The following is a 230,686-nucleotide window of genomic DNA, read 5'->3' on the forward strand; positions in this document are numbered from 1 at the left end:
ATTTTTTCATCCACTTCAGTGTAGTTACAAATTGATAAAATTTCTTCTACGGCACCTTTACAAACCATTGTATGTTCACCTGAAATATCCTTTACGATGACTGACATACGCCGGCGGGCGAAATCGAATGGAATTTCATCTAGCTTTTGAAAAGCAGATGGATTAAATGTATTGTTTTCCTCTGTATGCTTAATAACAGCTTTATCTATTAAATTTTTCAATCCAGTTTGATAGAAACTATTTAAATAGGCAAATTGCAAGACGCGATTGCATTCATTTCCCTTGGGATCTAAGTGACGAACAAGGACAACTTTATCTTCTGTTAAAGTTCCGGTTTTATCTGTACAAAGAATGTTCATAGCACCTAAGTTTTGAATAGAATTTAGCTGTTTTACAATTACTTTTTGTTTAGACATTTTAACGGCACCTTTAGCTAAATTAGCAGTTACAATCATTGGTAACATTTCAGGTGTAAGGCCAACAGCGATGGCAATAGCGAAGAAGAAAGCTTCTTGCCAATCACCTTTTGTGAATCCATTAATGAGAAGGACAATAGGTGCCATAATAAGCATGAATGTAATTAAGAGCCAGCTTACTTTGTTTACACCTTTATCAAAGCTTGTTTCTACACGCTTTCCAATTACCTTATTGGCTAAAGAGCCGAAATACGTATCGGTACTTGTTGAGATAACAACAGCTTTTGCGCTACCACTTACAATATTTGTTCCCATGAAACAAAGGTTTTCCATATCGAGTGGATTGTAATTTTTTTTCATGTTTGTCGGTAAGATATGCTTATTTTCTGTATGGTAGCAGTGTTCGTATTTTTCTACAGGAAGTGCTTCCCCTGTTAAAGAAGATTGATTAACAAATAAATCTTTAGCGGATACAATACGCACATCAGCTGGAATGATATCACCGGCTGAAAGGGAAATGATATCGCCAGGTACAAGTTCCTCAATTGGAATTTCTGTTGTGTAATTTTGATTTAAATTCGTTACATTTTTTGTTTCATGTACAAATCCATTTATTCTAAATACGCTTGCAGTTGTTCGAACCATAGCTTTTAACTTATCGGCAGCTTTTTGAGAACGAAATTCTTGGGAAAACCGAATTGTTGCACTAAGTAGTACCATTGCAGATACGACAATTGTTCCTTGCATATCATCCGTGAAAAAGGAGAGTGCTCCAAGAGCTAATAAAACGAAAATAAATGGATTTTTAAATGCCAGCAGAAATTGAATGTACCACGGCGCCATTTTATTATGAGCTATTTCGTTCGGACCATATAAACAAAGTCTACGAGACGCTTCTTGTTTAGATAATCCATCTTGTGTTGTTTCTAAAAGTTTTAACGCAGAGCTTACATCTTGTGTTGCAACCTCCACTAATAATTCGTTATTTGTTTTCATGCTATCTTGCTCATAAGCATGCTTTGTTTCTTGTCTTTGTAAATTAAACATCGGTAGTTCCTCCTCTGTCATGAAGGAGGAAACAATCTGTTACCTAACTATTTGAAATGGTGAGGAACAGTTTCTTTCCTACCTACATGATGAAATATGAATGTAAAACGTATGGGTATCTGGGCCGAATCATCAATTGCCAACTGTTCCTCACCTCCGTACAATTTAGTAGTTTCTGAATATGCTATGTTTGTTTCATAGTAAGGTGCATATAGACGTAAAAAGACCTTTACTCAAAACGAGTAAAGGTCTGAATTCGCAGTTAAAAGAGTCCACAAGAAAGACTGTTAGTAGACATAAATAAAAACAGTTTTTGTGTATGACAAAATACATGCACCTCTCCCTCGTTGAGTTTTAGCACTGTATAGCATAGGTACTGAAACCAGCTACATTAAAAAAGGCCTTCATTCCGACCTTTCCTGTTGACCCATTGGCGTCTCTCGACATTTTTGGGCAGCAGCGTTTCTCTATACAGGAGCCTCACCTAACAGAGACCATATTTAATTACATGTTGAATGTTAGCACTGTAAAATTGTAGTGTCAATATCTTTTTTATCTGTGTTTTTAAAATATTAAACGGATTTATAATAGATATGTGGGATGAAATGTATGATATTGATTATAAATAATATGAAAAATAAATATTTTTATAAAAGGGGAATTTGTAATGGGACCACAAAATTTTATTATAAATATTGAAAATCAAAAGTGGTTGTTTAATGAGCAGGAAGATTTATGTTCTCACGGGGAAATTTATTTAAATGTGGATGGAACGATTATTACACAAACAGGTATGGATGAGGAATGGGGAATAAGTGAATCAGCTTTAGCTCTGTTACGAACTTTAGATAAAGAATATATTTGTGATATTGAAAATGAAGAGGGGCTTATTTTGCACGGATGTGGCACTATGCTCATGTTAGGATGCCCAATTTCAATTCATTGGACTATAAACCATATAGGTGAAAATGTGGTTTTAAAGGATTTTGTCAAAGTTATTTCTACTGATCAAAAGGCTATATACTATGAAGGGCTTCATATAGAAGTAAATGAAAATGAATATAGAAAACAAATTGTTTCTTTTGCGCTACAAGCAAAAGAATTATTCAATAAATCAAGTGAAAAGATAATTTTAAATGAGTTTGAGCGAAGTATGTATACCGACTTTTGGACGGAATATAATCATTTGCTAAATAAGTATAAATAAAAAAGCACTGTAACCAGTGCTTTTTATTATAGATTACGAGATTGTAGGGTTTTCAAAAATAACAATCTCTGAACTGTTTGTAGTTGAAACGCGTTGGGCGTAATATGTTAAAGCTGAAGAAATATATGCTGGTAACGTATCATTTGTATGTGATGTTGTATATTCATGGATTAATTCCTTTAAAGTTGTCCATTCTAATTGTGCTGGGTGATCAGACACGAAAGAACTTACCCAGCGATCAAATGAAGATGAAAAATCAGTTTGTAAACGAAATACTTCTTTCATAATAAAACGCTCCCTTAAAATGTAGTATAATCATTTTAACACAAAACACGAACGATTGCTAAATTTTTTAAGTATAACGTTCGTGTTATATAGTTGTCTAGATGATTGGTTATGTAAATTCAATTTGCCATTTGAAATAACATTCCGTAAGATGAGAGATAGAGTATATTTAGAGCTGGAGGAAAGAAAGTGGAATTTGTATTTTTAGGAACTGGTGCAGGTGTTCCTTCAAAAGGAAGGAACGTTTCAGCAATTGCTTTACAATTGTTAGAAGAACGAGGACAAACTTGGTTATTTGATTGTGGCGAGGCCACGCAACATCAAATATTACATACATCTGTACGTCCGCGCCGCATTGAAAAAATATTTATTACGCATTTACATGGCGATCATATTTTTGGATTGCCTGGTTTATTAGGTAGCCGTTCATTTCAAGGAGGAACTACGCCTTTAACGGTGTATGGACCGAAAGGAATTAAACAATTTATTGAAGTGGCATTATCGGTAAGTACGACACATGTGAAATATCCACTTGAAGTTGTGGAGATAACAGAAGAAGGTACCGTATTTGAAGATAATGAATTTTATGTAGAAACGAAAAGATTGTCACACGGTATAGAATGTTTTGGATATCGTATTGTAGAGAAAGATATACAAGGTGCTCTTTTAGTTGATAAGTTGCTTGAGATGGGTGTGAAACCAGGTCCAATCTTTAAACGTTTAAAGGATGGAGAAGTAGTTGAATTAGAGGATGGCACGATATTAAATGGAAATGAGTTTATCGGCCCACCTCAAAAAGGAAGAATTATTACTATCTTAGGTGATACGCGATATTGCGAAGCGAGTAGGGAGCTTGCGCAAGATGCAGATGTACTTGTCCATGAAGCGACTTTCGCAGCAGAAGATGAGCAACAAGCGCATGATTATTTTCATTCCACATCTAAGCAAGCTGCGAGCATTGCACTTCAGGCAAATGCGAAGCGATTAATCTTAACTCACATTAGTTCTCGCTATCAAGGAGATACATATAAGGAATTATTGAAAGAGGCAAGAGAGTTGTTTTCTAATACAGAAATAGCGACAGATTTGAAATCATTCCCAGTAGAAAAATAATAATTTTGTAAAAAATGGTAACGGTGGGTTGCCATTTTTTTATGTCTAAAAAAATTTTAAAATAAAACTGTTATTATTTTATACTTATACTTGGATGATACAGAAAATTAGAATGGTTTGAATATATACGATAAAAATACGAAATAATGATTATTTAGAAAAACTGTTATATAAGTCAGATGACATACAAGTGATACAAATAGCGGGAATGGAGTTTTATTCAGAACTTTTAAAATTCAACAAAAGTAAGCGTTTTATAAAAAACAAGCTATAATGAGGGCAGATTATAATTTATGATAAGTCACATGCTTTTTAGTTATTATCGTAACAAGTGAAGTTGACTAAACCATGAGAGAGTAACATGAGAATTATAATAGGAAAGATATCGCTTGTTTATGCTATCCTTGCAATGGCTTCTGTGTTAAACTTTGGATTGCTACCAGACTTTATTGTGGATTATATATCATTTTTTAATGAAAATAATGCTAAGATTCTTATGTATTATTATAACTGGTATTATTTCAGGTTATATTGGATTACTTTTATTTAAAAATTATCCAATTCATACAGCAGAACAAATTCGTGGTACAACTGGAAAAGCGACAGATGTAGCAGGTTAATAGAATAGTAGAATAAATTTTTGCATAGAGGTTTAGGGGGAGTTATGATGAAGTATCGCTCAGTATTTGATATTATCGGTCCAGTTATGATTGGACCATCAAGTTCACATACAGCAGGCGCGGCAAGAATGGGGCAAGTTGCTCGCCAGCTGTTTCGTCATGAACCAGAAAGAGTAAGCATTTCGTTATATGGATCATTTGCAAAGACGTATCGAGGGCATGGTACGGATGTAGCACTAATCGGTGGAATATTAGGATTTGAAACAGATGACTTACGTATTCCAGAGGCGCTAGAAATAGCAAAAGAGCGCGAAATTGAAGTGGAATTCATTGAAGAAGATGCCAATGCACCTCACCCAAATACAGCGAGAATTCGTTTGTATAAAGGTGAAGATGAAATTGAAGTTGTTGCTTGCTCAATTGGTGGCGGTAAAATTGAAGTTGTAGAATTAAACGGATTCGATCTTCAATTATCAGGCACGAGCCCAGCACTACTTATTGTAAATAACGATCGCTTCGGTGCTATTGCAGCGGTAGCTTCAATCCTTGCGAAACATGAGATTAACATCAGTACAATGAGTGTTTCTCGTAAAGAAAAAGGAAGAAGAGCACTTATGGTCATTGAAACAGATGAATTATTAGCAGATGAAGTAATTGAAGAAATAAAAGCGCAACAAAATATTTGTCAAGTAACTATTATGGAATAATTGCAGGGGGGACACACCATGTTTCGGAACGCAGCGGAACTAGTGGCGCAAGCTAAAGAACAAAATGTAAAAATCGCAGAAATTATGATTCAATGTGAAATGGAAACAAGAAGTATTTCACGTGAAGAAGTAATTGCTGGTATGGAAAAGAACTTAGTAGTGATGGAGCAAGCAGTAGAACGTGGTATTCGCGGCGTGAAATCACCAACTGGTTTAACTGGTGGAGATGCTGTAAAAGTTCAAGCGTATATGAAGAGCGGAAAAGGCTTATCAGGAGATACGATTTTGGACGCAGTAAGCAAAGCTGTTGCAACAAATGAAGTAAACGCGGCGATGGGAATTATTTGTGCAACACCAACAGCAGGGTCTGCTGGAACAGTGCCAGGTGTACTATTTGCACTAAGAGAAAAATTGCAGCCTACACGTGAAGAAATGATTGAATTCTTATTTACAGCAGGAGCTTTCGGTATGGTTGTTGCGAATAACGCTTGTATTTCTGGTGCAGCGGGAGGATGCCAAGCTGAAGTTGGTTCAGCAAGTGGAATGGCGGCTGCAGCTGCAGTTGAGATGGCTGGTGGAACACAAGATCAAGCAGCTACAGCGATGGCAATTTCATTAAAGAACATGCTTGGTTTAGTGTGTGATCCTGTTGCAGGACTTGTAGAAGTACCTTGTGTAAAACGTAATGCAGCAGGAGCTGCAAATGCGATGATTTCAGCAGATTTAGCATTAGCTGGTGTAACGAGTACAATTCCATGTGATGAAGTAATTGAGGCAATGTTTAGAATTGGACAAACGATGCCAGTAGCACTTCGTGAAACAGCAGAAGGTGGACTTGCAGCAACGCCGACTGGTCGCCGCCTGCAAGAAGAGATTTTTGGGAAGAACAATAACTAAGTGTAATTATAGAAAAAGGAGCTCAAATAAACTTGAGCTCCTTTTTCTATTTTTCTTTTGTTAGTTGTTCTAATGTTTTTCCAAGATTATGTGATCGTTTCGTTGCCTGTGTAATACAAGAAATAAGTGCTTGTTGAAATTTATGTTCTTGTAATACTTCAATACCTGCTTCGGTAGTTCCACCAGGAGAAGTAATTTCCTTTCTCAAAATAGAAGGGTGTTTGTCACTTGCTTTTAGCATTTCAGCAGCACCAATCATCGTTTGAAGAATAAGTGATTTTGCAACATCTTCTTTTAAACCAATTTTTTTTGCAGCTTCTTCCATAGCTTCCACTACGTAATAAATATAAGCAGGTCCACTTCCGGATAATGCAGTGACAGCATGCATATCTTCTTCCTCTACAACAGAGACGAGACCAATCGTTTCAAATAAAGATGTTGCAGTGCGAATATGCTCCGCTGTTGCATGTTTTGAAGGGGAGATAGCGGTAGCTGATTTTAAAATGGCTGCGGATGTATTTGGCATTGCACGAATAATTGGAACGTCTTTTTGAAGTAGTTTTCTAATTGAGTCAGTAGAAACACCTGCTAGTAATGAAATAATAAGCACGTTATTATTTATGTATTCTTTAAAAGGGGTAAGCGCCTCTGCAACATCCTTTGGTTTCATTGCTAGAAAAAGAATATTTGCATCAGTAAGTAATTCTTTTTTATTATGAGTACCTTTGACACCGTATTTTTTATGTAGCTCTTGTAATCTTGTCTCGTTAGAACGATTACTTACAGTAATTTGTTCACCTTTAACGACATTTGCATGTAACAAGCCACTAATAATAGCTTCGGCAATAGAGCCTGCACCGAGAAAGGAAATGTTTTGAATAGACATGATGTTCCTCCTTTAATTTTGGTTAGAAATTCTTATAAATGTACATACATTCGTTTTTTTATAGGAAACACCTCTTTTTATCTGAAAATAATGACAAATATATATAGAAGTTGTAAACTGAAGAAGTATTCATTTTTGAACCGGAAAGAGACAGGGGGGCTAAGCATGACGGCGATTCACCGAATGGAGATTCCTGTACCATTTGCAGTGGAAACTGTGAATGTGTTTTTAGTTGAGGGGGAGACATTAACATTAATTGATACAGGGACGAATACAGAAGAGGCAAGGAATGCGTTAGAAAGTCAATTAGGTGCATTAGGACATACGATAGAAGATATTGAAACAGTAGTCATTACGCATCATCATGCAGATCATTGTGGACTTTTAAATATATTTTCTGAGAAGACGAATATTATTGGACATCCTTGGAATGAGCCTTGGATTACACAAAATCCAGAATTTTTAAAGCGGTATCATGAATTTTTTAGAGAGACGGCCTTACAGTTTGGTGTGCCAGCAGCATTTTTGAAAGACGAGTCGTTATTGACGACGAGGACACTTAAATATTCTTGTAATAGATCGTTAACGCATACTGTGAGAGAAGGAGATCGTATTGATTCTTTGCCTGGATTTACAGTACTTGAAACACCAGGTCATGCTTCTACTCATATTTCTTTATATAGAGAATCTGATGGAATATTAATTGGTGGAGATGCTCTCATTAGTCATATTTCTTCGAATCCAATACTAGAACCGCCATATGAAGGGCAAACAGAGCGGGCACGCCCATTACTACAATATAATCAAACATTACAGCGTTTAAGCGAAATGAATATTTCACGCATTTTATCAGGGCATGGGGAAGATGTTCTAAATGTGAAACAACTTATTGAAACGAGATTACAAAAGCAAGAAACACGTGCTTTTAAAGTGCTTGAGTTATTAAAGGAAAAACCAATGACAGCATTTGAAGTATGTGTAAAACTATTTCCGGTATTATATAAAGAACAATTACCACTTACTATTTCAGAAACGGTTGGACAATTGGACTATTTAGCATATAATCAACAAGTGATGATTGATGAGTCATCGCAACAATTGATTTATTATGCAAAGTAGGTGACAGCAATGACAGGACGTTTACAAAATAAAGTAATCGTCATTACAGGTGCTTCTAGTGGGATTGGTGAGCAAGTTGCAATGCAAGTTGCAGCACAGGGAGCGACTCCAGTATTAATGGCTCGAACAGAAGAGAAACTACAAGCGTTAGTAGACAAAATTAAAGAAACTTATAATACGCTTTGCTATTATTATGTATTAGATGTAAGTGAAGAGATGGAAGTACAGTCTGTTTTTTCAAAGGTATTACAAGAAGTGGGACGTATTGATATATTAGTAAACAATGCGGGATTTGGTATTTTTAAAACGTTTGAAGATGCGTCAATGGGTGAAGTAAAAGATATGTTCCAAGTAAATGTATTTGGATTAGTAGCATGTACGAAAGCGGTACTACCTTATATGGTAAACAAGAATGAAGGACATATTATTAATATTGCTTCACTTGCTGGAAAAATTGCAACTCCGAAATCAAGTGCGTATGCAGCAACGAAACATGCTGTATTAGGATTTACGAATAGTTTACGCATGGAATTAGCGAATACAGATATTTATGTTACAGCAATTAATCCAGGTCCGATAGATACAAACTTTTTTGAAATAGCGGATCAATCTGGTACATATGTAAAGAATATGGGACGTTACATGTTAAAACCAACATACGTAGCAGAACAAATCGTAAAGTCGATGCACACGAAAAAACGTGAAGTAAACTTACCGAAGTGGATGGGAATTGGTCCAAAACTTTATGCTTTATTCCCAGGTTTGTTTGAACGTGTAGCAGGTAAATCATTAAGTAAAAAATAGGAGATTTCCACATGGAAATCTCCTATTTTTTATTGTTTTCCAGTCACATAATCATAAACAATATCCTCAATCTCCTCGTATAAATCAATTTCAATATTTGAATGAGTCACCGTTTGAATATGTTTCACTAGCATTTCCTGATCTTCTTTTGATATTGGACTGCATTGATATTGCTGAAAACTTTTTATAATCATTTTCTCAATTAATTTTTCGTTCATATTTTTTCCCGCCTGTATGTACGTATGTATTGTTTTATTGTACTTGAAGTGAAATAAAAAAACTACCATGCACTATTTTTGTATAAAAATTCGGTTGTGTGTAATGTTTTTCTAGTAAAATTAAGTTTTTTCACTTTTAAAAATTTATAAATATTTAATTGACTCTATAAATATACAATATTATAATCATACTTAATTTAAAGAATCGATTTGAGGAGGAACTTATGAAAGTCGCAATTATTGGAGCCACTGGATATGGGGGCATTGAGTTAATTCGTTTATTAGAACAACATCCATATTTTTCGATAGCATCTCTTCATTCTTTTTCGCAAGTTGGTGAGTGTATAACAAATGTATATCCGCATCTTCGAAATGTCCTTTTTCATACGTTACAAGAAATCGATGTGGAGACAATAGGGAAAGAAGCAGAAATCGTATTTCTAGCAACACCAGCAGGAGTATCGGCGGAGTTAACTCCCAAGTTATTAGCAGAAGGTTTAAAAGTAATTGACCTATCTGGAGACTTTCGTATGATAGATCCTTCGTCATATGAACTGTGGTATAAAAGGCCAGCAGCGAAAGAAGAAATTCTTAGAAAAGCAGTGTATGGGTTAAGTGAATGGAAGAGGACTGGGATTCAAAAGGCAAATTTAATTGCAAACCCAGGATGTTTTGCTACAGCCACATTGCTAGCGATAGCGCCGTTAATACGTAGCGGCATGATTGAAGAAGATTCGATTATTATTGATGCGAAATCAGGGGTATCAGGAGCAGGTAAAACACCAACAACAATGACTCACTTTCCTGAGCTATATGATAACTTGCACATTTATAAAGTGAATGAGCATCAGCACGTTCCAGAGATTGAGCAAATGCTTACAGAATGGAATAATGGATCACAGCCAATTACATTTAGCACACATTTAATACCGATATCACGAGGAATTATGATTACACTTTATGCAAAAGTAAAACAAAAGATGGAAATAAAGCAACTTCAAAAATTGTATGAAGAAACGTATGAACAATCGTCTTTCATCCGAATTTGTACGCAAGGGAAATTTCCAAGTCCAAAAGAAGTGAGAGGCTCAAATTATTGTGATATTGGCATAGCTTACGATGAAAGAACTGAAAGAGTTACGGTCGTTTCTGTTATAGATAATATGATGAAAGGCGCGGCTGGGCAAGCGATTCAAAATGCAAACATAATAGCGGGACTAGAAGAGACAACAGGTTTACAACATATGCCGCTTTATCTATAAGGGGGACATGATGATTAAAGTAGCGTCTATTACAAAATTAGAAAATGGTTCAATTGTAACGCCTAAAGGCTTTTCGGCAATTGGTACTGTAAATGGTCTGAAAAAGGAGAAAAAGGATTTAGGGGCAATCGTTTGTGACGTACCAGCATCATGTGCCGCTGTGTATACAACGAATCAAATACAAGCAGCCCCTTTGCAAGTAACGAAGGATAGTATAACGGCAGAAGGGAAGTTACAAGCAATTATCGTTAATAGTGGAAATGCAAATGCTTGTACTGGAATGCAAGGATTACAAGACGCATACGAGATGCGCGCGTTAGGGGCGGAACATTTTGGAGTGAAAGAAAATTACGTTGCAGTAGCTTCAACAGGTGTAATTGGTGTTCCACTGCCGATGGATATAATCCGAAAGGGGATTGCAACTCTTATACCGACGAAGGAAGAAAGTGGAGCGTATTCTTTTTCTGAAGCAATTTTAACGACGGATCTTATCACGAAAGAAACTTGCTATGAAATGATTATTGATGGGAAGAAAGTGGCGATTGCGGGTGTTGCAAAAGGTTCAGGGATGATTCATCCGAATATGGCAACGATGCTTAGTTTTATTACGACAGATGCTCATATAGAGCATGACGTATTGCAAACAGTGTTATCCCAAATTACGAATCATACATTTAATCAAATTACGGTAGATGGAGATACTTCTACGAATGATATGGTCATCGTTATGGCAAGTGGATTATCAGAAACAAGACCGATAAATATGGAACATACAGATTGGGAAACTTTCGTATGTGCTTTACAGAAGGTATGTGAAGATTTAGCGAAAAAAATTGCGCAAGATGGTGAAGGCGCTACGAAGTTAATAGAAGTAAATGTGCTAGGAGCTCAAACGAATGAAGAGGCAAAAAAAATTGCAAAGCAAATAGTCGGTTCGAGTCTTGTGAAAACAGCAATACATGGTGAAGACCCAAACTGGGGGCGAATTATTAGCAGTATTGGACAAAGTGAAGTAGTTATTAATCCGAACACAATTGACATTACTCTTCAATCTATATCGGTATTAAAAAATAGTGAGCCTCAAATATTTTCTGAAGAAGAAATGAAAGAGAGATTACAAGAAGATGAAATAGTCATTAATGTGTACTTACACTTAGGTGAAGAGACAGGATCAGCTTGGGGCTGTGACTTAAGCTATGAATATGTGAAAATAAATGCTTGTTATCGTACATAAGGAGAGAGAAGATGAGCGATTATATTGTAGTGAAATGCGGCGGTAGTATGTTGAATCAATTAAATGATGTGTTTTTTGAATGTATAAAGAAATTGCAACAGAAGTATAAAGTAGTGATTGTTCATGGTGGTGGACCAGAAATTGATGCCAAATTAAAAGATTGTAACATCAACGTAGAAAAAAGAGATGGATTACGGATAACACCAAAAGAAGTTATGGATGTTGTTCAAATGGTGCTATGCGGAAGTACGAATAAAAAATTCGTAATGAATTTACAAAAGCATAATTTACTTGCTGTAGGTTGTTCAGGGTGTGACGGCAATTTACTTCAAGTTCAACCTGTCAGCGAGGAGATAGGATATGTGGGAGAAGTAAGTTATGTAGAAACAGCCTTATTAAAAGGATTAATAAATATAGGGTATATTCCTGTTATTGCTCCAATCGGGGTAAATGGTAATGAAATTTATAACATAAATGCGGACAATGCTGCAGCTGGGATTGCGGCCGCGTTAGGGGCAAAAGAGCTGATTTTTATTACGGATGTAGATGGAATATTACATGAAGGGAATTTGGTAAAGGAAACGGATGAATCTGAAATTGCTACTTTTATAGAAACAGGTGTTATTACAGGTGGGATGATTCCGAAAGTACAGGCGGCACTAGCATCATTAAAAATGGGAGTGCAAAAGATAAGTATTGTGAATGGTACAAAAGATTTTACTGAGGTTACGGGAGAGTGTATTGGAACGACGGTAACGAAAGGCGTGAGTATTGCATGACGAGTCACCTTTTTCAAACGTATGGCAGAAGAACTATTGAGTTTGTAAAGGGAACTGGAACGAAAGTTATTGATAATAACGGTAAGGAATATTTAGATTTCACATCAGGAATTGGCGTATGTAATTTAGGACATTGTCACCCTACTGTTCTCAAAGGTGTACAAGAGCAACTTGATGATATATGGCATATATCTAACCTGTTTACAAACAGCTTACAAGAAGAAGTTGCGTCATTATTAACAGAAAATAGAGCATTAGATTATGTGTTTTTCTGTAATAGTGGGGCAGAGGCAAATGAAGCGGCTTTAAAGTTAGCACGTAAACATACTGGAAAATCTCTTGTCGTAACATGCCAGCAGTCTTTTCACGGTAGAACATTTGGAACGATGAGTGCAACGGGCCAAGATAAGGTGAAAGAAGGGTTTGGTCCATTACTTCCATCTTTTTTACATATCCCTTTTAACGATATTAAAGCATTAGAGGAAGTAATGAATGAAGAAGTTGCGGCGGTAATGGTAGAAGTTGTTCAAGGAGAGGGAGGAGTAATACCTGCTGATCTATCTTTTTTGAAAGAGATTGAAACATTATGTAATAAGTTCGGTTCCTTATTTATTATAGACGAAGTACAAACGGGGATAGGAAGAACTGGAACACTATTCGCTTATGAACAAGTTGGAATAGAGCCTGATATCGTTACCGTTGCAAAGGCACTTGGGAATGGGATTCCTGTCGGAGCGATGATTGGCGGGAAAGAGCTCGGAACGTCGTTTACTGCAGGATCACACGGTTCAACTTTTGGCGGGAATTACATCGCGATGGCTGCAGCGAAAGAAGTATTGCAAGTAAGTAAAAGACCATCGTTTTTAAAAGAAGTACAAGAAAAAGGTGAGTACGTATTAGAGAAGTTGCAAGAGGAATTACAGCATGTCGAATGTATTCAAAATATACGTGGTAAAGGGCTTATGATTGGGATTGAGTGTAAGCATGAAGTTGCAAGTTTTATAGAACAACTAGAAAACGAAGGACTTCTCGTATTACAAGCAGGCCCTAATGTTATAAGACTATTACCGCCACTCATTGTCACGAATGAAGAGTTAGAACAGGCAGTATATATAATAAAAAAAGTAGTTTGTACAAAAAACGTATCAATCATATAAGGGGGAAGTTTCATGTCAACTGTACAAGTACCGAAATTAAATACGAAAGATCTTTTAACACTAGAAGAATTAACGAAAGAAGAAATTATTTCTTTAATTGAGTTCGCTATATATTTAAAAAAGAATAAGCAAGAGCCTTTATTACAAGGCAAAATATTGGGGCTTATTTTTGATAAGCATTCAACTCGTACTCGTGTATCTTTTGAAGCGGGAATGGTACAACTCGGGGGACATGGTATGTTTTTAAGTGGAAAAGAGATGCAAATGGGAAGAGGAGAAACTGTTTCAGATACTGCGAAAGTATTATCGCAGTATATTGACGGGATTATGATACGTACATTCTCGCACGCGGATGTAGAAGAGCTTGCAAAAGAATCGAGTATTCCTGTTATTAACGGTTTAACGGATGATCATCATCCTTGTCAAGCATTGGCAGACCTCATGACAATATATGAAGAAACAAATACATTTAAAGGAATAAAATTGGCTTACGTAGGTGACGGAAATAATGTATGTCATTCATTGTTGCTAGCGAGTGCAAAAGTCGGAATGCATATGACTGTTGCAACGCCTGTAGGATATGAACCGAATGAAGAGATTGTAAAAAAAGCGTTAGCGATTGCCAAGGAAACAGGAGCTGAGATTGAAGTTTTGCATAATCCTGAATTAGCGGTGAATGAAGCAGATTTCATTTATACTGACGTTTGGATGAGCATGGGGCAAGAGGGCGAAGAAGAGAAATATACTTTATTTCAACCTTATCAAATCAATAACGAACTTGTTAAGCATGCGAAGCAAACATATCGTTTCTTACACTGTTTACCTGCCCATCGTGAAGAAGAAGTAACAGGAGAAATTATAGATGGACCGCAGTCTATCGTCTTTGAGCAAGCTGGTAATCGATTGCATGCTCAAAAAGCGTTATTAGTGAGTTTATTTAAAAATGTAGAAGAGCCTTCCTAAAAGGGAGGTTTTTTTATATTAAAATGTCATATGTATATTTAGTTAACCATTTCGATATCATTTATAATAAAAGAGAAAACTAAATTTGTTTTTCAGAGTGTGTAAGGACATACTACATATAAAAATATAGTTAAAGAGATGATGAGGGTGAAAACAACTAAGAAAACATATTCGTTTTTTCAGCGGATGTGGAGAATATTAAAGTTTCAATATTATAAGTTGCTTCGATCGCCAGAAGGCGCAAAGAAAGTATCGTTAGGGTTTGCTATAGGATTCGGCTTAGAAATGTTAGTCATTTATACGGCATCGCTCGTATATGTAATATTTTATCCAATCGTCAGGTTAGCAAAGGGATCTTTTCCTGCGGCAGTTATTGGCAATATTATTGGGAAAATATCGTTTCTCCCAGTATTTTTATTTCCGCTTGCGTATGCGCTAGGAAAAATGATTTATCCATTTCATGTACAGAAAATTCATCATGAACCATTTAAGATATCGGACTTGTTTTCAAGTCACATTTTTACGATATTAAAGAGCTTATTACAAAGTGAAGTGTATGTATTAATTGGAATGACGATTTTAGGAGTTGTGTTTGGTCTCATTTCGTATTTCGTTGTGCATTATTTATACGAAAAGAACCGTAAGTTACGCTTGAAGAAAAGGAAGAAACGAGTGAGAGAACCACTTGTACAATTATAAACAATGTCACATCCATTTTCTCCTTTGAATATGTTTAAGAAAAAGGAGGAGAGGATAATGTATTATTATTACGTACCTCAAGTATATCCATATGTAAATTATTATCCGGTTTATGATACGAGTAGACAATACGAATTATATCGGCAACAACAATTACAGCAATTATCACAAATACCACAATTACCACAACAACAGCCTACACAGGAAAAAAAACCATATTTAACAACATGGCCATATTCCAATGTGTACTATGGTAACTATTACGAATCATAAAGCTGCTTCTATTTAGAAGCAGCTTTATACGTTTGTTTTCAAAATTAAATTTTGAATGGTTTGAAGAGAATGAATGAGCTTTTCGCGCTCTTCCTCAGATAATGTTTGGAAATTTTCTTTTAGTTTGTCTAAAATGAATTGCTGATACTGATTTACTAATAATTTCCCTTCAGCTGTTAGGGAAATTAAAATGACCCGTCGATCTTTTTCGCTATAATGACGCTCTATTAGTTCTTCTTGAATAAGTTTGTTTAATAGAGGTGTCATGTTAGGCCGTGAAATCGCTAGCCGCTTGCCGATTTCGGAAACTGCTAATGTGCCGTTTTCATGCAAAAGCAGTAATACTTGTGTATGTGATGGCGGCATATGTCTTTGAGAAGAAAATTCTCCAGGAAGCATAAATTTGCGATAAAAAAGAGGCACTAGCGAAAGAAGATGATCAACAATACGTTCCCACTCGCGTGATTCCATATAAAGGCCCCCTTCCACTATCATTGTAACAAAAAAGACATGTTATAAAAATAGAATTGTTTCATGGGAATTTTAATATTTGTAGGCCAATACTTTTTTTGTAAATGAATCGGCAATAATCGTATAGCCTTTATCATTTGGGTGTACTTGGTCAAAGAGCAATTCTTTTTTATCATTCGATATTAATTTACGAATTGGCAAAACGATAGATGGTTTATTCACTTTTGCAATGGAATAAACGGATTCATTCCAGCCGTCTAAAAACATATCTGCATAACTTGCGATGGAGTCATCGAGTTGTAACGGGTTATAGAGTTCAGAAAGAATGAGTAAAGCATCCGGATTTTGATCTCGGACTGTCTTTACAATATTTTTTACATCCGCTTCAAAATGAGCTTTTTCTTTATTTAACATTTTAATACCGTCTATAACACCGACATCACGATTTAAGCGAAATAAATTATTTCCCCCAATATTAATTGTAATGATATTTGCTGCTCTAATTTTTTGCTTTACATCTTCTGATTGAACTTTTTTAGCGAGACGATCTGTTGTAAGACCGTTTATCCCAAGGTTTTCTACAGTAATTGGTTTATGAATTTGTGCTTCTATTTGTTTAGAGGCTAATTCAGCAAATCCACCTTGTGTTGATCCATATCCTTTGGCGAGCGAATCACCTAGTACGAGATGATAAAAGGAATCGTTTGTTTGCTTATCAATCCAACTTGGAGTAGATGTTTTTTCTGTTTTTTCTTCGGGTTCATTTTGTTTTGTCTCGTCGTTCTTTTCAAAATAAGAATAAGAAATGATCAGAAGGAGGAGACAAACAATTGTTAAGATGACTTTTTTCATAAATTCATCCTCCTTGTAATTGGTAATTGTATCATATTCAGCAGTATTAGCAATGTAAGGGCATATTATATGTTTATGAAAAGTTTATAATAACTTTACAGAAAATTTGTTGAAGTTTGTCAAAAAATATTGACGATAGGAAAGAACTTTATATATGATAATGTCAGATAAGGTGAAATTTTAATTAGTGGGAGCTTTATTTCCTATTAATTGTTAGTCTTCATCAATCGAGCGTTTAAGGGGACTACTCGTTAGCGCAGGGTGAAATGAAAATTGTGTCTCTAATAGAAGAAAAAAGGTATGTGGTTAGAGACAGATAGGGATTCATTTCATTATTTCTGGTAATTGTATAAGGGGGATTTTTTGTGAAAAAGTCAAAAAAAATGCTAGCTGGAGCAACTCTTGCGATTGGTGTAATGGCACCGCAAGTAATGCCAGCAACAGCTCATGCAGATGAGAACACTGGGGAGAGTACAGTTAACTTACGAATTCTAGAAACATCAGATATTCACGTTAACTTAATGAATTACGATTATTATCAAACGAAAACCGATAATAAAGTAGGTCTCGTGCAAACTGCAACACTTGTGAATAAAGCGCGTGAAGAAGCGAAGAACTCTGTCCTGTTTGATGATGGGGATGCATTACAAGGGACACCGCTTGGAGATTATGTAGCGAATAAAATAAATGATCCGAAGAAGCCTGTGGATCCTAGTTATACGCACCCATTATATCGTTTAATGAATTTAATGAAGTATGACGTCATCTCTCTTGGGAATCATGAATTTAACTACGGTTTAGATTATTTAAACAAAGTAATTAGTAAAACAGAATTCCCGGTTATTAACTCGAACGTCTATAAAGATGATAAAGATAATAATGAAGAGAATGATCAAAATTACTTTAAACCATATCATGTTTTTGAAAAAGAAGTAGAAGATGAATCAGGTCAAAAACAAAAAGTGAAAATTGGCGTAATGGGATTTGTTCCACCTCAAGTTATGAACTGGGATAAAGCAAATCTAGAAGGAAAAGTGAAAGCAAAAGATATAGTTGAAACAGCGAAAAAAATGGTGCCAAAAATGAAAGCAGAAGGTGCCGATGTTATCGTTGCACTAGCGCATTCAGGTGTTGATAAGAGTGGTTACAATGTTGGCATGGAAAACGCATCGTATTATTTAACAGAAGTTCCTGGTGTAGATGCGGTATTAATGGGACATTCACATACTGAAGTGAAGGACGTATTTAATGGTGTTCCAGTTGTAATGCCTGGTGTCTTTGGAAGTAACTTAGGTATTATAGATATGCAATTGAAAAAAGTAAATGGAAAATGGGAAGTACAAAAAGAGCAATCGAAGCCGCAACTTCGTCCGATTGCTGATAGTAAAGGAAACCCACTCGTACAATCTGATCAAAATTTAGTTAATGAAATTAAAGATGATCACCAAGCGACAATTGATTATGTGAATACTGCTGTAGGAAAAACGACAGCGCCAATTAATAGTTATTTCTCATTAGTACAAGATGATCCTTCTGTACAACTTGTGACAAATGCACAAAAATGGTATGTAGAAAAGTTATTTGCTGAAAATGGACAGTACAGCAAATATAAAGGAATTCCAGTTTTATCTGCAGGAGCACCATTTAAAGCGGGTGGCCGAAACGGTGCTACATATTATACGGATATTCCAGCTGGAACGTTAGCGATTAAAAATGTTGCAGATTTATATGTATATCCAAATACGTTATATGCTGTAAAAGTAAATGGGGCACAAGTAAAAGAATGGCTTGAAATGTCTGCAGGTCAGTTTAATCAAATTGATCCAAAGAAAACAGAAGAACAGCCATTAGTAAATATCGGATACCCTACATATAACTTTGATATTTTAGATGGCTTAAAATACGAAATTGATGTAACACAACCAGCGAAATACGATAAAGATGGAAAAGTTATAAATGCTAATACGAATCGTATTATAAATATGACATATGAAGGTAAGCCAGTAGCTGACAATCAAGAGTTTATCGTCGCTACAAATAACTATCGTGGAAGTAGCCAAACGTTCCCGGGTGTAAGCAAAGGGGAGGTTGTATACCAATCACAAGATGAAACGCGTCAAATCATTGTGAAGTATATGCAAGAAACGCCAGTTATTGATCCAGCAGCAGATAAAAATTGGACGTTTAAACCGATTGTTGCCGATAAATTACATACAACATTCGATTCTTCACCAAATGCACAAAAGTATATAAAGAAAGATGGAAAAATATCATATGTTGGACCATCTGAAAATGAATTTGCTAAATATGCAATTGATATAACGAAGAAGAACGATGATGATAAAGAAACTGGTGGAGAGAATCCAACAACACCGCCAACAGGTGAAGGAAATAATGGAGAAAATCCAACGACACCACCAACAAGTGAAGGAAATAATGGAGAAAATCCAACGACACCACCAACAGGTGAAGGAAATAATGGAGAAAATCCAACGACACCACCAACAGATGAAGGTAATAATACAGGATCTGGACAAACTACAACGGATAATCAAAACGTAAAAGAAACAACAACTGTAAGTGAAAAGAAAGAAGAACGTGATTTACCGAAAACAGGTACAAGTGTTGTTTCTACAATTGGAGCAGGTTTGGCGTTTGTTGGAGCAGGATTCCTTCTGTTATTTAGAAGAAAGAAAGCAAATAGATAGTGGAGAAATATAAAAAGGATTACCGATTCAGGTAATCCTTTTTGATATATTATGAAAGTGTTACAGCTTTTTCCTTCTTCCATGAAAGGCCAAATCCAGTAAAGCCGACGATAATTGTTACAACTGGACAAGCTAAGCAGAAGATTGCGAATGGAACGTAATCAAAAGTTGGAACGCCAAGGACGTTCGATAAGAATACGCCACTTACTCCCCATGGTACGAGCGGGTTAATAACTGTACCTGCATCTTCTAATACACGTGATAAATTACGACGTTCTAAACCGACTTCATCATATTTATTAGCGAATGCTTGTCCTGTTAAAACGATAGATAAGTACTGCTCACCAAGTAAGAAGTTCACACCGATTGCAGTTGAAGCAGTAGAAATAATTAAGCGTGTGCTAGTTTTTACGAAGCTAGAGATGATATTCATTAGCTGCGTAATAATACCCATTCCTTGTAATAATCCTCCCATACAAAGAGCTAGGAAAATAAGAGCGATTGACATCATCATACTTTGCAGGCCACCGCGAGATAATAAGCTATCAATATCTTTCATACCCGTTTTAGAAACGTAACCGTCTTGCATAATTTTCATTAAATCAGTTAAAGAAGTACTAGGTTTAAATATAAATAGGATAATGATCCCTACTATAATTCCAGCAAGTAATGTTGGAACTGCTGGAACTTTTTTAAATGCGAATAGGAACAGTAATAAAATTGGAATAAGTGTAAAGATAGAAATCGTTGCATTTTTCTCTAATGTGCTAATGAAGTTTGTGAAGTCAACGTCTCCACTAGTACCGCTTCCTAAAATGAAAAATGCGATAAAAGCAATAATGAAAGCTGGAACTGTTGTCCAAAGCATGTTACGAATATGCTCAAATAAATCTACACCCGTTACAGCTGGCGCTAAATTTGTTGTATCAGATAAAGGAGACATTTTATCTCCAAAGAATGCACCAGAAATAATTGCACCAGCGATTAGAGCAGGATCGTATCCGAGAGCACTACCCATGCCCATAAAGGCAAGTCCTACAGTTGCGGCAGTTGTAAAGGCACTACCGATACTTGTTCCAACAATTGCACAAACAACAAAAACAGTTGGAATGAAAATTTTTGGGGATACAAGCTGGAAGCCGTATACCATTAAAGTTGGAATTGTTCCAGCAGCGATCCAAACACTAATTAATACGCCTACAAGTAAGAATATAAAAATAGATGGAATACCAGCTGAAATACTACTTATCATTCCTTTTTCCATCGTAGACCAATCAATTTTTTTCATAAATCCAAATGCTAATAAAAAAACGATACCAAATAAAATTGGGATGTGTGGTGAAACTTCTAATTGAATAACACTAAAGCCAATGCAGAAAAAGATAAATACTGTTAAAAGAACAGATTCAATTTTTGAAACCATTGTTTTCCCCTCCTAAGTAATCTAAAATAGCTCTTTTTTATATAAAATTCGCCAATATTGTTTATTTCCTTCTAAATTTTAGAATTTTGTGACAAATTACCGGTAATTGTTGTTTCTTTAATATGATACGGAAATGAATGGATAAAAAAACGTCCCTGCATATAATTATGCAGGGACGAAGAAATCGCGGTACCACCCTAGCTTGTGAAATGAATGTATCACAAAATAAAGGGTCGTATGATATGCGCTAATAAAATAAAAACGCCCCTGCAATATATGCAGGGACGAAAAGTTCGCGGTACCACCCTAAATTGTGAAACAGTGTCGTTTCACCACTCTTTAGATATAACGGTCTATAACCGTCTTTCACTACTCCTTACGTTTCGCAAAAGAAGCTCCAGGGGGTAATTCATAATTCGCTCTGTACTGGTTCGCACCGACCACCAGCTCTCTGAAAGCAGAAATCGAAATACTACTAAATCCTATCAATGCCGATTCATATGATGTTAGTTAAATTTTTATCATATATTCGTCTCACATGTCAATAAAAATATTCAATAATTTTTTAGGGAAATAAAGGAGAACGATTTTAATCCTATGAAAATGTGCGTTATAATGAATTTGAAAGGGGAGGAAAGAGTGAAGAAAAAAATAATTCTTTTTACCACTTTACTAGTCATTGGCGGAAGTGCTGGCATTTACACAGCTTTTGCAGCTGAATCAGAGCAGGCGAAGCAAAAGCAAATACAGCAGTTAGAAGTGAAGAAAGCGAAAGAAGCTGAAGAGAAGAAGTCGATGGAAAAAGCAGCTGATAAACTAGGGGTTTCTACGGAAGGAAAAACAAAAGAAGAGGTTGCGAAAGAAGTAAATACCGCAAGATTTGAGAAGCGCCATGATCTATTGATTGAACATGCAAAACAACTTGGAATTGAAACAGAAGGAAAAAAAGACGAAGAGATTATTTTAGAAATCGGAAAGATACAACATGGAAAGTAGAACAACTTATCTTATGATAAGTTGTTCTTTTTTAAGAACTACTTGATTTAAAAATAATTGACAGTCATTTAGATTTAATGTTAACTATATTTATAAACTAGTTAACATTAGGGGTGACAATTGTGACTTTTAGTAAGAGTACGACTGACAAACCATCATATACATATGAAGAGTTATCGGAGAAAAATAAAGCCTATGTATGGCATCCATTTACACAAATGAAGGATTATTTAGAAGAAGATCCTGTCATTATTGAACGGGGAGAGGGAAGAAAGCTATACGATGTAAATGGAAATGAATATTGGGACGGTGTTTCGTCTATTTGGTTAAATGTTCATGGACATCAAGTGCCAGAACTAGATGAGGCAATTCGTGAGCAATTAAATAAAATTTCCCATTCTACTATGTTAGGGCTTGCTAACGTTCCATCTATTTTATTAGCCGAAAAAATAATTGAAGTTGTACCAGAAGGTTTGAAGAAAGTGTTTTATTCAGACTCCGGTTCTAGCGCTGTTGAAATTGCAATTAAGATGGCCTTTCAATATTGGCAGCATAAAGGAAAAACGAAGAAACAAAGATTTGTTACATTAAAAGAAGCGTATCATGGTGACACAATTGGAGCTGTTTCAGTGGGAGCAATAGACTTGTTTCACCAAGTGTATAGTTCGCTTTTATTTGAAGCAATTAAAATGCCTTATCCATATACATATCGTTCTCCTTATGGAAATAATAAGGAGGAAATTGTAAAAAAACATTTAGAAGAAATGGAAGAGCTGCTGAAAGATAAACATGAAGAGATTGCGGCGATTATTGTAGAACCTTTAATGCAAGGTGCTGGCGGTATGATTACAATGCCAAAAGGATACTTAAAAGGGCTACGTAATTTATGTACAAAATATAATGTTCTATTTATTACAGACGAGGTAGCGACTGGATTTGGGCGTACTGGAAAAATGTTTGCATGTGAACATGAAAATGTAACACCGGATATTTTGACAGCCGGAAAAGGTTTAACAGGCGGATATTTACCAGTTGCAATTACTGTAACGACAGATGAAATTTATAATGCCTTTTTAGGAGGCTATGAAGAACAAAAAACATTTTTCCACGGACATAGTTATACAGGGAATCCGTTAGGGTGTGCGGTAGCAATTGCAAATCTAGAACTATACGAGAAAACAAATTTAATAGAAGAGGTGGCACGTAAAACAGAATATGTGGTGACGCAATTAGAAGACCTCTTTGCATATAAACATGTAGGGGACATTCGTCAATGCGGGTTAATGGTTGGAATTGAACTTGTGAAGAATAAGGAAACGAAAGAAGCGTTTGAATGGACAGAGAGAGTCGGTGTTCAAGTATGTAAACGCTCAAGAGAACTAGGTATGATTTTGCGCCCGCTCGGTAATACGATTGTGTTTATGCCCCCTCTTGCTTCTACAATTGATGAGATTGATGATATGTTACGTATTTTGTATAAAGCAATCTCGGATGTTACGGAGGGAGAATAATGAGTGGCTTTTTTATAACAGCAACGGATACTGAAGTGGGGAAAACTGTAGTCGCCGGTGCATTAGCAGGTGTATTTAGAGAACTGGGATATAACATCGGGGTATATAAACCGTTACAAAGTGGACATGTTGCATCAAATCCAGAAGGAGATGCAGCAAGGCTAAAGGCATTATCAGGTGTACCGACAAAAGAAGATGAAATTTGCCCTTACTCTATTGAAGAGCCGCTTGCCCCGAGACTTGCCATGAAAAGAGCTGGAAGGACAGTAACGTTAAAAGACATTATTCATCACTATAATGAACGATTGAAAGATTTTAATAGTCTACTTGTAGAAGGAGCAGGTGGATTAGCTGTTCCATATACAGAGGATGCTTTAGTAATTGATTTCGCAAAAGAATTACAACTTCCACTTATTGTAGTAGCACGCCCTACATTAGGAACAGTAAATCATACAGTTTTAACGATCGCTTACGCAAAGGCATATGGTTTAACAGTAGCAGGTGTCATTTTATCTGGCTGCAAAGAATGCGAAATGGAAAGAGTGCAAGAAAATAAAGAAATGATTGAAGAGCTAAGTGGGGTACCGGTTTTAGGTTTATTACCATTCTTTGCAGGTGAGTTTACAAGAGAAGAAGTCTTGGAATCTGCTAAAGAATATATAATGATTTCAAAATTAGAGGAGCTTATCCGAAATGAATCAAACGTGGCGCACACATCTTCAATCTAAATTGCAACAATTACATGAGCGAGAGCAGTATCGTAATTTGCATGTAACAGAACAAGCAGAAGAGACATGGCTTATTCGAGATGAGAAAAGGATGCTAAATTTAGCGTCAAATAATTATTTAGGGTTAGCTGGAGATGAAAGGTTAAAAGAAGCTGCTATCGCATGTACAAGAAAATATGGAACTGGGGCGACAGCATCAAGGCTCGTGGTAGGAAACTATTCACTGTATGAAGAAGTTGAGAGAAGTATATGCGATTGGAAAGGCACTGAAAAAGCCTTAGTTGTGAATAGTGGATATACCGCAAATATTGGAGTGATCTCTTCATTAGTGAGTCGTCACGATATTGTGTTTAGTGACAAATTAAATCACGCAAGCATTGTTGATGGAATTATATTAAGTGGGGCAGAGCATAAAAGGTATCGTCATAATGATTTGGATCATTTAGAGAAGTTATTGAAAACAGCGTCACCTGAAAAGCGGAAATTAATCGTAACAGATACTGTTTTTAGTATGGATGGTGATACTGCGTATTTGAGGGAGTTAGTAGAGCTGAAAGAGAAATACGGGGCAATTATTTTAGTGGATGAAGCGCATGCGAGTGGAATATATGGAATTGATGGAGCAGGGTTGTCTCATATAGAAAAAGATCTTTCTCAAAAAATTGATATACATATGGGGACGTTTAGCAAGGCTTTAGGGTGTTATGGTGCGTATTTGACAGGCGATGCAATTTATATAGAGTATTTACACAATATGATGAGAAGTTTTATTTTTACTACTGCATTACCGCCTGGAACGTTAGGAGCGGTACAAAAAGCAATTGAAATTGTACAAGAAGATCATAAGAGAAGAGAGAATCTTATAGCAAATGGAGAATACTTCAGGAGCAAATTACGAGAAGCTGGATTTGATATAGGGAATAGTTCAACTCATATTATACCGATTGTAGTCGGTTCAAATGAAAATGCTTTACGGTTTAGCAAAAGGTTACAAGAGGTAGGTATTGCAGCTATTGCAATTCGTCCGCCAACTGTACCGATTAATAGTTCTCGAATTCGCTTTGCAGTTACATCGCAACATACAATAGCTGATTTAAAATGGGCTATTGACCGAATTACTCACATTGCGAAAGAAGAGGAGCTTTTCGTATGAAAGAGCTGAAGATTATTTTTATCCCTGGATGGGGAATGGAAGAAAATATTTGGGATTTAGTACTTCCCCATTTTAAAGGATATCCTGTTCAATGCATTAATTGGCGTAACGTGAAAGAACAAAGTGAGTTTGCGAACAGGATTATAGATGTAGCACAGGATGAAAATGTAATTTTAGTTGGATGGTCACTAGGAGCATTAGCGGCAATTCAAGCTTATAAAAAAATTAAGGCAAAGGGTATCGTGCTAATTGGTGGTACTGCTAAATTTACAAATACAAGTGACTATAGTAGTGGATGGAATACTTTGCATGTAGAACGGCTGAAAAGAAATTTGGAGAGAAGGAAAGAAGATACGCTCAAGCGGTTCTATGAAAATATGTTTACGAAAGATGAGTTGAAAGAGAATAAAAGTTTTGAAGACATCGTAAAACATTTTAAAGGTGATTCTATGCAGTCTTTACAATTCGGTTTGGATTATTTAATAGAAACAGATATGAGAGCAGCATTGAAAGAAATTAACGTCCCTATACTACTTATTCACGGAGAGAGGGATGTAATATGCCCATTGTCTGCAGCATGTAGTATGGCTGAGAATGAAACTGCCACACTCAAGGTAGTAAGTGAGGCTGGACATGCATTATGCGTAACGAATTTCGAATATTGCGCAAATGAAATCATTCAATTTGTAGAGGGGATACGACATGATTAACAAAACGTTACTACAAAAACGATTTAACGTGGCAGCTGTATCCTACGATCAATATGCAAATGTACAAAAAAAGATGGCGCATTCATTACTTTCTACATTGAATCGGCGATATAGTGCAAATTCATCGATACGTATTTTAGAACTTGGATGCGGGACAGGATATGTTACAGAGCAATTATCAAACTTATTTCCGAAAGCACAAATTACAGCTATTGATTTTGCTGAAAGTATGATTGCAGTTGCGAGAACTAGACAAAATATAAACAATGTAACATTTTATTGTGAGGATATCGAAAGATTACGACTAGAAGAAACGTATGATGTCATTATTTCAAATGCCACATTTCAATGGCTAAATGATTTAAAACAAGTGATAAGAAATTTATTTCGTCATTTATCTATAGAGGGGATATTACTCTTTTCAACATTTGGACAGGAAACATTTCAAGAATTGCATGCTTCGTTCCAGCGGGCGAAAGAAGAAAAAAATATACAAAATGAAACATCGATTGGGCAACGTTTTTATTCGAAAAATCAGTTGCGCCATATATGTGAGATAGAAACAGGGGATGTACATGTTTCTGAAACGTGTTACATAGAGAGATTTACAGAAGTTAGGGAGTTTCTACATTCTATTCGTAAAGTAGGAGCGACCAATAGTAATGAAGAATCATATTGTCAAAGTCCCTCACTCTTTCGTGCGATGCTTCGCATATACGAAAGAGACTTCACGGGAAATGAAGGGATAATGGCAACGTATCATGCTTTATTTGTGCATATAACAAAAGAGGGGAAGAGATGAAATGAAACAAGTACAAACAAAAAGGGATTGGAAAAAACTTGCATACGACGTAGTAGAAGAGAAAGTGATTACGAAAGAAGATGCAATAGCGATATTAGAGGCTGACGATACAGAGATTTTAGAAATTATGAATGCTGCGTATATCATTCGCCACCATCACTTTGGTAAGAAAGTAAAATTAAATATGATTATTAATACGAAGTCTGGATTATGCCCTGAAGATTGCGGATATTGTTCACAGTCTATTATTTCAGAGGCGCCGATTGATAAATATGCTTGGCTAACGCAGGAAAAGATTGTAGAAGGGGCACATGAAGCAATTCGTCGTAAAGCGGGTACATATTGTATTGTAGCATCTGGTCGTCGTCCGACTGATAAAGAGGTAAATCACGTAATTGGAGCAGTTAAAGAGATTCGTGAAACGACAGATTTAAAGATTTGTTGTTGTTTAGGTTTCTTAAACGAAGATCAAGCAGGACGTTTAGCGGAAGCGGGTGTACACCGTTATAACCACAACTTAAATACACATGCGAATAATTACGAAAGCATTTGCTCTACTCATACGTATGACGATCGTGTTGATACAGTTCAAAAAGCGAAACAAGCCGGTATTTCACCATGTTCTGGGGCGATCTTTGGAATGGGAGAGACAATAGAAGAGCGAGCTGAAATTGCATTCGAATTACAACGTATAGATGCAGATTCAATTCCATGTAATTTCCTTGTTGCTGTAAAGGGTACGCCGCTTGAAGGACAAAAAGAGTTAACACCAGTAGAATGTTTAAAAGTGCTGGCGATGATGCGCTTTGTAAACCCAACGAAAGAAATTCGTATTTCAGGAGGGCGTGAAATCAATTTACGTTCTGTACAGCCAATCGGTTTATTTGCAGCAAACTCTATTTTTGTTGGAGACTACTTAACGACAGCTGGACAAGAACCGACTGCAGACTGGGGTATGATTGAAGATTTAGGATTTGAGATTGAAGAATGTGCATTATAAGATAGAAAAAAGCAAACTTGTAAAAGAGTTTGCTTTTTTTGTAAATAAAATGTAATAAATAGTTGTGAATGCTTGATACTAGTGGGTTTTGAGCGAAAAAAAGAATTTTGGTGGACGAATTTTCCAAGCCCCAATTGTACATAGTAAATATGTAATTTATATTGGGTTGGAGGATTTTACATGCACAAATATATATTAGCGATTATGACTTGTCTCATTTTACTAAAAGCAATAAGTGCTGATCCAGTTAAGGCCGCCGAAAATCCTGAACAAAAAGAGATGCAACAACGAATTGAACAACATTTTCGAACGAAAGCTGAACATTTTGGATTGAAAACAGAAGGGAAAGATTTAAAGGAAGTACGAAAAGAAATTACTATTATAGAAGAAGCGAAGAAAAGAGAGAATGTATGGAAAACAGCACAGACGCTTCGTATACAAACAGAAGGAAAGACAATGGATGAATTAATAAAAGATGTACGGAGAAAAGTGAAGAAATAAAAAAAGAGGCCGCAGCCTCTTTTTTTATGCCCATTGTTTTGATAAGTGTGCCATTTCAATTGCAGCGACGGCGGATTCATAGCCTTTATTACCAGCTTTCGTGCCCGCGCGTTCAATCGCTTGCTCGATCGTTTCAGTCGTCAATACACCGAAAATAACGGGGATGTCTGTTTGTAGTGATAAAGATGCAACACCTTTTGCTACTTCATTACAAACGTAATCGTAATGTGTTGTAGCACCACGAATGACAGTGCCTAACGTAATAACAGCATCATATTTCCCGCTATTCGCCATCTTTTTAGCGATTAAAGGAATTTCAAATGCACCAGGAACCCAAGCAACATCGATATCAGCTTCTTCTACACCGTGACGCTTTAATCCGTCTAAAGCGCCGCCAAGTAATTTACTTGTAATAAATTCATTAAAACGTCCAACAACAACCCCAACTTTTAATCCTGTACCAACTAAATGACCTTCGAATACCATAATAAATCTCTCCTTTAATTATAAGTTTAGTAAATGTCCTAATTTGTTTACTTTTGTTTGTAAATACGTTTTATTCTCTTCTTTTGCTGGCATTTGTAACGGTACACGCTCGATTACTTCTAAATCGTAACCTTGTAAGCCAGCAATTTTTCTTGGGTTATTCGTTAATAATCGTAAATGTTGTAAACCTAAATCTTTTAATATTTGAGCGCCAATACCGTAATCCCGCAAATCAGCAGGGAAGCCAAGCTTTTCATTTGCTTCTACAGTATCGAATCCTTCTTCTTGTAACTTATAAGCGCGAAGCTTATTCAGAAGCCCAATGCCTCGTCCTTCTTGTCTCATATAAAGAAGAACGCCCTTTCCTTCACGCTCAATTTGAGCAAGTGCAGCATGGAGTTGTGGTCCGCAATCACATCGGCACGAGCCAAATACATCTCCTGTTAAGCACTCTGAATGAACGCGTACAAGTACAGGATCTCCTGTTGAAATATCACCTTTTACGAGTGCAATATGCTCTTTCGAATCTAAGGAATTAGAATAGCCAATTGCATGGAAAGTACCGAAATCTGTAGGTAATGTAATTTCCACTTCTCGCTTCACTAATGTTTCATGGTGGCGGCGATAAGCAATTAAATCTTCTATTGTAATCATTTTTATATCAAATTGTTTTGCGCACTGTAGTAAATCAGGTACCCGTGCCATCGTACCGTCCTCATTAATAATTTCACAAATGACGCCAGCTGGTTCTGCTCCGCAGAGCTGTGCTAAATCGACAGCAGCCTCTGTATGACCAGCCCGGCGCAAGACACCACCTTCTTTCGCAATTAATGGAAAGATATGTCCGGGACGATTGAAATCAGCACCTTTTGATGCAGGATTTAACATTTCTCGTATCGTAGTTGCACGTTCGTGAGCACTAATCCCAGTTGTTGTAGAAACATGATCAATGCTCACTGTAAATGCAGTATGATGTGAATCTGTATTATGAGATACCATTGGTTCTAATTGTAGACGTTCTGCGTACCCTTCTGTAATTGGTACACAAACGAGACCACGTCCATGTGTAATCATAAAGTTAATTGTTTCTGGCGTAATATACTCTGCTAAAGCGATAAAATCGCCTTCATTTTCACGGTTTTCATCATCACATACGATAACGACTTTACCTTGTTTTAAATCTTCTAGAGCTTCTTCAATACGATGAAACATTGTTCTTCCCCCTTATAGAAATCCGTTTTCTTGTAAAAAGCTTTCAGTCATTGAACCTATTCGTTTTGTAGGTTTAGTAATAAAGCGTTCGATATATTTACCAATCATGTCACACTCAATGTTTACGATATCTCCGGCATTTTTTTCTCCAATGACAGATTCGCTTACTGTGTGTGGGATGAGTGAAATCGTTATGGAAGATTCGTCTATATCAAATATCGTTAAACTCGTTCCATCAACAGCAATGGATCCTTTATGCAAACAATAGCGCAGCAGTTCATCAGAAATTGCTATTTTGTAATAGACGGCATTGTAATGTTGTTTTTTATTTAAAATCGTTCCGATACCATCAATATGTCCTGAAACGAAATGTCCACCGAATCGTCCGTTTGCAGCCATTGCTCGCTCTAAATTTACTTTAGAGTGCGGTTTAAGCATGCGAAGTGATGTCGACTGCATCGTTTCAGGCATTGCATCAACTGTAAATGAAGTAGTTGTAAAGCTTGTTACAGTTAAGCAAATACCGTTAACCGCGATACTATCACCTAAGTGAACATCTGATAAAATTTTCTTTGCATGAATCGTTAATTTCATCGCTTCTCCGCTTTGTTGCATGTTTGCTATCGTTCCTAATTCTTCTACAATTCCTGTAAACATTCCGTCACCTCGTTTCGGGCATTCGCAACAATTTTTATATCATCACCAATTTGTTTCATCTCTTGAATTTTCAAGGAAAGCGCATCTTGTAATTTTGAAAAACCATTTCCTCCAAATAAAGTAGGAGCATCTTTCCCACCAATTAATTTCGGGCTTATATAGGTTACAATTTCATTAAAATTGTTTGTTTTTAAGAAACTTGCATGAATCGATTGGCCACCTTCAACGAATAGAGAAAGAATTTGTTTTTCCCCAAGAAAGGAAAGAAGGTCCTTGATTTCTATATGCTTCGTTTCCATTTGGAATATAGCTATATTTTTAGATTCATAAGAAGATATCTTCTCTTTCTTTACATCCTTACCGACAATAATCCATGTCGGTGCTAAACCATCTGTTATAACATGAGAAGATGGTGGCGTTCGTAAATGGGTATCTAAAACAACACGAATAGGATGGTTCCCACCATTTGGAATTCTTGTTGTTAAATGAGGATTATCAGCTATAACTGTATTCACTCCAACAAGAATTGCATCATGTGTATGGCGATATTGGTGAACATCAGCACGTGCTTCTTCACCTGTAATCCACTTACTTTCACCAGTTACAGTTGCTGTTTTTCCATCTAAGCTCATCGCTGTTTTGATTGTTACAAAAGGGCGCTTCGTTTTCATGTAGTGAAAAAAGTAGCGATTTAATAAAACTGCTTCTGCTTCAAGAACACCGGTAGTTACTTCAATTCTAGCTTCCTCTAATCTTCTTTTTCCGTTACCAGAAACGAGCGGATTACAATCGAGAGTAGCAATTACAACACGCTTAACTCCTTTTTCGATAAGCAATTCACAACAAGGTGGTGTTTTTCCAAAGTGGCTACACGGTTCCAGTGTTACATAAACGGTAGCGTCTTTGGCGTTCTGACCAGCCATTTGAAGGGCATGAACTTCTGCGTGTTCTTCACCAGCTCGTAAATGAGCCCCCATACCAACGATGTTTCCATCTTTTACAACAACAGCACCAACCATAGGATTTGGACTTGTTTGTCCTGATGTCCCTTCTGCTAACTGCAGGGCAATCCTCATATATTCTTGATCTGTCATTTTCTTCACCTCTCCTAAAAAAATCAAAAAACCCCAAGGATTTAATATCCTTGGGGTTTGGGAGACGTGATTTCTAGAAATATAGTTTGAATACGAAAGCATAGGAAAGAAACCTAACGATAATTGATATTTCTGCATAAGGAAAAAACCTAGCAAAATATCGAATTTTTAAACGCTAGTTGTCTCTTTTTATTTCAGTATAAAAAATAAGTATAGAAAATTAAACATATATAAAGAATCAAAATGAATCTTTAAAAATATGCATACTGAAATAAAAGTGTATTCACTATATAAAAAACTAGAAACATATCCTTCTCCCATCCAGACTATACTGTCGGCCCTAGAGTTTCACTAGATCCACCGTTTTCGAGTTGAAAACGGGTCACGGACTTAGAAGTTTTCACTTCATCACCGCCGGTTGGGAATTTCACCCGACCCCGAAGGATGCTGTTTGCTCAAATTATAGCACAAAAAAAATAAAAGGCTAGTAAAAAATATTCGAATGTGAAGAATTGTGTGAAAATATATGCAGGCTGGAATGGAAATAAAAGTATTAGAAATGTTGTAAGGAGAAGGGATATAACGGAGTTGCTAAAAAGAAAAAACATGCACAAAAAAATGTGCATGTCACATGTAAAATTATTCTGCCTCTGGTGCTCTAACAACAGACTCGAATTTACCTTTATGCGAAGCGTCGCAATAAGGCATATTTTTTGATAAACCACAACGGCATAAAGAAAATGCCGGTTTTGCTGGGAATACATTCCCTTGTGAGTCGACTAATTCCACGTCCCCTGTAACGCGAAAAGAGCCATTATCATTTACTTTAATTTGTACTTTTGCCAACGTTATCCCTCCTTCCCAAACGCTTAATTTCATCATATAATCAAGGGAAGTGCTTGACAATATAAAAAGAGCACTTTGTTTGAGAAAGAAGAGAGTGTTATAATAGTTTTCATAACTGACTAGAGTAAGGTGACGAGAGATGGATAAACAATTACATACATTACGAAACATTGCAAATGAGCGCACGTGGGCATCATTTTTGAATGATAATCATCCATATAGTTTGTTACATTGGTCCATTGCAGGTGTAGGGCAAGAGGCAAAGGATGTTTGGTTACTTCAAGATGAAGTAACATTTCAAACGACAGAATTCCCAACGTTAGATGATGCAATGCAATGGATTTCTGAAAATATGGAACAAGTTACAGACGTTTTAGCGCAATAAAAAACAGGCTTATGCAAGCCTGTTTTTTGTTTCTTTCACATATGTGTTTAAAAATTGATCGACGGCTGCTTCGTACTCTTCTTTATTTTCGTTATAAGAGCAAGCGTGTGCACCGTGTTCTGCAATATAAAGCTGCTTATTATTTTCTTTCGCTTCATATAACGCTTTTGTCATATCAGCTAAAATATAGTCGTCATCTTTACTATGAATAAAGAGAACGGGATTGTTAATGTTTTTTATACAGTCGATTGGTGAAACTTCACGAATTGTATAACCGTCACGAACTTTCAAAAATGCGTTTGCTAAAGGTAATAAAGGCCATTTTGGTAAATGGAATTCAACCTTTAAACGGTGCTCTAATTGTCCGTGAAAATCAGAGAAAGGACAATCTGCAATATAGAAATCAGCACCATCTTCTACAAGTCCTGCGTATTGAAGAAGTGTTGCAGCTCCCATAGATTCACCATGAATACCAAGTGTAATATTGGTGCCAAAACGGTTTTTTAGCCAGTCAACTACGGATTTTAAATCATGTTTTTCATAGTATCCATAGCTTGTTGTTTTTCCACCAGTTTTACCATGACGACGATGATCGTAAATGAGGACGTTATATCCCCTTTTTAAGAATAAGTTTGCATATTTTACAGAGTTTATTTTATTTACAGTTACACCGTGGCAAAAAACCATAAACTTATTGGTGGAATGACCAGCAGGAATGTAATATCCGTGAAGGTCGTATCCGAATTGTGAAGGGATATGAATTTCTTCTTTATGAAGAGCATCAAAATCCTCTATACGAAAATGTTTTTTCGTTTCTCTTTCGAGTACTTCTTCCTCTGTTTTTTTCTTTAAGTACATCACTTTATTTGTAAAGAAAATCCCAAGGGCAGTTATTGCACCTAGTATAGTAAACAATGCTGCAAAAAAACGTTTCATACTTTACCTCATCCTCCAAATACCGTTACATGTGATACACTTATATTGTATCACAATGATATAAAAGGGGAGAAATAGGAAATGCTGCATATACAAAAAATTACGCCAGCGATGAAAGAAACAATCCGAATGTTCATGTGTGAGAACTGGGGAAGTTCATTGATGGTTTCACGTGGTAAGGGACATCAGTTAGAAGAGTTGCCAGGATTTGTTGCGCTCTCAGATGACAGAATAATCGGAATTATAACGTATGAAGTGACCGGAAATATGTGCGAAATTGTATCGCTAGATAGCTTTGAAGAAAGAAAAGGAATAGGGACGAAACTTGTGGATTGTGTATTACAAGTTGCAGAAGAAGAACGGTGCAGACAGGTTTGGCTTATTACAACAAATGATAATATGAATGCGTTACGATTTTACCAAAAACGTAATTTTGTAATGACTAATTTATATGTGAATGCGGTAGAGGAGGCACGAAAAATAAAGAAAGAAATTCCACGTATTGGATATGATAATATCCCAATTTTACATGAAATTCAGTTGGAGTATCGTTTAGTGAAATGATGTAACAATTTTCAGAAATGTGAGTTATTAATCTTGACGGATAGTGTAATTTAGGTTACCGTAAAATTGTAATCTATTACCATATTAAGGGGTGACGATGTGGCAACTATACGTGATGTTGCAAAATTGGCAGGTGTTTCAGTCGCAACCGTTTCACGAGTTATTAATGAAAAAGGATACGTTCATGAGGACACAGTAAAACAAGTAAAGGAAGCAATTGAAGAATTACGTTATAGGCCAAACAGTGCAGCGAAGCCACTATTTAAAGAGAGTTCAACGATAATTGCATTACTTGTAGATAATTTATGTAACCAATCAAACATCACTTTGCTACATTGTATTGAGGAAATAGCATATAAAGAAGGCTATCAAATCATTATTTGTAATATAGAGAATAAAGATAGATACATACATATGCTGAAGCAAAATAACATTGCAGGTGTTATTTTGACGAGAGCAGTTTTTAAAAGTGTAGGAGAAATTCCATTTCCGTTTGTTGTGATCGATGAGCAACAATCACATGGAAATTATTATGAAAGTGGACAGAGAGCTGTTTCTTTATTAAAAGAGAAAGGGTGTCACTTTCTTGCATATTTCGGTGAGGGAGAAGAAAGTGAAGAAATGGAAGATCATATAGCAGGGTTTTTAGACGCTGTTTGGGATGAAGGAATCTCTTATCGAGAAGAATGTGTACAAGGGTATACAAATAAACAATTTATTACATTATTGCAAAACAATCCGTATATAGATGGAATTGTAGCCTCAAGTGATCAGATTGCTATTGAGTTAATTCGGTCAGCGAGATTTCTAAATATACATATACCAGATAAATTAAAAATTGTTGGACCGAATGGGAGTATAGAGTGTGAATGGATAGGTTCATCACTACCGACAATTGAAAGCTATGTCAAAGATAACGGAAAAGTAGCTTTTCAACAATTAAAAGGAAAAATAAAAAAGTAAAAGGTGCGTTTTATACGCACCTTTTTATAATGTAATTGCGGCAATAAAGCCAAATATAAGTAACGGTATATTGTAATGTAGAAAAGTGGGTACACATGTATCCCATATATGATGGTGCTGACCATCAGCATTTAAACCGGATGTTGGTCCAAGGGTACTATCCGATGCTGGAGATCCTGCGTCACCTAGTGCTCCGGCTGTACCGATAATTGCAATTGTGGCCATTGGACTAAATCCAAGCTGAATGCAAAGAGGTACAAAAATGGTTGTTAAGATAGGGATGGTTGAAAAGGATGAACCAATTCCCATCGTAACGAGAAGTCCAATAACGAGCATAAGAAATGCAGCGAGTGGTTTGTTATTTCCGATTATATGTGCACTCGTTTGCACCAGAGATTCAACATGTCCTGTTTTTCGAAGAACAGCGCCGAATCCAGCGGCAGCAATCATAACAAAGCCAATAAAGGACATCATACGCATTCCGCTTGTTAATATCGCATCTGCTTCTTTAAGTGGTAGACTGCCACTAACTGATAAGACGATAATACCTGCTAAAGCACCGAAAATCATTGATTCTGTTGTTAATTGAACAGTTAATGTAGCAATGATAGATAATAACCCGAAAGTAATGCTACGTTTTGTATAGGGAACGATTTCATTTTCGGTAGTATGAATTTGTTCTGTTTCATACGTACGAGGTTTTCGGTACGTAATGAATACCGCTACACATAATCCAATAATCATACCGATTGCTGGAATAGTCATTGCTTTTGGAATAAGTGTGACATCAAATGTAAGGCCGCTTTGCGCAGCGTTGGTTTGCAATACGTCATGATAAATTTTTCCGAACCCTGCAGGGATCCACATATAAGGAGTAATCAATCCAAATGTAATAATACATGTGACAAGTCTGCGATCCACTTTCAGCTCATTTAATACTTTTAAAAGTGCTGGAATTAAGATGGGGATGAAAGCAATGTGAACAGGAATCACATTTTGTGAGAAACAAGCCATCGTTAAAATAATGAATAAAATAAGTATTTTAGAATAAACTTGTTTTTTCGTGTCTTGTTCATTGCCAATCCATTTTAATGCAGTTTGAATCATAGCATCTGGAAGTCCTGTTTTGGAAAGGGAAATAGCGAAACCACCAAGCATTGCATAACTTAAAGCGATTGGAGCACTGTTTCCAAGACCAGTTGTAAAAGTGTTAATCGTTTCTGAAATACCGAGTCCGCCGATAAGTCCGCCTGTTAAAGCTCCAACAATGATGGCGACAATGACCTGGACACGTAACAAACTAAGCAATAGCATAATTGCTACTGCGACGAGTACAGCGTTCATAATAAATGTAATCTCCCTAAATTTTTATTCTGTTAAGACAAGTAAATATGAAACATTTTGCTATGTTTATACATACTTGCGACATATTATTATAAAATGTTTTCTATGAAATGTAAAAGAGCCTTTTGTTACTAATGCTGAAAAGCTAGCTCTTGTTTAATTGATTGTAAAGAATTAGCGAATAATTCTGGTTCTTCTAAATCAGGAGAATGTGCTGAATTTGGGAACCAAATCATCTTTTTTATAGGCGCTTCAATAATATCGCAATATTCCTGAACGAGTGCATAAGGAGTTTGATAATCATAGCGACCAGAACAAAAATAAACTGGAATAGATAAACTTGAGATAGAAGAAAAGAAATCGATTGTCAGCATTTCTTCCCATAAAATGCCAGATTTTAAATTTCCTGCGAGAAACTTGAACCAATCTAATAGCGTATATTCGGGAGAAAAGAAACCTTTTCGTATGAAAGAAAAGGAAGATCCGTTTTGGATTGCGCCTCCAAATGTGCCAAGCCACTTTCTTTGAATAATGAGACGTCTCGTATCTAAAAATGGTGGTTTGCCTAATTTTAAAAGGGAAGCTAATGCTTTTTTATGATCATGTTTTTTTGCAGAATGAATTAAATGTTGATATAGCAATTCTTCATTTTGTTTCATATGTACAATTTGCCCAATACCGATGTAAGCCTTGATATACTTTGGATATTGATGTGCTATGTTAAGCCCAATAATACTTCCCCAAGAATGACCAGCGAGAAATAGTTTTTGTTTGTTGAACTTTTTAAGTACATATTGAATCACTTCTTTTGCATCGGAAACGAATTGTTCGATTGTGAAATTTGCTCCGAAATCTTTCATTGAAAAGGATTTACCAGCCCCGCGCTGATCCCAATTAATAACAATAAATTGCTTCTCTAATTCTTTTTGAAAATGGCGAATAAATCCGATTTGTGCCATCCCAGGTCCGCCGTGACAGCATAATAAAATAGGTTGCTCTACGTTTTGTCCACGCATAAGGAGAGTTTGTTTTCGATTATTAATCATAACGCTTTCTATCGTAGCGATACTATTAGGAATGAGTTGTTTATTTTCGTTATAGAACTGAGGGGTGTAGCTACGAAAAAGCATATTGAAAACCTCCTTTTGTGAAATCGTATGAATCGCACAGGCTATTCATTTTGCATATACTGTTAGAAAATCATTGTAACATACCATACTAGTGTCATTTCAACACGGGAGGAGGGAAATTGTGACGATTGGAGAAATTATAGATGGTTTAAATAGACGTGAATCCATCGCTATTATAGCAAAACGTCTTGAAATAAGCCCGTATACATTATCGAAGAAATTAAGATTGATTGGATACGAATATGATGGAGAGCAGAAGAAACGTATTTTTGTAGGAGATGGAGAAGAACCACGTCACTTACAACTCCAAGAAGCGACCGCCCTTCAATATGAGAAAACAGATTATCAATTATTAATTTATGAGCAATTACAAAGCATTTATGAGTTATTAAGAAAAAGAGAAGAAGTAATTGCACCAATTGTGAGTAAAAGTACAGAGAAAAAGAGACGAACCTTTTCTATTAATACAGAAATATTAGCAAGATTGGACCTTATATCAGAATCGAAAGGAATTCAAAAATCTAAACTTGTAGAAGAGGCGTTGCAACAATTTTTACAGCAATATGAAGTTGACAAAACATCACATTTTGATAACTAAAGAAAAGGATACTATGTTCATTAGAAGAACGAGTATCCTTTTTATGATGTATATTACGTATAAAATAGAGGATCAGTACAAATCCTTTATGCGTGAAAAATGAAATTTATTATTAGAGAAACACTTAATTTACTTTTTGAATTCTTCCATCAATAACTGGCTGAATTGGTTCTTTTAATTGTTTTACGTAATTGACTAACGCTTCAAAGTCGTTTGGCCCAGTTTCTGCATTTTTACCATTTTTAAATGATACGAATCCATCACCGCCAGAAGCTAAGAAGGCATTTGCAACTACGCTATACGTTGTAGATGGAGATAATTCTTCTCCGTTTGTTAAACGTATATTTGTAACTTTTTCACCGTTTGGTTTATTTGCATCCCACGTATATTGAATACCTGAAATTTGAAGCATTCTTGTTGTTCCTTTTTGCCATTGCTGATTTAAAATATCGCGAATGTCTTGACCTGTTAAATCTACTTTAATCAATTGATTTCCAAAAGGTTGAATGCCGTATAACTCACCCCACGTAATATCACCAGCATCTAAGTCATTACGAATGCCACCAGGATTCATGAGGGAGATTTGAGTTTGCATCGTTTGACGCTGAGCATCGGCAACTAAATTTCCAAGAGTGGACTCACCAGCATCATTTTGTTTACGGTCGATAGGTGCTGTAGATTTTCCGACCACTTCATTTACAAGTGGTGCGATTTTTTCTTTATATTGATCTAGTTTTGTCTTTACTTGTTTATCAGGTTCTACACCTTCATGATACGTTGTAACAACTTCAGCTTTTTTCTTTACAATATCCTTTGTTTTACGATCAATTGTTACATCGACGTCTGAGAAAGCCATTCCGTATGAATTTGCTTGGACAATTAGTTTATTATTTACTGTACCATTTACATACGTATGACTATGTCCACCGAAAATAACATCAACTTCTGGGTCTGTTTCATTTGCAATTCGAGTAAGATCGCCATTTGTTACCCCAGACTCATCGGTTGTTCCACCGACATGAGCAAGAACGACGATAGATTTAACGCCGAGGCGTTTTAATTGTTGTGTTGATTTATTAATTGCTTCTACTTCATCAGTAATTTGTACATTGTTAAGCATCGTAGGCATAACGACATTTGGTGTATCAGTTGTAACAACCCCAATGAATCCTACAGGAACACCATCTACCATTTTTACAGTAAATGGTGGTAAAAATAAGCGGCCAGTTGATTTGTTATAGAAATTAGCAGCTACATAGGGGAAGTTAGCTCCTTTGAAATTTCCTGTTTTTTCATGATATCCACCGTAAATGAGGCGTTTCATTTCATCAATGCCTTCATCAAATTCATGGTTCCCGATTGTACCGACATCAAATTTTAAGTCATTTAAAAATTCAATCGTCGGTTCATCTTGTAATAATGCTGAAACTGGTGGACTAGCTCCGACGATATCACCAGCATGTACGAGAAGTGTATTAGGGTTTTGTTTTTTATGTTCTTTTAAATAAGTAGCTAAGTAATCAGCGCCACCAGCTTCTTTATTATTGATTTTTTTAACAGTATCTAGTTGTCCATGAAAATCATTAATACCAAGCATTTGTACGTCTATGTAGCGGTTTTGTTCAGCTGGATTCTGAGATGGGGGAGCGGCAAATACGCTTGAAAAAGTAATGGTGCTTAAAACAGCAACGGCAGGAATAATTTTTTTCCACATAATATAATTCTCCTTTTTTTATAATCTGACATCATACGACATAATTTTAATAGATTCATAGGATTATAGCTACATAAAAATTTAGTCTTTTCGAAAAATTAACATATTTACAAAAAGTGAATAATAGAGTAAAGACCCTTTTTTATTGTCGATTTCATTGTGTATCTACTATAATGGAGAAAAAAGTAAAAGGTGAGTAGCATGAAGAAAAAGAAACAAAGACAAATGCAAAGACAATCACAAGTGAATCAACCAAAGAAAGAAACACTTACATTAGGCGATCAATTAAATGATTCACTCATGCAACAATTAAAGAGTAAGAAGAAAGAGTTGCAAGTGAGGGAAGAGGAAAAAGAGGCAGCTGAACTGGAAAGAAAGCGCCAAGAACAAAAAGAACGTGAAAAGAATAAATCATTTGAAGAACTGCTAAGTGAAAGTAACCTTACTTGGAAAGACTTTAAATAATAAAAAAATGATCAGTGAAATACCACTGATCATTTTTTGACGAGCTTGTAAGAAAAGGGGAGTTAGAATGAGAAAAATTGTCGTTGTTCCACATGAAAACCATTGGAGTGAAAAATTTCAAATGGAGGCTAAAAGATTAAAATCAGCGATGCCAGAAACGGTGAAAATTCATCATATTGGAAGTACGTCAGTTCCCGGACTGGCAGCTAAACCTATTATTGATATGATCATGGAAGTAGAAAATATCGAAAGAGTAGATGGGTGGAATGAACGATTTATAGAGCTTGGTTACATCGTAAAAGGGGAAAATGGTATTTCAAGACGCCGATATTTTATTCATGGAACTGAAGAAAAACGCTCGTATCATTTACACGTGTTTGAAAAAGGAAATCCAGAGATAGTAAGGCATTTAGCATTTCGTGATTATATGATGGCTCATTGTGAAGAAGCAGAGGCATATGCAACCTTAAAGAAAGAATTAGCCGAAAAGTATACATATGATGGCGCGTTATATACGGAAGGAAAAAATGAGTTTGTGCGCAATGTGGATGAAAAAGCGAAAGAATGGAGAAAAAATAACGTGAATGAATGAGTTCACGCTATTTTTTAGCTATATAAAAGTGTTATGTAAACTGTACGTATGTTTTGACTTTTGGGATGAATCTTGTTGAAATAAAATTGTGGCTTATAAAAAATGTAACAATGAAAGGGAGACGACTGTGCATATTCCAACAACTACACTTCATAATGGCGTGAAAATGCCGATGATTGGTCTAGGCGTATATAAAGCGAAAGAAGGAGACGAAGTAAAGCAAGCAGTAAAAACAGCGTTAGAAGTTGGATACCGTTCGATTGATACAGCAACTGTATATGAAAATGAAAGCGGTGTCGGAGAGGCGATACGTGAATCAGGAATTCCAAGAGAAGATATATTTATTACAACAAAAGTATGGAACGACGATCAAGGATATGAGGAGACACTCGAGGCGTTTGAAAAGAGTTTGAAAAAATTACAAATGGACTATGTAGATTTATATTTAATACATTGGCCGGTAAGAGGGAAGTATGTTGATACGTACCGAGCTTTAGAGAAATTGTATGAAGAAGGTAAAGTGCGTGCGATTGGTGTTTCTAATTTTCATAAACATCATTTAGAACTATTATTACCAAATTGCAAAGTGAAGCCGATGGTAAACCAAGTGGAACTTCATCCGATGTTGACGCAATTTGAGTTGCGTAATTTCTGTCAAGGTGAGCAGATTCAAATGGAAGCATGGAGTCCATTAATGAGAGGCGGAGAAGTATTTCAGCACCCGATTATTCAGGCTATTGCTACTAAATATGAAAAAACACCTGCGCAAGTTATATTAAGGTGGGATATTCAAAGCGGGATTGTGACGATTCCTAAATCTGTTACACCATCTCGCATTAAAGAAAACTTTACTATTTTTGATTTTGCACTAAATGAAGAAGAGATACGTCAAATTAACACGTTGAATCGTGATTTACATGTAGGAACGAATCCTGATAAATATGATACGTTATAAAAAAGACTGTCTCCTAATACTGGAGGCAGTCTTCTGTTTTATCGGTAATTCGATATTTTTAACGATGTAAAGCATATGTGTCATATTTAACAATCTTTTGAAGTTGTATATATTCTTCTTTCGTTAAAGGTAACTGTTGGCTAGCTCGTATATTTTCCTGTAATTGTTGAAGAGAGCTTGCACCAGGTATAACAGCTGCAACAGTCTTATTATGTAAGCAATATTGAATAGCTGTTCCTGTTAAAGAGCGTTCTCCAATCATTTCTTTTACACTTGCTAGAGTTGCATGTAATTCATCGTAAGAATAAGAGAGATAATCCTTTTCCTTTACTCTTTCTATCTTTCTTGCATTATTGTCAGTTAAAATTCCTTTTGCAAGTGGCCCGCGGGCAATGACGCTAATTTGGTGTTCATTTAGAAGGGGGAACCATTCTTCTGGACGACGATTTAAAAGGTTATATTCCATTAGTACACTAACGATGTTTGAGCGTTTTGCATATTCACGAACGACATTTGGGCGTATAGAAGAAATACCGTAATGGCGAATAATACCTTCCTTTTTCAATTCTTCAAAAGCTTCAATTGTTTCATCTATTGGATCTTCAATTGTTCCGCCATGAAGTTGGTAAAGGTCAATATAATCAGTTTGAAGTCTACGTAAACTTTCCTTTACTTCAGTCTTTATGTAAGCTTTAGAAGGATCCCAAGACCAGCCATTTTTTTCTTCTGTCCAACGATTTCCAACCTTCGTTGTAAGTACAATTTGGTCTCTTCTTCCCTTCAAGGCTTTTCCAACAAATTCTTCATTTAATCCGTAATCATATAAATCTGCTGTATCAAAAAAATTAATTCCTAAATCGATCGCTTCATCGATAATATGCATAGCTTCTGTTTCAGATGTACCGAGAGACATACAGCCAAGGCCCATTTCTGTAACAAACAAATCTGAGTTTCCTAATTGACGTTTTTTCATAGGTCAACCTCCTTACCTTTATTGTACGAGAGGGAAAAGAGGTTGACAAACGTTTACTTTCCGCTTCGCATTAACTGCCCGTAAAAGCATGATTAATGTTTCACTTTATTTGCTGTAATCCACTCTTGTACAGTTGTATACTCTTTGCTATATTGCTTTAGCTTATGGCGAATTTGCCATGCTTTTCCGACTAAAGTGACGCGATTTGGTAAAATATAAACTTTCATTTCTATCACGCTCCTTTCAATGTGGTAAAATGTATGAGGAAAGAATAGGAAATAGAACAGGGAGATGAAGTAGTATGAGTAATCTTGCAGAGAGAACAGTAAAAACTGAGCCAATTTTTGATGGTAGAGTTATAAAAGTTCGTGTTGATGATGTAGTATTACCAAATGGAGCAATGAGTAAACGTGAAATTGTAAATCACCCTGGTGCAGTTGCTATTATTGCTATTACTGATGAGGGGAAAATTGTGCTTGTTGAGCAGTATCGTAAAGCACTTGAAAAGGCGATTATAGAAATTCCGGCTGGCAAGTTAGAACCTGGTGAAAAACCTGAGGTAACAGCAGTTCGTGAATTAGAAGAGGAAACAGGATATGTATGTGAAAATATGGAGCTCATTACTTCTTTCTATACATCTCCAGGATTCGCAGATGAAATTTTATATGTATATAAAGCGACAGGTTTGACAAAAAAAGAAAATAAAGCTGAGTTAGATGAAGATGAGTTTGTAGAATTAATGGAAGTATCGTTAGAAGAAGCGATTACTCTTATGAAAGATCTTCGTATTCATGATGCGAAGACGATGTTTGCAGTACAATATTTACAATTACAAAAATAAACACTCGCCAAAGGCGAGTGTTTATTAATTGATTTTTGCATATACACGTGCATCACGTAAGCTACCATCTGGTGCTAGGAAATCATTTTCCATTGTACCTTCTAGAATGAATTCTAAACGTTCTGCTAAGCTACATGCATTTATATTTGTTGCATCAGTACGAATTTCAATTCTTCTAGCGCCTAGTTTATCAAAGGCGAACTGAATTGCACCTTTAACAGCTTCGGTCATATAGCCTTGTTTTGTATAGGCACTATGTAGCCAGAAGTGAAGTGAAAACTTTGGAATATCCCAGTTTTCAGGCTTTAGTGTAATTGCTCCGATGAATGTACCAGATACTTTATCGTATAAGTGAAAATCAAGTGTTTCACGAAGTAAAAACTGTCCGTGAGCTTCGCGAACAATTTCTTCAGCACTCTCTTCTGTTTCAGCGTTAATTGGTATCCACGGTACTAAGTCTTCTAGAGAAGCTTGGATTGCTTCATATACTTCTGCACCATCACCTGGAAATGGTTTACGAACTTGCAAGCGTTCAGTTTGAAATAATGTTGGAAAATCTAATAATAATGGTTTCAAGAGAAATCCCTCCTATTCTCTACTTTTTAGTTTAGCAAAGTAGAGCGGAATTTCAATGTTAATTCGTCATACTTTTTTCTTTCTTTCATACATTTTTAATAAGAGTGTGAACGGAGGGAAGAAAAATGTGGCGAAAAAATTGGCAAGACCGTGTAATGTCTCACATACAGGAAAACTCTTCATTATATATATTTAACGCCGTTTTATTATTGATGGGAGTAATATTCGGAGCCATTCTCGTGAATAGTTTACAAATCAATCAAAAACAAGATTTATCATTTTATTTACAACGTTTTTTTGGACAAGTCTCTAAAGGAGAATTTGCCATTGCAGGCGAAATGTTTCGAGAAAGTTACTTTTCGCAATTAAAATACATCGGATTTATTTGGATTTTAGGAATTTCAATTATTGGATTACCACTTATTTTTATTTTATTATTTGTAAAAGGAGTTGTCGTTGGATTTACAGTTGGTTTTTTAGTAAGTCAGCATGGATGGAATGGACTATTATTAGCATTTGTATCTGTTTTGCCACAAAATTTAATTATCATTCCAGTCTTTCTCGTTATGACAACCATTGCTGCAAGTTTTTCTTTACGGATGATTAGGCATCAATTTATTAGAAAAATAACCGAGCCACTATTACCATTATTAATCCGTTATACATGCTTCTTTCTCGTAATTGGAGTGGTGTTAGCACTTGCTTCTAGTGTGGAGGCTTACGCATCACCAGTTTTAATGAAAGAAGTCGTTGAGGCTATTAATAAAAAATAAATACTTTTTGAGAATAATTATCAATTTGTTTTTATTGTTTTTTCTTTTGACAGAAGCCCTTCTTCTGATATAATGGTGTAAGAGTGGCGAGGAGGGAGTAGTACCGAATGGAAGAAAGAATTGAACGAATTAAGAAGCAATTACATGCAGCGAGCTACAAATTAACACCGCAACGTGAAGCAACAGTTCGTGTGCTGCTAGAAAATGAAGAAGATCATTTAAGCGCAGAAGATGTTTACCTCCTTGTAAAAGAAAAGTCGCCAGAGATCGGATTAGCAACCGTTTATCGAACTTTAGAACTATTATCTGAGTTAAAAGTTGTCGATAAGATTAACTTCGGAGACGGTGTTTCACGCTATGACTTACGCCAAGAAGGTGCGCAGCGTTTCCACCATCATTTGATTTGTACACAATGTGGTGCTGTACAAGAAATACAAGAAGATTTACTTGGTGAAGTGGAAAGGAAAGTAGAACGAGACTGGAGCTTTAAGGTGAAAGATCATCGTTTAACATTCCATGGGATTTGTAAAAATTGTCAAGAAAATGAAACGGATGAAAAATAACCTTTTCCTATTTATCTAGGAAGAGGTTTTTTATTTGAATAAGGTATAAATTGGTGAAAGCTTGGCATATGTTGTAATAACTTATATTTTGGAGGAATTTACAATGCGCCGAGCTTTAAAATTAACTTTTGATGGAATAAAAGTATTTTTATTATTTACAAGTTGTACGATTTTGTTTTATTTCGCTATACTATGGATAAATGAAGAATATGAAAGCTATCATCGTTATGAAAAACCTAAAGAAGAGACTGTAGAAAAAGTATCAGGGAATGAAGAACCGGCAAAGGATGCTTTCGTAAATAGAATGATGTTTTTCTATGAAAATGGGGAGTAGTGTAGAGTGGAAGATCAATTAAAAGATTTTATTCATTATATGGTTGTCGAAAAAGGATTAGCAAAGAATACAGTAGTATCGTATGAACGGGATTTAAAAAGCTACGTAAAGTATTTGCAAAATGTGGAACAGACGAAAACTTTTCATGAAGTGACCCGTTTACACATTGTTAACTTTTTGCAGTATTTAAAAGAGAACGGAAAATCTTCGAAAACATTGGCGCGTCATATCGCATCAATTCGTTCGTTCCACCAATTTTTACTTCGTGAACGAGCGGTAGAACACGACCCATCCGTACATATTGAAACGCCACAAGGGGAACGGAAATTACCAAAAGTATTATCAGTTGATGAAGTAGAGGCGTTACTTCAAACACCAAAAATGACAAGTGCTTTTGGTATTCGTGATAAGGCGATGCTAGAGTTACTGTATGCGACAGGACTTCGTGTTTCAGAATTGATTGCACTCAATTTAGAAGATGTACATTTAACGATGGGATTTGTTCGTTGCATAGGGAAAGGGAATAAAGAAAGAATTATTCCACTAGGAAGTTTAGCAACGGAAGCGATTCAAAAGTATATTGAAAAAGGAAGAAGAGAATTAATGGGGAAAAAAGTAGTAGATGCACTCTTTTTAAACCATCATGGTAATCGATTATCAAGACAAGGATTTTGGAAAATATTAAAACGATTAGCGAAAGAAGCAAATATTGAAAAAGAGCTTACACCTCATACGTTGCGTCACTCGTTTGCTACGCACTTATTAGAAAATGGAGCAGATTTACGTGCTGTACAAGAAATGCTTGGACATGCAGATATTTCAACGACGCAAATTTATACGCACGTTTCAAAAACTAGATTAAAAGATGTATATAAACAGTTTCATCCGAGAGCATAGTTACTATGCTCTTTTTTTCATAGATTAAGAGGGGAAGACCGTTTCACAGAAACTTCACAAACATTTCGTATATTGTTTTCAGCAGAAGACTGGAATATTACAATGTATTTCCTCTATACTAAATAAAGTATAAAGGAGGAAATGATGATGAAAAAACTGATTATAACTTTATTTATCGCGATGCTAGCGTTGGCTGGCTGTAATACAAACAAAGAAGAACCGAAAAAAGAACAGAAACTTGAAGCTGTAAAAGTAGCAGTCCAAACAAATCCGAAAGAAATTAAACCAGGTGAAAAAACAGAAGTACAAGCACTTGTTACACAAGGGAAAGAAAAAGTAACGGATGCCGATGATGTAAAGTTTGAAATTTGGAAAGATGGCGACGAAAAGCACGAGATGTTAGATGGCAAGCATAAAGGAAAAGGTGTTTATGCAGTAGAGAAAACATTTGAAACGGATGGAGTATACCATATTATCGCTCACACAAATGCACGTGAAATGCACGTTATGCCAGAAGTAAAAGTTGCTGTAGGAAATGCGAAAGTAGAAGATGCGAAAAAAGAAAATAGTGATCACAGTGCAGGACATGGAGATCATAAAAGTGACACAATGATCCATCTTATGGCTGGAGACATAAAGGCAAATGCTGAATCTACAATGAAAGTTCATTTAAAGCAAAAAGAAGAAGCATTAACTGGTGCTGAAGTACAACTAGAGATTTGGAAAGATGGTGTTGAAAAACACGAATTTATTCCAGCGAAAGAAGGGAATAAAGGAGAGTATGAAACGAAACATACTTTCAAAGAGAACGGTGCTTACAAAGTGAAAGTACATGTAAGAAAAGGCGAATTGCATGAACATAAAGAAGAAACAATAGAAGTAAAATAAAAAGTAGCTCTTTAGAGCTACTTTTTATTTTTAATATGAAGAAATAAATCATAAAAAAATTAGCACTTCGTTGCAGAATGGATTACAATAGAAGTGTGAAGAAAATGAGAAATTCTACGAAAATGTATTAAAAAGAAAGCGTAAACATGTTATGATATCAGTATCAGATGTCTGACATCTGACTTAGAAAAAACTAGAAATGTTTTTGAATCGTTTTAAGTAAACGAAATAGGTTAGAAAATGATTTAAAGAAGTACTGTTTGACAATGAGAATTCTTTTGGATAACAGTTTCACTTTATAGCGTTTTGAACATACTACAAGAAGTAGAACTGAACTTATAGGAGGTCGCAGTTATGAATAAATATAAACGTATATTCCTAGTCGTAATGGACTCTGTGGGAATCGGTGAAGCACCAGATGCTGAGCAATTTGGTGATTTAGGATCTGACACAATTGGTCACATTGCTGAACATATGAATGGGTTACAAATGCCTAACATGGTGAAATTAGGTCTTGGTAACATTCGAGAAATGAAAGGTATCTCTAAAGTAGAGAAACCACTTGGATATTACACAAAAATGCAAGAAAAATCTACTGGTAAAGATACAATGACAGGTCACTGGGAAATCATGGGCCTTTACATTGATACACCATTCCAAGTGTTCCCAGAAGGATTCCCGAAAGAATTACTTGATGAATTAGAAGAAAAAACAGGCCGTAAAATTATCGGTAATAAGCCAGCTTCTGGAACTGAGATTCTTGATGAACTTGGTCAAGAGCAAACGGAAACGGGCTCTTTAATCGTTTATACTTCTGCTGATAGCGTATTGCAAATTGCAGCACACGAAGAAGTAGTGCCACTTGATGAATTATATAAAATTTGTAAAATTGCACGTGAATTAACATTAGATGAGAAATACATGGTAGGTCGTGTTATTGCTCGTCCATTCGTTGGTGAACCTGGAAACTTTACACGTACACCAAACCGTCATGACTATGCATTAAAACCATTCGGTCGTACAGTAATGAATGAATTAAAAGATAGTGACTACGATGTAATTGCTATTGGTAAAATCTCTGATATTTATGATGGTGAAGGGGTAACGGAATCACTTCGTACGAAGTCTAACATGGATGGAATGGATAAGCTTGTAGATACATTAAATATGGACTTTACAGGTCTTAGCTTCTTAAACTTAGTTGACTTTGATGCATTATTCGGCCACCGCCGTGATCCACAAGGATACGGAGAAGCTCTGCAAGAATATGATGCACGTCTTCCAGAAGTATTCGCAAAACTAAAAGAAGATGATCTATTATTAATTACAGCAGACCACGGTAATGATCCAATTCACCCTGGTACTGACCATACACGTGAATATGTACCATTATTAGCATATAGCCCAAGCATGAAAGAAGGCGGACAAGAGTTACCACTTCGTCAAACATTTGCTGATATTGGTGCAACAGTAGCAGAAAACTTCGGTGTGAAAATGCCAGAATACGGAACAAGCTTCTTAAACGAGCTAAAGAAATAGGGGGATAAACAAATGAATCGTGAACTTATTACAAAATCAGCTTCATACTTAAAAGAGAAATTTCAAGAGACACCACAAGTAGGACTAATCCTTGGATCAGGACTAGGTGTATTAGCAGACGAAATTGAGAACGCAGTAACAGTACCGTACAGTGAAATCCCTGAATTCCCAGTATCAACTGTAGAAGGCCATGCAGGTCAACTAGTATTTGGGACACTTCAAGGTGTAACAGTAGTAGCAATGCAAGGACGTTTTCACTTCTATGAAGGATACGACATGCAAAAAGTAACATTCCCAGTTCGTGTTATGAAAGAACTAGGTGTAGAAACAGTAGTTGTAACAAACGCAGCTGGTGGTGTAAATACATCATTTGAGCCAGGCGATCTTATGTTAATTTCAGACCACATTAACTTCATGGGTACGAATCCATTAATCGGACCGAATGATTCTGAAATGGGCGTACGTTTCCCTGATATGTCTACATCATATACAGTAGAACTTCGCGAAATGGCGAAACAAGTTGCAGCAGACTTAAATATTAAAGTACAAGAAGGTGTATACGTAGGAATGACAGGTCCTGTATATGAAACACCTGCTGAAATTCGTATGCTTCGTACACTTGGCGGAGATGCAGTTGGTATGTCAACAGTACCTGAAGTAATTGTAGCGCGTCATGCTGGTATGAAAGTATTAGGTATTTCTTGTATTTCAAATATGGCAGCTGGTATTTTAGATCAACCACTTCACCACGATGAAGTAATTGAAACGACAGAACGTGTTAAAGCTAACTTCTTGGCATTAGTAAAAGCAATCGTAAAACAAATGAAGGGGTGACTTCACAATGAGAATGGTGGACCTAATTGCAAAAAAACGTGACGGACATGCATTAACGACAGAAGAAATTAACTTTATTGTTGAAGGATATACGAATGGTGATATTCCTGATTATCAAGTAAGTTCACTTGCAATGGCAATTTTCTTCCAAGATATGAACGATCAAGAGCGTGCTGATTTAACGATGGCAATGGTAAATAGCGGTGATACAATCGACTTATCGGCTATTGAAGGTGTAAAAGTAGATAAGCATTCAACAGGTGGTGTTGGTGATACAACGACACTTGTATTAGGTCCATTAGTAGCTGCTTTAGATGTACCAGTAGCGAAAATGTCTGGACGCGGTTTAGGACATACTGGTGGTACAATTGATAAATTAGAAGCAGTTCCAGGATTCCATGTGGAAATTGAAAACGATGAATTCATGCGTCTTGTAAATGAAAACAAAATCGCTGTTATCGGCCAAAGTGGTAACTTAACACCTGCTGATAAAAAGCTATATGCACTTCGTGATGTAACAGCAACAGTAAACTCAATTCCGCTTATTGCAAGTTCGATTATGAGTAAAAAAATTGCTGCTGGTGCAGATGCAATTGTTCTTGATGTAAAAACTGGAGCAGGTGCATTTATGAAAACGGATGAAGATGCAAAACGTTTAGCAGAAGCAATGGTACGTATCGGTAATAACGTTGGTCGTAATACGATGGCAGTTATTTCTGATATGAGTCAACCACTCGGTGAAGCTATCGGTAACGCATTAGAAGTTCAAGAAGCAATTGATACATTACAAGGTAAAGGGCCGAAAGATTTAGAAGAGCTATGTTTAACACTTGGAAGTCAAATGGTGTACCTTGCTGGACAAGCTTCATCTTTAGAAGATGCACGTGAAAAGCTAATTGAAGTAATGAACAACGGAAAAGCGCTAGAATCATTTAAAACGTTCTTATCAGCGCAAGGCGGTGACGCATCTGTTGTTGATGACCCTTCTAAATTGCCACAAGCACAATTTAAAATTGAAGTAGAAGCGAAAGAAGACGGATATGTATCAGAAATCGTTGCAGACGAAATCGGAACAGCAGCAATGCTTTTAGGAGCAGGACGTGCAACGAAAGAGTCTGAAATTGATTTAGCAGTTGGTCTAATGCTGCGCAAAAAAGTAGGCGATAGCGTGAAGCAAGGTGAATCTCTCGTTACAATTTACGCAAACCGCGAAAATGTTGAAGATGTAAAAGCGAAAATTTATGAGAACATGAAAATCTCTAAAGAACACGTAGATGCACCAACTTTAGTACACGGTATCGTAACGAAGTAATAAAAAAAGCTGAGGAGAATTTCTCCTTGGCTTTTTTTACTATTTTTTGTTTATAATAATAATGGGTGAAATTATGATTAGAATTTGTGCAGTAACAAAAACAGATGAAGTATTATATGATGTTTCTCTAGAAGAAACAAAGAAAGACCATATTGTATGGTATTGGCTAGATTTATATAAGCCAACGAAAGAAGAGTATACATATATTCTGCAAGACCATTTTAAGTTCCATCCCCTTGCAATTGAAGACTGTATAGAATATGTACAGAGGCCAAAAGTTGATTTTTATGATGGATATAACTTTTTAGTTCTTCATGCATTTGGGGAAGATGGATTAGAACCGCACGAAATCGATTTATTTATTAGTGATCGTTATATTGTTTCTTTCCACTTTTCTCATAACAATGCAATCGAAAGAGTATGGAAAACACTTGGAGAAAAGAAGCGTATTAAAAATAGTCCTTTACACGTAGCTCATACAATTATTGACCAAATTGTAGATGACTATTTTGCGCCTGTATATTACATTGAGGATCATTTAAATGCAATTGATGATAATTTAACCGGGGAGACAGCAGGAAGTGTATTAGAAGAGGTATTTGATATACGTGCAGATTTATCAAAGCTAAGGCGTACAATCATTCCGATGCGTGATTTATTATATCGTATTTTAAATTCGACTCGTTTTTATGGTATAAGCGATCATGAAATTTACTTTAAAGATATACATGATCATTTGCTTAAACTAACAGAAATGATTGAGGCAAGTCGAGAGTTAACAGCAGATATTCGGGATAGTTATTTTTCATTAAACTCACATCATATGAATAACATTATGAAAACATTAACTGTATTCTCGACTATTTTCATGCCATTAACATTTATTGCGGGAGTATATGGAATGAACTTTACGCATATGCCAGAGCTTGGTGGACAATATAGTTATTTTATTTGTCTACTTATCATGGCACTAATTGGCGGCGGAATGATGGCCTGGTTTTATAAAAAAGGATGGTTTAAGTAAAAAAAACACCGAGGATTTCCTCGGTGTTTTTTTTAACCAATAGCATGTAATACAAACATAGCTAAGAATAAGCATGTAATGATATACATAGATGGTGCGACTTCTTTACGCTTTCCAAGAGCAACTTTTAAGATAGGGTAAGCAATAAATCCGAACGCAATGCCATCAGCGATACTATATGTGAGCGGGATCATAACGATAATTAAGAATGCTGGAAATCCTTCTGAAAAGTCATTCAGAGGAATTTGTTGGATGCTTGTAATCATCAGACCGCCAATAATAATTAAGATTGGTGCAATGGCACTATCAGGAATTAATTTGACAAATGGAAGAGCAAACAGTGATGCAAAGAATAGCAACCCAGTAACGATAGACGTCAGACCTGTCTTTCCGCCTGCAGTAATACCTGCGGCACTCTCTACTGTTGATACGGTAGGGCTTGTGCCAAATAGACCACATGTCATTGCTGAAATTGCATTGGCTTGGTAAGCACGTGGGAATTTACGGTCATCTTCTAATAAACCGTGCAGAAGTCCCATGTTCTCAAAAATAAGCACCATGCTTAAGGAGAATGTTGCAATCCAAAACGGTAAGGAAGAAAGTTTGCCAAATGACATAGCTCCAAACACATCACCGTAATTAGCGAATGAGAATGAACTATTTCCGATTTGACTTGTATCAACAAGGCCAAATAGCCATGCAATACCAGTTCCTATTGCAATCGTCCATAAAAAGTTTCCACGTACGTTACGAATAAATAGTACAAGTGCAACGATAAGAGTAAGCACGGTCGCAAGAACGACAGGGTTACTTAATTTACCCATTGCAACAGCAGTATTTGGGTTCGAAACGACTAAGCCACCTTTTTGCAATCCGATAAACGCTAAAAATAATCCGATGCCGACAGTAATTGCTTCCTTTAATGACTTTGGAATTGATACTGATAGCACGCGAGCGATTGGTGTAAAAGCGGCAATTGCAAAAATAATACCAGAGATAAAGACAGCAGCCAATGCTTCTTGCCAAGTTAGTCCAAGCGTATGCACAGCTGTGTACGTGAAGAATGCATTTACACCCATACCAGGGACAAGAATAGCAGGTGCATTTGCCCAAAATGCCATGAGTAGACATCCGACAAATGAACTGAAAACAGTTGCTAAAATTCCAGCTTCAAGAGGAATGCCAGCATCGGATAAAATTGATGCATTTACAATCATAATATATACGATCGTGAAAAATGACGTAACTCCAGCTAAAACTTCTTGTTTTGGTGATGTTTCGTGTAAACCTAATTTAAATGTTCTTTCAAGTATTCCTTTCATGTTAAACCTTCTTTTTCATATCCCTCTCCCACCCGTGATATCTCTTTCGTAAGAGCTCACCGTCCTTTATTATATCAGAACATCATGTTTTTACAACAAGGAAAATGATAACGTTTACTTATAAATGAAATTATTTATAAATACGTAAAAATTGCCCGTATTGTTGAAATAATTTCTAACTCTCCCGATTGAATGGGTGGAGCTGCTTGCGCATGTAAAGTAGCATAAGACGTAACCTCCCTTGGTAATTGGGCAGATTCTTCAACGAATGAGAGGGGAACAGGATTAATATTTAAATTATATGTACTCGCAATAGCACGAGCTTTTTCTACTGCCTGGTGCAGAGCTTGAATGAGAGCTTGCTCATAATATTTATTTGGATGAGATACTCGGAAACGTAAACCTTTTGCTACATTTGCACCATTTGAAACGGCTATATCATATACTTCCCCAGCTTTTTGTACATTTAAAACGGTAATTTCATACAAATGCTCCACGCGGTATCCTTGTAGCAATGCTTTATCATTTACATATTCGTATTGAGGAGTAATTGTATAAGAAATCGTCTCTATATCTTTATCGGCAATACCAAGCTGTTTAAGTGCATCCAGCAATTGTTTGGATTGCACTGCATTTTCTTCTTGAGCCTGTTTTACATTTTTATCATCTGTTCGAATGCCGAGTGTTAATATAACAACATTCGGTTTTGCTTTTACAACACCTTCGCCTTGTACAGTAATAGTAGCTTCTTTACCAGTATTAGCAGTGCGTACGTTGTGTAAATAAGGATTCATTCCACCCTGCATTTTCCATCACCATCCTTTTTATATGTATATGTGTGAACAAAAAAGAAATTTATATGAAAAAAGTTACATAAATGAGAATGTTGAGGAAAGAAAGCATATACAACATAGGTATTTATAGATTATAATATGTGTAAATATGATAAAAAAGGGACGAGGCTATTGAACGAAAAAAGAGAAACGCTGATTTTAGATTTATCTGCATCATTTCGAAAAATGATACGTTTATTACAAAATGATATTAATACACGTTTTGCAGAACATATGCCATATAATGAATTTTCTGTATTACGTGCGTTATTTTTAAACAGTCCACAGATGGCTTCGCAAATTGCGAGTGAAGTAAACGTAACCTCCAGTCATATTACAGCTGTTACAGATCGTCTCGTACGAAAAGGATTAGTAGAAAGAAAACGTTCTAATTCAGATCGTCGAATCGTGTACTTAGAAATTACAGAGCACGGAAGAGAAGTAACTGAAAAACTTGAAGCTGTGCGTAAAGAATATTATAAAGAGAGATTTAAAGGTTGGAGCGACCAAGAAATAGAAATGGTCTTAGAACTATTTGGGCGCGTATTATAATAAATGAGGATAGGAAGCGAAAGCATTCCTATCCTTTTTCTTTTGAATAAAAATATTTTGAAACTCCGATACTTTAATTAAAAGATCGGAGGAAAGATTATGAAATATATTGCTGCACTTACCATTTTATTTGGTGGTTTTTTCTGTTTTCAAACATTCACGTACGCAGATACGCCTATCCAAGTAGTGCGAAAAGAAGTGAAGTACATTGAAAATGATAATACAGTCTTATATTCGAAATTATGGGTTCGTTCTATGCAAAACGCAGTATTATTCCACCATAGCGATAATATTCGTAATCGGGACACATTACGTAATGTAACAAGTTCATCGCTTGTTAAAGCGAAGCAACTATCTTTTCAGAAAGGAGCACTTTATATACCGAGACTATCGCAATACGTATCAAAAATAGGGAAAGAAAACATTCAAGTGTACTACATTGCGATTCACTATAATGTGAAAAAAGAAAATGCATATCAATTAGATGGCATGAACTATTTTCTACAAGTATTCGTAAAAGAGCGTGGGGAATGGAAAATTGCCGAAAGTGTAGTTGCCCCGACAGAGCAAATTGTGCAAAATGGTGATGGATTTGGGATGAAAGAAGAGATGGTGTATGGGGATAGGAGAGAGAATGTGAAATAACCTCCTCATCGAGAGGAGGTTATTTTATTTGAAATTCCAAGAGACTTTCCATTTTAATATTTTAGGTAGGAAGAAATACGTAATGAAACTAGTTATTAAAAATCCGATGTAAAAGCTGGACAATGAGTGCGCGCGACTTAGTATTAAACCTCCAACGATCCCACCAAAGAAAATAGCGCATGCCATTACTAACTTTTGTAACTTTGGATATAATAGATAGTTACCATTTCGCTCATTGATTGAACGGGCATATAAATAAATACCGAGTGGTAATAAAATAAGTATATGTGCAATAGGTGCAATCAATGTTTTTGCCGGCGGAATCTTTGTAAAGTTTGGTTCGTTATGACGTACTCCATTTTGATCAGTATAAGCGCTTTGTGGATCATAATTAAAGTTAATAGTAAAATCTTCTGCTGGACTAGAAATACGTATGTTTTCCATAACATCATGTATAATGCCATTGTTCTCATGAAAGTCGGCACTCGAGTGAACAGCAATGACTCCTGATATTAGAGATGGAAGTAACGCTGGGAAGATTAATATAGCTGCAGTAAGAAATCCTTGCGATATCACATTTCCAGCGATTGTTCCTATACATAAGGCAAGTGTATAAATAGCGATTAATACAATTAACATATATATAAAGTAACTATGAAACGGTGAAAATACTTGATATTTATTATGAAAAGTCAACCTTTTCATAATAGCAAATAGCCCCCAGTTTAAAATGACAACAGCGGCGATATTACAGATTCCAAACAACCACTTTGTTATATAAAGGTGTGAACGTTTAAAGGGCATAGACCATAACAAGTCGCTAGCGTTATTTTGTCTTTCCCATCCAATTAACGTACAAGCTAGAATGGTCAGTATGCTACCTAACAGCATGATAGGATCTAAAAGTGTTAAATCAAAGTGATAATGATATACATAGTTCCATTTTTTATTGTCATTTAGAAAGTGTTGCTGTTGAATAGAAGTCATATAGTATTTATATGACAAACTATAGAAGCTGACGAGCCAAAATAACCATACAACATATTTACTTTGTTGATACGTTCTTAGCCATAGTGCTTTTTGAAACATAGGATCTCTCCTTTAAAAAACTTTATAATTTGTTAGGCGTGATAATACAACATAAGTAATGATTCCAACGAGAAACAAACTGATATAGTAGTTAGGTAAGAAATAAAATTGATTGATTTTATAGCCACCTAGTAATGAAAAGTAAATGGTTGTCCCCCATATACATATTTTTAAATGTTTTTGGAAAATAAATATCTTTTGATTATTTTCATTTGGTGACCACATATATAAATATGTTCCAAGTAGTAAATAAAATATCGTATAGAAAATAGGGACTAACATCGATTTAGCCGAATAATATTGATGAGATGCTGGATCTCTTAAAGTAGTTGAATTGTTGTCCTGCTTTCGGTATTCTGGATCATAATTATAATCAATAGAAAAACGATATATTGGTGCAACTATATTTGTTTTTTGATTGAATTCATAAAGTTGTTGATCTAATTTATTACTTTTAGTATTGGTAGCCTCTAAATGGTTTAGCGTAAAAGTGTACATTAGCGGAATAAATGTAAGTCCCATTAGTAGCCACGGAATACAAAAAACAACTTGGGAAACAATGCTTCCAGTAAAAGTACCGATGCATAGTGCAGCTGTATAAACTGCGACATAAGAAACTATCGCATAAAGAAAGTATCGGTGAAGTGGACTAAATGATTGATAATCAAAATGGATAGTTGTTCTATAAATAACATACATAATAATCCAATTTATAAGTAACGAGCTCACAATACAGAAGGAACCGAAAGCCCATTTAGATAAGAAAACATGTTTTCTTTTAAATGGCATCGTCATAAGTAGTGTATTAGATTGGTTGCTACGTTCCCATCCTATCAATAAGCAGGCTAAAGCAATGATAAGAACAGTTAACCAAAAATTATTACCATCTCGTGCAGAAAAGGTATAAAAATAATAATACTGTTCCCCTTTTTCTTGTAATTCGTAATATTTATCGAGTTCCATCTGAGCACTTCTATAGTATCCGAGAGATAGAAGATAAAGCGAACTAAAGAAGAATAGTAACGCAGCATATTTCCCACGCTCCCAATTCCACATCCACAACGCCTTATGAAACATATCCATCCTCCTCCAGTGTCGTAACGAAGACATCTTCAAGTGACATTGTTAATTCTTCAATGAGTATAGGTTGTTCTTTATAAAACTTCTCCAGTGTTGTAGCTACATTTCCCTCAATTAAGATTGTATATACTTTTCCTGTTTGATTTAATATTTTAATATTGCTTAAGTTTTCTAGTTTTTGAGGTAATGATCGTTCATAAGCAACTTGAATTTTAGCAAATCGTGATTTTGCATCGTCTAGTGATGTAATAGACGAGATAGTATGGCCTTTTAATATAATGATTGTATCTGCAATTTGTTCCACTTCATCTAAATGATGGGTAGATATGAAAATGGTAATCTCTTTTTCTGCAACTTCTCCAACGAGAAACTGTAAAATTTTCCTTTTTACGATAGGATCAAGTCCATTTGTCGGTTCATCTAAAATAATATATTCTGCTTTTGTAGAAACAGCTAAAATGATGGCGAGCAGTGCTTTCATGCCTTTTGAATAGCTACGAATTCGTTTGTTTGGTAAGTTAAAACGTTCTAATAGTTCATAGAAATGTGTTTCATCAAATGCGGTATAAACTTCTTTATAAAACTTTACGATTTCTTTTACTGTATAACCGTTCAGTATGTTAGTAGAATCCGGAACATATACGATTTTTTGTTTCGTTTCAGGATTTTTATGGATGTCGATATCCTCATATGTAACAGTTCCCTCGTCTGGGTCTAAAATGCCGACCATCGTTCGTAATAAAGTTGTTTTTCCCGCGCCGTTTCTTCCAAGTAATCCGATGATACTCCCTCTTTGCAATGTGAAAGAAACATCGTCTAAAATCGTTTGATTATCAATTGTTTTCTTCAGGCTTGTCACTTTCAGCATCTGTATTTCCTCCAATCTCTTTATAGTATGAATCTATCCAATCATGAATTTTATCTTTTGTAACACCAAGATAAGAGGCTTCTAATAGTAATTGATGAAATTGCTTTTCAACCATAGCGATTTTCCTTTCGTCTAATGTTGGGGTAATCGATTGGGATACAAATGTTCCTTTTCCTCGTAACGTTTCAATAATTCCTTGTCGCTCTAACTCTTGATACGCTTTACTCACTGTATTTGGATTTATAACGAGTAAAGAAGCGAGTTCGCGTACAGAAGGAAGTTTATCACTTGGAGCCAACATGTTTTTCAATACGAGTTCTTTTATATTTTGAACAATTTGTTCCCATATCGGAGTGTTGCTTCTTGGGTCAAGTTGAATATGCAAGAGCAATGTCTCCTTCCTCATATGTATTAAGTGTACTACTATGTGTAATACACTTAATACAATATAGGGGACGAATGTATTTGTCAACTGAAAATAATAGAAAAAATTGGTATTAAAAAAAGGAGAATTGGAAAAAATAGGTCTGATATAGAATGGAGGGTTAGTCATGAAGCGAGTTTTTGGAATACTTGTTTGTTTCATGTTATTGCTTTCTGGAACTTCAGTGAGTTTTGCGCAATCTGAAAAAACGAAGCAGGAGAAAACAGAAGAAACAACGCCGAAGTTAGCGGAACAAGCGTCGTCAGCAATCGTAATTGAGCAAGATACAGGTAAAGTTTTATTTGATAAAAACCCAAATGAAAAATTACCACCTGCTAGTATGACAAAGATTATGACAATGCTTTTAATTATGGAACAAGTTGAAAAAGGAAAACTAAAACTGACCGATAAAGTTAGAGCGAGTGAACATGCAGCTTCAATGGGTGGATCGCAAATCTTTTTAGAACCTGGGGAAGAGATGACTGTAAATGAGATGTTAAAGGGTATTGCAATTGCATCTGGAAATGACGCATCTGTTGCAGTAGCCGAGCACATCGCAGGTTCAGAAGAAGGATTTGTAAATATGATGAACAAAAAGGCGAAAGATTTAGGGCTGAAAAATACACATTTTCAAAACCCAACAGGTCTTCCGGCCAAAAAACATTATTCGACAGCAAATGATATGGCTATAATGGCGAGAGAATTGATGAAGTATCCACTTATTCGTAAATACACAGGTAAGTACGAAGATTATTTACGTGAAGATACGGATAAAAAGTTTTGGCTCGTTAATACGAATAAACTAGTACGTTTTTATCCTGGCGTAGATGGAGTAAAAACAGGTTTTACGACAGAAGCGAAATATTGTTTAACAGCATCGGCTGAAAAAAATGGCATGCGTGTCATTTCAGTTGTCATGGGAGCACCAACATCAAAAGAACGGAACAACCAAGTGACGAAGCTTCTTGACTATGCATTTGGACAATATATGACAAAGAAATTGTATACGCGCGGCGAAAAAATTAAGACAGTTCAAGTAGGAAAAGGGAAAAAAGAAAAAGTAGATTTAGTTGCGTCAGATAATGTTTCTCTTCTTATGAAGAAGGGCGAGAATATGGACAAGGTAAAACAAGAAGTAATTGCTGAAAAGAAAGTAAAAGCACCGATTAAAAAAGGTGACGCGCTTGGTACACTTGTTATTAAAAAAGATAAAGATGTTTTATTAAAACAAACAATTGTAGCAAAAGAAGATGTTGCTGCAGCGAGCTGGTGGGAGTTATTTAAAAGAAGTTTTGGGATGTTTTCAACATCAAAATAGCGGCAAATATTTTGCCGCTTTTCTATTCGTATGTAAGTGAATAATGCTGAAAGGTTTCACTTTATGACGAAATAGTTCTTCTTTTGTCAGCAGGAAGGATTCTTATTTTGTATCACGAAAATCTTTATGTATGTGAATAAGTAAAGTTTGAGCATAAGGAGGAAATCGTGTGAGTCTTTCCATGCAATTAGAAGTAAAACGTGACGTCCTATGTGTGAGACTAGAGGGTGAATTAGATCATCATACGGCTGAAGAGTTGCGAACGAAAGTAACAGATATGATTGAGACACATGGTGTTCATCATATTGTTTTGAGCCTAGAGAACTTATCGTTTATGGATAGTTCTGGTCTAGGTGTTATATTAGGCCGATATAAACACGTAAAGGGATTAGGTGGAGAAATGGTTGTTTGTGCAATTTCACCGCCTGTTAAGCGTTTATTTGAAATGTCGGGCTTATTCAAAATCGTTCGCTTAGAAGAAAGTGAAGCGCACGCGCTCGCGACGTTGGGGGTGGCATAGATGAGAAATGAAATGAACCTTCAATTTTCAGCATTAAGTCAAAATGAATCATTCGCTCGCGTTACAGTGGCGGCTTTCATTGCACAACTAGATCCAACGATGGAAGAATTAACGGAGATTAAAACAGTTGTGTCAGAAGCGGTTACAAATGCAATTATTCATGGATACGAAGGAAATGCAGAAGGTATTGTTTATATTTCTGTAATTTTGGAAGAAGCAATGGTGAAACTCACGATTCGAGATGAAGGGATTGGAATCTTTAACTTAGATGAAGCGAGACAACCCCTTTTTACAACTAAACCTGAATTAGAGCGTTCCGGAATGGGATTTACTATCATGGAAAATTTTATGGATGAAGTAGAAGTTATTTCAAACGAATCTTTCGGGACAACAATCCATTTGACAAAATACTTATCAAATAGTAACGCTCTATGCAATTAAGGAGAATAGCCTATGGACATAGAGGTCAAAAATGAGAAGAAGAAACCTCAGTTAAAGGACCACGAGCTAAAAGCGTTAATTCAAAAAAGTCAAGATGGAGATCAACAAGCGAGAGATACAATCGTTCAAAGTAATATGCGCCTCGTTTGGTCGGTTGTACAGCGGTTTCTTAATCGAGGATACGAACCAGACGACCTATTTCAAATTGGATGTATTGGGCTCTTGAAATCGGTAGATAAATTTGATTTATCTTTCGACGTGAAATTTTCAACATATGCAGTTCCAATGATTATTGGTGAAATACAACGTTTCTTACGCGATGATGGATCAGTGAAAGTTAGTAGGTCTTTAAAAGAAACAGGAAACAAAATTCGAAAGATGAGAGATGAGCTTTCGAAAGAATTCGGAAGGGCTCCAACGATTAATGAAGTGGCAGAGGCACTAGAACTAACGCCAGAGGAAGTTGTTCTAGCACAAGAAGCGAGCCGGGCCCCTTCATCTATACATGAAACTGTATATGAAAACGATGGAGATCCAATCACTATTTTAGATCAAATTGCAGATCAATCTGAAACGAAATGGTTCGATAAAATTGCTTTAAAAGAAGCGATTAGAGAACTAGATGAACGAGAGCGCTTAATTGTATACTTGCGTTACTATAAAGATCAAACACAGTCAGAAGTAGCCGAGCGCATAGGCATTTCGCAAGTACAAGTTTCAAGACTTGAAAAGAAAATATTAAAACAGATGAAAGATCGAATAGACGAATAATTGTCTATTCGATTTTTTTATGCCGTTAATAGGAGAGAGATGTTAATTTTCGAAAAAATTAACAGAATTTATTGATAATTTAGTCAATTTAAAATATAATCCAAGTATGAACTTGTCATAAAGGGGGAAGGAAACATGGAAACGAGGCAACAATGGGGAACGAGAGCTGGATTTATTTTCGCAGCGGTCGGATCTGCCGTTGGATTAGGAAACATATGGCGTTTTCCTTATACAGCGTATGAAAATGGAGGAGGAGCATTCTTTTTACCGTATTTATTTGCATTATTAACGACTGGTATTTCATTGTTAGCGTTTGAGTTTGCCCTTGGTCATCGTCATCGTGGCTCAGCACCACTTACATTTTTCCGTATTAGCCCGCGTGCAGAATTTATTGGATGGTGGCAAATGTGCGTAACATTTATTGTTTCAACATATTATGCAGTGATTATTGCTTGGTCTATATCGTATACATACTTTGCAATTACTGGAGCATGGGGAAAAGACACGCAATCATTTTTATTTAAAGAGTACTTACATGTTGCAGATAAGCCAGGACAATTTGGAGGACTTGTACCAGAAGTATTAATTCCGTTAGCTCTCGTTTGGATTATTGTGCTTGGCGTTGCATTTAAAGGAGTTAAAAAAGGAATCGAAGTTGTTAACCGTATATTTATTCCTTTATTAGTTGTTATGTTCCTTATTATCGTTGTTCGTGCAGTGACGATGGAAGGTGCTATGCAAGGCCTAGATGCATTCTTTAAACCAGATTGGAGTCGTATTTTTGATGGGAAAGTATGGCTTGCTGCTTACGGTCAAATATTCTTTAGTTTATCTTTAGCATTTGGAATTATGATTACGTATTCTAGTTATTTACCGAAAAACTCGGATACAACAAATAATGCCTTTATTACTGGATTTGCAAACTCAGGATTTGAATTATTAGCAGGTATTGGGGTCTTTGCAGCTCTTGGATTTATGGCAAATAATATGGGAGTACCGGTTGATAAAGTAGCAAGTGCTGGCGTTGGGCTTGCGTTCGTAGTATTTCCCCAAATTATTAATGAATTGCCGATGTCACCGTTGTTTGGTGTTTTATTTTTCTTATCGTTAACGGTTGCTGGAATTACATCACTTATTTCACTCGCGGAAGTATGCTTTGCCGCTGTATCTGAAAAATTCAGTTTAAGTCGGGAAAAAACTATTGGAATTATGGGAACCCTTCTCGTGTTAGTTTCTCTTGTTTTTGCAACACGTGGTGGACTTATGTTCTTAGATGTTGTCGACTATTTCGCTAATAATTTCGGATTAATTACAATTGCACTTGCGGAAGTAGTTACGATAGGGCTCATTTTACGCCGTTTACCAGTTTATCAAAATCATGCAAACTTTGTATCTGATATTAAATTAGGAACGTTTTGGAGAGTGAGTTTACTCGTTATTACTCCGCTTATGTTAGGGTATATGCTAATTGATGGTACAATCCAAAATATTAAAAAGAATTATGGAGATTATCCGACTGAGTTTGTTGTAACGTATGGTTGGTCGATAGCAGCAGCCTTCCTTATCGTTGCGCTAATTATTAGTCTAAAGAAATGGAATGCACAAATACATTCGGATTCTGCCAAGCTTGAAAAAGAATGGAAAGATCGAGGTGTTTCATAATGAGTGGATCAGCGATTATGATGATGGTTATTGGAATAGTAGTCATTTGGGGAGGGCTTGCATTAAGTATTGCAAACTTATTTAAGAAAAAGGCATAAGTAAAAAACATCTGTACCGAAATGGTGCAGATGTTTTTTTATGAAAAAATTGTATTAGAAAAAAATTCAATAACCATACTACAACTACGAGGAAGAGTGAAGGGGTGAATGAAAGTTGGAACAAACGATTTATATTAAAATGCGCAATCGTTTAAAAGTTTCTCCTACTTATGAAGTAAAGCTGGGCGATGTTGCTCAACTTGCCGGAGATTCTTCCGTAGTTGAGTTGTTACAAAATGAGATAGTTTACAAAATAACAGCGCATGATAAGACGCATGTTGTAATTGATGTTATGAAAGTAATTGAGATTATTCAACAGAAAGCATCTCATGTACAAATTAATTTACTCGGTTCTGGACAAACTCTTGTTGAAATTATATACGAAAAAAAGAAGACACACCCAATTTTTTTCGGGCTTGTATGGCTGTTACTGTTCATTGGAGCGGCCCTTGCGATCATTTATTTCCATGAAGATGTAAGTATGCAACAAGTACATCAACGGTTATATTACATGATTACTGGAGAATTTAATGCACAACCACTTTTATTTCAAATTCCTTATTCTTTAGGTCTTGGCTTAGGGATGGTTTTATTTTTTAATCATGTATTTCAAAAGCGAATTAATGAAGAGCCGAGTCCGTTAGAAGTTGAGATGTTTCAATACCAACAGTCACTTGATCAATATGTAATCGTTAATGAAAACAAGGATAATATGAAACAACTTGCCGATGATTGAGTCTGGATTTGTTATTTTAATTGGTTTAGCTGGAGGGATTGCGGTAGGTAGCGGATATGTCGCATTTTTAGCTGTACTTGGTATAATCCCCCGTTTAGCCCAATTAACGAGAAGTGGAAAGCATATTCAATATTTTGAGTGGGCAGTCATTGCAGGTACTTTAACAGGGGCTTGGTGCAGTTTGAAAAACATTACATTTCAAACGTCGCAATATTGGCTCGTTATATTAGGGATATTTTGTGGCACGTTCATTGGAATGCTTGCTGCGGCATTAACAGAGGTGTTAAATGTTCTACCTATTTTAGCGAAACGAGTAGGGGTAGAGGGGAAGATTATTGTTTTACTCGTTGCTCTTGTACTTGGGAAAGTAATAGGCTCGTTGTTTCACTGGATTTATTTCGTAAAGTAGGAGGCAGTATATAAATGACAAGTCAGAAATTGAAGGATGATTACGTAAATAAAGTGAAGGAGTATCATCCAAAGCCAAACTATTTACTAAATTGTATCAAAGCATTTCTTGTAGGTGGACTCATTTGCACAGTTGGAGAAGTATTGATGAAATTTTATATACATTATTTTCACTTCAGTGAACAAGAGGCAGGAAACCCAACTGTTGCAACCCTTGTTTTATTATCCGCGATTTTAACAGGGTGTGGTGTATATGATAAAATCGGTCAATTTGCTGGAGCAGGATCAGCGGTACCGGTAACAGGATTTGCAAATTCTATGGCGAGCGCTGCCTTAGAACATAAGAGCGAAGGAGTTGTTCTAGGGATTGCTACAAATATGTTTAAACTGGCAGGAAGTGTGATTGTATTTGGGGTTGTTGGTGCATATATCATTGGGTTAATAAGGTATACCTTTAAAATTTTTATGTCTTAAAGGAGGGCTAGTATGAGGTTGACCGGAAAACAAACGTGGGTATTTCAAAATGATATATATGTGAATGCAACGGGTACTGCTGTCGGTCCGAAAGAAGCTGAGGGCCCTCTTGGGAAAAAATTTGATATTTCATATGGTGACTTGCATTGTGGAGAAGAAAATTGGGAGCTTGCCGAACGAAGATTAATGTCAGACTCAATTCAACAAGCAGTGCAAAAAGGGAATATAAAAACATCGCAAATTGATTTCTTTTTAGCGGGAGATTTATTAAATCAAACAGTGACAGCAAATTATGTTGCGCGTAAGTGGGGCATTCCTTTTTTAGGAATGTTTAGCGCTTGTGCGACGTCTATGGAGACTTTAGCAGTTGGCTCAGCTTTTATAGACGGTGGATTTGCAAATCGTGTCTTAGCTACAGTAAGTAGTCATAATGCAACGGCTGAAAGACAATTTCGCTATCCAACAGAGTACGGTGGACAAAAGCCAGGGACAGCAAATTCAACTGTGACTGGTGCAGGATCTATATTAATTAGCAATGAAAAAAGTGCAATTAAAATTACGTCGGCTACAATTGGAAAAGTGCAAGATTTAGGAATTACAAATCCTTTGGATATGGGGGCAGCGATGGCTCCAGCAGCAGCTCATACAATTCAACAACATTTTGAAGATTTAAGAAGAAGTGCCGATGATTATGATTTGATTGTTACGGGTGATTTATCAGCTGTTGGGACGCCGATTGCGAAACAACTTTTACTTGAGGAAGGTTATGATCTTGGGCATATATACAATGATTGTGGATTGATGATTTATGAATCAAGTCAAGAAGAAGTGTTTGCAGGTGGTAGTGGTTGCGCTTGTTCAGCAGTTGTCACATATGGTCATTTATTACACGAGATGCAAAAAGGGAATTTACAACGAATTTTTGTCGTTGCGACTGGTGCATTATTAAGCCCGATGATGATGCAACAGAAGGAAACGATTCCAACAATTGCACATGGTGTCGTATTTGAGAGAGTTAAAGGAGAGTGAATTGTGGATTTTATATATGCATTTCTTGTAGGTGGAGTTATTTGTTTAATTGGGCAACTATTGTTAGATTTCGTAAAGTTAACACCAGCTCATTTAATGGCAACTTTTGTAGTCATCGGAGCAATTTTAGATGGATTTGGATTGTACGATAAACTAATAAAGTTTGCAGGTGCTGGAGCAACAGTCCCTATTACAAGTTTTGGACATTCACTATTGCACGGAGCAATGCATGCAGCAGAAAAACATGGATATTTAGGAATTGGTATTGGCATGTTTAGTTTAACGTCTGCGGGCATTTCCGCAGCGATATTGTTTTCGTTTTTTATAGCACTTATATGTAAACCGAAAGGATAAATCAAATGAGACGAAGGGTTGTTTTGGTCACAGATGGAGATGAATATGCAAAGCGGACAATTGAGCTTTTAACGAAGGAATTTGGGGGAAGGTGTATTTCAGCATCACAAAGTAATCCAACCAAATTGACAGGGAAAAAAGTTGTTGAGCTTATTATGCAAACGCCATATGACCCTGTATTTGTCATGTTTGATGACAGTGGATTTATTGGAGAAGGATCTGGTGAAAAGGCTTTAAAATATGTGGCTACCCATAAACAAATTGATGTGCTCGGTATTTTAGCGGTAGCGTCTAATACGCATCATTGGGAATGGGCACGTGTAGATGTAAGTGTAGATCGGAATGGGAATTTAACCGAATACGGTGTTGATAAATTTGGACTTCCAGATGGCGAAATTGGCAGAATTAGCGGAGATACAATTTATTGTTTAGATGACTTGAATGTTCCTGTCATCGTTGGAGTCGGTGACATTGGTAAGATGTGTGGAAATGATGAATGGGAGAGGGGATCACCTATTACGAAGAAAGCAATTCAATTAATTTTGGAAAGGAGTGGTTTTTATGACGAAGCCTAAAAAAGTGGATATCCCTATATCAACTTTCATAAGTGACAATGAAAATTATTTAAAGCAGACAGTTGGGCTAGGCGTTACATACGATGTTGGCATTCGTAAATTTCAAATTTTGAATAAAGAAATTGGTGTGTTATTTGTAAACGGACTTTGTGATACAAATTATATTATCCCTATTTTAGAAGAAGCGGTGGATACAAATGAGATAAGGGATGTAGAAGAAGATACAGTGAAGCTTTTAGAGAATCGCTTAATCCATCAACAAGTAAGTAAAGTGAAAACGATGGATGAGGTAATGCTCCAAGTATTATCAGGACTCATCGTGATATTTGTGGAAGGTGAAACGGAAGCGTTTGCAATCGATGTTCGTAGTTATCCAGGGCGAACGCCGACAGAACCAGATACCGAAAAGGTAGTACGCGGTGCAAGGGATGGATTTGTTGAAAATATCGTTGTAAATACAGCATTAATCCGTAGAAGAATTCGAGATCCACGTCTTCGAAATGAAATGGTTCGAGTAGGAGATAGATCACAAACGGATATTTGCATTACATACGTTCAAGATGTTGCAAATCCAGATTTAGTAAAGATTATAAAACAAGAATTAAATAACATCGATGTAGATGGAATTACGATGGCGGATAAAACAGTAGAAGAATTTGTTGTAAAGCAAAGCTATAACCCATTTCCACTTATTCGATATACAGAAAGGCCAGATGTAGCAGCAAATCATCTACTAGAAGGACATGTGTTAGTACTTGTTGACACATCGCCAAGTGCTATGATTACACCGACAACATATTTTCATCATTTACAGCACGCGGAAGAGTTTAGACAAAATCCAGCTGTCGGTACATTTTTACGCTGGGTGCGCTTTTTAGGTGTTATATTCTCGTTATTTTTATTACCATTTTGGTTAGTGTTTGTATTTGATCCAACTCTTTTGCCAGCAAATCTTGCTTTTATTGGACCGACTAAGATGACGCATTTACCAATTTTATTACAGGTGTTAATGGCAGAGGTCGGACTTGAGTTTTTAAGGATGGCAGCCATTCATACTCCAACGCCGTTATCGTCTGCAGCAGGGTTGATTTCCGCTATATTAATTGGTCAAATTGCAATTGATGTAGGTTTGTTTGTGCCAGAAGTAATTTTGTATGTAGCAGTTTCGATGATTGGTGCATATGCAACACCGAGTTATGAATTAGGGTTAGGGAATAAGGTTGGGAAATTGTTTGTTATTATTTTAACAGGCCTCTTCCATGAGATGGGATTTGTAATTGGTATGACGATATTAATTTTATTTTTAACGTCTATAAAAAGTTTACAAACACCTTATTTATGGCCGTTTTTACCATTTGATTGGGGCGCATTAACAAAAATTTTACTCCGTCCAACGATGTCTAGTTTAAAAGTACGACCAAGTATTGTAAGACCTCAAAATGTAAAAAGACAAAAATAAACGGGATTATACACCCGTTTATTTTTTTTAGCAAAAATTTATTATTTTTTAACAAAAATCAAACATTTTTTGTGTACACTTAGAGTAGATATTGTGTATGGAAGGGGAAGAGGACATGATTAAATTATTTGTAAGTGATTTAGATGACACGCTCGTTTACGATGTGAATCATATGCAAAAAGAAGATGAACGTGCGCTGTGTTGGTTAGCTGAGAAAGGGACAAATATTTGTTTTGCCTCTGGCCGCTTTACACACAGAATTGATGAAGTTGTAAAAAGGTTTTCATTCCCATATTATACAACTGGCTTAAATGGAGCGACAATGTTGCTTCCGGATGGAAATTTATTTCATGAATCGAGTTTTGAAAATGTGGTTGCCCAGGAAATATATCGATATATACATAAAAAAGGACTAGCGGATATTGTTTGTGCAAATGAGCAGCGATATACAAAAAGGAAGAATGAACATCACCATAATTTTGAAGCGTATATGGGCGTGCATATCGCTGAAATTGAAGCGTTAGAAGAAGAGTTTGGTAAGACTGTACACCCTGCAAAATTGTTTGTTTTTGGAGAAGAAGAGAAAATTGTGACGTTAGATCAAGAGCTACGAGATACGTTTCAAGGCGAAGCGGAAGTTTTTATATCAGGTAAACGCTATGTTGATATTATGCCAAGAGGCGTGAGTAAGGGGAGTGCTCTAAAGCGACTAATGGACCATTTGCAAATTGAAGCAAATGAAGTTGCTTGTATTGGAGATTCTTTCAATGATATTTCTATGTTTGAAGTAACCCCGCATTCATTTACTCTTCATCATGCCCATCCATATGTAAAGGAGAAAGCAAATCATATAGTGCGTTCGGTTGAAGAGGCTGTTATGAAATTACCATTACTTGTATAAAAAAGAAGCCCGTCACTGGCGGGCTTCTTTTTTACTTGAATAAAGATTTAACAAAATCAATGATACTTGAGAAGAAATCTTTCACTTTATCTAGAAAACTTTGTCCTTCTTCAGAACCTAAGAAGGCAGAAACGTGTTCTTTTGCTTTGTTTAATTGACTACCAACTTGATTCCAATCGATATTAAGATTTTTCATTTTATCAAATAACGATACTAAGTTATCTAACTGTTCATCTGTCAATGTAATGCCGAGTTGATCAGCAATTTTTTTAATTAATGAACGTAAATCTTCTGTTGTTTTTGGCTGTTCTTTTGCAATTTCTTCTTTAATTTTTGCAACAAGTTGAACTGCTTTTTCTTCACCAATTTTATCACCAAGCTGGGCTGTTTGTACCATTTCTTCATTCGCTACTTTTTTAACTTCTTCAGGAATTTGTTTATTGGACGCAGTTTCGTATGCTTTCATTAATCCAGTTAAAGCTGCAGTTCCTGAAACTTTAAAAGGTGCAGTAATTTGAATTTCTGCATCTTTTACACCTGCTGTAATCAAAGCGTTAGTGTACATTGCATCTGTTACCCAGTTAATGTTCTTTGATCGTACAATAAGACCAGATCCTGGTTTTGTGTATGTAATCATAGAAGAAGAAATTGCTCTCGTACCAATTTGTGCTTTTGGAACAATGCCTTCTAGAAATTTATGTTCTTCCGCATTAGATACAGTAATAATTGTAGCATCTTTCGGTGCTTTCATTTCTTTTAACAGATCTTGTTTTTGTTGTTCAGATAAGTTCTCTCCTAATGTAACAATTGATTCTCCCTCGATGATGTCTGCAAACGAAGCTGTTGGCATCATAAATACCGTTACAGCTAATAGCAGAGCTAGTAATTTCGTTTTCACGAAAAATCGCTCCCTTTCTCTTTCTAAAATTTTCGGGCAACAAAGTTATTATAGTATATATTTCTTATTTGTCACCTAGCTTTTTCCACATTTCAAAAAAGAAGTATCTAGATTGTCGGATTCTTTTTGTTTCTAGTCATGAATGTGGTAATATAGTGCTGAGATAGTTGAAAGGAGACATATACGTATGAAAACTTTAGGATACATATTAATGGAAAACGGTGAAAAAATCGACTTGGAATTTTTCCCAGAAGAAGCACCGAAAACAGTAGAAAACTTTAAAAAATTAGCAGAGCAAGGATTTTATGACGGTGTTACATTCCACCGTGTTATTCCTGGCTTCGTAAGCCAAGGTGGAGACCCAACAGGTACAGGTGCAGGTGGCCCAGGTTACTCTATTCCATGTGAAACTGATGGAAACCCTCATAGACACCTTGTAGGATCACTTTCTATGGCTCACGCTGGCCGTAACACAGGCGGTAGCCAATTCTTTATCGTTCATGAGCCACAGCCGCATTTAGATGGTGTTCATACTGTATTCGGTAAAGCAACAAGCGGTATTGAAACAGTATTAAAAATGCGTCAAGGCGATGTAATGAAAGAAGTTAAAGTTTGGGAAGAATAAGGTAAGGAAAAAGAGAGCTTTTGCTCTCTTTTTTATTTTTAATGAGATTGAGTACTACTTCTACAGCTCATCATACAAGTAGTATTGTTGCTAAAATATATTGTTTGTGAGAACAAACCTTTAACCAATTACATAGAATACATTACATTATATGTTTCAATAAATATTTTTTGTTATATTAATTTTGCTAGAATTGTGCTGCTTTAGAGTAACTATAAATGAAATGCTGTTGAATGATATGTTTCTTTCCATTCCATATAAAATTTTCTTTTTGTAACTCTATTTATTAAAGGAATAGTGCTGAAACATAGATTTGACTTTCTTCTTTTCGCTTTGTATGATTATCAAGTTGTTTTAGACTCTTCTCACTCTGTTGAAAATATTGTAAAATGAATGTGATATGAAAAGAGTGATTGAGGGGATTACTAGTTTGTAACTTTTGTAAGAAGGGATAAGGGTTATGTTAATTCGTTTTAAAAAAAGTTATGAAAAAATTGCAATGGGGCTTCTTTCGTTTATGCCAACTGAAAAAGATGTGAAAACATTACAATTGACAATGAAAGAATATGAAGCAAAAGATGATTGGCAATTGTATTTGTGGAAAGAAAATGAAGATTTTGTTGGAATAATGGGGATTGTAAAAAAAGAGAATCAAGTATTAGAAATTCAGCATTTGAGTGTGAACCCGTCTCACCGTCATGTGGGGATTGGGACGAAGATGGTTCAAGAGTTAAAGAGTAAATTTCTTGAGTTTACAATTTGCGGAAATGAGCAAACAGCAAGTTTTTGCGAAAAATGTAAAGGGCTAGAACAAAATATACATTCGTGAAAGCAGAGATAAGTAGTTTATTATCTCTGCTTTCTTTTTTGTAATTGTTCGTTTCGTTCAGTAATGACCTCTGTGCGATCACGCAAAGTGTGCTTGTTTATAATATATTCACCTGGGATAGCATTCAAGTCTTTCCAAGAGAGGTTTTGTTTTTGACATAACTCTATGCACTGCTTCTCTAACGATGAATCTGATAAGGGTAAAAATAAAGGTACAAAACGTTCTTTTTTATGGATAGATTGCAATCTTTCATTGAGCAAGGAAAGAAGTTGTACTTGATTAATTCCTAAACGTTGTAAAGGCACACCGCTTTTTTCTAAAATTGTAATTGCGCTTTTCATCATTTTTGTAGAACCATTCCAATTAGCACGTCTTTGGTGGTATAAAGAAACTGCAATTTGAATGAGACCAACTAAGTAATGATCACGATTACCTCTTGGTTTTGTCTTCCAATACTCTTCTAGTATTTCGTGGCATTCAAAATAGTCATAATCTCCATGGAAATGAATTAAAAATTGTATGTATTCGGTAGGATACATGTTTTCTCGCTCCTATCTAACGGTTATACATATAAGTGTATCATAGAAATATGAACAATAAACGACTAGGAGGTTTCCCCCTAGCCGTTATTGTTCATATTAGCAGAAGCAAGCTGCTCCTACAATAATTAGTAAAATAAACAGTACAACAAGTAATGCGAACCCACCGCTAAAACCACAATCAACGTGACCCATAGTTTTTTGACCTCCTACATTGTTCTTACTACACTGTTATCATATGAAGTGGTGGGCATGATGACATAGGCATCGGTCTATTTTTAATTAAATTTCTTAAAAAGGTTGGATAGAACATGAGTATGCTCTATACTTATGTTGTTATAGAAAAAATGTGGTGGGATGCTTTGTGCAATATAATTTTAAAGTAGAGGCTTTTGAAGGGCCGTTAGATCTATTGTTACATTTAATACATCGTTATGAAATTGATATATATAATATTCCTGTAGCAGATATTACAGAGCAATATTTATCTTATGTGCATACGATGAAAGAACTTCAATTAGATGTTGCAAGTGAGTATTTAGTAATGGCTGCAACGTTATTACAAATTAAAAGTAAGATGTTGTTGCCGAAACATGAAGAAGATGTACTTGATAACGGTGATGATTTTATAGATGATCCTCGTCAAGAATTGATGGAGAGGTTAATTGAATATAAGAAATATAAGCAAGTTGCTACTGAGTTAAAAGAAAGAGAACAAGAAAGAGCACAGCTATATACACGTCCACCAATTGACTTTACATCTTTGCAACAAGAAGAGGAGACAAGCTTACCTCTTGATGTTACGTTATATGATATGCTAGCAGCATTTCAAAAATTAATGCGCCGTAAAAAGGCAAAAAAACCTGTAACAACACGTATTACTCGTCAAGAAATACCAATTGAACAGCGAATGACTGATATTTTAAAACAGTTGAAAATAAAGGGTGGTCGCCAAAGTTTTTATGATTTGTTTGTTGATGATGAACGTGAAATAATGGTTGTAACATTTTTAGCAGTTCTGGAACTTATGAAAAACCAACAAATCATAATTGAGCAAGAACATAATTTTGATGAAATTTTCGTATCAAGCTCTAATAAATCTGCATAGAGCAAGTATGTGAAAATGGGATAGCAACATTTTATCTCATGCTATGTTTTAATGTATCGTTTGGAACAAGAGAAAAAATATTGAACCGAACGCATTAATTGTGATTCGGTTTTTTGATGTGTATTTTTATGAGAAAATAGAAGGAAGGAGCTCGTGAAATGGATAGGAAAGAACAAAAGTCAATTATTGAAGGCCTTTTATTTGTTTCTGGTGATGAAGGGATTTATCCAGAACAAATAGCGAAAGTTCTTGAAATTGAAATGAATGAAGCAATTAATATTTTAGAAGAAATGCAACAAGAATGTGAAGGTGCAAACCGTGGTTTGCAAATTGTACAGTATGCAAAAGTATATCGTTTTGCTACAAAGAAAGAACATGCTTCATATTATCAAAAATTAATAGATACACCAACAGCTGCTTCACTCTCACAAGCTGCCCTCGAAACGTTAGCGATTGTTGCATATCGCCAACCAATCACAAGGACTGAAATGGAAGAGATTAGAGGAGTTAAAACTGATAAGGCGTTACAAACGTTGGTTTCACATTTACTTATAAAAGAAATGGGAAGAGCAGAAGGACCAGGGCGTCCTATTTTATACGGAACAACAAAAGAATTTTTAGACACATTTGGATTGAAAACATTAGATGATTTACCACCGCTTTCTGAAGAGAATGAACAAATGAATGAAGCAGATTTATTCTTCGGTTCCTTACAAGAGATATCGAAATAAAAGCTTAGCATTTTGCTAAGCTTTTTTTGTATATCAATTATTTACAGTGCCATACTAAATGAAAAAAGGAGACGAGTTATGAGAGGTATGCGGATTATTTTATTATTAGTTTCTGTTTTATTATGTTTTTCTTTAAATAGCGCATCAGCTAAAAGGTATATGATGTCCATTCATACTACGTCTCCTTTACATATGCATCGGCAACATCTTAGTAAAATGAAAGTGAGCTTTTTAAAAGTGGGGCAAGGTGACGCAACACTTATTATAATGCCAAATGGACAAACAATGTTAATTGATGGAGGACCTTATGAAGCAGGAGAGGTTATTATTCAGAAATTAATTGAGAAAGGGATTAATCATTTAGATGTAATTGTCAGTACGCATCCCGATATGGATCATATAGGGGGGTTAATTCCAATTGTAGAGCAAATGCCGGTATCGCTTATATTAGATAGCGGAAAAACATATAGTTCTCTTACTTATCATACGTATCGGAATAATATAAAAAAAAGAGGGATACCTTTCGTTTCAGTAAAGGAAGGACAATATATACCGCTGGATCCACATGTTTCTATACAAGTATTAAACAACGGGAAATCAAAAGATGAAAATAATGAATCCTCAATTGTTTTAAAGGTGCGATATGGAAAAGCGGATTTTTTATTAATGGGTGACGCGGATGTACGGACAGAACATGAAATATTAAAACAATTTGATGTCCATGCAGATGTGTTAAAAGTGGGGCATCATGGCTCATATACTTCAACAAGTGAAACGTTTATAAAAAAAGTGGAACCGCAGTTTGCTATTCTATCGTACGGGAGTAATAATCCGTATGGACATCCTCACCAAAGTGTAGTGAAACGCTTAAAAAGGCACGGTATAATGGTATATAGAACGAATAAACGTACAGTAGAAATGGAAACAGATGGTGAACATATTATGTTAGAATCTAGCGGATTAATGCCATTGTTGAAGTGATTTCTATATTAGGGGGCGATACTGTCCCTTTTTGGAAAAATGAATAATATATATTATAATTATAAGAGACGTAAGAAATTTCCTTTTCTGTTGAATAAAAAGGAAATTTCATTAGAATGTATAGACAACTACTCGTGCGTATATTAAGATGGAACTAGGCGAATAAGGTAATAATAACAAGTAGGTAATTCATGGGAAAGGATCGATGAAAATGAAAACGCAAATTGTCATCAATGCCAAAATTTACACAGGTCAAGAAATAGTGGAAAACGGATTTATTCGTTACGCAGAAACCATTAAAGAAATTGGTTTGATGGCTCAATATGTACCACAAGAAAATGAAACTGTTTTTGATGCTACAGGGAAGATTATAATTCCAGGTATGATCGATGTTCATATTCATGGTGGATACGATATTGATGCGATGGATGCAAATAGCGATGGGTTAGTAACTCTAGGTAAAGAAATGTTAAAAGAAGGGGTTACAACTTACTTCCCAACAACAATGACACAAGCTCCAGAGGCAATTGAAGCAGCGTTAACTGCTGCGAAAGAAGCAAAAGAAAAAGGAGCGCATTTCGAATATATTCATTTAGAAGGACCTTATGTTTCAAAGAAACGTGCAGGTGCACAGCCACTTGAACATATCGTTCCTGCAAATATTGAGCAATTTAAACAATGGCAAGAAGCAAGTGGGAACTTAATTAAATTAGTAACATATGCACCAGAAGAAGAGGGAGCATTAGAGTTTGAACAATATCTTGCTGAAACTGGTGTAGTTGGCACAATGGGGCATACAGATGCAATTGATGCGCAACTAAAAAATAGAAAGATTACACATGCGACACATTTATACAATCAAATGCGTGGATTACATCACCGTGAACCAGGAGTTGTGGGTCATGTGTTATTAAATCCAGATGTAATGGTTGAAGTAATTACAGATGGTATTCATATTCACCCTGATATGGTGAAATTAGCATATAAGTTAAAAGGACCGAAAAAAGTAAGTGTTATTACTGACGCAATGCGTGCAAAAGGTCTTGAAGATGGATTATATGAGCTTGGCGGACAGCCAGTACATGTAAAAGATGGTAGTGCTCGATTAGAAGATGGAACGTTAGCTGGTAGTATTCTAAAAATGGATCAAGCTTTCCGAAATGTAATTGAATTTACAGGTTGTTCAATCGAAGATGCAGTACTTATGACATCAGTTAACCAAGCAGAAGAGTTTGGATTAAATAATAAAGGTGCATTGGCGGTAGGAAAAGATGCAGACTTTGTTGTGATGAATGAAGATTTACATGTATATGATACGGTTCGTTTAGGAATTCATATGAAGGAAGGGAAGTAATTAAATGAATATTCTTGTTGTAAAAACTCCAGAAGAATTAGCAGAAGCAGGTTATAAATTAATTGAAGAAGTTGTAAAAACAAAAGAAAATCCAACATTAGGAATGGCTACAGGAAGCTCTCCATTAGGTATTTATGCAGAAATGCGAAAAAATAAACTTGATACAAGCCGTGTAACCACTGTAAACTTAGATGAGTACGTAAATTTACCACATGAAGATAAAAACAGCTATCACTATTTCATGCAAGAACAGTTGTTTGATCATCTTCCATTTAAACAAACTTATGTACCAAACGGGATGGCAAGTGATTTAGAGGAAGAGTGCAAACGTTACGAGAGCATTCTAGCTGCTAACCCAGTTGACCTACAGATTCTTGGAATCGGTGAAAACGGTCACATCGGATTTAATGAGCCAGGAACACCGTTTAATTCTCCAACAAACATTGTTGAATTAACAGAATCTACACGCCAAGCAAACCTTCGATTCTTCGAAAAAGAAGAAGATGTGCCAACTCATGCGATTACAATGGGAATTGGAAGCATTATGAAAGCGAAACAAGTTCTACTTGTTGCGATGGGTTCTAAAAAGGCAGAAGCTGTTAAAGAATTATTGCAAGGTGAATATAGTGAAGAGTGTCCGGCTACAGTTTTACAACGTCATCCGAATGTAACCGTAATCGCTGATCAAGAAGCTCTATCTTTATGCAGTGAGGCGATTGCTGATGAACATCGACAAGTATTCACCATTTCCGATCTATTATCAGATTCAAGAGTGGGTGAAACAGCTAATTGAGGACGGCGAATGGAAGCCGGGAGATAAAATCCCATCTGAGAATGAACTTTGTGATAAGTTCGAAGTGAGTCGAATGACAATCAGACAGGCGATTAATAATTTAGTGGAACAAGGCTATTTATATCGGAAGCGTGGAATTGGAACATTTGTCCAACTTCCGAAAGTGGAACAAAAATTGCAAGGAATGACGGGATTCACAGAAGACATGATTTCTCGTGGGATGAACCCAAGTAGTCAATTACTTAGTTTCCGCCTAGTTCCAGCTACTGCTAAAATAGCAGACCGGTTGAGAATACAGGAGGGGGAATCGGTTTATGAAGTGAGGCGTATTCGCTTAGCTGATGATGAACCGATTGCTTTTGAGACGACATATTTGTCGCCAGCTCTTGTAAAAGATATTAACGAAGAGATATTGCAACAATCTTTATATGAACATTTAGAGAAAAAACTGGGCTTTAAACTTGTTAGCGCTACTCAGTCAATTGAAGCTTCCGTTGCGACGGAAAATGAAGCTGAACATCTGCATATTCCTAAAAAGGCGCCTGTACTTGTAATGCGTCAATGGTCATATTCAGAAGGTGAGATACCGCTAGAGTACGTGAAATGTATTTATCGTGGAGATCGTTATAAATTTATTACGAATATCGCACGTAACAAATAGTATATTTCAGTTTGTGAAGTACAGTGGAATTGAAAATGATTAACATGTAAAGAAATAAAAATACGACTCATCCTTATAAGGAATGAGTCGTATTTTTATTATGAGCAATTACGTGGTTAACAGCATCTTTGACGTGATTTACTACATAGTGAGCGTGTTTTTTTACTGCATCATCTGCTTGCGACATAGCAAAACTGTGAGGAGTTAAAGAAAACATAGGAATGTCATTATAAGAATCCCCTATACAAGCAATTTCCTCAGGTTTTATTTGAAACTCATTTAATAAAACAGAAATGGCAGAGCCTTTACTAACATTCGGTGGCATTACATCTAAACATTGTTCTGCTGAGATGAAAGTACTAACTTTCCCGTGGAATTTTTCATCAATTTTTTTCTGAAGGAGTTGTAAGCTCTCCTTTGTTCCACCGACAGAAATTTTATTTGGGAAAATTGTATCATCAATCTTCTGTAGTAAGTTTGGTTCTTCAACAGAAGTCATAGTTACTTGTTGTTCAAGTTCTTGAATGAAAGGTGTTTTCTCTTCAATGTAATAATTATGCTCATCACTTACATAACGGAAATAAGGATCTTCATTCGTCATAGCTAACAAATCGGGAAGTATGCTGGAATCAAAAGTTGCAGATAATAGTTGTTTATTTTCATGTGTATATACAAAAACACCATTTACACTAATGCGATGAAAATTTGTATTTACAGCTTTCATTAAATCTGCAATTTCATTATCAAGTCTTCCGGAAGCGAAGCAAAGAATAACATTTTGCTCGGCAAGGCTGCGCAGTGCCGCAACATCTTGTTCGTCAATAAGACCTCCGTGTTGCATCATTGTACCATCGATATCACTTACAAACATTTTAATCATGCTGTTATCTCCTTTCTATGTACAGTTGCTCTTACATTATACGCATCATATATAAACATGTCTAAAAAATGAATTTTTATTAAATGGCAGATGTTTTACATTGACGACAAAGAAGAATATTCTGTAACATAAAAGTAGGCTATTTAAGTACGAGGGTGGTGTTATATGAGTAATTATCTAGAAATTAAAAAAGTTTTAAATAATAATGTCATCATTGCTAGCCATCCGGAACACGAGGAAGTAGTAGTGATTGGTAAAGGAATTGGATTTGGGAAAAAAGCGAAAGATGTATTGGAGCAAGAACAAATCGAAAAGATGTTTGTCTTAAAAAATGAACGTGATCGTGAACAATACAAATTATTAGTGCCGCATATTAGTGAAAAATTAATTGAATTGATGAACGATATTATGCTGTACATTCAAGGGAAAGCGAAATCGCCACTAAATGAACATATTCATATTGCGTTAACAGATCATATTTCATTTGCGATTAAAAGGTTAAAACAAGGACTTACAATTGATAACCCTTTTTTAGTTGAAACAAAAATGCTCTATCCAGAGGAATATGAAATTGCGGAAGGTGTTGTAGAACTTTTAAATTCTCGTTTGCAAATTACATTGCCTGAAGGAGAAATTGGTTTTATTGCACTTCACATTTACAGTTCGCTTACAAATTCTGATTTATCTTCAGTTAATCAAAACTCCCGTCTCATTGCACAACTTGTATCTTTAATTGAGACAAACTTACAAATTACATTAGATCAAGAGAGCATTCATTATTTACGTCTTATTCGTCATCTTCAATATGCTATTGAGAGGGTGAAAAAAGGAGAAAAAGTAGAGGAATCGCAAAGTTTTGCTGATTTATTAAAGGCGGAGTATCCAGCTTGCTATAACTTGGCTTGGAAGCTAGTTAAGGTCATGCAAAAAGAGTTGCAACTACCTGTATATGAAGCTGAAAGTATTTATTTAACGATGCACTTGCAACGCTTAGTAAAGGCAGAGCATGTGTAAAAAGTCATATATTTTTGTCTAAAATGAAAACGTTAAAAAAAATGATTGAATCGCTTACAATAGTTATGTATAATAACTATTGCAAAGTTATACAAATTTCGACAAACACATTAAGGTGAGTAACGAAAACGTTTGCCTTAATTATAGTGAACTTATACGTAAACCTATTTTTGACACGTGTTACTGATTCGATCAGGCATGAGTGGAGAAAAGTAAGGAATGTAAGCTAGAGAAAGGGATATACTACCCTTTGTATAGCTATCGTTCTATCTTTTTTTCCTCATGTCTTTTTGGCGTTTGTCGGAAGGTATCAATATAGATAAGAGAGGAAGGGTTTCCATGTTTAAGAAGATCTTTGGTGTTCTTCAAAAAGTCGGAAAAGCGTTAATGCTTCCAGTAGCGATTTTACCGGCGGCAGGTATTTTACTTGGATTTGGTAATGCATTTCAAAATCCACAGTTAACAAATGTTATTCCTGCTTTAAAAGCAGATTGGTTCGTAATGGTTGCAAAAATTATGGAACAATCTGGTGATATTATTTTCGCTAACCTTGCATTATTATTCGCAGTTGGGGTAGCAATTGGTTTAGCTGGTGGAGACGGAGTAGCTGGTTTAGCAGCATTCGTTGGCTACTTAATTATGAACAAAACGATGAGTGTGTTCTTAGAAGTAGATAAGCTAGTGAAAGTAACAAGTTCTGGAGCAGACCCAGTAAAAATTGGATTTACAGATCCAGCGTATGCAAACGTATTAGGTATTCCAACGCTACAAACAGGGGTATTTGGTGGTATTATCGTCGGTATAGTAGCGGCATATTGCTATAATAAATACTTCAACATTGAATTACCATCATACTTAGGTTTCTTTGCAGGTAAGCGTTTCGTACCGATCGCAACTGCAACATTCTCTTTAATAGTAGGTATTATCATGTGCTTCGTTTGGCCATACATTCAAGGTGGCTTGAACACGTTCTCACATCAAATGATTGATGCAAATAGAACAATTGCAGCATTTATATTCGGTTTAATTGAACGTTCATTAATTCCATTTGGATTACATCACATTTTCTATTCACCGTTCTGGTTCGAATTCGGTCAGTATACAAATGCAGCTGGCGAATTAATCCGTGGTGACCAAAAAATCTTTATGGCACAGTTAAAAGACGGTGTAGAATTAACAGCAGGGACATTTACAACTGGTAAGTATCCGTTCATGATGTTCGGTCTTCCAGCAGCAGCTTTAGCAATGTACCATGAAGCACGTCCAGAAAATAAAAAATTAGCAGCAGGTATTTTAGGTTCTGCAGCATTAACATCTTTCTTAACAGGTATTACAGAGCCACTTGAATTTTCATTCTTATTCGTAGCGCCAGTATTATTCGGAATTCACGCTGTATTTGCTGGTCTATCATTTATGACAATGCAAATTTTAGGTGTTAAAATTGGTATGACATTCTCTGGTGGTTTAATTGACTTCCTATTATTCGGTGTACTACCAGGCCGTACAGCATGGTGGTGGGTAATTATTGTTGGTCTTGTACTAGCAGTTATTTACTACTTCGGATTCCGCTTTGCAATTCGTAAATGGAATCTAAAAACACCTGGTCGTGAAGTGGCAAATGCAAATGACGGCGCAGGAAAAGCAGAAGCAGGCGAACTCCCTCGTGAAGTATTAGTAGCACTTGGTGGTAAAGAAAACATTGCTTCTTTAGATGCTTGTATTACTCGTTTACGTGTTCAAGTTAACGAACAAAAGAATGTAAACAAAGACCGCTTAAAAGAACTTGGAGCAGCTGGTGTACTTGAAGTTGGAAATAACATTCAAGCTATTTTCGGACCGAAATCTGACACATTAAAATCACAAATTCATGATATTATGTCAGGTCGTACACCTCATGTTGAAAAAGAAGAACCTGTAAAAGTGGAAGAAACTCCTCAAAAAGTTGATGAAAATGAAACAATTGTATCACCAATCGAAGGAAAAATCTTACCAATTACAGAAGTACCTGACCAAGTATTCTCAGGAAAAATGATGGGAGACGGATTTGCAATTGAGCCAACTGAAGGAACAGTAGTTTCTCCAGTGAACGGTGAGATTGTCAATGTATTCCCTACAAAACATGCGATTGGTATTCAATCTGAAGGCGGAAAAGAAATTTTAATTCACTTCGGTATTGATACTGTAAAATTAAATGGTGAAGGTTTTGAAGCGCTTGTAGCACAAGGCGACAAGGTGAAACAAGGCCAACCATTATTAAAAGTAGATCTTGCATTTGTAAAAGAAAATGCACCATCTATCATTACACCAATTGTCTTTACAAACTTACAACAAGGGCAACAAGTCGAATTGAAAAAAGATGGAAATGTTAAGAAGGGCGAAACCGCTATTATTGACATTCAGTAGGAATTTGACGCAAAATGTTTATAATTATAATAGGCGATGTGGTTGACCGAACATCGCCTATTATATACAATAGATGATGTAGTACTCACGTCTATACAACTAAAAAATACTGTAATTTAAAGGAGATAAATTATCATGGAAAAAATCTTTAAAGTAACTAGCGACTCAGGAATTCATGCTCGTCCAGCAACTCTACTTGTAAACACTGCAAGCAAATTCGGTTCTGATATTAACTTAGAGTATAACGGAAAGAACGTTAACTTAAAATCAATCATGGGCGTTATGTCTTTAGGCATTCAACAAAACGCAGAAATTAAAATCACTGCAAATGGTGATGATGCAGCTCAAGCACTAGCAGCTATCGAAGAAACTATGAAAAACGAAGGATTAGGAGAATAATGACTCTTAACATTCAAGGGATCGCTGCATCAAGTGGGATTGCTATTGCAAAGGCTTTCAGACTTGAAAATCCTGAATTTAACATCGAAAAGAAATCAATTACAAACGAAGCTGCAGAAATTGCACGCTTAGACGCTGCGCTTGAGAAAGCAAAAACTGAATTAGAAGCTATTAAGGACCACGCATTTGCTGAGCTAGGTGCTGACAAAGCTGCAATCTTTGAAGCACATTTATTAGTGTTAAATGATCCAGAACTAGTAAACCCAGTAAAAGATAAAGTAAATAGCGAAAAAGTAAATGCTGAATTTGCAATGGATGAAGTTGCATCAATGTTTATTTCTATGTTTGAAAACATGGATAACGAATATATGAAAGAACGTGCTGCGGACATTCGTGACGTAACAAAACGCGTTCTTGCACATTTACTAGGAATTAACTTCTCAAATCCTGGTACAATTTCTGAAGAGGTAATCATCATTGCTGAAGATTTAACACCATCTGATACAGCTCAGTTAAACCGTAAGTATGCAAAAGGTTTCACTACTGATATCGGTGGACGTACATCTCACTCAGCAATTATGGCTCGTTCTATGGAAATTCCAGCTGTTGTTGGTACAAAAGTTGTTATGGAGAAAATCCAAAATGGCGATATCGTTATCATTGACGGTTTAGATGGAGAAGTAATTGTAAACCCATCAGAAGAAACTCTTCGTTCGTTTGAAGAAAAGAAAGCGAAATTTGAAGAGCAAAAAGCTGAATGGGCTAAATTAAAAGACCAAGCTACTGTAACAAGTGACGGACATCACGTTGAGCTTGTTGCAAATATCGGAACACCAAATGATGTACAAGGTATTATCGATAATGGCGGAGAAGGCGTTGGCTTATACCGTACAGAATTCTTATACATGGGCCGTGACAATCTTCCAACAGAAGAAGAGCAGTTCGAAGCATATAAAGCAGTTCTTGAAGGTGTAAAAGAAGGTCAACCAGTCGTTGTTCGTACACTTGACATCGGTGGAGATAAAGAGCTTCCATACTTACATTTACCAAAAGAAATGAACCCATTCTTAGGATACCGTGCAATCCGCTTATGTCTTGATGAGCAAGATGTGTTCCGTACACAACTTCGTGCATTACTTCGTGCTAGCGTATACGGTAACTTAAAAATTATGTTCCCAATGATTGCAACTCTTGATGAGTTCCGTCAAGCGAAAGCGATTTTATTAGAAGAGAAAGCGAAACTTGTAGAAGCGGGTACAACTGTTTCTGATTCTATTGAAGTTGGTATGATGGTTGAAATCCCAGCTTCAGCAGTATTAGCAGATCAATTCGCGAAAGAAGTTGACTTCTTCTCTATCGGAACAAATGATTTAATCCAATACACAATGGCTGCAGACCGTATGAACGAACAAGTATCTTACTTATACCAACCATATAACCCATCTATTTTACGTCTTGTAAAAATGGTTATCGATGCTGCTCATAAAGAAGGCAAATGGGCTGGTATGTGTGGTGAGATGGCGGGCGATTCACTTGCTATCCCATTATTATTAGGATTAGGTTTAGATGAGTTCAGTATGAGTGCAACATCTATTCTTCCTGCAAGAACACAGCTAAGCAAGTTGTCAAAAGCAGAAATGGAAACATTAGCAGAAAAAGCATTAATGATGTCAACTGCTGAAGAAGTTGTTGAACTAGTTAAAAGCATATAATCAATAAAAAAACCTGAGTCGATTTGAAATCGGTCTCAGGTTTTTTCTATGAGAAAAATAAAGCTTATTTTCTTACTCTTAAAGATAAGGAACAGAATTAGATAGCGATAGCAACGATATCAGTTGGGCATACACGTAAAATACCAGTAAAAGTATTTCGATTTTGATTGTGTTTATCGTCTTTATTGTTATCTTTGTTATCTTTGTCATTACGAGCTAAAGCAGAGAAAAGAGCAACACCGTTACAGAAACCTTCAAAAATTACATTGTTGAAAGATCCAACACCTTTAACGCTTAATAGAGAAAGCTCTGTTCCAACTGAAATGCTAGCAAGTACGTTACATACAGCTGGTTGTTGTGGTTTAACCTCTCTCTCTTTCTCACGATGGTCGCGCTCTCTTTCATGATGATGACAGTCTCTAAAGTTATCACAGCATCCAAATGATCCAAACATAATCCTCATCACCCCCTTCACACTTATAATCTATGTAAGTTCGGTAGTTAGTGACTGGACAGAGAGTGGAATTTTTTCTAGGGGATTTTCTCATTTTAAATGACTAGCTGGGTGTTTAGTATGGAATGATGTTTAAAATAGGGGAAATATAACAAAAAAATGTAAAAACCACCGAAATAAATGAAATGGGTAGCCTTTACACTTTTTTACTTTTATATAAAACGATGATATATACAGGAAGAGCTAGGAGTAGTGGTACAATGGATCGTGCAGTATGTTTTTCTGATTCCAATTGGAATGCTTCTTCTTTTGGGAATTGTAAAATGGAGATGTTTGCGGCATCACCAATAAAATATAGAAGCAGTACAGTTACTATGTAACATAAAAGTGCGATAAAGCTTCCGTATGAACTCAATGAAAATCCCTCTCTTGTTATCTATTTGTTATCATTGTATCACAATTGTAACAAAAATACACGAGTATATTTCAACGCCTTAACAAAATTCGACACGAAACGTCACGTTTATTTATGAAGAGGGAATAGAATATACTTTTCCATAAGTATAAATGTCGAATGATTTGTAGTAATATTACAAAAGTATGACAGGAAATAAAAAAACGAAGGCAATGTAGTTACCTTCGATTTTTATTATTTTGCCCACTCGCTCATTTGCTCTACGCTCATACGAGGTGCAGGGTGGCCTTTTAAAGTTGATTCACCAATTGTAATAAGCATAATTGGAACGTAACGAGATGAAACGTTAAATTCGTCTGTCAGTGCTTGTGGATTGAAGCCACCAATAGCACAAGTATCCCAACCAGTTGCTTTAGCTGCAAGCATAAGTTGCATTGCTGCTAAAGATGCATTTGAAAAGGCAGCATCTCTTGGGAATTGTTCACGAGCATATGCAGATTCAATATTTTTAGCTAAGCGTTCTTTTGCTTCTTCTTTCATAAATCCCTGTTCTACAATTGGACCATATACTGGCTCAACATTTTTATAAGCTTCTAAATCACCTAAAATAGCGACTACTGCAGAAGCATCAAGAATTTGTTGTTGGTTATAAGCTATTGGGTGTAATCGTTTTTGTACATCTTTACCTTGAAAAACAAGGAATTTCCAGTGTTGTAAGTTCCAAGCGGAAGGTGCTTGTGCTGCTGCTTTTAAAATCTCATGTAATTCTGTAGATGAGATTTCTTTATTTGGGTTGAATGCACGTGTAGATGTGCGTTCATATAGAACGTTAAAAAAGTTGTCGTTTGTCATAATATATCCTCCAAATTGTATATAAAATTATCGGGAAAACGCAATGTATATTACTTACATTTTGTAAGTTATCGAATTTAAGAATATAATATCTTTATTTTAATTGTCAAGTTTTAAGAAATAAGCTAGGGCATTCATACAAACGATATAATTCCTATAATCATACACTAAAAAAGGAATTTATAGAGTGAAAAGGGAAGATAACATTCTCAATTAGCTTGTTAATATGTATTTCTCACAAATTAAAGTTTATTGGAGAACAGTCTTTTAAAAATGTTTGTGAGGAATTCAGTAGAACAAGATATATGAAGTGAGTGAAGACTAGTGATGAACATACTACATTTTTTATTAGAGAATACGGTTTTCCAAAATGTGTTACAAGATCTGCAGTTAAATGTCCTTTATATAGAAAATGGATGTAAACATCAACAAACGATAGAAAATATCCATCCAAAATGTATGTTTATAGCAAATAGTTTTGAAGAGGGCGAACTATTATTTCAAAGAACGAAACCGCACATTATAATTATGTATGTAACAGATTATTCTCAAATAAAATATATAAAGAATATGTATACCTCGCAAAGTACATTCATTGTCATTTGGGATCAACAAATAACAAAGGAATTTACAGATGTACTTGCATTAGGAATACGTAATATTGTAATAGCCCCTGTAACTCCGCAAGCAGTGTTAGAAGAAGTGAATAAGAGTTTGTATCAACTTTCTTTAGTAAGGCAAGTTAGTTTACAACAGGAACTGCTTCAAACGATGTTTGATTTTCAAAATGATTTATTATTTATAGTAGAAGATGATGAAATTGTTGATTGTAATACAAATTTTTTAACGTTTTTCGGATATGAAAATTTGTTTGCCTATCGCGAGCAACATTTAGTATTTGCTGAACATTTTATTAGAGAAAATGGATACTACTCGACGACACATGATATAACATGGCTAGACGATACTTTATCAAGCGGTAGAAGAATTAAGATGTCAAATTATGAAGGGGCAGTATCTACTTTTCTATTACGTGCGACACCATTGCCAGAAGATTTATCAAGATTTATTGTAAAGTGCACGGAAATTACAGAATTAGATGAAATCTATCAAGAACAAGAAAGACTTGCTATGATAGATTCATTGACAGAGATTTATAATCGTTTAAAGTTTCAACAAATACTAGAGGTAGAATGGGAAAAGGTAATACGTAACGATGAGAAAATAGCAATTATTTTATTTGATATAGATAATTTTAAAACAGTTAATGACACATATGGTCATGATTTTGGCGATTTGGCATTAATACAACTTGCAGAGCTTATGAAATCTAAAGTGGAGCAGCAACATGTATTTGCAAGATGGGGAGGGGAAGAATTCATTATATTAGTGACAAATACAGTAGAAAAGGAAGCATTTCAAGTTGCGGAATCATTACGATTCTTCATTGAAACAAAGCAATTCACTGGAATTTCGAAGTTAACAGCTAGCTTTGGAGTTGCGTTATATGAACAAGGAACTACAAGAGAAGAATTAATGCAACGAGCGGATATTGCATTATATGAAGCGAAAAAAAATGGAAAGAATCAAGTATGTGTGTATAGAAAAGAAAAAATGTGATTTTTCGCAACAAATTGTTGCGATTTTTTTTTATTGTTTGATAATAGAATAGGGGGACAATTTTTAGCGAAGGAATTATGGAGGATCAATATGATAAAAAAAGTAATGGTGGTGGCTTCACTGTCTGCTATAGTTGGCGGCGGAGTATACTATTTTCTTGTTAGCCCCAATATAAAGGAAAACACTGTATTAACAACTAAAGTGAATCCTACTATTGAATCGGAAGTACAAGGGAATATAGAAGAAAAAGAAGAGCAACAAATTGATTATGCTAGCATATCTCAAAAATTAGATCAATATTTAGTCGGAAAGCAATTCAATGGAACAGTTTTGGTAACAGATAAAGAGCATGTTATATTGAATAAAGGATATGGGTATGCTGATGTTCAAAATAAAATAGAAAATACGCCTCAAACAAAATATCGTATCGGTTCTATTACGAAAACAGTCGTTGCCACATCTATTTTACAGCTGCAAGAACAAGGGAAATTGAATATTCAAGATAATGTAAATAAATATATTCCTTCATTTCCGGAGAATAAAAATATTACGCTATATCATTTATTAACGCATACCTCTGGTTTACCTGAACACGCAAAAGGCAATATTAATGCGGCTTCTCGCTTACAGTTAATGAATTGGATTGGACGTCAAAATTTAGAATTTCCTGCAGGAACGGGTTGGAGATATACAGATTATAATTATATGGTGCTTGCTTATATAATAGAACATATATCGAAAAAACCTTTAGGAGATTACATAAAAGAAAACATATTTGTAAAAGCAGATATGCATGAATCCGGTATGGGAAATATGGTACCTGGAGATAAAAATTTTACAAAGGGTTATGTGAAAAAAGATCAAGAGCTTGTACCAGCGCAGAAGTTAGGTATGGATTGGTTATATGGTTGTGGTGAGATGTATACGACAGTTGGAGATATGAAGAAATTAGACGAAGCAATTATAAATGGAAAACTTCTTTCTGAACAAAGTATACAAGCAATGTTTTCACCTTCAGCAGAACGGAAATATGCATTTAGTTTTTATATATATCCAGATTATTTTCATAATCATGGTGTATTATCTGGTTGGAACACTTTCAATAATTTTAATAAAGAAAAAGGAACTTTTGTTATTTTATTTTCAAATGTGAAAAATAGTATGGATGATGACTTTAATAAAGAGTTCCGAAAGATGGTAAATGATTTATTAGAACAAAGGGGATGAGAAAATGGAACATAAAACTTTATCAATAGGTTTCATTGGTATTGGCGTAATGGGAAAAAGTATGGTTTATCACTTAATGCAAGATGGTCATAAAGTATATGTATATAATAGAACGAAAGCAAAAACAGATTCTTTAGTGCAAGATGGTGCAAATTGGTGTAATACGCCAAAAGAGTTAGTAAAGCAAGTTGATATTGTAATGACAATGGTTGGATATCCACATGATGTAGAAGAAGTGTATTTTGGTATAGAAGGAATTATAGAACATGCAAAAGAAGGTACGATAGCAATTGACTTTACGACATCTACACCTACTTTAGCAAAACGGATTAATGAAGTTGCAAAAAGCAAAAATATATATACGTTAGATGCACCTGTCTCAGGAGGAGATGTTGGTGCGAAAGAAGCAAAACTCGCAATTATGGTAGGTGGGGAGAAAGAAATATATGATAGATGCTTACCTTTACTTGAAAAGTTAGGAACAAACATTCAATTACAAGGACCAGCTGGGAGTGGACAACATACAAAAATGTGCAATCAAATTGCGATTGCTTCCAATATGATTGGAGTATGTGAAGCTGTTGCTTACGCGAAGAAGGCTGGACTGAATCCAGATAAAGTGTTAGAGAGTATTTCAACAGGGGCAGCAGGTAGCTGGTCATTAAGTAATTTAGCTCCTCGAATGTTAAAAGGAGACTTTGAGCCAGGATTTTATGTGAAGCATTTTATGAAAGATATGAAAATTGCTTTAGAGGAAGCAGAAAAATTACAATTACCAGTCCCAGGCTTAAGTTTGGCGAAAGAATTGTATGAAGAGTTAATTAAGGATGGCGAAGAAAATAGTGGAACACAAGTACTATATAAAAAATATATAAGGGGGTAAACGAGGTGGACCTTCAAAAGTTTGATGAGATGATTGATACTGTACAGCGAGCTACTTGTATGCAAATTAATGAGAAACAAAAAGAAGCTTTTAAACAAAAATATGATTTTGAACCAAAATTTGAATATGGAAGAGATGAGAAGGGGCATTATGTAATTCGAACCTCAAAAAAGATGTTAGAAGAAATGGAGTTTTATTTGGCATTGAAATATGATCGTGATGGAGTGGATCTTTATATGCAAGCTGAGATTGACGGTATATTTCATGTATCTGTTAGCTATGGTGAAGATGCCCTACATCTACAAGAATTGTTTCAATTTCTAGAAGAAAATAAATAAAAGTCCTCATTTGAGGACTTTTATTTATTTAGTCATCTTTAATTTTTATAATTATAAGTTAGAAGCGCGGCGGCATCGTTCAACCGGGAATGGGATAATTTGTGCGATGTGATTAGGACCAAATTGTTTTGTACGAGCATGGCGTATTATATAAAAAGCACACAGAATTGAAACAGGAATAGCACCGAATAAACCAAATAATAAAGCGCTTACACAAGATGCGACAAATCCTAAAACACCAATTTCTAACTCTTCCATAATAGCTCCTAAAATAACAGGAAATGCTCCACATGTAACCCCAAGTATAAGTGCGATAAGTAAGCTCATGATTATCCCCCTCTGTTTGCGATATTATTTTCCTTCTCAGTTAATTGTAGTATATCACATACAAAACAGAATTTTCAGAAAAAATTCAATAAATGTTCAAAAAAAGTTCAATAAATGTTCAAAAAAAGTTCAAAAAATGCACTTGAAAAATCAAGGTGTTAAATTTGTGATGAAATGGTACTTCAAGTAAATAAAAAATCAGGCTTATTTCAAAATGAAATAAGCCTGTTCCATAGGAGGATGTATATATGTAGAGTGAATAAAAGTTTGGAAAAGGGGATCCAAGTCCTTTTATTCAACTAACTACCTTAATAGATTGGAACCCAGCCTTCAGTTGTCACAAAAATACGAATAGCTACAACTTGGCGATCATCTTGCAAAGTAAAATAATGTCTTGCATTTTCAGGAACAGATATTAAATCGCCTGGCTCAAGTTCAACATCAAAGAATTTCCCATCTTTTCCTTCAATAGCGAAAATGCCATGACCACTGACGATAAAGCGAACTTCGTCATCTGTATGATGGTGTTCCTTTTGGAAATTAATTAATAATTCGTCAAGGTTAGGGGTGCTATTTGAAAGTGAAATTACATCATGTGCTTTATAACCACGGCGTGCTGAAACATCAGCAATTTCTTTTGAAAACACAGCTAATATTTCAGCTTTGTTTTCATCTGTTAACGAATAATTTTCATTTAAATGAGTAGGAAGTTTAGAAATATTCCATTTCTCATATAAAACGCCTTCCTCTTGTAGAAATTTAGATACTTCCACTTCATTTTCAATACGAGTATTTCCTTCATGAATACGAATTTGCGCCATTAGAAACGCCTCCTTGAATTGATAATAGTTTTATATGAAATTGGAATAGAAACTCATAAGCTTCTAATCTCTTCTTTGCATCAAAGCTATCTCGGCCCCATACGGTAATACCGTGGTTACGGATTAATACTGCACCCGAATCTCCTTGTATATGCTTTCGGAAGTTTTCTCCAAGCGTTGGGATATGGGCATGGTTTTCAATAATAGGAATTTGAATTGTTGCACCTTCTTCCCAAATATCGAGAGCTTTAATAATTTCTTGATTTTGAAAGGTGACTGCATCACTATATAAATTTGTGATGACATTATTATCGGTTGTATGAACATGAAGTACGCACCCGGCATTCGTATTGTTATAAATGTGTGTATGCAATATTGTTTCTGCTGAAGGGTGTAATTCAGTCTCTAAAACGGGAACTCCTACATGATCTACTAATAGAAAATCATCTGGAGTGGTTTTTGTTTTATCTTTACCGCTTGCTGTAATAAGAAAAGTAAGTGGTTCATGACTAACCTTTATAGAAATATTACCACTTGTTGCTGGGAACCAATTTCGTGTTGTTAACTCTTTTTTTATCTCGCTTAAGTCATACCATTGACGAAAAAGTTGTTTCATGCCTTCACCTCCAACAAAAGTTTTAATTCAGCTTGCACATCTTGAAATGTTTCAAATGGTGTATAAGCAATATGATTTTCTTCACACTTTGTAATAAGAAAATCGCGAGCGAATACTTTATCAGCTTGTTTCGCGGCTTGTAAATCAGTAATAGAATCTCCAATTACAATATGAAAGTCATCTGTATCACTTAATTTACGGATTAATGATGATTTACATAATCCGCAATGATTTTGACAATGATCATCACAAGAATGAGGCCATTTAACTGTAATAAACTCTGCTGAAAAGTCTGTTTCATTACAATAAATTTGCTCTTTTGGAATGATTCCTTGTAAGAGTGGATAGACGAAGAAATCCATTCCACCTGATATCACGTAAAAAGAAATGTTATTTTCCTTTACGAATTGTATAAACTCATGAAAACCACTACGGATTTCAGCAGTTTCTATTAAAAATTGAATAATATCATCGTGCAGATTAGTAGGTATGAATTGAAATAATTGAGAAACACCTTCTTGAATGGATAGTTCTTGTGATAAAATTTTATTCTTTACTTCTTCGGCTTCTGGTGGTGCGAATTTTTCCATAATGGACATAATGTTATCATTGTTTGTAATCGTGCCATCGAAATCACAAAATACTTGAATACTCATAATTTCACCTCATAAGAGGGATTTCCCCATATTTGTAGTGCACTATGCAAATTTATGTCGTCTACTTCATGGAGTGGTTTATTTTGCAAAGTAGCATCAATTGCAGTACGGAAAGCTTTACCGCCGCCTTGCGCTCCATTTGGATGTCCGTGTATCCCGCCGCCAGCATTAATAACAACATCTTTACCGAAATCTCGTACAATAAAGGGAACGAAACCAGGATGAATACCAGCAGACGGAACAGAAAAGCTCTTCTTGAAAAATGCATCGTCTTCAGTTAAATATTTTGAGATAGCAAGAGCCTCCTCTTTTTCTAGCGCAACACTTCCGTATGGAGATGGGAATAATGAAAAGTCAGCCCCAGCATAACGTAGTAGCTTTCCAAGTAATAATGGAGATGAAACTCCATATAACTTGGATGCTGAATAAGCACCACTTACAGCAGGATGTGCCATAATAGGAACTGGGATTTCATCATCTTCTGCAAGTGATTGTAGTACATCTAGTCCGTAAGCAAATACGTTAAATAATAGAATATCAGCTCCAGCTTGCACTGCACGTTTCGCATTTTCTTTTAAATCAAAAGTTCGTCCTGTTAAATTTACGGCATATAACGTTTTATGACCGTATGTTTCGTAAACAGATTGTAAAACTTCTTTTCCAGATACAATGCGTTTCGTAAGTGGTGTTAATGCATTTTCAAATAATATTTCATCATCTTTTACTATATCTACACCACCAATTGCTTGATCGCGTAATTGCGTTTTTAAATACCCAATGTTTCGTCCAATCATTCCTTTAAAAATACTCATTAAAAGAGGACGATCATGCACTTGTAAAAGGTTTCGAATACCATCAATCCCGAATTTTGGACCAGGAAAATGTTTTTTTAACTCGTCTGAAAAAGTTAAATCAATTAATTTTACTTCGCCATCAAGTGATAGCTTTCCAAATGTAGTCGTTAAAATCGCTGGTAAATCTGGACTGAAGTTTAATAGCGGATATTCAATTTTAATAATTCCGCGTTTTACTTTCTTACGTAAATACGAATTGGTATGTTCATGTTCAGCTAATTCCTCAACATGAATGACGTTGCCTTTATGCTGCTTTAATTGTTCTTGCAATAAGTGTGGCAAATGAGTCCAAGAACCAATTGTTAATCCGAGTGCAATTTGTTCCGCCTTTTTTTCTAAGTTATGTGAATCGTCATGAATTAAATACGTCGCTATAATTCCGCTCATTGTTATAACCTCCTAGTTAAATAAAAAAACCTCTCAGCTAAGGAGAGGTTTTTTTACAACCAGCTCCTTATCTGTCAGCGTAATGCTGCGAGAATTAGCACCGTGTCTACAATTGTAGATCGGTTGCCGGGTTTCGTCGGGCTCGTCCCTCCACCTGCTCTTGATAAGAAGTATTTAGAAATGTTTAAAATTTTAAGATAACTGAATTTTGTCAGATATTTTTCATGTTGTCAATTATTTTTTGAAAAAATTTAATTTATCAATTCGATTAATGGCTTCTCGTAATCTATCTTCTGTATGCAAGAGACCAACACGGACATACCCTTCGCCATGCTCACCAAATCCAACACCAGGAGCAACTGCGACATGTACTTTTTCTAGTAAAATATCAGAAAATTGTTCAGAGGTATATCCTTTTGGAACAGGAAGCCATGCAAAGAATGATCCTGTTGGAATGTCTACATTCCAACCAATTGAGTGACAGGCTGAAATAAGAGCATTTCTTCGAGATTCGTAACTATTTACAAGGTCTATTACACAAGACTGTGAACTTAATAGCGCTTCTCGAGCAGCATCTTGAACTGCACCGAATATACTAACATACATATGATCTTGTAATAGGTTAATTGTTTCAATCACACTTTCATTCCCTACAGCAAAAGCGATGCGCCAGCCGGCCATATTGAAAGTTTTTGATAACGTGTAAATTTCAATTCCTATATCTTTCGCGCCATCTGCTTGCAAGAAACTAACTGGTTTTTGACCATCGAATCCAATCGCACCGTAAGCAAAATCATGAACGACTAATATATTATGCTTATTAGCAAAATGAATGGTTTCATTAAAGAAATCTTTTGATGCAGTAGCACCGGTCGGATTATTTGGATAGTTTAAAAACATTAATTTTGCACGCTCGGCAATAGAGTCATCAATGTTCGTATAATCTGGTAAAAAATTATTTTCTGCAATAAGTGGCATTGTTTCAAATTGTGCTTTTGCTAAAGCAACTCCTGATAAATAATCTGGATAGCCTGGATCTGGAACGAGAATCGTATCACCAGGGTTTGTAAAACAAACTGGTAATTCTACTAATCCAGCCTTTCCGCCAAACAAAATAGCAACTTCTGTTTTTGGATTTACTACTACATCATATTCACGTTGATAGAATGTTGCCACGGCTTCTTTTAAACTTTCATGTCCGCGAAATGGCGGATATTTATGATGAATGGTCTTTTCTGCAGCATCTTGTAAAGCTTTTACGATATGCTGCGGTGTTGGTTGATCTGGATTACCTTGACCTAGATTAATAACATCGTGACCAGCTGCTACGACTTTGTTAACTTTTGCAACAAGTGAAGCGAAAAATTGTGTCGGCAATGATGTTACTATCTCAGAAGGTTGAAATAATTTCATACTTTCCACCTCTTTTGAAAGTTGTTACAATTCTAGTGACAAATGATATAATCTTTCCAGTATTTTGTAAAGAAAAAATTATGAATGGGGCTGACAAAATGAAAGTCGCATGTATTCAAATGGACATTGTCTTTGGAGATGTAGAAAAAAATATTGAGAATGCTAAAAATAAAATAAGTGAAGCGGTGAAGGAAAGACCAGATGTTATTGTCTTACCAGAACTTTGGACAACAGGATATGATTTAACTAGGCTCTCTGAAATTGCAGATAGGGATGGATTGGAAACGAAAGAAAAGTTGAAAGAATGGTCGAAGCAATATGGTGTACATATTGTCGGTGGTTCTATAGCGAAGCAAACAGAGCAAGGTGTTACAAATACAATGTATGTTGTAACTAATAAAGGAGAACTAGTTAATGAATATAGTAAAGTGCACTTATTTCAGCTTATGGATGAACATAAATATTTAATCGCTGGAAATAGTACAGGTGAATTTAAGTTAGATGATGTAGAGTGCGCCGGCGCAATTTGTTATGATATTCGTTTTCCGGAGTGGATGCGCGTTCATACTGCGAAAGGTGCAAAAGTATTATTTGTTGTAGCTGAATGGCCATTAGTTCGTTTAGCACATTGGCGTTTGCTATTGCAAGCAAGAGCAGTTGAAAATCAGTGTTATGTTGTTGCGTGTAATAGAGCAGGAAAGGATCCGAATAATGTGTTTGCAGGTCATTCTTTAATTGTAGATCCTTGGGGTGAAGTTGTAGTAGAGGCGAATGAAGAGGAATCAATTTTATTTGGAGAGCTTGTATTCGAGAAAATTAAAGAAGTACGTAAAGGAATTCCAGTTTTTGCGGATCGCCGTCCAGAATTATACAAATAAAATGTTGACAAGTGATTTTTATTCTTGGTATAGTCTTCAACATAAAGTTAAAAATTCAAAAAATTATACAACTCTTATCAAGAGCAGGTGGAGGGATTTGGCCCGATGAAGCCCAGCAACCGACCGTAATACCATTGTGAAATGGGGCGTTTATTACGCCAAAAGGCACGGTGCTAATTCCAGCAGAAAGTAAAACTTTCTGGCAGATAAGAGGGGAGAAGATAAACTTCAAACCTCTTTCTTAGTGGAAAGAGGTTTTTCTATGTTAGAAAAACCTCTGAATTTAAAAAGGGGGAGAAGACGATGGGATATTATTCATTAACAGAAATAACAGCTGTACAATATGCGAAAGATCATGGCTATTTTGAAGAGAAGGCAAATGTCCTTTGTCATGAAATTGGAGATGGAAACTTAAATTACGTGTTCAAATTAGATGATGGAGCGAAATCCATTATAATAAAACAAGCACTGCCTTATGCGAAAGTAGTTGGTGAAAGTTGGCCATTGTCTATAAAAAGAGCAACGATTGAAAGCAAGGCATTACAAATTTTTGCGCAGTATGTACCGGATTATGTTCCAGTAGTGTACAGTCATGATGAAGAGTTAGCGATAACGGTAATAGAAGACTTATCAAGACTAACGATTACAAGAAAAGGATTAATAGACGGAGAAGAATATCCGCTTTTATCCCAGCATATTGGTCGTTTTCTAGCACATGTTTTATTTTACACTTCAGATTTTGGTTTACAGTCAGAAGAGAAGAGGATACTAGAAGGTACCTTTGTAAATCCGGACCTATGTAAAATTACAGAGGATTTAGTGTTTACAGATCCGTTTGGGCATTATGATACAAATGATTATGAGCCAGATTTACAGCTCGTGGTTGATGAACTTTGGAGTGATAAAACTTTAAAACTAAAAGTAGCACAATATAAATATAAGTTCTTAACAAGAAAAGAAACTCTTATTCATGGTGATTTACATACTGGTAGTATTTTTTCGTCACCTTCTGAAACGAAAGTGATTGATCCAGAATTTGCGACATATGGCCCATTTGGGTTTGACATAGGTCAATTTATTGCAAATCTATTATTAAATGCGTTATCTAGAGGAGAAGAAAAGAGAAGTGTACTATTTTTCCATATAGAAAAGACGTGGAGTTATTTTGTAGAGACTTTTACAAAGTTATGGATTGGAGAAGGTGTAGAAGCATATACGAAAGAAAAGCAATGGTTACCAATTATTTTGCAAAATATCTTTACTGATGCTGTTGGATTTGCCGGATGTGAACTAATTCGTAGAACAATTGGTTTAGCTCATGTAGCAGATTTAGATGAAATAGAAAATAAAGAAACAAGAATTCAAGCTAAGAAACAAGCGCTATCCTTAGGAAAAGAACTAATAAAATATGAATCTAAAAGTGCTGATATTCAACTGTTTCGAACATTATTTCAACAGACAGTTTCAAGGGGGGTAAAAGCATGAGTACAATCGTTACTGTTCCGAGATCTGTAAGTTGGAAAGGGGATGCAATTGCGGTATTAAATCAAACGAAATTGCCACATAGCACAGAATACAAAACATTAACGACTATTGAAGAGGTTTGGAAAAGTATCATAATGTTAGAAGTACGCGGAGCGCCTGCAATTGGAATTGTAGCTGCATTTGGCTTGGCGCTTGCAGCGAAAAAATATAATACTTTACATATCGAAGAATTTCAAAAGAAGTTTAATAGAGACTGTAACTATTTAGGGACATCACGCCCAACGGCAGTAAATTTATTTTGGGCAATTGATCGTATGAGAGAATCTATTCGAGAGATTACTACAATAAAAGAAGCACAAAAAATATTAGAAGAAGAAGCGCTTCGCATTCAACAGGAAGATGAAGAGGTGTGTCGAAATATTGGGGAATATGCGTTAACATGCTTTAAAGATGGCGATAATATTTTAACAATCTGTAACGCTGGAAGTATCGCAACTGCCAGATATGGAACTGCATTAGCTCCCTTTTATATTGGAAAAGAGAAAGGTGTGCGTTTACATGCATATGCGTGTGAAACGAGACCAGTTTTACAAGGTGGTCGCTTAACGACGTGGGAATTGAAGCAAGCAAATATTGATGTGACCCTTATAACAGATAATACTGCAGCTCATGCTATTCAAACGAAAGAAATAAACGCAATTATTGTGGGGGCGGATCGAATTGTCGCAAATGGAGATACAGCCAATAAAATAGGGACAATGAATTTAGCTATTTTAGCAAAGTACTTTAATATCCCATTTTACGTTGCTGCGCCACTGTCAACATTTGATGTTACGAAAGAAACTGGAGCCGAAATTATTATTGAAGAAAGAGATGAAACAGAAGTTACGAAAATCTTTGGAAAACAAGTAGCACCAATTGGAACGGATGTTTATAATCCAGCATTTGACATAACGCCGAATGAATTAATTACAGGAATTATTACTGAGAAAGGTATTATACGCGGGGACTATAAACGAGAAATTGCATCATTATTTGAAAAACAAGCTAATACATAATAGCTTGTTTTTTTATGCCTAAATGCAGTGTTTTCTCTTACTTATATAATGAAAGGAGGGGAAGAGGGTGGAAGAGTGGATCAAGATGATAGGTAATGTAGGGTTTCCGATTGTTGTAACATTATATTTACTCCACCGTATTGAAAGTAAATTAGAGGGGGTAATTGTTGCAATTGAGAAGCTCCCGCGGCAATTACTAAAGTACGAAGATCCTTGGGATAAAAAATAAAGTTTGCTCTTCTTGAGCAAACTTTATTTTTATTGAGCGGTATAACCACCATCGATAACAACAGCTTGACCAGTTATACCTTTAGCTTTTTCACTCGCTAAAAACATCGCATAATCTGCAATTTCTTGTACTTGTAATAAGCGCTTTTGTGGAACGAGTGGATAAATAACATCTTCTAAAACATTTTCAAGTGGTACATTTCGTGTAGTAGCTAAGTCTTGTAGTTGATTACGTACAAGGGGGGTATCAACATAACCAGGGCAAAGGGCATTAACAGTAATACCATGCGTAGCACCTTCTAAAGCGGCAACTTTTGTTAATCCAATTACGCCATGTTTTGCACTATTGTAGGCAGCTTTTCCAGCAAACCCGACAAGGCCGTTAATAGAAGCGACATTAATAATACGACCATATTTTTGTTGTTTCATAATCGGAAAGGCATGCTTAATTGCAATAAACGGAGCAATTTGCATAATTTGAATTAGTAGCTCGAACTTTTCAGTTGGAAAGTCTTCAATGGGTGAAACGTGTTGCATTCCTGCGTTGTTAATTAATATATGTAATGAACCGAAATGATCAACTGTTTGAGAAATTGCTGCTGTAATTTCCTCTTCAGATGTAACGTCACATTTTAAACCGATAGCTTGAAAACCTTCATTTTGTAATTGTTCAGCAGCTTCTTTTGCACGTTCTTCAAGCCGATCGGTAATCACAACTTTTGCACCTTCTTTTGCAAAAGCCTTTCCCATTTCATAACCAATACCACTTGCAGCACCTGTTAAAAAGACAACTCGATTTGTAACCATGATGAAAAACATCCCTTCATAATAAAGTTTTCATAGTGCTCTATTTAGAGAAGCTATAATGAAATTCCTGCAAACATTTGGAAAAATATCGTTAGCTATCTTGCTTTACAAAATAGTCTTTGCTATACTATTTTGTAAAGCAAGATACTTACGCTTATCTATCTTGTAAAGCAAGGTAGTAGGAGGATTTGAATTATGTCGACAAGTCAAATGCTGAAAGGGATTTTAGAAGGATGCTTACTTGCTATTATTTCTGAAGGCGAAATATACGGTTATGAAATGAGTGAAAAGCTAGCGAAGTATGGTTTTACAATGGCGAGTGAGGGAAGTATTTATCCGTTATTAATACGAATGCAAAAAGAAGGACTAATAACAAGCGTAATGAAGGAATCTCCATCTGGTCCAAAGAGAAAATATTATACATTAACAGAAAAAGGCGAGGAAGCACTTGATGAATTTATGGATCGCTGGGAAACGATGCAAAGTAGTGTAGAACGTCTACTTGAAGGGAAAGGAGGGAGAAAATAATGCTATCAAGTGAAGCGCGAAAGTTTTTGTTAGATATGAGATTATTTTTGACGGCAAAGATTGTGAAAGAAAGCGATATTGAAAATTTTATAGAAGATGCGGAACTCCATTTAATTGAGGGTGAGAGTGATGGGAAAAGTGTAGAAGATATTTTCGGAAGCTCACCGAAAGAATATGCGCATGAACTTGTACAAGTGATGGAAAAAGATAGACAGGAAACGTGGAAGCAAATTGGTTTTACAGTAATGAATATCGTATCGTTTTGGATTATTGCTTCTATCTTAATAGTGAATCATGGAATGTTACAGATTTCACTTATTCAGTGTATCGGTTATAGTTTTTCATTGATTTTAGTTGTTATAGGTCCTAATTTTCTACTTCGCAAAATGGCCTTCGTCACAAGTTTTACAAAAACATGGTTTTCTATGTGGTCTTTAGTTATAATCGCTCCAATGTTTTTATTAGGAGCTGTTACGATATTAGACGTGATATATCCGACAAAAATGCTCACATTCACCGAAGTGCAAAGTTATATAGTAGCTGGTGGGATTTTTATCATCACAGTAGCTATAAATATATACTTTGAAGGATGGTTTAAAAACTTATATTTAATCATTCCACTTTCAATTATGTTAGTGTTTAAAACATTTACAACGGAAGATCTTGTTCCAATGTTATTTCAAATTATATGTTTATACGGAAGTTTATTTATTTTAATTTTTGTTGAAATTATCATGAAGACGAATAGAAGAGAAATGGTTAAATAAGGGAGGGGCTATAATGCAGATTTCTAAAGAAGGAGAAAAGTTCTTAATCGATACGAAAGTATATTTAATAACAAAAGGAATTAAAGAAGAAGATGTTGACGCTTTTTTAGAAGATGCAGAACTTCATTTAATAGAAGGTGAAAAAGAGGGAAAGACAGTAAGTGATATATTTGGTGATTCGCCAAAAGAGTATGCGGAAGAATTAGCGAAAGAGATGGAGAAGGATAAAGGCGGAAGTATAAAGAGTGTTTTAGGAATGATTATTGGGATAGGTGGGTATTGGTTACTAACCAATATTTTATTTGGAAATCCGAATCAACAATTTACGTTAACAAATGTACAGGTAATTGGTTATCCTATCGTTTTAATTATTACAATTATTGGAACGGTTTTTGCGTTTAGAATGTCTTCTTTTAAAAGTAAATTAGTAGAGTTTGGAATTATTTATGTAATAGTAATGATACCTATTTTATTATTAGTGTTATTAATGTTTATGAATAAATGGTATGGGACGCCAATTTTACAATTGTCGACAATGCAGGCATATATATTAGCAGTAATTATATTTTTATTACTTCTTATTGGTGAAGTATATGTTCTTGGTTGGATGGGTGTTTTGGTACTAATTGTTCCTCTTGCGATTATGTTCTTATTTAAAGACTTAGAAGAAAGAAATGTATTTTGGGGAATTGCAAAGATATTACTTATGTATGGAAGTATATATGGATTAATGAGATGGTCTTTAAAAATTGAAGAAAGAAAAAGTGTGAACTAGAAATTCAATAAAAAGCGGCTGCTCTGGATATACCAAAAATTATTTCCAAAGAAATATTATATAGGGATTTTTAGAGGGATTACATTTACATTTAGTTGTCTATTTTTATTTCTAGCAGCCGGGATTTGTTTTGTTGATTGGAATAAGTTGTTTTAAACAGTAACATGAGGGTTACTGTTTTTTTCTTTGCAATAAAGAGCTTTGTAAAGAGAGTGTTTTTTGTTCGTTCGTCAATAGAGACTGAATAGGAACATTTTCAGGGCGCGGGACTATCGGATACATAAGATTGGTTGGAGAAGGATGGTGCTCCGAGCCAGTTGGGGAATGAGGATCTGCGTGAGTAAGTTTTCCGTGAACACGTCTTGTAAATAAAATATGACCGATTTCGTGAGCAAGCGTATATATATTTTTCATAGGAGCAGCCGAGTTTGTTAAAACGATATATCCGGTAAGTTGTTGCTGTTTTGCTAAAGAGTAAGCGCAGGCAATTACTGCTGTTTCTTTGAAATAATCACTGCCAATATAACAAATATAAAGGTCGCATTCAGGAGCTTCATTTACACATGTTTGGAAAAAGGATGCCAGCTTTTCTTGACTTTGAATGGAATTTTTATAACTGATTTCACGGTCAAAAAAACGGAAAAGTTCATTTAATACAATTACTTCTTGAATTTGAAATGTAATGGGGTGCCAAATTGATTCTGCAACAGCTAAATCTTTTGCGATGCGGTCATCAGAAATATCGGCGCCGGGAGTAATACAAATACATATATTGACGTATGGATCCATAAGGAACACCTCAACTGAAAAAAAGTTCTTCCTATAATATATGTGGGGAAAAGATGTCATGTATGGATAAACGCCTTCTTTATTGAATATATAGATGACAAGTCGAAAAAATTTCATAGTTCTATAACGTAGTGTGATCATCTTTTTGATATAGTAAAGAAAAGGGGGAGAATATATGTATACATTAAAAATCGTTTCAGACAGAGAAGCTCTTTATCAATTTGCAAGTTATGTAAGAGTTGTACAAGGGGTGGAAGATGTATATGTAGAGGTGGGAGAACCTTTATATGAACATCCGTTAATGAAGTTTTATGTACATATTAAGCTGAAAGAAACATATGAGCAGCATAAAGCGTTACAGGAAATAGCAAGATTAGTAGAATTGGGGCGTTTTACATATGTCCATTATCGTAATGATGAAATTGAGGAAGCTTTTGAAGCTGTAAAATATGAAAGTTTTAAGAAATAAAGGTGAAAAAAAGGAGGCGAAAGCTTCTTTTTTTCTTTAAAATTACATGAACAAAAAGAGCAAAATTTTGTTATGATAAGGGAGGTTAGGGAAAGGGGAATTTACATATGGGGTATATTGAAGAGTTACGAAAAGTCGTTGGTACAAGGCCGCTTATTCTCGTAGGATCAGCAATTATTATATTAAACGATAATCAAGAAGTATTGCTTCAATATCGTTCAGATACATATGATTGGGGTGTACCTGGTGGGGCGATGGAACTGGGCGAAACGACAGAAGAAACTGCACGTAGAGAGTTATTTGAGGAAACGGGGTTAACTGCAAAAATAATGCAATTTCTTGGTGTTCTATCAGGAAAAGAAGTATATTTCCGTTATCCGAATGGCGATGAAATTTTCAATGTTATTCATCTGTATCAGGCACATCATGTGAGCGGGGAATTAAAGCTCGATCATGAAGGGTTAAAACTTCAATATTTTCCAGTAGATAAGTTGCCAAAATTGAATGAAACGACAGAGAAAATTTTACAAAAGTTTTTATATGCGCTGACAGAATAGAAGGTTAATTCCTTCTATTTTTATTATATTAAATATTTTGATTTTTTAGTATGTTTATAGTATGATAGTTATAGATATACATCTTATGGAATTTCACCTAAAAACTGACTAGGGTACATAAGAGAGGGGCAAGTGCAAAATGCATAATGTTGTTATTACAGCTGCAGTTCGTTCGCCAATTGGAACTTTTGGAGGAGCGCTAAAAAATGTAACGCCAGTAGAATTAGCTGTTCCTGTACTTCAGGAAGCTGTAAAACGAGGCGGGGTAGAACCACATGAAGTTGATGAAGTAATTTTAGGTCATTGTATTCAAAGAACTGATGAAGCAAATACGGCGAGAACAGCTGCATTAGCGGCAGGATTTCCTGACACAGTTACGGGATATACAATCCAACGTCAATGTTCTTCAGGTATGCAAGCAATTATGTCAGCTGCAATGCAAATCCAATTAGGTGTAAGTGATGTTGTTGTTGCAGGTGGGGTAGAAGCGATGAGTTCGAGCCCTTATGCATTGAAACAGCACCGCTGGGGACAACGTCTACAGCACGGAGAAATTCGTGATACGGTGTGGGAAGTGTTAGAAGATCCGATTCACCATATTATGATGGGTGAAACAGCGGAAAATTTAGTTGAACAATATGAAATTACAAGAGAGGAACAAGATGAAGTTGCTCTTCGCAGTCATACATTGGCACTGAAGGCAATCGAGTCTGGATACTTTGACGATCAAATTGTTCCTATTACAATAAAAGAGCGTAGAAAAGAAGTTGTATTTTCGAAGGATGAACATCCACGTGCAGATATTACAGCTGAAAAATTAGCTGGATTGAAGCCGGCATTCCGTAAAGATGGATCAGTGACTGCTGGAAATGCATCTGGCCTTAATGACGGGAGTGCAGTTCTAGTATTAATGAGCGAAGAAAAAGCGAAAGAAAAAGGTTTACAACCGTTAGCTAGAATTGTTGGATATTCAGTAGCTGGAGTAGATCCAAAAATTATGGGTATTGGACCAGCACCAGCAATTCGTAAAGGTTTAGAAAAAGTAGATTGGTCATTGGAAGATGCAGATTTACTTGAAATTAATGAAGCTTTCGCGGCTCAATATTTAGCTGTAGAGAAAGAGTTAGGCTTAGACCGTGAAAAAGTGAACGTAAACGGTAGTGGCGTAGGACTTGGGCATCCAATTGGTTGTACAGGGGCTCGTATTACAGTAAGTTTAATTCACGAATTAAAAAGACGTGGGTTAGAAAAAGGAATTGCCTCTTTATGCGTCGGTGGCGGTATCGGGGTTGCCTTATTTATAGAAGCACTATAAAAAAAGAAGCAGCTATTGCTGCTTCTTTTTTTACGACTCAAATAGATGATGGAATAATCGATCGCGATTTTCAAAGAAAAGTTTCGTCGTTTGGTAATGCTCAGTTTCTTCTAATGTGGATTCGTGAATTCCCTCTTGTGTTAAAGAATATATAGTGGATTCAGGATAAGCCATTAAAATAGGAGAATGCGTCGCGATAACAAATTGTGAACCTTGTTCAGCTAGTTCGTGCATTCGAATGAGCATGGAAAGTTGTCTCATTGGTGATAAAGCTGCCTCAGGCTCATCTAAAATGTATAAACCTTGTCCTGAAAAACGGTTCATAAATAATGAGAAGAATGATTCACCGTGTGATTGTTTGTGTAGTGAGATACCACCATAAGAGTTGATAACCGGATTCCCACGTGCTTCTCTATCAGCATCTATTTCATCAATATAAGAAGCAACGTTATAAAATGATTCAGCGCGAAGAAAGAAACCGTCGTTTGGTGTATTGAAACTTTTTGAAATTCGAAGGTATTCATGTAAAGATGAATGGGAATCGTTTGTGCTAAAGCGGAAGTTCTTCGTTCCACCTTCTGCATTAAAACCTAACGCAATTGCAATTCCTTCAAGTAATGTTGATTTACCTGTTCCGTTTTCTCCAATAATGAATGTTACATTTGGATGGAAAGCTAGTGATTGTAATGTTCGAATAGCGGGTAAACAGTAAGGATATGCGGAAAAACTAGGGATATTTTCTTTTTTTAATGTGACATTTTGTAAAAAGGGTACGTCAATCAATATATAAACCTCAATTCATAACGGATTTTGAATTTAAAAAGGCAGCAAATACAAGTGTTAATGACACCTGAATCCCTTCTTGTTTTCTGAATATTTTATGTGGATTATATCATTTAAACTATCATATTCCAATGTGAAAATAAATATTGCATGAAGATCCATTCTCTCGTTATGATATATGGTATTCTATTGAAAATGTGAGAAGGAGTTAAAGTATGCCGTTTACATTTGCACATCCAGCAGCAGTTCTTCCTTTTGCGAAAAAGCACTCTAAACATATTTCAGTAACGGCTCTTATATTAGGTAGTATGGCGCCTGACTTTGAATATTTTTTGCACTTTAGACCCTATGGTGTTATTGGCCATACATGGCTTGGGTTCTTATATTTAAATTTACCGCTTGTATTTCTAATCGCATACATATATCATTACATTTTAAAAAAGCCGTTTATAACGCATTTGCCTAAACCGTTTGCTGGTTATTATTCATATGCAATAGATGAGAGGTGGGGGCTACATACCTGGAAAGAATTCTTTGTATTTTGCTATTCTGCATTATTCGGTATGCTCACGCATGTCGTTTGGGATGCATTTACTCATAATACAGGCTATTTCGTTATGAAAATAGCATTGTTACAAATTGAATTACGCAGTATTCCATTGTATAAATATATGCAACATGGGAGTACATGTGTTGGCTTATTATTGCTATTATACGTACTATGGAAGTATAAAGATGAAACAGGGAAAGATATGATTGTAGCTTTAGAAAAAAGAAAGTATTGGGTTTCGATAATCATTGTGACAGCTTTTATATTTATCGTGCATGCGTTCCTAGATCCCTATTTTCATATTTTCCAAATTGGAGGTATAATAGTATCTGGACTGACAAGTTCATTTTGTGGAATTGTCATTGTTTCTATAGTTTACAAAGTAAGGGACTAATTTTATATTCATGAATGATAGCGTTAGGAGAAATGAAATGATGAAAGCATGGAAAAGTATTTTTGTTTTATGTAGTTTTCTTCTTATGTTAAGTGGTTGCTTCCATCAAGAAGAAAAGAAAGCTGAACCGAAGAAGAAAGAATCTATTCCTGAAACGAAAGAATATGGTGGGCGTGAGCTGAAAAAAGTAGGACAAAAAGTGAAAGAAACAGGATGGGGTACTTTCAAGTTAGAGCAGATGCATTCTGTGAATCAAACATTTGAAGTAGCGCCAATGAAAATTCACGTACAAGATGTGAAAGTAATCTCTTTATCACAAATGAGTGAAAAGGCAAAAAATACATTGAAAGTATACACGGCACTAACTCCTGAAGAAGTAAAACGTAGATTAGGGGATAAAGTAAGCCAAGAAGATGCAGAATTATATGCATCGCTAAGTGGAACAGAGATTAGTAATACAATTCGTTACGTTGAGATTACATATAAAGTGGAGAATAGCGGAAATAAAAATATGCAATTTTTCTCTATGAATGATGTTATGATTAATGGTAAGCAACATTTTAAAGTAGCCACTCAAAACTTTTTATATGACGAAGATACGTTAGTTGGTACAAAAAATGTATCAAGAGAGGACTATAAGCCTGGTGAGATAAGAGATGGTATTATTGGTTTAATACTTGACGATGGGAAAGACAAGGTAAAGGATATTCAGTTTACAACTGATGATTTACTTGCAGGAGATTCAGAAACACAAGATGTTGTAAAAGAGCCACAAACGTTTAACATCTCACTAAAATAATGTAAGACAAAACAGTCAGCATACAAATATTATGCTGACTGTTTTTTTATTTCTTTTATGTATGAATCTACATTTTGAAAAGGCACCTTAATTTTAAATGCATCTTTTTGTTCATTAAATTGCTTTTCATTGTAGGGACCGAAACGTTTATTGTGCTTTACATCAATAATCCAATAATGTTCACTTTTTTTATTTGCAATTGCTGCGTCAGGGTTATTTGGATCTGATTTTTCCTCAGTTTGTTTTGCAATAATGTATTTATCATCCCAAGCAATGTCTGTAATTTTTGCAGGGATGTATTGTGTGGCATATACAGCATCTTGCGAGGGGAAAAGTTCAAATGCATTTCCAGAAGTACGTATGAGTTCGTATTCATCGTTAACCGTATAAGTTAAGTGACTTGTGTTTCCTGCACAACCAGTTAATAGGAAGGCGACGAATAGGATTATCCATTTTTTCAATATGGGAACCTCCTTTATAATGCTATTGTAACAAATTGTACAAGAAAAGTAAGAGAAACGCTAGTTTACAATGTTTTTTAGAAGTGGTACGATGAGACGGGTAAAGAAGGATATGAAGGAGTCGACATAAAATGAAGTTAAAGATGCATCGTCCAGCGCTTGTAATGAATCGCATAGGTGCTTCCCTAATTGACATGTTTTTAATCTCGGTTATGTATGGTGCAGTAGTAGCTATTATGACCGGAAACTATAGTGCTATGTTTAAGCGCTTTAATATAAGCTTAGGTGATTTTAGATATGATTTCGCAGTAGTTTTCATATTAATGGCGATATATTTTATTGTATTACCCTTTATTTGGAACGGTGTTACACTTGGCAAAAAGGTAACGAGAATAAAATTAATTTCATTGAAGAGTGAAAAGCTAACGTTGCAAACATTAATTATAAGATTTTTTGTAGTGTTATTACCGAACGTATTGCTATTAGGAATTCCATTAATATGTAATGTATATATGATGTTGTTCCGCAAAGATAATTGTGGTTTTCAGGATTTAATTACAAAAACGAAAGTAATAAGTCTTGTATAATGAAAAAAAGACCTTTTTATATATAAAAGGGTCTTTTTGATTTTATAAGTATATGGGGAATGTTTACAGTAAGGAAAAGCCAAAATGTGTTATTTCCATTTATAATAGATTGAAAATTAAGAAAATGATATAATGATTAAAAATAATATCTTTATTCCGCCATATTGGGGCTGAGTAAAATTTCATTTTATATAATAAGGGGGAAGTTAAAATGACAGGAGGTAGCATAATTTTTTGGGGTATTCTCATTTTTATCGGTCTAGTTTTCGATCAGCGTAATAATAAGAAAAAAGAAGGATAAAAAGTAAACGTTTACAAATTAAATAGCAATTTTTCTTGCTTGCAGATTAATCTTATAAAGGAGTATACTGAATGACGGTAAGACTTATAGAAGGGGTAATGAAAATGAAGCTTGCAGGAAAAGTTGCTATCGTAACTGGCGGTGGCATCGGTATTGGACGTAATACAGCTCTTTTGTTGGCTAAACAAGGCGCAAAAGTTATTGTGACGGACATTGATCAAGAGAGTGGACAAGCAACAGTGGAGGAAATTATGAATCTAGGCGGAGAAGCACTTTTTGTATCCTATGATATGGGAAAGCAAGGAGATTGGCAACGCGTTATTAGCATTACTTTGAATGCATTCAGTCGCATTGACATGCTTTTTCAAAATGCTGGTTTATATAAAATAGATTCTATTTTTTCTCGCCAACAAGAGAACGATTCCAATGTACTTTGTATTAATGACGTTTGGATAGAGATAAAACAATTAACGTCATCTTTTATGAAACAGCAAGAAGAAGTGGTGCTTAGTGATTTACCGATTTTCGGTATTATTAGCACGAAAGGACAATCATTTCATACAGTAGAAGCCCTAGTATAATAATGAAAACCGCCCTCAATATATGTGGACGGTTTTTTGTATGTGTATAGTAAAGATAAATTTTTTAGCGAATACGTTGTTCAGTTTGGTTATCAAAGAAATGCGCTTTATTCATATCAAATGCTAATTTAATTTGGTCACCAGGTGAAAACGTATGTCTTGCATCTACACGTGCCGCAAAATCTTGATTCCCAAGTTTCATATATAAAATGGATTCAGCACCTAATAACTCAGCGACTTCAATTTTTGTTGTGAAGGCAGTAGATTGTGAAGCTTCTAAAAATAGTAGTTCATCATGAATGTCCTCTGGACGAATACCTAAAACAATTTCCTTATTTACATAGCCTTGTTCACGTAGCATCTTCATTTTTCCTTCAGATACTTTGATTTTTATAGTATTGTCTATAACGAAATCGGTTTCAGTCAATTTACCACGGAAGAAGTTCATCGCTGGTGACCCGATAAATCCACCCACGAAAATGTTTTCTGGTGTTTCATATACTTCTTTTGGTGTTCCAATTTGTTGAATCTTTCCATCCTTCATAACGACAAGACGCGAAGCCATAGTCATTGCTTCTGTTTGGTCATGTGTTACATAAATTGTTGTTGTTCCAAGGCGATGATGTAGCTTAGAAATTTCTGAGCGCATTGCAACACGGAGTTTAGCATCTAAGTTTGATAATGGTTCATCCATTAAGAAAACTTTTGCATCTCGAACGATTGCTCTACCTAACGCAACACGTTGGCGCTGTCCACCTGATAATGCTTTCGGTTTTCTATCTAAATATTGTTCAAGTCCTAAAATTTTTGCTGCATCTTTCACACGACGATCGATTTCATCTTTTGGTATTTTTCGAAGTTTTAATCCAAATGCCATATTATCATATACACTCATATGTGGATAAAGAGCGTAGTTTTGGAATACCATAGCGATATCTCGATCTTTTGGAGGAACATCATTCATTAGTTTACCATCAATTGAAAACTCGCCTTTTGAAATATCTTCAAGTCCAGCTACCATTCGTAATGTTGTAGATTTTCCGCATCCAGAAGGACCGACAAATACAATAAATTCTTTATCTTGAATGTGTAAATTAAAATCAGTTACAGCTGTTACGTTATTATCATATATTTTATAAATGTTTTCTAATTTAAGTTCTGCCATGGTATTTCCCCCTAGAAATAATTATGCAAACGTTTTCTTTGAATTCATTATAAACGAATAGATTCAAAAAATAAATAAAAAAATAAAACGTTTTCATTTATTGGAGATTTATTAGTGGTTTTCATATGTTTTCTTAGAAAAAGAACAATAAAAATTGTAAGCGCTATTTTAAATTGAGATAGAATCTGTTATCATTCATTAATGAAAACGTTTGCGCCTTAAAAAAGAGAAAAATGAATGATGAATGAAATGGGGTAGCATAATGGAAAAACAATGGTGGAAAGAAAGTGTAGTATATCAAATTTATCCTCGTAGCTTTATGGATAGTAATGGTGATGGTATAGGAGATCTTCAAGGGATTATTTCAAAGCTAGATTACTTAAAAGAGTTAGGGATTGATGTGATTTGGTTATCACCAGTCTATGAATCTCCAAATGATGATAATGGTTATGATATAAGCGATTATTGTAAAATTATGAACGAGTTCGGAACAATGGAAGATTGGGATGAGCTATTACATGAAATGCATGAACGTAATATGAAACTTATGATGGACTTAGTTGTTAATCATACTTCGGATGAACATAATTGGTTTATTGAATCACGTAAATCAAAAGATAATAAATATAGAGATTACTATATATGGCGCCCTGGAAAAGAAGGAAAAGAGCCGAATAACTGGGGAGCAGCGTTTAGTGGATCAGCATGGCAGTATGATGAAATGACAGATGAATATTATTTACATCTGTTTTCTAAAAAACAGCCAGATTTAAATTGGGATAATGAAAAGGTAAGACAAGATGTTTATGAAATGATGAAGTTTTGGTTAGAAAAAGGAATTGATGGCTTCCGTATGGATGTTATTAATTTTATTTCTAAAGAAGAGGGATTACCAGCTGTTGAAACAGAAGAAGAGGGGTATGTTTCAGGTCATAAGCATTTTATGAACGGTCCAAACATTCATAAATATTTACATGAAATGAATGAGGAAGTATTATCGCATTATGATATTATGACGGTTGGTGAAATGCCTGGTGTAACGACAGAAGAAGCGAAATTGTATACTGGAGAAGAACGAAAAGAATTGCAAATGGTATTCCAATTTGAACATATGGATTTAGATTCAGGAGAAGGTGGAAAGTGGGATGTAAAACCATGCTCACTTCTTACTTTAAAAGAGAATTTAACAAAGTGGCAAAAAGCATTAGAGCATACCGGATGGAATAGCCTTTATTGGAATAATCATGATCAGCCTCGCGTTGTATCTCGTTTTGGTAATGATGGAATGTATCGCATTGAATCAGCAAAAATGTTAGCGACAGTTCTTCATATGATGAAAGGAACGCCATATATTTATCAAGGAGAGGAAATCGGAATGACGAACGTCCGATTTGAGTCGATTGATGAATATCGAGATATTGAAACGTTAAATATGTATAAAGAAAAAGTGATAGACCATGGTGAAGATATAGAAAAAGTAATGGAATCTATTTATATAAAGGGTCGTGATAATGCTAGAACTCCGATGCAGTGGAATGATCAGAATCACGCTGGATTTACAAAAGGTGAACCTTGGATTACTGTAAATCCTAACTATAAAGAGATTAATGTGAAACAAGCAATCCAAGATGAAGGTTCAATTTTTTATTACTATAAGAAATTAATTGAACTACGCAAAAATAATGAAATAGTTGTGTATGGATCATATGATTTAATATTAAATAATGACCCTTCTATTTTTGCTTATGTAAGAACATATGGAGATGAAAAACTACTTGTCATTGCAAACTTTACTGCGGATGAAAGTGTATTTGAAATGCCTAAGGATATTAGTTATAGTGAATCAGAGTTATTTATACACAATTACGATGTAGAAATCGGATCAATAGATAACATTCCATTACGTCCGTATGAAGCGATAGTGTTCAAATTGAAATAAGAAAAAGCCTTATGCCACTTCAAACTTGGCATAAGGCTTTTTTGGATTACCATTTTAATATGGAGAATCCATATGGAGGAAGTGTAACTTGTAATACACTTGCTTCTGCTGAAAATTCTTCGTTTGTATAAATGTTAATTATTTTCTTACCAGTAACATGAAGAGGGAGTGAAACTGTAACTTCACTATTAGTAGGGTTTAAAACGAAAAAGATAGTTTCATCCTCATATGTTTTCGTATAAGAAATATAATTATGTTCATCATTTGCTTCGATGAATTGAAAAGTACCATGTCCTCCAAATGCTTTATGTTGTTTCCGTAATAAAATCAATGTTTGTATATGGGTAAATAATGCATGATCTTGTTCTTTAGTATCCCAAATCATACATTTACGGCAATCAGGGTCCATGCCGCCATCCATACCGATTTCATCTCCGTAATAAATACAAGGAGAGCCGATGAAAGAAAGATGGAATACATAGAGCAATTTCAACTTATTTTTATCTCCGTTGCATGTTGTTAAAATTCTTGGAGTATCATGGCTATCTAATAAATGAAATGCTGCTTCATTTACATTCATAGAGTAGGAATGTAGAGATTCTGTAATTTGCTTCATGAATTCACTTGCTTTAATGGAATCGTTAGCAAAGTAAGAAAGTAGAGCGTTTGTAACAGGATAGCTCATGACAGCATCAAATTGATCGCCTTGTAGCCACGGAAGGGCATCGTGCCAAATTTCTCCCAAAATATATACTTCAGGATTTAGTGTCTTTATTTCAGTTCGGAATTCTCTCCAAAAGTTGTGATCGACTTCATTGGCGACATCAAGGCGCCAGCCATCTATATTGAATTCTCGTACCCAATAACGTCCTACTTCAAGTAAGTATTCTTTTACATCTAGATGAGCTGTATTTAATTTAGGCATATACGGTGTAAAGGCGAAAGTATCATAATTTGGAAGTGGTTCGGTTATAATCGGAAATTCATGAATGTGGAACCACTCTTTATATGCGGACTTCTCACCATTCTCTAGTACGTCTTGAAATTTCTCGAAAAAGTATCCACTATGATTAAACACAGCATCGAGCATTACTTTTATACCGTGCTTATGACATTCTTCAACGAGCTCTTTAAAAGTTTCTTTCGTCCCAAATTGTGGGTCAATTTCCATATAGTCAATTGTGTCATATTTATGGTTTGAATGAGCTTTGAAAATAGGTGTGAAATATATTCCGGAAATGCCAAGTTTAACAAGGTAATCAAGGTTTTGAATAACACCAGAAAAATCTCCGCCGAAAAAATTAGTTGGAGTTGGATTCGCACTTCCCCAAGGAAGGGTGTTTTCTGGATTCAGCGTACTATCGCCATTAGCGAATCGCTCAGGGAAAATCTGATACCAAATGGTGTCTTTAATCCACGATGGTGCTTTGAATACATCATCTGCATGAATAAATGGAAAACAAAAAAAGTTACCAACATCATCATTTGGAATGTTAGAAAAGAATCCTCGCTCTGTATAAATAAGAGTGTCTGTTTCAGATTTTAATTCAAACCCATAACGTAAGCGCTTAAATTTTGGTTCGATTGCAATGGACCAATAATCAAATAATGCAGTAGAACCCGTTTTTTTCATCGGTGTACTTGCTGATATCCATTTCCCGTCTTTCCATTCGTAAGGATCACCGTAAATAAGATCGGCGCTTTGAACATCATCTCTCTTAGTACGTATTCGGATGTGAATTGTTTGTTCATCGTAAGCGTATGCATAATTATCTTTCGGCCTATGATAAATGGCTTCTTTAAACATATAGAAAATCCCCCCTTCAATATCTCTATACATAGTATTCCCTTAAGTGTAATAATAAAGCCTATATTGCAAACGATTGCCTTTCTTATAGCTTTAATATTGCTTATAAGAGTAGTATTCATTTCATATAAAGTCAATGTATAAAGAGTATAATGACATAATTTTTAAATTAATATTTGCAAAATGAATAAAAGAATGTATAATGATAGACAAATAGCGCAAACGTTTTCATAGACTTGAGATATTGTTTGCGCTTCAATTAAACTATTAAATGCAAACGTTTTCAGTTACTAAGGTACATAGACAATTTAGGGAGGTTTTTGGGATGAAGAAAGCATTATCATTATTAACGGTTTCAGCATTATCTATTGGTATGTTATCTGCATGTGGACCGAAAGATTCAGGGGAAAAAGAGGAAAGTAAAGCGAAAAAAGACTATGATCTTCTTGTTTGGGAAGATGAGAAAAAAGGTGTGGGTCTAGAGCCAGCGGTGAAAAGTTTTGAAAAGAAATATAATGTGAAAGTAAAAGTTGAAGAGGTTCAGATGACGAAACAAATAGAAAAACTTCGTCTCGACGGTCCAGCTGGCACAGGGCCAGATGTTGTAACATTGCCACATGATCATATTGGTAATGCGGTAACAGAAGGGCTACTTTCAGAAGTGAAAGTAGATGATACAGTAAAAAGTAAATTTACTAATTTATCAATAGAAGCACAAACATATAACGGAAAAATATATGGTTTACCAAAAGCAATTGAGACACCAGTCTTTATTTATAATAAAAAAATGATGCAAAAAGCGCCAGAAACGATGGATGAACTGTTTAACTTCTCAAAAGACTTTACGAAAGATGGAAAATATGGATTTTTAGCATTAGGAGATAACTTCTACTTTGCTAATGCATTTATGGCAGGTATGGGTGGTTATGTATTTGGTGAAAAAGATGGAAAGCCAAATGCAAATGATATTGGATTAAATAATAGCGGTGCGGTACAAGGTGCTGAATATATTCAAAAATGGTATAAAGAAAAGTTATTCCCGAAAGGTATTATCGGTGAATCTGGTGGTTCAGCTGCAGATGGATTATTTAATGAAGGAAAAGCAGCATCTATTATGAATGGTCCATGGGCATTCCAAGCGATGGAAAAGGCTGGAATAGACTATGGTGTTGCTCCAATGCCTAAATTACCAAATGGTCAACCGATGAAAACGTTCGTTGGCGTAAAAGGATGGCATGTAACAAGCTTCTCTAAACAAAATGATTTAGCTACAAAATTTACTGAGTGGGTTACAAATGAAGAAAATGCTAAAATTCGCTTTGAGAAAACGAAAGAAATTCCACCAGTAAAATCAGTAATGGAAGATCCAATCATTAAAGAAAATGAGGCTGCAAAAGCGGTTGCGACGCAATCTGAAAATGGAATTCCAATGCCAAATATTCCAGAAATGCAAGAAGTTTGGAAACCAGCTGGAGATGCGCTTCAATTAGTTGTATCAGATAAAGAAGCACCAAAATCCGCACTTGATAGTGCAGTGAAACAAATTAAAGGTAATATTGAGGCAAATCATAGTAAGAAAAAATAAGGTGAAATTCGTGCCTCTAATATGAGGGGCACGAATTCTCTCCCTTCCATGTGGGAAGAAAAAAGGGGGAAGGAACATGCAAACATCTATGGAACCTGCAAAAGGGTTAAATGATTCAAAGCATAGGAAAGTGGCAACCATGTTATCAATCATTCCAGGCGTGGGCCAAATGTATAATAAACAATTTGTAAAAGGTCTTATTTTTCTAGTATTAACAGGTTCATTTATTGTAGCCTTTGCTGATTTATTAAATATGGGATTATGGGGCATTGTAACGCTCGGTACAGAAGTTCCACGTGACCATTCCGTCTTTCTATTAGTAGAAGGGATTTTGGCGCTTATCGTTATCGCTTTTGGGCTTGGCATATATGCATTTAACTTATATGATGCATATCAAAATGGGAAGAAACGTGATATTGGAACACCGTTAAATTCTGTAAAAGAGCAATACCGTAATTTGTTAGATCAAGGCTTTCCTTATTTAATGGTTTCACCAGGTTTTCTACTACTTATCTTTGTTGTCGTATTTCCAATCATCTTCGTAATTTTAATTGGATTTACAAACTATGATTTATATCATTCTCCTCCAGCTAAATTAGTAGATTGGGTGGGCTTTAAAAACTTTATTGATATTTTCACATTACCGATGTGGAGAGATACATTTTTAAGTGTATTTTCTTGGACTGTCATTTGGACATTCGTTGCAACAACATTACAAGTTGCACTTGGTATTTTTTTAGCGATTATCGTAAATCAGCCTGGTATTAAAGGTAAGGCAATTATTCGAACAATCTTTATTTTACCGTGGGCTGTTCCAGCATTCGTATCTATTCTTGTATTTGCTGGTATGTTTAATGAAACATTTGGAGCAATTAATAACCAAGTATTAGCTTTATTCGGAATTGAAAAGATTGCTTGGATGACAGACCCGTTTTGGTCAAAGATTGCTTTAATTATGATTCAAACGTGGCTTGGTTTCCCGTTCGTCTTTGCGATGACAACAGGTATACTGCAATCGATTCCAGGAGAATTATATGAAGCGGCTACAGTAGATGGAGCAACTGCTTGGCAACAGTTCTGCAAAATTACATTGCCACTAGTGTTATACGCAACAGCGCCAATATTAATTACGCAATATACGTTTAACTTTAATAATTTTAGTATTATTTATCTATTTAATAACGGGGGACCTGCTGTGTCTGGACAAAATGCAGGTGGAACGGATATTTTAATTTCATGGATCTATAAGTTAACGATGACTTCGGCTCAATACGGCAAAGCAGCAGCTCTTACAATGATTTTATCGTTAATCGTTATTACAGTTGCGTTATGGCAATTTAAGAGAACAAAATCATTCCAAGAAGAGGATATGATGTAAATGAATATTAAACGACAAAAGATGCTACGTCTTTCATTAAGTTATTTAGTTATCTTCATAATGTGTGCGATTGTTTTCTATCCATTACTATGGATAATTGGCTCATCGTTTAATCCAGGAGATAGTTTATCTGGGTCAAGTATCATTCCAAAAAATGCCACATTAGATCATTATCGCAAGCTACTTGATCTCGATTCAAGTAATTACTTACTTTGGTATAAAAATACTTTGAAAGTTAGCGTAATGACGATGATTTTCTCTGTACTAGCCATTAGTTTTACTGCTTATGCATTTTCGAGATATCGTTTTGTTGGAAGAAAGAATGGTTTATTAACATTTTTAATTCTGCAAATGATCCCGAATTTTGCAGCGTTAATCGCACTATATATATTAGCTCAGTTAACAGGATTACTTGATACACATCTTGCATTAATTTTAATTTATGTGGGCGGAGCAATTCCGATGAATACATGGCTTATGAAAGGGTATTTTGATACGATTCCGAAAGAACTAGATGAATCAGCTCGAATGGATGGAGCAGGGCATTTCCGTATTTTCTGGCAAATCATTATGCCACTTGCAAAGCCAATCGTAGCGGTTGTAGCATTATTTACTTTCATTGGTCCATTTACAGATTTCATTTTAGCGAGTATCATTTTGCGAACACCAGAAAATTATACTTTAGCAGTTGGATTATATGAAATGGTTGCGAAAAAATTCGGTAATGAATTTACAACGTTTGCAGCGGGTTCTGTGTTAATTGCGATCCCGATTTCAATTTTATTCCTATCACTACAAAAATATTTTGTTTCCGGTTTAACAGCTGGAGGTACAAAAGGATGAAAAATGGGACATTACGTCCCATTTTTCTTTTCATCTCCCTATAAATAAGTTTATAGGGAGATGAAAAGAGATTTGACATCACATGTGAAAAGAAGTGAAATAAATAGTATATTATAGTATAGGAAAAAATAGCTATATCCCTTACAATACATGAAGAGGGAGAATAGGATTAGTTTTGCAAGATATAAGAAATGAAAGTTTATGACTTGCAATGAGTGCGAGATAAAATATATGAAAAATGGCAGAGAAATGAGAGGAGGGGGATTTTTATGACAGTTACAATTAAAGATGTGGCGAAGCAAGCGAATGTGGCACCATCAACAGTTTCTCGTGTAATTGCTGATAATCCAAGTATAAGTGAAAAGACAAAGCGCCGTGTTAGGAAAGTGATGAGTGAATTAGGGTATCATCCCAATTTAAATGCGAGAAATCTTGCGAACCAAACGACGAAAACACTTGGTCTTGTTATGCCAAGTTCTGCAAGTAAAGCTTTTCAAAATCCATTTTTCCCAGAAGTTATAAGAGGGATTAGTTCATTTGCACACGTAGAAGGTTATGCGCTTTACATGTCGACAGGTGAAACGGAAGAAGAAATTTTTAATGGTGTCGTAAAGATGGTACAGGGACGCCAAATTGGTGGCATTATTCTTTTATATTCAAGGGAGAATGATCGGATTATTCAATATTTACATGAACAAAATTTCCCGTTTGTTTTAATAGGAAAACCATATGATCGAAAAGATGAAATTACATATGTAGATAATGACAATTATACAGCTGCAAGAGAAGTGGCAGAATATTTAATTTCATTAGGGCATAAGCAAATCGCGTTCATTGGTGGTGGGTCAGATTTACTTGTAACGAGAGATCGTTTAGCTGGTATGAGTGATGCCTTGAAATTAGCAGACATTGTATTACCAAAAGAATATATTTTACATTTTGATTTTTCGAGGGAAAGTGGTCAACAAGCTGTTGAGGAATTAATGGGACTGCAGCAACCGCCAACGGCAATTATGGCGACGGATGACTTAATTGGACTTGGTGTGTTAAGTGCTCTTTCTAAAAAAGGATTTGTTGTACCGAAAGATGTTTCTATTGTAAGCTTTAATAATGCTTTATTATCAGAAATTGCGAGCCCTCCACTTTCGACAGTTGATGTGAATATTTATCAGCTAGGATATGAGGCAGCAAAAGCTTTAGTTGATAAAGTAGAGAATGCAGAATCCACTGCAAAGTGTATCATTATTCCTCATAAATTACTAAAACGTCAAACTTGTGATCATTATGCATAAAAAAGCTAAGAGTTTAACTCTTAGCTTTTTTCATTAGAAAGGCTTCTAATCGGTCGCAGCCTTCTTTTAAAGTTTCGATACTATACGCATAGGACAAGCGAAGGTAGCCTTCACCGTATTCAGAGAATGCTGTTCCAGGAACTACAGCTAGTCCCGCTTCTTTGACAAGATCAAGTGCAAAATCAAATGATGAAGATGTCAAATGACCAACATATGGGAATAAGTAAAATGCACCTGTTGGCTTTTCAACTGTTAATCCCATTTGAGTGAGTCTATTATATACGTAATCACGGCGTTTTTTATATTGGTGGCGCATCATTTTTGGTGCGTCTTTAGCTGCTGTTAATGCTTCAATTGCAGCGTATTGAGCGATTGAAGTAGCACACGTTACATTATATTGATGAACTTTTAATATGTGTCCTGCTAAATAGCTTGGTGCAAATAAAAGTCCAACACGCCAGCCAGTCATAGAATGTGATTTAGATAAACCGTTAATGACAATTGTCTTTTCACGCATTTCTGGGAAATGAGCGATAGATGTATGCTTTTGTTCATATACAAGCTCGCTATAAATTTCATCTGAAAGGACGAAAATATTTTTATCTTTTAAAACATCTACAATATCTTTTAGCTCTTCTGTTGATAAAGTTACACCAGTTGGATTAGAAGGATACGGTAGTACGATACATCTTGTTTTTTCTGTAATAGCATTTTTAAGCGCTTCAGCTGTTAAACGAAATCCAGTTTCACGAACATCTACAAAAACAGGCGTTGCACCGCATAATCGAATAATGGGTTCGTAACCTGGATAAATAGGAGCAGGTAAAATTACTTCTGTTCCTGGCTCTAAAATCGTTCGGAATGCAACATCAATTGCTTCGCTAGCACCGATTGTAACGATGGTTTCGTTTTCAGGTGAGTAATGTAAATCGTAGTTATCTTTTACGAAGTTACAAGCTGCCTTACGTAATTCTAGTAAACCAGCGTTATGTGTATAGCTTGTATAGTTTTCTGTAATCGCCCGTTTTGCCGCTTCTTTTACGAGAGAAGGTGTAGGGAAATCGGGTTGTCCAATTGTTAAAGAAATCAAATTATCATAGTTTTGAATCATGTTAGAGAATTGACGGATTCCAGAAATTTGGATATCCTTCACTCTAGGGTTAATGAATTGTTCCATTGTATCTCCCTTTCTTCCGTTTGAAAATTAAGTTCATTTTATCATATTTTCTATGATTACGCTTTGTATATGTTATTTAGAAAGAGAGAGAAAAGAGAAAAAAAGCCGCTATAAGCGACTTTTTAATATCCGTATTCCCAATCTATTTCATCTTCATTCCAGAGTACAGAGGATACCTTGCCAAGGTGAACAACTGATTCGTTCACAGCACATGTGCAGTTTTCTTCTCCCGCTTTATGCTGTAACTCTTCATATACTGATTTTTCAACATTTTCTAGAACAACCAAATTTTCTTCTTTTAAAACAAGCGTAGTACCCGCCATATTTATCTTCCTCCTACTAAAGTAATGATCACTTATTTGTAAACATAGATAGTATGGATTATATGCTGTATTTTGCTATAGTTGTCCGTCTAAAAAAGTATTTTTATATTTTCTTTGTAATCCGTATTCATTGTATACTGCACGAAAGAAATTTGGTACAGGGTTTACAATCATTTCGAAAATCTGTAACAATTATTATGAGTTGTTAACAAAGAATTAACAAATATGTTAAGAAAAATCAAAATTTTAAAACAAATACACCTATAAAATGATATAATCATATCAAAATACATATAGGGGATGAGAGGTTATGGAGCTTATCCGTGATTTATTGATTCAAATTGCCATCATAATTTTGCCACTATTTTTATATGAAGCGATTCGTTTAAATCGCTATCAAGAAATGCCTCCGAAGCCAAATCGTTACTTTATTATGTTTTTATCTAGCGTTACGCTCGTTCTCTCCATGACATACTCTATTTGTTTTGGCAATGTGTGTGGGTATAACTTTCACCCCATTCCAATTGTCAGTGGTTTTTTATATGGTGGGATTGTTGGTTTAATCCCAGCGGTTATTTTTGTTGCATACGAATGGTTACTAAAGGGAATGAGCTTTCTTCCAGTTTTAGAAGTAATATTTTTATTGATAGTTCCGCTATTTTTATCAAAGAAATGGTCTCTTTTTTCAAGGGATAAGAAATTAATTTTAGCATTTATGATTTCATCATTTTATGTGCTTGTTTCTTTAGTATTAGGCATGATTAATGTTCTTTTGGAAACAGGATTTACACCGTATATTTCGCAAATATATAGCGGATTTATATTTGCCTCGCTTATCATGGTCATGACAATGGTATTTCAGGTGTATTTAACTGAATATTTAAATGAAAATGCATTGCTACGTACAGAGATGCAAAAATCAGAAAAGCTTAATATTGTAAGTGAGTTAGCAGCAAGTGTGGCACATGAAGTTCGAAATCCACTAACTGTTGTTCGTGGATTTATCCAATTGCTAGAAAGTACGGAAGATGTGAAGAATAAGGATTATATGCGTCTCGTATTAGCTGAATTGGATCGGGCGGAACAAATTATTTCAGATTACTTAAATTTAGCAAGGCCGCAAATTGAGAAAAAAGAACACATTTGTTTATCAGCCCAATTAATAGAAATGACCACTCTCATGTCGTCATTTGCAGCGATGCAAGGTGTATATTTACAAGTTGAAATTTCAGAAAGTCTTTATACGATTGGTGATAAGACAAAATTGAAGCAAGCTATTATGAATGTTGTTAAAAATGGTATTGAAGCAATTCAAGGAAATAAAGGATATTTAAAAGTAACAGCTATTCAAAAAGACGAAACAATCATAATAAGAGTTAAAGATAGTGGTGTTGGTATGACGAATGAACAGTTAGCAAGGCTTGGGCAACCATATTATTCTTTAAAAGAAAAAGGGACAGGATTAGGACTTATGGTAACATTTAGTATTTTACAAGCGCATAATGGTACATTGGAATATAAGAGTGAAAGTGGAAAAGGCACTGAAGCAATTATTATATTACCAGCTGTACAAAATAAGGAATAAAAGTTACCGATGAAAGGTAACTTTTTATTTTATATTGTTTATTCATTTGTTTTTTCTTGTTTTGCTCGGCTAAATAAACTTTTAAATGATTGAAAGAAGCTTTGCTCTTTTGAGGCAGCAACCATTCTTTTTGTTTCTTGAATTTCTCGAATAACTTGCATAAGCTGTGCATCACGGTTACTGTCTTTATTATAAATTTGACTAACAAGTTTATTCATTTTTTCTTCCTGTTTGGATTCTCGTTTATACATATGATTCATTAATAAGTCCATCTTTTCTTTTTGCAGTGCATCTGTTTGAGCGGCGTGATCGACTAACTCTTGAAGCATTTTTTCTTGAGAGCCTTCTTTTACATAAACTTGTTGCATCAATTCGTCTAGTTTCTCATCCTTTAAACGATTTTGTGTAATTAAAGTAGAATTTTGATGAATAATTGCCTCATTTAATTGAGCTAGCATTTCAAGTTTTAACATGAACTCCTCAAAGTTACGCCCATCTTCTTTTTCTTTCGTTTGTATCTCTTGCTTATCTTGTATAACTGGTACAGGTGGGGCCTCTTTTTCTTTTAAAATAATCGGTATCGTTTCTGAAATATCTTCTTGTAATGTAGCAGCTCTTTCGTGTATAGATTTCAATAATTTTAAATCATCAAGTTTATAAATACGAGCATCAGCTGTTTTGGAAATCATATAACCATGTTCTTCTAACAGTTGACTATATTTGCGAACTATATGTTTTGGGATGCCTGTTTTATTCGTGACATCTTTCGTTTTATAGGTAGCTTCCATCATATTTCCTCCCCAAAAAGTATCGTATATATCATTTCAATCTTTTATGAGGACTTCCTTTGAAAAAGAATGTCGGAAGGCTATTAGTTTTCTACAGCATTAGTGAAAAAATGAAAATTTTTGGCGGAATGGCAAGGAATAACTAAAATAATGTCTGAAAACATATACAGGAGAAGTTTGTTATAATAACGGAGGAAAAGAAACTGGTAGAAACATGGAGGTATACATGAAGCAATTAAAAGGTATTATCATTTCAATTATCGCAATTCTGTCTATTTTAGTAGCAGTTTATGAAGTACTTGTGCCAGAGGAAACAAGTGTAAAGAAAACGAATACGTATGATCAAGTGTTAGAATTTCCGAAAGAACGTTATCCAGAGACAGGAAAACATATTACGGATGCTATAAAAGAAGGGCATTCAGAAGTTTGTACAATCGATCGTGGTGGTGCTGCAGATAGAAGGAAATTGTCGTTAGCACCATATTCATCAAAAAAAGGGTATGATCGTGATGAATGGCCAATGGCGATGTGCAAGGAAGGCGGAAAAGGAGCACATATTGAATATATAAGTCCGGCGGATAACCGCGGAGCAGGCTCTTGGGTAGGGAATAAGTTAGATAAATACCCAGATGGTACGCGAGTAAAATTTGAAGTGAAGTAGTAGTTGTATATTTCATAATGAAGGAGAAGGGGAACTATGGAGTTAACGATTTCTTATTCGCAATTAATGTTGATGAATTATGACGGTGAGCAGCCTTATGTAGATTGGACTGATGAAGATTTTGAAAGAGGTTATGCTAAGGCAGATGGAACTGTTATTTTTGAAGCACTTTCTGATTATACTTGTGAAGTGAAAGTGACCCCAGGGAAACATATTGAAAAAGAAGAAGTAGTTAGAACGATTACGGTTCCTTTTACAGTTGAAAATGAAAGTATCGTTATAACGAGTATTCTTTCTAATAAATTTCAAATACCTATTCCAAATGGTGAGTATACAGTTGTATTACAAGCAATTCCTCTTGAAGAGCCAACGGATGATGAATTATATAAAATACAATATGAATTCTTTTTTGAAAGTAAAGAATAAAAAATGGGTTATCCTGAGAAAAGGATAACCCATTTTTGTTATGCGTTTGTTTTTAAAAGGGAACGAGCATCTTTCGCTGCTTGCACCATATGTTCTAAAGCTGGAATAACTTCTTCTGTTCTTCTCGTTTTTAAACCACAATCAGGATTAATCCAGAAATATTTAGGATCACATACTTCTAAAGATTGTTCTACGATTTTATACATTTCATCTTTACTCGGTACACGTGGGCTATGAATATCATATACACCTAGGCCGATGCCTTTTTCATATGTTGTATGTTTTAATGTATCAATAAATTCTCCGTGACTTCTTGATGTTTCGATAGAAATTACATCTGCATCTAATGCGCGAATCGCGTCAACAATATCTTCGAAGTTACTGTAACACATATGAGTATGAATTTGTGTTTCATTTGCTACAGAAGAAGTTGCTAAAAGGAAGGATTGTACTGCCCATGTAATATAAGTATCCCAATCTTTTTCTTTTAGTGGCATTCCTTCACGAAGTGCGGGCTCATCGACTTGGATTACTCTAATTCCGGAAGATTCAAGTAGTTCAATTTCGTGACGAAGAGCTAGTGCAATTTGATACGAAACTTCTTTTCTTGGAATATCATTTCGAACGAAGGACCAATTTAAAATTGTAACAGGTCCGGTTAACATTCCTTTTACAACTTTCTCTGTTAAGCTTTGCGCATAAACTGTTTCCTTAATAGTCATGCCGTTAATAAAGGCTACATCACCATAAATAACAGGTGGTTTTACGCAGCGGGAACCGTATGATTGTACCCAACCGTTTTTAGTGAATGAGAAACCAGCAAGGCGCTCACCAAAATATTCGACCATGTCAGTTCTTTCAAATTCACCATGTACAAGGACATCAAGCCCAATTTCTTCTTGGTAACGAATCCATTTTTCTGTCTCTTTTTCAATAAATTGTTCATATTGTTCATTTGAAATAACACCGTTACGCCATTCTTTTCGCGTTTGACGAACTTCAGTTGTTTGCGGGAAGCTACCAATAGTCGTTGTTGGTAATAGCGGTAACTCTAGAGCAACTTGTTGTAATTCGTATCGTTTTTCAAATGGAAGAGGACGTGAAAAATCTTCTTCTTTTAGTGCTGTTCGTGCTGCTTTGACATCTTCTCGGTTACGTGCAGCAGATGAACGAATTGTATGATGTACGTTTCGATATGTTTCCAGCTCATTACTAATGCTTTCTGTACCTTGAGTGAGAGCGGAATGAATAAGAACTAATTCTTCTAATTTTTGATTTGCAAATGCTAACGCATCAAACAGCTCAGTCGATAAGTGAGTTTCTTCTGTTTTATCGATTGGTGTATGCAATAAGCTACAAGAAGGCTGAACGATGATATCTTTCGTTTGGACTTGTTTTTGTAACGTTGTAAATAACTCAAGAACTTCATCAAGGTCAGCTCTCCAAATGTTACGGCCATCTATACAACCGACAGCTAAAGTTTTATCAGCTGGGAATCCATATTTTGAAATAGCATTTAGATTACCTTCTTTACCATGAATGAAATCTAATCCAATACCGGATACCGGGAATGTAATAATTTCTTCATAGTTTTCTTCTACGCTATCAAAATATGTTTGTAAAAGAAGAGTCGCATTTGGAACTTCTTTACGAATAGCTTCATAAATTTCTTTTGCTTGTTGAACTTCTTTTTTAGTTAAAGAAGCGAAAATCGGTTCATCAACTTGAATGGCTGGTGCACCAGCTGCATGTAGTTCTGAAAGCAGTTGTACGTAAGGTGCAACTAACTGTTTTAAAATGGTAGGAAATTGTTCTTGTGTATAACCTTTAGCTAATTTTAAGAAAGTATATGGTCCTAAAATAACAGGCTTTCCATCTACTCCTAATTCTTGTTTTGCCTCTTCGTATAAGCGAAGTGGACGATTATCTTTTAAAGAGATTTGTAATCCCTCTTCATATTCAGGAACGATATAGTGATAGTTTGTGTTAAACCATTTTGTCATTTCGGAAGCTACGTGATCTTTAGAGCCACGCGCCATTGCGAAATATACATCAAGGTAAGATGTAAACTCAGAAAAACGTGATGGAATAAATCCTAGCATATAGGCAGTATCCAAAACGTGATCATAATATGTAAAGTCGCCAATTGGAATGAGTTCAATCCCTTTTTCTTGCTGTACTTTTACGTGTTGAAGGCGAATTTCTTTCATTGTTGTTAAAAATTGTTCTTCATCGATTTTATTGGACCAAAAAGCTTCCAATGTTTTTTTCCACTCTCGTTGTAGTCCGATACGTGGATAACCTAAGTTACTTGTTTGAATTGCCATTTTAAATTCCTCCCTAATTGAAAGTAAGCATTTCCGTTTACTAGGAAATACCTATAACAAAAAGTACAAAGACATAGAAAATAAGCCTTCCTTTTTGTTTTAACACCTCATCATCATCCGTGAATCTATCAGTGTTGTTAAAACAGGCAGGTCTCCTGACTTATGCTTCATATAATTTCTTTCACCTTCCCGTTTTCACAGTGGCACCAAAAAGAAATCTCAGCATTTACAGTGGCGGGACCGTGTTGGAGTTTCACCAAGCTTCCCTTTTAAACACGAAACGAAACTTTCGTGTACCTATTTTCCTTTTGAAAGGAATTTAACAAGCGATATGATATTGAAACAAATTTTAACATAATTTTTGGAATTTTGTCTACTGTTTTAAAATAAGAAAATTCTAAAGTTTTTATTTCTTAGTATTCTGACTTTTTATATTCTGGAGTAACTAATAATATTACAGTATGAAAAGAGAAATTGAGCTATGAAAGAAGTAGGGATGTCTTCTTTCATAGCTCAATCTTCATCTATAGCAACTTCTGAAAGTTGGCCTGCTATAGCATCTTTAAGGAGGGTGTTTAGCCATTGTAATTCAACTGTAATATGCTCAATTACACTTTGCAAAATATATAGTTGTGCACGTGGAACCTTTCCTTTATTACAATCATATATCGTTTGCATAGTATGTAAATATTGAAGAGTATCGTTTTTCTTTTTTTCTAAAATAGGAACTAATTCGTGATCATTGCTAAAGTGAGCGAAAGATAAGGCTGAATAAATAGGTTTATATATTTGGTTTTTGGCTTCGAATTGTTTTAATAGTAAAGTGTGGAATAGTTTTTTGCCTTCTTCTGTTATATGAAAAATCGTTTTGTCAGGTCGATTTGTGTCTCTAATTACATTTGTAATATGAATTGCCCCTTGCTTTTCTAATTGCTCGAAGGCGTAATAAAGTGATCCTTTAGCATATTTAATGTAACAATCCATTTGTCGTTCTTTCATAATATGCTGCACTTCATATGGATGTTTATCTCCTTCGAGTAGTAAGCCGAGAATGACTAATTTCATGCTCATGCTGTCTCAACTCCTGTATATAAAAACTTTATACATATTATAAACGGCATATCCTTTTTCATAAAGGGATATGCCGCTTCTTTTTTATATTAACTAACTTGCTTTTGTTTTTCTTTCTTTTTAGGGCCTGTAAAGAGGCGTTCATTTCCCATAAGTAAAATACAAATAATACTTAGTACAGCCGGGATGAGTGCCCAGAAGAATGTGTTCGCAATAGATGTAGCGAGAGCTTCCTTAATACCCGCTAATATTTCAGCAGGAATTTTTGCGGTAGCGCCTGGTGATAATAAGAAACTTGTGTCTCCGCCTTTTGGAGCTAATTTTGCTAGTCCAGGGGGGAATACAGAGTTTAGTTTATCTGTAAAAATATGATTTTGAATTGTACCAAAAATCGTTACACCAAGAGTCATACCGAGTGATCGGAAGAATGAGTTTGTTGATGTCGCCGAACCACGGTCCCGCATTTCCAACTTGTGAATAGAAGACATACTTAATACTGAGAATGAGAAACCAACACCAAGCCCAGCGAGAATCATAAATAGTGTTACGAGTAAACGAGGTGTGTCCATTGTTAAAGTACTTAATAAATAAATACCAAGAACGAAGAAGACACCAGATACCATCATAATGTTACGATAGCTTGTTCGAGAAGCTAATTGTCCTCCCGTTTGACTTCCAATTACAGAACCAACCATCATTGGTGTTAAAATTAATCCAGCATTAGAGGCGGAACCTCCAAGGACGCCTTGAATGAAGATTGGAATATAAACTGTACAGATAATGAAAGCGGCACCATAGAAAAAGGCAACTCCTTGACTAGCTGCGAATAAAGGTTTTTTAAATAGATGGAATGAAATAATAGGCTCGGTTGCTTTTCGTTCTACAAAGAAGAAAATAATAAGCGTAATAACTACTGTTGTAAATAAGCCAATAATTACAGTAGAATTCCAGGCATATTCCTTACCACCAAGTTCTAATGCGAACATTAAGCAAACGATACTTATGACAAGTGTAATAGCACCAGCCCAATCAATTTTTTGTTTTCTAAATTCTAGAGACTCACTGTAGTATTTAGTAATGAAGAAAAAGGAGATAAGTCCTAATGGAATATTGATATAGAAGACCCAATGCCAACTTATATAGTCTGTAATATAAGCACCTAATAAAGGACCGAATACACTAGATGTCCCGAAAACAGCACCGAATAGTCCTGTCATCTTCCCGCGTTTTTCTGGTGGGAAGATATCGTACATAATTGTGAAGGCGATAGGCATAAGGGCACCACCACCGATCCCTTGAATAGCTCTATAAATACTTAATTGCTCAATGCTTGAAGCTGTTCCGCAGAGCGCAGAACCGAATAAGAAAAGAATGAGGCCACCAATATAAAAACGTTTCCGCCCGTACATATCAGAAAGTTTCCCGAAGATAGGCATCCCTGCCATTGTTGCTACCATATAAGCTGATGTGACCCAAACAAACTTATCAAATCCTCCCAGGTCTCCAACGATTGTTGCCATTGCGGTTGCAACGATTGTATTATCCATTGCGGCCATTAATATACCAAGCAGTAAACCAGCAACAACAAATTTTGTCTTGTTGGCTTCTTTTTTTAATGGTTGAGTTTCCAAATATAACCCTCCTTTAGAAATAAGTAAACTATATTAAATTTTGAGTGCAGTGGATAAAAAATTTAAATGTATAGTTGATGTTAATTTCTTTTCCATAAGTGCACTTATATGCCATAAAGAATATTATAGTCAAATTTGACTATAAGGCAAATTTTTTCTTCCGTCAAAATATTCTTTCGTATGAGTAGAGAACGAGTGAGCCATACGAATATTGCTATGAAGGGAATGAAGTAAATTGTAAAAAAATTTCATAAAGAACACCTTCTGTTAATAGATGAAAAATGGTTTTTTCTTCATATTGTCGAATAGGATAAAAGGAAGAGAAATATTAAACATTGCTTGTAGCAAGCTTTAGGAATTTGGGGAATTCATTGTGTGTATGTTACATCTGAAATGAGGTGAATATATATTATGAAAATATGGGGACGAATTTCGGATACAGGAAAGTATTCAATACCGCTACAACCAGTATTGTGGATTGACGGATCGAAAAAGGAAAACGAATTTCCTCAAGTAGCCGTTACATTACAAATTGGTAGTATGTATACAGAACAATTTTCGTATGAATTGACCTACGATGTAAACGACATACTTATTATGAGAATTGAAGTGGAAAATAAAGGGGTAGAAATGATTTCGAGAGTTGTTGTAAGTCATATGATTCGAGATTACTTTGCTTATATTCCTAATTCTTTAAAAGTTGATAAGGGGATAAGTGAGTTTTTATTCCAGCTTGTTAGATGGCGAATTGATGATTTGTTACCAAATGAGAAGGTGGAACTACGTTGTAAAATAAAAGCTAATAAAGATAAAGCTCTTAAACAAACATTCTTTCAGGCTACATATACATTTCAAGATAAAGAGATATCATATGGCCCACTGCAAACAAATGAAGTTGTTGTGCGTCAATGATAAAAAGGAACCTGTACAAAAGGTTCCTTTTTTAGTGAAGGTTGTGTTTTTTGAGTATTTTCTTTTGCTCCATTCCTTTTTTTCCTACATAGTTATTTTTGTAGCCAAAGTATAGAATAAATAAAAATGAAACAACATTAACAATAGCGTCGATTTGATCGTTTGTAATAAAGTGTATCCCGAAAGAGGTAAATAATAATTTTAATGATAATAGAAAACCAGCTAGCAAACGCATAGCATCTGATAGATTCTCTTTTTGTAGCATATAGATTACTCCTTTCTATAAAAGTTATATATTATATATATGAAATAGAGTAGAAAAGGTATACAAGCTTAAGCAGAAATGTACATTGCATATGTACATTTTTTATTTTGTAGAAAAACATTATTGATATAGAAACATATATTGGTATAAAAGGGGGAAAAGTATGAAACATAAAGGAAAAATTAGTGGATTATTGCTTGGCAATACTGTGGCAGTTACAGAATGGATTGCACTTCAGGATGTAATTGCAAAACTGGATTCACGATCATTTTATACCGTCTTTATTATTTATATATTGCAAATGATACTAAGTTATTATTTTGGACATTGGTACGATAAAAGAACAAACGAGCGTATGGGTATGGAAGTAGGAGGAATGGCAAGCAATGATTTTGTTGTTGATTTTTTTGGGAAAGTAGCTGCTTTATCTGAAAGAGATTCTCGTAATATTACAGTGTACATTCTTTCTGTAAAAGAATGGGAAGGATTAAAAGACACGTTGCAAGAAAAAAAGTTGGGAGTGTTAGTACAAAAATTAGAGAGTACCATTGTAAAGACAATTCGGAAGGGCGATGTTGTTACAAAGTGGGATGAAAATAAGTACGTTATTGTAGCAATTGATAATGGTCATGAAACATCAACAATAACAAAACGATTAATGAAAAATATTGAAAGTGAAATAGAAGGTGATTTACTCAGTGTCACTCTTTTATTTGGAGCAGCTAGCTATCCAGTAGAAGGAAAAACGTTTGAAGAACTGTTGAGAAAGTCGCAAAATCAATTGTACCAGTATAGAAATTTGCAAGAAAATGAGTGAAGCTTTGATTTGAAGATATATGATAGGAAGATGTTTTATTTGTAACATTTTTTTGACTTTTATTACAAAAAACGCCGCGTTTGTAATAAAAGTCTTTAAAAATATATGAAATAAGCATATAATTATGATGGTAGTGCCAATGCAATTTGCACAGTGTGTTTTATTTTAAAAGTGTAGAGGAAAGCAAGCTCTACACTTTTCCTTTTTAGGAAATGAAAAGAATATTTGTAAGTTGTTGCGAGATATCGATTGTACTGTGTAAAATGAACAAAGAGATTAATTGATAGAAAGCTGGAAAGGGAATGATAGACGTGAGAGCGGAGCGATCACCTTTTATCAGGTGAACTATTATAGTCTTATTAAGACTGAGGTGAAATTCCGTGGATATTAAAGTAATACATAGTGTGAACAGGCCTTAAAAAACACGAAGTAGTATACTTAAAGATGGATATGGAATTGCTAAATAATTCAAAAAGAATAATGTAATATCAAGTAATAATTTGTACAAACAATATTAATGATCTTCGTAAAAAAGATGCGAGTGTATAGAACAATTACATATTTTATAACTTTTTTATATTACACGATGGTCGTTTATAAGTAGGAGGAAGAGATGTTGAAATATAGTAAATTAGCAATTGTAACTACATTATCAATGATTTTATTAGCCGGTTGTTTCGGTCCGAAACCAGAAGAAGAATTATATGTAGCGTTTGAAAACGCTGCTAAACAAGAAAAAACAATGTTTGAAGATGCAAAAAAACTTGAGACTTTAGAGAAAGAAGGACAAGAATTATATAACCAGATTGTTCAAGAAGGAAAAGATAATAATCAAACTGTTAAAGAAAAACTGAATCAAGCAGTGAAAAATACAACTGAACGAGAAAAAGTGCTTACAAAAGAAAAAGAAGTTTTAAATAAAGCGCAAGAAGAAGTGAAGTCAGCTGATAAGTATGTGAAGAAAATTGAAGATAAGAAATTGAAAGATCAAGCTGATAAAGTGAAAAGCACGTATGAGAAACGCCACGATTCATTTAATAAAATGTATGACAGCTATAACAAATCTTTAAAACAAGAAAAAGAGTTATATACAATGTTACAAGATAAAGGTACTAAATTAAAAGATATTAGTGAAAAAGTAAAAGTAGTAAATCAATCTTATAAGGATATTGAGTCAGAAAAAGATAAATTTAATGAATTTACAAAGTCTTATAATACAGAAAAAGTAGCTTTTTATAAACAAGCAAATATTAAAATTAAAGAAGAGAAAAAATAAAACAGTTTGGCCTACACTTGGCCAAACTGTTTTATTTTTTTGTATAAGTACGACTATACCATGGAACAGGCTCACTTAATTTTTTTTCTTGTTTTAATGCTTCAGGACCAATATAATCTTGAAGTGTTTTTTTTGCTACTGTTAAAGATAAGGTTGTTTTCGGATTTCGATAGGAGGATTCAAGATGACCAAGATGCGGTAGAATTCGAAAATCTTCTTTCGTAGGAGGGATGTGGAAAAAATAATCGCCTAAACGTATAAGGACATCAGATTGTTGTTGGCTAAAACGTGGGTTTCTAGAAAAATGCAATCCTTCTTTAATTGCTTTTTTTTCAGCAATCAAACGTTCTAAAGCTGTCTTTTTTAACCAGTATAAATATTTAGGATTAGTAGCTGCTTTAGCATGACGATTCACAACGAAAATAGATTGAGCTAGTCGATTAATAGAATGTTGGTTTTGTAATTGAGATTGTGGTTGTGAAGGTTTCATATTGAATCTCCTTTCAATTTTTCATTATTATACCATAAATAAAATAGGTATTTATTATACGCAAAAAGTGATTGTATATATTTTCAATATTAAAGCAATATTGTTACAAAAAACAACTATTTTGTATAATAGTAATAGAATATGTTTTTGAAATTTGATAATGAAAGAGTGAGAAGCTTGAAAGAAATATTAAAACAACAGTATGCCATTATAGATATTGGATCTAATACAATGCGTTTAGTTATTTATGAAAAGCAAAATGGAGGTTTTTATAAAGAGATTGAAAATACGAAAGTTGTTGCTAGGTTAAGGAATTACTTAATTGATGGTGTGTTGAATGAAGAGGGAATAGAAGTATTATTACAGACATTATTTCAATTTCAAGAAAGTACAAGATTCCATCAGTTGCATCATGTACTTTGTGTTGCAACAGCAACAATTAGACAGTCGGAGAATCAAGAGGAAATTAAAAAGCTTGTTGAAGGACAAACGGACTTTACTCTTAGAGTATTATCAGAGTATGAGGAAGCGCGTTACGGATACTTGGCGGTTATGAATTCTACATCGTTTTCAGAAGGAATAACGGTAGATATTGGTGGGGGAAGTACGGAAGTTACATACTTTAGAAATAGAGAGATTTTAGAGTACCATAGTTTTCCTTTTGGGGCACTTTCTTTAAAGCAACAATTTATTAAAGGTGATATTCCTACTAAAGATGAGCTAGAGGGAATGCAACAGTATTTAGAGTCTCAATTTCGAACGTTACCATGGTTAATCAATAAGAAATTGCCTCTTATTGCAATTGGTGGTAGTGCTAGGAACTTAGTAAAAATCCATCAAAATTTAATATGTTATCCTATAGCAGGATTACATTTATACAAGATGAAAGAAGAAGATATTGAAAGTGTAAAAGAGGAATTGGAAAAATTGTCGTTCATAGAACTTCAGAAATTGGAAGGATTGGCAAAAGATCGAGCAGATACGATTATTCCAGCGGTTGAAGTATTTCATACACTTGTTCATGTTATAGAGGCACCGGCATTTGTATTAAGTAGAAAAGGGTTAAGAGAAGGTGTTTTCTATGAAGAGTTGACAAAAGATTTGGGGATTTCATATTATCCGAACGTAGTTGAAGAAAGTTTGTATTTACTATCACATGAATACGAAATGGACATGGAATTTGTTATTCAACTTATTAAACATGGAAGACTAATTTGCAAACAACTTGAGGAAATAGGGCTTATTTCTATGTCAGTAAAAGACTGGGAAGTGTTCCATCAAGCAGCGAAAGTATTTAATATAGGCAAATATATAGACGAAGAAGCGAGCCGTTTACATACGTTTTATTTATTAGCGAATAAGACAATTGATGGCATGATGCATAAAGATAGAGTGAGGTTAGCACTTATTGCATCTTATAAATCAAAAATGCTATTTAAACAATATTTATCTCCATTTGAAGGTTGGTTTGATAAAAGTGAACAAAAAAAAATCCGCCTATTAGGAGCTGTTTTACAATTTTCAGCTGCTTTAAATGTAAGGCAACGATCGCTTGTTGATACCATATCTATAACAGAAAGCGAAGAGGGATTAACGTTTAAAGTTTTATGTGAACAGTCTGCCTTAGCAGAAAAAGTGCAAGCTGAAAAACAAAAAAAACAGTTAGAAAGAGTATTAAAAACGAATATTAATTTATTATTTGAACTAAAACATTAGGTTGTACGGATGTCTTTACGAAAAATTTACACTTTGTAATATTGTAATTTGATAAAATGAAATTAACTAAATTATAGTAAAAAAGTTTCAAGGGGAAGTGTGAAGAGAATGGAATTATCGAAGGGGAATGCAGTAGATTTAAATGATACAGCTTATTACAATAATCGAGAGTTAAGCTGGCTAGCATTTAATGAACGTGTACTACAAGAAGCGCAAGATGGAAATAATCCACTTTTGGAAAGGTTGAAATTCATTAGTATTTTTAGTTCGAATTTAGATGAATTCTTTATGGTACGTGTAGCGGGATTGAAGGATCAAGTGAGTGCTGGATTTAATCAGCCAGAAAATAAAGCTGGCTTAACACCAAAAAAGCAATTAAATAAAATTGCGATAAAAGCCCATGCACTAATGACAGTACAATATGATACATTTAAAAATTATATATTACCAGCGCTTGAGTTAGAGGGGATTGAACGTTTAACATTCAATGATTTGACGAAAGAGCAGCGAGAATTTATAGAAGAGTATTTTGACGAGCAAATTTTCCCGGTGTTAACTCCTGTAGCTATTGATGCATATCGTCCATTTCCAATGTTATTAAACAAAAGTTTGAATTTGGCTACTCTTTTATATGATGAGAAGCAAGCGGAAGAAGAAAACAGGACGAAGTTAGGGATTGTACAAGTTCCTTCATTACTTGAGCGCTTCATAATTTTACCGAGCGAAGGGCAAAAGCATAAATTTATTTTATTAGAAGACGTAATTAGTAGCTTTACTCATAAATTATTTACGGGATATACAGTATCATCTGTTACTCGTTTCCGTATTACACGCAATGCAGATTTAACGATTCATGAAGAAGGTGCGAGAGATTTATTAAAGGTAATTGAAAAAGAATTAAAAAAGCGTAAATGGGGGGCTGCTGTTCGTTTAGAAGTTGGGAAAGAACACATTGATGAAAGAGTATTAGCGTTATTATATGAGGTTCTGGAAGTAAAAGATGAAGATGTATATATAATGGATGGTCCATTAGATTTAACATGTTTGTTTTCTTTATATAAAAAACTAGCTCCTTTATATGAACATCTTGTATATCCGGCTCTTATTCCGCAACCGCCTCAAGATTTAGGTGATGAAGAAGATGTATTTGAAAAAGCAATTGAGCATGATATTTTATTACATCATCCTTTTGAATCATTTCAGCCGGTAGTTGATTTTGTCCGTGATGCGGCAGACGATCCGAATGTACTTGCGATTAAACAAACGTTATATCGTGTAAGTGGTGATTCACCGATTATTCAGGCGTTAAAAATAGCGGCTGAAAAGGGAAAACAAGTGACGGTATTAGTTGAATTAAAGGCAAGGTTTGATGAAGAAAACAATGTTCATTGGGCTAAAGAATTGGAACAGGCAGGCTGTCATGTTATTTACGGTGTAAGTCACTTGAAAACTCATAGTAAAATTACGTTAGTTGTAAGAAGAAAAAACGGAAAAATCGAAAGGTTCGTACATCTTGGAACTGGAAACTATAATGATGCAACAGCGAAGTTATATACTGATTTTGGATATATTACATCAAGAAAAGACTTTGGGGTTGATGCAACCAATTTCTTTAATTATTTAAGTGGTTATACAACAAAGCCACATTTTCACCATTTATCGGTTGCTCCATTTGATATAAGAGAGCAATTTATGGATTTAATAGATGAAGAAATCCGTTATCATAGGCAATATGGAAATGGATATATTATCGCTAAGATGAATTCATTAACAGATAAACCGTTAATAAAAAAAATGTACGAAGCATCACAAGCTGGAGTAAAGGTAGAGCTCATTGTTCGAGGAACATGTTGCCTACGACCTGGTATTCCAAATGTAAGTGAAAATATTCGTGTAGTTAGTGTTGTTGGAAGATATTTAGAACATAGCCGTATTTATTATTTCCATCATAATGGGGAGGAGAAAATATATTTATCTTCAGCTGATTTGATGACGCGAAATATGGAGAAGCGAGTGGAAATATCTTTCCCGATATTAGATATTGAAATGAAGGCACGAATTAAGGCGATTTTACAGCTTACATTAGCTGATAATGTGAAAACACGTGAACAAAATAAAGATGGTGATTACTATTATGTTATTAATGGTAGTACAGAAGAAATTGATAGCCAAGTGAAGTTGTTTAAGATGGCGTATCAAAATACAGACGCTGAATAATGAAAAAAAGTAAAAACCTCTTATGTCCATAAGAGGTTTTTACTTTTTTCTACTCATATGCTCCAAAAATGGAAGGATGAGTAGAAACAATAGTTTTATTATAAGCGTGTAATGAGATGGCTCGTTGAGAGAATAACATTTGAAAGAATCGTTACTTTAACCTAGTAATAGTATGGTTGCTGACATGGTCCACCGTAACAAGGATAAGGTGCTGGCGGCGGGAAAGGTGGTGGATAAGGTGGATAAAATGGTCGAGGGCCGAAAGCTAATGCTCCGCCGAGCAATCCACCAGCAATTCCAGCTAGAAAGGGAACGCCAAAAAACGGGAAGAAGCGTGAGTCGCCTACTGGACCAATAGGTGCTGAACGGACTGGAATTGGTTGATAATATGGATACATGAACATACCTCCTTTATTGGACTCACTTTTATCATATGGTAAACGAAACATGGATGAGCGCGTACAAGAAAGGATATGTAAGAAAATAGGCGAATTATTACGAATGTTGGAGTGTGAGAATTGTGATTTCAGGTTTTGACATAAAACGAAATGGGACACGTGTTCTTCCGAGGCCTCGATTGACATAGAGAGTTAAATCCTGCATCGTATAGAAGCCTTCAATATAGTCTTTGGCGAGTGATGGTGTAATAATAGCTCCTAAAAAAGGAATTTGTACTTGTCCGCCATGGCTATGACCAGAAAGTTGCAAGTTGATTGGATATTTGGAAATTTGCGGCGCGATATCTGGCTCGTGAACAAGAACGATGTTATAAGTATTTTGCCGTGCATGTTGTAATGTTTTCTCTATTTTTGGTTTGCCTAGTAGTATATCATCGAGACCGAAAATAGAAATTTCACTATTATCCATTAGACGAATTCTTTTTTCACTATTTAGCAATAGTTCAAATCCTGATTCACGCATGATGTGCTCATAGTATTCAGTTCCATATCCACCGTGATCATGGTTACCATAAATAGCGAATTTACCGAAGGGGGCTTGTATATTTTTTAAAATGGATGCGACGAAAGGAGTGTCAGTATACGTTTGATAATTATCAATGAGATCTCCGGTAAAAAGGACAATATCTGGATTTACAGCATTAATTTTAGAAACAACTTGAGATAAATGTTGAAGCGAGAAATAGTATCCGAGATGTAAATCGCTGAATTGAAGAATTTTCATACCATGAAAACTTTTTGGGATGAGTTGTGATTTTAATGTGTGCTGTGTAAAAGAAATGAAATGGGGTTCTATATATTTAGCATAGTAGTATCCGATGCCACTGGTTATAAATGAATAGAGACAAGTACGCATACCAATTTTTAAAAAATTTCTTCTTGTAATGTGCGTCATAAAAATATGAGTATACCTCAATGTTTTTATTCCATTTACAGGCTACTCAAATCTCCTTTCAGTTTATTTAAAAATATACTTTACATAATAAAAAATTAGTATAGATTACGAAAAAAATGAATAAAAAGAAAGTTCTTTACATTAAAATATCAGAAAAGTTTAAAAATATAAAGATTTCTATTAAATAAAGTGATAAAATGAATGTGTATTCATTTTTTGGAGGGGATGTATGTGAAAGAAAAGGTAGTTATTATAACAGGTGGATCGAGTGGAATGGGAAAAGGAATGGCGACTCGCTTTGCAAAAGAAGGGGCACGAGTTGTTATTACAGGACGTACAAAAGAAAAACTAGAGGAAACAAAGTTGGAAATTGAACAATTTCCAGGACAAGTATTACCTGTACAAATGGATGTAAGAAATACGGATGACATTCAGAAAATGATTGAACAGATTGATGAGAAGTTTGGTCGAATTGATGTTTTAATAAATAATGCAGCTGGAAACTTTATTTGTCCAGCAGAAGATTTATCCGTGAATGGCTGGAATTCAGTCATTAATATTGTATTAAACGGTACATTTTACTGTAGCCATGCTGTCGGAAAATATTGGATTGAAAAAGGTATAAAAGGGAATATCATTAACATGGTAGCAACATATGCATGGGATGCAGGTCCAGGAGTTATTCATTCGGCTGCAGCGAAGGCAGGAGTATTAGCGATGACGAAGACGCTCGCTGTTGAGTGGGGACGTAAATATGGAATACGAGTTAACGCTATCGCTCCAGGACCAATTGAACGTACGGGCGGTGCTGATAAATTATGGATTTCAGAAGAAATGGCTAAGCGTACGATACAAAGTGTTCCGCTTGGAAGGCTGGGTACGCCAGAAGAAATCGCTGGTCTAGCTTATTATTTATGCTCAGATGAAGCTGCGTACATAAATGGAACTTGCATGACAATGGATGGAGGACAACATTTACATCAATATCCATTTTAAAAGGGATAAAAAAATGAATGTTTGATTCATTTTTTTACGGTTAAATGTGACGGAATTGTGACATATGAAAGAAAAGTGTTTACAAGAGGTCATATATACGTTATATTTAAGACCTCTTTTTTCTTCATAGTAGAATTGCTAATTCCCCTTAGCATTTTACCCCTCTAATCCCTTCAGGAAAACTGAAGGGATTTTTTATTATTTTTCCGTAAATATCATGTTATAATTTTTGAAAAGTAAAGGGAGGGAAGCACGTTGATAGATGCATTAGATGTAATGAGTAACTTGGATAAAGTCCTTCCTTATTATCAAGCTATTTTTAGTGCTGATGAGCATACTGTAATTGGATATGAAGTAGTAGGACGTATTCAAACAGAAGAGGGCATACAAAGTTTAGCTTCTTTCTTTCACGATGATTCGATTCCAAGTGAATTTCAACTGGAAGCGGATAATATTATAGTAGAAAAAGCTTTAAATCGTTATTTAGAAAGCGATCAAAAATTATTATTATTTATACATCGGAATGCTAATGTATTAATGAATGATGATGATGAAAGCTTGCTTCAACTTTTATTGAGGTATGAAGAACAAGGTTTAAATTTAAAACAAATTGTTTTAGAGATTACAGAGCATGAATGTAAAGAAGATATAGAGCAATTTAATCATTTGCTTATGTATTATCGTACATATGGTATTCAAATTTCGATTAATAAAGTCGGAACGGGCACAAGTAATTTAGAGCGTATTAGCGTGTTAGCACCTGATATTTTAAAAGTAGATTTAACGAACTTAAGGCAAACAGCACTTTTACAATCTTATCAAGATATTTTATATTCTTTATCATTACTTGCTAGAAGAATTGGTGCAACTTTGTTATATGAAGAAATAGATGCTTTTTATCAACTGCAATATGCTTGGAAGAACGGCGGAAGATATTATCAAGGTAATTATTTGAAAGAATGTTTACCTGATTTTATTGAAACGAATGTTTTGAAAGAGCGACTTGGTAATGAATGTCATCAGTTTATTCAGCATGAAAAGAAGAAGTTACAAAAAATTTATAATTTAACAGAGATGTTACGCGATCGCATTGGCGATGTTTTATCAAAACAAAAAAAGAATGAAGATATAAATGATTGGTTATTACAATTTAGTCAAAGTGTATCACAGTGTAGTTTTCGTATATTTATTTGTAATGAAGATGGTTTCCAGCAATCAGGAAATGTTATGAAAAAAGATGGAGAATGGATTGTGATGCCGGATTATTATATGAAGAACTGGAGTTGGCGCCCGTATTTTCTCGAGAATATCATGAAAATGCGTTTTGAGAATAAGGCGAGGCTTTCAGATTTATATGCAGATATTGAAACGGGAGAAATGGTACGAACATTTTCTTTCCCGATTGATGATGACAACTTTTTATTTATAGATTTATCTTATGAATATTTATATGAAGAAGATGTTTTATTTTAGTGCACGAAGAGATTCGTGCATTTTTTGTTTGTTTTTATCATAAATTGGTAATAGTGAAAATGGTGATGAAAATGCTGTCTATCGTTGTAAAGATTTTACGAACGAAATCTGTCCTTTCTTTGCATAATCATTGTTACAATGAATACTACAAAGACAAGTTCTTTTAAAAGGAAGGTGAAAAAATGAGGAAATATGGAATATGGCTTGTTCTATTTGTATGTGTTGCCTTTCTAGTTGGTTATAGTGTTACGACTGTTTTAGGAAAAGAGGAAGTGGAAGTCGATCGGAAAGAAGTATTTACAACGATACAAAAAGGCTATGAAACCCAATTTTCAATTCGTGGGAAGCATTTGCCGATGAATAAGATGATAGAGACGTTATCACCGTATTTTACAGATAATTTTCTTCAAGTATTTACAGATGAAAATAGCAGAAGTGATAAACAAAGTGGTGAATATTTACTTCCGGCAAAAGAAGCACCGTTTTCTTTTAATTCAGAAACGAAAATGTCGTATGATGAAGAACATAAAAATTTATATGTATATGAGCGGACAAAAAGTGGACAATATCAAATTGTAACATTGAAAAGGGATCAAGATAAATGGAAGTTAGCAGGATATCATGAAAGTCAGGAACTTTTAACTGAAATAAAAAGGTTGCAACAATTATAAAGTGAAACTTTTAATCAGTGGGTGGGAGTTTTACTACCTACAAATAGCGGGATAAGAATAGGAATAGGTATTTACCTATTCCTATTCTATATTGAGTAGTTGTTGTAACTTTTCAATTTGAAAACCTGCAACTACTTCGCCATCAATTACGACTGTTGGAGTTGAATAAGAATCATAGTCGTATAAAAGACGATTGCGAGCAGCAGCGTCTTTTTTTACGTCAAATTCTTCATATGCAACGTTATTATGCTTCAAAAATTCTTTTACAATAACACATGGCGGACAATCGGGTTGTGTATAAACCTCAATTTTTTTCATTGTAATTCCTCCTTTTTTCTGTTTTTTATTATATTCTTCCAGTATAAAAACCGCAATAATGAAGGAGAAATATGTTCTTTCTGTTTTTTCCTTCGCATTTCGACAAATTTTTAGTTGAGTTTCTGGCCAATAACCTTTATCCTAGAGTGTGGAACATTTTTTCTGTTATGACGGATAGAATGAGTATAGCTGTAAAACCTATTGGTAGGAAGATCAGAGAAAGGAGAGATTTCATGTCTCTACTCCAAGGAATTTTAACTCGACTTGTTAGTCTACAAGAACAAGCTGAAAGCGGTGAAGTAGCACAACGCTATTTTGAAGTGAACGGTGAGCGCAAATGTAGCGTGAAATTTTTCGATAAAAGTGAAATGTATGAGTTAGAAGTGTATCAACAAGGTGAAAAACCTCAAGTATATCAATTCGATAATATCGACATGGTTGCAATTGAGATTTACGATATCATTTCTTGATACATATAAAAAAGGTACTGCCACATGGCAGTACCTTTTTTAGTTCTATTACTTTCCAGCATAATGTATAGAAGTTTTTTATTTTTCCTACAATGGTATTAAAATGAAAATTTAATCCGTGCAAGTTTGCTTATCCATGTGGATAATTAGTCCCGTCAACCGGGTGAATATGTGAAGCTAAACTTCTCACTATCGCTGGGTTTTGCAAATAGCGGGAGAAATATAACTAGGAGGTTATCGTATGGAACGTTTACCAGTTGTGATTTGTCCTAATTGTCAAAGTTCTGCTGAGATTATTCATGTATTAACGGCTCAATCTAATCAAAATGTAATTTATACGTGCCAAGTTTGTCACTTTGTAATTCGAAATATTGAAACGAATAAAGGATAGGAAGTTATAATTTTAGTTTTTGTCCCATACAATGAGAATACGAAAAGTCTGTCTAATTGAAAGGACGTGACTCTGTGGACGGTGCACATAAATTTTACAATGTTTCAGAGAGACATTTAAATTTTGATATGGTCTTTAACCGTATTTGTAGTTTCATTGAAAAGGATCCGCGAAATTTGTATCGATTATCCATTGGGACAGACTCGCAAGCGCATCAAAAGGATACGAGGTTTATTACAGCAATCCATATTCATCGTGTTGGAAAAGGTGCCTGGGGTTGTTTACACCATAGATCAGTAAAAGATAAGCCAGCGACCTTACGTGAGAAAATATATTTAGAAACGCAGTTTAGTCAAGAAATCGCATGTCTATTTACGCCTACTCATATACAAACAATATGGGAGTTATTGCATCCTTATGCTCAAGATGGGGCTGGATTCATAATGGAAATTCATTTAGACATTGGGAATGATGGCTTAACAAAAGAATTTATTTTAGATATGACAGAAAAAATTCGAGCGATGGGATTAACTGCAAAAATTAAGCCGGATGCTTATGCGGCGTTTAGCTATGCAAATCGATATACGAAATGATTTTTTTGTATGTGTACGATTGTTACATATCTTTTGATAAAAACTGAATATTACATCTATTAAATAGGTTGAATTTTTTATATAATAAGAGTAACGATGCGAGTGTAAGGAGAGGGGTATATGCAAAGGGAAGTTGTTTTAACGAAGGAAGAAGAAAGTTTACTACTAGATATTTTATTTCAGCAAAATTACGCAAGTGAAATTTTAGCTGTGGAACTTACAGATATTGAGAATGGTTTGAAACAGACAGATGTGATGCAATATAAAAAAATCACAAGGTTATTTTACAGATTAAAAAATAAAGGGTATTAAGCGCTACCGGAATGGTAGTCTTTTTTTTGTGCGGTATGCTAAAATAGCTGTGTGATTGTATTTTTATTGAAATAAATTTAGGACAAAATAATAATATGAAAACGCTGTCATAAAATGTGAATAGAGTTGTGAACATAAGCAGGAAAAAGGGAAAATGGGGGATGTAATATGATTAGTATTCCGAAAGACGAATTTCAACAAATTCTTGTGAAGGATTTAATGATTTCATCGGAAAAAGTAGCTCATGTCCAAATTGGAAATAGTTTAGAACATGCTTTACTTGTTCTTGTAAAATCTGGATATTCAGCGATACCTGTCTTAGATCCAATGTATAAACTACATGGTTTGATTAGTACTGCCATGATATTAGATGGTATGTTAGGATTAGAACGTATTGAGTTTGAAAGGCTCGATGATATGAAAGTAGAGCAGGTGATGAAAGAAGATATACCTGTTCTTAAATTAGACGATTCATTTGCAAAAGCTTTAGAAATGACAATTGATCATCCTTTTATTTGCGCTGTTAATGAAGAAGGCTATTTTGAGGGGATTTTAACACGTCGGGCTATTTTAAAATTGTTGAATAAGAAAGTAAGGCAACATAATCGATAAAGTGAAAAAAGTGACTTCATAGAAACGAAGAAGTCACTTTTTTTCGTGCATATCACTTGTGTATGTATTATATTTAAAAAGACATAAAACATAAGGAAAGTTTGCGCTGGACAATTGTATTTTCTGAATGAAAGCATTCGGATAAATTAAGGATGAAAAGCTTATTGAAATAAGGTGTATGGAAGCTAAGGAAAGAGGGAGAAAGTTGCAAATTGATGATTTTCAAATGATGGTTGTGTTAGCTCAGGAATCAAATATGAGAAAAGCGGCGGAACGTTTATTTGTTTCCCAACCTGCGCTGAGTCAACGATTACAATCTATGGAGAAACAATGGGGAATGAAGTTTTTTATTCGCTCACAAAAAGGATTGACAATTACACCTGAAGGGGAAAAAGTTGCAAATTATGCCAAAGAAATGTTGCAAAGGGAAGAAGATATAAAAAGTGAGCTGGCTGTTTTCAGAACGGAAACTCATGGAACGTTAAAAATAGCTGTTGCATCAGTTATTGGTCAATATTGGCTCCCTCCTGTTTTGAAAAAGTTTGTGCATAAATATCCTTCTGTAAAGATATCGCTGTTTACTGGATGGAGTAGTGAAGTGCAAAAGCAGTTTTATGAAGGAGACGTGCATGTTGCTATACTGAGGGGAACACAAGAATATAAAGGTCAGAAGCAACAATTATTTGAAGATGAACTGTATTTAGTTGATAAAGAAATAAAAGATATTTCGATGTTAAAAGAAACAAATAGGCCGTTCATTCAATTTAAAAGTGACTCGACTTATTATGGACAAATACAAAATTGGTGGTATGGTTTATTTTCTAATCCGCCTAAGCGAACGATTGTAGTTGACCAAATTGAAACATGTAAACAACTTGTTTTAAATGGTATAGGTTATGCCCTTTTACCTTCTACTGTTTTAAAGGAAGTACAGGAAAATATGTATAAAACACCTGTTCAACTGACGAGAGAAACATGGTTGTTAACAAGTGACTCGGCAAGGCAGTTGAAGCAAGTACAAGCATTTTTAGAAATTATAGAAGAAATTCAAAGGGAAAAATAAGATTATTATCTTGCTACTCGCTCTTTCGTTTGGTAGAGTAACATTATAAATGGATTTAGGAGGCAACAAGAATGAAAATGATGGACGCTAACGAAATTATTTCGTTTATTCAAAAAAGTGAAAAGAAAACTCCTGTAAAGGTATACATAAAAGGGGATTTAAAAGAAGTAACATTCCCTGAAACAGTACAAGCATTTGTGAATAAAAAATCAGGTGTATTATTCGGAGAATGGTCTGAAATTAAGACAATTCTTGATGAGAATAATAAGCACATCGTTGACTACGTTGTAGAAAACGATCGTCGTAATTCTGCAATCCCAATGCTTGATTTAAAAGGTATTAAAGCTCGCATCGAGCCAGGTGCTATTATTCGTGACCATGTTGAAATTGGTGACAACGCTGTAATTATGATGAATGCAACAATTAACATTGGTGCTGTAATTGGTGAAGGTTCTATGATCGACATGAACGCAGTACTTGGTGGACGTGCAACAGTCGGTAAAAACTGTCACGTAGGTGCAGGTGCTGTACTTGCAGGTGTTATTGAGCCACCTTCTGCAAAACCAGTTATCGTTGAAGATGATGTAGTAATCGGTGCAAATGTAGTTGTTTTAGAGGGTGTTACAGTAGGTAAAGGTGCAGTTGTAGCAGCGGGAGCTGTTGTAACAGAAGATGTACCTCCATACACAGTTGTTGCAGGTACTCCAGCACGTGTAATCAAAGAAATTGATGAGAAGACAAAAGCAAAAACAGAAATTAAACAAGAGCTTCGTCAATTAAACCCAGAGAAATAAAAAGTAAAAAAAGCGTAAGAGCGTAAATGGGCTCTTACGCTTTTTATAGATAGAGGTGCAAAAATGACAGTAAGCAAATTTGTCCAAATTCGTAGAGATCTACATAGAATTCCAGAAATCGGATTTAAGGAATGGAAAACACAACAGTATATTTTAGATTATATAGGAACACTTTCTCATGAATTTGTGGAAGTGAAGACATGGAAAACGGGTGTAATCGTTAAAGTAAATGGAAAAAATCCCGAAAAAATAATAGGTTATCGTGCAGATATAGACGGTTTACCAATTACAGAGGAAACTGGATACGAGTTTGCTTCTATTCACGAAGGAATGATGCATGCATGTGGCCATGATGTACATACAACAATCGGTTTAGGCCTTCTAACGAAAGCTGTGAGCGAAAGAATAGATGATGACCTTGTATTTCTATTCCAGCCAGCAGAAGAAGGACCAGGCGGTGCTCTTCCTATGTTAGAAAGTGAAGAGTTAAAAGAATGGAAACCGAATATAATTCTTGGTCTTCATATTGCACCAGAATACGCTGTGGGGACAATTGCAACGAAAGAAGGACTGTTATTTGCCAATACTTCAGAATTATATATTGATTTAAAAGGGAAAGGTGGCCATGCTGCCTATCCGCATACTGCAAATGACATGATTGTTGCAGCGAGTCATCTTGTTACACAGCTACAATCCGTTATTAGTCGCAATGTAAATCCTCTTGATAGTGCAGTAATTACAATCGGGAAAATTACTGGTGGTACGGTTCAAAATATTATTGCAGAAAAATCTCGTTTAGAAGGAACGATTCGAACATTATCAGTGGAATCAATGAAGCGTGTGAAAAGCAGAATTGAGTCAATTGTTGCAGGTATCGAAGCTTCTTTCCAGTGTGAGGCGATTATAGATTACGGAGCAATGTATCACCAAGTATATAACCATGAAGAGTTAACGAGAGAGTTTATGGAATTTGTACATAAACAAACTGATATGAATGTTATTACATGTACTGAGGCAATGACGGGTGAAGATTTTGGTTATATGCTTCGAGAAATCCCTGGATTTATGTTTTGGCTTGGAGTAAATTCAGAATATGGTTTACATCATGCAAAATTAAAACCAGACGAAGAAGTGATTGAAAAGGCAATTACATTTTTAAGCCAATATGTAAAGTGGAAAGGGAATAGAAAATAAAACTTCCACTTTCTTGAAGGTTCCAAAAAACTTTTTGTTCTGAGGTGTAAGTAACGCTCGTATAGATTGATTTTAGACATTTACATACAAATGGAAGAATTAAAGTTAATTGTACTGTTTTAATAATGAGCAGGGGGTTTAGCCACTGCTCATTATTAATTATTTGACTAACTTATATATGTTTACTTTTAGTATGAAAAGTGTGTAAAATCAATGTGAAACATAGAAAAAAGGGTGGGGAATTACGTGCAAATTAGCAGTGCGATTTTATGTTTCGTCTTATATGCGTATGTTATTATTGCGGCGGTTTATTTTGGGATAAGTTTTTATGCCTATCGTCTAGTAGATAATAATGAATATGACGAAACATACAAATGGGTGAAGAGATATTTATCACCTGTACTAGAAATTATGAATGGGTTTGTGCTCTTTTTATTTATTGGATTAATTGCTTTTTCAACGAGTTTAGTAGGGAATAAAACTACGTTATTTGTATTGGGTATCATTATTTTTATGTTGTTAGGAATAAGGATTGGTAATACGGTCTTTTGGAATGAAAGAAAAGTAGATGGTTGGACGGGAATGTTAATTCCGTGCATGTTAGCTGCAATCGTGACAAATATAGAGCATGAATATTATCAATTACATTTTTGGCTTATTATCGTTTTAACAATTCTTTCTGTTTTGTATATAAGCACAGTAGTACTAACATATATTGCACATGAAAAAGGAGATGTTAAAGGCACTCGTTTCTTTAGAGGACGGGCATTATTTTGGAGTGTGCCGACGATGGTAGTTATCGCGCTTATTGCAATATTAGTAAATGGATATCAATTTTCTAATTGGCAACTATTTTTAGAAAATTGGTGGATCTTTATCTTTTCGTTTATTGCTTTTTTAGGTGCAACGCATTATTTATTCCATCAACATCATTACATATGGGCGTTGTTATTTGCATTCACGCAGCTTCTATTTGCCTTTTTTGGTCAAGAAACATTATTATTCGTTTTTGAAACATTTAGTTCTTTTGGAAATATATTTGTATTTGCTATGCTACTTGTTGGTATCGCTTTTTACTTGCAACAATATTTTTATATACAAAAACAAAAATAAGAGCTAATTACAGTTTTTGTGACGCATATAAAGTGTGTTACACTGAAAATAAATAGTACTTGAAGTTATTGGAGGAATTCCCGTGGGTGAGAAAGAAAAAGAATTTGCTGTCATTGGACTTGGTCGCTTTGGTGGAAGTATTTGCCGAGAACTAGCTCAATTAGGAATGGAAGTAATGGCAATCGATTCAGATGAGGATAAAATTAATGAATTTGCAAATATAGCTTCGCATGCTGTAATTGCAGATTCAACAGATGAGATGGTATTAAAAAGCCTTGGTATTCGAAATTTTGATCACGTAGTCGTTGCTATTGGAGATAATTTAAATTCAAGTATTTTAACGACTTTGATTTTGAAAGAGTTGGGTGTAAAAAATATTACTGTAAAAGCTCAAAATGATTATCATGAAAAAGTGTTAAGTAAAATAGGTGCAGATCATATTGTGCATCCAGAACGTGATATGGGAAAAAGGATTGCTAATAATATTGCATCAAGCAATGTGCTAGACTACCTTGAGCTTTCAGATGAGCATAGTATTGTAGAGATTATTGCGAATAAAAAAATTGATGGGCACTCTTTAATTGAATTAGATATTCGTGCGAAGTTTGGATTGAATATTGTAGCAATTAAACGAGGCAAAGAAGTTATCGTATCCCCTCGAGCTACGGAGAATATTCAAGCAGGAGATATATTAATTGTCATTGGTCATGACGATGAAGTGGATCGATTTAAACACTTTTTAAGATAAGAGAAAAGAAAAGGACAATGCCTTCATGGCATTGTCCTTTTTCTTATATTTCCATAATGATTGGTAAAATCATTGGACGGCGTTTCGTTTTCTCATATAGGAATGGAGCTAATGTGTCTGTAATTTCATTTTTAATTTCAGACCATTGTGTTGTTTTACGCTCCATTACTTTTTCTAAATGAGTTGTAATTAATGTTTGTGCATCATTGATTAAATCGCTACTTTCACGCATGTAAACGAAACCGCGTGAGATGATATCAGGTCCTGCTGCAACTTTAAATTCTTTCATATCAATGCTTACAACTACAATTACAAGTCCTTCTTCAGAAAGGATACGACGATCGCGTAATACGATATTGCCAATATCTCCAATACCGTTTCCATCAATGTAGACCGAACCAGATGGGATTTTTCCAGCTACGCTAGCTTCATCCGAACGTAAAGCAAGAACATCGCCATTATCCATAATGAAGCAATTTTCTTCAGGGATGCCACAATCATTTGCTATGTTCATGTGCATACGCTGCATACGATATTCACCATGAATTGGCATGAAGTACTTCGGTTTAATTAGACGTAACATTAATTTTTGTTCTTCTTGTCCACCGTGTCCACTTGTATGGATATTTGAAAGTTTCCCATGAATTACATCAGCGCCAGCGCGGTACAACATGTTAATTGTACGACTTACGCTAATTGTATTTCCTGGAATTGGTGAAGAAGAGAAAACAACTGTATCTCCAGGAATAATTTGAATTTGGCGGTGTGTACCGTTTGCAATACGTGAAAGTGCTGCCATCGGTTCACCTTGACTACCTGTACATAAAATAACAACTTTATTAGCTGGTAAGCGGTTTAGTTGAGATGCATCTATGAATGTATCTTTCGGGCAACGAATATAACCAAGGTTTTGTCCAATTTCAATCGCTGCTTCCATACTTCGACCAAACACAGCTACTTTACGGTTGTTTTCAACAGCAGCTTCAACAACTTGTTGTAAGCGGTGAATATTTGATGCAAAGGTTGCGAATATAATCCGTCCTTCTACTTTACGGAAAATGTCTTGAATGCTATCACCAACGCGACGCTCAGACATAGTAAAGTTTGGAACTTCACTGTTCGTACTATCAGATAATAGACATAGTACGCCATCTTTACCGATTTCAGCCATTTTTGTTAAATCCGCTGGTTCACCAACTGGTGTGAAGTCAAATTTGAAGTCACCTGTATGAACAACTTGACCTTGAGGTGTTTTCACAACAACGCCGTACGAATCTGGAATACTGTGAGTTGTACGGAAGAAGGATACAGACGTTTTTTTGAATTTAATAACGTCATCTTCTTGAATCTCGTAAAGTTTTGCTTTACGAAGTAAGCCGTGTTCTTCTAATTTGTTTTTGATGAGTGCAATTGCTAATTTTCCGCCGTAAATTGGAATGTTCACTTGACGTAATAGGTAAGGGATTCCGCCGATATGATCTTCGTGACCATGTGTAATGAATAACCCTTTAATTTTATCTTCGTTTCGCACAAAATAAGTGTAGTCTGGTATTACATAATCGATTCCGAGAAGTTCGTCCTCTGGAAATTTAATTCCAGCATCAATTATAATAATTTCATCTTGAAATTGAACAGCGTATGTATTTTTACCGATTTCACCAAGCCCACCGAGAGCAAATACAGCAACTTGGTCGTTTTTTAGAAATTTCATATCGCTATACGATTTCCGCTAATGTTAAATCAGCGTTTTCTTTTTCATATTCAAGATGAGCGCCAGTAACAGACTGAACAAACTCGATATTATATGCGAACTTATTTAATTTTGTACGAACATCCTTTTCAGACGTAGCCTCTAAATATAAAACTTTTGTATTTTCACGTACTGGAACCTCAGTTAATTTTTCTTGATAAAATACTTTAAAAATCATTTGGAAAACCTCTCCTTGTCTATGTTTTGCATTATCTGTTACTTATTATAAAGCAAACAGTCACGATTTTCATGTTTTTTCGAATGAGAATGAAGAAAAAGCCCGAAATGGGCACAATTTAAGCGACTGTCTTTTTACGGACTAGACCATTTAAATAACGCTTGAGCTTTTTCTTCAGCTTCTTCAGCATGATTACTCCTTCCTTTCCTTATTTTAAACATGCCTATTACTAGTGAAAACTCTATCTCTGATATAAGAGATAGGACAAAAGTGAATGGTGAATCTTGTCCTTTCCCATACAGTGAAAGTTATTCTATAGTAACGATCAGTAGCCGTTAGTTATAGGTATAGTATGAGGAAGAATGGAAAAGAAAATTCATCCGAACAAGTATCTACATGTTTTACTAATATATATATGCAAAGTTTACAAATAAGGTCAGAAAGGGAACGCTTTCTTCACAGATGTTTAATATGTTATACTTTTTTTTAGAATTTGAAAAGTGATATTCAAAATAGGAATATAGAGTCTCAGAAAGGATTTTGACAAATGAATGATAAAATTGTCTTTTTTGATATTGATGGAACATTATTAGATCATGATAAAAAAATTCCGCAATCTACACGAGATGCAGTAAAACAGTTACAAGAAAAAGGTGTACATGTAGCAATTGCGACAGGGCGCGCGCCATTTATGTTCGAAGATATTCGTAAGGAACTTGATATACATAATTATGTTAGTTTTAATGGACAATATGTTGTCTTTGAAGATGAGGTAATATTTAATAATCCGTTACATCCAGATGCTTTACATAAGTTTACTCAGTTTGCAAAACAAGAAGGATATCCACTTGTATATCTTGACCATCAAGATATGAGAGCATCAGTGGAATATCATGATTATGTGAAAGAAGGCTTTGGAAGCTTAAACTTTGAGCATCCAGCATATGAGCCTAATTTTTATGAGGAACGTAATATTTATCAAACACTACTTTTTTGTGAAGTAAATGAAGAGGAAAAGTTTATTAATCATTATCCAGATTTCCATTTTATTCGTTGGCATGCATATTCAATGGATATCATTCCGAATGGTGGTTCTAAGGCAAAAGGAATTGAGAAATACATTGAAAAGTTAGGTTTTAATCGTGATCAAGTGTATGCATTTGGAGATGGCTTAAATGATTTAGAAATGATCGAAGCCGTTGGCACAGGTATTGTGATGGGAAATGGCCATGAAGACTTGAAAAAACTTGCAAATCATGTGACAAAGGATGTTAATGAAGACGGTATATATCATGGACTAAAGTGGGCTGGATTGCTATAAGTGAATATGGAACCCATTTCATAATAAAAAGGCGGAAGATTAACTTCCGCCTTTTTATTATTATCGCTCTAGAGGTTTGGAATCATCAGGAGCGGCAAAAGGATTTTCTTTATTGATATGGTCATAGAACATAACGCCATTTAAATGATCAATCTCGTGTTGGAATACGATTGCTGGTAAACCTTTTAAACGTAATTTTACTTCTTCTCCGTTAATAGAAGTTGCTTTTACTGTAATTCTTGTATAACGAGGAACATAACCAGGTACTTCGCGGTCTACAGATAGACAGCCTTCACCACCCTGTAAATATGTACGTTCAACAGAATGGCTAATGATTTTTGGATTGAATAATGCATGGCTATATAATGTACCATCCGCATCGGTTACATGAACTGCAATCATTTTTTTTGAAACACCGATTTGCGGAGCCGCTAATCCGATTCCAGGGCGTAAACTATATTTTTCAGCCATTTCAGGATCTTGGCTATTTATTACGAATTCAATCATTTCTTTTAAGGTAGTTGTATCTTCTTCGCTTGCCGGTAAGGACACCTCTTCTGCAACGTTGCGCAAAATAGGATCTCCTTCGCGAATAACATCTTTCATTGTAAGCATATGTAATCTCTCCTTTCCTCTTTAGTCTACCAAAGGAGATGGAAAAAGTCATCGGCAAGAAAGGGAAGGCATTTTGGAAATCGTTCTATTATAGAGTAGTTATGTATGTGATAAACAGAAAAAGACGGCAAAGCCGTCTTTTTCTTTCCATAGTTGTTTCGTTTTACAATTAGCGAATGCAAGCAGCACCAACGATAATTAAAAGAATAAACAACACAACGATTAAGGCGAAGCCGCGTCCAGACCCGCCACAAGAACCGCCATAACCGTAGGAAGGATATGAACAAGTTGGATAGCAATATGAGTATCCGTACATGAGATGACCTCCTTTATCATTTCCCGCTAATACTGCGGTTACTATAATGTATGGAAGAGAGGGTAGAAATGTATAGGTATTTACCTAAAAAAGGAAGAGTAGTTTGTATATTTTTGTTACGAAGAGAGAAAAACTAAAGAGAATTAAATCGTTTACATATTATTCTAAGAGAAAAAATAAGTGAAAAAGGGAATAATATAACAGTAGGTCAATGCTTACTAATACAGATGTAAAAAATAAAAACACGTTTGTGTAGTAGAAACCTGCATATTATTTATAAAAAAACGTATTCAAAGTAATTGACATCGTAATTAGAATAGTTGTAAACTAAAAAACGTGATCAAGATTGTATTAATATGTTTCTGAAAAAACATTAGTACAGATTGTTAGGTACACAAAATTATTCTCAACCGACATACAAACATGTTGGTTTACATCGTTGCGCTTTTTAAACTGGAAAATAGCCAGTGAAAGCGTTTCAGAATATGGTTCAAGAGAGGAAGAGGTGAACGGAATGGGTACTAAAACAAAAAAGACCCTATTTAATGTTGATGAGCAAATGAAAGCTATCGCAGCTCAATTTGAAACATTACAAATTTTAAATGAAAACGGTGAAGTTGTGAATGAAGCAGCTATGCCTGAATTATCTGATGATCAATTAAAAGAATTAATGCGTCGTATGGTGTATACTCGCGTATTAGATCAACGTTCTATTTCTTTAAACCGTCAAGGACGTTTAGGTTTCTACGCACCTACAGCTGGACAAGAAGCTTCTCAATTAGCAAGTCATTTCGCACTTGAAGCAGAAGACTTCATCTTACCAGGATACCGTGATGTACCACAATTAGTATGGCACGGATTACCATTATACCAAGCATTCTTATTCTCTCGTGGACACTTCATGGGTAACCAAATGCCTGAGAATGTAAATGCATTAGCTCCACAGATCATTATCGGTGCGCAAATCATCCAAACTGCTGGTGTTGCGTTAGGTATGAAACTACGTGGTAAAAAATCTGTTGCAATTACTTACACTGGTGACGGTGGTGCTTCACAAGGTGACTTCTACGAAGGTATGAACTTTGCAGGTGCATTCAAAGCTCCAGCAATCTTCGTTGTTCAAAACAACCGTTATGCAATCTCTACTCCAGTAGAAAAGCAATCTGCAGCTAAAACTGTAGCACAAAAAGCAGTAGCAGCAGGTATTTACGGAATTCAAGTAGACGGTATGGATCCATTAGCTGTATACGCAGCAACTGCTTTCGCTCGTGAGCGCGCAGTAAATGGCGAAGGCCCTACTTTAATCGAGACTTTAACATTCCGTTACGGTCCACATACAATGGCTGGTGATGACCCAACTCGTTACCGTACAAAAGATATCGAAAACGAATGGGAACAAAAAGACCCAATCGTACGCTTCCGTAAGTTCTTAGAAGCTAAAGGCCTATGGTCTCAAGAAGTTGAAGAGACAGTAATCGAAGAAGCAAAAGAAGATATCAAACAAGCAATTGCTAAGGCTGACCAAGCTCCAAAACAAAAAGTAACTGATTTAATGGAAATCATGTACGAAAAAATGCCTTACAACTTAGCTGAACAATATGAAATCTACAAAGAAAAGGAGTCGAAGTAAGCCATGGCTCAAATGACAATGATTCAAGCAATCACTGATGCTTTACGCGTTGAAATGAAAAATGACCCTAACGTACTTGTATTTGGTGAAGACGTTGGTGTAAACGGCGGTGTATTCCGTGCTACTGAAGGTTTACAAGCTGAATTTGGTGAAGATCGTGTAATGGATACTCCACTTGCAGAGTCTGGTATTGGTGGACTTGCAGTTGGTCTTGCACTTGAAGGATTCCGTCCAGTTCCAGAAATCCAATTCTTCGGTTTCGTTTATGAAGTAATGGATTCAATTTCTGGTCAATTAGCTCGTATGCGTTACCGTTCTGGTGGACGTTGGACTGCTCCAGTAACAGTTCGTTCTCCATTCGGTGGTGGTGTTCATACTCCTGAACTTCATGCTGATAGCTTAGAAGGATTAGTGGCTCAACAACCTGGTCTAAAAGTTGTTATTCCATCTACTCCATACGATGCTAAAGGTCTTTTAATCTCTGCGATTCGTGACAACGATCCAGTTATCTACTTAGAGCATATGAAATTGTACCGTTCATTCCGTCAAGAGGTACCAGAAGGTGATTACACAATTGATTTAGGTAAAGCTGATATCAAACGTGAAGGTACAGATGTATCTGTTATCGCTTACGGTGCTATGGTTCACGCTGCATTAAAAGCTGCTGAAGAACTTGAAAAAGAAGGTATCTCTTTAGAGGTTGTTGACTTACGTACAGTTCAACCATTAGATATCGAAACAATCATCGCTTCTGTTGAAAAAACAGGTCGCGTAGTTGTAGTTCAAGAAGCTCAAAAACAAGCTGGTATTGCAGCTAACGTTGTAGCGGAAATTAACGACCGTGCAATCTTAAACTTAGAAGCTCCAGTTGTACGTGTTGCAGCTGCTGATACAGTATTCCCATTCTCTCAAGCAGAGAGCGTATGGTTACCAAACCACAAAGATATTGTTGAAGCTGTAAACAAAGTAATGAACTTCTAATTTTTAGCTTTTCATGTGCAAAAGAAATCAGCACATGCTGGTTTCTTTTGTACATATTCCATAATAATGAAATGAATCAGGGGGCTGAATTCCGTGGCATTTGAATTTAAACTACCAGATATCGGTGAAGGTATCCACGAAGGTGAAATCGTAAAATGGTTTATTAAACCAGGCGATGAAGTAAACGAAGACGATGTACTTCTTGAAGTACAAAATGATAAAGCAGTAGTAGAAATCCCTTCTCCTGTTAAAGGTAAAGTACTTGAAGTACTTGTAGAAGAAGGAACAGTTGCAATCGTAGGAGATACATTAATTAAATTTGATGCTCCTGGATACGAAAACCTTAAATTTAAAGGTGACGATCATGATGAAGCTCCAAAAGCTGAAGAAGCAGCAGTAGAAGCTCCAGCAGCGGAAGCTACTCCAGCAGCAACTGCAGAAGTAGTAAATGAGCGCGTAATCGCTATGCCATCTGTTCGTAAATACGCTCGTGAAAAAGGTGTAGACATTCATAAAGTAGCTGGTACTGGTAAGAATGGCCGTATCGTAAAAGCTGACATCGATGCATTTGCAAATGGTGGACAAACTGTAGCAGCAACTGAGGCTCCAGCAGCAGTAGAAGCTACTCCAGCAGCAGCGAAAGAAGAAGCACCAAAAGCACAACCAATCCCAGCTGGTGAATATCCAGAAACTCGTGAGAAAATGAGTGGTATCCGTAAAGCGATTGCGAAAGCAATGGTTAACTCTAAACACACAGCTCCTCACGTAACATTAATGGACGAAGTAGATGTAACAGAACTTGTTGCTCACCGTAAGAAGTTCAAAGCAGTAGCAGCTGACAAAGGTATTAAATTAACTTACCTTCCGTACGTTGTTAAAGCTTTAACATCTGCATTACGTGAATACCCAATGTTAAACACTTCTTTAGACGATGCATCTCAAGAAGTAGTTCATAAACATTACTTCAACATCGGTATCGCAGCTGATACAGACAAAGGTCTATTAGTACCAGTTGTTAAAGATACAGATCGTAAGTCTATCTTCACAATCTCTAACGAGATCAATGATCTTGCTGGTAAAGCACGTGAAGGTCGTCTAGCTCCAGCTGAAATGAAAGGTGCTTCTTGCACAATTACAAACATTGGTTCTGCAGGTGGACAATGGTTCACTCCAGTTATCAACCACCCAGAAGTAGCAATCCTTGGTATCGGCCGTATCGCTGAAAAACCAGTTGTGAAAAACGGTGAGATCGTTGCAGCTCCAGTATTAGCATTATCTCTAAGCTTTGACCATCGTTTAATTGACGGTGCAACTGCTCAAAAAGCGTTAAACCAAATTAAACGTCTATTGAATGACCCACAATTATTAGTAATGGAGGCGTAATAACAATGGTAGTAGGAGATTTCCCAATTGAATTAGATACAGTCGTTGTTGGTGCAGGTCCTGGTGGATACGTTGCGGCAATTCGTGCAGCACAATTAGGCCAAAAGGTAGCAATCATTGAAAAAGCTAACCTTGGTGGCGTATGCTTAAACGTTGGATGTATTCCTTCAAAAGCGTTAATCAATGCAGGTCATCGTTATGAGAATGCAATGCATTCTGATGACATGGGTATTACTGCAGAAAACGTAAAAGTTGACTTTACAAAAGTTCAAGAATGGAAAAACGGCGTAGTTAAGAAATTAACTGGCGGTGTTGAAGGCCTTCTTAAAGGTAACAAAGTTGAAATCATTCGCGGTGAAGCTTACTTCGTAGATGCTAATACATTACGCGTTATGACTGAAGATGCAGCTCAAACTTATACGTTTAAAAATGCTGTTCTTGCAACTGGTTCTACACCAATCGAAATTCCAGGATTCAAATACTCTAAACGTGTTATCAACTCTACAGGTGCTTTAAGCTTACCTGAAATTCCTAAAAAACTTGTTGTAATCGGCGGCGGTTACATCGGTATGGAATTAGGTACTGCATATGCTAACTTCGGTACAGAAGTTACTGTAGTAGAAGCTGGCGACGAAATCTTAGCTGGTTTCGAAAAAGCTATGAGCTCTGTTGTTAAACGTGCTCTACAGAAAAAAGGTAACGTAAATATCCATACAAAAGCTATGGCTAAAGGCGTTGAAGAAACAGAAACTGGCGTAAAAGTTAGCTTTGAAGTTAAAGGTGAAATCCAAACTGTAGAAGCAGATTACGTATTAGTAACTGTAGGTCGTCGTCCAAACACTCAAGAAATCGGTCTTGAGCAAGTTGGAGTTAAAATGACTGACCGCGGCATCATCGAAATCGATGAGCAATGTCGTACAAATGTACCAAACATCTATGCAATTGGTGATATCGTTCCTGGACCACCATTAGCTCACAAAGCTTCTTACGAAGGTAAAGTAGCTGTAGAAGCAATTAGTGGCCATGCATCAGCTATCGATTACATCGGAATTCCTGCAGTATGCTTCACTGATCCAGAATTAGCATCTGTTGGTTACACTAAAAAACAAGCTGAAGAAGCTGGAATGACTGTAACTGTATCTAAGTTCCCATTCGCTGCTAACGGTCGTGCATTATCATTAAACAGCACTGACGGTTTCTTACAACTTGTAACACGTAAAGAAGATGGTCTTCTTGTAGGTGCTCAAGTTGCAGGTGCAGGTGCTTCTGATATTATCTCTGAGATTGGTTTAGCTATCGAAGCTGGAATGACAGCTGAAGATATCGCTCAAACAATCCATGCTCACCCAACATTAGGTGAAATCACAATGGAAGCAGCTGAAGTTGCTCTTGGAATGCCAATTCACATTGTAAAATAATTTAAGTAATGTAAATAGCCCTTCTCTTATTGTAAGAGAGGGGCTATTTTTATTTTCATCAAATGACTTGCAAGGTCTTTAAACGTACTTGTCGAATGAATATATAATACTTTAACAAATGATTCCGGCTTAACTTACTTCAAAGGTAATATATATCATCCTATAATATGTAATTGATTCAAACGTAACCCCATATATTAATAAAATAGAGCATGTCAAAGGAGAAGGTTCCATGAAAATATTACATGTTATATTTTATCATTTACTACTATGGAGTGGCTTTTCCACTGTATTAACATTATCGAATGGTGATAAGTTTCATTATAAAGTCATTCTTTTTTTCGTATTTCTATATTTAGCCTATGTAATAGCATATTTTGTATTGCACGTAAGAAAGCAAGCTTTATTTCTTACATGTTCGAATTGTATATTATTTTTAATCATATTATCTATTTTTTAAATTAGCGTTTATAAAAATACATTGTTCTTCCATTAAATAATTGTAACTCTCCTTCTAATTTCTTCGCTAAAAAACGGCAAAATTCATTTGCTTTCCCTTTGTCACCAAATGTTGCATTAGGTGGTAAAGAAACTTGGATGAAAGATTGTTCATTTTCTATACCAACACCAATATAAATTGAGTCATATCGGTCGTGATTGGATTGAAGTTTTAATGTTGTTGTAGATGTATCTAAAATTTCATAAGGAAAAGCGGTATTTGTATACGTGTAATTAATTTGGGCACCAGTTTTAGAAGTAACTGTTTTATAATAATGAAAAAGTTGTTTTATATCATCTATTGAAACTGATTGTTGGTTGGATTTCGGTACAAGCGTAATAAAGGCGTGTTGCATATAAGTTCCCCCTAACTTAGTAGAATACTATCATTCTACATCCTACTGAATTTTTTGACAATTAAAAGGAGTATTACATGTTTTGTTTAATATACTATTAATGAAACGTGATGCAGAAAGGTGGAAACCAATGTTTGAAAAATTGTATGATGAGCATGAAAGTGTGAAGGTACGATTTTTAGGGTTTATGACACATGATACACGTTATGATTTTGGTGTTATTTATACAAATATGTTTTTTGGAAAGCCGCTCATTGTTTGTATGCAAACAGGAAGGTCTACTTTACTCGGACGAGATGATGTAGAGAATGTTCAATATATACAGGAGATTTTTAAATTAGGATCAGAAGAGGAAGCAAAGGAGTTAGCTCAGTTTTTCAAATTTCTAGTTCCGTCAACTTCTTTACATGCGGAATATGAAGAATAATTAATGTGAAACAGTCGTACTTATAAATATGGCTGTTTTTTTATTTGAATATCGCATACTAATTTAAATTGAAAATATTTAATGTGTTATACTAAAAACCTATTGACGTAAAAAGTATAACATATTAAAATAAAGACAGAAAGTTAAGCGGTTACAAAAAGTTTTTGGGATTATAAACTTAGGGGGAAATGAAAAATGGGAACAATCGTATGTCAAGATTGTGAAGGTACAATTGCACACTTCGAAGATGAGAAAGTAACGGTACTTTACGGGAAATGTGGATCTTGCGGATGTGATCACACAGAGCATACAAAAGCCCAATAATTGATAGGAAATGGACAGCTAAAAGTTTTTAGGACCATAAACTTAGGGGGAAATGAAAAATGGGAACAATCGTATGCCAAGTATGTGAAGGAACAATCGGACATTTTGAAGATGAGAAAACGACGGTACTTTACGGAAAATGCGGAACAAATTGTGACTGTGCTAGAAAAGATAATGCGAAAGCTTAATGATAAATAAATAGATTACTATTGAAACTCAGGGGGAAATGAAAATGGGAACAATCGTATGCCAAGTATGTGAAGGAACAATTGGACATTTTGAAGATGAAAAATCAACAGTACTATACGGGAAGTGTGGATCTCATTGCGAATGTGACCATAAAGAACATACAAAAGCTTAATAATAAGAAAAAGCGCCTACATGTGTAGGCGCTTTTTTAATAAATTGTAGTTGTATGACCAACTGTTGCAACGATTGCATCATCCCTAATCGGAATAAAGCTTATGGAGGTCTGTGGTGTACTAGAAGAAGCGTATTGGCTCATTATACGACTATCGATACGTGTAATAGTATCGGTCAAGAAAGCTGAAATAAAAGCGTAAGGGACTCGTCGTTCATTTAATGAATAAATAATTTCTTCTTTTGTTTTTACACCTACGCCATGTCCGTAAAAAAAGAAATTCCCTAAATAGATTGTGTTTTCTCCTTGCCATTCAATCGTAGCTGGATTCACTTGTGGGTTTTTAAAGTAAACGAGGTCACCTGGAACAAGATCGCCACCGTTTTTTGTTATGAGCCTTAGATCTTGATCGTAGTCCCATGTATAAAGTAAAAGGTTTGCAAATAGACGATTGAAAGTTTCTTCCTCATACAATGATAGTAAAGCTTTATAAAAAATAATGATCATAGCGGTTGCGCATTCAGTTCCATATAGTTTTCCGTTTTTGAAAATATCCTGTATGGCAATAGAAGGTGGTATGTTTGGAAGAAGCTCGAATCCTCCAAGAGACGTTCTTTTCCAATACTGGGGGTTGCAAAAGGATTGTTGAAATGTACGAAACTGAAATCCACTTTGAAAAAGCTCTAGTGCAGAGATAATAATATTAACTCGTAAATTGAGATCAAAGCTGAGTTCATCAGCTGTTCGGAAGGAATAAACTTCTTGATTTCCTGCCATTATTGATAAAATTTGTTGTTTCTCTGCTGCAAATGGCTCATATTCATTTGTAATATAAGGATGTACAATAGAACGGCCTATTACAATCATAATAGTATCCCCACCTATACGTTACATTCTTAAGTATCGTATGAAGAAAAGGAAAAAAGGTGAAAAAAAAGCCTATCAACTGATAGGCTTGTACTCTTTAATAACACGTAATGTTTGTAATGTCATATCTTCAGGACCTTGTACAGGTAAACCTGCTTCTAAGTTTTTACGAATATACTCTAAGTTTTCTTGTGTAATAATTTCCCCCGGAGTAAAGATTGGAATCCCTGGCGGATAAACCATAACAAAATCAGCTATAATACGACCCGCTGCATTTTCAAATGGAATGACTTCTGTTTCCGAATAAAAAGCATCTCGAGGAGAAAGTGCTAGCACTGGAATTTCTGGAATCTCTACTTGTACTTGAACACCTTTATCTGCCCTATTTCTAAATGTTGCTGCTAAATCTTGTAATGCTGCAATAAGTGTATTTGTATCACTTTCTGTATCTCCCAAAGTGATAAGACATAGTATGTTGTATAGATCTGAGAGTTCTACTTCAATGTTATATTGCTCTCTAAGCCATACTTCAGCTTGGTGGCCGGTAATACCTAAATCTTTTACAGATACAATTATCTTTGTAGGATCATAGTTAAAGGTAGCATCTGTACCTAACATTTCTTTTCCAGGACAGTAAAGATGCTCAATAGAATTTATAGCATCACGAACATGCTCAGCTAATTGTATTGTTTGTTCTATGAGTGCTGTTCCTTCTGTAGCAAGACGTTTTCTCGCAACATCAAGGGATGCTAACAAGATGTAAGAAGTTGATGTAGTTGTAAGCATGCTAATAATAGATTGGACATGCTTTACATTCACTAAGCCTTCTTTCACATTAAGAATAGAACTTTGAGTTAAAGAGCCTCCTAATTTGTGAACACTTGTTGCTGCCATATCCGCACCAGCTTGCATCGCTGACATAGGTAATTCATCGTGAAAATGAATATGAACACCATGAGCCTCGTCGACTAGTACAGGGATGTCATAAGAATGTGCTAATTGTACAATCTGTTCTAAGTCTGCAGCAAACCCAAAGTACGTTGGGTTAATAACAAGTAAGCCCTTTGCATCTGAGTGCTCTTCAAGTGCTTTTTTGACAGATTGAATTGTGATTCCATGAGAAATACCGAGCTTCGGATCGATTTCAGGATGCATGAAAATCGGTTTTGCACCTGAGAAAATAATAGCTGACATTACTGATTTATGCACGTTTCGTGGTACTAGGATTTTGTCACCAGGACCGCAAACGCTCATCACCATTGTCATAATAGCGCCACTTGTACCTTGAATAGAAAAGAAAGTATGATCTGCACCGAATGCGGCTGCTGCTAAATCTTGTGCTTCTTTAATCATACCTTTTGGATGATGTAAATCATCGAGTGGCGCAATATTAATTAAATCAATTGCTAATGCATTATGCCCAATAAATTCGCGAAATGTAGGATCCATGCCCTGTCCTTTTTTATGACCAGGAATATGGAATTGAATTGGATTTCGCTTACTGTGCTCAACTAAAGCGGTAAACAATGGTGTTTCGTATTGGGACAATCTATACACCCCTTCTTCTTCATAATATTTAGTGTAATTTGTTTTATATAATCCTGCTCTAAAAAAGTGTAGCCCTTTTTAGAATAAGGCTTGTTTTTCTGCCATTCAAAAAATCGTTTTTGAGATGGTAGCTTCACTTTATTTTCTATAAAACAAAAGCATTATATCACCAATAATTATAGATGTATAGAAAAAAATCTTTTTAAGGTGAGTATGTTTAATAGTTAGCCTCAACTAATGAATAGAGGAAGACAATTCCATTAAAATGAATAAATAGTGTATAATGCAGAGTGGCTATAATGAAGAATAAAATATGCTCTTTAAGATAGCATAATGAAACAAGAAGAAATGATAAATGAGGTGCGAAATGGAATATCAATATCCGTTAGATTATGATTGGTCAAATGAGGAAATGGTTACAATGGTGAAGTTTTATGAAGCGATTGAGAAAGCTTATGAAAAAGGAATTATAAGAGAAGAGTTAATGGGTTTATATCGTCGTTTTAAAGAGATTGTTCCATCGAAAGCAGAAGAAAAGAAAATTGATAAAGAATTTCAAGAAGTAAGTGGATACTCTATATATCGTGCTATTCAAAGGGCAAAAGAAGTCGAAGAACAAAAGCTTGTAAAAATGTAAAAAATATTTTGAAAAATAAAAACTGAAGTGATATAATGTGATAACAACTAAAAACGGACAATATAAATTGTCCGTTTTCTACTATCGATTACAAAGTGCATATAAAGGAAGGAGTGATTGCATCGTAGATTCAATCTTAGCAAGGAATTGTTCGTTGGTCATTGCTGAAAACTCCTCTGGTGATATATGAATACCAACTAATAATTCTGCTTTTTTTACAGTAGCTAATCGTTCAATCATCTTTTGTAAGTCTTCGGTTTCAAGTGTTTTATGTAATTTCACACTTGGTTTAGTATGGTCAATGGACCAAACGAAGTCATTTGGAATATTTGTTTTTAAATCATTTAAATGTTCTAAGAAGGCATGAGCCGTCTCAACTTTTTGTGGACACTCATAGATTAAACCAAAGTATATGAAGGCATGAGTACCCCATAAGCCGATTTGGAAATGCGGTAGCATTTTATATCCTCGTTTATTTGTTGAAAAAGCAACCCAAGTATCGTTTGGTGGATTGACTTTGCGGCGTGCGTGTTTTGCGACATGATAAAAAAAGTTCTCATCAGTTTGTTTGGATAAGTATTCTGCAAATTGTTCCCCTAAAGCTTCTAGCTTAGGATGAATGTTCGTTTTAATTGCACTCATTCGTTCTTCGAGACCATCAACTGTAAAGACATCAAAATCAGTTGACTTGAATGTTTGTATTGTCATGATTGTTCCTCCAACTCCTATTTTGCTTTTATTTTAGCATAGCTTGTACTATTCATAAAAAAAACAGCACAAAAAAATTTAAATAAAAAAATATAATTTTGTTGCATAGATGATTTATCCAACATAGTATAGTATAAAACAAAAAATCAGAAAATTGAATTAATTCTAGTCCGAGGGCAGACGAATATTGGGAGGAGGCAAATAATATGAGACAGGTGATTAATGCGTTAAAGAGAACAGATGCTGAAAAGAGAATACCGGTGCTACGTTTGGAGCTAGATTATGAATTAGCAACTTTATATGATGCGATGATGGAAGATGATAACCAGAAAAAAGAAGAGTGTGTACAAAAGTTAGAAGTGTTAAGACTTGAAATGATTCGTTTAGAAGCGTAATAATAGTATATGTATAAAAAATTAGTTGGTGCGAACCTTATAAAGGGTTCGTTTTTTCTGTGAACAGTATAGATCGGAGTGTTTAAACATGCAAGAAGTATGGAAAGACATCGATGCACACGCCAAACGGTGGATTCGGGATGCAGGAGAGCATTTAATGGCATCAATGAAAAAAGCACTTATTATAGAAACAAAATCAAATGCAGCTGACTTAGTTACAAATATGGACCGAGAGATAGAACAGTTTTTAATTGGGAAAATTAAAGAAACATTCCCGAATCATAATATTTTAGGAGAAGAGGGTTATGGAGACGAGATAACGTCTTCTGACGGGGTTGTTTGGTTAATTGATCCAATTGACGGCACGATGAACTTTGTTCATCAAAAAAGAAATTTTGCGATTTCAATTGGGATTTATGAGAACGGTATCGGAAAGATTGGACTTATATATGATCCAGTGCATGATGAACTATATCATGCAGTCAAGGGATCTGGAGCTTTTTGTAATGATATATCAATTCCTCCATTGGAAAAAGGAACTGTAGAGCAAGGTATTGTAGCTTTAAATGCGATATGGCTTACAGATAATCCATTGCTTAATATGGAAAGTATGATGGCACTTGTTAAGAAAGCAAGGGGCACAAGGTCATATGGCTGTGCAGCGTTAGAGATGGTATACGTTGCAACAGGAAGAATAGATGCATATGTAACGCCGAGATTATCACCATGGGATTTTGGCGGAGGGCAGATAATTGTAGAAGAAGTTGGAGGTAAGGTGACGACATTCTCTGGAGCGCCACTTTCTATCATAGAGAAGAGCAGTGTGTTAGTTGCAAAACCAGGAGTGTATGAAGAAGTGTTATCGTTTATATGAGAGCAACAAAAAAAGTAAGAGGCTGTGTATAAGCTTCTTACTTTTTAGCGTTATTGTGATTTGCGCATTTTTCTTTTTGTTACAAAACCGTATCCAACTGTAACAAATGTGCCGATAATGCAAATAATAATACCGATTGGACTATTTTCAGCAATCATAATGCCGATACCGATTAAGAAAATAACACCGATAATTGCAGTTAATAAAAAGCGATATTGAATGTGTTCCATTTCTTCACCCTCCAATCTCATTTTACTTTCACAAAAGTAAGAATACAACTATATTTTCATTCTTGCTTTTATTTTAATTGCTATTGTATCCCCTTCGCTCTTATAATAGAGAAGGATTAAAAAGACATTAGGAGTTGGACATGTTGAAAAAACGACAAGATTTACGTAATATAGCAATTATTGCCCACGTTGACCATGGTAAAACAACACTTGTTGACCAGTTATTACGTCAAGCGGGGACTTTCCGTGCGAACGAACACGTTGAAGAACGCGCAATGGATTCAAATGATCTAGAAAGAGAACGCGGTATTACAATTTTAGCGAAAAATACAGCGATTCACTATGAAGATAAAAGAATTAACATTTTAGATACACCTGGTCACGCTGACTTCGGTGGAGAAGTAGAACGTATCATGAAAATGGTCGATGGTGTTTTACTTGTTGTTGATGCATATGAAGGTTGTATGCCACAAACACGATTTGTTTTAAAGAAAGCTCTTGAGCAAAACTTAACTCCAATCGTAGTTGTAAACAAAATTGACCGTGACTTCGCTCGTCCAGATGAAGTAGTTGATGAAGTAATCGACTTATTCATTGAGCTTGGTGCAAACGAAGATCAATTAGAGTTCCCAGTTGTATTTGCATCAGCAATGAACGGAACAGCAAGCTTAGATTCAAATCCAGCAAATCAAGAAGAGAATATGAAATCATTATTCGATACAATTATCGAACATATTCCAGCACCAATTGATAACAGCGAAGAGCCACTTCAATTCCAAGTAGCACTTCTTGATTACAACGACTACGTTGGACGTATTGGAGTTGGTCGCGTATTCCGCGGTACAATGAAGGTTGGACAACAAGTTGCTTTAATGAAAGTAGACGGAAGCGTGAAGCAATTCCGCGTAACGAAATTATTCGGTTACATGGGATTAAAACGTCAAGAAATTGAAGAAGCAAAAGCAGGGGACTTAGTAGCCGTTTCTGGTATGGAAGACATTAACGTAGGTGAAACAGTATGTCCAGTTGAACATCAAGATGCGTTACCATTATTACGTATTGATGAGCCAACACTACAAATGACGTTCCTTGTAAATAACAGCCCATTTGCAGGTCGTGAAGGTAAATACATTACATCTCGTAAAATTGAAGAGCGTCTTCGTTCACAATTAGAAACAGATGTAAGTTTACGTGTAGATAATACAGATTCTCCTGATGCGTGGATCGTATCTGGACGTGGGGAACTACATTTATCTATCTTAATTGAAAACATGCGTCGTGAAGGTTATGAATTACAAGTATCTAAGCCAGAAGTAATCATTAAAGAAGTTGATGGCGTAAGATGTGAGCCTGTAGAGCGCGTACAAATCGATGTACCTGAAGAATACACTGGTTCTATTATGGAATCTATGGGTGCACGTAAAGGTGAAATGTTAGATATGGTGAATAACGGAAACGGTCAAGTTCGCCTTACTTTCATGGTTCCAGCACGTGGTTTAATTGGTTACACAACAGAATTCTTAACATTAACTCGTGGTTACGGTATTTTAAACCATACATTCGATTGCTACCAACCAGTACACGCTGGACAAGTTGGTGGACGTCGTCAAGGTGTTCTAGTTTCACTTGAAACAGGAAAAGCATCACAATACGGTATTATGCAAGTTGAAGACCGTGGTGTAATCTTCGTTGAACCAGGTACAGAAGTATATGCTGGTATGATTGTCGGAGAACACACTCGTGAGAACGACTTAACAGTTAACGTTGTGAAAATGAAACAACAAACTAACATTCGTTCTGCGACGAAAGATCAAACTTCAACAATGAAGAAACCACGCTTAATGACTTTAGAAGAGTCATTAGAGTACTTAAACGATGACGAGTTCTGTGAAGTAACTCCAGAATCAATTCGTTTACGTAAAAAGATTCTTGATAAGAGCGAACGTGAAAGAGCTGCTAAGAAAAAGAAATCTGTTGAAGCGTAAAAATAAAAAAACAACGCCCTTTATAAAGGGCGTTGTTTTTTTATTTTGTTTATTTTTTAGAATATTTACTCTTTTTTGTGGACAGTATTTTTTTTGCGAGTTACTCTTGTATTAAGTGTATAAAGAAAATTGCATTTTACTGCTAGGGGGGAAGAGTGTGTTAGAAAGGATGTCTTTTTTTGCAAAATTGTGTAAGGTAGATGAAAATCCAGAGTTAGGAATGTGGTTACTTTATGGGACGATTATTATATTAAGTGCTCTCGTTTATAATTTAGGGTTTGCTAGAAAGTTGTCTGTACTAAAAAATATTGTGATATACATATCATTAGCAATTGGATGCACAGTATTAACCTTTTTTGCTGTGTTTTTACCTGTTGGAGAAGGACTTGTTGTAGCGGCAATTGTACTTGGAATTTATAGACTGCGTTTGCGTCAAGCGAAACAACAAAAAGCAGGATAAGAAAGGGGAGTTTTCATGCGTTCAGTACAAGATGCACTATATAATTGGTTAACAATTAAAACAGTTGCGGAAGCACGTCCAGATGATAGTGCTGCAAAAGAAACATATTTGTTATTTCAAAATATGGTATATGAAGAACATAAATTAAGAAATGTGGAAGTCGAAAAGAACGAGGAAATGTATTTAATTACATATGAAATAAATGGAGAACGGAAATCTGCAAGGTTTCCGTTAGAAGCCATTGATTGTTTTTTGGATCAGATGAATCGTGAACCAGAAAAATATAAATAAGTCCTTATCTATATGAGTAAGGACTTATTTACATTTTACCAATCATCTTCGATTTTTTTATCACGATATAATCGGAAATTACCACTTGCATGACGTTCCATTGTACGCTCTGCAATTCGTTCCGAACATTCCATGCACATATATGTATGAATAGGGCGATTACGCAGTTTTTTTGCCATAGGATTTTCATCATCTAACATATCTTTTTTATCACAAATCATACATTTGACTCTCATTTCGTCACCTCAATACGAATTCTATCAGTATAAGTATATCATGGAAGTATAATGTTTTTGAATAATAGTGGGAAAAAATAATATTTTCGCAATTCGAAAAATAAGTTATGATAAGGATATACCAAGTATATTTGGAGGTGAAAATATGGCGAATGTAGTAGAGCCTACCTTAACAGAGGATTTAGTACAAACGTTGCGTAAAGAGTGTATTGTTATGATAGCAACGACAGATTTCGAAAAACAAGTTCCTAACGTAAGTGCTATTTCTTGGGTGTATGCAGTGAGTGAAACTAGTATTCGATTTGCAGTAGATCAACGTTCACGTATTGTGGAAAATATACGTCATAATACAGGTGTGGTATTGACTATAATGGCGAATGAATCCGTATTTTCTATAAGTGGTGCAGGTGAAATTTTGACAGATAGAATGGAAGGTATTTCTCTAAAATTAACTGTAATAGAAGTAAAGGTGCAAGAAGTGCGTGATGTTATGTTTTATGGAGCGAAACTTGCAATTGAACCAACATATGAAAAAACATACGATCTTCGGGCAGCGAAAAAGCTGGATAACGAAGTGTTAGTAGGGATAAGAGAATTATAAAGATGCTAAATAAGAAATTCGTTTATTCACTTTTGTAGTCGGTTATTGTGATTTAACGTTAATAATTATAATAAAAAGTAATATATTGAATAGAAATGAATAAAGAATAAATAAAAGGTTTAATGACTATGATTTTCGATTCTACCTCGTTTACACGGTACATATAATTATAACAATGGTTCGTCCATATTTTATGGATGAAACCCTTGTTCTACAAATTTAAAAGTGGAGTCAGGGGGTAACAGGTTGGATAAAATTTATGTGTTAGATACGAATGTACTTTTGCAGGATCCTTTATCTATTTTTTCATTTGAAACCAATGAAGTAGTGATTCCAGCAGTTGTATTAGAAGAGGTTGATTCGAAAAAACGTTATATGGATGAAGTAGGAAGAAACGCTCGTTATGTATCTAAGTTAATAGATAAATTTCGTGAAATAGGAAAGCTGCATGAAAGTATCCCGCTAGAAAACGGCGGAACATTTCGTATTGAATTGAACCATCGTTCATTTGTGCAACTACAAGATATTTTTGTAGAAAAAACAAATGATAATCGAATTTTAGCTGTAGCAAAAAATCTATCTTTAGAAGAACAGGAAAAAGAGGACGGGAAGTCTGTTATTTTAGTAAGTAAAGATGTACTCGTAAGGGTAAAAGCTGATGCAATTGGTTTGAAGGCTGAAGATTATTTAAGTGATCGCGTAATTGAAGTAGAAAATATATATTCTGGTTTTTTAGAAGGATATATATCAAAAGAACAATTGGATTATTTTTATGAGAAAGGTGAATTGCCTCTATCTGAAATTGCGAATCATCCTTTTTACCCAAATCAATTTGTAGTAATGAAAGATGCATTAGGGGGCTCTAGTTCTGCGCTTGGCATTGTGGATCACTTAGGGAAGAAGGTAAAGAAACTTATTTTTCACAATGAACAAGTGTGGGGGATACGACCACGAAACGTGCAGCAAATTATGGGATTAGAATTGTTGCTTCGTGAAGATATTCCGCTTGTAACGTTAACGGGGAAAGCCGGCACAGGAAAAACGTTACTTGCGTTAGCTTCGGGACTTATGCAAACAGAAGACTTAGGGTTATATAAAAAATTACTTGTGGCAAGACCAATTGTTCCAGTCGGAAAAGATATCGGTTATTTACCAGGAGAAAAAGAAGAAAAGTTAAGACCATGGATGCAGCCAATTTTTGATAACCTAGAGTATTTATTTAATACGAAAAAGCCAGGAGAGTTAGATGCTATTTTAGCTGGAATGGGTTCGATTGAAGTAGAAGCCCTTACTTATATACGCGGGAGAAGTATTCCAGATCAGTTCATTATCATTGATGAAGCACAAAATTTAACAAAGCATGAAGTGAAAACGATATTAACTAGGGTAGGGGAAAAGAGTAAGATTGTATTGATGGGAGATCCTCAGCAAATTGATCACCCATATTTAGATGAATATAATAATGGCTTAACATATGTTGTAGAGAAGTTTAAAGAACAGCGTATTAGTGGTCATGTGAAGTTTGTTAAAGGTGAGCGATCTAATTTAGCTCAACTAGCAGCAGATTTATTGTAAAAAGGAGTGAGCTTAAGCTCACTCCTTTTCTTTAAATAATTGTAAATTTACGGATGTTACGGATTGGATTTTGTTGATTAGATCCATCATTGAAATAGAGATGAACAGGTCCGTCTTCTTTTAATGGTTTTCCTTCTTTTGAAAAGCCTAGTATAGCATTTTTGACAGTTTCTAATGGAAGTGTCATTGTATGATCTACCGTTTCAATTTCAACTTGCGTAGCGTCCTCTAAAATTTCAGCGTTAGCAAGAAATGGATGAAATGGTATACCAAATGTTCCAGTAATCAGCTGTTCTTTTTTATATTTCTTCACACTTTGTTGTATTGGAGGAAAAGCGGCACCATCACGGATTTCGCGATCCCAATGTTCTGAAGTGTTTTTTAAATAAGTTTCTAGTTCAGACGTGTTTTCTCTAGTTTCATCAAAGTAAGTTGTCAAATCTACTTTTCGATCATCAAAGATCCAAACAGTTGGATCAATAGTGATTGGAAAACGTACTTTTCCGTTAATAAATAAAATTTCGCTCATTGTTGTTCCCCCATTTGTGTTATACTCCCACTTTTCAGTATAATAGTATTAGACACTGTTGTCACAAAAAATGTTTCTATTGCAATTTATTAAAACTATCGCTAATATTAATAGATAGGATAGAGGAGAGTAGGACGGAAACGGAGGGAATCAATTTGGCGTCTGAGACAGTAGCAAATCATCAGGAAAAGGCACTAGCCCTTCTACAAGCGGATGCAGAGAAGATTTTAAGACTTATTAAGGTGCAAATGGACCATCTTACAATGCCGCAATGTCCATTATATGAAGAAGTGTTAGACACACAAATGTTTGGACTATCCCGCGAGGTCGATTTTGCGGTTCGCCTTGGTCTTATTGCAGAAGAACAAGGGAAAGCAATGTTAGGTGAGCTCGAACGTGAGTTATCTGCACTTCATGAAGCATTTACAAACAAACAACAATAACGGGTTCAAATAAGGGGGCTCAAACTGAAAAAGTTTGGGCTTTTTATTTGTATAATAAAGCAGGAAGAACCAATGTACATATGGAATACAACAATAATTAAATTGAAACAGAGAGAGGAAATGAAATGAAAAGAGTATGGAAATCAATGGATTATTCATTATTACTTCCTCTTGTTATCTTATGTGTGCTGGGAGTTATAATGGTATATAGTTCTAGTTCCATTGTTGCGATTTCGCGATTTGATAAACCAGCAAATTTCTTTTTTAAAAGACAATTAATTACTTTAGCTGCTGGAACAGTGTTATTAATAATTCTTGCTATTATCCCATATAAAGTGTGGAGAAAACGAATCTTTTTATTGGGGAGTTATGGAATTAGTGTTGCATTATTAGCAGCAGCTGCCTTTTTCACTAAGAAAGTAAACGGTGCAAACGGGTGGATATTTGGAATACAGCCTGCAGAATTTGTTAAGATAACAGTTATTCTCGTCTTAGCTCATTTCTTTGCCAAAAGACAAGAAACGAATACACCTGTTTCCAAAGGGTCAGGTCCAGTACTTATTGGTGTTGGTATAATCATGTTTTTAATATTAAAGCAAAATGATTTAGGTACTGATTTGTTAATTGCAGGAACAGTAGGAATTATGTTCCTTTGTTCGGGAGTACAGGTTAACTTATGGATTAAACGAATTGCTTTAACTTCTATAGTATGGATTCCGGCACTATATCTTCTTGGCAATTATGCATTAAATCCATATCAAAAGGCACGTTTTTCTGTTTTCCTTGATCCGTTTAATGATCCTCAAAAGGATGGATTCCAATTGGTAAATTCATTTATTGGAATCGCTTCTGGAGGGCTTAATGGTAGAGGATTAGGGAATAGTGTACAAAAATATGGTTATTTACCAGAACCGCAAACGGATTTTATAATGGCAATTATATCTGAAGAACTTGGTTTTATAGGTGTAGCTATCATTTTAATCTGTTTATTACTTATTATTATTCGGTCATTTAGAGTTGCACAAAAATGTACTGATCCATTTGGAAGTTTAATAGCTATCGGAATTGCAAGCTTGTTTGGAGTTCAAACGTTTATTAATGTTGGTGGTATGTCTGGAGTAATACCACTTACAGGAGTACCATTACCGTTTGTCAGCTACGGTGGTAGTTCTTTATTAGCTAATCTACTTGCGATGGGAATACTACTTAATATTGCTAGTCATGTAAAACGAGAAGAAAAACAGCAGAATGAGGTAATAAAAGAAAGAGAACAAAATGGACCACATCTTGTAGTTGTAAAATAAAAAACACATCGTGCTTTAGAGCATGATGTGTTTTTTATTTTCAAGTAGTTTTAAATATGATGTATTAATTTCTCTTTCAGTTAAAAGATATATCACATTTATTTAAATGTGATATACAATTAAGTTGTTAGAAAAGGAAGAGGTATGCTATACTATTTTTGTGAAACAAATTGCACAGAAAACTTATCATTTGTTAAAAAATAAGGTATGATGGATAAAAATAAAGTGAAGCTTTCTAAGTATAATATAATGTGGAAAGTGAAGAACTTCACGCTTTTTAAGGTGTGTATATATTTTATCTCTAGAGTGGTAGGAAAGTAGAGGGGGAAAATCATGACAAAGCTGCAACGTATTCAAAAAGTATTGGTAGCTAACCGTGGAGAGATTGCAATTCGTGTGTTTCGAGCTTGTTCGGAACTTGGATTAAAAACAGTTGCAATCTATTCTAAAGAGGATAGTGGTTCTTATCATCGCTATAAAGCCGATGAGTCCTATTTAGTTGGGGAAGGAAAAAAACCAATTGATGCTTATCTAGATATTGAAGGCATTATTGAGATTGCAAAAAGTAATCATGTAGATGCAATCCACCCTGGATATGGTTTCTTGTCAGAAAATATTCAATTCGCTAAACGTTGTGAAGAAGAAGGAATTATCTTTATCGGTCCGAAAAGTAAGCATTTAGATATGTTTGGAGATAAAGTGAAAGCAAGAACACAAGCGCAGCTAGCACAAATTCCAGTTATACCTGGTAGTGATGGTCCAGTAAATTCATTAGAAGAAGTCGAAAAATTTGCTGAAAAGTATGATTACCCGATTATTATTAAAGCATCCCTTGGGGGTGGCGGTCGTGGTATGCGTATTGTGCGTACTAGTGAGGAATTAGGAGAATCATATAATCGAGCGAAATCAGAAGCGAAAGCAGCCTTTGGTAATGATGAAGTTTACGTCGAAAAATTCGTTGAAAAACCTAAACATATAGAAGTACAAATTTTAGCAGATGAAGAAGGCAATGTTGTTCATTTATACGAGCGTGACTGTTCTGTACAACGTCGTCATCAAAAAGTTGTAGAAATTGCACCGAGTGTATCACTTTCAGATGATCTGCGTCAGCGTATTTGTGATGCTGCTGTGAAGTTAACGAAAAATGTAAATTATTTAAATGCAGGAACAGTAGAATTCCTTGTAAAAGATGATGAGTTTTACTTTATTGAAGTAAATCCACGTGTTCAAGTAGAACATACGATTACAGAAATGATTACGGGAGTAGATATTGTTCAATCACAAATTTTAATAGCTGATGGACATGCATTACATAGCAAAATGGTAGGTGTTCCGAAGCAAGAGGAAGTAGTTGTACATGGATTTGCAATTCAATCTCGTGTAACAACTGAAGATCCGCTAAATAATTTTATGCCGGATACAGGAAAAATTATGGCGTATCGATCAGGCGGTGGTTTTGGTGTACGTCTTGATACAGGAAATAGCTTCCAAGGTGCAGTTATTACACCGTACTACGATTCTTTACTTGTAAAAGTTACAACTTGGGCACTTACTTTTGAGCAAGCTGCTGCAAAAATGGAACGTAACTTAAAAGAATTCCGTATTCGTGGTATTAAAACAAATATTCCATTCCTAGAGAATGTAGTAAAACATAAAAACTTCTTATCAGGAGAATATGATACTTCATTTATCGATGCGTCACCTGAATTGTTCTTGTTCCCGAAACGTAAAGACCGTGGAACAAAAATGTTAAATTACATTGGTACAGTAACAGTAAATGGTTTCCCAGGAGTAGGTAAAAAAGAAAAACCAATATTCCCAGATGCTCGTATTCCATGTTTAAAACATTCAGAGCCAATCCAAAATGGAACGAAACAAATTTTGGACGAGCGTGGAGCGGACGGATTAGTAAAATGGGTACAGGATCAAAAACGTGTACTTTTAACGGATACAACATTCCGTGATGCACACCAGTCATTACTTGCAACTCGTATTCGTACAAAAGATTTACATCAAATTGCGGAGCCAACAGCGAGAATGTTACCGAACCTATTCTCAGCGGAAATGTGGGGCGGTGCAACGTTTGACGTTGCGTATCGTTTCTTAAAAGAAGATCCATGGGAACGATTACTAGATCTTCGTGAAAAAATGCCGAACGTGTTATTCCAAATGTTACTTCGTTCTTCAAACGCAGTTGGATACAAAAACTATCCAGATAATTTAATTCAAAAATTTGTGGAATGTTCTGCTCAAGCAGGCATTGATGTATTCCGTATTTTTGATAGCTTAAACTGGGTGGAAGGCATGAGAGTTGCAATTGACGCTGTACGAGACACTGGTAAAATTGCAGAAGCAACAATGTGCTACACAGGGGATATTCATGATCCACTGCGTAGTAAATATGATTTAAATTACTATAAAAATTTAGCAAAAGAGTTAGAAGCATCAGGAGCTCACATTTTAGGTATTAAAGATATGGCGGGCTTACTAAAACCAAATGCAGCATATGATTTAGTTTCTGCATTAAAAGAGACAGTGTCGATTCCAATTCATCTGCACACGCACGATACGAGTGGAAATGGTATATTAACGTATACGAAGGCAATTGAAGCGGGTGTTGATATCGTCGATGTAGCAGTGAGTTCTATGGCTGGTCAAACGTCACAACCAAGTGCGAACACGCTATACTATGCATTAGGTGGAAACGAAAGACAACCAGATGTTAATATAGATTCTTTAGAAAAACTATCTCATTATTGGGAAGATGTACGCAAATACTATGCACCGTTTGAAAGTGGTATGAATGCGCCTCATACAGAGGTATATATGCATGAAATGCCGGGTGGGCAGTATAGTAATCTTCAGCAACAAGCGAAGGCGGTTGGTTTAGGAGATCGCTTCGATGAAGTGAAAGTAATGTACCGCCGTGTGAATGACATGTTTGGAGATATTGTAAAAGTAACGCCATCATCAAAAGTTGTTGGTGATATGGCATTATTTATGGTTCAAAACCATCTGACAGAACAAGATGTTTTAGAGCGTGGACATGCGATGGACTTCCCAGGGTCTGTTGTTGAAATGTTCTCTGGTGATTTAGGTCAACCGTACGGTGGTTTCCCGAAAGAATTACAAAAGATTATTTTAAAAGGGAAAGAGCCGTTAACAGTAAGACCAGGTGAATTACTAGAGCCAGTAGATTTCGAAGCATTAAAAGAAGAATTATTCCATAAACTTGGACGCGAAGTAACGATTTTTGATGTAGTTGCATATGCTTTATATCCAAAAGTATTTATGGATTATGAAAAAGTTGCTGAGCTTTATGGAAATGTATCTGTACTTGATACACCGACGTTCTTCTATGGTATGAGACTAGGTGAAGAAATTGATGTAGAAATTGAACAGGGTAAAACATTGATGGTTAAACTAGTATCAATTGGAGAACCTCAGCCGGATGGAAATCGTGTCCTTTACTTGGAATTTAACGGTCAACCACGTGAAATTATCGTGAAAGACGAGAGTGTAAAAGCAACAGTTGCACAACGTGTGAAAGGAAACCGTGAGAATCCAAATCATATTAGTGCAACGATGCCAGGAACGGTAATTAAAGTAGTTGTAAAAGAAGGCGATGAAGTGAAAAAAGGCGATTCTATGGCAATTACAGAAGCGATGAAAATGGAAACGACAGTTCAAGCGCCGTTCAATGGTAAAGTGAAGAAAGTATATGTTAACGATGGTGATGCGATTCAAACGGGTGATTTACTTATTGAATTAGATCACTAAAATAAAAAAAGGGCTGTGTAAATACAGCTCTTTTTTTATTGCAAAAAAATCCCTTGCCGAATTGGCAAGGGATTTTAGTTTTATATTATTTTGTTTGTTTAGAAGTTGATTCGGCTTCTTTTGCATTCACTTTACTTCTTGTTCCTAACATAACTAAATAGCATAGTACGGCAAACAAGCAAGAAATGAATAGAGAATGTAACAATGCCATTGCTAAACTAGCGTTTGTAAATACAACTAAAACTCCTACTACAGCTTGAAGTGTAACAAGGATAAATGAAATGATCCATCCCCAATATACTACAGGTTGCTGTTTGTAATGGCGAATAGCGAGAATCATCGCGTATAGTATCCAAGCGAAAATTAACATCGCTGCAACTCTATGGCCCATTTGAACCCATTCATGTAGTTGAGTTGGCATAGGTCTGTTTTTGCTACATAAAGGAAAGTCTGGACAGGCTAAGCTAGCTCGTTCGTGACGTACTAAAGCGCCTGTGTAGACGACGATATAACTGTAAATTGTTACACCATAAATATGAAATTTCATTTTTTTGTCCATAATAAGTGAACGTGCATCAAATTTTTGGTCAATTTCAAAGATAAGACACGTTAATAAAATGACAGAAGCAAATGAAATTAAGGAAATACCGAAGTGGATAGCAAGTACAGCTGGCATTTGGCCCCAAACAACTGCTGCTGCTCCCATTAATGCTTGTGCAACTAAAAATACGAAGGATAAAATTGCTAACGTTTTTGTTTCACGCACATGTTTATAATATTTCCAGGACAAAATACAAAGGAGAGTGACAAGAATTCCAGCTGATCCGGATGTTAATCGGTGGCTAAGTTCAATAATAGTTTCCATTGATAAATTAGATGGAACAAATTCACCGTTACAAAGTGGCCATGATTTACCACAACCTTGACCAGAACCTGTTTTTGTAACTAAAGCGCCTCCTAATAAAACTATTAATAAATCAAGGCTTGTAATGACTGCTAACCATTTAATAAAGCGTTGCAATCTCTTTCACCATCTTTCTGCTATGAAGTTATTGCGAAATATTTTCATTCCATTATGTATAGAATAAAACGCGCTAGTTCCTATGATATATAAAAAATAATAAAATAGCAAAGAAATGGGGGAGGAAGGAAAGGGGGAGAAAATAGGTGTAAAAACAGGGTTTTTAAGGAAAATTTTGGATGAAAAATAGGCTGTTTTGAAAAGAAATGGGGAGAATATGTGTTAAATAGGACAAAATAGTTTATTATAGAAGGTAACATCATGTTATGATAAGGACAAGTCAGAATGAAGTTTTTTATATTCGACACAAAAAGTTCATGTTTTCTTCACAAAATGTTCGGGAAATATGATTTAATATATTGGAGTATGAGCGTAGATTAGTAGTAGAATGGGTTAACAATGTTTCTACTGTAATAATATTGCTATATAGAAGCGGATTATTTCATTTGAAATATGCGCAAAAAGAAAGATGAAAGTTTTAAGAGGGGGTTAGAGTGATGAACCATGCAACAAGTGAGCTGCATGATGAGTCCGCTGTTACAAGTGTACCGGAAACAACTCGGTTACAAGATTTAAAAGCACTCGTTAAAATGGGGATTGTAAACTCAAATACACTTACTGTATTTACAGGATTTTGGTTGGCATTACACTTTAATGGATTAAGTGTAATGGACAATCTGGATAAGTTATTCTTTACAATCGTTGGTTCTGGATTAGTTATGGCAGGGGTATGTTGTTTAAACAACTACATTGATCGAGACATCGATCCATTAATGGAAAGAACAAAGACCCGTCCAACGGTTACTGGAAAGTATAAACCAGGATTTGCACTTACATTTGGACTAGTCATATTACTTCTTGGTTTTGTATTTTTATTATTAACAACACCAATGGCAGTCTTAATGGGATTTATTGGTGCTTTCACATATGTTGTTCTATATAGTTTATGGACAAAGAGAAAGTATACACTAAATACTGTTGTAGGTAGTATATCTGGTGCAGTTCCTCCTTTAATTGGATGGGCAGCAATCGATCCATCTTTAGGCCATCCAATTGCTTGGATGTTATTTTTAATTATGTTTATTTGGCAAATCCCACATTTCCTTGCATTAGCAATGAAACGTGTTGATGAATATCGAAATGCAGGAATTCCAATGCTTCCTGTAGTTCATGGATTTGAAATTACGAAACGCCAAATTATGATTTGGACAGTATGTTTATTACCACTACCATTTTATATGAGTGGACTAGGGATAACATTTATGGTAATTGCAACACTGCTTAACATCGGATGGATCGTTTTAGGATTTTATGGCTTCCGTAAGAAAGATGACATCAAATGGTCCGTGCAAATGTTTGTTTATTCCCTAAATTATTTAACAATCTTATTTGTATCAATGATTGTAGTTACATTCTTCTAAGACAACGACATAATTGGATTTCTTTACGTTGAGATTTACTTTACTTAACTATAAAGTACAATCTAATTCACAAGGAAAGTGGGGGTTGTTTGTATGAAGAAACAGTGGCGACTGCTTTCGTTCGTTTCACTGCTGGCTTTACTGTTAGGGGGATGCGGTAAAGCCTTTCAATCTACTTTAATTCCGCAAGGAGAAGTAGCAAAAATGCAATATGATTTACTTCTACTGGCGAGTGCAATCATGGTAGGAGTAGTACTAGTAGTTACTATTATTTTCTTATATGTAATTGTGCGTTTCCGACAAAAAAAAGGTCAGGAAGATTATATTCCAGAGCAAGTTGAAGGGAATCACAAGCTAGAAATTATATGGACAGTTATTCCGATTATTCTTTTACTAATCTTAGCTGTTCCAACAGTTACATATACATTCAAACTTGCTGATGTAAGTGCGATGGAGAAAAAGAATATTGATAAAGATACTATCGTTGTTGATGTAACAGCGAATCTTTATTGGTGGGAATTTTCTTATAAATCAGAAAAGATAGTAACTTCTCAAGATTTGGTCATCCCCACAGGTAAGAAAGTGTATTTAAATTTGAAGGGTGCCGATATTAAACACTCATTTTGGGTTCCATCTTTAGCAGGGAAAATGGATACAAATACAGACAATGTGAACAAAATGTGGTTAAAGGCAGATAAATCGGGCACTTATAATGGTTTTTGTACAGAATTTTGCGGCCCATCACATTCTTTAATGCAATTTAAAGTGAAAGCTTTAGATGAAAGCGAGTACAAAAAATGGCTTGCTGATATGAAGAAGATTGATGGGAAGAAAGAAGTAGCTTCAACAAAGGCGCAAGAGGGCCAAGAAATATTTAATAAAAGCTGTATTGGTTGTCATGCAGTTGGATCTAATGATAGTAGACCACCTTCCGCTCGTATCGCACCAAACTTAGCAAACTTTGCGGATCGCGATATGGTTGCCGGTATTGCCGAAAACAATGAAGAAAACTTAAAAAAATGGCTGAAAGATCCTGAAAATATGAAGCCAGGAAACAAAATGACTGGCAAATATGGCAACTTAACGGATGATCAAATTGATGCATTAAATGCATACTTACAAACGTTAAAAGTTGAAAAGTAAAGAGGGATTATTCGCGAAGGGGAGGTTGAAAACGTGAGTTCTGTAGCAAAAAAACAGGGGATGGGTGCTGTCATATGGGATTATTTAACGACAGTAGACCATAAAAAGATTGCCATTCTCTATTTAATTGCAGGTGGATTGTTTTTTGTAATAGGCGGAATAGAAGCTCTATTTATTCGCCTTCAATTAGCGATTCCTAACAACGCTTTTCTTGTTGGGGATGCTTATAATCAAGTATTAACGATGCACGGTACAACAATGATTTTCCTCGCAGCTATGCCACTCGTGTTTGCATTTATGAACGCCGCTGTACCACTTCAAATTGGTGCACGTGATGTAGCGTTCCCGTTTTTGAATTCACTCGGATTTTGGTTATTTTTCTTTGGTGGAGTATTTTTAAATTTAAGTTGGTTTTTAGGTGGAGCACCTGATGCAGGATGGACATCTTATGCATCTTTAGCTTTAGCCTCTAAAGGTCATGGTGTTGATTTCTATGTACTCGGCTTGCAAATCTCAGGTATTGGTACATTAATTGGAGGTATTAACTTCCTTGTAACCATTATTAATATGCGGGCGCCAGGAATGACGTACATGCGTATGCCGATGTTTACATGGACGACATTTGTAACATCTTCGCTTATATTATTCGCTTTTCCGCCGTTAACTGTAGGATTAGGACTTTTAATGTTAGATCGTTTATTTGGAACAAGTTTCTTTAATCCGGCATTGGGCGGGAATACAATTATATGGGAGCATTTATTCTGGATTTTCGGTCATCCAGAAGTATACATTCTTATACTCCCAGCTTTCGGAATATTCTCAGAAATCTTCGCGACATTTTCGGAAAAACGATTGTTTGGTTATTCATCGATGGTGTTTGCGACTGTATTAATTGGATTTTTAGGATTTATGGTATGGGCGCACCATATGTTTACTGTTGGACTTGGTCCAGTTGCTAATGCTATTTTCTCGGTCGCAACAATGGCGATTGCGGTTCCAACTGGTATCAAAATATTCAACTGGCTCTTTACAATGTGGGGCGGAAGTATTCGTTTTACGACACCAATGATGTGGGCAGTAGCTTTCATTCCATCATTCGTAATGGGTGGAGTTACAGGGGTTATGCTAGCATCTGCACCAGCTGATTATCAATTTCATGATAACTATTTCGTAGTAGCGCATTTTCATTATGTAATCGTTGGCGGTGTTGTATTTGGTTTACTTGCAGGAGCTCATTATTATTGGCCACTGATGTTTAATAAAGTATTAAATGAAACATTAGGAAAGATAACGTTCTGGCTATTCTTTATCGGCTTCCATTTAACGTTCTTTATTCAGCATTTCCTTGGCTTGATTGGTATGCCACGCCGTTACTACACATATCTTGAAGGGCAAGGGTTGGAAATGGGGAATATGATTAGTTCCATCGGAGCGGTGTTTATGGCTCTTGGAACGATTGTTCTTCTATTCAATGTAATTAAAACGACAGTATCAAAAGAAAAAGCTGGTCGTGATCCGTGGGATGCACGTACATTAGAATGGACAATGCCAGCACCGACACCAGAATATAACTTTAAACAATTACCATTTGTTCGCGGATTAGATCCGTTTTGGATTGAAAAACGTGAAGGTAATAAAGAGATGACAGCAGCGGAACCAGTTGGTGATATTCATATGCCAAATCCTTCGTTTTCACCATTTGTCATTTCTTTCGGATTGTTTATAGCGGCATTTGGTGCGATGTATATGCAGGGCGGAAAAGATAAGTTCTGGTTATTAGTAGCAATTATTGGTTTAATCATTACATTTGGCGCAATGTTCCTACGTTCAGTAATTGATGATCATGGGTATCATATTCATAAAGAAGATTTAGAGGATAAGGGGGGCAAGGCATAATGCATGTAGATGAAAAATTAACGAATGAAACATTTCCAGCAGAGCCTGAAAAAGCAACCCTTGAAGGGAAAAATAAGTTTGTCGGTTTTTGGTTATTTCTTGGAGGCGAAACAGTGTTGTTCGCTTCCTTATTCGGAACATATTTAGCGTTAAAGAATTCTACAAATGGTGGACCAACATCTCAAGAGATGTTCCAAATGCCACTCGTTTTCATTATGACGATGCTTTTATTAACGAGTAGCTTAACGAGTGTATATGCGATGTATCACATGAAAAACTTTAACTTTAAGAAAATGCAGCTTTGGTTACTAGTAACAGTATTGCTAGGTTTAGGGTTTTTAGGGTTTGAGATATATGAGTTTTATCATTATACACATGAATTTAAGCATACTATGAGAAGTAGTGCGTTTGGCTCTGCGTTTTATGCTCTTGTTGGTACACATGGACTCCACGTATTGTTTGGGTTATGTTGGATTCTAACATTAATCTTTAGAAATGCGAAGAGAGGTCTAAATTTATACAATGCACCGAAGTTTTATGTTGCATCGATTTATTGGCACTTTATTGACGTAGTTTGGGTGTTTATTTTCACTGTAGTATATTTAATGGGAATGGTGGGATAAACAATGGCGATAAAGCAAACGAATAATCCTAAAGTTGATCTTGTTTATCGGAAGAGAAAAAGTGCGGAGGAAATGAGGCATCAAGTTATTACGTTTGCATTAATGATTTTTTTAACATTAGTTGCATTTGTAGCGGTGGCGTATCCAAAAACTTTTAGTCCGATTTTCTCTGTACCGTTTATTTTACTATTAGCAGTGGTACAAGTAATTTTTCAATTGTATTATTTTATGCATATGAGTCATAAAGGACATGAAGCAGCAAGTTTCTTTCTTTACTCTGGTCTGCTAATAGGGTTAATTACAATTTTAGCTTTTATGACAATCGTGTGGATTTGAAAAGTGAAAAATAAGGGAGCTTGTGTTGTCACAGCTCCCTCTTCATATTATGAGATAACCTTACGAAGGTAGGTGTGAAAATGAGTAACTTGTGGATATTTGGTTTTCAGGCTTTATGGAGTCCAATCTTTTTATTATTTATGCTTTCGATTCTTATTGGGTACTTCTTAATTATTGGGCCATATAGAATGCGATTTGAAAATGCGACGAAGGTAAGTAAGAAGCAAATTTTTTATTTTACGACTGGTATTGTTCTTTTGTATTTTGTAAAGGGAGGGCCTATTGATTTAATTGGCCATATTATATTTAGTGCTCATATGTTTGAAATGGCAGTCATGTATATTGCAGTTCCACCGTTACTGTTGCTTGGTATACCAATTTGGTTATATCGTTATATTACTTCTTTTAAGTTTGTTCAAATTATATTAAAGGCATTTGCTAAACCGCTTATTGCGTTATTTGTATTTAACGGCCTGTTTTCTTTTTATCATTTACCAGTTGTTTTTGATACGGTAAAACAAAGTCAAATAGCTCATCCTATTTGTCTCGCTATATTGTTTTTTACAGCAATCATGATGTGGTGGCCGATGTTAAATCCATTACCAGAATATCAAACATTAAGTGATATAAAGAAACTTGGTTATATGTTTGCTAATGGCATATTATTAACGCCTGCTTGTGCGTTAATCATTTTTGCGACAGCCCCGTTATTTGCAACGTATACGGATCCGGCTGCTTGGATGAAAGCGATGGAACTATGTGTACCAGCGGGCACTTTATCAGATTTAAATATAACGGGACCAGAATTTTTGCACTGGATGCCAGTCGTACAAGACCAGCAAACTGGTGGTATCATAATGAAAATTGTCCAGGAAATAGTGTACGGTACAATTATAGGCTATGTATTCTTTAGATGGGCACGTAGAGAACGTGAAAAGGATAAGGAGCAGTTGCAACAATTGCCGCCGTATTTACAGACTAAGTAAAAAAAAGTGTATGGGATTCCATGCGCTTTTTCTTTTTAGTTTTAGCTACCTTAAAAAGATTGAATTTTCTAATTTTTTATGTTAAGTTAGTGTAGGCGTGTACTAAAAGTGGAGATAAAATTTACTACTAGCTTTCATGCGTAATAATTCCATATGTAGTGCAAGTTTTTTAGAGAGTTACAAATATATATTGTTATCTTTAATAAACACGAACTATTTTAAGGGGGAGTTTAAATGGGTAGTAGTGGAAGTATGGTAAAGCCGATTAGTGGTTTTTTGACAGCACTAATTCAATATCCAGTACCAGTAGTAGAATCGCGTGCAGACATTGATAAACAAATTCAACAAATCATAAAAACAATTCATTCAACCAAATCAGGTTACCCTGGTTTAGAATTGATAGTATTTCCTGAATATAGTACACAAGGGCTCAATACAAAAAAATGGACTACAGAAGAATTTTTATGCACAGTGCCTGGGCCAGAAACAGACTTATTTGCTGAGGCATGTAAAGAATCTAAAGTATATGGTGTTTTTTCAATAATGGAGAAAAATCCTGATGGTGGAGAGCCATATAATACAGCAGTTATTATTGATCCACAAGGTGAAATGATTTTGAAGTATCGTAAGCTAAATCCTTGGGTGCCAGTCGAGCCTTGGAAAGCTGGAGATTTAGGCTTACCTGTTTGTGATGGACCTGGAGGAAGTAAATTAGCTGTTTGTATTTGTCATGATGGCATGTTCCCTGAAGTAGCTCGTGAAGCGGCCTATAAAGGTGCAAATGTCTTAATTCGTATTTCTGGATATAGTACACAAGTTAGTGAACAATGGATGCTAACCAATCGTTCAAATGCATGGCAGAATTTAATGTATACATTGTCGGTAAACTTAGCGGGTTATGATGGCGTATTTTATTACTTTGGTGAAGGACAAGTATGTAATTTTGATGGGACTACTTTAGTACAGGGACATCGAAATCCGTGGGAGATTGTTACTGCTGAAGTATATCCAGAACTAGCAGATCAGGCTAGATTAGGATGGGGATTGGAAAATAATATATATAATCTAGGTTCAAGAGGATATGTAGCAACTCCTGGTGGGGTGAAAGAAAATCCATATACGTTTGTAAAAGATTTAGCTGAAGGTAAATATAAGGTTCCTTGGGAAGATGAGATTAAAGTAAAAGATGGATCTATTTATGGATATCCAGTAAAAAAAACGATTCATTCTTAGGGAAGGGAAATAAAACAAGCGCATCATATTGATGCGCTTGTTTTTGTTAATCAATAATTTGAAATTCTTTTAACTCTTTTTCGACATTTTGTAGGAGTTGTTCGCTTTTTTGAAGTACATTCGTTGGGAAAGTCTCATCATCACCATATTCAACGCCGTGAGGATAATAATGTTTTCCTAATAAGGGGGGAAGTAGTTTTACTTCAGCGTGTCTACTGCCAATGTCACCTTCAACAGCAACTCCTTGCACTCGTAAATAATAAACATCCTTTAATATTTCAAATTTATAATCGTATGTAACTCGCTCATAATCCCACTGTCCGGCAAGTACGAAGTGGTTGTTTTCCATGATTTCAGTTAAAAGAGTTAATTCAACGACGGCTCCATTAAATTGCGTATTTGTAAATTGCATATAATACCTCCTTTTTTAATGTTACACCATTATTTTTATAATAGTATGAATAATAAGAAAGTGCAATTCATATTGAGAGAAAAGGGATAATCCAGACTTTTTTCACAAAAATATGATATAGTGAAAAGAGTACGGTACACACAAAAAGAAAGAAAAGGATTTGTGTATATCTCAATTTTATGTTTTGTTCAGGAGGTATATCGTTTGAAGAAATTATTGCGTATCGTAATGATTACATTTTTAATTTTAGCTGTTGATTTATACGGGAAATTACTCGTTTCACAATATATATTAACCCCATCTCAATCAAAGCAAGAAAATAAAATTGTGAAAAAGAAAAAGCAAATTAAGGAAGACTCCTCAGACACGGTTTTAAATATGATTGGTGAAGACTCTGAAAACTTATTAGCGAAGTGGGGAGAGCCCTCTCGAATAGAGCCATCTGCATACGGATATGAATGGTGGGTATACAACCAGGATTTAACTCAGTATGTTCAATTTGGAGTTTCTGAACGTAAAGTTGTAACGGCATACGCAGCTGGTGAACAAGTTAAGGTTCCACCTTATTATATAAATGAAAAATATGAAGAAGTATATAAAAAAAGTCCGCTTTCGCATGAAATTTCATTAAAAAGAGGGAAAAATAGTTATCAATTTGAGCTATCTGATACCGAAGTCATGGAACAACCGTTAATACCTGTAGAAGATGGATGGGCGCAATTGTATTTTGATCAATTTACACATGAGCTTATTGGTGTTCGTTATATGGATGATGAAACTTTATTACGCCAAAGACCGTATCAGCTCGTTTATTCAGGTGAATTAATAGCAGAACAACCATTGACTCCAGAAAAAATAAAACAAGTAGAAAATGGGAATATGCAACAAATTTTTGATTTAACAAATATCATTCGAAGTCGTCATAAATTACCATTATTAACATGGGATCAGGAAACAGCAGATGTTGCTGTTGGTCACAGTAAAGATATGAAAGACAATAATTATTTTTCTCATGACTCACCTACATTAGGTACACTAGGAGATCGTTTGCAGCGCGGGAAAGTAGGATTTCAACTTGCTGGTGAGAACATAGCGGCGCAACATAGTGATGGAATTGCGGCAGTGCAAGGTTGGTTAAATAGTGAGGGGCATAGAAAGAATTTATTAAATGAACAATTTACAGGATTAGGTGTTGGTGTATACGATAAATTTTATACACAAAACTTTATTCGAAAATAAAGTGAAATTGTAAGCGGTGGGGTGTTAACATCACCAAATTAGTTACTTCGTATTCACTGAATTGTAGGTGGGAATCTGACCGTATGCAAATAGCAGAAAAAAAGGTGCATGAATCGTCTAAAAATAGGCGAACCATGCGCCTTTTTTTTCTTACTATATAGTAGATATACATGGAGAGGTGAGGATTATGCCAACAACAAAAGGACCGTTACATCCATCGGTTCAACAGTTTAAAGAATTTGTAAACCATCACCCTAAAATGGTTCATGAGGTTAGAAGTGGTCATAAAACATGGCAACAATTTTATGAAGAATGGTACTTACTTGGTGAAGAAGATCCAATATGGGCAACTTATAGACCGGATGGAGCGCCTGCGTTTTCTTCGGTAAAAGAAAATAAAAAAGAAAAAGATAATCGAACTGAAGAGGAAAAAACTGCTGATGTGATGGGGCAAATGCTTTCTTTTTTTAAAAAGTTGGACGTGGAACAAATGCAGAACCATTTAGCCAATGTGACGAGTGCAATCGGGAGCGTGCAACAAGTTATTCAGCAATTTCAAGGTAACCGTACGCAGCAAGAGCAAAGTACTTCAGAAAATAACCCATTTTTCTTTCAAAAGGATTAGGGGGAAAGATGATGAGAGCAGAAATTATGGAGTTTATAAAGGCTGATGAGGATTTATCTCGCTATATTAGAGAGCAACCGTACTGGTATAGAAAATTAACACGAAATCCTGAAGAAAAAGAGGCTTTTGAGTTAGCGGCGATGCAACATTTCAAAAAAACAATACCAGATAAAGTGGAAAAGTTTCAAAATCAATTGGCCGTTGCTTCGATCATGATTGATATGTTTCAGTATATGAAGCAACAAAATGCAACCTAATTGGAAGTGAAAAATATGTCCGTCATGCAGAACTTTTGTTACAATAGAGGTTGATTATTTAAAAAGGAGTTGCAGCATGACGGAAATTTGTTTAGTACGACATGGACAAACTGATTGGAATTTTCAAGAAATTATTCAGGGGCGAGAAGATATTCCGCTTAATGAAGTTGGTAAGAAGCAAGCGAGTCAGAGTGCAGCTGCTTTACAAGAAGAAACGTGGGATATCATTATAAGTAGCCCGTTAATTAGAGCGCAAGAAACGGCTAATGAAATTGCAAAGACAGTTGGATTACAATCGATTTTATTAGATGAGCGATTTGTTGAACGGAATTTTGGAGAAGCTTCAGGGAAGCCGGTTGCGGCTGTTAGAGAGTTGATTGCTGAAGGTAAAGTAGAAGGTATGGAGCGAGATGAAGAGATTGTAGCTCGTTGCTTTGCTGCTTTAGAAGATGTTGCGACAACTCATTTTGGCAAACGTATTATTATTGTTGCTCACTCACACGCGATAAAAGCGATTTTACATGCCATTGAACCAGATGAAATTACATTTAAGACACCATTAAAAAATGCGTGTATTAGTTATGTGAAACAAAATAGTGGAAAGTGGGATGTTCTTAAATATAATATAGCGGAACATATTAATGTATAAGTGTGTACGGATATAGTGTAAAAATAGTTTCATTATATCTTTCTTTTGAGTAAGTCACTTCAATTAGTAGTTCTAATCTAAATGTGGTATGATGGATACTCGGAGGTGTCTCTCATGATTGTAGCGACGCTAGAAAGCGTATTAATATTAGATAAGGCAGAGCAGCTTGCAAAAGCGATTATCTGTTCAGATATAGCAGAAGATTATCGTAAGTATTATAGAGAATTACATGAAGATATGGAACTTCAGACGCTCATTCAGCAATTTACAGCGATGAAAGAACGGTATGAGGAAGTACAGCGTTTTGGAAAATACCATCCTGACTATACTACCGTGTCAATGAAAATGAGAGAATTAAAGCGTTCTGTGGACTTACATGATAAGGTTGCAGCTTTTAAAAGAGCAGAAACTGCTTTGCAGAAGTTATTAGACGAAGTTAGTGTAGCAATCGGTTCGGAAGTGTCTTCTTCCATTAAAGTGCCAACAGGAAATCCATTCTTTGATGCTGGTGGCTGTGGTGGAGGTTGTGGTACTGGCGGAGGTTGTGGTTGTAAAAAAACGGGGTGATGTACCCCGTTTTTTAGAAGTTGGAAGAAAACGTATACAGAGTTTGTCCTGTAATGTTATAAATTTCTGATTGGTTTTCATAGAATATAAAATATATGTTTTTAAAAGGAGAAGATGGAGAAGATTATGTTCGGGCAACGACAAAGTATGATTGTTTATTTACATTCATTGAAACATGCCAAGATTTTAAGGAAATATGGTAACATACATTACATATCAAAACGATTAAAATATGCTGTAGTATATTGTGATATGGAACAAATTGAGCATATGATGCATAAGTTGAACAAACTTCCTTTTGTGAAAAAGATAGAACAGTCGTATCGCCCGTATTTAAAAACGGAATTTGAAAATTCCCGTCCTGATCGAGCAAAAGAATACGATTATAGCTAATAGAAAAAATCCCCGGCTAAATTTAGCCGGGGATTTTTCACTTGAAATAACGTGTTATTTCATCGGAGGAATGAAATTGTTCATTCGTAAAATACCAATTAAATGATTAAAAAATAGTTCTTTTTCTGGGAAAGTTGTAGATGGTTTTACAGTAAAGGTAGCCACTTTTTTTCCGAGTTGTTCTGCCGTTTCTTCAAATAAAATGACACGTTTACTTTTTTTATTTTCAAATACAGGAATGCCTTCACGACATATGTATAATGGTTGGAAATCACCAGTAGTAGTTGGTTTTAATATTACAACAAGCGAACATACTTTTTTATCGTTTTTTATCGTTTCAAATTGTAACATATGTGCTATACGTTCTTGATTTGTTTTGGCAATTTCAAGTAATTCATATAAATCAGAGTAGCCTTCTCCAAGTTCTATAAAGCGTTGAATCATATCTTTTCCTCCTCTTTCTTTTACTGTACCATTTCACTTTTTAAATGAAAAGCACACAAAGAAAAAAAACCCTGCATAGCAGGGCCCTTCTTATACTAGCATGTACTAGTAAGAAGGCAAAGGGAGAGGAGAAACCGGAGGAAGAACTTATGGGGAAACGTAAGTCTTCTCCGCGGTTGGCAACAACATCGAAGGTGATGTTGTTATAATTATTTATGTCCAATCTAAATGAAGATATACATAATGAAATTAAATTTTATGTTGGGCTTTTTATTTTTCTTTTTTTTATTTTGTGATAGGATAAAAAAGATAAAGTGGAACTAATATACATATTGGGTTCATATTAGTGAATGATGAGATGAATACATAAAAATAACGAGAGGTTATTTGAGGCCGAGTTTTCCTATAGTTAGGTGAATGTGGTTTGTTAACGGTTACCGAAGTGGGAATGGCTTTCTATAATCGCTCGATAGATTGAAATAAAGGTAGTGACAACAGATGAGAGTAGTTTCAGGAAAATGTAAAGGACACCCACTTAAAGCGGTTCCTGGTAATACAACACGTCCAACGACAGATAAAGTAAAAGAATCTATTTTTAATATGATAGGTCCTTATTTTGATGGTGGTATCGCCCTTGATTTATTTGGTGGTAGTGGTGGTCTTGGAATTGAGGCTTTGAGCAGAGGGATTGATAAAGCAATTTTTGTTGATCGGGATAGTAAAGCGATAAAAGTAATTCATCAAAATTTAGAAAGTTGTAGAGTACAGGAACAAGCTGAAGTATATCGAAATGATGCTGAACGTGCAGTAAAGGCGCTAATAAAACGTGAAATGTCATTCGATCTTATATTGATAGATCCTCCATATAAAGAGCAAAAAATTGTATCTTTAATTAGTATAATGGATCAACATGGATTGCTACATAGTGATGGATTAATTATGGCAGAGCATGGTAATGATGTAGTTTTACCTAATTCAATAGGAAGGCTTGTAAAAGTACGAGCTGAGAATTATGGGATTACTGCAATATCGATTTATAAGTATGAAGGTGAGGGGACAGAATGACAAGTATAGCTATTTCTTCAGGAAGTTTTGATCCAATTACCCTTGGGCATCTGGATATTATTAAAAGGGGAGCAAAAGTATTTGATGAGGTGTACGTAGTCGTTTTAAACAATTCATCAAAAAAACCATTCTTTTCAGTTGAAGAGCGATTAGAATTAATTCGAGAAGCGACAAAGGATATCCCGAATGTAAAAGTAGATTCACATAGTGGGCTATTAGTAGAGTATGCAAAAATGCGTAATGCAAATGCAATATTACGTGGTTTACGAGCAGTTTCTGATTTTGAATATGAGATGCAAATTACTTCTATGAATCGAAAATTAGATGAAAATATTGAAACATTTTTTATTATGACAAACAATCAATATTCATTTTTAAGCTCGAGTATTGTAAAAGAAGTTGCGAGGTATGGAGGAAGTGTAGTAGATCTTGTACCTCCTATTGTAGAACGTGCTTTAAAAGAAAAGTTTCAAACCCCGTTAAAGTGAACGGGGTTTTTCTTTATATGTGCGCAAAAATAATAAAATAACATATAAGTATAGACAAAATAATGTGAAAATTGGTCCATAATGTATAAAAGATGTCCAAATTTCATGTAGTATAGAAGGATGTTCGGATAAAAATACAGGAATATCTTTTGGCATAGGCGAGAAAGAACTCACTTTCTCATAAAATGGTGTCCAAAATACAAATGTAAAAATAGGGGCAAGAATACTTTGAATAATTCGTGCGAAAAAATAGGGTTTAAATCGGATATCTGTTTCAGCTAATATGCTAGCAACTTGTGCCTGAATAGAAAGACCACTAAATGCTAAAATGAAGCTTGTTACCATAGCTTGTTGTAAGAGCGGTGTTTCATTTATTTGACTAATCATTTGGCTTCCGAGTGTCATTTCGAAAATACCTGATAATATAGGTATACTAAAATCTGTACTTAGTTGGAAGAATGATAAAATATGTTGCATAATAAAAGAAAGAGCTGCTGTAATGTGAAATACAGTAATCATTTTATTTAACACAGAGAATAAAATAATAAATCCGCCAATCATAAGTAATGTTTGAATAGAAGAAACAATGGCATCCCCAAGTAATTTACCAATTGGTCTTTTTTCTTGTAAGCGTGTCTCGTGAAGGATTAAAAAAGGGTTTTGAAAGCGACGTTTTTTTGTAGTGTGTGTATTAATTTTGTAAGCGGTATTATCGCCGTAAAAACGCATAATTAATCCGACAGCAAAGTTACTGAAATAATGGGCAGCGGCTAATATAATTCCTAATTTCGGATTATTAAAAAAACCGATAGACACAGCACCGAAAATAAAAAGTGGATTAGAAGAATTTGTGAAAGAAACGAGGCGCTCCGCTTCAATCTGAGTTAAAAGATTGCTTTTTCGTAGTCTAGCGCTTAATTTGGCGCCTGCAGGGAAACCAGAAGCCATTCCCATCGCCCAAACAAATCCGCCTATCCCTGGAACGCGAAAAAGTGGGCGCATGAGTGGTTCTAATATAACGCCAATAAATTTTACAACACCGATACTAATTAGAAGTTCCGCAATGATGAAAAACGGTAGTAGTGAAGGGAATACAACTTCCCACCATATATTTAACCCACGAATAGAAGCTTGCAAAGCGGCTTGGGGGTGGAGTACAAGAGAAAAGGTTAAAAATAGCGTTGATATGGTAAGGAAAGCGGTTTTCCATTTTTCATACATGTAAGTAAATCCCCCTTTGTCCCAAAAAACGTTCATTTCAGTATACGTGGATACGTAGTGAATTTAGACCATAAGTATGAAAAAGGAATGAAAAAAATTAAAGGGTGAGAAAAATGAAAGAACCAAAGATTGGTTTAGCACTTGGGTCTGGAGGAGCGAAAGGGTTTGCTCATATTGGTGTAATAAAGGTTTTAAGGGAAGCGGGTATCCCTATTCACATGATTGCAGGAAGTAGTATGGGGGCGCTAATAGGTACGTTTTATGCGGCAAGTAGTAACGTTGAAAGATTGTATAAATTGGCATCTGTTTTTAAGCGGAAGTATTATTTAGATTTCACGGTACCGAAAATGGGATTTATTGCTGGAAAACGTGTCAAAGATATGATTAAAATGTTTACATATAATAAAAATTTAGAAGAGTTAGATATCCCGACGGCTGTTGTGGCTACTGACATATTGAAGGGGGAAAAAGTGGTTTTTACAAGTGGGCCAGTTGCAGATGCGGTGAGGGCTAGCATATCTGTTCCTGGAGTGTTTGTACCAGAAAAAATAGATGGAAGATTATTAGTGGATGGTGGAGTCATTGATCGCATCCCAGTATCGGTTGTGAAAGAGTTAGGGGCCGATATTGTTATCGCTGTTGATGTATCTCCAATTAAGGTAAATGGCGATGTTACGTCCATTTATGACGTAATCATGCAAAGTATTGAAATTATGCAGCATGAGCTTGTAATGAATCGGCAAATTGCATCGGATTTAATGATGCGACCAGCTGTAGAGCAATTTAGTTCACGTGCTTTTACAAACATTGAAGACATTATTCGAGTTGGAGAAGTAGAAGCAGAAAAACATATTTCAAATATTTATTTATTAATTGAGCAGTGGAAGGAGAAACATAATGTTTAAGCGTTTTCGGTTTATATATGCAATCTTAATAGGGGTTATATTGGCGATGTTACTTGTTTACGTACGTTTACCGTATTATATAACAAAACCAGGAATGGCTGCCAAATTAGAGCCTTATGTTCAAGTTGAGGGTGGAACGAAAGAATCTGGTGATTTTATGCTTGTTACGGTTTCAATGGGACCAGCAAATGTGGTGAATTTAATAGCGGCACAGTTTAATAAATATACACATATTTCGAAAGCGGAAGAAATATTGCAAAAAGGTGAGAGTGATGAAGAATATCAATTTCGCCAAAATTATGCGATGAAAGATTCACAAAATGCAGCGATTTATAATGCATATAAACGTGCAAATCGCTCAGTATCTTTTGAAAATAAAGGTGTATTAGTTGCTGGTGTGGCAAAAGGAATGCCGTCAGAAGGAAAGCTTAAGCTTGGTGATGTTATTATAGCTGTTGACGGAAAAACATTTGAAAAGACGGAGCAATTTATTGAATATATGACAGGGAAAAAAGAAAATGATGCTGTAAGTATTGAGTACATGAGAAATGGAAAACAATTGAAAGAGAATTTAAATGTAAAGACGATTCCTAATGGGAATGGACGTGTCGGTATAGGTGTTTCTATCGTTACGGAAAGAGAACTAGTGGTCGATCCGAAAGTGAAAATTAATTCTAATGAAATTGGTGGACCATCCGCAGGTTTAATGTTCACATTAGAAATATATAATCAACTTGTGGAAGAAGACTTAACGAAAGGACATGAAATAGCTGGAACAGGTACAATTAATGAAAAAGGAGAAGTGGGCCCGATTGGTGGTATAAATCAAAAAGTGGTGGCTGCTAGCGATGCTGGGGCTGAAGTGTTCTTTGCGCCAAATGAAAAAGGTGCGGAGAAATCGAACTATAAAGATGCACTTGAGACTGCAAAGGATATTAAAACAAAAATGAAAATTGTACCAGTGGATACGCTGGATGATGCGTTAACATATTTAGAAAAGATGGATAAGGAAAAAACCTCTCTGAAATAGAGAGGTTTTTTATAGGAATTTTGTAGTTGTTTCATCATAGCGAATAGGATGGTGTGTTATATCCTGTTTTAATAGTTGTGTGCGTAACGGTTCGTGCATGATGGAGAAATATACAGAGTTTGCTTTTTTCTCTATATCTAAAGCGGCATGGTCGAATGTTTTTGTATGAGTAAGGATTGGAAGTTCGATTTTTTTCTTATTTTTTGAAAGGTAAGTTTGTCCTTTTTGTGACATGCCTAGCAGGCGAATATATGGTGCGTGTTGTTCTATATTTGCGCTATGTATATCCTCTTTTGTTGTGTTTGTTAAAATGTGTGTACAAGCTCTTTGTAATCTAGTCCATGTATAACGTTTTGTTTTTAATGCTTCCATGAATGAATAGAAGGAGGAACTGTTTTGTATTTTTGATAAAATACGATGCTCTAAACCTTCTTCTATTTCATATATATGTCGTAAGTCCCCTGGAGACATCGTCATGAGTCTATATTTAAAAAATGAAAAGTATTGTTCCCAATTATGTAATATCCCGTAGTTTTGTTTGTAATTTGCTAAAAGCGAAGTGGTTGCCTGTGGGAGAAAAGGTTCAATTGTTGTAAATGATCCTTCTTCGCTAAAGAGTTGTTTTCGGATGCTTGTCGCGCTTGCAATATGTTGGTCATTAAATGTTTCATCATGATAATGAGAGGCAAATCTTTTTATAGTTTGAGCTTGTATAGAGCTATTTTGTGACAGAATTGCTTTCATATATTGGAAGCCTAAAATATTATTTGGTTGTGACATATCTATGTTTTTTTCAGATGTTAAAATGTGTGAGAAAGCATCCGATGTTGCTTTTGCATAACTATTACCAGCGTCCATGAATTGTTTTACAAGGCAGTTAAAAGTCTCTTCTTCGTTTTTTTGTATGGAGATGGTATTATAAAAATTTTCGATTTGTCCATCCTCACTACCGAAACAAATTTCGGAAACACGTAGGGCATTTAAAATGGAAATAGCACCATTTGCGAAGGTTTCAGCCTTTTGTGTTGCAAAGACGTATGGAAGCTCTACAACAAGGTCTACGCCGTTTGCTAAGGCCATTTTAGTGCGATACCATTTGGAAATGAGTGCGGGCTCACCACGCTGTAAAAAAGGACCACTCATAACGGCAATTATTATATCGGATTGTGTTAACTTTTTTGTCTGTTGCACATGATAAAGATGACCGTTATGAAAAGGGTTATATTCAACAACAATACCACCAGCTTTTATGGTAATCTCTCCTTTCGATGTAGCATCTTTTTGAAAAACGTGATACTCTATATATTATTTACTATGATGACTTCATTATAGTGTAAAGAAAAAACATTGACAAATATAAAATGGCTAGCTATAATTTTGTTTGTTGCCTTGAGGTGATATGATATGAAATGGTCCATCCATCAATTGAATAAATTGAGAAATAAAGGATTGACATTGGATGAGATGGTAGATGTAAGTGAGCTAAAAGAGGTCGAGAAAGATATTCGTGAAATTAATCCTGTTCATGTAACGGGAAGAGTTGATTTTGGCTCCGGTAAGTTTACGTTTCATCTACATATAACTGGAAGCATGGTTTTACCATGTTCTCGCTCTTTAGTAGATGTGACATTACCATTTGACATTAAAACAACTGAGGTGTTCCAAACTTCACAAGAAGAATTTGAAACTGAAGCTGAAATTCATTCTTTAGAAGGAGAAGTACTTGACTTACTGCCCGTAATCAAGGAAAATATACTTTTGGAGATTCCAATGCAAATTTTCAGTGATGATGTTTCTGGTGGAGCACCGACGCAAGGTCAAGACTGGCAAGTGATTTCGGAAGAAGACAAAGAAAAGACTGTTGATCCAAGATTGGCAGGACTTGCAAAGTTTTTTGACAAATAATCGGAAGACTGGTTCAGGCCTTCATATGAAAATAACTATTTCTTTTAAGGAGGTGGGAAGAATGGCTGTACCTTTTAGAAGAACTTCTAAAACAGTAAAAAGAAAGCGTCGTACGCATTTCAAATTATCAGTACCTGGTATGGTAGAGTGCCCAAGCTGTGGTGAAGCGAAATTAGCTCACCGTGTATGTAAAGCATGCGGTACTTACAAAGGTAAAGAAGTAATCAGCAAGTAATTGCGGGAAAATAAACGCAGAAGATATCTTCTGCGTTTATTTTTTTTTGTCTTAATCTTTAGTTGTTGTATTCTATCTTTTCTAGTAACTGCATATGCTTAATAAAAAATGCATAGGGAGGACTAGAGAGATGGCGACAACAAGACAAGATGCTTGGACTGATGATGAAGATTTGCTTCTGGCAGAAGTAGTACTCCGGCATATTCGAGAAGGTGGAACACAACTTTCTGCCTTTAAGGAAGTGGGAAAAAATTTATCTCGTACACCAGCAGCATGTGGGTTTAGATGGAATTCTTACGTAAGAAAGCAATATAAAGAACGTATTGAGGAAGCAAAGCAACTTCGTAAAGTAGAACATTATGAAGTGAAAGAGACAAAGGTGTTAGAACCTACGTCAATTACGTTGAATGATGTTATTGATTTCTTGCAAAATTATAAAGATGAAAACTCTTTAACTGTGTTGCAACAACAAGTTGAATCATTACAAACAGAAAGAGAGCGCCTTCTGGAGCGATTATCAGTATATGAAGAAGAGTATAGAACATTACTTGATTATATCGATCAAAAAAGAAGTGTAATGGTAGCGGAAAGAAACAATGCTCGCTCGAATGAGAAGTTAGAGAAGCTTAAGAAATAAAAAACAGCTGTTATACAGCTGTTTTTTTATTTTTTAAGCCGATTCTTCGTTTGTAACCGCATTCAAATTTGTTTCTGGATGCCAAATATAAAAATCACCATCAGTTACTGATACGGGGTTGAAATTTAATTTATCCCAAAAACCAGCTGAATGAATACGTGCTATTGTTTTAATGGGAAATTGCATTTGTTTCGCATGATTTACAAGCATTTGCCCGAATCCTTGTTTTTGAAAAGTTGGTAATACTTCAAGTTTATAAAGTTCTAGGTAAGGACCTGTAATTTCGAATGGTTCTCCGCCGTTTCTTTTCATATATAGACTCATACGTGCGATTAGTGATCCACCATAATAAATGCCATAAAATGGAGATTCGCTGTCGTTTTCAATAATGTTTGCTTGCAATTCTTCCAGCATAGATAGTTCTTGGGCTCCGCACCCTTTAAATTTTTTGAATTCATCTAACGTTTTATAATTGATGAGCAAGCGCTCAACTTTTGGGAATCCCATTACATCACATCCTTTTGTTATCTTGTTGAATGCAGAAAAGTAAAAATATTTACAATAATATTATAACTCATTTTTTTATTTTTATGAAGAAGATAGTATATTTCTTTTATTATTTTTTTGAGGATTTGCTAAACTAAGAGTATAAGTGTATTAATAGGCAGTATTATACATAGCGAAAAAAGAGAGTGTATTTGTTTGACAGAGGACAACGAAATTATAGGGCGTGCTCATGTACTTTAAAAAGATATAAAAAGGAGGGGAGGCAAGGGCGCTTAATGTGAATCCCTTGTGTGAAAATGAAAATTGGAATTGTCGGACCAGGTGCTATTGGTCTATTGTATACATTTTATTTACAAAAAAGTAACCAAGATGTTACGTTGTTTACAAGAACGGCTAAGCAGGCTGAAGAGTTGAATGAAACAGGTGTAACTTGTATTAGAGATGGAAGATGTGAAACAGTATATCCATCTGTTTTACCGATAGAAAGTATGGTAGCACAAAATTTAGATTATATATTTATTTCTGTGAAGCAATATCATATAGATGACGTACTACCGTTTGTGGAAGGGGCATCATCATTAATCTTTTTGCAAAACGGAATGTCGCATCTTCAAAAGGTGCTGAAAATAGGGAGTGAAAATATAGCTGTTGGTATTGTAGAACATGGTGCGAAAAAAGAGGGAGGGCATATCGTTCATCATACTGGGATAGGGGTAACAAAATTTGGAGTGGTTTGTGGTCAATCTATACATTTCAAGAAAATATTCCGTTATTTTCCTGTTACTTATTTTCCAGTTCAAATAGAAACGGATTGGGAAGAGATTATGCACAAAAAATTAGTAGTAAATGTATGTATCAATCCATTGACAGCACTATTGGGAGTTAAGAATGGTGAATTAATCACGAATCGTTTTTTTTATCAAATGATGGAGCAAGTGTTTCAGGAGGTCGCATTTCTTATTAGAGGAGAAAAAGAAATGGTATGGCAAATGGTACGAAATGTGTGTGAAGGAACGTCTCGTAATACATCCTCTATGTTAGCGGATGTAAGAGCGAATAGACAGACGGAAATTAATGCGATTGTTGGATATGTATTAGAAGAAGCTAAGAAACAGCAACTACCAGTTCCGACACTTCAATTTTTGTTCGATGCAATAAAAGGGTTAGAAACAAGAGTATAAGTGTTATTCTTTGCTTTTACGTGAAACATTGACTACAATGTGGATTGGTGAGAGAACTGGATACGAAAGGAAGAATTATATGGAGATAAAAGAAATCTCTGTTCCGCAACAAGGTGTTGTAGCGGACTATATGAACGGTAAAAAAGAGATACAGTCATGTTTTGATTATATGTTAACAGAAGATGCTTTTAAACAACGTTTACATGATTTGCGTGAAAGGGAGTTTTTCCGCCAAGATTTAGTAGCGCATTTATTAGAATATAATACAAAATTACAAGCGGGAGAATCTACACTTCAAAATGTAAAAGCGCTTGGAGATGAAAATACATATGTTGTTATAGCTGGACAACAAGCAGGGTTATTAACTGGACCGCTTTATACAATTCATAAAGTTATTTCAATTTTACAGCTTGCAAAGGAAAAGGAAGAAAGTTTAGGAGTTAAAGTTGTCCCTGTCTTCTGGATTGCGGGTGAAGACCATGATATGGATGAGATTAACCATACTTTTGTAGCGAAAAATAAAAAGATGAAAAAAACTATTTTTTATGACCGTAATCCGAAAAAGGCGAGTGCTTCTGAGTCTGAACTTTCTGTTGAAGATTGTAGAAATTGGATTGAAGAGATTTTTAAAACATACCCAGAAACAAATTTTACAAAGGATGTATTAAAATTTGTTGATGATGCTTTGAAAAAATCGAATACGTATGTAGATTTCTTTGCTCATCTTATTACGAAAATCTTTGCTAATTCTGGTTTAATCCTTGTTGATTCACATCATCCTGAATTAAGAAAGTTAGAAATTCCATTTTTCAAGCGAATTATAAGTAAGTATAAAGAGGTACAAGAGGGGCTTCGTAATCAGCAAGAAGTAATTAAAGAACTAGGATACAAACCGATTATTGAAACGAAGTCTCATGCAGTGCATATATTCATGGAAATAGATAATGAACGAGTATTGCTTGAAGATCAACAAGGTAAGTTTGTTGGGAAGGATGGGGCGCATTCCTTTTCATACGAAGAGTTGATTGAAGAGATGGAGAGAAATCCGGCACGTTTTAGTAATAATGTTGTAACACGTCCTCTTATGCAAGAGTATGTATTTCCTACGCTCGCATTTATTGGAGGTCCAGGAGAATTAGCTTATTGGAGTGAATTACAACAAGTATTCCATACTGTCGGTTTTCAAATGCCACCTGTCGTTCCTCGTCTTACAATTACTTATGTGGAGAGAGATATAGCGACGGATTTATTTGATTTGCAATTGAGAGAAAGTGATCCGTTTTTAAATGATGTCGATAAATTGCGTGAAAACTGGTTGTCTAATCAAATAGAGGAACCGATTGATGATCATTTTGAAAAGGCGAAAAAAGAAATTGCCGATATTCATACATCTTTACAGCAATTTGTAAAGAAAATAGAGCCAGGGTTAGGTGCGTTTGCAGGGAAAAACGAATTGAAAATTAATGAACAAATTGAACTGCTGGAAAGAATGTTGAAAAGAAATGTTGAGAAAAAGTATGAGGTTCAGCTAAATAAATTCCGCCGTATACAATTCGCACTTCGTCCATTAGGTGCACCGCAAGAACGTGTGTGGAATGTATGTTATTATTTAAATCAGTTTGGTTTGGATTTCGTTGATCGTGTAATGGAAAACCCTTTTTCTTGGGACGGAAAACATCATGTTATAAAACTATAAAATCTTGCTCTTTGGAGCAGGATTTTATTTTTATTCCGTTGAATTTACTGTGAAGTGATTTTTTTCTGAATTATCAATCAAAAAAGTGTTAAATATGGCAATTGTGTTGGATACTTAAATATATGACAAAATAGCACAAAATGTAAACGTATTATTCGCTTTTTCGACAGTTTTTTATTTAAATTCCCGCAAAAGATGATAAAATTTAGTATATAATAAAAGAAAATAGCGATTTGTATAGTATGTTGCCTTTGTTGGTAAGTTAAATGAGTCGTTCTTTCGTATTATTTCATTCTCTAAGCGTGAAATATGTGTTTAGAGGAAGGGATACATTCAACATAATTAATTGGAAAAAGAGTAGGTGCAACAATGTTTAAACACGTAACAGTGCTTTTAAAGGAAACAGTAGACGGCTTAGATATAAAGCCAGATGGTACATATGTAGATTGTACACTGGGGGGAGGAGGACATAGTTCTTATTTATTATCCCAATTAACTGAAGGTGGAAAATTAATAGCGTTTGATCAAGATGAGATAGCGATTCAAAACGCGAAAGAAAAGTTCTCTTCATACGGTGAACAGTTTATAACAGTAAAGAGTAACTTCCGTTATTTAGCTGAAAAACTGCAGGAAATAGGTATAACAGAAGTAGACGGTATTTTATTTGATTTAGGTGTTTCATCCCCACAATTAGATACACCAGAACGAGGCTTTAGTTATCATCATGATGCACCGCTAGATATGCGGATGGATCAAGATGCCCCATTAACAGCGTACGATGTTGTAAATAGCTGGTCATATGAACAACTTGTAAGGATTTTCTTCCAATACGGTGAAGAGAAATTTTCAAAACAAATTGCAAGAAAAATTGAAGCTTATCGTGAGAATAAAGCTATTGAAACGACAGGAGAATTAGTAGAGCTAATTAAAGAAGGTATTCCGGCTCCTGCTCGTAGAACGGGTGGGCATCCTGCTAAGCGAGTGTTTCAGGCAATTCGTATAGCTGTAAACGATGAATTAAAAGTATTTGAAGAAGCATTGGAATCTGCTATTGAGATGGTTAAGCCAGGTGGAAGGGTTAGTGTTATAACATTCCATTCATTAGAAGATCGTATTTGTAAAACAACGTTTAAGCGAAATAGTACAACGCCACAATTGCCGCCAGGATTACCGATTATTCCTGATGAATTTAAGCCGAAATTAAAGCTTATTACAAGAAAACCGATTTTACCTTCTGATATAGAGCTAGAAGAAAATAATCGTGCGCGTTCTGCGAAGTTGAGAATCGCTGAAAAACGATAAAAGGGAGAGAGAGGTATGACTAATTTAGCTGTAAAGTACAAACAACAAGCGCAAGAAGAGGTGCAAATTCAAACGCCCCCACAGCAGATGGCTAAGCCGAAGGTTAAAGCGAAAATTACAAGAATCGAAAAACTGTTGTATGTAGCGTTTATTGGCTTTTTATTGTATGCCTGTGTCGCGTTTATTGGAAATAAAGCAGGCCTTTATCAAGTTAATGTAGAAGCAGCGACGATAGAAGAAAAAATTGTACAGCAGCAAAAAGAAAATCAAGAATTACAAGCTGAAGTAGAGAAGTTAAGTCGCTATGAACGAATCGCTGAAGTTGCAAAAAAACATGGGCTAGAAATTAATGCGAATAATGTGAAAGGCCTCAAATAAGGCAATAGGTGTGAAGGAACGATGAAGAAGAATATGACTAAATTTCATACCAATAAGGGAGCAGGTTATTTTATGATATTTTTCCTCCTGCTCTTTTTGCTGTTATTAGCCCGATTTTTTTACATACAATCAACAGGAACCGTTCATAATCAGGATTTAGATGCACTTGCTAAACAAAAGCATAGTAAAAAAGGAGTTCTTGAAGCGAACCGAGGAACCATTTATGATCAAAACGGTCATGTGTTAGCGCAAGACGCAAACTCTTACAAAATGGTAGCTGCACTAAAAGGTGCTAACTCAGTTGAGAATAAAGAAGATACTGCAAAGAAAATTGCAGGAGTACTTGGAAAAGGCGAAGAGGATATTTTAGCTTCTTTAAACAAGGAAGGTAGAAGTCAAGTCGAATTTGGAACGTTAGGCAAGGATTTGACGAAAGAAAAGAAGGAACAAATAGAAGCGTTGAAGTTGCCGGGAATATCTTTTATTACAGAAAATGCAAGGGTGTATCCAAACGGTGATTTTGCATCTTACGTTATAGGTCATGCAAAACCAAATGAGAATGGAACCTCGGTAGGTCAATTTGGCATAGAGAAAAGCTTGGATAAATACTTAAGTGCTTCGAACGGAGAAGTAGCATATACAGGTGATCGTAAAGGTGTGTCCCTTGATGGGGGAAAAGTTAATGTAAAGGCACCTAAAAATGGAGATAATGCTTATTTAACAATTGATCAACGTGTCCAAAGTTATTTAGAAGACGCGATGAAAGCAGCAAGTAAGCAATATGAGCCAGAAAGTTTAATAGGGATTGTTGCAGATCCGAAAACTGGGAAAATATTAGCGATGTCTACTAAACCTAGTTATGACCCTAATGATCGCCAAATTAAATATTTCTTCAATGACGCGATTGCCAATGCATTTGAACCTGGATCAACAATGAAAATTTTTACGTTAGCGGCAGCTATTAATGAAGGTGTGTACAAAGGACAAGATTATTATCAATCCGGGACATATCAAGTCGGAAATAGGAAAATAAAAGATCATAATGGCGGTGCTGGTTGGGGCTCTATCACGTTTGATGAAGGGGTAGAGCGTTCTTCAAACGTAGCGTTTGCAATTTTAGGAGATCAAAAACTTGGTCCAGAACGTTTCCGAAAATATATTCATAGTTTTGGATTAGATGAAAAAACGAACATTGATTTATCAGGTGAAGGATCGAATACAATTTTATTTGATCAGCAAATACAACAAGTGACAACAGCTTTTGGACAAGGTTCCACTGTAACACCAATTCAGCTTGTACAAGCTGCAACGGCCATTGCAAATGATGGGAAAATGATGAAACCTTATGCAATTGATAAAATTGTAGATCCGATAACAGACAAAGTAAAATTAGAACATAAGCCAGAAGAAGTAGGAAAACCTGTTACAAAGGAAACAGCAGCGCAAGTAAGACAGTTATTAGAACGTGTTGTTACATCTCCGAAAGGTACAGGGACAGCTTATAAAATTGATGGATATTCAGTTGGTGGTAAAACAGGTACAGCGCAAATTCCGGATGGAAAAGGCGGCTATATGACAGGAAGACAGAATTATATATTCTCATTCTTAGGTATGGCACCAATGGACGATCCACAACTTGTCGTGTATGTAGCTGTTAAACAGCCGAAATTAAAAGATGATGAGAACGGCGCACAACCTTTAGCTGATATTTTTAAATATGTAACAAAAAATAGTTTAGAGTATTTAAAGATTAAGCCAAATGAAGTGAAAGATCCGAAAAAACATCTGAAAGAACAACAAACTACTGTTCCAGATGTAACTGGTAAAACGATGGCTGAAGCGGGGAAAGCGATTGATAAAGCAAAACTTCGTCCAATCGTACTAGGTGAAGGGAAAGTACAGCAACAAGTACCAAAAGCGACTGAACAAACATTAAAAGGCGACCGAGTCTTCTTGGTAGGAGATAAGCCTACAATGCCAAATATACAAGGATGGGCACTGCGTGATGTTATGAATTTAGCGAAGACATTACAGCTTAACTTGAAACCTTCTGGTACAGGATACGTAACAGAACAAAGTGTGGCGGAAGGAACATTATTACAACCTGGTACAGAATTAGGTGTCACACTCGTACCGCCACTCGAACCACAGCAAGAAGCAGAAAAGCCGTAATGGTAAAAGAGAATAAGTTCTAATTAAATAAGTACAAGCATATATTGGAACAAGCTAGGCGTAAGGGAGGCTTGTTCCGATATGCGTGTATCAAATGTAACAGTTAGAAAACGACTTATTTTTATACTTATATCAGGTATACTTATTTTCACTATTATCGATATTCGTCTTGGATATGTGCAATTTTTTCTTGGGAATATGTTAACGGATCGTGCGAAAGATTCATGGAGTCGTAATATTACTTTTGAACCCGAACGTGGGAAAATTTTAGACCGAAATGGTGTGGAACTTGCCACGAATAAAAGTGCTCCAACTGTCTTTGTTGTACCGAGGCAAATTGAAAAACCAGCAGAGACTGCAGAGAAGTTAGCTGCAGTATTAGGTGTGGAAAAAGATGAGATTTATAAAAGGATTACAAAAAAAGAATCGATTGTAAGGTTAGATAAAGGCGGAAGGAAAATATCACATGACAAAGCGAAAGAAGTACGAGGATTAAGTTTGAAGGGCGTGTATATCGCAGAGGATTCTATCCGGTACTATCCATTTGGAAACTTTTTATCACATGTATTAGGTTTTGCAGGTAGCGATAACCAAGGTCTTATGGGACTAGAAAAATATTATGATAAAGAGCTAAATGGGGACAAAGGTCATGTGCGTTTTTTTGCAGATGCGAAAGGACAAAGGATGCCTAATGTTGGTGATGATTTCAAAAAGCCAGAAGCTGGTTTAAATTTAGGATTAACAATCGATGCGCGTATTACAAGGATTATGGAAAGAGAAATGAATATTGCGGAGTCAACTTATAATCCTGACGGTATGATTGCGATTGCAATGAATCCTAAAAATGGTGAAATTTTAGGTATGTCTAGTCGACCGAGTTTTGACCCAGCGGATTTTCAAAGTGTCTCTCCAGAAGTGTATAACAGAAATCTACCTGTATGGAGTACGTATGAGCCTGGTTCAACATTTAAGATCATTACATTAGCTGCAGCATTGAATGAAAATTTAGTAGACTTAGAGAAGGATACGTTTTATGATGATGGAGCAGCTGAAGTAGGTGGAGCTAGATTGAAATGCTGGAAAGCAGGAGGTCATGGCAGTCAAACGTTTTTAGAAGTCGTTCAAAACTCATGTAACCCGGGATTTATTGAACTTGGTGATCGCCTTGGTAAAGACCGATTATTTAAATACATTCGTAATTTTGGTTTTGGGCAGAAGACTGGAATTGACTTGCAAGGTGAAGGCAGTGGGATTTTATTTAATTTAGATAAAGTTGGTCCAGTAGAGCAAGCAACAACTTCATTCGGCCAAGGGGTTTCTGTTACACCGATTCAACAAGTAGCAGCTGTAGCGGCGGCTGTGAATGGTGGAACATTGTATCAGCCGTATATAGCTAAGGAGTTTATTGATCCGAAAAATAATCAAGTTGTTAGTAAAAAGACACCTGTTGAGAAAAGAAAAGTTATTTCCAAGGAAACTTCAGAAAAAGTTCGTTATGCATTAGAGAATGTTGTAGCGAAAGGTTCTGGTAAAGGTGCTTATATTGATGGATATCGTGTAGGTGGAAAAACGGGTACTGCTCAAAAGGTGAAAGATGGTAAATATTTAGAGAATAATTATATAGTATCTTTTATCGGATTTGCTCCAGCGGATGATCCAGAGATTGTTGTGTATGTTGCTGTTGATAATCCAAAAGGGGTTACACAGTTTGGTGGAGTGGTAGCAGCTCCGATTGTCGGGAATATCCTTCGAGATGCGCTTCCTGTTATGGGAGTGAAACCGAGAAAAGAACAAGTTGAGAAAGAATATAAATGGGGCGATACACCAACTGTGGAAGTTCCGAATTTAATTGGAATGAAAAAGAAAGACTTACAAACACAACTCGTCGATTTGAAGCTTGATATAAGTGGAGATGGAGAGAAAGTAATTAAACAATCACCAGAAGCGGGAGCTAAAGTAAAAGAAGGCTCAAAAATTAGAATTTACTTCGGGAATTAAAGGTAACATAGTACGTTTTATGGTACAATTGGTGGAAGTGAGTTCTTTATAGAACAGTTACTTAATTTGAGACAGTAAGTGTCTCATTCATAAATAGGTCAGTAGCACTTACCTCCTTATATAGGAGGTAATGTGTTGCTTACTGAAAAAAAGATAAATAAACAATGTAGAGAGGGTTTAGTGAAATGAAGTTGCATACACTTGTATCATGTTTGCATGATTTTCCAGTTGTTCCAAAAGAAAATCCAGAAATCACATCTATAGAAGCTGATTCACGTAAAGTGAAAGAGGGAAGCTTATTTGTATGTATGAAAGGATATACGGTTGATAGCCATGATTTTGCTAAGCAAGCAGCGGCACAAGGAGCGGCTGCTATTGTTGCGGAAAGACCAATTGATGTTGACGTTCCAGTTGTACTTGTGAAAAATACTTTTCGTTCGTTAGCGGTTTTAGCTGATTATTTTTATGGTCAACCGACACACAAGTTACATTTAATCGGAATTACAGGTACAAATGGAAAGACAACAACATCGCATATTATGGATGAGATTATGCGAGCACATGGTCATAAAACAGGGCTAATTGGAACGATTAATATGAAAATCGGTGATGAAACATTTGAGGTGAAAAATACAACACCAGATGCACTAACACTTCAACAGACGTTTTCAAAAATGGTTGAACAAGGTGTGGACAGTACGGTAATGGAAGTTTCGTCACATGCGTTAGATCTTGGTCGTGTACACGGATGTGATTACGATGTAGCGGTGTTTACGAATTTAACACAAGATCATTTAGACTATCATAAAACGATGGAAGAATATAAACATGCAAAAGGGTTACTATTTGCACAGCTTGGCAATAGTTATAATCATAATCGTGAAAAGTACGCTGTGCTGAATAGCGATGATAATGTAACAGAAGAGTATATGAGAAGTACTGCAGCAACAGTTGTAACATATGGTATTGATACAACAAGTGACATTATGGCAAAAAATATCGTTATGACGAGTGGCGGGACTACATTTACGCTTGTCACACCATATGAAAGTGTAAATGTTACGATGAAATTAATAGGTAAATTTAATGTATATAACGTACTTGCAGCAACAGCAGCAGGACTTGTTTCGGGTGTGAAATTAGAAACGATCATTGCTGTTATAAAGGGTTTAGCTGGGGTTCCAGGACGTTTTGAAGTTGTTGATGGAGGGCAAAATTATACAGTTATTGTTGATTACGCACATACGCCAGATAGTTTAGAAAATGTATTAAAAACTGCAAAACAATTTGCAAAAGGTGATGTGTATTGTATCGTTGGTTGTGGTGGCGATAGGGACCGAACGAAGAGACCGATAATGGCAAGTGTTGCAACAAAATATGCAACTCACGCAATTTATACATCAGATAATCCAAGAAGTGAAGATCCAGCGGCTATTTTAGATGATATGGTACATGGTGCAAGCGGGAAAAATTATGAAATGATCATTGATAGAAAAGAAGCAATACACCATGCAATCGCTAAAGCGAAAGCAGATGATATCATTATTATTGCTGGTAAGGGGCATGAAACGTATCAAATTATTGGTAAAGAAGTTCATCATTTCGATGATCGTGAAGTTGCTAAAGAAGCAATTACAGGGCGTTTAAACAACGAAGAGTAACAACGTGAGAGGAGGACTACATGTGCTTGAGCAAGGTTTATTAGTAACGGCTGGGGTAGCATTCTTAATTTCTGTTGCCCTTTCGCCATTGTTTATTCCATTTTTAAGAAAATTAAAGTTCGGACAGAGTATTCGTGATGAGGGACCAAAGTCACATCAAAAAAAATCAGGGACACCGACAATGGGTGGTATCGTCATATACGTATCTATGATGGTAACTTCACTTATTATGGCGATTAAGTTTAATTATTTAGGTGCAGAGGTTTCGTTATTACTATTAGTGACGTTTGGTTACGGATTGATTGGATTTTTAGATGACTACATAAAGGTAGTTAAGAAGAGAAATCTTGGTTTAACATCAAAGCAAAAATTAGTAGGTCAGCTTGTTATTGCTATTGCATTCTTTTTAATTGGAAAAGGGCAAGCGTTCCACACATACATCATGATTCCGGGAACGGATGTTAAGTTTGAATTAGGTTGGGCGTATTTCGTACTTGTACTATTTATGCTTATTGGTGGATCAAATGCAGTTAACTTAACTGACGGTTTAGATGGTTTATTATCAGGAACAGCTGCTATTGCATTTGGAGCATTTAGTATTATTGCTGTGGCACAAGAGCAATTTGGAGTAGCGATATTCTGTATGGCAGTTGTAGGAGCTGTACTTGGATTTTTAGTATTCAATGCGAATCCAGCAAAAGTGTTTATGGGAGATACAGGTTCATTAGCTTTAGGTGGAGCCATTGCAGCTGTAGCGATTTTATTAAAACAAGAATTGCTACTTGTAATTATTGGCGGAGTATTCGTAATGGAAACTTTATCGGTTATCATTCAGGTCATTTCATTTAAAACAACAGGAAAACGTGTCTTTAAAATGAGTCCATTACACCATCATTATGAATTATGTGGTTGGTCAGAGTGGCGTGTTGTTGTGACGTTTTGGTCTGCAGGATTTTTATTAGCTGTGTTAGGAATTTATATCGGGGTGTGGATGTAATTGAAAACTGTAACTGAATTTCAAAATAAGAATATTCTTGTATTGGGCATTGCAAAAAGTGGTTATGCAGCAGCTACATTGTTACAAAAGTTAGGGGCAAATGTTATTGTAAATGACGGAAAGCCTTTAGCAGAGAATGTACTTGCTGCAGAATTACAAGCAAAAGGAATGGACGTTGTATGCGGTGGTCATCCTTTAGAATTATTAGAGAGAAATATTTCTCTTGTAGTAAAAAATCCAGGAATCCCGTATTCTAATCCAATATTAGTTGCTGCGAAAGAAAAGCAAATTCCGATTGTTACGGAAGTTGAATTAGCATATCGTATTTCAGAAGCACCATTTGTTGGGATTACGGGGTCTAACGGTAAAACGACGACGACAATGCTGACATTTGAAATGCTAAAAGAAGGACAAAAGCATCCTGTAATTGCAGGGAACATTGGAACTGTAGCGTGTGAAGTAGCACAGGATGCAAAAGAAAATGAAGTTGTAGTTACAGAACTTTCATCGTTTCAATTGATGGGAGTAGAATTGTTCCAACCTAAAATTGCTGCGTTTTTAAATTTATTTGAGGCCCACTTAGATTATCATGGGACGAAGAAAGAATATGGTTTAGCAAAAGCAAATATTTTTAAAAACCAAACAGAAAATGATTATAGTGTAATAAATGCGGATGATGCAGATGTGATGGCTTTGTCTGCGTATTCTAAAGGTCAAAAAATCCTGTTTTCGACAACGAAAGAAATTGAAGATGGTGCGTGTATAAAAGATAACGCTCTTTATTTCAAAGGTGAAAAAGTTATTGAAGTAAGCGATATCGTTTTACCTGGTCAACATAATCTAGAAAATATTTTAGCTGCGATGAGTATTGCGAAATTATTAGGTACTTCTAATGAAGCAATTACGGTCGTGTTAAAACGTTTTACGGGTGTAAAACATCGTTTAGAATATGTAACAACGATTAACAACCGTAAGTTTTATAATGATTCAAAAGCAACGAATATGTTAGCGACTGAGAAAGCACTATCTGCGTTTACACAACCGATTGTGTTACTAGCAGGTGGGCTTGATCGCGGAAATGAATTCGATGATTTAATTCCGTATTTCAAAAATGTAAAAGCGATTGTAACATTTGGACAAACAGCTCCTAAACTAGTAAGAGCGGCAGAAAAAGCGGGATTAGATATAATTGAAAGTGTCGATACTTTAGATGAAGCAGTGGTGAAAGCTTATGCTCATTCTAAAGATGGTGATGTCGTTCTTCTTTCTCCAGCGTGTGCAAGCTGGGATCAATTTAAAACATTTGAAGAAAGAGGAGACATTTTTATACAAGCTGTGCATAAACTTATATAAAGTAAATCAAAACATCAGTAGGCTAACACCTACTGATGTTTTGTTACATAGGGCAAAAGGTTCTGCCTAAAGAGGTGGTGTTTGTGGGTAATGAAGAAAACGCCTGATTTTATTCTCATCATCGTAACACTTTCATTGTTGACAATCGGAATGATTATGGTTTATAGTGCGAGTGCAGTTTGGGCCTCTTATAAAATGGGGGACTCATTCTTTTTTGCAAAAAGACAATTACTGTTTGCGGGTCTTGGTGTAGTAGCTATGTTTTTTATTATGAAAATTGATTATTGGGTGTGGCGTACGTATTCAAAAGTGATTTTGCTAGTTTGCTTCATTCTTCTTATTCTCGTTCTTATTCCTGGAGTAGGTCTTGTTCGAGGAGGAGCACGAAGTTGGATTGGAATCGGAGCATTTTCGATTCAGCCGTCAGAATTTATGAAGTTTGCGATGATTATTTTCTTGGCAAAGTTTTTAGCAGAACGGCAAAAATTGATTACATCTTTTAAACGTGGTTTATTACCGGCTCTTAGTTTTGTGTTTCTTGCTTTTGGGATGATTATGTTACAGCCAGACCTTGGGACAGGAACGGTAATGGTTGGGACATGTATCATTATGATATTCATTTCGGGAGCGAGAGTTTTTCACTTTGCAATGTTTGGTTTGATTGGTGTAGCAGGATTTGTAGGGTTAATTGCATCAGCACCGTATCGAATGAAACGCATTACATCATATTTAGATCCGTGGTCAGATCCGCTCGGGAGTGGATTTCAAATTATCCAATCATTACTTGCAATTGGACCTGGTGGATTATTTGGGCTTGGACTTGGACAAAGTAGACAAAAATTTCTTTATTTACCTGAACCACAAACTGACTTTATATTTGCGATCTTATCCGAGGAATTAGGTTTTATTGGTGGTTCATTTGTGTTATTATTATTTAGTCTATTATTATGGCGCGGGATTCGTATCGCATTAGGAGCGCCAGATTTATATGGTACGTTTTTAGCAGTAGGTATTGTGGCGATGATTGCGATTCAAGTAATGATTAATGTTGGTGTTGTAACAGGACTAATGCCTGTTACGGGTATTACCTTGCCGTTTTTAAGTTATGGTGGATCAAGTTTGACATTAATGTTAATGGCAGTAGGTGTATTATTAAATATAAGTCGCCATTCTCGCTACTAAACCCTGTTTATAAGACAGGGTTTTTCGTATGTGTGTAAAAATGCAATATGTATATAGAAATAAATATAATGGAAATAAGAAAAGAGAAGCGGAGGAGTTAGTAGTGCGTGTATTAGTGAGTGGTGGGGGTACTGGTGGTCATATTTATCCAGCTCTTGCTTTAATTAGAGAAATAAAAAAGTTAAATCCAGAAGCAAGATTTTTATATATTGGTACGGAAAATGGACTAGAGAGTACAATCGTTCCAAAAGCAGGTATACCATTTCAATCTATTGTTATAAGTGGATTTAAACGAAAAATATCATTAGATAATGTGAAAACAGTAATGCGTTTTTTAAAAGGTGTACAGGATAGTAAACGATATATTCGTCGTTTTAATCCGGATATCGTAATTGGAACGGGTGGATATGTATGTGGACCAGTTGTATACGCTGCAGCCAAATTAGGTATTCCAACTATTGTACATGAACAAAATAGTGTACCAGGTGTAACGAACAAGTTTTTAAGCCGTTATGTTGATAAAGTTGCTGTTTGTTTTGAAGCAGCTATAGAGCATTTTCCAGAGTCAAAAGTGGTAATGACAGGTAATCCACGAGCATCAGAGGTAATGGAACAAAATGGAATGAAGGGGAAACGTTCAGTTGGGCTTTCTCTTCCTAAAAAGTCTGTACTTATATTTGGTGGAAGTCGTGGGGCTAGACCGATTAACGATGCCTTCGTTGAAGCAATTGAACAGTTTGGGAACAAAAGCTACGAAATACTATATGTAACAGGTGAAGTACATTATGACAAAGTGATGGAAGCCGTGAAGCAAAAAGGGAACCCAAGCAATGTTATTATTAAGCCGTTCATTCATAATATGCCAGAGGTACTAACTGGTGTAGACCTTGTTGTTTCAAGGGCTGGGGCAACAACACTTGCAGAATTAACAGCGTTAGGAAAACCAAGTGTGTTAATACCGAGTCCGTATGTAACAAATAATCATCAGGAAAAGAATGCACGTTCAGTTGTTGATAAAGGAGCGGCAAAAATGTTACTTGAAAAAGATTTAACAGCTGAAACGCTTATTCGTGATATTGATGAGATTTTATTAGATGCACAAACATTACAAAATATGAAGCTAGCTGCTAAGCAACTAGGTATTCCAGATGCAGCAAATAAGCTGTATGAAGTAATGAATAAACTTGTAAAAAAATAAAGTGAGGCTTTAATCAGTGGGGAGTGATTCTCTCTCTTTGATTATTACCTTTCACTAATCGGATGTTTACTGGTATCCTCATTCCGCTTAATTTCTTTGTTATCACCTAATTTTGATTTAGGAGCTGTACTGCCCGTAAATAGAGGGATAACGTTAGGTGAACGCCCTGCATATTATTGTCATAAGGAGACTTAATATGGGGGAGATTGTCTATGGAACAATTAGTAAATAAGCTTATAGAAGCAGACGTTGGTCGTGTTTTGGTTAACGAGCCGTTAGCACGTTATACAACTATGAAAATAGGTGGCCCAGCGGATATTTTAATTGTGCCAAAGCATGTAGCCGGTATTGAAAAAACATTACAGTTAGTAAAGCAATACAAAACGAAGTGGACTGTAATTGGTCGCGGTTCAAACCTTCTTGTATCTGATCAAGGCATAGAAGGTGTTGTTATTCGTTTAGGAGAAGGATTAGATCACTTAGAGGTCGAAAAACATAAGGTAAGAGTTGGTAGTGGATATCCTCTTATTAAATTGTCAACTTTACTTAGTCGTCAAGGGTTAGCTGGATTGGAGTTTGCAAGCGGTATTCCAGGAAGTGTCGGTGGTGCAGTATATATGAATGCAGGTGCACATAAATCGGATATATCGAGTGTATTATCGAAGGCTCTCATTCTGTTTGAAGACGGTGCAATTGACTGGTTAACGAATAAAGAACTGGAGTTTTCTTATCGGGCATCTGTATTGCAAACGAAACGTCCTGGTATTGTTTTAGAGGCGGTGTTTCAATTACAGGCGGGGAAACGTGAAGAAATTGTACGTAGCATGCAAAATAATAAAGATTACCGCCGTGAAACGCAACCATGGAATCACCCGTGTGCAGGAAGTGTATTTCGGAATCCAATCCCACATTTTGCAGGAGATTTAGTAGAAAAAGCAGGGCTTCGTGGTTATAGGATTGGTGGAGCTCAAATCTCTGAAATGCATGGCAATTTTATTGTTAATATCGGGGGAGCTTCAGCGCAAGATGTATTGTCTTTAATTGAATTAATAAAACATACAATTAAGGATAAATTTGATGTAGATATGCACACAGAAGTAGAAATCATTGGAAGATAACGGTTATTCGTTCCGCTCATTATCATTTATGTTATAATAAGAAGATAAGAACGGCATGAGGAACATGCCGTTCTTTATGTTACATAGGGGGATCGTACATGAATAATAGTAAAGTGATTAAACTACAAGATCGTGTACCAAAATTGAAAAATCAAAAGAAAAAAAACAAAAAAAATGTTAATCATCGATTGATTTTATACATATCAATTTTATTTTTATTAGTGCTCTTTTTAATTTATTTTCGGTCTCCGCTTAGTAATATAAAAAAGATTAGTGTGTTTGGAAATCACTATATGACGGATGAACAAGTAATGAAGGATTCAGGCGTGACATATGATACAAGTTATTTCCGAGTGACAGCACATAAAGCTGAAGAAAACTTAACGAAGCGAAAAGAAATTAAAGCAGTAAATGTAAAAAAACGTTTTCCAAACAATATTGATATTCATATCGAAGAATATTTAACGATTGGTTATATAAATAAAGAGGGAAAATTACAACCGTTATTAGAGAATGGAAAAACGCTTGATGTACTACCTAATGGAAAACTTCCTGTTGCAGCACCGATTTTCGAACCTTTTAAAGAAGAGAAAATGAAGGAGTTAATCGCTGAACTAGAAAAATTAACACCAGCTATTTTAAAATCTATTTCGGAGATTCGCTATTCACCAACGAATGCGAATGAAGATCATCTTACTTTATATATGAATGAAGGTTATGAAGTGAGCACTACAATTCAAAATTTCGCAAAACGTATGGAAGCCTATCCGCTTATTTTAAAAACAATTGAGCCAGGTAAGAAGGTATTAATTGACTTAGAAGTAGGTGCATATACGAAAGAATTAGGTGCGGAAGAAAAAAAAGAATAGAATGGTAGTTTTCGTTACTTATAGCAGAAAAAACGAAACGAATGTTCTATTATGTGTATACGAATTTAGAAGAATGGTTCATTTGATGAAAAATATGTAAAAATTCTTAGATTCATACTAGTATTGGTACAAGTTTCACTTTTCTATGAGTACATCTTAGTGTAGACTTATACTTGGCGGTAAACTTTACACTCGAAATAGAATTATTTCAAGATAAGCAGTTATTCATAGTTTACTGCGATATTCTTAATTGAATGCTAAATAAAAATAAGAAAAATATAGGGTTAAAAAAGGGAAACGTATAAAGACGTTGAATATTTTTCTTATAAATAGTAAAGTTGCGATTGTTGTTCCATATATTGAGTTGTATGGTATAAATAAAGAAGGAGGTGCCAAAGAATGAACAGCAATGAAATATATGTTAGTCTTGACATCGGTACATCCAATGTTAAAGTCATCATTGGTGAAATGGTTAATGACAGCTTAAACATTATTGGTGTTGGAAATGTAAAATCAAATGGTTTAAAGAAGGGATCGATAGTTGATATAGACGAGACTGTTCGATCAATTAAAAAAGCAATTGAACAAGCTGAGCGCATGGTGGGAATCCACATTGAGCAAGTTGTAGTAGGTGTCAATGCAAACCAGGTACAGCTACTTCCTTGTCACGGAGTAGTCGCTGTTTCAAATGAAGATCGTGAAATCGGGAATGAAGATGTCTTACGCGTTCTAGATGCAGCACAAGTTGTGTCAATTGCTCCAGAACGTGAGTTTATTGATGTGGTACCTCGACAGTTCATTGTAGACGGTCTTGACGAGATTAACGATCCACGCGGGATGATCGGTGTAAGATTAGAAATGGAAGGTACACTTATTACAGGCTCGAGAACTTTACTACATAACCTACTTCGTTGTGTAGAAAAAGCAGGTCTTGAAATTGTTGATATTTGTCTTCAACCTTTAGCGGCTGCAACAGTTGCAATATCTTCAGATGAAAAAAATAGAGGAGTAGCCCTTGTTGATATGGGGGGAGGATCTACAACTTTATCTATTTTTAAAGATGGAGAGTTACAAGCGACAAGCGTATTACCATTAGGTGGAGACCATATAACGAAAGATATTGCGATTGGGTTGAAAACTTCAACAGAAAATGCAGATCAAATTAAGTTGAAATATGGACATGCTTTTTATGATACAGCATCTGAAGAAGAGATGTTTACGGTTCCTATTATGGGAAGTGATCAAACAGAACAATATTCTCAGTTGGAATTATCGGATATAATAGAGGCTCGTGTAGAGGAAATTTTAATGTTTGTTCAAGATGAAGTGCGTAAGTTAGGAGTAAAGCAAGTGGCTTCTGGTTATGTACTAACTGGCGGAATTGCTTCTATGCCAGGTGTTCTTGATCTTGCATATGATATTTTACATGAAAATGTTCGTGTAGCAACTCCTGATTATATTGGTGTGCGTGAGCCCCAATATACAAGTGGAGTTGGATTAATTAAACATTCTTATCAAAAAGCTAAATTACGTGGGAAAAATGTGCAGGAAAAGCAAGAGCATTTTGAACCAGTACCAGCACCAGCACCAACGCCGGTACAACAGCAACCCACGAAACAAAAAACTCGTAATCAAAACAATAATAATCAAAATGATGACCGCATGATGTCAAAAGTAAAACGTGTATTCCGTTATTTATGGGATTAAAATTGGACACGAAAAATGAGGTTCTAGGGGGATTTCGACATGTTAGAGTTTGATACTACTCAAGATCAATTAGCGAATATAAAAGTTATCGGTGTCGGCGGTGGCGGAAACAATGCTGTAAACCGTATGATTGAACACGGTGTACAAGGTGTAGACTTTATCGCTGTGAACACTGATGCACAAGCATTAAATCTATCAAAAGCTGAAACAAAAATGCAAATTGGTGGAAAATTAACGCGTGGACTTGGTGCAGGCGCAAACCCTGAAGTAGGGAAAAAAGCTGCAGAAGAAAGTAAAGAACAGATCCAAGAAGCACTTCGTGGTGCGGATATGGTCTTCGTAACTGCCGGTATGGGCGGTGGAACTGGAACTGGTGCAGCTCCAGTTGTTGCTCAAGTTGCAAAAGAATTAGGTGCTTTAACAGTAGGTGTTGTAACACGTCCATTTACTTTTGAAGGACGTAAGCGTGCGACGCAAGCAGCATCTGGTATTGCAGCATTTAAAGAAAATGTAGATACTCTTATTGTAATTCCAAACGATCGCTTATTAGAGATTGTTGATAAAAATACGCCAATGTTAGAAGCATTCCGTGAAGCTGATAACGTATTACGTCAAGGTGTTCAAGGTATTTCGGATTTAATTGCAACGCCAGGTTTAATTAACTTAGACTTTGCAGACGTAAAGACAATTATGTCTAATAGAGGTTCTGCTTTAATGGGTATTGGTTCTGGTAATGGGGAAAATCGTGCTGCAGAAGCTGCGAAAAAAGCGATTTCTAGCCCATTACTAGAAACATCTATTGATGGAGCTCAAGGTGTTATCATGAACATTACGGGTGGCGCTAACTTAAGCTTATATGAAGTACAAGAAGCGGCAGACATCGTAGCTTCAGCTTCAGATCCAGAAGTAAATATGATCTTCGGTTCTGTTATTAACGAAGGATTAAAAGATGATATCGTTGTAACTGTAATTGCAACTGGTTTTGATGATAGCATTGCAACTCAACCACCAAAACCAATTATTCGTCCGAATGCGAACCACACGCAACAACAGCAACAACCAGTAGCTCAACCTTCAAAACAGCGTGAAGTAAAACGTGAAATGAAGCGTGAAGAGCCAGTTGTACATGAGCGTCATTCAGATTCAGATGATATCGATATTCCAGCATTTTTACGTAACCGTCGTAGACGATAAAAAAAGGAGCTTTCATGCTCCTTTTTATTTTTTATGGAAAAGACCTGCTAAGCAGGTCTTTTTTTATTTCGTATATTTCAATATATTTTGTTTGTGAAAATAAGAGTATATCATTCTATGAATTTGTACTTTTATTTTTTACCGACAGATTATGTCTAGAAATCACAAAATAACAAAAAAACACCTCCGCAAATTGACACACTTTCCTATTGGATATGCATTATACTAGTCTCAACTTGAAAAAAGAGGTGAATTGTTTGGTTGTTTACGCCGACGTTGTTTGGTTGTTAAACGCCTGCATTGATTTTCTTTTGCTTTTATTAACAGCTACCGTGTTAAAAAAGAAAATCAAAAGATGGAGGCTTGTGTTAGGGGCATTTATAGGTTCAACTATTGTTATTTTTGCCTTTACTCCTTTTGCTTCTATGATGACACATCCAATTATGAAACTACTGTACTCGTTACTTATTGTGTATACAGCATTTGGGTTTACGACATTTAGAAATTATGCACAAACTGTTTTTACTTTTTACTTTGTAACCTTTATGGTTGGCGGAGGATTAATTGGAACTCATTTCTTTTTGCAAACGAATGAAATGGTAAATGGATTGGTTCAATCTCAGTCAATTTCTTACGGTGATCCAATTAGTTGGTTATTTGTTATTTTTGGTTTTCCAGTAATTTATTATTTTTCTAAAAAGCGTATTGAAAGCGTAGAGGTCACGAAAATACACTATGATCAAATTGTGAAAGTAAAAATTCAATTAGCCGAAGAAGAACTAGAACTCGCAGGTCTTATTGACAGTGGGAACCAACTTTATGACCCATTAACAAAAACACCTGTTATGATTATGCATGTTTCATCATTAGAACATTGCTTACCATCTTGGTTAACAGAACAAATTTATTCCAAAACAGAAATTCCTCAAATACCAGAAAATGATTCTGGTTGGGCGACCAAATTACGCTTAATTCCTTTCCGTGCAGTAGGAGTAGAGAGTCAATTTTTGTGGGCAATTAAGCCTGACAGTGTGCAAGTTGACCATGAAGGTAGTTCTATTGTTGTAAACAAAGTATTAATTGGATTAAATACACAACAGCTGTCTACTAATGGGGAGTATCAATGTATTGTGCATCCAAAAATGTTGATTTCGCAAAAAATGGTGATTGCTTAATAAATGAGAGGCGGGATAATATGATGAAATTAAAATTTTATTTAGTATACCTTTGGTATAAAGTATTGCTGAAATTAGGAATTAAGACCGATGAAATTTATTATATTGGTGGAAGTGAAGCGTTGCCACCACCGTTAACAAAAGAAGAAGAGGAAGTTCTTTTGAATAAATTGCCAAAAGGAGATCAGGCAGCAAGGTCATTACTTATTGAACGTAACTTAAGGCTCGTTGTATATATAGCAAGAAAGTTTGAAAATACAGGGATAAATATTGAAGATTTGATTAGTATAGGAACAATCGGCCTTATTAAAGCGGTAAATACATTTAATCCAGAAAAGAAAATAAAATTAGCAACATATGCATCGCGTTGTATAGAAAATGAAATTTTAATGCATTTACGTCGAAATAACAAAAATCGTTCGGAAGTTTCTTTTGATGAACCACTAAACATTGATTGGGATGGGAATGAACTGTTATTGTCTGACGTGTTAGGTACAGATGATGATATTATTACAAAAGATTTAGAAGCTACTGTAGATCGTCACCTTTTAATGAAAGCATTACACCAATTAAATGATCGTGAAAAACAAATTATGGAACTTCGGTTTGGGCTTGCTGGAGGAGAGGAAAAGACGCAAAAAGATGTGGCTGATATGCTTGGGATTTCACAGTCATACATTTCGCGTTTAGAAAAAAGAATTATAAAAAGATTACGAAAAGAATTTAATAAAATGGTGTAAAGAATAAGACCAGCCGTTATGTAGGCTGGTCTTATTCTATTTAGTTGTATTAGGAAAGATAATTTAAATAATAAATCGTGAAAAAAACACATGCATAAAATCCCCTTCAAAGGAAATACTTTACACTGTACAGCAACTCCCGATAGGAGGGAACACTTTGACGAGAAACAAAGTAGAAATTTGCGGTGTTGATACAGCTAAACTTCCAGTATTAAAAAATGAAGAGATGCGTAAATTATTTCGTGAAATGCAAAGTGGAGAGATAAGCGCAAGAGAAAAATTAGTGAATGGAAACTTACGTCTTGTACTGAGCGTCATCCAAAGATTTAATAACAGAGGAGAATATGTTGACGATTTATTTCAAGTTGGTTGCATCGGACTTATGAAATCAATTGATAATTTTGATTTAGGCCAAAATGTAAAATTTTCAACGTATGCTGTGCCGATGATTATTGGGGAAATACGCAGATATTTGCGTGATAATAATCCGATTCGCGTATCGCGCTCATTGCGAGATATTGCGTATAAAGCTTTGCAAGTAAGAGAAAAATTGATTGCAGAAAATTCAAAAGAACCAACAGCAATGGATATTGCAAAAGTGCTAGAAGTAACTCATGAAGAGATAGTATTTGCTTTAGATGCGATTCAAGATCCAGTTTCATTATTTGAACCGATTTATAATGATGGGGGAGATCCTATCTTTGTTATGGATCAGTTAAGTGATGAAAAACAAAAGGACGAGCAGTGGGTTGAAGAATTAGCATTGAAAGAAGGAATGAAGCGTTTAAATGATAGAGAGAAAATGATTATTAGAAAACGTTTCTTCCAAGGAAAGACACAGATGGAAGTTGCAGAAGAAATTGGGATTTCCCAAGCGCAAGTATCACGTTTAGAGAAGTCAGCCATTAAACAAATGAATAAAACGATTCAAGGATAAGGTCTCACCAATTATGGTGAGACCTTTTTATATGTAATATGGTTTGTGCTCATAGTAGGGGATTAGTGTTCATATAATGAAACTAGCATGGTGTTTCGTATAGGTGGCTTCCTGTAAATATGAGAAACAGTTTCCAATTTGTCATATAAGGGAGAGGATAAAAATGGTGATACGAATTTCAGAGTTACAGATGAAGGATGTTATAAATATTTCAGATGGAAAAAGGATTGGGAATATTGGAGATATTGAAATTGATATGAACACAGGGAAAATTTGTTCTGTTATTATTTCCAAACAGACACGTATTCTGGGTATTTTTGGAAAAGATGTTGAGATTGTAATTCCTTGGAAGGAAATTGTGAAAATTGGGGAAGATGTCATACTTGTAAGAGTAAATCCTGTTAATTCTGTAACAGAATCAATACAAACACCGACAATTTCATAAAGAATATTACAAATTCCTCTTTTTTTTCTGTTAGGATTATGAAAAAATAAAAGTATGGTAAAATAGACAGGAAGTACCATGCTTTTTTCTGTTATTTTAATTAAAAGGAGCCGCTTTATTATGAGAGAACCATTTAAATATGTGGACGGTATACTGTATTTACAAGCGTGGAAAGAACTTGGAAACATTACTGCTGGATTTACGACAAAAGATGGTGGGATAAGTACGGGCTCCTTTCATGCGATGAATTTAGGATTACATGTGAATGATATCGTGGAGAACGTTCATGAAAACAGACGCATTTTAGCAAATAAGTTACAAAAACCATTAGAAAACTGGATTTGCTCTGAACAAGTTCATGCTCATCATGTTGAAAAAGTAGGGCAACAGGAAAAGGGAAGTGGTGTCTATTCATATGAGGACGGCATTTCAAAAACAGATGGCATTTATACGAGTAATGAAGATGTTCTGTTAACGTCTTGTTACGCGGATTGTGTTCCGCTCTATTTTTATGCACCATCACATGGTATGATAGGACTTGCGCATGCTGGATGGAAAGGCACTGTACAAGAGATTGCAAAGGAAATGATTCAAAAGTGGAATGCAGAAGGTATTTCAAGTGATGAAATTCATGTTGCAATTGGGCCGTCGATCGGATCTTGTTGTTATGTTGTGGATGATCGTGTATTAACAGCAGCACAGGAAGTAGTTAGCGGTGCTGTTCCTCATCAAAAAATTTCTGACGGGCAGTACGCAATTAATTTAAAAGAAATTAATCGTATATTATGTGTACAAGCAGGCATAAAAGAAGAGCATATTGTAATGTCATCTCTTTGTACAAGCTGTGAAGAGCAACTATTTTTCTCTCATCGTCGTGATCAAGGTAAGACAGGAAGAATGTTGAGTTTCATAGGTTTTAAGGAGGAAGGAAGCAAGTGACAGTACAAGAAAATTTAGTAATTGTAAATGAAGCTATTAAAGAATCTTGCGCTCGAGCTGGACGTTCGTTGCAAGATATTAAACTTGTTGCAGTTACAAAAACTGTAGGGATTGAAAAAACAAACGAAGTAATTGAAGCTGGAATTATCGATTTAGGTGAAAATAGAAATGAAGGTTTCTTACAGAAATACGAGCATTTCGGTTCAAAAGTTAATTGGCACTTTATTGGCTCATTACAAACGAGAAAAGTAAAAGAAATCATTAATGAAATTGATTATTTACATTCGTTAGATCGTCTTTCGCTGGCGAAAGAAATTCAGAAACGTGCTGATAAGAAAGTGAAATGCTTTATTCAAGTGAAAACCTCATCTGAAGAATCGAAGCAAGGATTGGCAATAGAAGAGGTTGTTTCTTTTATTCAAAGTTTGCAAGAATTCGATAAAATTGAAGTGGTTGGACTAATGACGATGGCTCCATTTACAGAAGAAGAGGAAGAAATCAGACGCTGTTTTAAGGAATTACGTATGCTGCAAACAGAGGTGCAGGAGCTAGAGTTATTACATGCGCCATGTAAAGAATTATCAATGGGAATGTCCAACGATTACACAATTGCAATTGAAGAAGGGGCTACATATATTCGTTTGGGAACGATTTTAGTAGGAAAAGCGTAAAAGGAAGGAGAATCTTATTATGAGTTGGTCAAAAGTAAAATACTTCTTTTTTGATACACCGGAAGAAAAAGAAGCAGCTCAATATGGTTATGAAAAGGAGCAAACAGACATGAAAAAGCAGCAAGATCCACCAGAACAACAAGACGTTACGTTTCCGAAAGCGCAACCGAAGCAAAATGTTGTGAGTATTGAAACAGCAAAACAATCTTCAAAAGTTGTTTTATTAGAACCACGCACATATTCGGAAGCACAAGGGATTGCGGACCACTTAAAAGGTAGACGAGCTGTTGTAATTAATTTGCAGAGAATGTCTACTGATCAAGCGGTACGTATCGTTGACTTTTTAAGTGGTACTGTATACGCTATAGGCGGGGACATTCAAAAAATAGGGCCGAAAACATTTATGTGTACACCTGAAAATGTAGATATTGTTGGTGCGATTTCAGAGTTATTCGGTGAAGAAGAAGAAACAAATATAAAGAGGTGGTAATACGCCATGACAACAGTTTTTATAGTGTTAAGTTATGCTATCGAGATTTACTCGTGGGCACTTATTATTTACATTCTCCTATCATGGTTTCCTGGTGCAAAGGAATCATCTTTTGGAGAGTTCCTGGCACGTATTTGTGAACCGTATTTAGAACCATTCCGCCGCTTTATTCCGCCGCTTGGAATGATTGATATTTCTCCAATCGTTGCGATCTTTGCGTTGAAACTTGCTAAAACTGGTTTGTTCAGTTTATTAAGCTATTTCTTATAGTAAGAAGGTAAATACATGAGCATCTACGAACATTTTAGGCCTGATGAGGAGGTCTTTGTGGATAAAGTGCTAGAGTGGAAGCGAGCGGCGGAGTACCATCAAGTGAAGTTAACGGATTTTCTTGATCCTAGGCAACAACAAATTGTTTCAATGGTAATAGGACAAGGTGATGTTGCTGTACAATTTGGTGGTGCAACGCCTAATGCAGAGCGTAAAAGAGCACTTATTTATCCAGACTATCTAGAATTAAATGAAGAAGAATTTCAAGTAGAAGTATTAGAAATTGACTATCCTTCCAAGTTTTATACGCTAGAACATAGGCAAATATTAGGTACATTTATGTCTCTTGGTTTAACAAGAGAAAAATGTGGTGATATTTTGCTGCAAGAAAATCGTGCCCAAATTGTAGTTGCGAAAGAAATTGTATCGTATATTGAGATGAACTTACAATCAATAGGGAAAGTAAAAGTCTCTTTAGCGTCAGTGCAAGGAGAACAAATTCTACAGATAGATGAAACGTGGGGAGAGAAATCTGGAACGGTTTCTTCACTTCGTTTAGATGTTATGTTAGCTGAAATGTTACATTTATCTAGACAGAAAGTACAACCTTTCATAAAAAATGGTTTAGTAAAAGTCAATTGGAAAACAGTGGAGCAAACTTCTTATGAATGCTATCCAGGAGATGTTTTTTCTGTTAGAGGATATGGCCGAAGTAAATTATTTTCTGTAGAAGGTAGAACAAAACGCGACAAATGGAGAATTTTGTATGGTATACTAAAATGATTGGTTTTTTAGAAGGAAATCCTCCTATTTTGTCGAAGAAAAGATATAATTGAAAGAGGAAATTTAGATAACTACTTGGAGGTGGCGTTGTGCCGTTAACACCATTAGATATTCATAACAAAGAATTTGGTCGCGGATTCCGTGGCTATGATGAAGATCAAGTAAATGAGTTTCTTGATCAAATTATCAAAGATTATGAATTGGTCATTCGTGAGAAAAAAGCTTTAGAAGAAAAAGTTGCGCAGTTAGAAGGGAAGTTAGATCATTTCTCTAATATTGAAGATACGTTAAACAAATCTATCGTCGTTGCACAAGAAGCAGCGGAAGAAGTAAAACGTAATGCGCAAAAAGAAGCGAAATTAATTGTGCGTGAAGCTGAAAAGAATGCTGATCGTATTATTAACGAAGCATTAGTAAAATCAAGAAAAGTTGCTTTTGATATTGAAGAGCTAAAGAAACAAGCGAAAGTATTCCGAACTCGTTTCCGTATGTTATTAGAAACACAGCTTGAGATGTTAAACAACGATGATTGGGATAAACTAATTGAATTAGAAGACGAAGTAGATGAACTGTTGAAAAAAGAAGAAACAGTGTAAGCTTGACGTTTTTCTCATTATTACATATAATTTTAAACAACATATTTATTAAGAAAAACGAAGATAGGGATAAGTACCTTTTCAAACCTTATATAGCGAACTGAGGATGGTGTAAGCTCAGGATAAGGAGATAGTGGGAATATCACCCTGGAGTTCCGCGCTGAACAAATAGAGTAAGCGTAGGCGTGTATTCGCGTTAAGAATATAAAGAGGATTCTATACATATGTATATGATCTACTAGGGTGGTACCGCGGGAGACTTTCTCGTCCCTTTTTGGGATGAGAAGGTCTCTTTTTTATTCCGTTTTTTAAGTGTTTCTTTTATACATGTAAGGAGGAATTGAGCATGGAGTACAAAAATACATTACTGATGCCAAAAACAGAGTTCCCAATGCGTGGGAATTTACCAAAACGTGAGCCTGCAATGCAAGAAAAATGGGCTGAAATGAATATTTACGAAAAAGTACAAGAACATACAAAAGGACGTCCTTTATTTGTATTGCATGATGGACCTCCATATGCGAATGGTGACATTCATATGGGACATGCATTAAATAAAGTATTAAAAGACTTTATTGTTCGTTATAAATCAATGACTGGTTTTAGTGCGCCATATGTTCCAGGATGGGATACGCACGGTTTACCAATTGAACAAGCTTTAACAAATAAAGGTGTAAAACGTAAAGAAATGACAGTTGCTGAGTTCCGTAAGTTATGTGCAGAGTATGCATATGAACAAGTAGAACGTCAACGTGAACAATTTAAGCGTCTAGGTGTACGTGCAGATTGGGATAATCCATATATTACTTTAGAGCCAGCTTATGAAGCACAACAAATCAAAGTGTTTGGTGACATGGCGAAAAAAGGTTATATCTATAAAGGTCAAAAACCAGTTTACTGGTCTCCAACGAGTGAATCTGCTTTAGCGGAAGCTGAAATTGAATATCAAGATAAAAAATCAGCATCTATTTACGTAGCATTCCCTGTAAAAGATGGAAAGAACGTATTAGAAGGTGATGAAAAGTACATCATTTGGACAACGACACCTTGGACATTACCTGCAAACTTAGGTATTTCTGTTCACCCAGAGCTTGAATATAGCATTGTAAAAGTAAACGATGAGAAATATATCATTGCTTCTGAGCTGTTTGAGACAGTTGCAAAAACGTTAGAGTGGGAAAATGCTGAAGTTGTGAAAACAGTAAAAGGTAGCGAACTTGAGTACACAGTTGCAAAACATCCATTCTACGATCGTGATTCATTAGTTATGCTAGGAGACCACGTAACAACAGATGCAGGTACAGGTTGTGTTCATACAGCACCAGGACACGGGGAAGATGACTTCGTTGTTGGTAAAAAGTATGGATTAGAAGTACTTTGCCCAGTCGATGATAAAGGTGTATTAACAAATGAGGCACCTGGATTTGAAGGCTTATTCTATGATAAAGCTAATAAACCAATTACAGAAAAATTAGAAGAAGTAGGCGCGTTACTGAAACTAACATTCATTACACATTCATACCCACATGATTGGAGAACGAAAAAACCAATTATTTTCCGTGCGACAGCACAGTGGTTTGCATCTATTGAAGCATTCCGTAAAGAATTAATAGAAGCTGTAGCAGAAACAAAATGGGTACCAGCATGGGGAGAAACTCGTCTTCATAATATGGTTCGTGACCGTGGTGACTGGTGTATTTCTCGTCAGCGTGCATGGGGTGTGCCAATTCCGGTATTCTATGCTGAGAATGGTGATCCAATTATTACGGATGAAACAATTAACCATGTAGCAGATTTATTCCGTGAACACGGTTCTAACGTATGGTTCGAGCGTGAAGCGAAAGATCTATTACCAGAAGGATTTACACATCCAGGTAGCCCAAATGGCGAATTCCGTAAAGAAACAGACATCATGGATGTATGGTTCGATTCAGGTTCTTCTCACCAAGCGGTATTAGAAGAGCGCGAAGATTTACAGCGTCCAGCTGATTTATATTTAGAAGGATCTGACCAGTATCGTGGTTGGTTTAACTCTTCATTATCAACAGCAGTTGCTGTAACAGGTAAAGCTCCATATAAAGGCGTACTAAGTCACGGTTTCGTACTAGATGGTGAAGGACGTAAGATGAGTAAGTCGATTGGAAACATTGTCGTACCGAAGAAAATTATGGATCAATTAGGCGGAGACATTTTACGCTTATGGGTATCTTCTGTTGACTATCAATCTGACGTACGTATTTCAGATGATATTTTAAAACAAGTAGCAGAAGTGTATCGTAAAATCCGTAACACATTCCGTTTCTTATTAGGAAACTTAGACGACTTTAAGCCAAGTGAAAATGCAGTAGCTGTAGCTGAACTTCGTGAAGTAGATCGTTACATGTTAGTGAAATTAAATGACTTAATTACAAAAGTTAAAGAAGCATATGAGACATACGACTTCGCTGCTGTGTATCATGCAATTCATAACTTCTGTACAATTGATTTAAGTTCATTCTATTTAGACTTTGCAAAAGACATTTTATATATTGAAGGTGCAAACCACGAAGATCGTCGTGCGATTCAAACTGTATTATATGATGTTCTTGTTGCGTTAACGAAACTTGTAACACCAATCTTACCGCATACAGCTGATGAAGTATGGCCATACATTCCAGGCGTAACAGAAGAAAGTGTACAATTAACTGATATGCCAGAAGCTGTACAATTAGATGACGCGGAAGCGTTAAAAACAAAATGGGATGCATTTATGACATTACGTGATGACGTGTTAAAAGCACTAGAAGTAGCTCGTAATGAAAAAGTAATCGGTAAGTCATTAAATGCAAGCATTACGCTATATCCAACTGCAGAAATGAAAGCTATGTTAGAGTCTATTAGCGAAGACTTAAAGCAATTATTCATCGTTTCTGAGTATAAACTTGGTGGTATGATGGATGAAGCGCCAGCAGATGCACCGAAGTATGAACATACAGCGGTTGTTGTTGCTCAAGCAACTGGTGAAACATGTGAACGTTGTTGGGTAGTTTCAGAAACAATTGGTAAAGATGCTGAACATGAAACATTATGTGAGCGTTGTGCAACAGTTGTTAAAGAAAACTATGTAAAATAAACAAAAAAGCTGACTGCTATTGATGCAGTCAGTTTTTTTGTTTATGGCATATCAAAATCACTTTCAGACTCTTTCCTGTGAAGGAAAAATGTGTGTGAGGTAAGCAAATAAATTTCGGACACACTAACTGTACATTACAGCTAGGAGGAATGTACACGTGAATGAAATTTACATGGAAATAAAAGAAGAATTGCAATTGATGAGAAAAGAGTTGCAAGAGAGACTAGCTAAAGAAGTAATGCACAAATATGATGTCGAGTTCAGCCAAGAGCTTGGATATGAAATTAAGGAAGAGATAAAGAAAAAATTGCTATTACATGATATAAAAGAGGATTTAAAGGATGTAGAACGCGCATTATTTAAAATGGAAATAGACATGTATGGTATTTGTGAAGAGACGGGGAGATTAATTTCGACAAAGCAAATGAAGACAATGCCGACTGCCCGTACGATTCATGAATTCTTTTATGAAAAGGTAAATGTATGAATACGCACAACGATATTATATTACCTTTTTTTAATTTATTTTATTCTTCTATAAAGGTTCATTGTGAAAAGGTAGCAGCTATGCTAAAATTTTGAGGTACACTGTCTTTGTGGGGGAAATGAAAATGATATATTATGTAATAGCGTTATTCGTCATTGCTATCGATCAAATATCGAAGTGGTTAATTGTAAAGAACATGGAATTGGGTACGAGTATTCCGATTATCGACAATGTATTATACATAACATCACATCGAAATAGAGGCGCTGCTTGGGGTATTTTAGAAAATAAAATGTGGTTCTTCTACATTATTACAGTTGTTTTTGTAGTGTTTATTGTATTTTATATGAAAAAGTATGCGAAAACAGACAAACTTCTAGGTATTTCGTTAGGCCTAATTTTGGGCGGGGCAATTGGTAACTTTATTGATCGTGTATTTAGACAAGAAGTAGTGGATTTCATTCACGTGTATATTTTCTCGTACAAC

General features: G+C 35.5%; 254 protein-coding genes, 1 pseudogene, 5 riboswitches and 2 other annotated features (2 of these 262 running past the window's edge). Of the genes and pseudogenes, 183 read left to right on the forward strand and 72 right to left on the reverse strand.

The window, feature by feature from the left end:
• A protein-coding gene (mgtA, locus tag ACS2QP_RS01290) for a magnesium-translocating P-type ATPase (RefSeq protein ID WP_332284729.1) crosses the window boundary here: on the reverse strand, positions 1-1,463 show its 5' portion. 1,243 nt of this gene lie to the left of the window's left edge; 1,463 of the gene's 2,706 nt are visible here — the first part of the coding sequence; the start codon lies at positions 1,461-1,463; its stop codon lies beyond the left edge, outside the window.
• Between the two features lie 331 nt (positions 1,464-1,794).
• Positions 1,795-1,962, reverse strand: a riboswitch (M-box (ykoK) riboswitch).
• Between the two features lie 168 nt (positions 1,963-2,130).
• On the opposite strand from mgtA, the gene ACS2QP_RS01295 reads away from it, so the two are divergent.
• Positions 2,131-2,670, forward strand: coding sequence for a hypothetical protein (locus ACS2QP_RS01295; RefSeq protein ID WP_332284727.1), 540 nt, complete (start codon positions 2,131-2,133; stop codon positions 2,668-2,670).
• 33 nt (positions 2,671-2,703) lie between these two features.
• Here ACS2QP_RS01295 and ACS2QP_RS01300 read toward each other — a convergent pair whose 3' ends face one another.
• Positions 2,704-2,955, reverse strand: a complete 252-nt coding sequence (locus ACS2QP_RS01300; RefSeq protein ID WP_000665709.1) for a DUF3932 family protein — start codon at positions 2,953-2,955, stop codon at positions 2,704-2,706.
• Between the two features lie 189 nt (positions 2,956-3,144).
• Between ACS2QP_RS01300 and rnz the strand changes: the two genes are divergently transcribed.
• The 4 genes from rnz to sdaAA all read left to right on the forward strand — a co-directional run bounded on the left by rnz (position 3,145) and on the right by sdaAA (position 6,292).
• The gene (gene rnz / locus ACS2QP_RS01305) at positions 3,145-4,068 is read left to right on the forward strand and encodes a ribonuclease Z (RefSeq protein WP_000397454.1); all 924 of its coding nucleotides are present in this window, start codon (positions 3,145-3,147) and stop codon (positions 4,066-4,068) included.
• 473 nt (positions 4,069-4,541) lie between these two features.
• Positions 4,542-4,688: a hypothetical protein gene (locus ACS2QP_RS01310; RefSeq protein ID WP_000699983.1), complete on the forward strand. Its 147-nt coding sequence runs from the start codon at positions 4,542-4,544 to the stop codon at positions 4,686-4,688.
• Positions 4,689-4,735: 47 nt separating this feature from the next.
• Positions 4,736-5,395 carry an L-serine ammonia-lyase, iron-sulfur-dependent subunit beta gene (gene sdaAB / locus ACS2QP_RS01315; protein WP_000877445.1) on the forward strand — a complete coding sequence of 220 codons (660 nt, stop codon included), beginning with the start codon at positions 4,736-4,738 and terminating at the stop codon, positions 5,393-5,395.
• An 18-nt stretch (positions 5,396-5,413) separates the two neighbouring features.
• Positions 5,414-6,292 carry an L-serine ammonia-lyase, iron-sulfur-dependent, subunit alpha gene (sdaAA, locus tag ACS2QP_RS01320; protein WP_000489461.1) on the forward strand — a complete coding sequence of 293 codons (879 nt, stop codon included), beginning with the start codon at positions 5,414-5,416 and terminating at the stop codon, positions 6,290-6,292.
• 46 nt (positions 6,293-6,338) lie between these two features.
• On the opposite strand, the gene proI is transcribed toward sdaAA, so the two are convergent.
• Positions 6,339-7,178, reverse strand: a complete 840-nt coding sequence (gene proI / locus ACS2QP_RS01325; protein ID WP_000027283.1) for a pyrroline-5-carboxylate reductase ProI — start codon at positions 7,176-7,178, stop codon at positions 6,339-6,341.
• A gap of 165 nt (positions 7,179-7,343) precedes the next feature.
• Between proI and ACS2QP_RS01330 the strand changes: the two genes are divergently transcribed.
• Both ACS2QP_RS01330 and ACS2QP_RS01335 read left to right on the forward strand, forming a co-directional pair.
• Positions 7,344-8,297: an MBL fold metallo-hydrolase gene (locus ACS2QP_RS01330; RefSeq protein WP_000125119.1), complete on the forward strand. Its 954-nt coding sequence runs from the start codon at positions 7,344-7,346 to the stop codon at positions 8,295-8,297.
• 9 nt (positions 8,298-8,306) lie between these two features.
• Entirely contained in the window at positions 8,307-9,101 is a 795-nt protein-coding gene (locus ACS2QP_RS01335; RefSeq protein WP_332284725.1) for an SDR family NAD(P)-dependent oxidoreductase, read from the forward strand.
• 29 nt (positions 9,102-9,130) lie between these two features.
• On the opposite strand, the gene ACS2QP_RS01340 is transcribed toward ACS2QP_RS01335, so the two are convergent.
• Positions 9,131-9,319, reverse strand: a complete 189-nt coding sequence (locus tag ACS2QP_RS01340; RefSeq protein WP_001003222.1) for a YqzH family protein — start codon at positions 9,317-9,319, stop codon at positions 9,131-9,133.
• Positions 9,320-9,543: 224 nt separating this feature from the next.
• Between ACS2QP_RS01340 and argC the strand changes: the two genes are divergently transcribed.
• The 7 genes from argC (at position 9,544) to ACS2QP_RS01375 (ending at position 15,686) form a co-directional block, all read left to right on the forward strand.
• Positions 9,544-10,581 (forward strand): N-acetyl-gamma-glutamyl-phosphate reductase, encoded by a 1,038-nt coding sequence (gene argC / locus ACS2QP_RS01345; protein ID WP_332284723.1) that lies wholly within the window; start codon positions 9,544-9,546, stop codon positions 10,579-10,581.
• Between the two features lie 10 nt (positions 10,582-10,591).
• Positions 10,592-11,815 carry a bifunctional glutamate N-acetyltransferase/amino-acid acetyltransferase ArgJ gene (gene argJ, locus ACS2QP_RS01350; RefSeq protein WP_332284721.1) on the forward strand — a complete coding sequence of 408 codons (1,224 nt, stop codon included), beginning with the start codon at positions 10,592-10,594 and terminating at the stop codon, positions 11,813-11,815.
• A gap of 11 nt (positions 11,816-11,826) precedes the next feature.
• Positions 11,827-12,594 carry an acetylglutamate kinase gene (gene argB / locus ACS2QP_RS01355; protein WP_326263887.1) on the forward strand — a complete coding sequence of 256 codons (768 nt, stop codon included), beginning with the start codon at positions 11,827-11,829 and terminating at the stop codon, positions 12,592-12,594.
• Positions 12,591-13,751 carry an acetylornithine transaminase gene (locus ACS2QP_RS01360; RefSeq protein WP_326263886.1) on the forward strand — a complete coding sequence of 387 codons (1,161 nt, stop codon included), beginning with the start codon at positions 12,591-12,593 and terminating at the stop codon, positions 13,749-13,751. The genes argB and ACS2QP_RS01360 overlap by 4 nt, the downstream gene beginning before the upstream one ends.
• A 12-nt stretch (positions 13,752-13,763) precedes the next feature.
• Positions 13,764-14,714 (forward strand): ornithine carbamoyltransferase, encoded by a 951-nt coding sequence (gene argF / locus ACS2QP_RS01365; protein ID WP_326263885.1) that lies wholly within the window; start codon positions 13,764-13,766, stop codon positions 14,712-14,714.
• Between the two features lie 138 nt (positions 14,715-14,852).
• Positions 14,853-15,413, forward strand: coding sequence for a DUF2062 domain-containing protein (locus ACS2QP_RS01370; protein WP_002026296.1), 561 nt, complete (start codon positions 14,853-14,855; stop codon positions 15,411-15,413).
• A gap of 57 nt (positions 15,414-15,470) precedes the next feature.
• Positions 15,471-15,686 (forward strand): hypothetical protein, encoded by a 216-nt coding sequence (locus ACS2QP_RS01375; protein WP_000291956.1) that lies wholly within the window; start codon positions 15,471-15,473, stop codon positions 15,684-15,686.
• Positions 15,687-15,710: 24 nt separating this feature from the next.
• Here the strand turns inward: ACS2QP_RS01375 and ACS2QP_RS01380 are convergent, their stop codons facing one another.
• Together ACS2QP_RS01380 and ACS2QP_RS01385 are read right to left on the reverse strand one after the other, a co-directional pair.
• Positions 15,711-16,157, reverse strand: a complete 447-nt coding sequence (locus ACS2QP_RS01380) for a MarR family winged helix-turn-helix transcriptional regulator (protein ID WP_000445819.1) — start codon at positions 16,155-16,157, stop codon at positions 15,711-15,713.
• A gap of 72 nt (positions 16,158-16,229) precedes the next feature.
• Complete coding sequence (locus tag ACS2QP_RS01385) at positions 16,230-17,009, reverse strand: GDSL-type esterase/lipase family protein (RefSeq protein ID WP_326263884.1); 780 nt, start codon at positions 17,007-17,009, stop codon at positions 16,230-16,232.
• Positions 17,010-17,374: 365 nt separating this feature from the next.
• Here ACS2QP_RS01385 and cpdB point away from each other — a divergent pair, with 365 nt between their 5' ends.
• On the forward strand, positions 17,375-19,717 hold the full coding sequence (cpdB, locus tag ACS2QP_RS01390) for a bifunctional 2',3'-cyclic-nucleotide 2'-phosphodiesterase/3'-nucleotidase (RefSeq protein WP_438882103.1): 2,343 nt from the start codon (positions 17,375-17,377) through the stop codon (positions 19,715-19,717).
• 49 nt (positions 19,718-19,766) lie between these two features.
• Here the strand turns inward: cpdB and nhaC are convergent, their stop codons facing one another.
• Positions 19,767-21,140: a Na+/H+ antiporter NhaC gene (gene nhaC / locus ACS2QP_RS01395; protein WP_000253748.1), complete on the reverse strand. Its 1,374-nt coding sequence runs from the start codon at positions 21,138-21,140 to the stop codon at positions 19,767-19,769.
• A gap of 277 nt (positions 21,141-21,417) precedes the next feature.
• Positions 21,418-21,638 (reverse strand) — a binding site (T-box leader).
• A 141-nt stretch (positions 21,639-21,779) separates the two neighbouring features.
• On the opposite strand from nhaC, the gene ACS2QP_RS01400 reads away from it, so the two are divergent.
• From ACS2QP_RS01400 to ACS2QP_RS01435, 8 genes are all read left to right on the forward strand, one after another.
• Positions 21,780-22,136, forward strand: a complete 357-nt coding sequence (locus ACS2QP_RS01400) for a hypothetical protein (protein WP_000726889.1) — start codon at positions 21,780-21,782, stop codon at positions 22,134-22,136.
• A 122-nt stretch (positions 22,137-22,258) separates the two neighbouring features.
• Entirely contained in the window at positions 22,259-23,647 is a 1,389-nt protein-coding gene (gene bioA, locus ACS2QP_RS01405) for an adenosylmethionine--8-amino-7-oxononanoate transaminase (RefSeq protein ID WP_438882104.1), read from the forward strand.
• Positions 23,647-24,375, forward strand: a complete 729-nt coding sequence (bioD, locus tag ACS2QP_RS01410) for an ATP-dependent dethiobiotin synthetase BioD (protein ID WP_000012488.1) — start codon at positions 23,647-23,649, stop codon at positions 24,373-24,375. Before bioA ends, bioD begins: the two co-directional genes overlap by 1 nt.
• Positions 24,341-25,528, forward strand: coding sequence for an 8-amino-7-oxononanoate synthase (gene bioF, locus ACS2QP_RS01415; RefSeq protein ID WP_001077309.1), 1,188 nt, complete (start codon positions 24,341-24,343; stop codon positions 25,526-25,528). The genes bioD and bioF overlap by 35 nt, the downstream gene beginning before the upstream one ends.
• Positions 25,525-26,238: an alpha/beta fold hydrolase gene (locus tag ACS2QP_RS01420; protein WP_000661275.1), complete on the forward strand. Its 714-nt coding sequence runs from the start codon at positions 25,525-25,527 to the stop codon at positions 26,236-26,238. The genes bioF and ACS2QP_RS01420 overlap by 4 nt, the downstream gene beginning before the upstream one ends.
• A complete protein-coding gene (gene bioC, locus ACS2QP_RS01425) occupies positions 26,231-27,040 on the forward strand; it encodes a malonyl-ACP O-methyltransferase BioC (protein WP_000608932.1) in 810 nt (269 codons plus the stop codon). Before ACS2QP_RS01420 ends, bioC begins: the two co-directional genes overlap by 8 nt.
• A 1-nt stretch (position 27,041) precedes the next feature.
• Positions 27,042-28,040: a biotin synthase gene (gene bioB, locus ACS2QP_RS01430; protein WP_000815866.1), complete on the forward strand. Its 999-nt coding sequence runs from the start codon at positions 27,042-27,044 to the stop codon at positions 28,038-28,040.
• 180 nt (positions 28,041-28,220) lie between these two features.
• The gene (locus tag ACS2QP_RS01435) at positions 28,221-28,541 is read left to right on the forward strand and encodes a hypothetical protein (RefSeq protein ID WP_000549777.1); all 321 of its coding nucleotides are present in this window, start codon (positions 28,221-28,223) and stop codon (positions 28,539-28,541) included.
• Positions 28,542-28,565: 24 nt separating this feature from the next.
• Here ACS2QP_RS01435 and ribH read toward each other — a convergent pair whose 3' ends face one another.
• The 5 genes from ribH to ACS2QP_RS01460 all read right to left on the reverse strand — a co-directional run bounded on the left by ribH (position 28,566) and on the right by ACS2QP_RS01460 (position 32,836).
• A complete protein-coding gene (gene ribH, locus ACS2QP_RS01440; RefSeq protein WP_000230889.1) occupies positions 28,566-29,027 on the reverse strand; it encodes a 6,7-dimethyl-8-ribityllumazine synthase in 462 nt (153 codons plus the stop codon).
• 18 nt (positions 29,028-29,045) lie between these two features.
• Positions 29,046-30,239: a bifunctional 3,4-dihydroxy-2-butanone 4-phosphate synthase/GTP cyclohydrolase II gene (gene ribBA / locus ACS2QP_RS01445; protein ID WP_438882105.1), complete on the reverse strand. Its 1,194-nt coding sequence runs from the start codon at positions 30,237-30,239 to the stop codon at positions 29,046-29,048.
• A gap of 12 nt (positions 30,240-30,251) precedes the next feature.
• A complete protein-coding gene (gene ribE, locus ACS2QP_RS01450) occupies positions 30,252-30,896 on the reverse strand; it encodes a riboflavin synthase subunit alpha (RefSeq protein ID WP_153580639.1) in 645 nt (214 codons plus the stop codon).
• The gene (gene ribD / locus ACS2QP_RS01455; RefSeq protein WP_153580638.1) at positions 30,878-31,990 is read right to left on the reverse strand and encodes a bifunctional diaminohydroxyphosphoribosylaminopyrimidine deaminase/5-amino-6-(5-phosphoribosylamino)uracil reductase RibD; all 1,113 of its coding nucleotides are present in this window, start codon (positions 31,988-31,990) and stop codon (positions 30,878-30,880) included. Before ribD ends, ribE begins: the two co-directional genes overlap by 19 nt.
• Before the next feature lie 305 nt (positions 31,991-32,295).
• Positions 32,296-32,439, reverse strand: a riboswitch (FMN riboswitch).
• Positions 32,440-32,629: 190 nt separating this feature from the next.
• Entirely contained in the window at positions 32,630-32,836 is a 207-nt protein-coding gene (locus tag ACS2QP_RS01460) for a CDGSH iron-sulfur domain-containing protein (RefSeq protein WP_001151582.1), read from the reverse strand.
• Positions 32,837-32,975: 139 nt separating this feature from the next.
• Here ACS2QP_RS01460 and ACS2QP_RS01465 point away from each other — a divergent pair, with 139 nt between their 5' ends.
• Positions 32,976-33,221, forward strand: a complete 246-nt coding sequence (locus ACS2QP_RS01465; RefSeq protein WP_000360793.1) for a DUF2552 family protein — start codon at positions 32,976-32,978, stop codon at positions 33,219-33,221.
• A gap of 9 nt (positions 33,222-33,230) precedes the next feature.
• On the opposite strand, the gene ACS2QP_RS01470 is transcribed toward ACS2QP_RS01465, so the two are convergent.
• A complete protein-coding gene (locus ACS2QP_RS01470) occupies positions 33,231-34,157 on the reverse strand; it encodes an alpha/beta hydrolase (protein WP_078420728.1) in 927 nt (308 codons plus the stop codon).
• An 81-nt stretch (positions 34,158-34,238) separates the two neighbouring features.
• On the opposite strand from ACS2QP_RS01470, the gene ACS2QP_RS01475 reads away from it, so the two are divergent.
• Positions 34,239-34,721 (forward strand): GNAT family N-acetyltransferase, encoded by a 483-nt coding sequence (locus ACS2QP_RS01475; RefSeq protein WP_000902437.1) that lies wholly within the window; start codon positions 34,239-34,241, stop codon positions 34,719-34,721.
• Positions 34,722-34,820: 99 nt separating this feature from the next.
• A complete protein-coding gene (locus tag ACS2QP_RS01480; protein WP_000201363.1) occupies positions 34,821-35,684 on the forward strand; it encodes a LacI family DNA-binding transcriptional regulator in 864 nt (287 codons plus the stop codon).
• A 24-nt stretch (positions 35,685-35,708) separates the two neighbouring features.
• On the opposite strand, the gene ACS2QP_RS01485 is transcribed toward ACS2QP_RS01480, so the two are convergent.
• Positions 35,709-37,028: a Na+/H+ antiporter family protein gene (locus ACS2QP_RS01485; protein WP_000994816.1), complete on the reverse strand. Its 1,320-nt coding sequence runs from the start codon at positions 37,026-37,028 to the stop codon at positions 35,709-35,711.
• Positions 37,029-37,159: 131 nt separating this feature from the next.
• Complete coding sequence (locus tag ACS2QP_RS01490; RefSeq protein WP_000898971.1) at positions 37,160-38,158, reverse strand: alpha/beta fold hydrolase; 999 nt, start codon at positions 38,156-38,158, stop codon at positions 37,160-37,162.
• Between the two features lie 121 nt (positions 38,159-38,279).
• Between ACS2QP_RS01490 and ACS2QP_RS01495 the strand changes: the two genes are divergently transcribed.
• The gene (locus ACS2QP_RS01495) at positions 38,280-38,756 is read left to right on the forward strand and encodes a ribbon-helix-helix domain-containing protein (protein WP_000151931.1); all 477 of its coding nucleotides are present in this window, start codon (positions 38,280-38,282) and stop codon (positions 38,754-38,756) included.
• Positions 38,757-38,880: 124 nt separating this feature from the next.
• On the opposite strand, the gene ACS2QP_RS01500 is transcribed toward ACS2QP_RS01495, so the two are convergent.
• Positions 38,881-40,470, reverse strand: a complete 1,590-nt coding sequence (locus tag ACS2QP_RS01500) for a bifunctional metallophosphatase/5'-nucleotidase (protein WP_153580637.1) — start codon at positions 40,468-40,470, stop codon at positions 38,881-38,883.
• A 201-nt stretch (positions 40,471-40,671) separates the two neighbouring features.
• Between ACS2QP_RS01500 and ACS2QP_RS01505 the strand changes: the two genes are divergently transcribed.
• The 3 genes from ACS2QP_RS01505 to ACS2QP_RS01515 all read left to right on the forward strand — a co-directional run bounded on the left by ACS2QP_RS01505 (position 40,672) and on the right by ACS2QP_RS01515 (position 42,482).
• On the forward strand, positions 40,672-40,935 hold the full coding sequence (locus tag ACS2QP_RS01505; protein WP_000727561.1) for a YqkE family protein: 264 nt from the start codon (positions 40,672-40,674) through the stop codon (positions 40,933-40,935).
• Positions 40,936-41,002: 67 nt separating this feature from the next.
• A complete protein-coding gene (locus ACS2QP_RS01510; protein ID WP_001227186.1) occupies positions 41,003-41,527 on the forward strand; it encodes a GrpB family protein in 525 nt (174 codons plus the stop codon).
• A 127-nt stretch (positions 41,528-41,654) separates the two neighbouring features.
• Positions 41,655-42,482 (forward strand): aldo/keto reductase, encoded by an 828-nt coding sequence (locus ACS2QP_RS01515; RefSeq protein ID WP_000547989.1) that lies wholly within the window; start codon positions 41,655-41,657, stop codon positions 42,480-42,482.
• A gap of 58 nt (positions 42,483-42,540) precedes the next feature.
• On the opposite strand, the gene ACS2QP_RS01520 is transcribed toward ACS2QP_RS01515, so the two are convergent.
• Both ACS2QP_RS01520 and mciZ read right to left on the reverse strand, forming a co-directional pair.
• Complete coding sequence (locus tag ACS2QP_RS01520; protein WP_000747210.1) at positions 42,541-43,455, reverse strand: aldo/keto reductase; 915 nt, start codon at positions 43,453-43,455, stop codon at positions 42,541-42,543.
• A 92-nt stretch (positions 43,456-43,547) separates the two neighbouring features.
• Positions 43,548-43,682 (reverse strand): Z-ring formation inhibitor MciZ, encoded by a 135-nt coding sequence (gene mciZ, locus ACS2QP_RS01525; protein ID WP_000870302.1) that lies wholly within the window; start codon positions 43,680-43,682, stop codon positions 43,548-43,550.
• Positions 43,683-43,756: 74 nt separating this feature from the next.
• Between mciZ and ACS2QP_RS01530 the strand changes: the two genes are divergently transcribed.
• Positions 43,757-44,296, forward strand: a complete 540-nt coding sequence (locus tag ACS2QP_RS01530; RefSeq protein WP_000067041.1) for an NUDIX hydrolase — start codon at positions 43,757-43,759, stop codon at positions 44,294-44,296.
• A gap of 24 nt (positions 44,297-44,320) precedes the next feature.
• On the opposite strand, the gene ACS2QP_RS01535 is transcribed toward ACS2QP_RS01530, so the two are convergent.
• A complete protein-coding gene (locus tag ACS2QP_RS01535) occupies positions 44,321-44,872 on the reverse strand; it encodes a GNAT family N-acetyltransferase (RefSeq protein ID WP_000803479.1) in 552 nt (183 codons plus the stop codon).
• 155 nt (positions 44,873-45,027) lie between these two features.
• Here ACS2QP_RS01535 and spoIIM point away from each other — a divergent pair, with 155 nt between their 5' ends.
• The 9 genes from spoIIM (at position 45,028) to corA (ending at position 53,036) form a co-directional block, all read left to right on the forward strand.
• Entirely contained in the window at positions 45,028-45,645 is a 618-nt protein-coding gene (gene spoIIM / locus ACS2QP_RS01540) for a stage II sporulation protein M (protein ID WP_013142149.1), read from the forward strand.
• A gap of 107 nt (positions 45,646-45,752) precedes the next feature.
• Positions 45,753-46,208 (forward strand): ferric iron uptake transcriptional regulator, encoded by a 456-nt coding sequence (fur, locus tag ACS2QP_RS01545; RefSeq protein WP_000392657.1) that lies wholly within the window; start codon positions 45,753-45,755, stop codon positions 46,206-46,208.
• A gap of 103 nt (positions 46,209-46,311) precedes the next feature.
• Positions 46,312-46,542: a YqzK family protein gene (locus tag ACS2QP_RS01550; protein WP_001250432.1), complete on the forward strand. Its 231-nt coding sequence runs from the start codon at positions 46,312-46,314 to the stop codon at positions 46,540-46,542.
• A 6-nt stretch (positions 46,543-46,548) separates the two neighbouring features.
• Complete coding sequence (xerD, locus tag ACS2QP_RS01555) at positions 46,549-47,439, forward strand: site-specific tyrosine recombinase XerD (RefSeq protein ID WP_000390088.1); 891 nt, start codon at positions 46,549-46,551, stop codon at positions 47,437-47,439.
• A 147-nt stretch (positions 47,440-47,586) separates the two neighbouring features.
• On the forward strand, positions 47,587-48,327 hold the full coding sequence (locus ACS2QP_RS01560) for a FixH family protein (RefSeq protein WP_000733456.1): 741 nt from the start codon (positions 47,587-47,589) through the stop codon (positions 48,325-48,327).
• 354 nt (positions 48,328-48,681) lie between these two features.
• The gene (deoB, locus tag ACS2QP_RS01565) at positions 48,682-49,866 is read left to right on the forward strand and encodes a phosphopentomutase (RefSeq protein ID WP_438882106.1); all 1,185 of its coding nucleotides are present in this window, start codon (positions 48,682-48,684) and stop codon (positions 49,864-49,866) included.
• Positions 49,867-49,878: 12 nt separating this feature from the next.
• Complete coding sequence (locus ACS2QP_RS01570; RefSeq protein WP_001078446.1) at positions 49,879-50,700, forward strand: purine-nucleoside phosphorylase; 822 nt, start codon at positions 49,879-49,881, stop codon at positions 50,698-50,700.
• A 7-nt stretch (positions 50,701-50,707) separates the two neighbouring features.
• Complete coding sequence (locus ACS2QP_RS01575) at positions 50,708-52,012, forward strand: pyrimidine-nucleoside phosphorylase (RefSeq protein ID WP_001243069.1); 1,305 nt, start codon at positions 50,708-50,710, stop codon at positions 52,010-52,012.
• Between the two features lie 61 nt (positions 52,013-52,073).
• Positions 52,074-53,036, forward strand: a complete 963-nt coding sequence (gene corA, locus ACS2QP_RS01580) for a magnesium/cobalt transporter CorA (protein WP_002000765.1) — start codon at positions 52,074-52,076, stop codon at positions 53,034-53,036.
• Between the two features lie 32 nt (positions 53,037-53,068).
• Here the strand turns inward: corA and ACS2QP_RS01585 are convergent, their stop codons facing one another.
• Both ACS2QP_RS01585 and ACS2QP_RS01590 read right to left on the reverse strand, forming a co-directional pair.
• Positions 53,069-54,358: an NCS2 family permease gene (locus ACS2QP_RS01585; RefSeq protein WP_000676248.1), complete on the reverse strand. Its 1,290-nt coding sequence runs from the start codon at positions 54,356-54,358 to the stop codon at positions 53,069-53,071.
• Between the two features lie 134 nt (positions 54,359-54,492).
• Entirely contained in the window at positions 54,493-55,164 is a 672-nt protein-coding gene (locus ACS2QP_RS01590) for an SIMPL domain-containing protein (RefSeq protein WP_001161449.1), read from the reverse strand.
• Positions 55,165-55,323: 159 nt separating this feature from the next.
• Here ACS2QP_RS01590 and ACS2QP_RS01595 point away from each other — a divergent pair, with 159 nt between their 5' ends.
• Both ACS2QP_RS01595 and ACS2QP_RS01600 read left to right on the forward strand, forming a co-directional pair.
• Positions 55,324-55,743: a MarR family winged helix-turn-helix transcriptional regulator gene (locus ACS2QP_RS01595; RefSeq protein WP_001003307.1), complete on the forward strand. Its 420-nt coding sequence runs from the start codon at positions 55,324-55,326 to the stop codon at positions 55,741-55,743.
• A 99-nt stretch (positions 55,744-55,842) separates the two neighbouring features.
• The gene (locus tag ACS2QP_RS01600) at positions 55,843-56,388 is read left to right on the forward strand and encodes a hypothetical protein (protein WP_000873775.1); all 546 of its coding nucleotides are present in this window, start codon (positions 55,843-55,845) and stop codon (positions 56,386-56,388) included.
• A 24-nt stretch (positions 56,389-56,412) separates the two neighbouring features.
• Here ACS2QP_RS01600 and ACS2QP_RS01605 read toward each other — a convergent pair whose 3' ends face one another.
• Genes ACS2QP_RS01605 through ACS2QP_RS01620 form a run of 4 tightly spaced genes read right to left on the reverse strand, consistent with a single transcriptional unit; the run spans position 56,413 to position 59,810 of the window.
• Complete coding sequence (locus tag ACS2QP_RS01605) at positions 56,413-57,477, reverse strand: ABC transporter permease subunit (protein ID WP_000486538.1); 1,065 nt, start codon at positions 57,475-57,477, stop codon at positions 56,413-56,415.
• Positions 57,478-57,489: 12 nt separating this feature from the next.
• Positions 57,490-58,554 (reverse strand): ABC transporter permease, encoded by a 1,065-nt coding sequence (locus ACS2QP_RS01610; protein ID WP_438882107.1) that lies wholly within the window; start codon positions 58,552-58,554, stop codon positions 57,490-57,492.
• Positions 58,544-59,425: an ABC transporter ATP-binding protein gene (locus ACS2QP_RS01615; protein ID WP_416809617.1), complete on the reverse strand. Its 882-nt coding sequence runs from the start codon at positions 59,423-59,425 to the stop codon at positions 58,544-58,546. Before ACS2QP_RS01615 ends, ACS2QP_RS01610 begins: the two co-directional genes overlap by 11 nt.
• Positions 59,391-59,810: a GntR family transcriptional regulator gene (locus tag ACS2QP_RS01620; RefSeq protein ID WP_017673592.1), complete on the reverse strand. Its 420-nt coding sequence runs from the start codon at positions 59,808-59,810 to the stop codon at positions 59,391-59,393. Before ACS2QP_RS01620 ends, ACS2QP_RS01615 begins: the two co-directional genes overlap by 35 nt.
• Positions 59,811-59,976: 166 nt before the next feature.
• On the opposite strand from ACS2QP_RS01620, the gene dacF reads away from it, so the two are divergent.
• From dacF to ACS2QP_RS01690, 14 genes are all read left to right on the forward strand, one after another.
• The gene (dacF, locus tag ACS2QP_RS01625) at positions 59,977-61,167 is read left to right on the forward strand and encodes a serine-type D-Ala-D-Ala carboxypeptidase DacF (protein ID WP_438882108.1); all 1,191 of its coding nucleotides are present in this window, start codon (positions 59,977-59,979) and stop codon (positions 61,165-61,167) included.
• A 169-nt stretch (positions 61,168-61,336) separates the two neighbouring features.
• A complete protein-coding gene (gene spoIIAA, locus ACS2QP_RS01630; RefSeq protein WP_000059135.1) occupies positions 61,337-61,687 on the forward strand; it encodes an anti-sigma F factor antagonist in 351 nt (116 codons plus the stop codon).
• The gene (gene spoIIAB, locus ACS2QP_RS01635; protein ID WP_001243398.1) at positions 61,688-62,128 is read left to right on the forward strand and encodes an anti-sigma F factor; all 441 of its coding nucleotides are present in this window, start codon (positions 61,688-61,690) and stop codon (positions 62,126-62,128) included.
• A gap of 12 nt (positions 62,129-62,140) precedes the next feature.
• Positions 62,141-62,899, forward strand: coding sequence for an RNA polymerase sporulation sigma factor SigF (sigF, locus tag ACS2QP_RS01640; RefSeq protein ID WP_000350729.1), 759 nt, complete (start codon positions 62,141-62,143; stop codon positions 62,897-62,899).
• Between the two features lie 135 nt (positions 62,900-63,034).
• A complete protein-coding gene (locus ACS2QP_RS01645; protein ID WP_000450089.1) occupies positions 63,035-64,561 on the forward strand; it encodes a sodium-dependent transporter in 1,527 nt (508 codons plus the stop codon).
• Entirely contained in the window at positions 64,561-64,659 is a 99-nt protein-coding gene (locus tag ACS2QP_RS01650; RefSeq protein ID WP_000016826.1) for a methionine/alanine import family NSS transporter small subunit, read from the forward strand. Before ACS2QP_RS01645 ends, ACS2QP_RS01650 begins: the two co-directional genes overlap by 1 nt.
• A gap of 115 nt (positions 64,660-64,774) precedes the next feature.
• Complete coding sequence (locus ACS2QP_RS01655) at positions 64,775-65,395, forward strand: stage V sporulation protein AA (protein WP_000438369.1); 621 nt, start codon at positions 64,775-64,777, stop codon at positions 65,393-65,395.
• Positions 65,388-65,804 (forward strand): stage V sporulation protein SpoVAB, encoded by a 417-nt coding sequence (gene spoVAB, locus ACS2QP_RS01660; RefSeq protein WP_000572936.1) that lies wholly within the window; start codon positions 65,388-65,390, stop codon positions 65,802-65,804. Before ACS2QP_RS01655 ends, spoVAB begins: the two co-directional genes overlap by 8 nt.
• Before the next feature lie 14 nt (positions 65,805-65,818).
• The gene (gene spoVAC / locus ACS2QP_RS01665) at positions 65,819-66,277 is read left to right on the forward strand and encodes a stage V sporulation protein AC (protein WP_017673595.1); all 459 of its coding nucleotides are present in this window, start codon (positions 65,819-65,821) and stop codon (positions 66,275-66,277) included.
• Between the two features lie 12 nt (positions 66,278-66,289).
• A complete protein-coding gene (gene spoVAD, locus ACS2QP_RS01670; protein WP_001241166.1) occupies positions 66,290-67,306 on the forward strand; it encodes a stage V sporulation protein AD in 1,017 nt (338 codons plus the stop codon).
• A gap of 3 nt (positions 67,307-67,309) precedes the next feature.
• Complete coding sequence (spoVAE, locus tag ACS2QP_RS01675; protein ID WP_000345916.1) at positions 67,310-67,660, forward strand: stage V sporulation protein AE; 351 nt, start codon at positions 67,310-67,312, stop codon at positions 67,658-67,660.
• Between the two features lie 5 nt (positions 67,661-67,665).
• Positions 67,666-68,235 carry a stage V sporulation protein AE gene (locus tag ACS2QP_RS01680; RefSeq protein ID WP_001254415.1) on the forward strand — a complete coding sequence of 190 codons (570 nt, stop codon included), beginning with the start codon at positions 67,666-67,668 and terminating at the stop codon, positions 68,233-68,235.
• Entirely contained in the window at positions 68,222-69,694 is a 1,473-nt protein-coding gene (gene spoVAF, locus ACS2QP_RS01685; protein ID WP_000165595.1) for a spore germination protein SpoVAF, read from the forward strand. The genes ACS2QP_RS01680 and spoVAF overlap by 14 nt, the downstream gene beginning before the upstream one ends.
• Positions 69,695-69,791: 97 nt before the next feature.
• Entirely contained in the window at positions 69,792-70,595 is an 804-nt protein-coding gene (locus ACS2QP_RS01690; protein WP_002026273.1) for a Cof-type HAD-IIB family hydrolase, read from the forward strand.
• A 31-nt stretch (positions 70,596-70,626) separates the two neighbouring features.
• Here the strand turns inward: ACS2QP_RS01690 and ACS2QP_RS01695 are convergent, their stop codons facing one another.
• Positions 70,627-71,493, reverse strand: coding sequence for a DUF1002 domain-containing protein (locus ACS2QP_RS01695; protein WP_000850515.1), 867 nt, complete (start codon positions 71,491-71,493; stop codon positions 70,627-70,629).
• Between the two features lie 187 nt (positions 71,494-71,680).
• Here ACS2QP_RS01695 and ACS2QP_RS01700 point away from each other — a divergent pair, with 187 nt between their 5' ends.
• Together ACS2QP_RS01700 and ribT are read left to right on the forward strand one after the other, a co-directional pair.
• The gene (locus ACS2QP_RS01700; RefSeq protein ID WP_000853782.1) at positions 71,681-72,118 is read left to right on the forward strand and encodes a peptidylprolyl isomerase; all 438 of its coding nucleotides are present in this window, start codon (positions 71,681-71,683) and stop codon (positions 72,116-72,118) included.
• A gap of 460 nt (positions 72,119-72,578) precedes the next feature.
• Positions 72,579-72,947: a GNAT family N-acetyltransferase RibT gene (ribT, locus tag ACS2QP_RS01705; protein WP_000908401.1), complete on the forward strand. Its 369-nt coding sequence runs from the start codon at positions 72,579-72,581 to the stop codon at positions 72,945-72,947.
• A gap of 20 nt (positions 72,948-72,967) precedes the next feature.
• Here ribT and ACS2QP_RS01710 read toward each other — a convergent pair whose 3' ends face one another.
• Both ACS2QP_RS01710 and ACS2QP_RS01715 read right to left on the reverse strand, forming a co-directional pair.
• Positions 72,968-73,486: a DUF309 domain-containing protein gene (locus tag ACS2QP_RS01710; protein ID WP_000283597.1), complete on the reverse strand. Its 519-nt coding sequence runs from the start codon at positions 73,484-73,486 to the stop codon at positions 72,968-72,970.
• Positions 73,487-73,585: 99 nt separating this feature from the next.
• Entirely contained in the window at positions 73,586-73,681 is a 96-nt protein-coding gene (locus tag ACS2QP_RS01715) for a YjcZ family sporulation protein (RefSeq protein ID WP_000510194.1), read from the reverse strand.
• A gap of 169 nt (positions 73,682-73,850) precedes the next feature.
• Here ACS2QP_RS01715 and scpA point away from each other — a divergent pair, with 169 nt between their 5' ends.
• The 6 genes from scpA to ACS2QP_RS01745 all read left to right on the forward strand — a co-directional run bounded on the left by scpA (position 73,851) and on the right by ACS2QP_RS01745 (position 79,114).
• The gene (gene scpA / locus ACS2QP_RS01720) at positions 73,851-74,594 is read left to right on the forward strand and encodes a segregation/condensation protein A (RefSeq protein ID WP_001199753.1); all 744 of its coding nucleotides are present in this window, start codon (positions 73,851-73,853) and stop codon (positions 74,592-74,594) included.
• A gap of 158 nt (positions 74,595-74,752) precedes the next feature.
• Complete coding sequence (scpB, locus tag ACS2QP_RS01725; protein ID WP_000375168.1) at positions 74,753-75,325, forward strand: segregation/condensation protein ScpB; 573 nt, start codon at positions 74,753-74,755, stop codon at positions 75,323-75,325.
• Between the two features lie 78 nt (positions 75,326-75,403).
• On the forward strand, positions 75,404-76,306 hold the full coding sequence (locus tag ACS2QP_RS01730; protein WP_001214826.1) for a ComEC/Rec2 family competence protein: 903 nt from the start codon (positions 75,404-75,406) through the stop codon (positions 76,304-76,306).
• Between the two features lie 211 nt (positions 76,307-76,517).
• The gene (gene nagA, locus ACS2QP_RS01735) at positions 76,518-77,660 is read left to right on the forward strand and encodes an N-acetylglucosamine-6-phosphate deacetylase (RefSeq protein ID WP_002179749.1); all 1,143 of its coding nucleotides are present in this window, start codon (positions 76,518-76,520) and stop codon (positions 77,658-77,660) included.
• 4 nt (positions 77,661-77,664) lie between these two features.
• Positions 77,665-78,453, forward strand: coding sequence for a glucosamine-6-phosphate deaminase (gene nagB / locus ACS2QP_RS01740; protein ID WP_001024210.1), 789 nt, complete (start codon positions 77,665-77,667; stop codon positions 78,451-78,453).
• Positions 78,383-79,114 carry a GntR family transcriptional regulator gene (locus ACS2QP_RS01745; RefSeq protein ID WP_014894892.1) on the forward strand — a complete coding sequence of 244 codons (732 nt, stop codon included), beginning with the start codon at positions 78,383-78,385 and terminating at the stop codon, positions 79,112-79,114. The genes nagB and ACS2QP_RS01745 overlap by 71 nt, the downstream gene beginning before the upstream one ends.
• A gap of 73 nt (positions 79,115-79,187) precedes the next feature.
• Here ACS2QP_RS01745 and ACS2QP_RS01750 read toward each other — a convergent pair whose 3' ends face one another.
• Positions 79,188-79,994, reverse strand: a complete 807-nt coding sequence (locus tag ACS2QP_RS01750) for a Cof-type HAD-IIB family hydrolase (RefSeq protein WP_000594243.1) — start codon at positions 79,992-79,994, stop codon at positions 79,188-79,190.
• A gap of 165 nt (positions 79,995-80,159) precedes the next feature.
• Between ACS2QP_RS01750 and glcT the strand changes: the two genes are divergently transcribed.
• From glcT to ptsP, 4 genes are all read left to right on the forward strand, one after another.
• Positions 80,160-81,008, forward strand: coding sequence for a glucose PTS transporter transcription antiterminator GlcT (gene glcT, locus ACS2QP_RS01755; RefSeq protein ID WP_086403787.1), 849 nt, complete (start codon positions 80,160-80,162; stop codon positions 81,006-81,008).
• Between the two features lie 339 nt (positions 81,009-81,347).
• On the forward strand, positions 81,348-83,411 hold the full coding sequence (gene ptsG / locus ACS2QP_RS01760) for a PTS glucose transporter subunit IIABC (protein WP_119683887.1): 2,064 nt from the start codon (positions 81,348-81,350) through the stop codon (positions 83,409-83,411).
• A 135-nt stretch (positions 83,412-83,546) separates the two neighbouring features.
• Positions 83,547-83,810 carry a phosphocarrier protein HPr gene (ptsH, locus tag ACS2QP_RS01765; RefSeq protein ID WP_000411080.1) on the forward strand — a complete coding sequence of 88 codons (264 nt, stop codon included), beginning with the start codon at positions 83,547-83,549 and terminating at the stop codon, positions 83,808-83,810.
• On the forward strand, positions 83,810-85,522 hold the full coding sequence (gene ptsP, locus ACS2QP_RS01770) for a phosphoenolpyruvate--protein phosphotransferase (RefSeq protein WP_000174207.1): 1,713 nt from the start codon (positions 83,810-83,812) through the stop codon (positions 85,520-85,522). The genes ptsH and ptsP overlap by 1 nt, the downstream gene beginning before the upstream one ends.
• Before the next feature lie 97 nt (positions 85,523-85,619).
• On the opposite strand, the gene ACS2QP_RS01775 is transcribed toward ptsP, so the two are convergent.
• From ACS2QP_RS01775 to ACS2QP_RS01785, 3 genes are all read right to left on the reverse strand, one after another.
• A complete protein-coding gene (locus tag ACS2QP_RS01775; RefSeq protein WP_000468023.1) occupies positions 85,620-85,976 on the reverse strand; it encodes a DUF3915 domain-containing protein in 357 nt (118 codons plus the stop codon).
• Positions 85,977-86,172: 196 nt separating this feature from the next.
• Positions 86,173-86,391 carry a hypothetical protein gene (locus tag ACS2QP_RS01780; RefSeq protein ID WP_000100485.1) on the reverse strand — a complete coding sequence of 73 codons (219 nt, stop codon included), beginning with the start codon at positions 86,389-86,391 and terminating at the stop codon, positions 86,173-86,175.
• A gap of 234 nt (positions 86,392-86,625) precedes the next feature.
• On the reverse strand, positions 86,626-87,243 hold the full coding sequence (locus ACS2QP_RS01785) for a nitroreductase family protein (RefSeq protein WP_000180390.1): 618 nt from the start codon (positions 87,241-87,243) through the stop codon (positions 86,626-86,628).
• 327 nt (positions 87,244-87,570) lie between these two features.
• Between ACS2QP_RS01785 and ACS2QP_RS01790 the strand changes: the two genes are divergently transcribed.
• The 4 genes from ACS2QP_RS01790 (at position 87,571) to ACS2QP_RS01805 (ending at position 91,311) form a co-directional block, all read left to right on the forward strand.
• Positions 87,571-88,863: a GGDEF domain-containing protein gene (locus ACS2QP_RS01790; protein ID WP_001023185.1), complete on the forward strand. Its 1,293-nt coding sequence runs from the start codon at positions 87,571-87,573 to the stop codon at positions 88,861-88,863.
• Between the two features lie 90 nt (positions 88,864-88,953).
• Positions 88,954-90,090: a serine hydrolase gene (locus ACS2QP_RS01795; RefSeq protein WP_061457687.1), complete on the forward strand. Its 1,137-nt coding sequence runs from the start codon at positions 88,954-88,956 to the stop codon at positions 90,088-90,090.
• Positions 90,091-90,094: 4 nt separating this feature from the next.
• Positions 90,095-90,973: an NAD(P)-dependent oxidoreductase gene (locus tag ACS2QP_RS01800; protein ID WP_000400431.1), complete on the forward strand. Its 879-nt coding sequence runs from the start codon at positions 90,095-90,097 to the stop codon at positions 90,971-90,973.
• Positions 90,974-90,978: 5 nt separating this feature from the next.
• Positions 90,979-91,311, forward strand: a complete 333-nt coding sequence (locus ACS2QP_RS01805) for a DUF3909 family protein (RefSeq protein ID WP_000365621.1) — start codon at positions 90,979-90,981, stop codon at positions 91,309-91,311.
• 51 nt (positions 91,312-91,362) lie between these two features.
• On the opposite strand, the gene ACS2QP_RS01810 is transcribed toward ACS2QP_RS01805, so the two are convergent.
• The 6 genes from ACS2QP_RS01810 to ACS2QP_RS01835 all read right to left on the reverse strand — a co-directional run bounded on the left by ACS2QP_RS01810 (position 91,363) and on the right by ACS2QP_RS01835 (position 96,385).
• On the reverse strand, positions 91,363-91,638 hold the full coding sequence (locus tag ACS2QP_RS01810; protein WP_000054659.1) for a hypothetical protein: 276 nt from the start codon (positions 91,636-91,638) through the stop codon (positions 91,363-91,365).
• 308 nt (positions 91,639-91,946) lie between these two features.
• Positions 91,947-92,459: a 1,2-dihydroxy-3-keto-5-methylthiopentene dioxygenase gene (locus ACS2QP_RS01815; RefSeq protein WP_000057300.1), complete on the reverse strand. Its 513-nt coding sequence runs from the start codon at positions 92,457-92,459 to the stop codon at positions 91,947-91,949.
• The gene (locus ACS2QP_RS01820; protein ID WP_061457686.1) at positions 92,437-93,075 is read right to left on the reverse strand and encodes a methylthioribulose 1-phosphate dehydratase; all 639 of its coding nucleotides are present in this window, start codon (positions 93,073-93,075) and stop codon (positions 92,437-92,439) included. Before ACS2QP_RS01820 ends, ACS2QP_RS01815 begins: the two co-directional genes overlap by 23 nt.
• Complete coding sequence (locus ACS2QP_RS01825; RefSeq protein WP_017673600.1) at positions 93,072-93,731, reverse strand: 2-hydroxy-3-keto-5-methylthiopentenyl-1-phosphate phosphatase; 660 nt, start codon at positions 93,729-93,731, stop codon at positions 93,072-93,074. Before ACS2QP_RS01825 ends, ACS2QP_RS01820 begins: the two co-directional genes overlap by 4 nt.
• The gene (gene mtnW / locus ACS2QP_RS01830; protein WP_000014180.1) at positions 93,728-94,972 is read right to left on the reverse strand and encodes a 2,3-diketo-5-methylthiopentyl-1-phosphate enolase; all 1,245 of its coding nucleotides are present in this window, start codon (positions 94,970-94,972) and stop codon (positions 93,728-93,730) included. The genes ACS2QP_RS01825 and mtnW overlap by 4 nt, the downstream gene beginning before the upstream one ends.
• Before the next feature lie 64 nt (positions 94,973-95,036).
• A riboswitch (SAM riboswitch) is annotated at positions 95,037-95,142 on the reverse strand.
• Positions 95,143-95,206: 64 nt separating this feature from the next.
• Complete coding sequence (locus ACS2QP_RS01835; RefSeq protein WP_017673601.1) at positions 95,207-96,385, reverse strand: pyridoxal phosphate-dependent aminotransferase; 1,179 nt, start codon at positions 96,383-96,385, stop codon at positions 95,207-95,209.
• 14 nt (positions 96,386-96,399) lie between these two features.
• Here ACS2QP_RS01835 and ACS2QP_RS01840 point away from each other — a divergent pair, with 14 nt between their 5' ends.
• The 4 genes from ACS2QP_RS01840 to ACS2QP_RS01855 all read left to right on the forward strand — a co-directional run bounded on the left by ACS2QP_RS01840 (position 96,400) and on the right by ACS2QP_RS01855 (position 100,035).
• Complete coding sequence (locus tag ACS2QP_RS01840) at positions 96,400-97,263, forward strand: carbon-nitrogen family hydrolase (protein WP_063537334.1); 864 nt, start codon at positions 96,400-96,402, stop codon at positions 97,261-97,263.
• Positions 97,264-97,334: 71 nt separating this feature from the next.
• A riboswitch (SAM riboswitch) is annotated at positions 97,335-97,476 on the forward strand.
• Between the two features lie 90 nt (positions 97,477-97,566).
• A complete protein-coding gene (gene mtnK, locus ACS2QP_RS01845; protein WP_326234915.1) occupies positions 97,567-98,748 on the forward strand; it encodes an S-methyl-5-thioribose kinase in 1,182 nt (393 codons plus the stop codon).
• Positions 98,745-99,806, forward strand: coding sequence for an S-methyl-5-thioribose-1-phosphate isomerase (gene mtnA / locus ACS2QP_RS01850; protein WP_000104604.1), 1,062 nt, complete (start codon positions 98,745-98,747; stop codon positions 99,804-99,806). The genes mtnK and mtnA overlap by 4 nt, the downstream gene beginning before the upstream one ends.
• 67 nt (positions 99,807-99,873) lie before the next feature.
• Positions 99,874-100,035, forward strand: a complete 162-nt coding sequence (locus tag ACS2QP_RS01855; protein WP_063246026.1) for a YvrJ family protein — start codon at positions 99,874-99,876, stop codon at positions 100,033-100,035.
• 29 nt (positions 100,036-100,064) lie between these two features.
• Here the strand turns inward: ACS2QP_RS01855 and ACS2QP_RS01860 are convergent, their stop codons facing one another.
• Complete coding sequence (locus tag ACS2QP_RS01860; RefSeq protein WP_000258428.1) at positions 100,065-100,841, reverse strand: 3-hydroxybutyrate dehydrogenase; 777 nt, start codon at positions 100,839-100,841, stop codon at positions 100,065-100,067.
• A gap of 195 nt (positions 100,842-101,036) precedes the next feature.
• Between ACS2QP_RS01860 and ACS2QP_RS01865 the strand changes: the two genes are divergently transcribed.
• The 4 genes and pseudogenes from ACS2QP_RS01865 to ACS2QP_RS01880 all read left to right on the forward strand — a co-directional run.
• Positions 101,037-101,369 carry a PadR family transcriptional regulator gene (locus ACS2QP_RS01865; protein ID WP_078439068.1) on the forward strand — a complete coding sequence of 111 codons (333 nt, stop codon included), beginning with the start codon at positions 101,037-101,039 and terminating at the stop codon, positions 101,367-101,369.
• Positions 101,369-102,136 carry a DUF1129 domain-containing protein gene (locus ACS2QP_RS01870; protein WP_438882109.1) on the forward strand — a complete coding sequence of 256 codons (768 nt, stop codon included), beginning with the start codon at positions 101,369-101,371 and terminating at the stop codon, positions 102,134-102,136. Before ACS2QP_RS01865 ends, ACS2QP_RS01870 begins: the two co-directional genes overlap by 1 nt.
• 13 nt (positions 102,137-102,149) lie before the next feature.
• The gene (locus tag ACS2QP_RS01875; protein WP_438882110.1) at positions 102,150-102,911 is read left to right on the forward strand and encodes a DUF1129 domain-containing protein; all 762 of its coding nucleotides are present in this window, start codon (positions 102,150-102,152) and stop codon (positions 102,909-102,911) included.
• 12 nt (positions 102,912-102,923) lie between these two features.
• A pseudogene (locus tag ACS2QP_RS01880) lies at positions 102,924-103,067 on the forward strand (DNA-binding protein); the annotation flags it as partial.
• 15 nt (positions 103,068-103,082) lie between these two features.
• On the opposite strand, the gene ACS2QP_RS01885 reads toward ACS2QP_RS01880, so the two are convergent.
• The gene (locus ACS2QP_RS01885) at positions 103,083-103,700 is read right to left on the reverse strand and encodes an ImmA/IrrE family metallo-endopeptidase (RefSeq protein WP_000371608.1); all 618 of its coding nucleotides are present in this window, start codon (positions 103,698-103,700) and stop codon (positions 103,083-103,085) included.
• Between the two features lie 175 nt (positions 103,701-103,875).
• Here ACS2QP_RS01885 and ACS2QP_RS01890 point away from each other — a divergent pair, with 175 nt between their 5' ends.
• The 3 genes from ACS2QP_RS01890 (at position 103,876) to ACS2QP_RS01900 (ending at position 106,041) form a co-directional block, all read left to right on the forward strand.
• A complete protein-coding gene (locus ACS2QP_RS01890; RefSeq protein ID WP_000288330.1) occupies positions 103,876-104,169 on the forward strand; it encodes a DUF3928 family protein in 294 nt (97 codons plus the stop codon).
• Positions 104,170-104,276: 107 nt separating this feature from the next.
• Positions 104,277-104,726 carry an NUDIX hydrolase gene (locus ACS2QP_RS01895; RefSeq protein ID WP_000540529.1) on the forward strand — a complete coding sequence of 150 codons (450 nt, stop codon included), beginning with the start codon at positions 104,277-104,279 and terminating at the stop codon, positions 104,724-104,726.
• Positions 104,727-104,865: 139 nt separating this feature from the next.
• Positions 104,866-106,041: an acetyl-CoA C-acetyltransferase gene (locus ACS2QP_RS01900; RefSeq protein ID WP_000552078.1), complete on the forward strand. Its 1,176-nt coding sequence runs from the start codon at positions 104,866-104,868 to the stop codon at positions 106,039-106,041.
• Positions 106,042-106,071: 30 nt separating this feature from the next.
• Here ACS2QP_RS01900 and ACS2QP_RS01905 read toward each other — a convergent pair whose 3' ends face one another.
• Complete coding sequence (locus ACS2QP_RS01905) at positions 106,072-106,824, reverse strand: AAA family ATPase (RefSeq protein WP_000567998.1); 753 nt, start codon at positions 106,822-106,824, stop codon at positions 106,072-106,074.
• 215 nt (positions 106,825-107,039) lie between these two features.
• Between ACS2QP_RS01905 and ACS2QP_RS01910 the strand changes: the two genes are divergently transcribed.
• Positions 107,040-107,768, forward strand: a complete 729-nt coding sequence (locus ACS2QP_RS01910) for a DUF4184 family protein (RefSeq protein ID WP_438882111.1) — start codon at positions 107,040-107,042, stop codon at positions 107,766-107,768.
• A gap of 37 nt (positions 107,769-107,805) precedes the next feature.
• The gene (locus tag ACS2QP_RS01915; RefSeq protein ID WP_000973899.1) at positions 107,806-108,567 is read left to right on the forward strand and encodes a hypothetical protein; all 762 of its coding nucleotides are present in this window, start codon (positions 107,806-107,808) and stop codon (positions 108,565-108,567) included.
• Between the two features lie 29 nt (positions 108,568-108,596).
• On the opposite strand, the gene ACS2QP_RS01920 is transcribed toward ACS2QP_RS01915, so the two are convergent.
• A complete protein-coding gene (locus tag ACS2QP_RS01920; RefSeq protein WP_000758789.1) occupies positions 108,597-109,028 on the reverse strand; it encodes a DUF3997 domain-containing protein in 432 nt (143 codons plus the stop codon).
• Positions 109,029-109,159: 131 nt separating this feature from the next.
• Here ACS2QP_RS01920 and ACS2QP_RS01925 point away from each other — a divergent pair, with 131 nt between their 5' ends.
• The 3 genes from ACS2QP_RS01925 to ACS2QP_RS01935 all read left to right on the forward strand — a co-directional run bounded on the left by ACS2QP_RS01925 (position 109,160) and on the right by ACS2QP_RS01935 (position 110,497).
• Positions 109,160-109,615, forward strand: coding sequence for an RDD family protein (locus tag ACS2QP_RS01925; protein ID WP_000769081.1), 456 nt, complete (start codon positions 109,160-109,162; stop codon positions 109,613-109,615).
• 211 nt (positions 109,616-109,826) lie between these two features.
• Positions 109,827-109,916, forward strand: coding sequence for a hypothetical protein (locus tag ACS2QP_RS01930; RefSeq protein WP_000145636.1), 90 nt, complete (start codon positions 109,827-109,829; stop codon positions 109,914-109,916).
• 71 nt (positions 109,917-109,987) lie between these two features.
• Positions 109,988-110,497: an SDR family NAD(P)-dependent oxidoreductase gene (locus tag ACS2QP_RS01935; RefSeq protein WP_000218410.1), complete on the forward strand. Its 510-nt coding sequence runs from the start codon at positions 109,988-109,990 to the stop codon at positions 110,495-110,497.
• A gap of 64 nt (positions 110,498-110,561) precedes the next feature.
• Here the strand turns inward: ACS2QP_RS01935 and ACS2QP_RS01940 are convergent, their stop codons facing one another.
• Entirely contained in the window at positions 110,562-111,662 is a 1,101-nt protein-coding gene (locus tag ACS2QP_RS01940; RefSeq protein WP_000818931.1) for an ABC transporter ATP-binding protein, read from the reverse strand.
• Positions 111,663-111,924: 262 nt separating this feature from the next.
• Here ACS2QP_RS01940 and malL point away from each other — a divergent pair, with 262 nt between their 5' ends.
• Complete coding sequence (malL, locus tag ACS2QP_RS01945) at positions 111,925-113,601, forward strand: oligo-1,6-glucosidase (RefSeq protein WP_000415177.1); 1,677 nt, start codon at positions 111,925-111,927, stop codon at positions 113,599-113,601.
• Positions 113,602-113,647: 46 nt separating this feature from the next.
• Here malL and ACS2QP_RS01950 read toward each other — a convergent pair whose 3' ends face one another.
• Positions 113,648-115,408, reverse strand: coding sequence for an alpha-glycosidase (locus ACS2QP_RS01950; protein WP_061457682.1), 1,761 nt, complete (start codon positions 115,406-115,408; stop codon positions 113,648-113,650).
• A gap of 325 nt (positions 115,409-115,733) precedes the next feature.
• On the opposite strand from ACS2QP_RS01950, the gene ACS2QP_RS01955 reads away from it, so the two are divergent.
• From ACS2QP_RS01955 to malR, 4 genes are all read left to right on the forward strand, one after another.
• Positions 115,734-116,993: an extracellular solute-binding protein gene (locus tag ACS2QP_RS01955; RefSeq protein ID WP_061457680.1), complete on the forward strand. Its 1,260-nt coding sequence runs from the start codon at positions 115,734-115,736 to the stop codon at positions 116,991-116,993.
• A gap of 76 nt (positions 116,994-117,069) precedes the next feature.
• Positions 117,070-118,371, forward strand: coding sequence for a maltosaccharide ABC transporter permease MalC (malC, locus tag ACS2QP_RS01960; RefSeq protein WP_061457678.1), 1,302 nt, complete (start codon positions 117,070-117,072; stop codon positions 118,369-118,371).
• Entirely contained in the window at positions 118,372-119,214 is an 843-nt protein-coding gene (gene malD, locus ACS2QP_RS01965) for a maltosaccharide ABC transporter permease MalD (protein WP_001022603.1), read from the forward strand.
• 269 nt (positions 119,215-119,483) lie between these two features.
• Positions 119,484-120,506 (forward strand): maltose operon transcriptional repressor MalR, encoded by a 1,023-nt coding sequence (gene malR / locus ACS2QP_RS01970; protein WP_000219053.1) that lies wholly within the window; start codon positions 119,484-119,486, stop codon positions 120,504-120,506.
• A gap of 13 nt (positions 120,507-120,519) precedes the next feature.
• On the opposite strand, the gene ACS2QP_RS01975 is transcribed toward malR, so the two are convergent.
• A complete protein-coding gene (locus ACS2QP_RS01975) occupies positions 120,520-121,683 on the reverse strand; it encodes an aminotransferase A (RefSeq protein WP_000434582.1) in 1,164 nt (387 codons plus the stop codon).
• A 122-nt stretch (positions 121,684-121,805) separates the two neighbouring features.
• Positions 121,806-122,006 (reverse strand): hypothetical protein, encoded by a 201-nt coding sequence (locus tag ACS2QP_RS01980; RefSeq protein ID WP_000929280.1) that lies wholly within the window; start codon positions 122,004-122,006, stop codon positions 121,806-121,808.
• Positions 122,007-122,316: 310 nt separating this feature from the next.
• On the opposite strand from ACS2QP_RS01980, the gene kinB reads away from it, so the two are divergent.
• The gene (gene kinB, locus ACS2QP_RS01985; protein ID WP_000420370.1) at positions 122,317-123,591 is read left to right on the forward strand and encodes a sporulation sensor histidine kinase KinB; all 1,275 of its coding nucleotides are present in this window, start codon (positions 122,317-122,319) and stop codon (positions 123,589-123,591) included.
• A 38-nt stretch (positions 123,592-123,629) separates the two neighbouring features.
• Here kinB and ACS2QP_RS01990 read toward each other — a convergent pair whose 3' ends face one another.
• Positions 123,630-124,379: a DUF3967 domain-containing protein gene (locus ACS2QP_RS01990; RefSeq protein WP_000388471.1), complete on the reverse strand. Its 750-nt coding sequence runs from the start codon at positions 124,377-124,379 to the stop codon at positions 123,630-123,632.
• A 226-nt stretch (positions 124,380-124,605) separates the two neighbouring features.
• Here ACS2QP_RS01990 and nucA point away from each other — a divergent pair, with 226 nt between their 5' ends.
• Together nucA and comJ are read left to right on the forward strand one after the other, a co-directional pair.
• Positions 124,606-125,040, forward strand: a complete 435-nt coding sequence (gene nucA, locus ACS2QP_RS01995) for a DNA-entry nuclease (protein WP_061457673.1) — start codon at positions 124,606-124,608, stop codon at positions 125,038-125,040.
• Positions 125,041-125,076: 36 nt separating this feature from the next.
• Positions 125,077-125,466: a competence protein ComJ gene (gene comJ / locus ACS2QP_RS02000; RefSeq protein ID WP_000424030.1), complete on the forward strand. Its 390-nt coding sequence runs from the start codon at positions 125,077-125,079 to the stop codon at positions 125,464-125,466.
• Between the two features lie 38 nt (positions 125,467-125,504).
• On the opposite strand, the gene metE is transcribed toward comJ, so the two are convergent.
• From metE to ACS2QP_RS02015, 3 genes are all read right to left on the reverse strand, one after another.
• A complete protein-coding gene (gene metE / locus ACS2QP_RS02005; protein ID WP_001007609.1) occupies positions 125,505-127,793 on the reverse strand; it encodes a 5-methyltetrahydropteroyltriglutamate--homocysteine S-methyltransferase in 2,289 nt (762 codons plus the stop codon).
• Positions 127,794-127,921: 128 nt separating this feature from the next.
• Positions 127,922-128,109: riboswitch (cobalamin riboswitch) on the reverse strand.
• A 197-nt stretch (positions 128,110-128,306) separates the two neighbouring features.
• Positions 128,307-128,864, reverse strand: a complete 558-nt coding sequence (locus tag ACS2QP_RS02010) for a PadR family transcriptional regulator (protein ID WP_000062061.1) — start codon at positions 128,862-128,864, stop codon at positions 128,307-128,309.
• An 89-nt stretch (positions 128,865-128,953) separates the two neighbouring features.
• Entirely contained in the window at positions 128,954-130,495 is a 1,542-nt protein-coding gene (locus tag ACS2QP_RS02015; protein WP_438882112.1) for an MDR family MFS transporter, read from the reverse strand.
• 411 nt (positions 130,496-130,906) lie between these two features.
• On the opposite strand from ACS2QP_RS02015, the gene ACS2QP_RS02020 reads away from it, so the two are divergent.
• Complete coding sequence (locus ACS2QP_RS02020; RefSeq protein ID WP_000708120.1) at positions 130,907-131,407, forward strand: hypothetical protein; 501 nt, start codon at positions 130,907-130,909, stop codon at positions 131,405-131,407.
• Between the two features lie 31 nt (positions 131,408-131,438).
• Here the strand turns inward: ACS2QP_RS02020 and ACS2QP_RS02025 are convergent, their stop codons facing one another.
• Positions 131,439-131,672 carry an SPP1 phage holin family protein gene (locus ACS2QP_RS02025; RefSeq protein ID WP_000939448.1) on the reverse strand — a complete coding sequence of 78 codons (234 nt, stop codon included), beginning with the start codon at positions 131,670-131,672 and terminating at the stop codon, positions 131,439-131,441.
• A 163-nt stretch (positions 131,673-131,835) separates the two neighbouring features.
• On the opposite strand from ACS2QP_RS02025, the gene ACS2QP_RS02030 reads away from it, so the two are divergent.
• Together ACS2QP_RS02030 and ACS2QP_RS02035 are read left to right on the forward strand one after the other, a co-directional pair.
• Entirely contained in the window at positions 131,836-132,489 is a 654-nt protein-coding gene (locus ACS2QP_RS02030) for a diguanylate cyclase domain-containing protein (protein WP_000680820.1), read from the forward strand.
• 613 nt (positions 132,490-133,102) lie between these two features.
• Complete coding sequence (locus tag ACS2QP_RS02035; RefSeq protein ID WP_000922498.1) at positions 133,103-133,765, forward strand: YkyA family protein; 663 nt, start codon at positions 133,103-133,105, stop codon at positions 133,763-133,765.
• 31 nt (positions 133,766-133,796) lie between these two features.
• Here ACS2QP_RS02035 and ACS2QP_RS02040 read toward each other — a convergent pair whose 3' ends face one another.
• Positions 133,797-134,255: a YkyB family protein gene (locus ACS2QP_RS02040; protein ID WP_000804864.1), complete on the reverse strand. Its 459-nt coding sequence runs from the start codon at positions 134,253-134,255 to the stop codon at positions 133,797-133,799.
• 141 nt (positions 134,256-134,396) lie between these two features.
• Here ACS2QP_RS02040 and ppx point away from each other — a divergent pair, with 141 nt between their 5' ends.
• Positions 134,397-135,971, forward strand: a complete 1,575-nt coding sequence (gene ppx, locus ACS2QP_RS02045; protein ID WP_326263811.1) for an exopolyphosphatase — start codon at positions 134,397-134,399, stop codon at positions 135,969-135,971.
• Positions 135,972-136,079: 108 nt separating this feature from the next.
• Positions 136,080-138,188, forward strand: coding sequence for a polyphosphate kinase (locus tag ACS2QP_RS02050; protein WP_000423548.1), 2,109 nt, complete (start codon positions 136,080-136,082; stop codon positions 138,186-138,188).
• A gap of 161 nt (positions 138,189-138,349) precedes the next feature.
• Here ACS2QP_RS02050 and ACS2QP_RS02055 read toward each other — a convergent pair whose 3' ends face one another.
• Positions 138,350-138,586, reverse strand: coding sequence for a hypothetical protein (locus ACS2QP_RS02055; RefSeq protein WP_000283738.1), 237 nt, complete (start codon positions 138,584-138,586; stop codon positions 138,350-138,352).
• Positions 138,587-138,683: 97 nt separating this feature from the next.
• Positions 138,684-139,541: a metallophosphoesterase gene (locus tag ACS2QP_RS02060; protein ID WP_065223016.1), complete on the reverse strand. Its 858-nt coding sequence runs from the start codon at positions 139,539-139,541 to the stop codon at positions 138,684-138,686.
• Positions 139,542-139,772: 231 nt separating this feature from the next.
• Between ACS2QP_RS02060 and fadH the strand changes: the two genes are divergently transcribed.
• The 3 genes from fadH (at position 139,773) to ACS2QP_RS02075 (ending at position 142,681) form a co-directional block, all read left to right on the forward strand.
• Positions 139,773-140,537 carry a 2,4-dienoyl-CoA reductase gene (fadH, locus tag ACS2QP_RS02065; protein WP_000660913.1) on the forward strand — a complete coding sequence of 255 codons (765 nt, stop codon included), beginning with the start codon at positions 139,773-139,775 and terminating at the stop codon, positions 140,535-140,537.
• Positions 140,538-140,792: 255 nt separating this feature from the next.
• A complete protein-coding gene (locus ACS2QP_RS02070; RefSeq protein ID WP_000564306.1) occupies positions 140,793-142,010 on the forward strand; it encodes an EAL domain-containing protein in 1,218 nt (405 codons plus the stop codon).
• Positions 142,011-142,192: 182 nt separating this feature from the next.
• Positions 142,193-142,681: a DUF3993 domain-containing protein gene (locus tag ACS2QP_RS02075; RefSeq protein WP_001233804.1), complete on the forward strand. Its 489-nt coding sequence runs from the start codon at positions 142,193-142,195 to the stop codon at positions 142,679-142,681.
• Positions 142,682-142,762: 81 nt separating this feature from the next.
• On the opposite strand, the gene ACS2QP_RS02080 is transcribed toward ACS2QP_RS02075, so the two are convergent.
• Positions 142,763-142,999 (reverse strand): glutaredoxin family protein, encoded by a 237-nt coding sequence (locus ACS2QP_RS02080; RefSeq protein WP_000717875.1) that lies wholly within the window; start codon positions 142,997-142,999, stop codon positions 142,763-142,765.
• A gap of 233 nt (positions 143,000-143,232) precedes the next feature.
• On the opposite strand from ACS2QP_RS02080, the gene ACS2QP_RS02085 reads away from it, so the two are divergent.
• The 10 genes from ACS2QP_RS02085 (at position 143,233) to ACS2QP_RS02130 (ending at position 150,289) form a co-directional block, all read left to right on the forward strand.
• On the forward strand, positions 143,233-143,469 hold the full coding sequence (locus ACS2QP_RS02085; RefSeq protein WP_000055151.1) for a YkuJ family protein: 237 nt from the start codon (positions 143,233-143,235) through the stop codon (positions 143,467-143,469).
• Between the two features lie 241 nt (positions 143,470-143,710).
• Complete coding sequence (locus ACS2QP_RS02090; RefSeq protein ID WP_000440540.1) at positions 143,711-143,860, forward strand: hypothetical protein; 150 nt, start codon at positions 143,711-143,713, stop codon at positions 143,858-143,860.
• Between the two features lie 74 nt (positions 143,861-143,934).
• The gene (locus ACS2QP_RS02095) at positions 143,935-144,453 is read left to right on the forward strand and encodes a ribonuclease H-like YkuK family protein (protein WP_000348489.1); all 519 of its coding nucleotides are present in this window, start codon (positions 143,935-143,937) and stop codon (positions 144,451-144,453) included.
• 120 nt (positions 144,454-144,573) lie between these two features.
• On the forward strand, positions 144,574-144,765 hold the full coding sequence (gene abbA, locus ACS2QP_RS02100) for an antirepressor AbbA (protein WP_001188692.1): 192 nt from the start codon (positions 144,574-144,576) through the stop codon (positions 144,763-144,765).
• Positions 144,766-144,933: 168 nt separating this feature from the next.
• Entirely contained in the window at positions 144,934-145,377 is a 444-nt protein-coding gene (cbpB, locus tag ACS2QP_RS02105) for a cyclic-di-AMP-binding protein CbpB (RefSeq protein ID WP_000623579.1), read from the forward strand.
• Positions 145,378-145,555: 178 nt separating this feature from the next.
• Complete coding sequence (locus tag ACS2QP_RS02110) at positions 145,556-146,440, forward strand: LysR family transcriptional regulator (protein ID WP_001987174.1); 885 nt, start codon at positions 145,556-145,558, stop codon at positions 146,438-146,440.
• 71 nt (positions 146,441-146,511) lie between these two features.
• On the forward strand, positions 146,512-147,234 hold the full coding sequence (dapD, locus tag ACS2QP_RS02115; protein WP_000783241.1) for a 2,3,4,5-tetrahydropyridine-2,6-dicarboxylate N-acetyltransferase: 723 nt from the start codon (positions 146,512-146,514) through the stop codon (positions 147,232-147,234).
• A 63-nt stretch (positions 147,235-147,297) separates the two neighbouring features.
• Positions 147,298-148,428, forward strand: coding sequence for an N-acetyldiaminopimelate deacetylase (locus tag ACS2QP_RS02120; RefSeq protein ID WP_000218672.1), 1,131 nt, complete (start codon positions 147,298-147,300; stop codon positions 148,426-148,428).
• Between the two features lie 246 nt (positions 148,429-148,674).
• Positions 148,675-149,541 carry a cytochrome c oxidase assembly protein gene (locus tag ACS2QP_RS02125; RefSeq protein WP_001167324.1) on the forward strand — a complete coding sequence of 289 codons (867 nt, stop codon included), beginning with the start codon at positions 148,675-148,677 and terminating at the stop codon, positions 149,539-149,541.
• Between the two features lie 82 nt (positions 149,542-149,623).
• Positions 149,624-150,289, forward strand: a complete 666-nt coding sequence (locus ACS2QP_RS02130) for a potassium channel family protein (RefSeq protein ID WP_000504032.1) — start codon at positions 149,624-149,626, stop codon at positions 150,287-150,289.
• 43 nt (positions 150,290-150,332) lie between these two features.
• Here ACS2QP_RS02130 and rnjA read toward each other — a convergent pair whose 3' ends face one another.
• The gene (rnjA, locus tag ACS2QP_RS02135) at positions 150,333-152,000 is read right to left on the reverse strand and encodes a ribonuclease J1 (protein ID WP_000670377.1); all 1,668 of its coding nucleotides are present in this window, start codon (positions 151,998-152,000) and stop codon (positions 150,333-150,335) included.
• Positions 152,001-152,004: 4 nt separating this feature from the next.
• Entirely contained in the window at positions 152,005-152,217 is a 213-nt protein-coding gene (locus ACS2QP_RS02140) for a DNA-dependent RNA polymerase subunit epsilon (protein ID WP_000576435.1), read from the reverse strand.
• Between the two features lie 547 nt (positions 152,218-152,764).
• Here ACS2QP_RS02140 and ACS2QP_RS02145 point away from each other — a divergent pair.
• Positions 152,765-153,538, forward strand: a complete 774-nt coding sequence (locus ACS2QP_RS02145; RefSeq protein WP_000998268.1) for a Cof-type HAD-IIB family hydrolase — start codon at positions 152,765-152,767, stop codon at positions 153,536-153,538.
• A 60-nt stretch (positions 153,539-153,598) separates the two neighbouring features.
• On the opposite strand, the gene def is transcribed toward ACS2QP_RS02145, so the two are convergent.
• The gene (gene def, locus ACS2QP_RS02150; protein ID WP_000957048.1) at positions 153,599-154,153 is read right to left on the reverse strand and encodes a peptide deformylase; all 555 of its coding nucleotides are present in this window, start codon (positions 154,151-154,153) and stop codon (positions 153,599-153,601) included.
• Between the two features lie 169 nt (positions 154,154-154,322).
• Positions 154,323-154,469: a YjcZ family sporulation protein gene (locus ACS2QP_RS02155; protein WP_000274562.1), complete on the reverse strand. Its 147-nt coding sequence runs from the start codon at positions 154,467-154,469 to the stop codon at positions 154,323-154,325.
• A gap of 514 nt (positions 154,470-154,983) precedes the next feature.
• On the opposite strand from ACS2QP_RS02155, the gene pdhA reads away from it, so the two are divergent.
• The 5 genes from pdhA (at position 154,984) to ACS2QP_RS02180 (ending at position 160,341) form a co-directional block, all read left to right on the forward strand.
• The gene (pdhA, locus tag ACS2QP_RS02160) at positions 154,984-156,099 is read left to right on the forward strand and encodes a pyruvate dehydrogenase E1 component subunit alpha (RefSeq protein WP_000536895.1); all 1,116 of its coding nucleotides are present in this window, start codon (positions 154,984-154,986) and stop codon (positions 156,097-156,099) included.
• Between the two features lie 3 nt (positions 156,100-156,102).
• Positions 156,103-157,080 (forward strand): pyruvate dehydrogenase complex E1 component subunit beta, encoded by a 978-nt coding sequence (pdhB, locus tag ACS2QP_RS02165; RefSeq protein ID WP_000068168.1) that lies wholly within the window; start codon positions 156,103-156,105, stop codon positions 157,078-157,080.
• Between the two features lie 93 nt (positions 157,081-157,173).
• Positions 157,174-158,463, forward strand: coding sequence for a pyruvate dehydrogenase complex dihydrolipoyllysine-residue acetyltransferase (gene pdhC, locus ACS2QP_RS02170; protein ID WP_000863419.1), 1,290 nt, complete (start codon positions 157,174-157,176; stop codon positions 158,461-158,463).
• Positions 158,464-158,468: 5 nt separating this feature from the next.
• On the forward strand, positions 158,469-159,881 hold the full coding sequence (gene lpdA, locus ACS2QP_RS02175) for a dihydrolipoyl dehydrogenase (protein WP_000260104.1): 1,413 nt from the start codon (positions 158,469-158,471) through the stop codon (positions 159,879-159,881).
• 232 nt (positions 159,882-160,113) lie between these two features.
• Positions 160,114-160,341 carry a hypothetical protein gene (locus tag ACS2QP_RS02180; protein ID WP_000697469.1) on the forward strand — a complete coding sequence of 76 codons (228 nt, stop codon included), beginning with the start codon at positions 160,114-160,116 and terminating at the stop codon, positions 160,339-160,341.
• A 1-nt stretch (position 160,342) separates the two neighbouring features.
• On the opposite strand, the gene ACS2QP_RS02185 is transcribed toward ACS2QP_RS02180, so the two are convergent.
• Positions 160,343-160,735, reverse strand: a complete 393-nt coding sequence (locus ACS2QP_RS02185) for a DUF1885 family protein (protein WP_001163299.1) — start codon at positions 160,733-160,735, stop codon at positions 160,343-160,345.
• Positions 160,736-160,865: 130 nt separating this feature from the next.
• On the opposite strand from ACS2QP_RS02185, the gene ACS2QP_RS02190 reads away from it, so the two are divergent.
• The 4 genes from ACS2QP_RS02190 (at position 160,866) to ACS2QP_RS02205 (ending at position 161,847) form a co-directional block, all read left to right on the forward strand.
• Positions 160,866-161,162 (forward strand): DUF3055 domain-containing protein, encoded by a 297-nt coding sequence (locus ACS2QP_RS02190; protein ID WP_000462038.1) that lies wholly within the window; start codon positions 160,866-160,868, stop codon positions 161,160-161,162.
• A 195-nt stretch (positions 161,163-161,357) separates the two neighbouring features.
• Positions 161,358-161,486 carry a GapA-binding peptide SR1P gene (locus ACS2QP_RS02195; RefSeq protein WP_000536778.1) on the forward strand — a complete coding sequence of 43 codons (129 nt, stop codon included), beginning with the start codon at positions 161,358-161,360 and terminating at the stop codon, positions 161,484-161,486.
• Between the two features lie 59 nt (positions 161,487-161,545).
• Complete coding sequence (locus tag ACS2QP_RS02200; protein ID WP_000536803.1) at positions 161,546-161,674, forward strand: GapA-binding peptide SR1P; 129 nt, start codon at positions 161,546-161,548, stop codon at positions 161,672-161,674.
• 44 nt (positions 161,675-161,718) lie between these two features.
• Positions 161,719-161,847, forward strand: a complete 129-nt coding sequence (locus ACS2QP_RS02205) for a GapA-binding peptide SR1P (RefSeq protein WP_000536796.1) — start codon at positions 161,719-161,721, stop codon at positions 161,845-161,847.
• A gap of 36 nt (positions 161,848-161,883) precedes the next feature.
• On the opposite strand, the gene ACS2QP_RS02210 is transcribed toward ACS2QP_RS02205, so the two are convergent.
• Both ACS2QP_RS02210 and speA read right to left on the reverse strand, forming a co-directional pair.
• Entirely contained in the window at positions 161,884-162,714 is an 831-nt protein-coding gene (locus ACS2QP_RS02210; RefSeq protein ID WP_000635337.1) for a protein-glutamine gamma-glutamyltransferase, read from the reverse strand.
• 75 nt (positions 162,715-162,789) lie between these two features.
• Positions 162,790-164,262, reverse strand: a complete 1,473-nt coding sequence (gene speA, locus ACS2QP_RS02215; protein WP_000084899.1) for an arginine decarboxylase — start codon at positions 164,260-164,262, stop codon at positions 162,790-162,792.
• 367 nt (positions 164,263-164,629) lie between these two features.
• Here speA and ACS2QP_RS02220 point away from each other — a divergent pair, with 367 nt between their 5' ends.
• The gene (locus tag ACS2QP_RS02220) at positions 164,630-164,899 is read left to right on the forward strand and encodes a UPF0223 family protein (protein ID WP_000456562.1); all 270 of its coding nucleotides are present in this window, start codon (positions 164,630-164,632) and stop codon (positions 164,897-164,899) included.
• An 81-nt stretch (positions 164,900-164,980) separates the two neighbouring features.
• On the opposite strand, the gene ACS2QP_RS02225 is transcribed toward ACS2QP_RS02220, so the two are convergent.
• Complete coding sequence (locus tag ACS2QP_RS02225) at positions 164,981-165,607, reverse strand: YktB family protein (protein ID WP_000155317.1); 627 nt, start codon at positions 165,605-165,607, stop codon at positions 164,981-164,983.
• Positions 165,608-165,813: 206 nt separating this feature from the next.
• Between ACS2QP_RS02225 and ACS2QP_RS02230 the strand changes: the two genes are divergently transcribed.
• Positions 165,814-166,002, forward strand: a complete 189-nt coding sequence (locus tag ACS2QP_RS02230; protein WP_001250165.1) for a hypothetical protein — start codon at positions 165,814-165,816, stop codon at positions 166,000-166,002.
• A gap of 88 nt (positions 166,003-166,090) precedes the next feature.
• Positions 166,091-166,876 carry an inositol monophosphatase family protein gene (locus ACS2QP_RS02235; RefSeq protein WP_001158701.1) on the forward strand — a complete coding sequence of 262 codons (786 nt, stop codon included), beginning with the start codon at positions 166,091-166,093 and terminating at the stop codon, positions 166,874-166,876.
• Positions 166,877-166,926: 50 nt separating this feature from the next.
• On the opposite strand, the gene ACS2QP_RS02240 is transcribed toward ACS2QP_RS02235, so the two are convergent.
• The gene (locus ACS2QP_RS02240) at positions 166,927-167,106 is read right to left on the reverse strand and encodes a DUF5325 family protein (protein WP_000400127.1); all 180 of its coding nucleotides are present in this window, start codon (positions 167,104-167,106) and stop codon (positions 166,927-166,929) included.
• 140 nt (positions 167,107-167,246) lie between these two features.
• Between ACS2QP_RS02240 and typA the strand changes: the two genes are divergently transcribed.
• The 3 genes from typA to ACS2QP_RS02255 all read left to right on the forward strand — a co-directional run bounded on the left by typA (position 167,247) and on the right by ACS2QP_RS02255 (position 169,842).
• Positions 167,247-169,091: a translational GTPase TypA gene (gene typA, locus ACS2QP_RS02245; RefSeq protein WP_000914762.1), complete on the forward strand. Its 1,845-nt coding sequence runs from the start codon at positions 167,247-167,249 to the stop codon at positions 169,089-169,091.
• A gap of 157 nt (positions 169,092-169,248) precedes the next feature.
• Positions 169,249-169,551, forward strand: a complete 303-nt coding sequence (locus tag ACS2QP_RS02250) for a YlaH-like family protein (protein WP_000893662.1) — start codon at positions 169,249-169,251, stop codon at positions 169,549-169,551.
• Between the two features lie 15 nt (positions 169,552-169,566).
• Entirely contained in the window at positions 169,567-169,842 is a 276-nt protein-coding gene (locus ACS2QP_RS02255; protein WP_001258151.1) for a hypothetical protein, read from the forward strand.
• 35 nt (positions 169,843-169,877) lie between these two features.
• Here the strand turns inward: ACS2QP_RS02255 and ACS2QP_RS02260 are convergent, their stop codons facing one another.
• Positions 169,878-170,078: a YlaI family protein gene (locus ACS2QP_RS02260; RefSeq protein WP_002082250.1), complete on the reverse strand. Its 201-nt coding sequence runs from the start codon at positions 170,076-170,078 to the stop codon at positions 169,878-169,880.
• 145 nt (positions 170,079-170,223) lie between these two features.
• On the opposite strand from ACS2QP_RS02260, the gene ACS2QP_RS02265 reads away from it, so the two are divergent.
• Positions 170,224-170,679, forward strand: a complete 456-nt coding sequence (locus ACS2QP_RS02265; RefSeq protein WP_000024593.1) for a pyridoxamine 5'-phosphate oxidase family protein — start codon at positions 170,224-170,226, stop codon at positions 170,677-170,679.
• 246 nt (positions 170,680-170,925) lie between these two features.
• Positions 170,926-172,254: a PhoH family protein gene (locus ACS2QP_RS02270; RefSeq protein ID WP_000358083.1), complete on the forward strand. Its 1,329-nt coding sequence runs from the start codon at positions 170,926-170,928 to the stop codon at positions 172,252-172,254.
• Between the two features lie 31 nt (positions 172,255-172,285).
• On the opposite strand, the gene ACS2QP_RS02275 is transcribed toward ACS2QP_RS02270, so the two are convergent.
• A complete protein-coding gene (locus ACS2QP_RS02275; protein WP_001289809.1) occupies positions 172,286-172,783 on the reverse strand; it encodes a hypothetical protein in 498 nt (165 codons plus the stop codon).
• A gap of 155 nt (positions 172,784-172,938) precedes the next feature.
• Between ACS2QP_RS02275 and ACS2QP_RS02280 the strand changes: the two genes are divergently transcribed.
• The 3 genes from ACS2QP_RS02280 (at position 172,939) to pyc (ending at position 178,310) form a co-directional block, all read left to right on the forward strand.
• On the forward strand, positions 172,939-173,226 hold the full coding sequence (locus tag ACS2QP_RS02280) for a YlaN family protein (RefSeq protein WP_000135694.1): 288 nt from the start codon (positions 172,939-172,941) through the stop codon (positions 173,224-173,226).
• Positions 173,227-173,351: 125 nt separating this feature from the next.
• The gene (locus tag ACS2QP_RS02285) at positions 173,352-174,530 is read left to right on the forward strand and encodes an FtsW/RodA/SpoVE family cell cycle protein (protein WP_438882113.1); all 1,179 of its coding nucleotides are present in this window, start codon (positions 173,352-173,354) and stop codon (positions 174,528-174,530) included.
• Positions 174,531-174,863: 333 nt separating this feature from the next.
• Positions 174,864-178,310, forward strand: coding sequence for a pyruvate carboxylase (gene pyc, locus ACS2QP_RS02290; RefSeq protein ID WP_000164085.1), 3,447 nt, complete (start codon positions 174,864-174,866; stop codon positions 178,308-178,310).
• 85 nt (positions 178,311-178,395) lie between these two features.
• Here the strand turns inward: pyc and ctaA are convergent, their stop codons facing one another.
• Positions 178,396-179,331 (reverse strand): heme A synthase, encoded by a 936-nt coding sequence (gene ctaA / locus ACS2QP_RS02295; RefSeq protein WP_001188744.1) that lies wholly within the window; start codon positions 179,329-179,331, stop codon positions 178,396-178,398.
• A gap of 497 nt (positions 179,332-179,828) precedes the next feature.
• Here ctaA and ctaB point away from each other — a divergent pair, with 497 nt between their 5' ends.
• From ctaB to ACS2QP_RS02330, 7 genes are all read left to right on the forward strand, one after another.
• Positions 179,829-180,752, forward strand: coding sequence for a protoheme IX farnesyltransferase (gene ctaB / locus ACS2QP_RS02300; RefSeq protein ID WP_001015058.1), 924 nt, complete (start codon positions 179,829-179,831; stop codon positions 180,750-180,752).
• A 93-nt stretch (positions 180,753-180,845) separates the two neighbouring features.
• Entirely contained in the window at positions 180,846-181,895 is a 1,050-nt protein-coding gene (coxB, locus tag ACS2QP_RS02305; protein ID WP_000745268.1) for a cytochrome c oxidase subunit II, read from the forward strand.
• A gap of 60 nt (positions 181,896-181,955) precedes the next feature.
• Positions 181,956-183,791, forward strand: coding sequence for a cytochrome c oxidase subunit I (gene ctaD, locus ACS2QP_RS02310; RefSeq protein ID WP_438882132.1), 1,836 nt, complete (start codon positions 181,956-181,958; stop codon positions 183,789-183,791).
• On the forward strand, positions 183,791-184,414 hold the full coding sequence (gene ctaE, locus ACS2QP_RS02315; protein ID WP_000557861.1) for a cytochrome c oxidase subunit III: 624 nt from the start codon (positions 183,791-183,793) through the stop codon (positions 184,412-184,414). Before ctaD ends, ctaE begins: the two co-directional genes overlap by 1 nt.
• A 3-nt stretch (positions 184,415-184,417) precedes the next feature.
• A complete protein-coding gene (gene ctaF, locus ACS2QP_RS02320) occupies positions 184,418-184,750 on the forward strand; it encodes a cytochrome c oxidase subunit IVB (RefSeq protein ID WP_000985706.1) in 333 nt (110 codons plus the stop codon).
• An 80-nt stretch (positions 184,751-184,830) separates the two neighbouring features.
• Entirely contained in the window at positions 184,831-185,736 is a 906-nt protein-coding gene (gene ctaG / locus ACS2QP_RS02325; protein ID WP_000069023.1) for a cytochrome c oxidase assembly factor CtaG, read from the forward strand.
• A gap of 234 nt (positions 185,737-185,970) precedes the next feature.
• Entirely contained in the window at positions 185,971-186,969 is a 999-nt protein-coding gene (locus ACS2QP_RS02330) for a formamidase (RefSeq protein ID WP_000535802.1), read from the forward strand.
• Positions 186,970-187,015: 46 nt separating this feature from the next.
• Here ACS2QP_RS02330 and ACS2QP_RS02335 read toward each other — a convergent pair whose 3' ends face one another.
• Positions 187,016-187,381 carry a YugN family protein gene (locus ACS2QP_RS02335; protein WP_001160952.1) on the reverse strand — a complete coding sequence of 122 codons (366 nt, stop codon included), beginning with the start codon at positions 187,379-187,381 and terminating at the stop codon, positions 187,016-187,018.
• Between the two features lie 204 nt (positions 187,382-187,585).
• Between ACS2QP_RS02335 and ACS2QP_RS02340 the strand changes: the two genes are divergently transcribed.
• The 6 genes from ACS2QP_RS02340 to ACS2QP_RS02365 all read left to right on the forward strand — a co-directional run bounded on the left by ACS2QP_RS02340 (position 187,586) and on the right by ACS2QP_RS02365 (position 191,111).
• Positions 187,586-188,620, forward strand: a complete 1,035-nt coding sequence (locus ACS2QP_RS02340; protein ID WP_000735375.1) for a CAP domain-containing protein — start codon at positions 187,586-187,588, stop codon at positions 188,618-188,620.
• Positions 188,621-188,807: 187 nt separating this feature from the next.
• Positions 188,808-189,245, forward strand: a complete 438-nt coding sequence (locus ACS2QP_RS02345) for a YlbD family protein (protein ID WP_001143346.1) — start codon at positions 188,808-188,810, stop codon at positions 189,243-189,245.
• An 11-nt stretch (positions 189,246-189,256) separates the two neighbouring features.
• Entirely contained in the window at positions 189,257-189,502 is a 246-nt protein-coding gene (locus ACS2QP_RS02350; protein ID WP_001200990.1) for a YlbE-like family protein, read from the forward strand.
• A gap of 76 nt (positions 189,503-189,578) precedes the next feature.
• The gene (locus tag ACS2QP_RS02355; protein WP_000134946.1) at positions 189,579-190,151 is read left to right on the forward strand and encodes a histidine phosphatase family protein; all 573 of its coding nucleotides are present in this window, start codon (positions 189,579-189,581) and stop codon (positions 190,149-190,151) included.
• Between the two features lie 114 nt (positions 190,152-190,265).
• A complete protein-coding gene (locus ACS2QP_RS02360) occupies positions 190,266-190,718 on the forward strand; it encodes a YlbF family regulator (protein WP_000634366.1) in 453 nt (150 codons plus the stop codon).
• Positions 190,719-190,844: 126 nt separating this feature from the next.
• Positions 190,845-191,111, forward strand: a complete 267-nt coding sequence (locus ACS2QP_RS02365) for a YlbG family protein (RefSeq protein WP_002082261.1) — start codon at positions 190,845-190,847, stop codon at positions 191,109-191,111.
• Between the two features lie 54 nt (positions 191,112-191,165).
• On the opposite strand, the gene ACS2QP_RS02370 is transcribed toward ACS2QP_RS02365, so the two are convergent.
• Positions 191,166-191,555, reverse strand: a complete 390-nt coding sequence (locus ACS2QP_RS02370; protein ID WP_000616017.1) for a DUF7147 family protein — start codon at positions 191,553-191,555, stop codon at positions 191,166-191,168.
• A gap of 498 nt (positions 191,556-192,053) precedes the next feature.
• On the opposite strand from ACS2QP_RS02370, the gene rsmD reads away from it, so the two are divergent.
• On the forward strand, positions 192,054-192,620 hold the full coding sequence (rsmD, locus tag ACS2QP_RS02375; RefSeq protein WP_001266978.1) for a 16S rRNA (guanine(966)-N(2))-methyltransferase RsmD: 567 nt from the start codon (positions 192,054-192,056) through the stop codon (positions 192,618-192,620).
• Entirely contained in the window at positions 192,617-193,108 is a 492-nt protein-coding gene (gene coaD / locus ACS2QP_RS02380) for a pantetheine-phosphate adenylyltransferase (protein ID WP_000200601.1), read from the forward strand. The genes rsmD and coaD overlap by 4 nt, the downstream gene beginning before the upstream one ends.
• On the opposite strand, the gene ylbJ is transcribed toward coaD, so the two are convergent.
• Positions 193,100-194,329, reverse strand: a complete 1,230-nt coding sequence (gene ylbJ / locus ACS2QP_RS02385; RefSeq protein WP_000273082.1) for a sporulation integral membrane protein YlbJ — start codon at positions 194,327-194,329, stop codon at positions 193,100-193,102. The genes coaD and ylbJ overlap by 9 nt on opposite strands.
• A gap of 113 nt (positions 194,330-194,442) precedes the next feature.
• Here ylbJ and ACS2QP_RS02390 point away from each other — a divergent pair, with 113 nt between their 5' ends.
• Both ACS2QP_RS02390 and ACS2QP_RS02395 read left to right on the forward strand, forming a co-directional pair.
• Positions 194,443-195,234, forward strand: coding sequence for a patatin-like phospholipase family protein (locus ACS2QP_RS02390; RefSeq protein ID WP_000662588.1), 792 nt, complete (start codon positions 194,443-194,445; stop codon positions 195,232-195,234).
• Complete coding sequence (locus tag ACS2QP_RS02395; protein WP_000476281.1) at positions 195,227-196,264, forward strand: SepM family pheromone-processing serine protease; 1,038 nt, start codon at positions 195,227-195,229, stop codon at positions 196,262-196,264. The genes ACS2QP_RS02390 and ACS2QP_RS02395 overlap by 8 nt, the downstream gene beginning before the upstream one ends.
• 9 nt (positions 196,265-196,273) lie before the next feature.
• On the opposite strand, the gene ACS2QP_RS02400 is transcribed toward ACS2QP_RS02395, so the two are convergent.
• Positions 196,274-197,455, reverse strand: coding sequence for a nucleotidyltransferase (locus ACS2QP_RS02400; RefSeq protein ID WP_438882114.1), 1,182 nt, complete (start codon positions 197,453-197,455; stop codon positions 196,274-196,276).
• Positions 197,456-197,668: 213 nt separating this feature from the next.
• Here ACS2QP_RS02400 and ACS2QP_RS02405 point away from each other — a divergent pair, with 213 nt between their 5' ends.
• The 3 genes from ACS2QP_RS02405 to ACS2QP_RS02415 all read left to right on the forward strand — a co-directional run bounded on the left by ACS2QP_RS02405 (position 197,669) and on the right by ACS2QP_RS02415 (position 199,041).
• The gene (locus tag ACS2QP_RS02405) at positions 197,669-198,169 is read left to right on the forward strand and encodes a YceD family protein (RefSeq protein WP_000872149.1); all 501 of its coding nucleotides are present in this window, start codon (positions 197,669-197,671) and stop codon (positions 198,167-198,169) included.
• Positions 198,170-198,230: 61 nt separating this feature from the next.
• Positions 198,231-198,404 carry a 50S ribosomal protein L32 gene (gene rpmF / locus ACS2QP_RS02410; RefSeq protein WP_001984764.1) on the forward strand — a complete coding sequence of 58 codons (174 nt, stop codon included), beginning with the start codon at positions 198,231-198,233 and terminating at the stop codon, positions 198,402-198,404.
• Between the two features lie 130 nt (positions 198,405-198,534).
• On the forward strand, positions 198,535-199,041 hold the full coding sequence (locus ACS2QP_RS02415) for an RsfA family transcriptional regulator (protein WP_000246467.1): 507 nt from the start codon (positions 198,535-198,537) through the stop codon (positions 199,039-199,041).
• A gap of 33 nt (positions 199,042-199,074) precedes the next feature.
• Here ACS2QP_RS02415 and ACS2QP_RS02420 read toward each other — a convergent pair whose 3' ends face one another.
• The gene (locus ACS2QP_RS02420) at positions 199,075-199,548 is read right to left on the reverse strand and encodes an N-acetyltransferase (RefSeq protein WP_000506694.1); all 474 of its coding nucleotides are present in this window, start codon (positions 199,546-199,548) and stop codon (positions 199,075-199,077) included.
• Positions 199,549-199,844: 296 nt separating this feature from the next.
• On the opposite strand from ACS2QP_RS02420, the gene panE reads away from it, so the two are divergent.
• The 28 genes from panE to lspA all read left to right on the forward strand — a co-directional run.
• The gene (panE, locus tag ACS2QP_RS02425) at positions 199,845-200,729 is read left to right on the forward strand and encodes a 2-dehydropantoate 2-reductase (RefSeq protein WP_326263657.1); all 885 of its coding nucleotides are present in this window, start codon (positions 199,845-199,847) and stop codon (positions 200,727-200,729) included.
• 79 nt (positions 200,730-200,808) lie between these two features.
• Complete coding sequence (gene bshC / locus ACS2QP_RS02430) at positions 200,809-202,425, forward strand: bacillithiol biosynthesis cysteine-adding enzyme BshC (RefSeq protein WP_016125157.1); 1,617 nt, start codon at positions 200,809-200,811, stop codon at positions 202,423-202,425.
• 369 nt (positions 202,426-202,794) lie between these two features.
• Positions 202,795-203,727 (forward strand): 16S rRNA (cytosine(1402)-N(4))-methyltransferase RsmH, encoded by a 933-nt coding sequence (gene rsmH / locus ACS2QP_RS02435; RefSeq protein WP_000472508.1) that lies wholly within the window; start codon positions 202,795-202,797, stop codon positions 203,725-203,727.
• Positions 203,728-203,742: 15 nt separating this feature from the next.
• Entirely contained in the window at positions 203,743-204,105 is a 363-nt protein-coding gene (gene ftsL, locus ACS2QP_RS02440) for a cell division protein FtsL (RefSeq protein WP_000182804.1), read from the forward strand.
• A 21-nt stretch (positions 204,106-204,126) separates the two neighbouring features.
• On the forward strand, positions 204,127-206,277 hold the full coding sequence (locus ACS2QP_RS02445; protein WP_000739960.1) for a penicillin-binding protein: 2,151 nt from the start codon (positions 204,127-204,129) through the stop codon (positions 206,275-206,277).
• 81 nt (positions 206,278-206,358) lie between these two features.
• Positions 206,359-208,275 (forward strand): stage V sporulation protein D, encoded by a 1,917-nt coding sequence (locus tag ACS2QP_RS02450; RefSeq protein WP_001266234.1) that lies wholly within the window; start codon positions 206,359-206,361, stop codon positions 208,273-208,275.
• Between the two features lie 185 nt (positions 208,276-208,460).
• The gene (murE, locus tag ACS2QP_RS02455; protein ID WP_153580575.1) at positions 208,461-209,936 is read left to right on the forward strand and encodes a UDP-N-acetylmuramoyl-L-alanyl-D-glutamate--2,6-diaminopimelate ligase; all 1,476 of its coding nucleotides are present in this window, start codon (positions 208,461-208,463) and stop codon (positions 209,934-209,936) included.
• A gap of 22 nt (positions 209,937-209,958) precedes the next feature.
• Positions 209,959-210,933, forward strand: coding sequence for a phospho-N-acetylmuramoyl-pentapeptide-transferase (gene mraY / locus ACS2QP_RS02460; RefSeq protein WP_000893060.1), 975 nt, complete (start codon positions 209,959-209,961; stop codon positions 210,931-210,933).
• On the forward strand, positions 210,934-212,286 hold the full coding sequence (gene murD / locus ACS2QP_RS02465; protein ID WP_000860115.1) for a UDP-N-acetylmuramoyl-L-alanine--D-glutamate ligase: 1,353 nt from the start codon (positions 210,934-210,936) through the stop codon (positions 212,284-212,286).
• Between the two features lie 90 nt (positions 212,287-212,376).
• Entirely contained in the window at positions 212,377-213,468 is a 1,092-nt protein-coding gene (gene spoVE / locus ACS2QP_RS02470) for a stage V sporulation protein E (RefSeq protein WP_000753520.1), read from the forward strand.
• Between the two features lie 103 nt (positions 213,469-213,571).
• Positions 213,572-214,666: an undecaprenyldiphospho-muramoylpentapeptide beta-N-acetylglucosaminyltransferase gene (murG, locus tag ACS2QP_RS02475; RefSeq protein WP_025689214.1), complete on the forward strand. Its 1,095-nt coding sequence runs from the start codon at positions 213,572-213,574 to the stop codon at positions 214,664-214,666.
• A 212-nt stretch (positions 214,667-214,878) separates the two neighbouring features.
• Entirely contained in the window at positions 214,879-215,784 is a 906-nt protein-coding gene (gene murB / locus ACS2QP_RS02480) for a UDP-N-acetylmuramate dehydrogenase (RefSeq protein ID WP_153580574.1), read from the forward strand.
• A 98-nt stretch (positions 215,785-215,882) separates the two neighbouring features.
• Positions 215,883-216,653: a cell division protein DivIB gene (gene divIB, locus ACS2QP_RS02485; protein WP_001065793.1), complete on the forward strand. Its 771-nt coding sequence runs from the start codon at positions 215,883-215,885 to the stop codon at positions 216,651-216,653.
• A 399-nt stretch (positions 216,654-217,052) separates the two neighbouring features.
• Positions 217,053-218,360, forward strand: a complete 1,308-nt coding sequence (gene ftsA / locus ACS2QP_RS02490) for a cell division protein FtsA (RefSeq protein WP_001087558.1) — start codon at positions 217,053-217,055, stop codon at positions 218,358-218,360.
• Positions 218,361-218,399: 39 nt separating this feature from the next.
• Positions 218,400-219,554, forward strand: coding sequence for a cell division protein FtsZ (gene ftsZ / locus ACS2QP_RS02495; protein ID WP_000888984.1), 1,155 nt, complete (start codon positions 218,400-218,402; stop codon positions 219,552-219,554).
• Between the two features lie 257 nt (positions 219,555-219,811).
• Positions 219,812-220,729, forward strand: coding sequence for a sigma-E processing peptidase SpoIIGA (gene spoIIGA / locus ACS2QP_RS02500; protein ID WP_000261975.1), 918 nt, complete (start codon positions 219,812-219,814; stop codon positions 220,727-220,729).
• A 20-nt stretch (positions 220,730-220,749) separates the two neighbouring features.
• Positions 220,750-221,469 (forward strand): RNA polymerase sporulation sigma factor SigE, encoded by a 720-nt coding sequence (gene sigE / locus ACS2QP_RS02505; protein WP_000976948.1) that lies wholly within the window; start codon positions 220,750-220,752, stop codon positions 221,467-221,469.
• A gap of 157 nt (positions 221,470-221,626) precedes the next feature.
• Complete coding sequence (gene sigG, locus ACS2QP_RS02510; RefSeq protein ID WP_000197755.1) at positions 221,627-222,406, forward strand: RNA polymerase sporulation sigma factor SigG; 780 nt, start codon at positions 221,627-221,629, stop codon at positions 222,404-222,406.
• A gap of 163 nt (positions 222,407-222,569) precedes the next feature.
• Positions 222,570-222,851: a YlmC/YmxH family sporulation protein gene (locus ACS2QP_RS02515; RefSeq protein WP_438882115.1), complete on the forward strand. Its 282-nt coding sequence runs from the start codon at positions 222,570-222,572 to the stop codon at positions 222,849-222,851.
• 120 nt (positions 222,852-222,971) lie between these two features.
• Positions 222,972-223,790, forward strand: a complete 819-nt coding sequence (gene pgeF, locus ACS2QP_RS02520) for a peptidoglycan editing factor PgeF (RefSeq protein ID WP_001209008.1) — start codon at positions 222,972-222,974, stop codon at positions 223,788-223,790.
• Positions 223,787-224,461 (forward strand): YggS family pyridoxal phosphate-dependent enzyme, encoded by a 675-nt coding sequence (locus ACS2QP_RS02525; protein WP_000218005.1) that lies wholly within the window; start codon positions 223,787-223,789, stop codon positions 224,459-224,461. The genes pgeF and ACS2QP_RS02525 overlap by 4 nt, the downstream gene beginning before the upstream one ends.
• Before the next feature lie 19 nt (positions 224,462-224,480).
• A complete protein-coding gene (locus ACS2QP_RS02530) occupies positions 224,481-224,951 on the forward strand; it encodes a cell division protein SepF (protein ID WP_000119129.1) in 471 nt (156 codons plus the stop codon).
• A gap of 6 nt (positions 224,952-224,957) precedes the next feature.
• Complete coding sequence (locus tag ACS2QP_RS02535) at positions 224,958-225,221, forward strand: YggT family protein (RefSeq protein ID WP_000214233.1); 264 nt, start codon at positions 224,958-224,960, stop codon at positions 225,219-225,221.
• A gap of 15 nt (positions 225,222-225,236) precedes the next feature.
• Positions 225,237-226,004, forward strand: a complete 768-nt coding sequence (locus tag ACS2QP_RS02540; protein WP_002164454.1) for an RNA-binding protein — start codon at positions 225,237-225,239, stop codon at positions 226,002-226,004.
• Positions 226,005-226,093: 89 nt separating this feature from the next.
• Positions 226,094-226,600 (forward strand): septum site-determining protein DivIVA, encoded by a 507-nt coding sequence (gene divIVA / locus ACS2QP_RS02545; protein WP_001131611.1) that lies wholly within the window; start codon positions 226,094-226,096, stop codon positions 226,598-226,600.
• A gap of 51 nt (positions 226,601-226,651) precedes the next feature.
• Positions 226,652-226,875: a binding site (T-box leader), on the forward strand.
• Positions 226,876-226,946: 71 nt separating this feature from the next.
• Entirely contained in the window at positions 226,947-229,712 is a 2,766-nt protein-coding gene (ileS2, locus tag ACS2QP_RS02550) for an isoleucine--tRNA ligase (RefSeq protein ID WP_000455951.1), read from the forward strand.
• Positions 229,713-229,869: 157 nt separating this feature from the next.
• On the forward strand, positions 229,870-230,199 hold the full coding sequence (locus ACS2QP_RS02555) for a molecular chaperone DnaK (RefSeq protein ID WP_001002956.1): 330 nt from the start codon (positions 229,870-229,872) through the stop codon (positions 230,197-230,199).
• A 124-nt stretch (positions 230,200-230,323) separates the two neighbouring features.
• On the forward strand, positions 230,324-230,686 hold the 5' portion of the coding sequence (lspA, locus tag ACS2QP_RS02560; RefSeq protein WP_000642180.1) for a lipoprotein signal peptidase LspA. Its footprint extends 96 nt past the window's final position; 363 of the gene's 459 nt are visible here — the first part of the coding sequence; its start codon is at positions 230,324-230,326; its stop codon lies off the right edge, out of view.

Origin of the sequence: Bacillus cereus group sp. Bce019 (assembly GCF_051781745.1) — a bacterium.
GTDB classification, from domain to species: Bacteria; Bacillota; Bacilli; order Bacillales; family Bacillaceae_G; genus Bacillus_A; species Bacillus_A cereus.

Coding starts and splice junctions, on each gene's coding strand:
- ACS2QP_RS02335 (WP_001160952.1), bottom strand. CDS start 187,381: ATGCAATTTACAAATACGCAATTTAATGGAGCCGTCGTTGAATTAACT.
- ACS2QP_RS01500 (WP_153580637.1), bottom strand. CDS start 40,470: ATGTGGAAAAAAATTATTCCTGCCGTTGCTGTTTTAAGCACCATTACT.
- metE (WP_001007609.1), bottom strand. CDS start 127,793: ATGGCAATTCAAACAAGTAACTTAGGTTATCCACGTATCGGACTACAA.
- ylbJ (WP_000273082.1), bottom strand. CDS start 194,329: ATGTATGAAAAATGGAAAACCGCTTTCCTTACCATATCAACGCTATTT.
- ACS2QP_RS01955 (WP_061457680.1), top strand. CDS start 115,734: ATGAAGAAAGCATTATCATTATTAACGGTTTCAGCATTATCTATTGGT.
- ACS2QP_RS01700 (WP_000853782.1), top strand. CDS start 71,681: ATGAAAACTTTAGGATACATATTAATGGAAAACGGTGAAAAAATCGAC.
- ctaD (WP_438882132.1), top strand. CDS start 181,956: ATGGGTGCTGTCATATGGGATTATTTAACGACAGTAGACCATAAAAAG.
- ACS2QP_RS02220 (WP_000456562.1), top strand. CDS start 164,630: ATGGAATATCAATATCCGTTAGATTATGATTGGTCAAATGAGGAAATG.
- ACS2QP_RS01915 (WP_000973899.1), top strand. CDS start 107,806: ATGATGAAAGCATGGAAAAGTATTTTTGTTTTATGTAGTTTTCTTCTT.
- ACS2QP_RS01870 (WP_438882109.1), top strand. CDS start 101,369: ATGCTATCAAGTGAAGCGCGAAAGTTTTTGTTAGATATGAGATTATTT.
- ftsZ (WP_000888984.1), top strand. CDS start 218,400: ATGTTAGAGTTTGATACTACTCAAGATCAATTAGCGAATATAAAAGTT.
- ACS2QP_RS01380 (WP_000445819.1), bottom strand. CDS start 16,157: ATGGAATCACGCGAGTGGGAACGTATTGTTGATCATCTTCTTTCGCTA.
- ppx (WP_326263811.1), top strand. CDS start 134,397: ATGTTTTTGAAATTTGATAATGAAAGAGTGAGAAGCTTGAAAGAAATA.
- nucA (WP_061457673.1), top strand. CDS start 124,606: ATGAAGCAATTAAAAGGTATTATCATTTCAATTATCGCAATTCTGTCT.
- ACS2QP_RS01470 (WP_078420728.1), bottom strand. CDS start 34,157: ATGAAACGTTTTTTTGCAGCATTGTTTACTATACTAGGTGCAATAACT.
- bioD (WP_000012488.1), top strand. CDS start 23,647: ATGAGTGGCTTTTTTATAACAGCAACGGATACTGAAGTGGGGAAAACT.
- ACS2QP_RS02050 (WP_000423548.1), top strand. CDS start 136,080: ATGGAATTATCGAAGGGGAATGCAGTAGATTTAAATGATACAGCTTAT.
- ACS2QP_RS01900 (WP_000552078.1), top strand. CDS start 104,866: ATGCATAATGTTGTTATTACAGCTGCAGTTCGTTCGCCAATTGGAACT.
- ACS2QP_RS01890 (WP_000288330.1), top strand. CDS start 103,876: ATGTATACATTAAAAATCGTTTCAGACAGAGAAGCTCTTTATCAATTT.
- abbA (WP_001188692.1), top strand. CDS start 144,574: ATGCAAAGGGAAGTTGTTTTAACGAAGGAAGAAGAAAGTTTACTACTA.
- ACS2QP_RS01370 (WP_002026296.1), top strand. CDS start 14,853: ATGATGAGGGTGAAAACAACTAAGAAAACATATTCGTTTTTTCAGCGG.
- ACS2QP_RS02185 (WP_001163299.1), bottom strand. CDS start 160,735: ATGCAACACGCCTTTATTACGCTTGTACCGAAATCCAACCAACAATCA.
- ACS2QP_RS02140 (WP_000576435.1), bottom strand. CDS start 152,217: ATGATTTTTAAAGTATTTTATCAAGAAAAATTAACTGAGGTTCCAGTA.
- ACS2QP_RS01785 (WP_000180390.1), bottom strand. CDS start 87,243: ATGACAAACGACAACTTTTTTAACGTTCTATATGAACGCACATCTACA.
- rpmF (WP_001984764.1), top strand. CDS start 198,231: ATGGCTGTACCTTTTAGAAGAACTTCTAAAACAGTAAAAAGAAAGCGT.
- ACS2QP_RS01490 (WP_000898971.1), bottom strand. CDS start 38,158: ATGCTTTTTCGTAGCTACACCCCTCAGTTCTATAACGAAAATAAACAA.
- ACS2QP_RS02020 (WP_000708120.1), top strand. CDS start 130,907: ATGAAAATATGGGGACGAATTTCGGATACAGGAAAGTATTCAATACCG.
- argB (WP_326263887.1), top strand. CDS start 11,827: ATGAGCGATTATATTGTAGTGAAATGCGGCGGTAGTATGTTGAATCAA.
- ACS2QP_RS01485 (WP_000994816.1), bottom strand. CDS start 37,028: ATGAACGCTGTACTCGTCGCAGTAGCAATTATGCTATTGCTTAGTTTG.
- murB (WP_153580574.1), top strand. CDS start 214,879: ATGGAACAATTAGTAAATAAGCTTATAGAAGCAGACGTTGGTCGTGTT.
- nhaC (WP_000253748.1), bottom strand. CDS start 21,140: ATGGTTTCAAAAATTGAATCTGTTCTTTTAACAGTATTTATCTTTTTC.
- ACS2QP_RS02405 (WP_000872149.1), top strand. CDS start 197,669: ATGAAATGGTCCATCCATCAATTGAATAAATTGAGAAATAAAGGATTG.
- bioF (WP_001077309.1), top strand. CDS start 24,341: ATGAATCAAACGTGGCGCACACATCTTCAATCTAAATTGCAACAATTA.
- lpdA (WP_000260104.1), top strand. CDS start 158,469: ATGGTAGTAGGAGATTTCCCAATTGAATTAGATACAGTCGTTGTTGGT.
- ACS2QP_RS01375 (WP_000291956.1), top strand. CDS start 15,471: ATGTATTATTATTACGTACCTCAAGTATATCCATATGTAAATTATTAT.
- ACS2QP_RS01340 (WP_001003222.1), bottom strand. CDS start 9,319: ATGAACGAAAAATTAATTGAGAAAATGATTATAAAAAGTTTTCAGCAA.
- proI (WP_000027283.1), bottom strand. CDS start 7,178: ATGTCTATTCAAAACATTTCCTTTCTCGGTGCAGGCTCTATTGCCGAA.
- ACS2QP_RS02155 (WP_000274562.1), bottom strand. CDS start 154,469: ATGTACGGATACTCATATTGCTATCCAACTTGTTCATATCCTTCCTAC.
- ACS2QP_RS02360 (WP_000634366.1), top strand. CDS start 190,266: ATGATTGTAGCGACGCTAGAAAGCGTATTAATATTAGATAAGGCAGAG.
- ribH (WP_000230889.1), bottom strand. CDS start 29,027: ATGGTATTCGAAGGTCATTTAGTTGGTACAGGATTAAAAGTTGGGGTT.
- ACS2QP_RS02530 (WP_000119129.1), top strand. CDS start 224,481: ATGAGTTGGTCAAAAGTAAAATACTTCTTTTTTGATACACCGGAAGAA.
- ACS2QP_RS02345 (WP_001143346.1), top strand. CDS start 188,808: ATGCCAACAACAAAAGGACCGTTACATCCATCGGTTCAACAGTTTAAA.
- ACS2QP_RS02075 (WP_001233804.1), top strand. CDS start 142,193: ATGAGGAAATATGGAATATGGCTTGTTCTATTTGTATGTGTTGCCTTT.
- ACS2QP_RS01750 (WP_000594243.1), bottom strand. CDS start 79,994: ATGATTAAAATGTTTGTAAGTGATATCGATGGTACAATGATGCAACAC.
- ptsH (WP_000411080.1), top strand. CDS start 83,547: ATGGAAAAAATCTTTAAAGTAACTAGCGACTCAGGAATTCATGCTCGT.
- ACS2QP_RS01615 (WP_416809617.1), bottom strand. CDS start 59,425: ATGCTGAAAGTGACAAGCCTGAAGAAAACAATTGATAATCAAACGATT.
- ACS2QP_RS01610 (WP_438882107.1), bottom strand. CDS start 58,554: ATGTTTCATAAGGCGTTGTGGATGTGGAATTGGGAGCGTGGGAAATAT.
- ACS2QP_RS01815 (WP_000057300.1), bottom strand. CDS start 92,459: ATGGCGCAAATTCGTATTCATGAAGGAAATACTCGTATTGAAAATGAA.
- divIB (WP_001065793.1), top strand. CDS start 215,883: ATGAATAATAGTAAAGTGATTAAACTACAAGATCGTGTACCAAAATTG.
- ileS2 (WP_000455951.1), top strand. CDS start 226,947: ATGGAGTACAAAAATACATTACTGATGCCAAAAACAGAGTTCCCAATG.
- ACS2QP_RS01420 (WP_000661275.1), top strand. CDS start 25,525: ATGAAAGAGCTGAAGATTATTTTTATCCCTGGATGGGGAATGGAAGAA.
- kinB (WP_000420370.1), top strand. CDS start 122,317: ATGGAGCTTATCCGTGATTTATTGATTCAAATTGCCATCATAATTTTG.
- ACS2QP_RS01950 (WP_061457682.1), bottom strand. CDS start 115,408: ATGTTTAAAGAAGCCATTTATCATAGGCCGAAAGATAATTATGCATAC.
- ftsL (WP_000182804.1), top strand. CDS start 203,743: ATGACTAATTTAGCTGTAAAGTACAAACAACAAGCGCAAGAAGAGGTG.
- ACS2QP_RS02040 (WP_000804864.1), bottom strand. CDS start 134,255: ATGAAACCTTCACAACCACAATCTCAATTACAAAACCAACATTCTATT.
- bshC (WP_016125157.1), top strand. CDS start 200,809: ATGGAGATAAAAGAAATCTCTGTTCCGCAACAAGGTGTTGTAGCGGAC.
- ACS2QP_RS01300 (WP_000665709.1), bottom strand. CDS start 2,955: ATGAAAGAAGTATTTCGTTTACAAACTGATTTTTCATCTTCATTTGAT.
- rsmH (WP_000472508.1), top strand. CDS start 202,795: ATGTTTAAACACGTAACAGTGCTTTTAAAGGAAACAGTAGACGGCTTA.
- ACS2QP_RS02060 (WP_065223016.1), bottom strand. CDS start 139,541: ATGACGCACATTACAAGAAGAAATTTTTTAAAAATTGGTATGCGTACT.
- spoVAB (WP_000572936.1), top strand. CDS start 65,388: ATGATTGAGTCTGGATTTGTTATTTTAATTGGTTTAGCTGGAGGGATT.
- ACS2QP_RS01435 (WP_000549777.1), top strand. CDS start 28,221: ATGCACAAATATATATTAGCGATTATGACTTGTCTCATTTTACTAAAA.
- ACS2QP_RS01730 (WP_001214826.1), top strand. CDS start 75,404: ATGAGAGGTATGCGGATTATTTTATTATTAGTTTCTGTTTTATTATGT.
- typA (WP_000914762.1), top strand. CDS start 167,247: ATGTTGAAAAAACGACAAGATTTACGTAATATAGCAATTATTGCCCAC.
- ACS2QP_RS01865 (WP_078439068.1), top strand. CDS start 101,037: ATGTCGACAAGTCAAATGCTGAAAGGGATTTTAGAAGGATGCTTACTT.
- ACS2QP_RS02090 (WP_000440540.1), top strand. CDS start 143,711: ATGGAACGTTTACCAGTTGTGATTTGTCCTAATTGTCAAAGTTCTGCT.
- ribT (WP_000908401.1), top strand. CDS start 72,579: ATGTTAATTCGTTTTAAAAAAAGTTATGAAAAAATTGCAATGGGGCTT.
- ACS2QP_RS01335 (WP_332284725.1), top strand. CDS start 8,307: ATGACAGGACGTTTACAAAATAAAGTAATCGTCATTACAGGTGCTTCT.
- ACS2QP_RS02350 (WP_001200990.1), top strand. CDS start 189,257: ATGAGAGCAGAAATTATGGAGTTTATAAAGGCTGATGAGGATTTATCT.
- ctaG (WP_000069023.1), top strand. CDS start 184,831: ATGAGTAACTTGTGGATATTTGGTTTTCAGGCTTTATGGAGTCCAATC.
- ACS2QP_RS01775 (WP_000468023.1), bottom strand. CDS start 85,976: ATGTTTGGATCATTTGGATGCTGTGATAACTTTAGAGACTGTCATCAT.
- bioB (WP_000815866.1), top strand. CDS start 27,042: ATGAAACAAGTACAAACAAAAAGGGATTGGAAAAAACTTGCATACGAC.
- ACS2QP_RS01930 (WP_000145636.1), top strand. CDS start 109,827: ATGACAGGAGGTAGCATAATTTTTTGGGGTATTCTCATTTTTATCGGT.
- ACS2QP_RS01940 (WP_000818931.1), bottom strand. CDS start 111,662: ATGGCAGAACTTAAATTAGAAAACATTTATAAAATATATGATAATAAC.
- ACS2QP_RS02010 (WP_000062061.1), bottom strand. CDS start 128,864: ATGAGCATGAAATTAGTCATTCTCGGCTTACTACTCGAAGGAGATAAA.
- rsmD (WP_001266978.1), top strand. CDS start 192,054: ATGAGAGTAGTTTCAGGAAAATGTAAAGGACACCCACTTAAAGCGGTT.
- ACS2QP_RS02225 (WP_000155317.1), bottom strand. CDS start 165,607: ATGACAATACAAACATTCAAGTCAACTGATTTTGATGTCTTTACAGTT.
- ACS2QP_RS01310 (WP_000699983.1), top strand. CDS start 4,542: ATGAAAATAATGCTAAGATTCTTATGTATTATTATAACTGGTATTATT.
- ACS2QP_RS01795 (WP_061457687.1), top strand. CDS start 88,954: ATGATAAAAAAAGTAATGGTGGTGGCTTCACTGTCTGCTATAGTTGGC.
- ACS2QP_RS02025 (WP_000939448.1), bottom strand. CDS start 131,672: ATGCTACAAAAAGAGAATCTATCAGATGCTATGCGTTTGCTAGCTGGT.
- ctaB (WP_001015058.1), top strand. CDS start 179,829: ATGAACCATGCAACAAGTGAGCTGCATGATGAGTCCGCTGTTACAAGT.
- ACS2QP_RS02030 (WP_000680820.1), top strand. CDS start 131,836: ATGAAACATAAAGGAAAAATTAGTGGATTATTGCTTGGCAATACTGTG.
- argC (WP_332284723.1), top strand. CDS start 9,544: ATGAAAGTCGCAATTATTGGAGCCACTGGATATGGGGGCATTGAGTTA.
- ACS2QP_RS02110 (WP_001987174.1), top strand. CDS start 145,556: ATGGAAGCTAAGGAAAGAGGGAGAAAGTTGCAAATTGATGATTTTCAA.
- ctaE (WP_000557861.1), top strand. CDS start 183,791: ATGCATGTAGATGAAAAATTAACGAATGAAACATTTCCAGCAGAGCCT.
- ACS2QP_RS02535 (WP_000214233.1), top strand. CDS start 224,958: ATGACAACAGTTTTTATAGTGTTAAGTTATGCTATCGAGATTTACTCG.
- ACS2QP_RS01800 (WP_000400431.1), top strand. CDS start 90,095: ATGGAACATAAAACTTTATCAATAGGTTTCATTGGTATTGGCGTAATG.
- ACS2QP_RS01645 (WP_000450089.1), top strand. CDS start 63,035: ATGGAAACGAGGCAACAATGGGGAACGAGAGCTGGATTTATTTTCGCA.
- mtnK (WP_326234915.1), top strand. CDS start 97,567: ATGGGATATTATTCATTAACAGAAATAACAGCTGTACAATATGCGAAA.
- pgeF (WP_001209008.1), top strand. CDS start 222,972: ATGAGAGAACCATTTAAATATGTGGACGGTATACTGTATTTACAAGCG.
- ACS2QP_RS01530 (WP_000067041.1), top strand. CDS start 43,757: ATGAGTAATCTTGCAGAGAGAACAGTAAAAACTGAGCCAATTTTTGAT.
- ACS2QP_RS02450 (WP_001266234.1), top strand. CDS start 206,359: ATGCGTGTATCAAATGTAACAGTTAGAAAACGACTTATTTTTATACTT.
- ACS2QP_RS02285 (WP_438882113.1), top strand. CDS start 173,352: ATGAAAAGAGTATGGAAATCAATGGATTATTCATTATTACTTCCTCTT.
- ACS2QP_RS01790 (WP_001023185.1), top strand. CDS start 87,571: ATGAACATACTACATTTTTTATTAGAGAATACGGTTTTCCAAAATGTG.
- spoVAD (WP_001241166.1), top strand. CDS start 66,290: ATGAGGTTGACCGGAAAACAAACGTGGGTATTTCAAAATGATATATAT.
- nagA (WP_002179749.1), top strand. CDS start 76,518: ATGAAAACGCAAATTGTCATCAATGCCAAAATTTACACAGGTCAAGAA.
- spoIIM (WP_013142149.1), top strand. CDS start 45,028: ATGTCTCACATACAGGAAAACTCTTCATTATATATATTTAACGCCGTT.
- ACS2QP_RS02205 (WP_000536796.1), top strand. CDS start 161,719: ATGGGAACAATCGTATGCCAAGTATGTGAAGGAACAATTGGACATTTT.
- ACS2QP_RS01385 (WP_326263884.1), bottom strand. CDS start 17,009: ATGAAAAAAGTCATCTTAACAATTGTTTGTCTCCTCCTTCTGATCATT.
- ACS2QP_RS01925 (WP_000769081.1), top strand. CDS start 109,160: ATGAAGTTAAAGATGCATCGTCCAGCGCTTGTAATGAATCGCATAGGT.
- rnjA (WP_000670377.1), bottom strand. CDS start 152,000: ATGAAATTTCTAAAAAACGACCAAGTTGCTGTATTTGCTCTCGGTGGG.
- ftsA (WP_001087558.1), top strand. CDS start 217,053: ATGAACAGCAATGAAATATATGTTAGTCTTGACATCGGTACATCCAAT.
- malC (WP_061457678.1), top strand. CDS start 117,070: ATGCAAACATCTATGGAACCTGCAAAAGGGTTAAATGATTCAAAGCAT.
- ACS2QP_RS02515 (WP_438882115.1), top strand. CDS start 222,570: ATGGTGATACGAATTTCAGAGTTACAGATGAAGGATGTTATAAATATT.
- ACS2QP_RS02190 (WP_000462038.1), top strand. CDS start 160,866: ATGTTTGAAAAATTGTATGATGAGCATGAAAGTGTGAAGGTACGATTT.
- murE (WP_153580575.1), top strand. CDS start 208,461: ATGAAGTTGCATACACTTGTATCATGTTTGCATGATTTTCCAGTTGTT.
- ACS2QP_RS01910 (WP_438882111.1), top strand. CDS start 107,040: ATGCCGTTTACATTTGCACATCCAGCAGCAGTTCTTCCTTTTGCGAAA.
- sdaAB (WP_000877445.1), top strand. CDS start 4,736: ATGAAGTATCGCTCAGTATTTGATATTATCGGTCCAGTTATGATTGGA.
- pyc (WP_000164085.1), top strand. CDS start 174,864: ATGACAAAGCTGCAACGTATTCAAAAAGTATTGGTAGCTAACCGTGGA.
- ACS2QP_RS01510 (WP_001227186.1), top strand. CDS start 41,003: ATGAGAAAAATTGTCGTTGTTCCACATGAAAACCATTGGAGTGAAAAA.
- ACS2QP_RS02275 (WP_001289809.1), bottom strand. CDS start 172,783: ATGAGCGAAATTTTATTTATTAACGGAAAAGTACGTTTTCCAATCACT.
- ACS2QP_RS01860 (WP_000258428.1), bottom strand. CDS start 100,841: ATGGTTACAAATCGAGTTGTCTTTTTAACAGGTGCTGCAAGTGGTATT.
- ACS2QP_RS01600 (WP_000873775.1), top strand. CDS start 55,843: ATGAAATATATTGCTGCACTTACCATTTTATTTGGTGGTTTTTTCTGT.
- spoVE (WP_000753520.1), top strand. CDS start 212,377: ATGAAGAAAACGCCTGATTTTATTCTCATCATCGTAACACTTTCATTG.
- ACS2QP_RS02330 (WP_000535802.1), top strand. CDS start 185,971: ATGGGTAGTAGTGGAAGTATGGTAAAGCCGATTAGTGGTTTTTTGACA.
- ACS2QP_RS01585 (WP_000676248.1), bottom strand. CDS start 54,358: ATGAAAGGAATACTTGAAAGAACATTTAAATTAGGTTTACACGAAACA.
- ptsG (WP_119683887.1), top strand. CDS start 81,348: ATGTTTAAGAAGATCTTTGGTGTTCTTCAAAAAGTCGGAAAAGCGTTA.
- argJ (WP_332284721.1), top strand. CDS start 10,592: ATGATTAAAGTAGCGTCTATTACAAAATTAGAAAATGGTTCAATTGTA.
- dacF (WP_438882108.1), top strand. CDS start 59,977: ATGAAGCGAGTTTTTGGAATACTTGTTTGTTTCATGTTATTGCTTTCT.
- ACS2QP_RS02445 (WP_000739960.1), top strand. CDS start 204,127: ATGAAGAAGAATATGACTAAATTTCATACCAATAAGGGAGCAGGTTAT.
- coxB (WP_000745268.1), top strand. CDS start 180,846: ATGAAGAAACAGTGGCGACTGCTTTCGTTCGTTTCACTGCTGGCTTTA.
- panE (WP_326263657.1), top strand. CDS start 199,845: ATGAAAATTGGAATTGTCGGACCAGGTGCTATTGGTCTATTGTATACA.
- ACS2QP_RS02260 (WP_002082250.1), bottom strand. CDS start 170,078: ATGAGAGTCAAATGTATGATTTGTGATAAAAAAGATATGTTAGATGAT.
- ACS2QP_RS02145 (WP_000998268.1), top strand. CDS start 152,765: ATGAATGATAAAATTGTCTTTTTTGATATTGATGGAACATTATTAGAT.
- nagB (WP_001024210.1), top strand. CDS start 77,665: ATGAATATTCTTGTTGTAAAAACTCCAGAAGAATTAGCAGAAGCAGGT.
- ACS2QP_RS01835 (WP_017673601.1), bottom strand. CDS start 96,385: ATGAAATTATTTCAACCTTCTGAGATAGTAACATCATTGCCGACACAA.
- mtnW (WP_000014180.1), bottom strand. CDS start 94,972: ATGAGCGGAATTATAGCGACGTATTTAATTCATGACGATTCACATAAC.
- ACS2QP_RS01570 (WP_001078446.1), top strand. CDS start 49,879: ATGAATCGTGAACTTATTACAAAATCAGCTTCATACTTAAAAGAGAAA.
- ACS2QP_RS02230 (WP_001250165.1), top strand. CDS start 165,814: ATGAGACAGGTGATTAATGCGTTAAAGAGAACAGATGCTGAAAAGAGA.
- spoVAF (WP_000165595.1), top strand. CDS start 68,222: ATGACGAAGCCTAAAAAAGTGGATATCCCTATATCAACTTTCATAAGT.
- ACS2QP_RS02195 (WP_000536778.1), top strand. CDS start 161,358: ATGGGAACAATCGTATGTCAAGATTGTGAAGGTACAATTGCACACTTC.
- ACS2QP_RS01520 (WP_000747210.1), bottom strand. CDS start 43,455: ATGAAAAAACGTCAATTAGGAAACTCAGATTTGTTTGTTACAGAAATG.
- ACS2QP_RS01575 (WP_001243069.1), top strand. CDS start 50,708: ATGAGAATGGTGGACCTAATTGCAAAAAAACGTGACGGACATGCATTA.
- ACS2QP_RS01715 (WP_000510194.1), bottom strand. CDS start 73,681: ATGGGTCACGTTGATTGTGGTTTTAGCGGTGGGTTCGCATTACTTGTT.
- malR (WP_000219053.1), top strand. CDS start 119,484: ATGACAGTTACAATTAAAGATGTGGCGAAGCAAGCGAATGTGGCACCA.
- ACS2QP_RS01295 (WP_332284727.1), top strand. CDS start 2,131: ATGGGACCACAAAATTTTATTATAAATATTGAAAATCAAAAGTGGTTG.
- ACS2QP_RS01550 (WP_001250432.1), top strand. CDS start 46,312: ATGCGCCGAGCTTTAAAATTAACTTTTGATGGAATAAAAGTATTTTTA.
- ACS2QP_RS01825 (WP_017673600.1), bottom strand. CDS start 93,731: ATGAGTATTCAAGTATTTTGTGATTTCGATGGCACGATTACAAACAAT.
- ACS2QP_RS02200 (WP_000536803.1), top strand. CDS start 161,546: ATGGGAACAATCGTATGCCAAGTATGTGAAGGAACAATCGGACATTTT.
- ACS2QP_RS02210 (WP_000635337.1), bottom strand. CDS start 162,714: ATGATTGTAATAGGCCGTTCTATTGTACATCCTTATATTACAAATGAA.
- ACS2QP_RS01690 (WP_002026273.1), top strand. CDS start 69,792: ATGGAAGGGGAAGAGGACATGATTAAATTATTTGTAAGTGATTTAGAT.
- ACS2QP_RS01980 (WP_000929280.1), bottom strand. CDS start 122,006: ATGGCGGGTACTACGCTTGTTTTAAAAGAAGAAAATTTGGTTGTTCTA.
- ACS2QP_RS02390 (WP_000662588.1), top strand. CDS start 194,443: ATGAAAGAACCAAAGATTGGTTTAGCACTTGGGTCTGGAGGAGCGAAA.
- ACS2QP_RS01680 (WP_001254415.1), top strand. CDS start 67,666: ATGAGACGAAGGGTTGTTTTGGTCACAGATGGAGATGAATATGCAAAG.
- ACS2QP_RS01885 (WP_000371608.1), bottom strand. CDS start 103,700: ATGGATCCATACGTCAATATATGTATTTGTATTACTCCCGGCGCCGAT.
- ACS2QP_RS01875 (WP_438882110.1), top strand. CDS start 102,150: ATGCAGATTTCTAAAGAAGGAGAAAAGTTCTTAATCGATACGAAAGTA.
- ACS2QP_RS01475 (WP_000902437.1), top strand. CDS start 34,239: ATGCTGCATATACAAAAAATTACGCCAGCGATGAAAGAAACAATCCGA.
- ACS2QP_RS02370 (WP_000616017.1), bottom strand. CDS start 191,555: ATGATTCAACGCTTTATAGAACTTGGAGAAGGCTACTCTGATTTATAT.
- ACS2QP_RS02085 (WP_000055151.1), top strand. CDS start 143,233: ATGTCTCTACTCCAAGGAATTTTAACTCGACTTGTTAGTCTACAAGAA.
- glcT (WP_086403787.1), top strand. CDS start 80,160: ATGAGTAATTATCTAGAAATTAAAAAAGTTTTAAATAATAATGTCATC.
- deoB (WP_438882106.1), top strand. CDS start 48,682: ATGAATAAATATAAACGTATATTCCTAGTCGTAATGGACTCTGTGGGA.
- pdhA (WP_000536895.1), top strand. CDS start 154,984: ATGGGTACTAAAACAAAAAAGACCCTATTTAATGTTGATGAGCAAATG.
- mciZ (WP_000870302.1), bottom strand. CDS start 43,682: ATGAAAGTTTATATTTTACCAAATCGCGTCACTTTAGTCGGAAAAGCA.
- ACS2QP_RS01650 (WP_000016826.1), top strand. CDS start 64,561: ATGAGTGGATCAGCGATTATGATGATGGTTATTGGAATAGTAGTCATT.
- ACS2QP_RS02420 (WP_000506694.1), bottom strand. CDS start 199,548: ATGGGATTCCCAAAAGTTGAGCGCTTGCTCATCAATTATAAAACGTTA.
- ptsP (WP_000174207.1), top strand. CDS start 83,810: ATGACTCTTAACATTCAAGGGATCGCTGCATCAAGTGGGATTGCTATT.
- ACS2QP_RS01810 (WP_000054659.1), bottom strand. CDS start 91,638: ATGAGCTTACTTATCGCACTTATACTTGGGGTTACATGTGGAGCATTT.
- ACS2QP_RS01590 (WP_001161449.1), bottom strand. CDS start 55,164: ATGCAGGGTGGAATGAATCCTTATTTACACAACGTACGCACTGCTAAT.
- ACS2QP_RS01330 (WP_000125119.1), top strand. CDS start 7,344: ATGACGGCGATTCACCGAATGGAGATTCCTGTACCATTTGCAGTGGAA.
- ribE (WP_153580639.1), bottom strand. CDS start 30,896: ATGTTTACAGGAATTGTAGAAGAATTAGGAACGATAGCAAACATGCAA.
- ACS2QP_RS02180 (WP_000697469.1), top strand. CDS start 160,114: ATGAAAATATTACATGTTATATTTTATCATTTACTACTATGGAGTGGC.
- ACS2QP_RS02415 (WP_000246467.1), top strand. CDS start 198,535: ATGGCGACAACAAGACAAGATGCTTGGACTGATGATGAAGATTTGCTT.
- cbpB (WP_000623579.1), top strand. CDS start 144,934: ATGATTAGTATTCCGAAAGACGAATTTCAACAAATTCTTGTGAAGGAT.
- ACS2QP_RS01605 (WP_000486538.1), bottom strand. CDS start 57,477: ATGTTTCAAAAAGCACTATGGCTAAGAACGTATCAACAAAGTAAATAT.
- ACS2QP_RS01990 (WP_000388471.1), bottom strand. CDS start 124,379: ATGGAAGCTACCTATAAAACGAAAGATGTCACGAATAAAACAGGCATC.
- ACS2QP_RS01560 (WP_000733456.1), top strand. CDS start 47,587: ATGAAAAAACTGATTATAACTTTATTTATCGCGATGCTAGCGTTGGCT.
- ACS2QP_RS02080 (WP_000717875.1), bottom strand. CDS start 142,999: ATGAAAAAAATTGAGGTTTATACACAACCCGATTGTCCGCCATGTGTT.
- spoIIAB (WP_001243398.1), top strand. CDS start 61,688: ATGAGAAATGAAATGAACCTTCAATTTTCAGCATTAAGTCAAAATGAA.
- def (WP_000957048.1), bottom strand. CDS start 154,153: ATGCTTACAATGAAAGATGTTATTCGCGAAGGAGATCCTATTTTGCGC.
- ribD (WP_153580638.1), bottom strand. CDS start 31,990: ATGACAGATCAAGAATATATGAGGATTGCCCTGCAGTTAGCAGAAGGG.
- argF (WP_326263885.1), top strand. CDS start 13,764: ATGTCAACTGTACAAGTACCGAAATTAAATACGAAAGATCTTTTAACA.
- sdaAA (WP_000489461.1), top strand. CDS start 5,414: ATGTTTCGGAACGCAGCGGAACTAGTGGCGCAAGCTAAAGAACAAAAT.
- ribBA (WP_438882105.1), bottom strand. CDS start 30,239: ATGTTTCATCGTATTGAAGAAGCTCTAGAAGATTTAAAACAAGGTAAA.
- dapD (WP_000783241.1), top strand. CDS start 146,512: ATGAAAATGATGGACGCTAACGAAATTATTTCGTTTATTCAAAAAAGT.
- ACS2QP_RS02240 (WP_000400127.1), bottom strand. CDS start 167,106: ATGGAACACATTCAATATCGCTTTTTATTAACTGCAATTATCGGTGTT.
- ACS2QP_RS02355 (WP_000134946.1), top strand. CDS start 189,579: ATGACGGAAATTTGTTTAGTACGACATGGACAAACTGATTGGAATTTT.
- ACS2QP_RS01710 (WP_000283597.1), bottom strand. CDS start 73,486: ATGTATCCTACCGAATACATACAATTTTTAATTCATTTCCATGGAGAT.
- ACS2QP_RS02055 (WP_000283738.1), bottom strand. CDS start 138,586: ATGTATCCATATTATCAACCAATTCCAGTCCGTTCAGCACCTATTGGT.
- pdhB (WP_000068168.1), top strand. CDS start 156,103: ATGGCTCAAATGACAATGATTCAAGCAATCACTGATGCTTTACGCGTT.
- malD (WP_001022603.1), top strand. CDS start 118,372: ATGAATATTAAACGACAAAAGATGCTACGTCTTTCATTAAGTTATTTA.
- ACS2QP_RS01745 (WP_014894892.1), top strand. CDS start 78,383: ATGAACATCGACAAGTATTCACCATTTCCGATCTATTATCAGATTCAA.
- ACS2QP_RS01505 (WP_000727561.1), top strand. CDS start 40,672: ATGAAGAAAAAGAAACAAAGACAAATGCAAAGACAATCACAAGTGAAT.
- fur (WP_000392657.1), top strand. CDS start 45,753: ATGGAAGAAAGAATTGAACGAATTAAGAAGCAATTACATGCAGCGAGC.
- ACS2QP_RS01820 (WP_061457686.1), bottom strand. CDS start 93,075: ATGAAACAACTTTTTCGTCAATGGTATGACTTAAGCGAGATAAAAAAA.
- mtnA (WP_000104604.1), top strand. CDS start 98,745: ATGAGTACAATCGTTACTGTTCCGAGATCTGTAAGTTGGAAAGGGGAT.
- ACS2QP_RS02265 (WP_000024593.1), top strand. CDS start 170,224: ATGGCGAATGTAGTAGAGCCTACCTTAACAGAGGATTTAGTACAAACG.
- ACS2QP_RS01895 (WP_000540529.1), top strand. CDS start 104,277: ATGGGGTATATTGAAGAGTTACGAAAAGTCGTTGGTACAAGGCCGCTT.
- ACS2QP_RS01465 (WP_000360793.1), top strand. CDS start 32,976: ATGGATAAACAATTACATACATTACGAAACATTGCAAATGAGCGCACG.
- bioC (WP_000608932.1), top strand. CDS start 26,231: ATGATTAACAAAACGTTACTACAAAAACGATTTAACGTGGCAGCTGTA.
- sigF (WP_000350729.1), top strand. CDS start 62,141: ATGGACATAGAGGTCAAAAATGAGAAGAAGAAACCTCAGTTAAAGGAC.
- scpB (WP_000375168.1), top strand. CDS start 74,753: ATGGATAGGAAAGAACAAAAGTCAATTATTGAAGGCCTTTTATTTGTT.
- corA (WP_002000765.1), top strand. CDS start 52,074: ATGGGTGAAATTATGATTAGAATTTGTGCAGTAACAAAAACAGATGAA.
- ACS2QP_RS02255 (WP_001258151.1), top strand. CDS start 169,567: ATGCGTTCAGTACAAGATGCACTATATAATTGGTTAACAATTAAAACA.
- sigE (WP_000976948.1), top strand. CDS start 220,750: ATGATGAAATTAAAATTTTATTTAGTATACCTTTGGTATAAAGTATTG.
- ctaF (WP_000985706.1), top strand. CDS start 184,418: ATGGCGATAAAGCAAACGAATAATCCTAAAGTTGATCTTGTTTATCGG.
- ACS2QP_RS02120 (WP_000218672.1), top strand. CDS start 147,298: ATGACAGTAAGCAAATTTGTCCAAATTCGTAGAGATCTACATAGAATT.
- ACS2QP_RS02365 (WP_002082261.1), top strand. CDS start 190,845: ATGTTCGGGCAACGACAAAGTATGATTGTTTATTTACATTCATTGAAA.
- ACS2QP_RS02395 (WP_000476281.1), top strand. CDS start 195,227: ATGTTTAAGCGTTTTCGGTTTATATATGCAATCTTAATAGGGGTTATA.
- coaD (WP_000200601.1), top strand. CDS start 192,617: ATGACAAGTATAGCTATTTCTTCAGGAAGTTTTGATCCAATTACCCTT.
- spoVAC (WP_017673595.1), top strand. CDS start 65,819: ATGACAAGTCAGAAATTGAAGGATGATTACGTAAATAAAGTGAAGGAG.
- ACS2QP_RS01360 (WP_326263886.1), top strand. CDS start 12,591: ATGACGAGTCACCTTTTTCAAACGTATGGCAGAAGAACTATTGAGTTT.
- ACS2QP_RS01975 (WP_000434582.1), bottom strand. CDS start 121,683: ATGGAACAATTCATTAACCCTAGAGTGAAGGATATCCAAATTTCTGGA.
- comJ (WP_000424030.1), top strand. CDS start 125,077: ATGGAGTTAACGATTTCTTATTCGCAATTAATGTTGATGAATTATGAC.
- malL (WP_000415177.1), top strand. CDS start 111,925: ATGGAAAAACAATGGTGGAAAGAAAGTGTAGTATATCAAATTTATCCT.
- ACS2QP_RS01935 (WP_000218410.1), top strand. CDS start 109,988: ATGACGGTAAGACTTATAGAAGGGGTAATGAAAATGAAGCTTGCAGGA.
- ACS2QP_RS02035 (WP_000922498.1), top strand. CDS start 133,103: ATGTTGAAATATAGTAAATTAGCAATTGTAACTACATTATCAATGATT.
- ACS2QP_RS02235 (WP_001158701.1), top strand. CDS start 166,091: ATGCAAGAAGTATGGAAAGACATCGATGCACACGCCAAACGGTGGATT.
- ACS2QP_RS02540 (WP_002164454.1), top strand. CDS start 225,237: ATGAGCATCTACGAACATTTTAGGCCTGATGAGGAGGTCTTTGTGGAT.